General features: G+C 69.5%; 216 protein-coding genes, 10 tRNA genes and 2 other RNA genes (1 of these 228 cut by a window edge). 96 read left to right on the plus strand and 132 right to left on the minus strand.

All coding sequences use genetic code 11. The annotated features are described in order from the left end of the window. A partial coding sequence (locus tag CBF90_RS18770) for an HNH endonuclease signature motif containing protein (protein WP_242435618.1) occupies positions 1-392 on the plus strand: 392 nt, incomplete at its 5' end. Positions 393-463: 71 nt separating this feature from the next. Here the strand turns inward: CBF90_RS18770 and CBF90_RS07310 are convergent. Beyond that, positions 464-539, minus strand: a tRNA-Lys gene (locus CBF90_RS07310). A gap of 94 nt (positions 540-633) precedes the next feature. Between CBF90_RS07310 and CBF90_RS07315 the strand changes: the two genes are divergently transcribed. The 4 genes from CBF90_RS07315 (at position 634) to CBF90_RS18390 (ending at position 2,654) form a co-directional block, all read left to right on the plus strand. Beyond that, complete coding sequence (locus CBF90_RS07315; RefSeq protein WP_023951090.1) at positions 634-1,470, plus strand: inositol monophosphatase family protein; 837 nt, start codon at positions 634-636, stop codon at positions 1,468-1,470. Beyond that, positions 1,467-2,027: a hypothetical protein gene (locus CBF90_RS07320; protein WP_023951092.1), complete on the plus strand. Its 561-nt coding sequence runs from the start codon at positions 1,467-1,469 to the stop codon at positions 2,025-2,027. The genes CBF90_RS07315 and CBF90_RS07320 overlap by 4 nt, the downstream gene beginning before the upstream one ends. After that, a complete protein-coding gene (locus tag CBF90_RS07325) occupies positions 2,027-2,419 on the plus strand; it encodes a DUF4440 domain-containing protein (RefSeq protein ID WP_023951094.1) in 393 nt (130 codons plus the stop codon). The genes CBF90_RS07320 and CBF90_RS07325 overlap by 1 nt, the downstream gene beginning before the upstream one ends. A 76-nt stretch (positions 2,420-2,495) precedes the next feature. Then, positions 2,496-2,654, plus strand: coding sequence for a hypothetical protein (locus CBF90_RS18390; protein WP_023951097.1), 159 nt, complete (start codon positions 2,496-2,498; stop codon positions 2,652-2,654). A 328-nt stretch (positions 2,655-2,982) separates the two neighbouring features. Here the strand turns inward: CBF90_RS18390 and ssrA are convergent. Continuing rightward, positions 2,983-3,352: a transfer-messenger RNA gene (ssrA, locus tag CBF90_RS07330) on the minus strand. 132 nt (positions 3,353-3,484) lie between these two features. Here ssrA and CBF90_RS07335 point away from each other — a divergent pair. Then, entirely contained in the window at positions 3,485-4,147 is a 663-nt protein-coding gene (locus CBF90_RS07335; RefSeq protein WP_088380275.1) for an SIMPL domain-containing protein, read from the plus strand. Between the two features lie 52 nt (positions 4,148-4,199). Here CBF90_RS07335 and smpB read toward each other — a convergent pair whose 3' ends face one another. The 4 genes from smpB to prfB all read right to left on the minus strand — a co-directional run bounded on the left by smpB (position 4,200) and on the right by prfB (position 7,847). Beyond that, positions 4,200-4,676, minus strand: coding sequence for an SsrA-binding protein SmpB (gene smpB, locus CBF90_RS07340; RefSeq protein WP_023951101.1), 477 nt, complete (start codon positions 4,674-4,676; stop codon positions 4,200-4,202). An 85-nt stretch (positions 4,677-4,761) separates the two neighbouring features. After that, positions 4,762-5,676, minus strand: a complete 915-nt coding sequence (ftsX, locus tag CBF90_RS07345) for a permease-like cell division protein FtsX (RefSeq protein ID WP_023951103.1) — start codon at positions 5,674-5,676, stop codon at positions 4,762-4,764. Continuing rightward, positions 5,673-6,653 carry a cell division ATP-binding protein FtsE gene (ftsE, locus tag CBF90_RS07350; RefSeq protein WP_023951105.1) on the minus strand — a complete coding sequence of 327 codons (981 nt, stop codon included), beginning with the start codon at positions 6,651-6,653 and terminating at the stop codon, positions 5,673-5,675. Before ftsE ends, ftsX begins: the two co-directional genes overlap by 4 nt. A gap of 81 nt (positions 6,654-6,734) precedes the next feature. Next, entirely contained in the window at positions 6,735-7,847 is a 1,113-nt protein-coding gene (gene prfB, locus CBF90_RS07355) for a peptide chain release factor 2 (protein ID WP_023951108.1), read from the minus strand. A gap of 25 nt (positions 7,848-7,872) precedes the next feature. Between prfB and CBF90_RS07360 the strand changes: the two genes are divergently transcribed. From CBF90_RS07360 to opgC, 6 genes are all read left to right on the plus strand, one after another. Further along, positions 7,873-9,204: an MFS transporter gene (locus CBF90_RS07360; RefSeq protein ID WP_242435629.1), complete on the plus strand. Its 1,332-nt coding sequence runs from the start codon at positions 7,873-7,875 to the stop codon at positions 9,202-9,204. A gap of 10 nt (positions 9,205-9,214) precedes the next feature. After that, the gene (locus tag CBF90_RS07365) at positions 9,215-10,060 is read left to right on the plus strand and encodes an endo alpha-1,4 polygalactosaminidase (RefSeq protein ID WP_242435619.1); all 846 of its coding nucleotides are present in this window, start codon (positions 9,215-9,217) and stop codon (positions 10,058-10,060) included. Positions 10,061-10,151: 91 nt separating this feature from the next. Further along, a complete protein-coding gene (locus CBF90_RS07370) occupies positions 10,152-12,158 on the plus strand; it encodes a glycosyltransferase family 2 protein (protein ID WP_023951111.1) in 2,007 nt (668 codons plus the stop codon). Next, a complete protein-coding gene (locus CBF90_RS07375; protein WP_023951112.1) occupies positions 12,155-12,496 on the plus strand; it encodes an STAS domain-containing protein in 342 nt (113 codons plus the stop codon). Before CBF90_RS07370 ends, CBF90_RS07375 begins: the two co-directional genes overlap by 4 nt. Then, positions 12,489-12,908, plus strand: a complete 420-nt coding sequence (locus CBF90_RS07380) for an ATP-binding protein (RefSeq protein WP_023951113.1) — start codon at positions 12,489-12,491, stop codon at positions 12,906-12,908. Before CBF90_RS07375 ends, CBF90_RS07380 begins: the two co-directional genes overlap by 8 nt. Then, entirely contained in the window at positions 12,893-15,394 is a 2,502-nt protein-coding gene (gene opgC, locus CBF90_RS07385) for an OpgC domain-containing protein (protein WP_242435621.1), read from the plus strand. Before CBF90_RS07380 ends, opgC begins: the two co-directional genes overlap by 16 nt. Before the next feature lie 20 nt (positions 15,395-15,414). Here opgC and CBF90_RS07390 read toward each other — a convergent pair whose 3' ends face one another. The 9 genes from CBF90_RS07390 to CBF90_RS07430 form a co-directional block, all read right to left on the minus strand. Next, the gene (locus CBF90_RS07390; RefSeq protein WP_172407804.1) at positions 15,415-16,587 is read right to left on the minus strand and encodes a GAF domain-containing SpoIIE family protein phosphatase; all 1,173 of its coding nucleotides are present in this window, start codon (positions 16,585-16,587) and stop codon (positions 15,415-15,417) included. Positions 16,588-16,683: 96 nt separating this feature from the next. Next, a complete protein-coding gene (locus CBF90_RS07395) occupies positions 16,684-17,100 on the minus strand; it encodes a pilus assembly protein TadG-related protein (RefSeq protein WP_088380381.1) in 417 nt (138 codons plus the stop codon). Next, complete coding sequence (locus CBF90_RS07400; RefSeq protein WP_242435622.1) at positions 17,097-17,558, minus strand: TadE family protein; 462 nt, start codon at positions 17,556-17,558, stop codon at positions 17,097-17,099. The genes CBF90_RS07395 and CBF90_RS07400 overlap by 4 nt, the downstream gene beginning before the upstream one ends. Continuing rightward, positions 17,533-17,919, minus strand: coding sequence for a TadE/TadG family type IV pilus assembly protein (locus tag CBF90_RS07405; RefSeq protein ID WP_088380278.1), 387 nt, complete (start codon positions 17,917-17,919; stop codon positions 17,533-17,535). The genes CBF90_RS07400 and CBF90_RS07405 overlap by 26 nt, the downstream gene beginning before the upstream one ends. Position 17,920: 1 nt before the next feature. Then, entirely contained in the window at positions 17,921-18,109 is a 189-nt protein-coding gene (locus CBF90_RS07410) for a hypothetical protein (protein WP_064956691.1), read from the minus strand. 30 nt (positions 18,110-18,139) lie between these two features. Beyond that, on the minus strand, positions 18,140-19,057 hold the full coding sequence (locus CBF90_RS07415) for a type II secretion system F family protein (RefSeq protein WP_088380279.1): 918 nt from the start codon (positions 19,055-19,057) through the stop codon (positions 18,140-18,142). Then, positions 19,054-19,917 (minus strand): type II secretion system F family protein, encoded by an 864-nt coding sequence (locus tag CBF90_RS07420; RefSeq protein ID WP_088380280.1) that lies wholly within the window; start codon positions 19,915-19,917, stop codon positions 19,054-19,056. Before CBF90_RS07420 ends, CBF90_RS07415 begins: the two co-directional genes overlap by 4 nt. Further along, the gene (locus CBF90_RS07425) at positions 19,914-21,083 is read right to left on the minus strand and encodes a CpaF family protein (protein ID WP_242435630.1); all 1,170 of its coding nucleotides are present in this window, start codon (positions 21,081-21,083) and stop codon (positions 19,914-19,916) included. Before CBF90_RS07425 ends, CBF90_RS07420 begins: the two co-directional genes overlap by 4 nt. Positions 21,084-21,178: 95 nt before the next feature. Beyond that, positions 21,179-21,805, minus strand: a complete 627-nt coding sequence (locus tag CBF90_RS07430) for a TetR family transcriptional regulator (protein WP_088380282.1) — start codon at positions 21,803-21,805, stop codon at positions 21,179-21,181. A gap of 95 nt (positions 21,806-21,900) precedes the next feature. Here CBF90_RS07430 and CBF90_RS07435 point away from each other — a divergent pair, with 95 nt between their 5' ends. The 5 genes from CBF90_RS07435 to CBF90_RS07455 all read left to right on the plus strand — a co-directional run bounded on the left by CBF90_RS07435 (position 21,901) and on the right by CBF90_RS07455 (position 27,523). Continuing rightward, positions 21,901-22,830 (plus strand): ABC transporter ATP-binding protein, encoded by a 930-nt coding sequence (locus tag CBF90_RS07435; RefSeq protein WP_197690570.1) that lies wholly within the window; start codon positions 21,901-21,903, stop codon positions 22,828-22,830. Then, on the plus strand, positions 22,820-23,599 hold the full coding sequence (locus CBF90_RS07440) for an ABC transporter permease (protein ID WP_088380283.1): 780 nt from the start codon (positions 22,820-22,822) through the stop codon (positions 23,597-23,599). Before CBF90_RS07435 ends, CBF90_RS07440 begins: the two co-directional genes overlap by 11 nt. A gap of 694 nt (positions 23,600-24,293) precedes the next feature. After that, positions 24,294-24,905 carry a TetR/AcrR family transcriptional regulator gene (locus CBF90_RS07445; RefSeq protein WP_088380284.1) on the plus strand — a complete coding sequence of 204 codons (612 nt, stop codon included), beginning with the start codon at positions 24,294-24,296 and terminating at the stop codon, positions 24,903-24,905. Then, positions 24,895-26,328: an MFS transporter gene (locus CBF90_RS07450; protein WP_064956696.1), complete on the plus strand. Its 1,434-nt coding sequence runs from the start codon at positions 24,895-24,897 to the stop codon at positions 26,326-26,328. The genes CBF90_RS07445 and CBF90_RS07450 overlap by 11 nt, the downstream gene beginning before the upstream one ends. A 1-nt stretch (position 26,329) precedes the next feature. Next, entirely contained in the window at positions 26,330-27,523 is a 1,194-nt protein-coding gene (locus CBF90_RS07455) for a M20 family metallopeptidase (protein ID WP_088380285.1), read from the plus strand. Positions 27,524-27,576: 53 nt separating this feature from the next. On the opposite strand, the gene CBF90_RS07460 is transcribed toward CBF90_RS07455, so the two are convergent. Beyond that, the gene (locus CBF90_RS07460) at positions 27,577-28,518 is read right to left on the minus strand and encodes a LysR family transcriptional regulator (protein ID WP_088380286.1); all 942 of its coding nucleotides are present in this window, start codon (positions 28,516-28,518) and stop codon (positions 27,577-27,579) included. A gap of 118 nt (positions 28,519-28,636) precedes the next feature. Here CBF90_RS07460 and CBF90_RS07465 point away from each other — a divergent pair, with 118 nt between their 5' ends. From CBF90_RS07465 to CBF90_RS07485, 5 genes are all read left to right on the plus strand, one after another. Next, positions 28,637-29,674 (plus strand): putative oxygenase MesX, encoded by a 1,038-nt coding sequence (locus CBF90_RS07465; RefSeq protein ID WP_088380383.1) that lies wholly within the window; start codon positions 28,637-28,639, stop codon positions 29,672-29,674. Between the two features lie 31 nt (positions 29,675-29,705). Then, the gene (locus CBF90_RS07470; protein ID WP_088380287.1) at positions 29,706-30,758 is read left to right on the plus strand and encodes a methionine synthase; all 1,053 of its coding nucleotides are present in this window, start codon (positions 29,706-29,708) and stop codon (positions 30,756-30,758) included. A gap of 78 nt (positions 30,759-30,836) precedes the next feature. Then, positions 30,837-31,670, plus strand: a complete 834-nt coding sequence (locus CBF90_RS07475) for a formate/nitrite transporter family protein (protein WP_088380288.1) — start codon at positions 30,837-30,839, stop codon at positions 31,668-31,670. Positions 31,671-31,778: 108 nt separating this feature from the next. After that, positions 31,779-31,860: transfer RNA gene (locus CBF90_RS07480), tRNA-Leu, on the plus strand. Positions 31,861-31,911: 51 nt separating this feature from the next. After that, on the plus strand, positions 31,912-32,730 hold the full coding sequence (locus CBF90_RS07485; RefSeq protein WP_023951153.1) for a DedA family protein: 819 nt from the start codon (positions 31,912-31,914) through the stop codon (positions 32,728-32,730). Here CBF90_RS07485 and CBF90_RS07490 read toward each other — a convergent pair whose 3' ends face one another. Beyond that, positions 32,731-33,711: a Ku protein gene (locus tag CBF90_RS07490; protein ID WP_088380289.1), complete on the minus strand. Its 981-nt coding sequence runs from the start codon at positions 33,709-33,711 to the stop codon at positions 32,731-32,733. It lies immediately after the preceding gene. A gap of 61 nt (positions 33,712-33,772) precedes the next feature. Between CBF90_RS07490 and CBF90_RS07495 the strand changes: the two genes are divergently transcribed. Beyond that, on the plus strand, positions 33,773-36,256 hold the full coding sequence (locus CBF90_RS07495) for an ATP-dependent DNA ligase (RefSeq protein WP_088380290.1): 2,484 nt from the start codon (positions 33,773-33,775) through the stop codon (positions 36,254-36,256). A 125-nt stretch (positions 36,257-36,381) separates the two neighbouring features. Here the strand turns inward: CBF90_RS07495 and rdgB are convergent, their stop codons facing one another. The 3 genes from rdgB to murI are packed head-to-tail and all read right to left on the minus strand — an operon-like array spanning position 36,382 to position 38,572. After that, positions 36,382-36,975 carry an RdgB/HAM1 family non-canonical purine NTP pyrophosphatase gene (gene rdgB / locus CBF90_RS07500; protein WP_088380291.1) on the minus strand — a complete coding sequence of 198 codons (594 nt, stop codon included), beginning with the start codon at positions 36,973-36,975 and terminating at the stop codon, positions 36,382-36,384. Next, on the minus strand, positions 36,972-37,703 hold the full coding sequence (rph, locus tag CBF90_RS07505) for a ribonuclease PH (protein ID WP_088380292.1): 732 nt from the start codon (positions 37,701-37,703) through the stop codon (positions 36,972-36,974). Before rph ends, rdgB begins: the two co-directional genes overlap by 4 nt. 32 nt (positions 37,704-37,735) lie before the next feature. After that, entirely contained in the window at positions 37,736-38,572 is an 837-nt protein-coding gene (murI, locus tag CBF90_RS07510; protein ID WP_036304919.1) for a glutamate racemase, read from the minus strand. 80 nt (positions 38,573-38,652) lie between these two features. Between murI and CBF90_RS07515 the strand changes: the two genes are divergently transcribed. Continuing rightward, positions 38,653-39,975: a nicotinate phosphoribosyltransferase gene (locus tag CBF90_RS07515; protein WP_071918218.1), complete on the plus strand. Its 1,323-nt coding sequence runs from the start codon at positions 38,653-38,655 to the stop codon at positions 39,973-39,975. A 105-nt stretch (positions 39,976-40,080) separates the two neighbouring features. On the opposite strand, the gene CBF90_RS07520 is transcribed toward CBF90_RS07515, so the two are convergent. From CBF90_RS07520 to CBF90_RS18915, 3 genes are read right to left on the minus strand one after another with little or no spacing between them, the layout of a single operon-like run. After that, positions 40,081-40,347: a DUF3039 domain-containing protein gene (locus CBF90_RS07520; protein ID WP_023951164.1), complete on the minus strand. Its 267-nt coding sequence runs from the start codon at positions 40,345-40,347 to the stop codon at positions 40,081-40,083. 23 nt (positions 40,348-40,370) lie between these two features. Then, complete coding sequence (locus tag CBF90_RS07525; RefSeq protein WP_088380293.1) at positions 40,371-41,906, minus strand: hypothetical protein; 1,536 nt, start codon at positions 41,904-41,906, stop codon at positions 40,371-40,373. After that, on the minus strand, positions 41,882-43,513 hold the full coding sequence (locus CBF90_RS18915) for an ABC transporter ATP-binding protein (protein WP_306460400.1): 1,632 nt from the start codon (positions 43,511-43,513) through the stop codon (positions 41,882-41,884). The genes CBF90_RS07525 and CBF90_RS18915 overlap by 25 nt, the downstream gene beginning before the upstream one ends. Positions 43,514-43,719: 206 nt before the next feature. On the opposite strand from CBF90_RS18915, the gene CBF90_RS07535 reads away from it, so the two are divergent. The 3 genes from CBF90_RS07535 to CBF90_RS07545 are packed head-to-tail and all read left to right on the plus strand — an operon-like array spanning position 43,720 to position 45,631. Then, the gene (locus tag CBF90_RS07535; protein WP_083990674.1) at positions 43,720-44,412 is read left to right on the plus strand and encodes an NTP transferase domain-containing protein; all 693 of its coding nucleotides are present in this window, start codon (positions 43,720-43,722) and stop codon (positions 44,410-44,412) included. Positions 44,413-44,450: 38 nt separating this feature from the next. After that, a complete protein-coding gene (locus CBF90_RS07540) occupies positions 44,451-45,413 on the plus strand; it encodes a hypothetical protein (RefSeq protein WP_242435624.1) in 963 nt (320 codons plus the stop codon). Next, positions 45,410-45,631 (plus strand): SCO4848 family membrane protein, encoded by a 222-nt coding sequence (locus CBF90_RS07545; protein ID WP_023951170.1) that lies wholly within the window; start codon positions 45,410-45,412, stop codon positions 45,629-45,631. The genes CBF90_RS07540 and CBF90_RS07545 overlap by 4 nt, the downstream gene beginning before the upstream one ends. Positions 45,632-45,651: 20 nt before the next feature. On the opposite strand, the gene CBF90_RS07550 is transcribed toward CBF90_RS07545, so the two are convergent. Further along, positions 45,652-46,920 carry a CDP-glycerol glycerophosphotransferase family protein gene (locus tag CBF90_RS07550; protein WP_071918220.1) on the minus strand — a complete coding sequence of 423 codons (1,269 nt, stop codon included), beginning with the start codon at positions 46,918-46,920 and terminating at the stop codon, positions 45,652-45,654. A 56-nt stretch (positions 46,921-46,976) separates the two neighbouring features. On the opposite strand from CBF90_RS07550, the gene CBF90_RS07555 reads away from it, so the two are divergent. Further along, positions 46,977-48,068: a glycosyltransferase family 2 protein gene (locus tag CBF90_RS07555; protein ID WP_088380294.1), complete on the plus strand. Its 1,092-nt coding sequence runs from the start codon at positions 46,977-46,979 to the stop codon at positions 48,066-48,068. Positions 48,069-48,099: 31 nt separating this feature from the next. Here the strand turns inward: CBF90_RS07555 and CBF90_RS07560 are convergent, their stop codons facing one another. Genes CBF90_RS07560 through CBF90_RS07570 form a run of 3 tightly spaced genes read right to left on the minus strand, consistent with a single transcriptional unit; the run spans position 48,100 to position 52,320 of the window. Beyond that, positions 48,100-49,548, minus strand: coding sequence for a CDP-glycerol glycerophosphotransferase family protein (locus CBF90_RS07560; protein ID WP_088380295.1), 1,449 nt, complete (start codon positions 49,546-49,548; stop codon positions 48,100-48,102). Next, entirely contained in the window at positions 49,548-50,795 is a 1,248-nt protein-coding gene (locus CBF90_RS07565) for a CDP-glycerol glycerophosphotransferase family protein (RefSeq protein WP_088380296.1), read from the minus strand. Before CBF90_RS07565 ends, CBF90_RS07560 begins: the two co-directional genes overlap by 1 nt. A gap of 43 nt (positions 50,796-50,838) precedes the next feature. Continuing rightward, positions 50,839-52,320, minus strand: coding sequence for a S1C family serine protease (locus CBF90_RS07570; protein ID WP_088380297.1), 1,482 nt, complete (start codon positions 52,318-52,320; stop codon positions 50,839-50,841). Positions 52,321-52,420: 100 nt separating this feature from the next. Here CBF90_RS07570 and CBF90_RS07575 point away from each other — a divergent pair, with 100 nt between their 5' ends. Further along, on the plus strand, positions 52,421-53,620 hold the full coding sequence (locus tag CBF90_RS07575; protein WP_023951182.1) for an aminotransferase class I/II-fold pyridoxal phosphate-dependent enzyme: 1,200 nt from the start codon (positions 52,421-52,423) through the stop codon (positions 53,618-53,620). On the opposite strand, the gene CBF90_RS07580 is transcribed toward CBF90_RS07575, so the two are convergent. Beyond that, a complete protein-coding gene (locus CBF90_RS07580; RefSeq protein ID WP_088380298.1) occupies positions 53,594-54,412 on the minus strand; it encodes a carbon-nitrogen hydrolase family protein in 819 nt (272 codons plus the stop codon). The genes CBF90_RS07575 and CBF90_RS07580 overlap by 27 nt on opposite strands. Beyond that, the gene (locus CBF90_RS07585; protein ID WP_023951186.1) at positions 54,409-54,924 is read right to left on the minus strand and encodes a DUF6328 family protein; all 516 of its coding nucleotides are present in this window, start codon (positions 54,922-54,924) and stop codon (positions 54,409-54,411) included. The genes CBF90_RS07580 and CBF90_RS07585 overlap by 4 nt, the downstream gene beginning before the upstream one ends. A gap of 135 nt (positions 54,925-55,059) precedes the next feature. Here CBF90_RS07585 and CBF90_RS07590 point away from each other — a divergent pair. Further along, positions 55,060-55,133, plus strand: a tRNA-Met gene (locus CBF90_RS07590). Positions 55,134-55,248: 115 nt separating this feature from the next. On the opposite strand, the gene CBF90_RS07595 is transcribed toward CBF90_RS07590, so the two are convergent. Then, on the minus strand, positions 55,249-55,716 hold the full coding sequence (locus CBF90_RS07595) for a MarR family transcriptional regulator (RefSeq protein WP_088380299.1): 468 nt from the start codon (positions 55,714-55,716) through the stop codon (positions 55,249-55,251). 94 nt (positions 55,717-55,810) lie between these two features. Here CBF90_RS07595 and CBF90_RS07600 point away from each other — a divergent pair, with 94 nt between their 5' ends. Genes CBF90_RS07600 through CBF90_RS07625 form a run of 6 tightly spaced genes read left to right on the plus strand, consistent with a single transcriptional unit; the run spans position 55,811 to position 60,852 of the window. Then, complete coding sequence (locus CBF90_RS07600; protein ID WP_023951190.1) at positions 55,811-56,866, plus strand: polyprenyl synthetase family protein; 1,056 nt, start codon at positions 55,811-55,813, stop codon at positions 56,864-56,866. Further along, a complete protein-coding gene (locus CBF90_RS07605; RefSeq protein WP_023951192.1) occupies positions 56,863-57,738 on the plus strand; it encodes a squalene/phytoene synthase family protein in 876 nt (291 codons plus the stop codon). Before CBF90_RS07600 ends, CBF90_RS07605 begins: the two co-directional genes overlap by 4 nt. Beyond that, positions 57,735-59,330, plus strand: a complete 1,596-nt coding sequence (gene crtI, locus CBF90_RS07610) for a phytoene desaturase family protein (protein WP_088380300.1) — start codon at positions 57,735-57,737, stop codon at positions 59,328-59,330. Before CBF90_RS07605 ends, crtI begins: the two co-directional genes overlap by 4 nt. Before the next feature lie 3 nt (positions 59,331-59,333). Beyond that, positions 59,334-59,681 carry a lycopene cyclase domain-containing protein gene (locus CBF90_RS07615; RefSeq protein ID WP_064956711.1) on the plus strand — a complete coding sequence of 116 codons (348 nt, stop codon included), beginning with the start codon at positions 59,334-59,336 and terminating at the stop codon, positions 59,679-59,681. Further along, entirely contained in the window at positions 59,678-59,980 is a 303-nt protein-coding gene (locus CBF90_RS07620; RefSeq protein WP_023951198.1) for a lycopene cyclase domain-containing protein, read from the plus strand. The genes CBF90_RS07615 and CBF90_RS07620 overlap by 4 nt, the downstream gene beginning before the upstream one ends. Beyond that, positions 59,977-60,852, plus strand: a complete 876-nt coding sequence (locus CBF90_RS07625; RefSeq protein ID WP_023951200.1) for a prenyltransferase — start codon at positions 59,977-59,979, stop codon at positions 60,850-60,852. Before CBF90_RS07620 ends, CBF90_RS07625 begins: the two co-directional genes overlap by 4 nt. A 30-nt stretch (positions 60,853-60,882) precedes the next feature. Here the strand turns inward: CBF90_RS07625 and CBF90_RS07630 are convergent, their stop codons facing one another. The 16 genes from CBF90_RS07630 to CBF90_RS07705 all read right to left on the minus strand — a co-directional run bounded on the left by CBF90_RS07630 (position 60,883) and on the right by CBF90_RS07705 (position 79,341). Next, a complete protein-coding gene (locus tag CBF90_RS07630; protein WP_088380301.1) occupies positions 60,883-62,451 on the minus strand; it encodes an MBL fold metallo-hydrolase in 1,569 nt (522 codons plus the stop codon). Positions 62,452-62,549: 98 nt separating this feature from the next. Further along, complete coding sequence (locus tag CBF90_RS07635) at positions 62,550-65,477, minus strand: DEAD/DEAH box helicase (RefSeq protein WP_242435625.1); 2,928 nt, start codon at positions 65,475-65,477, stop codon at positions 62,550-62,552. Positions 65,478-65,523: 46 nt separating this feature from the next. Next, positions 65,524-65,934, minus strand: coding sequence for a transcription antitermination factor NusB (nusB, locus tag CBF90_RS07640; protein ID WP_023951206.1), 411 nt, complete (start codon positions 65,932-65,934; stop codon positions 65,524-65,526). 16 nt (positions 65,935-65,950) lie between these two features. Then, positions 65,951-66,511 carry an elongation factor P gene (efp, locus tag CBF90_RS07645; protein WP_023951208.1) on the minus strand — a complete coding sequence of 187 codons (561 nt, stop codon included), beginning with the start codon at positions 66,509-66,511 and terminating at the stop codon, positions 65,951-65,953. Between the two features lie 53 nt (positions 66,512-66,564). Continuing rightward, positions 66,565-67,008 (minus strand): type II 3-dehydroquinate dehydratase, encoded by a 444-nt coding sequence (aroQ, locus tag CBF90_RS07650; protein WP_088380302.1) that lies wholly within the window; start codon positions 67,006-67,008, stop codon positions 66,565-66,567. A 28-nt stretch (positions 67,009-67,036) separates the two neighbouring features. Further along, a complete protein-coding gene (gene aroB, locus CBF90_RS07655) occupies positions 67,037-68,113 on the minus strand; it encodes a 3-dehydroquinate synthase (protein ID WP_088380303.1) in 1,077 nt (358 codons plus the stop codon). Next, positions 68,110-68,619: a shikimate kinase gene (locus CBF90_RS07660; RefSeq protein WP_023951214.1), complete on the minus strand. Its 510-nt coding sequence runs from the start codon at positions 68,617-68,619 to the stop codon at positions 68,110-68,112. The genes aroB and CBF90_RS07660 overlap by 4 nt, the downstream gene beginning before the upstream one ends. After that, positions 68,616-69,827, minus strand: coding sequence for a chorismate synthase (gene aroC, locus CBF90_RS07665; protein ID WP_023951216.1), 1,212 nt, complete (start codon positions 69,825-69,827; stop codon positions 68,616-68,618). The genes CBF90_RS07660 and aroC overlap by 4 nt, the downstream gene beginning before the upstream one ends. A 4-nt stretch (positions 69,828-69,831) precedes the next feature. Next, positions 69,832-70,692 carry a shikimate dehydrogenase gene (locus CBF90_RS07670; RefSeq protein ID WP_088380304.1) on the minus strand — a complete coding sequence of 287 codons (861 nt, stop codon included), beginning with the start codon at positions 70,690-70,692 and terminating at the stop codon, positions 69,832-69,834. After that, positions 70,673-72,088 carry an endolytic transglycosylase MltG gene (mltG, locus tag CBF90_RS07675; RefSeq protein WP_088380305.1) on the minus strand — a complete coding sequence of 472 codons (1,416 nt, stop codon included), beginning with the start codon at positions 72,086-72,088 and terminating at the stop codon, positions 70,673-70,675. Before mltG ends, CBF90_RS07670 begins: the two co-directional genes overlap by 20 nt. Position 72,089: 1 nt before the next feature. Then, the gene (ruvX, locus tag CBF90_RS07680; protein ID WP_088380306.1) at positions 72,090-72,560 is read right to left on the minus strand and encodes a Holliday junction resolvase RuvX; all 471 of its coding nucleotides are present in this window, start codon (positions 72,558-72,560) and stop codon (positions 72,090-72,092) included. Then, on the minus strand, positions 72,557-75,220 hold the full coding sequence (alaS, locus tag CBF90_RS07685; RefSeq protein WP_088380307.1) for an alanine--tRNA ligase: 2,664 nt from the start codon (positions 75,218-75,220) through the stop codon (positions 72,557-72,559). Before alaS ends, ruvX begins: the two co-directional genes overlap by 4 nt. A gap of 67 nt (positions 75,221-75,287) precedes the next feature. After that, positions 75,288-75,590: a hypothetical protein gene (locus CBF90_RS07690; RefSeq protein ID WP_036304601.1), complete on the minus strand. Its 303-nt coding sequence runs from the start codon at positions 75,588-75,590 to the stop codon at positions 75,288-75,290. An 88-nt stretch (positions 75,591-75,678) separates the two neighbouring features. Continuing rightward, positions 75,679-76,308 carry a 30S ribosomal protein S4 gene (rpsD, locus tag CBF90_RS07695; RefSeq protein WP_023951228.1) on the minus strand — a complete coding sequence of 210 codons (630 nt, stop codon included), beginning with the start codon at positions 76,306-76,308 and terminating at the stop codon, positions 75,679-75,681. Between the two features lie 156 nt (positions 76,309-76,464). Beyond that, complete coding sequence (locus CBF90_RS07700) at positions 76,465-78,012, minus strand: tetratricopeptide repeat protein (RefSeq protein WP_088380308.1); 1,548 nt, start codon at positions 78,010-78,012, stop codon at positions 76,465-76,467. A gap of 3 nt (positions 78,013-78,015) precedes the next feature. Beyond that, entirely contained in the window at positions 78,016-79,341 is a 1,326-nt protein-coding gene (locus tag CBF90_RS07705; protein WP_023951232.1) for a replication-associated recombination protein A, read from the minus strand. Between the two features lie 100 nt (positions 79,342-79,441). Here CBF90_RS07705 and CBF90_RS07710 point away from each other — a divergent pair, with 100 nt between their 5' ends. From CBF90_RS07710 to CBF90_RS07720, 3 genes are all read left to right on the plus strand, one after another. After that, positions 79,442-79,744, plus strand: coding sequence for a hypothetical protein (locus CBF90_RS07710; protein ID WP_023951234.1), 303 nt, complete (start codon positions 79,442-79,444; stop codon positions 79,742-79,744). 68 nt (positions 79,745-79,812) lie between these two features. Further along, positions 79,813-81,075 (plus strand): DUF349 domain-containing protein, encoded by a 1,263-nt coding sequence (locus tag CBF90_RS07715; protein WP_023951236.1) that lies wholly within the window; start codon positions 79,813-79,815, stop codon positions 81,073-81,075. Positions 81,076-81,171: 96 nt separating this feature from the next. Continuing rightward, complete coding sequence (locus CBF90_RS07720; RefSeq protein WP_023951239.1) at positions 81,172-81,726, plus strand: hypothetical protein; 555 nt, start codon at positions 81,172-81,174, stop codon at positions 81,724-81,726. On the opposite strand, the gene CBF90_RS07725 is transcribed toward CBF90_RS07720, so the two are convergent. From CBF90_RS07725 to pdxS, 10 genes are all read right to left on the minus strand, one after another. Continuing rightward, entirely contained in the window at positions 81,713-83,965 is a 2,253-nt protein-coding gene (locus tag CBF90_RS07725) for a bifunctional (p)ppGpp synthetase/guanosine-3',5'-bis(diphosphate) 3'-pyrophosphohydrolase (RefSeq protein WP_088380309.1), read from the minus strand. The two genes, CBF90_RS07720 and CBF90_RS07725, sit on opposite strands and share 14 nt — an antisense overlap. Positions 83,966-84,014: 49 nt before the next feature. After that, positions 84,015-85,004 carry a protein translocase subunit SecF gene (secF, locus tag CBF90_RS07730; protein ID WP_023951243.1) on the minus strand — a complete coding sequence of 330 codons (990 nt, stop codon included), beginning with the start codon at positions 85,002-85,004 and terminating at the stop codon, positions 84,015-84,017. Then, entirely contained in the window at positions 85,004-86,719 is a 1,716-nt protein-coding gene (gene secD, locus CBF90_RS07735) for a protein translocase subunit SecD (protein WP_023951245.1), read from the minus strand. Before secD ends, secF begins: the two co-directional genes overlap by 1 nt. Positions 86,720-86,763: 44 nt before the next feature. Next, a complete protein-coding gene (gene yajC / locus CBF90_RS07740) occupies positions 86,764-87,267 on the minus strand; it encodes a preprotein translocase subunit YajC (protein WP_023951247.1) in 504 nt (167 codons plus the stop codon). Positions 87,268-87,346: 79 nt separating this feature from the next. Further along, on the minus strand, positions 87,347-88,372 hold the full coding sequence (gene ruvB / locus CBF90_RS07745) for a Holliday junction branch migration DNA helicase RuvB (RefSeq protein ID WP_064956721.1): 1,026 nt from the start codon (positions 88,370-88,372) through the stop codon (positions 87,347-87,349). Next, entirely contained in the window at positions 88,365-88,982 is a 618-nt protein-coding gene (gene ruvA / locus CBF90_RS07750; protein WP_023951252.1) for a Holliday junction branch migration protein RuvA, read from the minus strand. Before ruvA ends, ruvB begins: the two co-directional genes overlap by 8 nt. Positions 88,983-89,052: 70 nt before the next feature. Continuing rightward, positions 89,053-89,622 (minus strand): crossover junction endodeoxyribonuclease RuvC, encoded by a 570-nt coding sequence (ruvC, locus tag CBF90_RS07755; RefSeq protein WP_023951254.1) that lies wholly within the window; start codon positions 89,620-89,622, stop codon positions 89,053-89,055. 124 nt (positions 89,623-89,746) lie between these two features. Next, positions 89,747-90,508, minus strand: a complete 762-nt coding sequence (locus tag CBF90_RS07760; RefSeq protein WP_023951256.1) for a YebC/PmpR family DNA-binding transcriptional regulator — start codon at positions 90,506-90,508, stop codon at positions 89,747-89,749. A gap of 10 nt (positions 90,509-90,518) precedes the next feature. Continuing rightward, positions 90,519-91,130, minus strand: a complete 612-nt coding sequence (gene pdxT, locus CBF90_RS07765; RefSeq protein ID WP_242435626.1) for a pyridoxal 5'-phosphate synthase glutaminase subunit PdxT — start codon at positions 91,128-91,130, stop codon at positions 90,519-90,521. A 4-nt stretch (positions 91,131-91,134) separates the two neighbouring features. Beyond that, positions 91,135-92,034, minus strand: a complete 900-nt coding sequence (gene pdxS, locus CBF90_RS07770) for a pyridoxal 5'-phosphate synthase lyase subunit PdxS (RefSeq protein ID WP_081731726.1) — start codon at positions 92,032-92,034, stop codon at positions 91,135-91,137. Between the two features lie 85 nt (positions 92,035-92,119). Here pdxS and CBF90_RS07775 point away from each other — a divergent pair, with 85 nt between their 5' ends. Continuing rightward, complete coding sequence (locus tag CBF90_RS07775) at positions 92,120-93,448, plus strand: aminotransferase class I/II-fold pyridoxal phosphate-dependent enzyme (RefSeq protein WP_088380311.1); 1,329 nt, start codon at positions 92,120-92,122, stop codon at positions 93,446-93,448. 4 nt (positions 93,449-93,452) lie between these two features. After that, the gene (gene pdxY, locus CBF90_RS07780) at positions 93,453-94,304 is read left to right on the plus strand and encodes a pyridoxal kinase PdxY (RefSeq protein WP_088380312.1); all 852 of its coding nucleotides are present in this window, start codon (positions 93,453-93,455) and stop codon (positions 94,302-94,304) included. Between the two features lie 9 nt (positions 94,305-94,313). On the opposite strand, the gene CBF90_RS07785 is transcribed toward pdxY, so the two are convergent. The 3 genes from CBF90_RS07785 to thrS form a co-directional block, all read right to left on the minus strand. Then, a complete protein-coding gene (locus CBF90_RS07785; protein ID WP_088380313.1) occupies positions 94,314-94,895 on the minus strand; it encodes a hypothetical protein in 582 nt (193 codons plus the stop codon). Positions 94,896-94,985: 90 nt separating this feature from the next. Further along, positions 94,986-95,543 carry an HIT domain-containing protein gene (locus tag CBF90_RS07790; protein WP_172407805.1) on the minus strand — a complete coding sequence of 186 codons (558 nt, stop codon included), beginning with the start codon at positions 95,541-95,543 and terminating at the stop codon, positions 94,986-94,988. Beyond that, entirely contained in the window at positions 95,540-97,579 is a 2,040-nt protein-coding gene (gene thrS, locus CBF90_RS07795; RefSeq protein ID WP_088380314.1) for a threonine--tRNA ligase, read from the minus strand. Before thrS ends, CBF90_RS07790 begins: the two co-directional genes overlap by 4 nt. Positions 97,580-97,774: 195 nt before the next feature. Between thrS and CBF90_RS07800 the strand changes: the two genes are divergently transcribed. Beyond that, on the plus strand, positions 97,775-98,938 hold the full coding sequence (locus CBF90_RS07800; RefSeq protein WP_088380315.1) for an SLC13 family permease: 1,164 nt from the start codon (positions 97,775-97,777) through the stop codon (positions 98,936-98,938). A 23-nt stretch (positions 98,939-98,961) separates the two neighbouring features. Here CBF90_RS07800 and CBF90_RS07805 read toward each other — a convergent pair whose 3' ends face one another. From CBF90_RS07805 to CBF90_RS07825, 5 genes are all read right to left on the minus strand, one after another. Continuing rightward, positions 98,962-99,618, minus strand: a complete 657-nt coding sequence (locus CBF90_RS07805) for a DNA alkylation repair protein (RefSeq protein WP_023951276.1) — start codon at positions 99,616-99,618, stop codon at positions 98,962-98,964. Beyond that, the gene (locus CBF90_RS07810; protein ID WP_023951278.1) at positions 99,615-100,121 is read right to left on the minus strand and encodes a glycine cleavage system protein R; all 507 of its coding nucleotides are present in this window, start codon (positions 100,119-100,121) and stop codon (positions 99,615-99,617) included. The genes CBF90_RS07805 and CBF90_RS07810 overlap by 4 nt, the downstream gene beginning before the upstream one ends. Before the next feature lie 80 nt (positions 100,122-100,201). Next, positions 100,202-100,273 (minus strand) — tRNA-Val (locus CBF90_RS07815). A gap of 27 nt (positions 100,274-100,300) precedes the next feature. Beyond that, positions 100,301-100,371 (minus strand) — tRNA-Cys (locus tag CBF90_RS07820). A 55-nt stretch (positions 100,372-100,426) separates the two neighbouring features. Next, positions 100,427-100,498 (minus strand) — tRNA-Gly (locus CBF90_RS07825). Between the two features lie 151 nt (positions 100,499-100,649). Between CBF90_RS07825 and CBF90_RS07830 the strand changes: the two genes are divergently transcribed. Continuing rightward, a tRNA-Val gene (locus CBF90_RS07830) sits at positions 100,650-100,726 on the plus strand. Between the two features lie 149 nt (positions 100,727-100,875). Here CBF90_RS07830 and CBF90_RS07835 read toward each other — a convergent pair. From CBF90_RS07835 to zapE, 4 genes are all read right to left on the minus strand, one after another. After that, positions 100,876-101,610: a VIT family protein gene (locus tag CBF90_RS07835; RefSeq protein WP_088380316.1), complete on the minus strand. Its 735-nt coding sequence runs from the start codon at positions 101,608-101,610 to the stop codon at positions 100,876-100,878. Positions 101,611-101,744: 134 nt separating this feature from the next. Further along, positions 101,745-102,308 carry a type II toxin-antitoxin system PemK/MazF family toxin gene (locus CBF90_RS07840; RefSeq protein ID WP_197690571.1) on the minus strand — a complete coding sequence of 188 codons (564 nt, stop codon included), beginning with the start codon at positions 102,306-102,308 and terminating at the stop codon, positions 101,745-101,747. A 181-nt stretch (positions 102,309-102,489) separates the two neighbouring features. Beyond that, a complete protein-coding gene (locus CBF90_RS07845) occupies positions 102,490-103,758 on the minus strand; it encodes an ammonium transporter (RefSeq protein ID WP_023951284.1) in 1,269 nt (422 codons plus the stop codon). Positions 103,759-103,923: 165 nt separating this feature from the next. After that, positions 103,924-104,952, minus strand: coding sequence for a cell division protein ZapE (gene zapE / locus CBF90_RS07850; RefSeq protein ID WP_023951286.1), 1,029 nt, complete (start codon positions 104,950-104,952; stop codon positions 103,924-103,926). 33 nt (positions 104,953-104,985) lie between these two features. Here zapE and CBF90_RS07855 point away from each other — a divergent pair, with 33 nt between their 5' ends. Then, positions 104,986-105,693 (plus strand): dihydrofolate reductase family protein, encoded by a 708-nt coding sequence (locus CBF90_RS07855; protein ID WP_023951289.1) that lies wholly within the window; start codon positions 104,986-104,988, stop codon positions 105,691-105,693. Here CBF90_RS07855 and CBF90_RS07860 read toward each other — a convergent pair. Beyond that, entirely contained in the window at positions 105,647-106,867 is a 1,221-nt protein-coding gene (locus CBF90_RS07860) for a S9 family peptidase (protein ID WP_088380318.1), read from the minus strand. The two genes, CBF90_RS07855 and CBF90_RS07860, sit on opposite strands and share 47 nt — an antisense overlap. A 25-nt stretch (positions 106,868-106,892) precedes the next feature. Here CBF90_RS07860 and CBF90_RS07865 point away from each other — a divergent pair, with 25 nt between their 5' ends. The 4 genes from CBF90_RS07865 to CBF90_RS07880 all read left to right on the plus strand — a co-directional run bounded on the left by CBF90_RS07865 (position 106,893) and on the right by CBF90_RS07880 (position 112,118). Beyond that, the gene (locus tag CBF90_RS07865) at positions 106,893-107,483 is read left to right on the plus strand and encodes a DUF3000 domain-containing protein (protein WP_023951295.1); all 591 of its coding nucleotides are present in this window, start codon (positions 106,893-106,895) and stop codon (positions 107,481-107,483) included. Continuing rightward, positions 107,476-108,672, plus strand: a complete 1,197-nt coding sequence (locus CBF90_RS07870; protein WP_023951297.1) for an HRDC domain-containing protein — start codon at positions 107,476-107,478, stop codon at positions 108,670-108,672. Before CBF90_RS07865 ends, CBF90_RS07870 begins: the two co-directional genes overlap by 8 nt. Positions 108,673-108,744: 72 nt before the next feature. Continuing rightward, complete coding sequence (locus CBF90_RS07875; RefSeq protein ID WP_088380319.1) at positions 108,745-109,962, plus strand: thiolase family protein; 1,218 nt, start codon at positions 108,745-108,747, stop codon at positions 109,960-109,962. Between the two features lie 11 nt (positions 109,963-109,973). Further along, entirely contained in the window at positions 109,974-112,118 is a 2,145-nt protein-coding gene (locus tag CBF90_RS07880; protein ID WP_088380320.1) for a 3-hydroxyacyl-CoA dehydrogenase NAD-binding domain-containing protein, read from the plus strand. Positions 112,119-112,178: 60 nt separating this feature from the next. On the opposite strand, the gene pepN is transcribed toward CBF90_RS07880, so the two are convergent. Continuing rightward, positions 112,179-114,683 (minus strand): aminopeptidase N, encoded by a 2,505-nt coding sequence (gene pepN / locus CBF90_RS07885; RefSeq protein WP_088380321.1) that lies wholly within the window; start codon positions 114,681-114,683, stop codon positions 112,179-112,181. Positions 114,684-114,747: 64 nt separating this feature from the next. Here pepN and CBF90_RS07890 point away from each other — a divergent pair, with 64 nt between their 5' ends. Next, on the plus strand, positions 114,748-115,425 hold the full coding sequence (locus tag CBF90_RS07890) for a TetR/AcrR family transcriptional regulator (protein ID WP_064956738.1): 678 nt from the start codon (positions 114,748-114,750) through the stop codon (positions 115,423-115,425). Then, the gene (locus CBF90_RS07895) at positions 115,422-116,024 is read left to right on the plus strand and encodes a hypothetical protein (RefSeq protein ID WP_088380322.1); all 603 of its coding nucleotides are present in this window, start codon (positions 115,422-115,424) and stop codon (positions 116,022-116,024) included. Before CBF90_RS07890 ends, CBF90_RS07895 begins: the two co-directional genes overlap by 4 nt. Here CBF90_RS07895 and dxs read toward each other — a convergent pair. From dxs to dut, 5 genes are all read right to left on the minus strand, one after another. Further along, on the minus strand, positions 116,006-117,994 hold the full coding sequence (dxs, locus tag CBF90_RS07900; RefSeq protein WP_088380323.1) for a 1-deoxy-D-xylulose-5-phosphate synthase: 1,989 nt from the start codon (positions 117,992-117,994) through the stop codon (positions 116,006-116,008). The two genes, CBF90_RS07895 and dxs, sit on opposite strands and share 19 nt — an antisense overlap. Positions 117,995-118,096: 102 nt before the next feature. Continuing rightward, entirely contained in the window at positions 118,097-120,955 is a 2,859-nt protein-coding gene (locus CBF90_RS07905) for an aconitate hydratase (RefSeq protein ID WP_088380324.1), read from the minus strand. A 133-nt stretch (positions 120,956-121,088) separates the two neighbouring features. After that, entirely contained in the window at positions 121,089-121,808 is a 720-nt protein-coding gene (locus CBF90_RS07910) for a DUF3159 domain-containing protein (RefSeq protein WP_081731814.1), read from the minus strand. 44 nt (positions 121,809-121,852) lie between these two features. Next, the gene (locus tag CBF90_RS07915; RefSeq protein ID WP_023951313.1) at positions 121,853-122,431 is read right to left on the minus strand and encodes a DUF3710 domain-containing protein; all 579 of its coding nucleotides are present in this window, start codon (positions 122,429-122,431) and stop codon (positions 121,853-121,855) included. After that, positions 122,428-122,880 (minus strand): dUTP diphosphatase, encoded by a 453-nt coding sequence (gene dut, locus CBF90_RS07920; protein WP_172407806.1) that lies wholly within the window; start codon positions 122,878-122,880, stop codon positions 122,428-122,430. Before dut ends, CBF90_RS07915 begins: the two co-directional genes overlap by 4 nt. Before the next feature lie 12 nt (positions 122,881-122,892). On the opposite strand from dut, the gene CBF90_RS07925 reads away from it, so the two are divergent. Then, complete coding sequence (locus tag CBF90_RS07925) at positions 122,893-123,390, plus strand: DUF3093 domain-containing protein (RefSeq protein ID WP_023951315.1); 498 nt, start codon at positions 122,893-122,895, stop codon at positions 123,388-123,390. Positions 123,391-123,463: 73 nt separating this feature from the next. Here CBF90_RS07925 and CBF90_RS07930 read toward each other — a convergent pair whose 3' ends face one another. Next, positions 123,464-123,757 carry a DUF4193 domain-containing protein gene (locus tag CBF90_RS07930; protein WP_023951316.1) on the minus strand — a complete coding sequence of 98 codons (294 nt, stop codon included), beginning with the start codon at positions 123,755-123,757 and terminating at the stop codon, positions 123,464-123,466. Positions 123,758-123,985: 228 nt separating this feature from the next. On the opposite strand from CBF90_RS07930, the gene sepH reads away from it, so the two are divergent. Beyond that, a complete protein-coding gene (sepH, locus tag CBF90_RS07935; RefSeq protein WP_088380325.1) occupies positions 123,986-125,023 on the plus strand; it encodes a septation protein SepH in 1,038 nt (345 codons plus the stop codon). Positions 125,024-125,053: 30 nt separating this feature from the next. Here the strand turns inward: sepH and CBF90_RS07940 are convergent, their stop codons facing one another. Further along, positions 125,054-126,181, minus strand: a complete 1,128-nt coding sequence (locus CBF90_RS07940) for an alkaline phosphatase family protein (protein ID WP_071918257.1) — start codon at positions 126,179-126,181, stop codon at positions 125,054-125,056. Positions 126,182-126,244: 63 nt separating this feature from the next. On the opposite strand from CBF90_RS07940, the gene CBF90_RS07945 reads away from it, so the two are divergent. After that, entirely contained in the window at positions 126,245-128,704 is a 2,460-nt protein-coding gene (locus CBF90_RS07945) for a DNA topoisomerase (ATP-hydrolyzing) subunit A (protein WP_071918258.1), read from the plus strand. 110 nt (positions 128,705-128,814) lie between these two features. Here the strand turns inward: CBF90_RS07945 and CBF90_RS07950 are convergent, their stop codons facing one another. Next, positions 128,815-130,887, minus strand: a complete 2,073-nt coding sequence (locus tag CBF90_RS07950; protein WP_088380388.1) for a type IIA DNA topoisomerase subunit B — start codon at positions 130,885-130,887, stop codon at positions 128,815-128,817. Positions 130,888-131,077: 190 nt separating this feature from the next. Between CBF90_RS07950 and CBF90_RS07955 the strand changes: the two genes are divergently transcribed. Then, positions 131,078-131,296, plus strand: coding sequence for a hypothetical protein (locus CBF90_RS07955; RefSeq protein WP_023951321.1), 219 nt, complete (start codon positions 131,078-131,080; stop codon positions 131,294-131,296). 81 nt (positions 131,297-131,377) lie between these two features. Here the strand turns inward: CBF90_RS07955 and CBF90_RS07960 are convergent, their stop codons facing one another. From CBF90_RS07960 to CBF90_RS07980, 5 genes are all read right to left on the minus strand, one after another. After that, positions 131,378-132,385 (minus strand): sugar-transfer associated ATP-grasp domain-containing protein, encoded by a 1,008-nt coding sequence (locus CBF90_RS07960; RefSeq protein ID WP_088380326.1) that lies wholly within the window; start codon positions 132,383-132,385, stop codon positions 131,378-131,380. Between the two features lie 50 nt (positions 132,386-132,435). Further along, complete coding sequence (locus CBF90_RS07965) at positions 132,436-133,458, minus strand: sugar-transfer associated ATP-grasp domain-containing protein (protein ID WP_023951324.1); 1,023 nt, start codon at positions 133,456-133,458, stop codon at positions 132,436-132,438. A gap of 1 nt (position 133,459) precedes the next feature. After that, entirely contained in the window at positions 133,460-134,158 is a 699-nt protein-coding gene (locus CBF90_RS07970; protein WP_088380327.1) for a coenzyme F420-0:L-glutamate ligase, read from the minus strand. Beyond that, positions 134,155-135,483 carry an RNA polymerase sigma factor gene (locus CBF90_RS07975; protein ID WP_064956748.1) on the minus strand — a complete coding sequence of 443 codons (1,329 nt, stop codon included), beginning with the start codon at positions 135,481-135,483 and terminating at the stop codon, positions 134,155-134,157. The genes CBF90_RS07970 and CBF90_RS07975 overlap by 4 nt, the downstream gene beginning before the upstream one ends. 230 nt (positions 135,484-135,713) lie before the next feature. After that, positions 135,714-136,640 (minus strand): proteasome assembly chaperone family protein, encoded by a 927-nt coding sequence (locus CBF90_RS07980; RefSeq protein WP_023951330.1) that lies wholly within the window; start codon positions 136,638-136,640, stop codon positions 135,714-135,716. Between the two features lie 91 nt (positions 136,641-136,731). On the opposite strand from CBF90_RS07980, the gene CBF90_RS07985 reads away from it, so the two are divergent. The 3 genes from CBF90_RS07985 (at position 136,732) to sucB (ending at position 141,363) form a co-directional block, all read left to right on the plus strand. Then, the gene (locus CBF90_RS07985) at positions 136,732-138,198 is read left to right on the plus strand and encodes a leucyl aminopeptidase (protein ID WP_088380328.1); all 1,467 of its coding nucleotides are present in this window, start codon (positions 136,732-136,734) and stop codon (positions 138,196-138,198) included. After that, the gene (lpdA, locus tag CBF90_RS07990; RefSeq protein WP_088380329.1) at positions 138,195-139,565 is read left to right on the plus strand and encodes a dihydrolipoyl dehydrogenase; all 1,371 of its coding nucleotides are present in this window, start codon (positions 138,195-138,197) and stop codon (positions 139,563-139,565) included. Before CBF90_RS07985 ends, lpdA begins: the two co-directional genes overlap by 4 nt. A 64-nt stretch (positions 139,566-139,629) precedes the next feature. Continuing rightward, entirely contained in the window at positions 139,630-141,363 is a 1,734-nt protein-coding gene (gene sucB, locus CBF90_RS07995; RefSeq protein WP_088380330.1) for a 2-oxoglutarate dehydrogenase, E2 component, dihydrolipoamide succinyltransferase, read from the plus strand. A gap of 18 nt (positions 141,364-141,381) precedes the next feature. On the opposite strand, the gene CBF90_RS08000 is transcribed toward sucB, so the two are convergent. After that, a complete protein-coding gene (locus tag CBF90_RS08000) occupies positions 141,382-142,701 on the minus strand; it encodes a hypothetical protein (protein WP_088380331.1) in 1,320 nt (439 codons plus the stop codon). 120 nt (positions 142,702-142,821) lie between these two features. Here CBF90_RS08000 and CBF90_RS08005 point away from each other — a divergent pair, with 120 nt between their 5' ends. After that, positions 142,822-143,532, plus strand: coding sequence for a DUF4191 domain-containing protein (locus CBF90_RS08005; RefSeq protein WP_064956943.1), 711 nt, complete (start codon positions 142,822-142,824; stop codon positions 143,530-143,532). A 27-nt stretch (positions 143,533-143,559) separates the two neighbouring features. On the opposite strand, the gene CBF90_RS08010 is transcribed toward CBF90_RS08005, so the two are convergent. Continuing rightward, complete coding sequence (locus CBF90_RS08010) at positions 143,560-143,994, minus strand: RDD family protein (protein ID WP_023951343.1); 435 nt, start codon at positions 143,992-143,994, stop codon at positions 143,560-143,562. Between the two features lie 133 nt (positions 143,995-144,127). Here CBF90_RS08010 and glnA (CBF90_RS08015) point away from each other — a divergent pair, with 133 nt between their 5' ends. After that, positions 144,128-145,552, plus strand: coding sequence for a type I glutamate--ammonia ligase (glnA, locus tag CBF90_RS08015; RefSeq protein WP_023951345.1), 1,425 nt, complete (start codon positions 144,128-144,130; stop codon positions 145,550-145,552). A 109-nt stretch (positions 145,553-145,661) separates the two neighbouring features. Beyond that, positions 145,662-146,069 (plus strand): NAD(+)--rifampin ADP-ribosyltransferase, encoded by a 408-nt coding sequence (arr, locus tag CBF90_RS08020; RefSeq protein WP_023951347.1) that lies wholly within the window; start codon positions 145,662-145,664, stop codon positions 146,067-146,069. Between the two features lie 6 nt (positions 146,070-146,075). Here the strand turns inward: arr and CBF90_RS08025 are convergent, their stop codons facing one another. Beyond that, positions 146,076-146,747, minus strand: coding sequence for a triacylglycerol lipase (locus CBF90_RS08025; RefSeq protein ID WP_172407808.1), 672 nt, complete (start codon positions 146,745-146,747; stop codon positions 146,076-146,078). Then, positions 146,744-147,541, minus strand: coding sequence for an alpha/beta fold hydrolase (locus tag CBF90_RS08030; protein ID WP_088380332.1), 798 nt, complete (start codon positions 147,539-147,541; stop codon positions 146,744-146,746). Before CBF90_RS08030 ends, CBF90_RS08025 begins: the two co-directional genes overlap by 4 nt. Before the next feature lie 98 nt (positions 147,542-147,639). Between CBF90_RS08030 and CBF90_RS18395 the strand changes: the two genes are divergently transcribed. Beyond that, complete coding sequence (locus CBF90_RS18395; RefSeq protein ID WP_172407810.1) at positions 147,640-147,783, plus strand: hypothetical protein; 144 nt, start codon at positions 147,640-147,642, stop codon at positions 147,781-147,783. Positions 147,784-147,786: 3 nt separating this feature from the next. On the opposite strand, the gene CBF90_RS08035 is transcribed toward CBF90_RS18395, so the two are convergent. The 4 genes from CBF90_RS08035 to CBF90_RS08050 are packed head-to-tail and all read right to left on the minus strand — an operon-like array spanning position 147,787 to position 153,285. Further along, positions 147,787-148,689 carry a DUF808 domain-containing protein gene (locus tag CBF90_RS08035; RefSeq protein WP_071918265.1) on the minus strand — a complete coding sequence of 301 codons (903 nt, stop codon included), beginning with the start codon at positions 148,687-148,689 and terminating at the stop codon, positions 147,787-147,789. An 8-nt stretch (positions 148,690-148,697) separates the two neighbouring features. After that, positions 148,698-151,688: a bifunctional [glutamine synthetase] adenylyltransferase/[glutamine synthetase]-adenylyl-L-tyrosine phosphorylase gene (locus CBF90_RS08040; protein ID WP_088380333.1), complete on the minus strand. Its 2,991-nt coding sequence runs from the start codon at positions 151,686-151,688 to the stop codon at positions 148,698-148,700. A 4-nt stretch (positions 151,689-151,692) separates the two neighbouring features. Next, a complete protein-coding gene (glnA, locus tag CBF90_RS08045) occupies positions 151,693-153,030 on the minus strand; it encodes a type I glutamate--ammonia ligase (protein WP_071918267.1) in 1,338 nt (445 codons plus the stop codon). Between the two features lie 33 nt (positions 153,031-153,063). After that, on the minus strand, positions 153,064-153,285 hold the full coding sequence (locus CBF90_RS08050; RefSeq protein WP_088380334.1) for a hypothetical protein: 222 nt from the start codon (positions 153,283-153,285) through the stop codon (positions 153,064-153,066). 78 nt (positions 153,286-153,363) lie between these two features. Here CBF90_RS08050 and ppgK point away from each other — a divergent pair, with 78 nt between their 5' ends. Together ppgK and CBF90_RS08060 are read left to right on the plus strand one after the other, a co-directional pair. Beyond that, on the plus strand, positions 153,364-154,188 hold the full coding sequence (gene ppgK / locus CBF90_RS08055; protein ID WP_088380335.1) for a polyphosphate--glucose phosphotransferase: 825 nt from the start codon (positions 153,364-153,366) through the stop codon (positions 154,186-154,188). Between the two features lie 336 nt (positions 154,189-154,524). Then, positions 154,525-154,887 (plus strand): hypothetical protein, encoded by a 363-nt coding sequence (locus CBF90_RS08060; RefSeq protein WP_088380336.1) that lies wholly within the window; start codon positions 154,525-154,527, stop codon positions 154,885-154,887. Between the two features lie 240 nt (positions 154,888-155,127). Here the strand turns inward: CBF90_RS08060 and rnpB are convergent. The 4 genes from rnpB to CBF90_RS08080 all read right to left on the minus strand — a co-directional run bounded on the left by rnpB (position 155,128) and on the right by CBF90_RS08080 (position 158,068). Further along, an RNA gene (gene rnpB / locus CBF90_RS08065) (RNase P RNA component class A) lies at positions 155,128-155,486 on the minus strand. A 41-nt stretch (positions 155,487-155,527) separates the two neighbouring features. After that, entirely contained in the window at positions 155,528-157,216 is a 1,689-nt protein-coding gene (locus CBF90_RS08070; RefSeq protein WP_088380337.1) for a bifunctional 3'-5' exonuclease/DNA polymerase, read from the minus strand. A gap of 45 nt (positions 157,217-157,261) precedes the next feature. Then, positions 157,262-157,993 carry a zinc ribbon domain-containing protein gene (locus CBF90_RS08075; RefSeq protein WP_088380338.1) on the minus strand — a complete coding sequence of 244 codons (732 nt, stop codon included), beginning with the start codon at positions 157,991-157,993 and terminating at the stop codon, positions 157,262-157,264. A 1-nt stretch (position 157,994) separates the two neighbouring features. Next, positions 157,995-158,068 (minus strand) — tRNA-Val (locus CBF90_RS08080). A gap of 137 nt (positions 158,069-158,205) precedes the next feature. Here CBF90_RS08080 and aceE point away from each other — a divergent pair. From aceE to CBF90_RS08110, 6 genes are all read left to right on the plus strand, one after another. Then, positions 158,206-160,935, plus strand: coding sequence for a pyruvate dehydrogenase (acetyl-transferring), homodimeric type (gene aceE, locus CBF90_RS08085; RefSeq protein ID WP_023951372.1), 2,730 nt, complete (start codon positions 158,206-158,208; stop codon positions 160,933-160,935). Between the two features lie 7 nt (positions 160,936-160,942). Next, entirely contained in the window at positions 160,943-162,145 is a 1,203-nt protein-coding gene (locus CBF90_RS08090) for a CdaR family transcriptional regulator (protein ID WP_023951374.1), read from the plus strand. A gap of 124 nt (positions 162,146-162,269) precedes the next feature. Beyond that, the gene (locus CBF90_RS08095) at positions 162,270-163,187 is read left to right on the plus strand and encodes an ACP S-malonyltransferase (RefSeq protein WP_088380339.1); all 918 of its coding nucleotides are present in this window, start codon (positions 162,270-162,272) and stop codon (positions 163,185-163,187) included. After that, positions 163,184-164,185 (plus strand): beta-ketoacyl-ACP synthase III, encoded by a 1,002-nt coding sequence (locus tag CBF90_RS08100; protein WP_088380340.1) that lies wholly within the window; start codon positions 163,184-163,186, stop codon positions 164,183-164,185. The genes CBF90_RS08095 and CBF90_RS08100 overlap by 4 nt, the downstream gene beginning before the upstream one ends. A 75-nt stretch (positions 164,186-164,260) precedes the next feature. After that, on the plus strand, positions 164,261-164,509 hold the full coding sequence (locus CBF90_RS08105) for an acyl carrier protein (protein WP_023951379.1): 249 nt from the start codon (positions 164,261-164,263) through the stop codon (positions 164,507-164,509). A gap of 51 nt (positions 164,510-164,560) precedes the next feature. Further along, entirely contained in the window at positions 164,561-165,799 is a 1,239-nt protein-coding gene (locus tag CBF90_RS08110) for a beta-ketoacyl synthase (protein WP_023951381.1), read from the plus strand. A 160-nt stretch (positions 165,800-165,959) separates the two neighbouring features. On the opposite strand, the gene CBF90_RS08115 is transcribed toward CBF90_RS08110, so the two are convergent. Next, the gene (locus CBF90_RS08115) at positions 165,960-166,463 is read right to left on the minus strand and encodes a DUF3145 domain-containing protein (RefSeq protein ID WP_023951383.1); all 504 of its coding nucleotides are present in this window, start codon (positions 166,461-166,463) and stop codon (positions 165,960-165,962) included. A gap of 205 nt (positions 166,464-166,668) precedes the next feature. Between CBF90_RS08115 and CBF90_RS08120 the strand changes: the two genes are divergently transcribed. After that, the gene (locus CBF90_RS08120) at positions 166,669-166,860 is read left to right on the plus strand and encodes a hypothetical protein (RefSeq protein ID WP_023951385.1); all 192 of its coding nucleotides are present in this window, start codon (positions 166,669-166,671) and stop codon (positions 166,858-166,860) included. 53 nt (positions 166,861-166,913) lie between these two features. Here the strand turns inward: CBF90_RS08120 and CBF90_RS08125 are convergent. Beyond that, positions 166,914-166,987, minus strand: a tRNA-Ile gene (locus CBF90_RS08125). Between the two features lie 46 nt (positions 166,988-167,033). Then, complete coding sequence (locus CBF90_RS08130; RefSeq protein ID WP_088380341.1) at positions 167,034-168,026, minus strand: DMT family transporter; 993 nt, start codon at positions 168,024-168,026, stop codon at positions 167,034-167,036. 40 nt (positions 168,027-168,066) lie between these two features. Between CBF90_RS08130 and def the strand changes: the two genes are divergently transcribed. Together def and glsA are read left to right on the plus strand one after the other, a co-directional pair. Beyond that, entirely contained in the window at positions 168,067-168,633 is a 567-nt protein-coding gene (gene def, locus CBF90_RS08135) for a peptide deformylase (RefSeq protein ID WP_083990691.1), read from the plus strand. A gap of 4 nt (positions 168,634-168,637) precedes the next feature. Next, on the plus strand, positions 168,638-169,564 hold the full coding sequence (gene glsA / locus CBF90_RS08140; RefSeq protein WP_088380342.1) for a glutaminase A: 927 nt from the start codon (positions 168,638-168,640) through the stop codon (positions 169,562-169,564). Between the two features lie 162 nt (positions 169,565-169,726). On the opposite strand, the gene CBF90_RS08145 is transcribed toward glsA, so the two are convergent. The 5 genes from CBF90_RS08145 to dusB all read right to left on the minus strand — a co-directional run bounded on the left by CBF90_RS08145 (position 169,727) and on the right by dusB (position 175,132). Further along, a tRNA-Asn gene (locus CBF90_RS08145) sits at positions 169,727-169,799 on the minus strand. A 93-nt stretch (positions 169,800-169,892) separates the two neighbouring features. Further along, positions 169,893-170,660, minus strand: coding sequence for an ATP-binding cassette domain-containing protein (locus tag CBF90_RS08150; RefSeq protein WP_023951393.1), 768 nt, complete (start codon positions 170,658-170,660; stop codon positions 169,893-169,895). 53 nt (positions 170,661-170,713) lie between these two features. Beyond that, complete coding sequence (dnaG, locus tag CBF90_RS08155; RefSeq protein WP_088380343.1) at positions 170,714-172,606, minus strand: DNA primase; 1,893 nt, start codon at positions 172,604-172,606, stop codon at positions 170,714-170,716. Continuing rightward, positions 172,606-173,979, minus strand: coding sequence for a deoxyguanosinetriphosphate triphosphohydrolase (locus CBF90_RS08160; RefSeq protein ID WP_023951397.1), 1,374 nt, complete (start codon positions 173,977-173,979; stop codon positions 172,606-172,608). Before CBF90_RS08160 ends, dnaG begins: the two co-directional genes overlap by 1 nt. Further along, positions 173,969-175,132 (minus strand): tRNA dihydrouridine synthase DusB, encoded by a 1,164-nt coding sequence (gene dusB, locus CBF90_RS08165; RefSeq protein WP_071918271.1) that lies wholly within the window; start codon positions 175,130-175,132, stop codon positions 173,969-173,971. Before dusB ends, CBF90_RS08160 begins: the two co-directional genes overlap by 11 nt. 57 nt (positions 175,133-175,189) lie before the next feature. Here dusB and CBF90_RS08170 point away from each other — a divergent pair, with 57 nt between their 5' ends. Then, the gene (locus tag CBF90_RS08170; RefSeq protein WP_023951400.1) at positions 175,190-175,690 is read left to right on the plus strand and encodes a glutathione peroxidase; all 501 of its coding nucleotides are present in this window, start codon (positions 175,190-175,192) and stop codon (positions 175,688-175,690) included. A gap of 24 nt (positions 175,691-175,714) precedes the next feature. Here the strand turns inward: CBF90_RS08170 and CBF90_RS08175 are convergent, their stop codons facing one another. From CBF90_RS08175 to recO, 3 genes are read right to left on the minus strand one after another with little or no spacing between them, the layout of a single operon-like run. Continuing rightward, a complete protein-coding gene (locus CBF90_RS08175; RefSeq protein WP_088380344.1) occupies positions 175,715-176,392 on the minus strand; it encodes a DsbA family protein in 678 nt (225 codons plus the stop codon). Between the two features lie 46 nt (positions 176,393-176,438). After that, positions 176,439-177,242: an isoprenyl transferase gene (locus CBF90_RS08180; protein WP_088380345.1), complete on the minus strand. Its 804-nt coding sequence runs from the start codon at positions 177,240-177,242 to the stop codon at positions 176,439-176,441. A 42-nt stretch (positions 177,243-177,284) separates the two neighbouring features. After that, positions 177,285-178,013, minus strand: coding sequence for a DNA repair protein RecO (gene recO / locus CBF90_RS08185; protein WP_023951403.1), 729 nt, complete (start codon positions 178,011-178,013; stop codon positions 177,285-177,287). 36 nt (positions 178,014-178,049) lie between these two features. Here recO and CBF90_RS08190 point away from each other — a divergent pair, with 36 nt between their 5' ends. Continuing rightward, the gene (locus tag CBF90_RS08190) at positions 178,050-178,736 is read left to right on the plus strand and encodes a trimeric intracellular cation channel family protein (RefSeq protein WP_023951404.1); all 687 of its coding nucleotides are present in this window, start codon (positions 178,050-178,052) and stop codon (positions 178,734-178,736) included. A gap of 75 nt (positions 178,737-178,811) precedes the next feature. Here CBF90_RS08190 and CBF90_RS08195 read toward each other — a convergent pair whose 3' ends face one another. From CBF90_RS08195 to glgA, 3 genes are all read right to left on the minus strand, one after another. Then, complete coding sequence (locus tag CBF90_RS08195) at positions 178,812-179,063, minus strand: type B 50S ribosomal protein L31 (RefSeq protein ID WP_018186539.1); 252 nt, start codon at positions 179,061-179,063, stop codon at positions 178,812-178,814. Between the two features lie 84 nt (positions 179,064-179,147). Then, complete coding sequence (locus tag CBF90_RS08200; RefSeq protein ID WP_088380346.1) at positions 179,148-179,933, minus strand: ABC transporter ATP-binding protein; 786 nt, start codon at positions 179,931-179,933, stop codon at positions 179,148-179,150. Between the two features lie 9 nt (positions 179,934-179,942). Beyond that, a complete protein-coding gene (gene glgA, locus CBF90_RS08205; RefSeq protein WP_064956813.1) occupies positions 179,943-181,136 on the minus strand; it encodes a glycogen synthase in 1,194 nt (397 codons plus the stop codon). A gap of 47 nt (positions 181,137-181,183) precedes the next feature. Here glgA and glgC point away from each other — a divergent pair, with 47 nt between their 5' ends. From glgC to CBF90_RS08220, 3 genes are read left to right on the plus strand one after another with little or no spacing between them, the layout of a single operon-like run. Continuing rightward, a complete protein-coding gene (gene glgC, locus CBF90_RS08210; RefSeq protein WP_088380347.1) occupies positions 181,184-182,428 on the plus strand; it encodes a glucose-1-phosphate adenylyltransferase in 1,245 nt (414 codons plus the stop codon). Between the two features lie 26 nt (positions 182,429-182,454). Next, positions 182,455-183,090, plus strand: coding sequence for a phosphoserine phosphatase SerB (gene serB, locus CBF90_RS08215; protein WP_023951409.1), 636 nt, complete (start codon positions 182,455-182,457; stop codon positions 183,088-183,090). Positions 183,091-183,133: 43 nt separating this feature from the next. Then, positions 183,134-183,823, plus strand: a complete 690-nt coding sequence (locus tag CBF90_RS08220; RefSeq protein ID WP_088380348.1) for an alpha/beta fold hydrolase — start codon at positions 183,134-183,136, stop codon at positions 183,821-183,823. Between the two features lie 14 nt (positions 183,824-183,837). On the opposite strand, the gene CBF90_RS08225 is transcribed toward CBF90_RS08220, so the two are convergent. Continuing rightward, a complete protein-coding gene (locus CBF90_RS08225) occupies positions 183,838-184,548 on the minus strand; it encodes a beta-ketoacyl-ACP reductase (RefSeq protein WP_064956815.1) in 711 nt (236 codons plus the stop codon). Between the two features lie 103 nt (positions 184,549-184,651). On the opposite strand from CBF90_RS08225, the gene CBF90_RS08230 reads away from it, so the two are divergent. Genes CBF90_RS08230 through CBF90_RS08245 form a run of 4 tightly spaced genes read left to right on the plus strand, consistent with a single transcriptional unit; the run spans position 184,652 to position 186,626 of the window. Then, positions 184,652-185,101 carry a DUF4190 domain-containing protein gene (locus CBF90_RS08230; protein ID WP_023951415.1) on the plus strand — a complete coding sequence of 150 codons (450 nt, stop codon included), beginning with the start codon at positions 184,652-184,654 and terminating at the stop codon, positions 185,099-185,101. Between the two features lie 42 nt (positions 185,102-185,143). Then, on the plus strand, positions 185,144-185,494 hold the full coding sequence (locus CBF90_RS08235) for a DUF3099 domain-containing protein (RefSeq protein WP_036304607.1): 351 nt from the start codon (positions 185,144-185,146) through the stop codon (positions 185,492-185,494). Next, positions 185,491-185,706, plus strand: coding sequence for a hypothetical protein (locus CBF90_RS08240; RefSeq protein WP_036304608.1), 216 nt, complete (start codon positions 185,491-185,493; stop codon positions 185,704-185,706). The genes CBF90_RS08235 and CBF90_RS08240 overlap by 4 nt, the downstream gene beginning before the upstream one ends. Then, complete coding sequence (locus tag CBF90_RS08245) at positions 185,703-186,626, plus strand: SURF1 family protein (protein ID WP_071918274.1); 924 nt, start codon at positions 185,703-185,705, stop codon at positions 186,624-186,626. Before CBF90_RS08240 ends, CBF90_RS08245 begins: the two co-directional genes overlap by 4 nt. A 15-nt stretch (positions 186,627-186,641) precedes the next feature. On the opposite strand, the gene CBF90_RS08250 is transcribed toward CBF90_RS08245, so the two are convergent. After that, positions 186,642-188,240, minus strand: a complete 1,599-nt coding sequence (locus CBF90_RS08250) for an ABC-F family ATP-binding cassette domain-containing protein (protein ID WP_023951420.1) — start codon at positions 188,238-188,240, stop codon at positions 186,642-186,644. Between the two features lie 202 nt (positions 188,241-188,442). On the opposite strand from CBF90_RS08250, the gene CBF90_RS08255 reads away from it, so the two are divergent. The 5 genes from CBF90_RS08255 to CBF90_RS08275 are packed head-to-tail and all read left to right on the plus strand — an operon-like array spanning position 188,443 to position 193,324. Next, positions 188,443-189,483 carry an iron-siderophore ABC transporter substrate-binding protein gene (locus CBF90_RS08255; RefSeq protein WP_064956818.1) on the plus strand — a complete coding sequence of 347 codons (1,041 nt, stop codon included), beginning with the start codon at positions 188,443-188,445 and terminating at the stop codon, positions 189,481-189,483. Positions 189,484-189,523: 40 nt separating this feature from the next. After that, complete coding sequence (locus CBF90_RS08260) at positions 189,524-190,561, plus strand: iron ABC transporter permease (RefSeq protein ID WP_088380391.1); 1,038 nt, start codon at positions 189,524-189,526, stop codon at positions 190,559-190,561. Next, positions 190,558-191,604, plus strand: a complete 1,047-nt coding sequence (locus tag CBF90_RS08265; protein WP_064956819.1) for an iron chelate uptake ABC transporter family permease subunit — start codon at positions 190,558-190,560, stop codon at positions 191,602-191,604. The genes CBF90_RS08260 and CBF90_RS08265 overlap by 4 nt, the downstream gene beginning before the upstream one ends. Then, positions 191,601-192,422, plus strand: coding sequence for an ABC transporter ATP-binding protein (locus tag CBF90_RS08270; protein ID WP_023951428.1), 822 nt, complete (start codon positions 191,601-191,603; stop codon positions 192,420-192,422). Before CBF90_RS08265 ends, CBF90_RS08270 begins: the two co-directional genes overlap by 4 nt. Next, a complete protein-coding gene (locus CBF90_RS08275) occupies positions 192,419-193,324 on the plus strand; it encodes a siderophore-interacting protein (protein WP_023951430.1) in 906 nt (301 codons plus the stop codon). Before CBF90_RS08270 ends, CBF90_RS08275 begins: the two co-directional genes overlap by 4 nt. Before the next feature lie 89 nt (positions 193,325-193,413). On the opposite strand, the gene CBF90_RS08280 is transcribed toward CBF90_RS08275, so the two are convergent. From CBF90_RS08280 to sufB, 6 genes are all read right to left on the minus strand, one after another. Further along, the gene (locus CBF90_RS08280; protein ID WP_088380349.1) at positions 193,414-194,592 is read right to left on the minus strand and encodes a MalY/PatB family protein; all 1,179 of its coding nucleotides are present in this window, start codon (positions 194,590-194,592) and stop codon (positions 193,414-193,416) included. A gap of 109 nt (positions 194,593-194,701) precedes the next feature. Then, on the minus strand, positions 194,702-195,031 hold the full coding sequence (locus tag CBF90_RS08285; RefSeq protein ID WP_023951434.1) for a metal-sulfur cluster assembly factor: 330 nt from the start codon (positions 195,029-195,031) through the stop codon (positions 194,702-194,704). 9 nt (positions 195,032-195,040) lie between these two features. Next, positions 195,041-195,811, minus strand: a complete 771-nt coding sequence (sufC, locus tag CBF90_RS08290; RefSeq protein ID WP_088380350.1) for a Fe-S cluster assembly ATPase SufC — start codon at positions 195,809-195,811, stop codon at positions 195,041-195,043. A gap of 15 nt (positions 195,812-195,826) precedes the next feature. Further along, positions 195,827-196,156, minus strand: coding sequence for a non-heme iron oxygenase ferredoxin subunit (locus CBF90_RS08295; protein WP_023951438.1), 330 nt, complete (start codon positions 196,154-196,156; stop codon positions 195,827-195,829). Beyond that, positions 196,153-197,337 carry a Fe-S cluster assembly protein SufD gene (sufD, locus tag CBF90_RS08300; RefSeq protein ID WP_088380351.1) on the minus strand — a complete coding sequence of 395 codons (1,185 nt, stop codon included), beginning with the start codon at positions 197,335-197,337 and terminating at the stop codon, positions 196,153-196,155. Before sufD ends, CBF90_RS08295 begins: the two co-directional genes overlap by 4 nt. Before the next feature lies 1 nt (position 197,338). Then, on the minus strand, positions 197,339-198,757 hold the full coding sequence (gene sufB / locus CBF90_RS08305) for a Fe-S cluster assembly protein SufB (RefSeq protein WP_023951442.1): 1,419 nt from the start codon (positions 198,755-198,757) through the stop codon (positions 197,339-197,341). A 245-nt stretch (positions 198,758-199,002) separates the two neighbouring features. Here sufB and CBF90_RS08310 point away from each other — a divergent pair, with 245 nt between their 5' ends. Beyond that, positions 199,003-199,971, plus strand: a complete 969-nt coding sequence (locus CBF90_RS08310; protein ID WP_083990692.1) for a heme A synthase — start codon at positions 199,003-199,005, stop codon at positions 199,969-199,971. Between the two features lie 79 nt (positions 199,972-200,050). After that, positions 200,051-200,545 (plus strand): dinucleotide-utilizing enzyme, encoded by a 495-nt coding sequence (locus tag CBF90_RS08315; protein WP_088380352.1) that lies wholly within the window; start codon positions 200,051-200,053, stop codon positions 200,543-200,545. Positions 200,546-200,927: 382 nt separating this feature from the next. On the opposite strand, the gene CBF90_RS08320 is transcribed toward CBF90_RS08315, so the two are convergent. Beyond that, a complete protein-coding gene (locus CBF90_RS08320) occupies positions 200,928-201,860 on the minus strand; it encodes a heme o synthase (RefSeq protein ID WP_023951449.1) in 933 nt (310 codons plus the stop codon). Between the two features lie 222 nt (positions 201,861-202,082). Between CBF90_RS08320 and tkt the strand changes: the two genes are divergently transcribed. The 6 genes from tkt to pgl are packed head-to-tail and all read left to right on the plus strand — an operon-like array spanning position 202,083 to position 210,157. After that, a complete protein-coding gene (gene tkt, locus CBF90_RS08325) occupies positions 202,083-204,161 on the plus strand; it encodes a transketolase (RefSeq protein ID WP_088380353.1) in 2,079 nt (692 codons plus the stop codon). After that, positions 204,158-205,264 carry a transaldolase gene (gene tal, locus CBF90_RS08330; protein WP_088380354.1) on the plus strand — a complete coding sequence of 369 codons (1,107 nt, stop codon included), beginning with the start codon at positions 204,158-204,160 and terminating at the stop codon, positions 205,262-205,264. Before tkt ends, tal begins: the two co-directional genes overlap by 4 nt. Continuing rightward, the gene (locus CBF90_RS08335) at positions 205,261-206,883 is read left to right on the plus strand and encodes a glucose-6-phosphate isomerase (RefSeq protein WP_088380355.1); all 1,623 of its coding nucleotides are present in this window, start codon (positions 205,261-205,263) and stop codon (positions 206,881-206,883) included. The genes tal and CBF90_RS08335 overlap by 4 nt, the downstream gene beginning before the upstream one ends. A 13-nt stretch (positions 206,884-206,896) precedes the next feature. Next, on the plus strand, positions 206,897-208,444 hold the full coding sequence (gene zwf, locus CBF90_RS08340) for a glucose-6-phosphate dehydrogenase (protein ID WP_023951458.1): 1,548 nt from the start codon (positions 206,897-206,899) through the stop codon (positions 208,442-208,444). Next, a complete protein-coding gene (locus CBF90_RS08345) occupies positions 208,441-209,382 on the plus strand; it encodes a glucose-6-phosphate dehydrogenase assembly protein OpcA (protein ID WP_023951461.1) in 942 nt (313 codons plus the stop codon). The genes zwf and CBF90_RS08345 overlap by 4 nt, the downstream gene beginning before the upstream one ends. A 1-nt stretch (position 209,383) precedes the next feature. Continuing rightward, positions 209,384-210,157 carry a 6-phosphogluconolactonase gene (pgl, locus tag CBF90_RS08350; protein WP_064956825.1) on the plus strand — a complete coding sequence of 258 codons (774 nt, stop codon included), beginning with the start codon at positions 209,384-209,386 and terminating at the stop codon, positions 210,155-210,157. Positions 210,158-210,239: 82 nt separating this feature from the next. Here the strand turns inward: pgl and CBF90_RS08355 are convergent, their stop codons facing one another. The 11 genes from CBF90_RS08355 to CBF90_RS08405 form a co-directional block, all read right to left on the minus strand. After that, on the minus strand, positions 210,240-210,596 hold the full coding sequence (locus CBF90_RS08355) for an RNA polymerase-binding protein RbpA (RefSeq protein ID WP_023951465.1): 357 nt from the start codon (positions 210,594-210,596) through the stop codon (positions 210,240-210,242). Further along, positions 210,596-210,844 carry a preprotein translocase subunit SecG gene (gene secG, locus CBF90_RS08360; protein ID WP_036304945.1) on the minus strand — a complete coding sequence of 83 codons (249 nt, stop codon included), beginning with the start codon at positions 210,842-210,844 and terminating at the stop codon, positions 210,596-210,598. The genes CBF90_RS08355 and secG overlap by 1 nt, the downstream gene beginning before the upstream one ends. A gap of 114 nt (positions 210,845-210,958) precedes the next feature. Next, complete coding sequence (gene tpiA / locus CBF90_RS08365; RefSeq protein ID WP_064956827.1) at positions 210,959-211,747, minus strand: triose-phosphate isomerase; 789 nt, start codon at positions 211,745-211,747, stop codon at positions 210,959-210,961. Further along, a complete protein-coding gene (pgk, locus tag CBF90_RS08370; protein WP_064956828.1) occupies positions 211,738-212,952 on the minus strand; it encodes a phosphoglycerate kinase in 1,215 nt (404 codons plus the stop codon). Before pgk ends, tpiA begins: the two co-directional genes overlap by 10 nt. Before the next feature lie 5 nt (positions 212,953-212,957). After that, complete coding sequence (gene gap, locus CBF90_RS08375; RefSeq protein ID WP_023951471.1) at positions 212,958-213,962, minus strand: type I glyceraldehyde-3-phosphate dehydrogenase; 1,005 nt, start codon at positions 213,960-213,962, stop codon at positions 212,958-212,960. Positions 213,963-214,099: 137 nt separating this feature from the next. Beyond that, the gene (locus tag CBF90_RS08380) at positions 214,100-214,720 is read right to left on the minus strand and encodes a superoxide dismutase (RefSeq protein WP_023951473.1); all 621 of its coding nucleotides are present in this window, start codon (positions 214,718-214,720) and stop codon (positions 214,100-214,102) included. Positions 214,721-214,876: 156 nt separating this feature from the next. Beyond that, positions 214,877-215,854, minus strand: coding sequence for a DNA-binding protein WhiA (gene whiA / locus CBF90_RS08385; RefSeq protein ID WP_023951475.1), 978 nt, complete (start codon positions 215,852-215,854; stop codon positions 214,877-214,879). Positions 215,855-215,895: 41 nt separating this feature from the next. Beyond that, positions 215,896-216,771 carry an RNase adapter RapZ gene (gene rapZ, locus CBF90_RS08390; protein WP_036304946.1) on the minus strand — a complete coding sequence of 292 codons (876 nt, stop codon included), beginning with the start codon at positions 216,769-216,771 and terminating at the stop codon, positions 215,896-215,898. A gap of 34 nt (positions 216,772-216,805) precedes the next feature. Further along, on the minus strand, positions 216,806-218,704 hold the full coding sequence (uvrC, locus tag CBF90_RS08395; RefSeq protein ID WP_023951478.1) for an excinuclease ABC subunit UvrC: 1,899 nt from the start codon (positions 218,702-218,704) through the stop codon (positions 216,806-216,808). A gap of 1 nt (position 218,705) precedes the next feature. Beyond that, on the minus strand, positions 218,706-221,591 hold the full coding sequence (gene uvrA, locus CBF90_RS08400) for an excinuclease ABC subunit UvrA (RefSeq protein ID WP_023951480.1): 2,886 nt from the start codon (positions 221,589-221,591) through the stop codon (positions 218,706-218,708). A 52-nt stretch (positions 221,592-221,643) separates the two neighbouring features. Continuing rightward, positions 221,644-222,108, minus strand: coding sequence for a MarR family winged helix-turn-helix transcriptional regulator (locus tag CBF90_RS08405; RefSeq protein ID WP_023951481.1), 465 nt, complete (start codon positions 222,106-222,108; stop codon positions 221,644-221,646). A gap of 36 nt (positions 222,109-222,144) precedes the next feature. Here CBF90_RS08405 and CBF90_RS08410 point away from each other — a divergent pair, with 36 nt between their 5' ends. Next, positions 222,145-222,387, plus strand: coding sequence for a hypothetical protein (locus tag CBF90_RS08410; RefSeq protein ID WP_036304611.1), 243 nt, complete (start codon positions 222,145-222,147; stop codon positions 222,385-222,387). Positions 222,388-222,408: 21 nt separating this feature from the next. Here the strand turns inward: CBF90_RS08410 and uvrB are convergent, their stop codons facing one another. Both uvrB and coaE read right to left on the minus strand, forming a co-directional pair. Continuing rightward, a complete protein-coding gene (gene uvrB, locus CBF90_RS08415) occupies positions 222,409-224,490 on the minus strand; it encodes an excinuclease ABC subunit UvrB (protein WP_023951483.1) in 2,082 nt (693 codons plus the stop codon). A gap of 63 nt (positions 224,491-224,553) precedes the next feature. Beyond that, on the minus strand, positions 224,554-225,162 hold the full coding sequence (gene coaE, locus CBF90_RS08420) for a dephospho-CoA kinase (RefSeq protein ID WP_023951484.1): 609 nt from the start codon (positions 225,160-225,162) through the stop codon (positions 224,554-224,556). Positions 225,163-225,253: 91 nt separating this feature from the next. Between coaE and CBF90_RS08425 the strand changes: the two genes are divergently transcribed. Beyond that, positions 225,254-225,982 (plus strand): response regulator transcription factor, encoded by a 729-nt coding sequence (locus CBF90_RS08425; RefSeq protein WP_088380356.1) that lies wholly within the window; start codon positions 225,254-225,256, stop codon positions 225,980-225,982. Between the two features lie 18 nt (positions 225,983-226,000). Here the strand turns inward: CBF90_RS08425 and CBF90_RS08430 are convergent, their stop codons facing one another. Beyond that, positions 226,001-226,267, minus strand: the 3' end of a protein-coding gene (locus tag CBF90_RS08430; RefSeq protein ID WP_088380357.1) for a diguanylate cyclase. Its footprint extends 897 nt past the window's final position; the window shows 267 of its 1,164 coding nt (coding positions 898-1,164); the start codon falls outside the window, past its right edge — the gene reads right to left on this strand; it ends in the stop codon at positions 226,001-226,003.

Here is a 226,267-nt window from a genome sequence, read left to right on the forward strand (position 1 = left end):
TCCGGCTGCTGCGGGCACGTGACCGGCACTGCCGGTTCCCCGGATGCCGGCAACCCGCGATCCGATGCGAGCTCGACCACACCGTCGCCGCCTCAGCCGGCGGCCCAACGCACGTGTGCAACCTCGCCAACCTCTGCAAGAGACACCACGACGTCAAACACCACACCCGATGGCACGTCCGACAACTCCCAGGCGGAAGGCTCGTCTGGACCTCCCCCACCGGGCGGGTCTACCGGGAAGACGCACCACCACCACTGGTGGCATTCGCGATCGCTGCGCCACCCGGCGGTGACAGACCGCATTCCTTCGTGAACGCGACGCCGACCGAGTTGGGCACTGCCGCGCGGGCCGTCACTGCCGTGCGGGCCGTCAGCGGCGCCCCGCCATTCTGAGGCGCTCGATCGCATCCTGAGGGCAACACACGAAGGCCCCGCAACTGGCGAGAGTTGCGGGGCCTTCGTGCTGGTGCACCCCCTGGGACTCGAACCCAGAACCCACTGATTAAGAGTCAGTTGCTCTGCCGATTGAGCTAGAGGTGCAGGCTGTTCGCAGTGAAGCGAACCGAGGAGAAACGTTACCCCACTTCGCGTCATCGCGCCAATCGAGGGCTCCGGCGCGTCGTATCCTGGAGCCGTGACCCCCACCACACCGGATCCGACAGCGCCGTTCGCAGGCGCCCTGGCCGACGACCTGGCTCTCGCGCTCCGCCTGGCCGATGCCGCCGACGCGGTGAGCATGGCCAGGTTCGACGCGGCCGACCTCGACGTGCAGCTGAAGGCGGATGCGTCGCACGTGACCGAGGCCGACCTCGCCACAGAACGCGCGATCCGCGAGCTCCTGGGCGCGGAGCGACCCGACGACAGCGTGCTGGGTGAGGAGTACGGCGCCACCGGAGACGCGCGTCGCCAGTGGATCATCGACCCCATCGACGGCACCGCGAACTACCTCAAGGGCATCCCGATGTGGGCGACCCTGATCGCGCTGGCTGTGGACGGCGTGCCGCGGGTCGGTGTCGTCAGCCAGCCGGCGATCGGCCGCCGGTGGTGGGCCGCGACCGGACACGGCGCATGGACGAACGTCCCGGGCGACACGACCCCCCGGCGCATCGCGGTGTCGCCGATCGACGACCTCGCGCAGTCGAGCATCAGCTTCCAGAGCATCCATCAGTGGGACGAGGTCGGTCGCGGCGAGCAGCTGCTCGCTCTGTCGCGGCGCGTCTGGCGTGACCGCGGCTACGGTGACGCGTGGCCGTACATGCTCCTCGCGGAAGGGCGACTGGAGTTCGTAGCGGAGTTCGGCGTCAAGGAATACGACCTGGCCGCGCACGTCCCGATCGTGAGCGAGGCGGGCGGACGCTTCACCGACATCGACGGGGCCGAAACCCTGTCGACCCGCTCATCTCTCGCCACCAACGGCGTCCTCCACGACACCTTCCTCGAACTGCTCTCTCGCAAGGACGGCGACGCATGACCCGGCGGCACACACCCCTGGCCCTTGCGACCGGCTCGGCGATGATCCTGATGCTGCTCGCCGGGTGCTCCGCCCCCGAACCCGCCGAGACCGCTCCGCCCGAAGCCGTACCATCGTCGCCCGTCGCGACGCCCGAGGCCACCGCTTCCGAGCCCGCCCTGCCCGATCCGACCTGCGAGAACATCATCCGAGAGGCGAGCCTCGAAGAACTGCAGTCGCAGGGCTGGGAGTATCAGCAGGGGCCGTTCATGATCGGCGAGATGCAGATCGACGCGGGCGTCTCGTGCACCTGGACCAACGCTGCCGAGCCCGGCGGCAACATCCTCCAGTTCGGATGGGCGCCGCTCACCGCCGCCGAGACGACGGATGCCGAGCGCACCCTCGAGTCTCAGGGGTGGATCCGCGAAGAGGGCGACGGCGGGGTCTACCTGACCGAAGACCCGTCCTTCGCGCTCAACATCGACGCCGACGGATACGGCGTCACCTACTTCTTCGGTGACGGGTATGCTCAGGTCGCCGACGTGAAGCAGGGCCTCGTCGTCATCGAGCGACGTTGATGAACGAGCTCGAAGCCGTCGGCGTAGCCGACGACCTGGCCGGCCGTATCCGCGACGCCGAGCGCGACCTGCTCACGAGTGCCGTCCGCCAGGACGCGCGACGCCTGCGACAGCTCATCCACCCGGACTTCACCGAGATCGGTCGATCCGGTCGCCTGTGGACGCGGTCCGATCTCCTCGTCGAACTCGTCGAGGAAGCGACCCGAGACACTCCGCAGACGGACGAGTGGGTCATCCAGCGCCTCGACGTCGACACGGTGCTCGTCACGTATCGTCTCATCGCCGGCACGCGGATCAGCCGGCATTCGTCCGTCTGGGCCACGTCGGGTGACACCCTGGCGCTGCGCTTCCATCAAGGCACCGAACAGTCATCGGCCGACGCACGTCCGTAGGCGTCGTCTCCATAGAGTCTGCGCGGCGCGAGGTCAAGGACCTGCGCCGAAGCCCGGTGCGCGTCACAATCGAGACATGCCTGCACTTGCGATCATCCTCATCATCATCGGCATCGCGTTGCTGTTCACGGGAATCTTCGTCGAAGCGGTGAAGTTCCTGCTGTTCGTTGGCATCGCGCTCATCCTCATCGCGGTCATCGCCTGGCTCATGCGCTCGATTCGCAACAAGACCTGATCACCCGAACGGCGAAGGCCCCCGCCCAGCTGAGGGCGGGGGCCTTCGCCGTACCTTCCGCTGAGCTCCGCCCCTCTGGGCACGGACTCCAGAAGCTGGAAAGCCGGCACCCGCCCATGCGGATGGCGATGGCGAATCGGAGTCGCAGCAATCCGACCCTCGCGCTGCTCCGAAAGGAGACACGTGCGCCGGGTGCATTTGGGGGGTACGCGGTGCGCGCGCCCCGCCTGATTCGGGTCAGGACGGGGCAACCTCAGCCCGGGAACGCCGAAGCCCCCGGATCTCCTGAGGTCAGGGATGCGGGGGCTTCGTGCTGTGACAGCGGCAGTGGTGGAGATGGGGGGAATCGAACCCCCGTCCATCGCTGAGATACGGCGTCTTCTCCGGGCGCAGTCTGTAGAGGCGTTCTGCTCGGCCCCGACTTTCAGTACAGACACATAAGTCGACGGGCCCAGTCCGGGAAGAGTCCCGCGTGACGTCCGGACGCCGTCACGCAGCAAGATCCCTAGATGACGCCAGGGTCCGTGGCGGGATCACACACGGTCTGACGGACTATCGGGCTCGCTTATGCAGCGAGGGCGAAGTCAGTGCGCTTGGATTCGGCACTTATTGGTTTGCAGAGATCGTTAACGAGATAACCCTGCATCCTCGGCCCGCTTCTCGCCGACACACAGGCGATGTCGAAACCGATCATCCCCATGAGCCTTCGGACGAAGGGCCGCTGTCACACTGTGGAGTTACCAAACCGGATGCCGCAGCACCCGAGCACTACAGACTACAACCGATCGGCATCCTGCGCCATTCCCGACCACCGCGCCTAGAGTCAGACCATGGCAGACATCCTCATCTCCGTCCGCGGCGAGGCCGAGCGGCGCGTCTCGCCCGAGGTCGCGATCGTCTCGGCCGCCGCCTCCGCCGATGGTCCCGAGCGAACCGCCGTCGTCGCCCGGGCCACCGCGACGATCGCACCGCTGCGCACCCGCCTCGAAGAGCTCACTCGGGCCGGGGTGGTCTCGAACTGGTCGAGCGGGTCGGTGTCGACCTGGTCGGACCGGCCGTGGACCCCCGCAGGGAACCAGCTCGCGCCGGTGCACCACGCCACGATCGACCTCCTGGCCACCTTCGATGACTTCGTGGCGTTGGCCGAATGGGTAGCGCTGCTCTCGGACGACGCGGGGATGCGCGTCTCGAACGTCGAATGGCAGCTCTCCCCCGCCACGCGAGCGACGATCGAACGCGAGGTCGCCACCTCGGCAGTCGGCGTCGCTGTGGCGCGGGCATCCGCCTATGCGACCGCGCTCGGGCACGGAGCCGTCGAGCCCGTCGAGATCGCCGACGTCGGCCTGCTCAGCGGCGCCGACACCCCGCCCGCAGTCCCGATGTTCGCGCGCGCCGCCACGATGTCGGCCGATGCGTCATCCGGAGGCGTCGAGCTCCGCCCGGCGGAGATCGTCGTGACGGCCGCGGTGGAGGCCCGTTTCCGGGCTCGATGACGAGGCCAGGCCGAACCGCACGGCGGTCAGCCTCGGGCCATCGCGGATGCCGTCACTCCCCGAGGCGGTTACGGGTGCGCATGGCGCGCTCGGCCTCGCGCTTGTCCTCGCGTTCGCGGATGGTCTGGCGCTTCTCGAACTCGCGCTTTCCCTTCGCGACGGCGATCTCGACCTTCGCGCGGCCGTCCGAGAAGTACAGTCGCAGCGGCACGAGCGTGTAGCCCCCCGCGCTGACAGCATGGGAGAGCTTGACGATCTCCTCCTTGTGCAGCAGGAGCTTGCGCGTCCGCTTGGCCGCGTGGTTCGTCCAGTGGCCCTGCGAGTACTCGGGGATGTGCACGGCGTCCAGGTAGGCCTGACCGTTGTCGATGTAGGCGTAGCCATCGGTGAGGTTGGCCCGGCCCTGCCGCAGCGACTTCACTTCGGTGCCGGTCAGCACGAGACCGGCCTCGTACGTCTTCTCGATGGCGTAGTCGTGACGGGCGCGCTTGTTGCTCGCGACGAGCTTCTCGCCCTGTTCCTTCGGCATGACGCGCCTCCTTCCTGGTGCACTGGCGCAGCCCTACAGTCTAAGGGCACGCCGGCCGGGTGCTCGACCCGACCGCGACCTGATGTCAGGCGCGCAGCCACCGCCGGATGGCGAAACCGGCCGAGACGGCCGCCAGCACGACACCGATCACGATGACCGCGGGCACGACCAACGCGACGTCCCCCAGGTTCACCCAGCTCGTGACGAAGTCGATCTGCGACGACAGATAGTCGCCGACGCCGACCTGAACCATCGCGATGATCGCGACGCTCGCGAGCGCCGATCCGATGAGCGCCGCGAACACGCCCTCGAGAATGAACGGTGTCTGGATGAAACGGTTGGAGGCTCCGACGAGGCGCATGATGCCGAGCTCTCTCCGACGCGCGTATGCCGACAGCCGAATGGTCGTCGCGATGAGGAGCACTGCGGCGATCAGCATCAAGCCGGCGATGCCCACCGCGATGTATGTAGCAACGGTGAGCGCCGAGAACAACGGGTCGAGGTACTGCAGCTGGTTCGCGACCTCCTCGACTCCGTCGAAGTCCTTGAACGCCTCGCTGATGACATCGCTCTGCGACGGGTCGGCGAGATTGACCCAGTAGGTGTTGTTCAGCTGCTCTGGGCTGACGAACTCGGCGTAATCCTGTCCCATGAGGGAGAGGACGTTGTCGTACGCCTCCTGACTCGTCTCGAAGCGGACGTCACGCACGACGCTCTGCAGCGCGGGCGATTCCAGACGCTCGGCGACGGCGGCGATCTGCTCGTCGGTCGCGGCGCCATCGGCGCAGTTCTGCACCGTGGCGTCCTCGCGGCACATGTAGACCGCGACCTGCGCCCGCTCGGACCAGTAGTCCTTCGTCTTGCTGATCTGCATCTGCATGAGCATCGCCGCGCCCACGAACGTGAGCGAGACGAAGGTGACGAGCACGACGGAGATGACCATCGACGCGTTGCGGCGCAGACCGGTCAGGGCCTCGCCGAGGATCAGGCCGACTCTCATGACGTGGGCCCCACTTCGTCGCTGCGGTCATCGCGATCGCCGAGCCCGAGCTTCTTGGCGACGTCGGGCAGCCCGAGGCCGGCCAGGTCGATGTCGGGGGCGACGATGGGGATGGCCCGCGTCTCCCCCACCGGTGGCGGCGGCTCGGCGGGCGCCTCGGGCTCGTCGGGAACGGGAACGTGCGCGGTCGGCGGCGTCTCGGCGATCTCGCGTTGCAGTTCGAGGACCGCTGTGAGCGCGGCGACGGCGGCGGCGCCGCGGACCGGTTCGGGGGCCAGGCTCGGGAGAGCCGACGTGTCGCCGTAACCGCCGCCGACCTCGTCACGGACCATCACGCCACCGCTCAGCTCGATCACGCGGCGCTGCATCTGGTCGACGAAGCCGGCCTCGTGGGTGGCCATCACGACCGTCGTGCCGTTGGCGTTGATCCGCGCGAGCAACTGCATGATGTCGACGGATGTCGCCGGGTCGAGGTTTCCCGTCGGCTCGTCGGCCAGCAGCACCTGCGGACGGTTGACGATCGCGCGCGCGATGGCGACGCGCTGCTGCTCACCGCCCGACAGCTCGTGCGGGAGTCGCTTCTCCTTGCCCGCGAGGCCGACGAGCGCGAGCGCCTCGGGGACCGCCTGTGAGATGAAGGCACGCGACGACCCGATCACCTGCAGGGTGAACGCGACGTTCTGGAAGACGGTCTTGTTCGGCAACAGCCGGAAGTCCTGGAAGACGGCGCCGATGTGGCGACGGAAGTAGGGCACCTTGCGCGTCGAGAGACCGCGGAGGTCGCGGCCGAGCACGACGACACGCCCCTCGGAAGCGACATCCTCGCGCAGGATCATCCGCAGGCACGACGACTTGCCCGATCCGGAAGCGCCGACGAGGAAGACGAACTCGCCGCGCTGGATCTCGAAGTCGACGTCGCTGAGCGCGGGCTTCGAGGTGCCGCGATACCGCTTGCTGACGTGTTCGAACCGGATCATGACTCGATGAGCCTAAGCGGCTCCCCCGCGCAACCACGCCGCGACACCCGCGCGCCGCGGCATCCGCGCCTCAGCACTCGATCAGGCGTCGTCGTCCTTGCGCTTGCGCCACCGGATGCCCGCAGCGATGAACCCGTCGAGATCGCCGTCGAAGACGGTCGAGGGATTGCCGACCTCGTGGCCGGTGCGCAGATCCTTCACGAGCTGCTGGCCGTAGAGGAAGTAGGAGCGCATCTGATCGCCCCAGCTCGCGGTGATGGTGCCCGCCAGCTCCTTCTTCTTCGCAGCCTCTTCCTCGCGCTGCAGGAGCATGAGTCGGGTCTGCAGGACGCGCATGGCCGCGGCACGGTTCTGGATCTGCGACTTCTCGTTCTGCATCGACACGACGATGCCGGTGGGGATGTGCGTGATGCGCACGGCCGAGTCGGTGGTGTTGACCGACTGCCCACCGGGGCCCGACGATCGGAAGACGTCGACGCGGATGTCGTTCTCGGGGACGTCGACCTCGACGGCCTCCTCCATCACCGGGATCACCTCGACGGCGGCGAAGCTCGTCTGGCGCTTGTCAGCCGACCCGAAGGGGCTGATGCGCGCGAGGCGGTGCGTTCCGGCCTCGACCGACAGCGTGCCGTATGCGTAGGGGGCGTCGACCTCGAACGTGGCCGACTTGATGCCTGCGCCCTCGGCGTACGACGTGTCCATGACCTTCACGGGGTACTTGTGGCGCTCGGCCCAGCGCAGGTACATCCGCAGCAGCATGTCGGCGAAATCGGTGGCGTCGTCGCCACCCGCGCCCGAGCGGATCGTCACGACGGCCGCGCGGTCGTCGTATTCGCCGTCGAGGAGCGTCTGCACCTCGAGTTGACCGATGACCTCTTCGAGCTGCTTGAGCTCCTTGCGCGCCTCTTCGGCCGACTCCTCGTCGTCCATCTCGATCGCGAGCTCCACGAGCACGTCGAGGTCGTCGAGTCGGCGCTCGACCTCGGTGACGCGCTTGAGTTCGGCCTGGCGGTGACTGAGCGCGCTGGTGACCTTCTGCGCCTTCTCGACGTCATCCCAGAGATCCGGCGCGCCGGCCTCCTCAGAGAGGCGGGCGATCTCGGCCCGAAGAGCCTCGACGTCGACCACCGCCTGGATGTCGGCGAACGTGGAGCGCAGGGCCTGGATGTCGGCGGAGATATCGAATTCGAGCATGGCACTCCAGAGTATCGTGGAAGCAATGGGAGCCAGCGACGAGAACGAACCGATCCGCCGCGTTCTCTGGCGCCTCGCCCCGATGATCTACGGACCGACGACCCTGTTCGGGCTCGGTGAAGGCGCCGTCATCCCCCTCATCCCGGTCATCGCCGCCGAACTGGGCGCTGACGTCGCCACCTCGGCACTCGTCGCCGCCGCACTCGTGGTGGGCCAGCTGTGCGGCAATCTGCCCGCTGGGTGGGCCGTGGCCCGCATCGGCGAGCGGGCGACCATGATCATCGCGGGGCTGCTCGCGCTCGTCGGTGTCGCTGCGATGGCCTTCGCTCCCGTGCTGGGGGTGTTCGCGGCATCCGTCTTCGTCATCGGCATCTGCGCGGCGGCCTTCGGCGTCGCCCGTCACGCGTTCATGACCACTCGGGTGCCCCTCACCTTCCGCGCTCGGGCGCTGTCGCTGCTCGGCGGCAGCTTCCGCCTCGGCATGTTCGTCGGGCCTTTCATCGCCGCTGCGCTCCTGTGGGCGTTCGGCGACGAGCACGCCACGATCTGGTTCTTCGGGGTGTGCCTCGTCGCGATGATCGCTCTGGTCGCCTTCGGACCCGAACCCGAGAAGCGGCTGGGACCGCCGCCCGCCATCGCACGGACCGTCGAGGGCGAAGCGATCACGACGGCGCCTGTCCGGACGCGCCGCGCCCCCGGCACCGGCGTCGTCCGCACCGCCTGGCGCAATCGCGACGTGCTGGCGCGCCTCGGTGTCGCGGCGGCGTCGCTGTCGGCGCTGCGGTCCACGCGTCAGGTCCTGCTCCCCTTGTGGGGCGTGGCGATCGGGCTGGACGGCTCGACGATCGCACTGGTCGTCGGCGTCTCGGGTGCGATCGACTTCGCGCTGTTCTACGCCAGCGGCCAGGTCATGGACCGCTTCGGTCGCCTGTGGGCGGCCCTCCCCGCGATGCTCCTCATGAGCGCGGGCCTCATCGCCCTCGCGCTCACCGCGGCCAGCGCGCAGCCCGAGCTCTGGTTCGCCCTCTTCGCCGCCGTGCTCGGGGTCGGGAACGGACTCTCGAGCGGCATCCTCCTCACGCTCGGCGCGGATGTGGCGCCGACGGCGAACCCGGCGCCGTTCCTCGGTTCCTGGCGCACGCTCACGGATGCAGGCGGTGCCGCCGCCCCGCTGCTGGTCTCCGGGATCACCGCCGTCGCCTCGTTGCCGGCCGCCGCCGCCGTCATGGGGGCGTTCGGTCTCGTCGGCGCTCTGGGGTTCATCCGGTGGGTCCCCCGTTTCGTCCCGCGCACCCGGATCAACCGTGATCCCGAGGGCCCGGACGGCGGCCCCGACGACCGTGACGACCCCGCCTAGCATGCTTGGCGTGCGCAGATTCGCGGCCGCCGGCTCGGCCATCCTGGTCGCCGGCGTCCTGTCCGGCTGCGCCGTCGGCATCCCCGGGCACGGGGATGCCGAGGGGGGTCTCGCCGAGTCCGCGCACGCCGTCGACGTCATACTGCCGCCGGTCGGCGGAAAGCCGGACTACCAGCTGGGCGGAGAGTACCCGCCCGGCGAGGACGTGGAGATCGTCGGCCGCGACCGCACAGCGGAGCCCGCACCGGACCGTTACTCGATCTGCTACGTGAACGGGTTCCAGACGCAGCCGGCAGAACGCGACCTGTGGGATGACGATCTGCTCGTGACGGTCGACGGCGAGCCCCTCATCGATCCGGACTGGCCCGACGAGGTGCTGATCGATTCATCGACGGCCGACAAACGCGAGCGCATCCTCGCCCTGGTCTCACCCTGGATCCGCGGCTGCGCCGAGTCCGGGTTCGACGCGGTCGAGTTCGACAACCTCGATTCCTTCACGCGCTCCGAGGGCATGCTCGACATCGACGGCAATCTGGCGCTCGCCGCCGCCTACGTCGACGTAGCCCACGACGCGGGTCTCGCCGCAGGTCAGAAGAATGCGGCGGAGTTCGCTCGGCAGCTCCGCGACGAGGCGGGCTTCGACTTCGCCGTCGTCGAGGAATGCGCCGCCTACCTCGAGTGCTCCCGCTACACCGAGGTCTATGGCGAGGCCGTCGTCGACATCGAGTACACCGACAATCTTCCGCGCACCTGGGACGAGATGTGCGCCGATCCGGAGACCCCGTCTTCCGTCGTGCTGCGCGACAGGGACCTGACCGTGCGAGGTTATCCTGAGCATGTAGCGACGCATTGCTGAGGCGAATCTTGGTCTGAACGTCGTTCATGGCGCAACCCGTTTCACGCCGCGACACGGTGCTGACAGCGTTGCTCTCGACCGAGGGAGATCGATGGTCTTCGAGACGACGCTGGGCCGCGAGGGCACACGGCGCGAGGTGGCGCGCCAGTCGAAGCGGACGGCGAGGCGCCTCGCGCTGATCCGGCTCGTCGTGCTGCTCGCCGCGATCTCCGGCGTGAACTACATCGTCTGGCGCTGGCTCGCCTCCGTGAATTGGGAGGCGTGGTGGATCGCCCTGCCCCTCGTCCTCGCCGAGACATATAGCCTCATCGACTCGCTCATCTTCGCCGTCGGCGCCTGGCGGCTGCGCGAGCGCCACGATGCGCCGCCCCTGACGCGCGACGTCACGGTCGACGTCCTCGTCACCACCTACAACGAACCGCTCGACCTCGTCATGCGCACGGCGCGTGCGGCCCAGGCGATCGACTACCCGCACGAGACCTGGATCCTCGACGACGGCGACCGGCCCGAGCTCCGCCGTCTCGCGGAGGCCGAGGGCATCGGCGTCGTCACCCGGTCGCAGGCATGGCGCGACCGCCCACGCCATGCGAAGGCCGGCAACATCAACAACGCCCTCATGGTCACCGAGGGCGAGTTCCTGCTCATCCTCGACGCCGATCAGGTGCCCTCGCCGAAGATCCTCGACCGTACGCTCGGCTGGTTCATGGACGACAAGGTCGCTCTCGTCCAGACGCCGCAGTGGTTCGTCAACGTTCCGCCGAGCGATCCGCTCGGCAGCCAGGCTCCGCTCTTCTACGGCCCGATCCAGCAGTCGAAGGACGGGTGGAACGCGGCATTCTTCTGCGGCTCCAATGCGATCCTGCGCCGCGAGGCCCTGATGCAGCTCGGCGTCTCGCGGTACGTCGACGAAGTCACGCTCGCCGTCAACCGCGGCGTCCGCTCCTCCCGTCGCGTGCTCGCCCGCGCGCGCCGGGACCACGGCGCCGACCCGCGCATCGCGGCCGCCCTCGACACCGTCGCCGCAGCGCTCGACGACGTCAAGGCGGAGATCGCGCGTGGTGACGCACTGGCCGATGTCACCTACGCCTTCCAGAGTCGGATCGACCGCGTCCGCCGCGAGCTCGCCGACCAGGACATGTCCGATGTCCGCGAAGAGCTGCGCGCCCTCGCCGAGCTGACCGCGGACACCGAGGCCCTCGCCGTCATCGACGAGGTCACCCTCGATGCTTTGGGCGACCGGAGCCTGTCGCCGTTGGCCGCGCTCGAGTCGATCAGCATGCTCGTCTCGGCGTTCGATGTCGGACGGGATGAAGAGGCCCAGGCGATCATGCCTCTCGCGACCATCTCGGTCACGGAGGACATGGCGACCTCGATGCGGCTGCACGGCCTCGGCTGGAAGTCGGTGTATCACGACGAGGTGCTCGCCGAGGGACTCGCGCCCGAAGACCTGCCGACGATGCTGACGCAGCGGCTGCGGTGGGCGCAGGGCACCATGCAGGTGATGTTCCGCGAGAACCCTCTCGTGCAACGCAGCCTCAGCTGGGGACAGCGGATCATGTACTTCGGCACGATGTGGAGCTACCTGGCGGGCTTCGCCGGCATCGTCTACATCGCCGCGCCGGTGCTCTACCTGACGTTCGGCGTCATGCCGGTTCAGGCTTGGAGCGTCGACTTCTTCGCGCGGTTCATCCCCTTCTTCCTCCTCAATCAGCTGCTCTTCCTCGTCGTCGCCAACGGACGCCCCACCTGGCGCGGCGCGCAGTACTCGCTCGCTCTCTTCCCCGTCTGGATCCGCTCCGTGACCACGGCATTCGCGAACGTCTACCGCGGTCGCGCCCTCGGGTTCGCGGTCACCCCGAAGACGCGCGCCACCGAGGACAGCCCGCGGTGGGATCTCGTGAAGCCGCAGCTGATCGCGATGGCAGCGCTCGTCCTGTCGCTCGTCGCCGTCGCCATCCGCTATGCCGTCGGGCAGGCCCAGGGCATCGCGCCGCTCATCAACATCGTCTGGGTGCTGTACGACCTGATGGTCTTCAGCATCATCATCCGCGCCGTGCTCTACCGGCCACCGGCACATCTGGAACTGAAGGAGACATGACCATGCTGGACCTCGATATCGACGTACGCGAGAACGGTCGAGTCGTCCGCCCCCACGGTCGACTCACGATGGTCTCGGCCCGCCCCTTCCGCGAGCGGGTGAGCGAGGAGATCGCCGCGGCGGGCGAATCGCCCGTGATCGTGGATCTGTCGGACGTCGCCTTCATCGACTCATCGGGCCTCGGCGCCCTCGTGGCCTGCCTCAAGACCGCTCGGCAAGGTGGTGGCGATCTCCGACTCGCCGCGCCGAGCGAACAGGTCACCATGGTGCTCGGCCTGACGAACCTCGACCGCGTGCTCCGGCCGCGCGCCACCGTGCAGGACGCCCTCGATGGCTGAGGTCGCGCACCGGTCGCTCGTCGCCGATGTCTCTCTCGAGAGTGTGGAGGCGGTCCACGATCTGCTCGCATCCTGGTGGGAGGAGGCGGGCGACGTCGACCCGCGCACGCGATTCGCCTTCGAGATCGCCGTCATCGAGATCGCGGGCAACATCGTCGAGCATTCCGTCGCCGCGCACGGTGCCGAGGGGCGGCATTTCACGCTCGACCTGCGCGCCACCCCCGAGGCGCTGACGGCGACCTTCCAGGATGACGCGCAGCCCGCCGAACTCGACCTCAGCGCGGTGACGATGGCCGACGCCGACTCCGAGGATGGCCGCGGGCTCGCTCTCGCGCTCGCGAGCGTCGACTCCGTCGACTACCGCTACGAGAACGGGCGCAACGTGTGGAGTCTCGAGTGCCGCCGCGAGTGACGCGGCACCTGAGGCGGACGCTCGCCGCCCTGATCCTCGCCGCCGCCGGCGCTCTCCTCGCGGCGCCCGCGGCCGTCGCCGACACCTCCGTGCCCGCGCCCGTCACGCAGGACGGGCTCTGGTTCGGCCCGGAGCTCGATTGGGGCTCCGACGGTCCGGACGGATACGCCGACCGGCTCGGCGAGACGCCCGCCACCTACGCCATCCGCCTGTCGTACCCGCTCGATGACAGGGCCCGCCAGGACTGGTCCCGCGCAGCCACGGCGGCCGCTGCCCAGGGCGCCGTCCTCGTCCTGAGCATGGAGCCGCGCGTTCCCCTCGCGGACCTGACGCGCGACGATGCCGCGGCGTTCAACGCGATGCTCGAGAAGATGCAGGGCGACTACGACACGCACCACCTCGTGCGCTTCGCCCCGGAGATGAACGGTTCGTGGACCTCGTGGGGGCAGCAGCCGCGTGAGTTCGTGCGCGCCTTCGAGGCCGTGGCCGACGTCGTCCACGACGGCGGTTCGGGCGCCGAGATGGTCTGGGCCCCCTCCTACGGCGCGGGCTACCCGTTCGAACGCGCGGACGGTCGCCTCGACGATCTCTCCCCCGCTGACCTTCTGGCGCTCGACACCGACGCGGACGGTCTGCTGACCGAGGCCGACGACCCGTACGGCCCCTACTTCCCCGACGCGGATGCCGTCGACCGGGTGGGTCTGACGATGTTCTACTTCGGCAAGGGCGAGTCGGGTGCTGCCGCGGGTCGCGACGTGCCGCTCGTGTCGAACAGCGCTCCCGACGAGGGTGAGGTGGCCGCGCGCCTGGACGAGCAGTGGGGCTACACCGTGCCGCAGGCAGAGGCCTTCTACGACAGGTTCGCGGCGGGCGAGAGCCGGGACCTTCTGCTCGACACCGGCGCGCTCTACGACTTCTCACTCGACGGAGACACCGAGCTCGCCGTCAAGCAGGGCTGGTGGCGCCAGGTGCTCGCCGAGCTGCCCGACCACCCGCGGATCACCGCGGTCACCTGGCTCGAGGCGGTGCGCGAAGAGGCCGAGGCCGGCGCGCAGGAGGTCGACTGGCGCCTGACCGCCTCGGGTGAGCTCGCGAGCGCGTTCCGCGCCGACCTCGCGGCATCCGGGCAGGTGCAGTGGAGTCCGATCACTGACGTGATCACCCCCGAGCAGGCCTCGGCCAGCACTGTGCAGGTGCGCGAGGGCAACGACGAGATGAACTGGATCACCGGCGCGGCCGCCGTGCTCGCCATCGCATTCCTCGTATCGGGGATCGTGGGCCGGATGCTGCCGTCGTGGCGCTATCCCGATGAATCCGCGACTCGCGACCTGCGCATCGACATGATGCGGGGCTTCGTCATCATCGTGGTCGTCGTCACCCACATCGAGGTGCTGAGCCCCTACTCGTTCGCTTCGCTGAACATCATCGGCGCCATCACGGGCGCCGAGCTCTTCGTCCTGCTGAGCGGCGTCGTCCTCGGCATGGTCTTCCCCGCCGCAGTGAAACGCAGCGGGGAATGGGGCGCAGCTCTCGCTGCGTGGGCGCGAGCACGGAAGCAGTACCTGGTCGCTCTCGCCGTCATCCTGCTGATCTTCATCGTCAGCTTCGTGCCGTTCATCGACGCCTCGGCGATCATGACGTTCACCGACCGCGGCACCGGCGAGGACGGTCAAGCGACGACCGGCCGCGTGTACGACCTCTACCCGAACGCCGACCGCCTGCTCGACTACCCGCCGCCCTGGTACGCGGTGAGACAGCTGCTGCTGCTCGAGATGGGACCGTGGCCCTTCAACATCATGGGGCTGTTCGTCGTGCTGAGCCTGGCCTATCCCGGGCTCATGTGGCTCATCCGCCGGCGCCTGTGGTGGCTCGTGCTGGCGGGCAGCTGGGGTCTCTACGCTCTCCACATCACGATGCCGGAGCTGTCACCCCTGCCGTCGCAGTTCAACGCGGTCTTCCCGCTGCTGGCCTGGCAGGTGCTCTTCACACACGGACTCGTGATCGGGTACTACCGGCGCCAGATCATCGGGGCGCTCACCTCGACACCGGGGAAGATCCTCGTCGGGCTCTTCGTCGTCGGCTATGCCGGGTTCCTGGTCTATCTCTGGGCGGGCGACAGCTTCGGGTTCGAGCCGGCCCCTTTCCCTGCCGGCCTCTACGGGATGCTGTACGACTCGGGCTACCCGCGGATCGATCTGCACTGGGGGCGTCTGCTCGACCTCGTTCTCGTGATCACCTGCAGCTACGCCGTGCTCACGGTGGCCTGGAAGCCGATCAACGCGGTCATGGGGTGGCTCTGGATCCCGCTGGGGCAGGCGAGCCTGTACGTCTTCATCGTGCACGTGTTCTTCGTGCTCGCCGTGGCGAACATCCCCGGGCTCGATCGGCAGAGCTTCTGGCAGGGAACGCTGATCCATACCGCGGTCATCGCGGTGATCTACCTGATGGTGCGGAAACGGTTCCTGTTCTCGGTGATCCCCCGCTGACGACGTCCGGACGGCCGTGGTCAGCGCACCGAGACGACCACGGCCGTCACGTCATCGTCGACGACGTGCTCGGAGACGCGGATGGACAGCTCGTCGAAGAAGGCGTCGGGCTCCGTGGCGCGGCGGAGGTCTTCGCCGATGAGACGCAGGCTGTCGAGTGTCGAGTCGTAGGCATCGAGGGCACCGTCCGAGACGGAGACGATGAGGTCGCCGTGACCGACCACCGTCTCGCCGGCCTCCCACTCGGCGTCGGATGGGCGCAGGCCGAGCGGAAGGTTGCGTGAAGTCAGACGCTCGCTCGTGCCGTCGGCACGGAGAAGCAATGTGAGCCCATGCCCCGCATCGACGTAGGCCACCCGGCCGCTCCGGGTCTCGATGACCGCGTGGAACAGGGTGGCGAAGGTCTCGCGATAGCGCTTGTCGTGCCGGGCATAGTCCTCGACCGAGAGCATCGCCTCGACGGGGTCGAGGTGAGCGCGCTGCTGGAGCGCACCGATCAGCTCCTCCGCGAACCCGCCGGCCTCCTCGCCCTTGCCCATGACGTCGGCGAGGGTGACGATGATGCGGTCTCCGACCTGCTGCCAGCTGCTCCGGTCGCCGCTGACCTGCCCGTACGGGATCGCCAGGGCTGCGAGCCGGACCTCTCCCGCTGCGAGACGGTCGTCGCGCTTGGCCGGGGCGCTGGACGCGGCGGGCACGGGCACGGCTCCGGACGCACCGGGATCGCCCATGCGCATCTCGGCCTGCGCCCACAGGCCGAAGCGCTCGAACGCGTCGCGGTCGGCGTCGCTGAGATCACGGGGCGCGGTGTCGAGCAGGCAGAGTGTGCCAACCGTCTCTCCCGCGTCGGTGTGGATCGGGAAGCCCGCGTAGAAGCGGATGCCGTGCTCGGCGACGATCGCGCGGTCGGCGAACCGCGGGTCGGCGCGGCCGTCGCGCACCTCGAGCACGGCGGGCTGCTTGACGGCCTCGCCGCAGAACGAGTCCTCGATCGGGGTATGCCGGAAGTCGGACTCCGCCGGCTGCGACTTCGTGAAGACCGTCTCGGAGTTGACGACGTTGACGACGGCGTAGTCGACGTCGAACATCTCGCGAGCGAGCCGCGTGATGCGGTCGAAGCGCTCCTCCGGGGCCGTGTCCATCAGACCGAGACGGGTCACCGCGTCGTCGTTGACATCGAGTTGCTGGGTCATGAGCGGGCTCCCCCTCCACGCATAGCCGGTCATCCGACCCTAGCCAGCGCCGATTCCTCCGGGAAGGAGGTTGCGCGATCGCTGCGCGTCGCGGACTCAGCGCAGCACGGTCCGGCTCGTCGCGGTCGCCTCGACCCGCACGCCGTCGGGCACGAACATCGATGACACGGGAGGATGCCACACCGTCGCCACGGTGACTCGCGCGGACACCCCGTCGGGAGTGGCAGCGTCGACCAGCGTGACGTCACCGGATGCCGCGACGACCTGGGCGGCGAGGTCACGGACACCCGCCGGGTCGAGGAGCGCGCGAGGCGAGCCCTGTTCGACCGAGAACTCGAACCCGTCGGAGGCGGCCAGAGCCGCGGCGTCCGCGACGGTGTCTGCCCGCTTATGGGCGAGATACAGGCTCATCGCGTCGGCGCTGAGGAGGACGAGCACGATGGCGAGCAGAGCGTATACGAGTGTGAGCGGCAGCACGCTCCCCTCGTCGCCCAGCCGGTGGTGTCGCCTCATGGCGCGCCCCACAGCCGCGGCATCCGTTGCACCGCGGTCGCCTCGATCGGAACGCGGGCGAGCCGGTCGAGGCCGAGCACGGGAGGCACGAGCGGAAGCGTCGCCTCGGTCTCCGCGGTGACGCGGAACGTCTCCCCCGGACGCGGACACGGACCAGCCCCGTCGCACGAGACGGCGAGCGCGAGATCGTCCGTCGCCATCCCGTACTCGGCGGCGATCGCCTGCGTGATGCCATCGGCGCGCGCGTCGGCCTGAGCGACGTCGCTCGCTGTCGCGATCGCGCGAGCCACGTGCCGCGCCGCCGCCTGGGCGGCGAACGTGTGAGTCTGCACGATGCCGAGCGACACGATCAGGTATACGACGGGGACGAGCAGGATGAGCCCGGCAGTCAGGAACTCGAGCGACGCCGATCCGTCCTCAGCGCGGTGTTGCTCACTCCCCGTCGTCCGCATGCGCATGCGCGGTCACCTCCCACGCTGCCGGGATGCCCGTCAATCCGACGAGCGGCAGGGTGAGCCGCATCGTCACCTGGACCATCACCGCGTCATCGACTGCAGTGCGCCGCGTCTGGACATCCTGCACGACCCCCGGCCCGAGCGTCCGATCGACGATCTCCCGGGCGCGCGCAGCTCCCTCCGCGTCGGTCACATCGGCCAGCGCGGCGTCGTACGCGCCTTCGACCGCCGCGTCGTGAGCGACCCCTCGAACGTAAACGGCGAGAGCGAGCTGAATGACCCCCAGGGCGAGCAGGGTCAGCAGCGCTCCGACCATCACGAACTCCGCCGGACTCGAACCGCGGTCGTCGAGAGTGACCGCCATCTCAGAGTCCGGAGACTCGTGCGATGGCCTGCTCGAACAGGTTCGACAGCGCCGGACCGGCGAGCGCCCAGATGACGACGACGAGCCCCGCCGTCATGAGGGTGACGAGTACCCAGCCGGGAACATCGCCATGCTCGTCATCCCGGAGGTCTCGTGCGGCGCCGCGGACCATCGCGACCGTTCGTCTCATCGCGTTTCCTTTCTTCGTTCTGGATGTGGTTCACAGCCCCAGGCGCAGCATCACGATGCCGGGGAATACCGCGAACAGGACCGAGAGAGGCAGCACGAGGAAGACCAGGGGAACGAGCATGAGGATCTCCTTGCGGCCCGCTTGCTCGATCAGAACCCGCTTCGCGTCCTCCCGCGCATCGGCCGCCTGGGTCTGCAGCACCTGTGCCAACGGGGCGCCACGTTCGATGGCGCCCACGAGCTGGTCGACCGCGCGATCGATGCTCGCCACGTCGAGGGAGCGTGCCATGTCGCGCAGGGCATCGGTCAGGGTCGACCCGGTGCTGGCCGAGAGTACCGCCGCACGGAGGTGACGCGTCAGTTCGCCGGCTCCCACGTCACTGACGCGGCGGAGCGCATCGTTGAGGCTCTCGCCCGCAGAGAGGCAGAGCGCGAGGAACTCCAGCACCGTGGGCACCTCTTCTCGCACCTGCCGCATCCTCTTCTCCGCGGCCTGCGCGAGCATCGTGTGGGCTGCGAGCGTTCCGGCGCCGGCGAAGACGATCGGCAGCAGCAGCGTCGCTCCGTTCGCATCGCCGCGAATCGCCACGACGATCGTGATCGCGGTTCCCATCGCGAGACCTCCGAGGCCGGCGAAGAGTTGCCGCAGGCGGAACGCCTCGGCAGAGACGGACCAGCCGGCCCGCAGGAGCCGCCGTCGCACCGTGTCTGATCCGCCGACTCGCGCGCCCAGCCGCGAGACCCAGGTGAGAAGGCGCCTCTGCCACGAGGATCCCGGATGCAATGGAGTCAGGCCCATCGGGTCGGCGATGTCGCGCAGGTAGGGCGCGATGCGTCGCTCGAGCGGAGGTCCCGCCCAACGCGGCATCCCCGCGACGGTGAGGAGAACCCCGGTTGCCAGAACAGTCCCCCAGATGATGGCGAGGGCGAGGTCGGAGAAGGCGGTCATCGCACCCACCTCCGCGGTTCCGGCAGCCGGCCGATCCGCAGCATGAGCCGGTACGCGACGAAGGACACCGCGGCCCCAGCCACGATGAGGACCGCTCCCTCACCCGAGGCATACGCGCGTGCCCCTTCCGGTCTGAGGGCCAGGAGCGTCAGGACCACCCAGGGCGCGACCAAGCCGAGCACGGCCGCGCCGCGGATCCACGACTGCCGCGCCTCCACCTCCGCGCGCAGGGCCGCATCGGCGCGGACGGAGGTCGACAGCGCCCTCAGTACCGGGACGAGCTCGGTCCCGCCCACCTGCCGGGCCATCCGAAGCGTCTCCACGATGCGGTCGGCCACAGGGTCGGCGAGCATGGCTTGCAGACGCGCGGCACTGGTGTCGAAGTGACCGGAGGCAGCGAGATCTCGCGCGAACCCGTGGAACGCGGGCCGAAGGGGTGGTGGCCCGTTCTCCGCTATCGACGAGACGGCGTCACCGAGAGGCATCCCGGCTCGAACGGATGCGACGAGGAGGTCGCAGACGTCGGGCCAGAGTCCTCGGCGAGCTCTCCGCAGTCGCCGCGCGCGTGATCGTAGCCAGGCCGCCGGCAGGAGCGCCCCGGCGCCCCCGGCGACGATGGCAACCACAGGCAGCGATGTCACGAGCCATGCAGCCGCGGCGGCGAGCACCGCGGCCCCGACCGATACGGCGGCGAGTCCGCTCACCGGCGCGTGCGCGAAACCGGAGGATTCGAGGAGGACGCGACCGAATCGCCGGGACGGACCGGGTGTCGCCGCAGTCTTGGCCGTCAGAGGCGACAGCCACGGCGAGACGATCAGCAGAAGTCCCGCGCCGAGGCTGGCACCCCACAGCAGGATCACGTCCGGCTCCGGTAGACCGAGCGCGTCGCGATAACGCCCTCGACCACCGCCCCGGTGGGAGACACGATCTCGGCGACGCGGCGGCGGCCCGAGCTCAAGAGCTCGCAGTGGACCACAAGGTCGACGGACGCCGCGAGCGCGTCGCGCACGAACTCGATGTCGATGTTCCGGCCGGCCAGAAGTGGGAGGACCGAGAGCTTCCGCAACGCATCCGCCGCAGAGTTGGCGTGGACGGTCGCGGCGGCCGGAACGCCGGTGTTGAGTGCGAGGATCAAGTCGAGAGCTTCCGCGTCGCGCACCTCGCCCACGATGAGACGGTCCGGTCGCATACGCAACGCCTCCTTCACGAGGCGCCGCAGCGTCACTTCTCCCCCGCCTTCGAGGCTCGGCTGACGGGCCTGCAGGGCGACGACATCGGGCAGATCGACGGCGAGCTCGAACGTCTCCTCCACCGTGACGACACGCTGCTCGGGCGGACTCGTCGCCATCAAAGCGCTGAGCATTGTCGTCTTGCCCGCGTGAGTGGCACCGGACACGATGATGTTCCGTCCGCTCGCGATCGCGGTGCGCAAGATGTCCGCCGCCTCCACCGTCACCGACCCGACCGCCACGAGGTCGTCGAGCGTGCGGAACGTGCGGAGGAATTTGCGGACATTCACGGACCAATGGCGGGTGATATCGGGAATGACGACGTGAAGCCGCGAGCCGTCCGGAAGCGAGGCATCGGCGAACGGCTGACTCAAGTCGACGCGGCGCCCAGTCGCGTGCAGCATCCGCTCGACCAGGTCGCGCACCTGCCCCTCGGTCAGAGTCAGCGCGACCCTCTCGCTTCGGCCGCCGCGCGCGACGAAGATGCGGTCGGGAGCGTTTACCCACAGCTCCTCGACGCTCGGATCGTCCAGGAGAGCCTGCAAAGGGCCGTAACCGGCCACGGATGCCAGCACGCGGCGCACCGCAGCGGACTCGTCGTCGACGGCTTCGAGCCCGCGTGCCAGAGCGAAGTCGTTGTGTCGCTGCACCTCCGCGGCCGCGACGCGCTCGACCTCGTCCGGGCGCTCCGCAGGATCGATGCCCTCCGACCGCAGCCGATCGCGCAGACGGCACGCGATCCGCGTCTCGGGAGGCAGATCAGGCGGCTCGGACCCGGATGCGGAAGAGAGGGAAATGCTCACCCGCAGCATCGTGGTCGCTATCTCGTCAGCCCGTCGTGACTTTCCACAGGGCCGGCTTGACTACGTAACCTGGCGACGGCGAGCGAGCGCTACTCTTTCTGATCCCGGACCTCGTGAAGCGTCCGCGCGAGCGACAGCACTGCCGTCCTGTACAGCTCGGGTCTCACGTTCTCCGGGTCGAAAAGGGCCAGCGCAGACAAGCCCAGGTCGATGGCCGTCAGGATGCGGAACTGATCCGCAGGAGCTATTCGCGCGAACCTGCTATCGGCCGGGATCGGAGACGCATCGGCCGGGATGTCGTCTGGCGGCGATATGAACTCGAGGAACCCCGCCGTCAGTCGGTCATCCCGCAGCGCATATGGGATGAAGTCGAAGACCAACCGCGCGTAGCTGGCGCGATCGCCGCTTCTCGCCGTGCGAATCCAGATATCGCACCACGCTTCGAGTCGTTCATCGTCATTCGTCGCCCGATCGAGCGTGGCACGAAATTCCTGTGCCTCCGGCGAGAGCGCCTGGCGGTATCGGATGACCTCCAGGATCAGTTGACCCTTGTCGCGGAAGTTGGAGTAGACCGCCCCCTTCGTCAGTCCGGCTTCCAGCGCCACGTCGTCGAGAGAGGCGCCTGCGACGCCGCGCGCGGCGAAGATCCGCTCTGCCGCCTCGAGCAACAGCGTCCTGTTCCGCTGCCGCCGCTCATCGCGGGTCGTCCGTGTCATGCGTCGAATCCTAGAGCAGCGCGATCAGCCGCCTTCGATACCGTCGACCCGTTGATCCGGATTTCAAATACTGTCAGTATCTGAATATGAGACGCATGGCAGCTGGCACCGACGCCCTCTCGCTGGAGCAGATCACCAAGATCTACAAGCGAGGGGGTACCGCGGCGAATCAGGCCGTCAGTCTGACCTTCCGTCCGGGTGAGCTCGTCGCGCTGGTCGGTCACAACGGGGCAGGGAAGACCACGCTGCTCAACCAGATCATCGGGGCGGTGAAACCCACCTCCGGCGACATCCGGTACGGAGCAACCTCGCTCATTGCGTCACCGGACATCGCTCGCCGGGTCGCGTCGATGATGCCGCAGATGCACGCTCCGCTGACCGGCGTGACACCGTGGCAGGCGATAACGTCGATCGCCCGATTGAGGGGCCTCTCTGGATCAGATGCGAAGACCGCCGCGCTCGGCTTGATCGATTCGCTCGACATCGAGCCCTGGAAGAACACCGGCGGCGAGAAGCTCTCGGGCGGCCTGCGTAGACTGACGTCCTTCGCGATGGCTGTGATCGCGCCCCCACCCGTGCTGTTGATCGATGAGCCCACAAACGACGTCGACCCGATCCGGCGCCCGCTGATCTGGCGGCATCTGCGCCGGCTCGCCGATGACGGACATACCGTCGTGGTGGTCACGCACAACCTGGTCGAAGTCCAGCGCGCCGCCGACCGGTACGTGTTGCTCCAGAACGGCACGGTCCTCGTCGACAGCACGCCGAGCCAACTGCGTCAACAGGCGCGCACCGCCACCCTCAGCGTTTCTCTCCGTCCTGGCGCGGACGCCACGACGGCTCCCCCGGTCGCAGCGCACATGGTCGACGACGACGGGCAGCTCACACTCGACCTGGAACCGGCGCAGATCCCCGCCGCAATCGAATGGGTTCTCCACCTGGTCGATACCGGCACCGCTGACACCTATGCGCTCGCGCCGGCATCGCTCGAAACCCTCTACGAAGGAATCACCCATGGCCGTTGACGTTCTCACGACCCCGACGATCACCGCGCCGCGCCGGCGCGCGTGGCTCGGTAGCTGGTGGGGTCTCGTCCGGTGGAGCCTGACTCGACACAAATACCTCTTGCCGGCGTTCACCGTGGTGCAAGCCCTATTCGCCATCGCGATCGTTTACGGCCTCGCGCTGATGATCCCGAACATCGGCGCCGAGGCGGCCCGATATCTCTCCTCGGGCGCCTGGACGCTGGGAATCATTGCCGTCGGGTGCGTGCTCGCCCCGCAGATCATGAGCACCTCGAAGCAGGAGGGCCTGCTCGACTATCAGAGAACCCTTCCGGTTCCGCGCTCCGCGATCCTCCTCGCTGACGCCGTCGTCTGGAGCTTCGCCGCGTTGCCCGGGATCGCGGTCGGAATGCTCGCCGCGTTCCTGCGCTTCGGGCTCGACATCCACATCGACCTGCTCGCCGTGGCCGCGATCCTCTCTGCGCAATTCACCGCGGTGAGCATCGGCTATGCGATCGCGCTCTGGTTGCCGCTGGGTGCCACGTCTCTCGTGACGCAGGTCATCATGATCGGAGGCTTGCTGTTCTCACCGATCACCTACCCCGCCGAGCGCCTTCCCGAGTGGGCCGTCACACTCCACCAGTTCCTTCCGTTCGCGCCGATGGCAGACATCATCCGCGAAGCGACCTTCTGGACCGGCGAGAGCCAGGTGGTGAACATCATCGTCGTGGCCGCGTGGGCGACGGCGGCATACTCAGCGGCCTATCTCGCGCTCCGCAGGAGAAAGTGACAGCCGCAGCCGCCGCTTGGTGAGCGTCAGCCTGCGGTCGACCCCGTGTCCGCGCCCAGGCGTGCATTGAGCACTGGGCATCCTGGGCGGATCCTGTCCCGGCGTTCGGCCCCCGGTGAGGATCTCCACCTCCTTCTCCGCCAGCTCACTCCTTTCAAGCCAGCCGGAGTCACCGATCTCTCGGCGGCACGCCAAGGCCACGCTCGGCACTTTCCGCCTCCTGCTGCCGCCGGACCGCCCGATTCAGGGCCCCGGTACCCACGGAGACGCTTGCCACGACAAAGGCGAGGCCGAGAAGGAGCAAAAGATACGAAGCACTCGGTGGCGTTAAGAGCATCGCCAGCGCCAGGAGAAGCAGCAGCGTGGCCGATGTCAGCACCCACGGATAGAGCGCCTGAAGACCGGCTCGCCAGGCGGCGTCGGACTCATCCGCTCAAGGCCGCCGCCTTCCGTTGATGGACGCCGTCTCGTATCTACCGCGTATTCCGAGGGTGCTGGCGATGACGACAGCCAACGCCCATGCCACCAGCAGGCCCGCGGTGATGATCTGCATCCCGCCGCACCTCCAGCTCGGACGCAAAGGGAGAGTCCCAGCAGAGTAGACGACCGCGATAGGACGCGGCCGCCGAGGCCCGCCGGAATCGTGAACAATCCGTAACACTAACGAAACACACCGTTTCGTATCGTTGTGGCCATGACGTCGCAGACCGAGAAGCCGGGCCGACCCACCGACGAGGATCTGACCCGCCGCATCCTCGTCACCGCCGCCGACCTCCTCGGCGCGCACGGGTATCAGCAGCTCAGCGTCGAACGGGTCGCCAAGGCCGTCGGCTGCGGGAAGACGGCGATCTACCGCCGCTACTCCGATAAGGGAGCGCTCGTCGCCGCCTTGTTGCGGTCGCAGGTCGCGGTCGGCGCCATGCCCGACCACGACGACGTGCGCGCCGACCTGCTCGAGCACGCACGTCAGAACCAGCGCAACCAAGAGCTCTCGCCGGAACAGAGCAACGGGCTCCGCGCGATGTTCGAGCCCGAGGTCTTCCCGCTGCTGTGGGACACCTTCTTCCAGCACCGTCGCCAACAGGGCATCGAGATCATCGATCGCGCCATCGCCCGGGGCGAGCTTCCCGAGGACGTCGACCACGACATCCTCCTCGACACGATCGCCGGGCTCACCCTGTACCGGCAGTCCGTCAAGCGCATCCACATCGATGAGCGCCACTACGTCGACATCATCGACGCCCTCGTGACACACCCTCCCCGTCGACTGCCCGACGCCGATGAACAGGTTCCCGATGCCTCCTGAATCCCCGCCCCTCACCCAGTCCCTGCCGAAGGTCAGCGTCCGCGCCGTCGTCGGCTTCCTCGTCTTCTGCGAGCTCGCCAGCGGCTTCGTCCAGGGGTTCTACGCCCCGCTCCTCGGCGAGATCGCCGGCCATCTTCGCGTATCCGATGCCGACATCACGTGGTTCCTGACCGTTCAGACGCTGGCGGCTGCCGTCTGCGTGCCACTCCTGTCGAAGCTGGGCGACATCTTCGGGCACCGGCGGATGCTGCGCATCGCTGTCGTCGCGGTGCTGATCGGCACCCTCGTCACGGCGTTCCTGCCGAGCTACCCGATCGTGCTCGCCGCGCGGATCCTCGTCGGCCCGCTCGCCGTCTGGCTGCCGCTCGAGATCGCGCTCGTCCACAACCGCATCAAGGGCGAGACGGCTCGTACCTCCATCGGTCTGCTCGTGTCGTGCCTGACCGGTGGCGCGATCCTCGGGACGCTCGCTGCCGGCCTGTTCTCTGCGGTGCTGCCGAGCCTCACCCTCACCCTTCTCGTGCCGGTCGTCTTCGTCGCGGTCAGCGCTTACGCGGTGTTCTTCAAGGTGCCCGAATCGACCACCCGCACGGCGGCGAAGGTCGACGTGCTCGGCTTCGTCGGCATCGGCCTCGCCATGGTCCTCCTGCTGTTCGGGCTGCGCCTCGCCTCGACGTCCGGCTTCGCGTCGCCCGCGACGATCGCGACTCTCGCCGCAGCGCTCGTCGTCTTCGCGGTCTGGGTCGTGTGGGAGCTGCGGACGACGTCGCCTGCGATCGACCTCCGTCTCGTCGTCTCTCCCGGGCTCGGGCCCGTCTACCTCACGGCCTTCCTCTTCGGCATGGTGATGTTCGGCGCGCAGTCGCCGACGACGACATTCCTCACCGCCGATCCCGCGCAGACGGGCTACGGATTCGCCGCGTCGGCCAGCACCGCCTCCGCCGTCACCGCGGTGGTCACGATCCTCGCCACCCTCGGGGCGGCCACATTCGCACCGCTGGCCCGGCGGGTCGGCATCCGAGCCGTCTTGATCGCGGGGGCGCTCGCGGCAGCATCCGGTTCGCTCGTCCAGATCGCGTTCCACGACCACCTCTGGCAGATCTTCGTGGTCTCGGCGATCAACGGCATCGGGATGGGTCTGCTGCTCGGCGCTCTGCCCGCGCTCGTCGCAGAGCTCGCTCCCACCGATTCGACGGGCATCGCAGCGGGCGTCTACAACTCGCTCCGCACGCTCGGCGGCTCGACCGCCGGCGCCGTGTTCGCCGTCGTGCTCGCGGGCTTCACGACCACGGGCGCATTGCACTCGTCGATCCAGGGCTACATCACGATCTGGGGAGTCTGCGCCGCGGCGTTCCTCATCGCCGCCGTCGCCCTCGCCACCATGCGCATGCCGCGCTCCGTCACCCCGGCAACGAAAGGCTGACATGACCACCCCCGATTTCACCGCCGATGCGGCCGCGATCGTTCCCGATCTCGTCGCCCTGCGCCGCGCGCTCCACGCCGACCCCGAGCTCGGGCTCGACCTGCCCCGCACACAGCAGCGCGTGCTCGACTCCCTCGAGGGGCTGCCGCTCGAGATCACGACGGGAACGGCGACGACGTCGATCGTCGCCGTCCTCCGCGGCGCGCTGCCCGGCCCGGCCGTGCTGCTGCGCGGCGACATGGACGCGTTGCCGATCGACGAGGCGACGGGACTCGACTACGCCGCGACGAACGGCACCATGCATGCGTGCGGCCACGACCTGCACACCGCGGGACTCGTGGGCGCCGCGAAGCTGCTCTCTGCTCGCCGCGACGAACTGCACGGGTCGGTCGTCTTCATGTTCCAGCCCGGCGAGGAGGGCCACGGCGGCGCCAAGATCATGCTCGACGAGGGGCTCCTGGATGCCGCGGGCGAGCGCCCCGTCGCCGCCTATGCGATCCACGTCGCACCGGGGCCACGGGGCATGTTCGCGACGAGGACGGGCGCCGTGGCAGCCGGCTCGAACCAGCTATTCATCACGGTCAACGGTCGCGGCGGGCACGGCTCGCAGCCGCATCAGACGCTCGATCCGGTGCCGGCCGCCGCCGAGATCGTGCTCGCGCTCCAGAGCTTCGTGACGCGCAGCTTCGACGCCTTCGACCCCGTGGTGCTGTCGGTCACCCGCCTGTCGACGGGAGACGGGGCCGTCAACGTGATCCCCGAGAAGGTCGAGATCGCCGCGACCGTGCGGAACATGTCGCCGACGTCGCTGGCGATCCTGCAGAGCGGACTGCCGCGGGTCGTCGACGGCGTCGCCTCGGCGCACGGTCTCACCGCCGACACCCGCTTCGAGACCATGTACCCCGTGACCGTGAACGACGTCGCCGAGACCGAGGCGACCCTCGCCGAGCTTCGCCGGACATTCGGCGAGCAGCGCGTCATGGTGCTGCCCTCCCCGATGATGGGCTCCGAGGACTTCGCGTTCGTCCTGGCGGAAGTGCCCGGGACCTTCATCGCGCTCCTGACGTCACCCGAGGGAACCGATCTGAGCACCGTCGAGTGGAATCACTCCCCTCGCGTGGTGTTCGACGATTCGGTGCTGGGCGACCAGGCCGCGGCGTTGGCATCGGTCGCCTTCGCGCGCACGTCACGGTAGCCGACGAGTCGTCGCCGCACCCAGCTCGTGCGGCCTGCGGCGACGACTCCGGCTCAGCCGAGCAGCTCGATGCCGAACCCCGCGACGACGGCGCGGACTTCCTCGAGATAGCGCTGCGCCTGCTCGGTGAGCGGGACGGCCGTGCGGCCGATCCACCCGATCTCGATGCGTTCGTCGACATCGAGCGGCACGGCGACGATCTCAGGATCCAGGTCATCGCTGATGATGCCCGTCGAGATCGTGTAGCCGTCGAGGCCGATCATGAGGTTGAAGATCGTCGCGCGATCCGACACCCGGATCTCCTGCTTGCTCGAGAGCGTCGAGAGGATCTCCTCGGCGAAGTAGAACGAGTTGTTCGCGCCCTGGTCGAAGGTCAGGCGCGGCAGGTCGGCGAGATCGTCGAGGGTCGCGCGGGCACGAGCCGCGAGCGGGTTCCGGCGCGAGACGAAGATGTGCGGTTCGGCAACGAACAACGGGTGGAACGCGAGCCCCGAATCCCGCAGCAGCTTGTCGATCACGTTCCGGTTGAAGTCGTTGCGGAAGAGGATGCCCAGCTCGCTTCGCAGCGTCCGGACGTCCTCGATGATGTCCCACGTCCGGGTCTCGCGCAGCGAGAACTCGTATTCGGGCGCCCCGGTGCTCCTGACCATCCGAACGAACGCGTCGACGGCGAACGAGTAGTGCTGCGTCGAGACGCCGAGCAGCCGCCGCGACGGCGGCCGCCCGAGGTAGCGCTGCTCGAGCAGCTCGGCCTGCTCGACGACCTGACGGGCGTACCCCAGGAACTCCACGCCGTCGGTGGTCAGGGTCACGCCTCGGGCCGACCGGACCAGCAGATCACGGCCGACCCGCGCCTCGAGATCCTTCATCGCCGCAGACATCGTGGGCTGCGCGACGTAGAGCAGATCGGATGCCGCCGAGATCGAGCCCTCGGCGGCGACCTCGATGAAGTAGTGCAGCTGCTGCAGGGTGATCCCGCTTCGACGCACGGCCATAGCCCCAGACTATGGCACTGGATAGCGAGCGGGAATTACCCGATGACTACCGCCAGAGCGCACGATGGAGCCGACATCTTCCGCACGGCTCTCCGGAGCTCCGCTTGATTGGCTGATCATGGCGAACGACTTCACGTTCCGCATCTCGACGACGCGTTTCGACGAGGACTACACCCCCTCCGACTCGTCGCGCATCACCACGAACTTCGCCAACCTCGCCCGCGGCGAGCGCCGCCGGGAGAACCTCCGCGGCGCGCTCGCGATGATCGACGCTCGACTCAACGACCTCGCCCGCACCGGCAACCCGGAGGGCGACCGGTACACCGCCGAGCTCGACATCGTCTCGGCGCACCTGCGGTTCGACGACGACACCGACTCCGATACCGACGGCGCATCGACGGATGCCCCCGCCGACCGCGAGTTCCCGCTGCTCGAGGTGCTCGACATCCACATCGTCGACCGGCAGACCGGCGAGCGCCACCACGGCATCGTCGGCAACAATTTCTCGTCGTACCTCCGCGACTACGACTTCAGCATCCTGTTGCCGTCCGCGCAGCAGACGCCCGGCGCGTTCACGGTGCCGGATGGGTTCGGCGACCTGCACGGCAAGCTCTTCCAGCACTTCCTCGATTCCGACGCCTACCGCGAGCGGTTCCCCCAATCCCCCGTCGTGTGCATCAGCGTGTCGACGAGCCGGACCTACCGGCGCAACGGCAACCGGCACCCGGTCCTCGGCGTCGAGTACGAGCAGGACTCGTTCTCTCTGACGGACGAGTACTTCGCGAAGATGGGGCTGCAGGTGCGGTACTTCATGCCGCGCGGAAGCGTCGCGCCGCTGGCGTTCTACCACCGCGGCGACCTGCTCGCCGACTACACCGATCTGCAGCTGATCGGCACGATCAGCACGATGGAGACGTTCCAGAAGATCTACCGGCCCGAGATCTACAACGCCACCGAGCCCGCCGGCGAGGTCTACCGGCCCACCCTCGAGAGCGACGACTTCGTGCGGACGGACATCACCTACGACCGGGTCGAGCGCAGCCAGCTCGCCACGACGCAGGGCAGGTACGCCGAGGAGCACTTCGTCACCCCGCACCGCCAGGTCCTCAGTCGCTGGGCCGCCCGCTACGCCGCCCCGAGCGCGCTCACCCGCTGACCCGCTGACCCGCTCACCCGAAGGACGATCCGTGTCGCACACCCTTCTGCCCACCTCGACCGTCGGCAGTCTGCCCAAGCCGTCGTGGCTCGCCAAACCCGAGGTGCTGTGGTCACCGTGGGAACTGACCGGCGACACGCTGACGGAAGGCAGACGAGACGCCCTGCGCGTCGCGGTGCACGAGCAGGAGCGCCGCGGACTCGACATCATCAGCGACGGAGAACAGACGCGCCAGCACTTCGTCACGACCTTCATCGAGCACCTCGACGGCGTCGACTTCGAACGGCGCGAGACCGTGCGCATCCGCGATCGATACGACGCGAGCGTGCCCACCGTCGTCGGCGCCGTCAGCCGCCGGCGGCCCGTTTTCGTCGATGACGCGGCCTTCCTCCGGCAGCAGACCGACAGCCCCATCAAGTGGGCGCTCCCGGGACCGATGACCATGATCGACACGCTGGCCGATCGTCACTATCGGAGCCGCGAGAAGCTCGCGTGGGAGTTCGCGACGATCCTCAACCAGGAGGCCCGCGAGCTCGAGGCCGCCGGTGTCGACATCATCCAGTTCGACGAGCCCGCGTTCAACGTGTTCTTCAACGAGATGAAGGACTGGGGTATCGCCGCACTCGAACGAGCCGCCGAGGGCCTGCGCGCCGAGACGGTGGTGCACATCTGCTACGGCTACGGCATCGCGGCGAACAACGAGTGGAAGGCGACGCTCGGTCCGGAGTGGCGGCAGTACGAGGAGTCGTTCCCGCTTCTCCAGCGCTCGAGCATCGACGTCATCTCGCTCGAGAGCCACCACTCGCACGTTCCGGTGGAGCTGATCGAGCTCATCCGAGGCAAGAAGGTGATGCTCGGCGCCATCGACGTCGCCAGCCACGAGATCGAGACGCCGGACGAGGTCGCCGAGACCCTCCGCCGTGCCCTCGAGTTCGTCGACGCTGACCAGCTCATCCCGAGCACCAACTGCGGCATGGCACCGCTGCCCCGCGCCGTGGCGAACGACAAGATCAGCGCCCTGGTGGCCGGGGCCGCCATCGTCCGAGCCGAGGTCTCCGAGCCGAGCGCGCTCGCCGCGCGCTGACCCGGGTTATCCCCGGCCCGCCGCCCCCTTTCGGCCCGCGCATCGAGCGCACACTGGCGGCGGAAGGACGGTGATCCCGTGCTCACGATCCCCGAGGCGCTCGCCGCACAAGCCGAGAACGGCCGCCACAAGACGGACGGGCTGCGCTCGCCCGCTCGCTTCACGGTGTCGGGCATGCTCGCCGGCGCTTACATCGGCGTCGGGGTCGTGCTCATGGTCACGGCAGCCGGGCCCCTCTTCGCGGCGGGCTCGGGCTGGGGCAAGCTCGTGTCGGGACTGGTGTTCGGGGTCGCCCTGACGATCGTCGTCATCGCGGGCGGCGAGCTCGTGACCTCCTCGATGATGACGGTCCCCCAGGCGACGCTCATGAGGGCCGTGCCGGCGGGGCGCGCCGCCGGGGCGGTCCTGTGGACGTTCGGCGCCAACCTCGTCGGATCGGTCGTGTTCGGAGCGCTGATCGTCGCGTCGGGGGTGCTGCACAGCAACGCCGCGGCCGGCACGATGATCTCCGACATGCTCGCCGCGAAGGCACACGAGTCGCCGGTCGAGCTGTTCGTCCGCGGCATCCTGTGCAATGTGCTCGTCTGCATCGCGATCTGGATGACGGTGCGGCTGCGCAGCGAGACCGCCCGCATCCTGGTCGTCTTCGCGGCGATCCTCGCGTTCATCACCTCCGGCTTCGAGCACGTCGTGGCGAACATGACCACGTTCACGATCGGCCTGCTCTCCGGCGACCCGTCGGCGACCCTGGGCGGCTTCGCCCTCAATCTGGTGCTCGTGGGCGCCGGGAACCTCGTCGGCGGCGGCCTCGTCGTCGGCACCGGATACTGGTTCGTCGGCGGCTCCCCGCGGATCGCTGAGGCCCCCGCGAACATCCCGGGCTCAGGGCGCGAGAGCTCGGTCGCGCGATAGGTGCGATGGGGCGGCCATGCGTGCGCCGTGACCGCCACATCATCTCGGCGGATTCGGGGGTTATCCGGACGATTCTGGCTATCCCGCCCGCCTAGACTGAACCCGTCAGCGGGAGTGGTGGAATTGGCAGACACGCAGGATTTAGGTTCCTGTGCCTCACGGCGTGTGGGTTCAAGTCCCACCTTCCGCACGGATCGGGCGTTCGCCCGTCCTCGCGTCATCCTCTCCCGACGGGAAACTCGTGCATCAGATCGCCCTCATCCCCTGGCTCGACCCCGCCACCATCATCAGCGCGGCAGGCCCCTGGGCTCTGCTCGTGGTGTGCTTCATCATCTTCGCCGAGACCGGACTGCTCGTCGGCTTCCTGCTTCCCGGCGACACGCTGCTGATCATGGCGGGCCTGCTGTCGAACCCGGTCACGCACGCACCCCACGGGGTCTTCGGGATCAACGTCTGGATCGTCGGTCTCCTGATCGGATTCTCGGCCTTCCTCGGCGGTGAGGTGGGCTATGTGATCGGCCGCAAGGGCGGCCCCGCCGTCTTCGAGCGCAAGGAATCGGGCCTGTTCAGTCGCCGCAACGTCGAGCGCACGAACGCGTTCTTCGAGCGATACGGCGGCGTCACCGTGATCCTCGCCCGCTTCGTCCCCATCGTCCGCACGTTCGCGCCCGTCGCCGCCGGTGTCGGCAAGATGCCGTGGCATCGGTACTCGCTCTACAACCTCATCGGGGCCGTCATCTGGGGCTTCGGCCTGACCGTGATCGGCTACCTCGTGAGCCTCATTCCGGGCGTCGGCGAGTTCGTCGCGAAGTACATCGACGTCATCCTGCTCGCGGCCGTCGTCGGCACCGTCTTCTTCATCGTGTGGCACTACTTCGCCGAGAAGCGGAAGGCGAAGAAGGAGATGGCCGCCGGACCCGACGAGTACACCGACTCCGAAGAGGCGCGCGAGCTCGTGCTCGACCCGGAGGTCTTCCGTGAGCACGGCCACCCGCACGTGCACCGCCCCGGGGCGCCGGCGGCTGAGCCCGACGGCGGTCACGAACCGCCGCGGAGCTGATCAGGAGGCTTTCGCGCTCTTCTTCGCGGGAGTCTTCTTCGCGGCCGTCTTCTTCTTAGCGGGCGCTTTCTTCGCGGGCGACTTCTCGTCGGCATCCGGCTTCGCCGCCGCACTCTTCCCGGCGCTCTTCTTCGCGGGCGTCTCGGTGTCGCCGTCTCCGGCATCGTCGCTGGATGTCTTCGAGCCGCCGCCCCGCGCGGCGCGACTGCGTTCGACACTCGCCCGCAGCGCCTCCATCAGGTCGATGACCTCGCCGCCCTCCTTCTCGGCCTTCTCACCGAAGGTCTCGGAGGTGTCGAGAGCGTCGCCCTTCTCGAGCTTGGCGTCGATGAGGGTCCGCAGCTCCTCCTGATACTCGTCCGTGAACGCCTCGGGGTCGAAGTCGCTCGAGAAGCTCTCGACGAGGGATGCCGACATCTCGAGCTCCTTCGCCGAGATGCGCACCGACTCATCGAGGGCCGGGAACGCCGCCTCACGGACCTCGTCGGCCCACAGCAGCGTCTGCAGCACGAGGACATCGCCCCGCACGCGCAGCGCCGCGAGCCGCGTCTTCTGTCGCAGGGAGAACCGCACGATCGCGGTCCGATCCGTCTGCTCCAGGGTCTTGCGGAGCAGGACGTACGACTTGGGCGACGACGAGTCGGGCTCGAGGTAGTACGCCTTGTCGAGCGTCAGCAGATCGATCTGGTCGCTCGGCACGAACTCGACGACGTCGATCTCGCGGCTCCGCTCGGAGGGCAACGACGCCAGATCCTCCTTCGTGAGCACGACGGTCTGCTCGCCGTCGTCGTAGGCGCGATCGATATCGGCGTAGGGCACGACCTCACCGTCGATCTCGCAGATGCGCTGGTAGCGGATGCGCCCGCCGTCGGCGTTGTGCACCTGGTGCAGGGGCACGTCGTGGTCCTCGGTCGCCGAGTAGACCTTCACCGGCACATTGACGAGCCCGAAGGTGAGGGCGCCTTTCCAGATCGATCTCATGCACGAAGTACACACCGCAACCCCTCGGCGACGCCAGCGGGTGGCGCAATAACCTGTCGGCATGGCAGGAGAGCAGACGGTCCGGGTCGACGGCCGACGTCTGCGGCTGTCGAACCTCGACAAGGTGCTGTACCCCAGAACGGGCACCACCAAGGGCGAGGTGATCGACTACTTCTCGCGCATCGCGCCCCTGATGCTCCCCCACCTCGACCGGCGCCCGGTGACGCGCAAACGCTGGCCCGAGGGCGTCGAACAGCCCGATTTCTTCGCGAAAGCCCTCGAGCCCGGCGCTCCCTCATGGCTCCCCCGCATGCCGATCGACCATTCCAGCGGATCGAAGGACTACCCCCTCGTCGAAGAGGTGGCCTCGCTCGTCTACCTCGCGCAGGTCGCGAGCCTCGAACTGCACGTCCCGCAGTGGCGCTTCACCGACGCCGGCGAGCGCGGCTCTCCCGACCGGCTCGTCCTCGACCTCGATCCGGGCCCCGGTGTCGGGCTGGCCGAGTGCGCCGAGGTGGCGCGGTGGGTGCGCAGCATCCTCTCGGACATGGGAATGGAGTTGTTTCCCGTCACGAGCGGAAGCAAGGGCATCCATCTGTACGCTCCGCTCGCCGGCGCGAAGACGAGCGATGAGGCCTCGGCGTTCGCGAAAGAGCTCGCCCGCGCTCTCGAGGCCGACCACCCCGACCTCGTCATCAGTCAGATGACCCGGAGCGCCCGCACCGGCAAGGTCTTCCTCGACTGGAGCCAGAACAACGGTTCGAAGACCACCATCGCGCCCTATTCGCTGCGCGGCCGCGATGAGCCGACCGTCGCTGCACCGCGAACGTGGGACGAGCTCGACGATCCGGACCTCCGCCACCTCCGCTTCGACGAGATGCTCGAGCGCGCAGACGACGTCGGCGACCTGCTCGCGGCGCTCGCACCCCGGCGAACGGCACCGCTGGCGCCGTACCTCGCGAAGCGGTCCGCGGACCGCACGCCCGAGCCCATGCCCGACGCCGTGTCGGGTGCTGCGGCGGGCGTTGCGGGTACCGCACCAGCGGGCAAGCCCCGCTTCGTCGTGCAGGAGCACCATGCCCGGCGGCTGCACTACGACCTGCGCCTGGAGCGGGACGGAGTGCTGGTCAGCTGGGCTGTGCCCCGCGGCATCCCCGAGACGACCGACCGCAACCATCTCGCCGTGATGACCGAGCCGCATCCGCTGGAGTACCTGACCTTCCACGGCGAGATCCCCGTCGGCGAGTACGGTGCGGGCACCATGACGATCTGGGACACCGGCGTCTACGACCTCGAGAAGTGGCGCGAGGACGAGATCATCTTCACCCTCCGGGGCACCACCGGCGGAACCGCGCACGACGCGCGCCTCGTGCTCATCCGCACCGGCGGGTCGGGCGAGAAGTCGCAGTGGCTCCTGCACCGGATGAAGACCGAGGCTCCGGGGTCGGCCCCCTCCGCACCCGCGGGGTCTGCGCGGCCGGAGGCATCCGCGCCGCCGGCGCCGTCCGCGCGGCCGCCGGCATCTGCTCATCCCGACGCCGAGACGGGCGCATCGACGATCGCGGCGGGACCGGTGTCGCCCATGCTGGCCGTCTCATCGTCGCGCGGAGCCGCCCGCGCGACGGCGGAACGCTGGGGGCCGTGGGTCGAGTTCAAGTGGGATGGCGTCCGGGCGATCGCGTACTGGGACGGCGAGCGGATGCGGTTGCACGCCCGCAGCGGCACCGACATCACGGCCCGCTACCCCGAGCTCACGGGCGAGGATGCGGATCTGGGACTCGGCGAGACCCCCCTGGTGCTCGACGGAGAGATCGTCGCGCTCAACGGGGCGGGACGCCCGAGCTTCCCGCTCCTGCAGAACCGGATGCACCTCACGAAGGCCCGCGACATCGCGCGGGAGCGCGACCGCACGCCCGCCGATCTCTTCGTGTTCGATATGCTGCGGCACGGCGACCGCGACGTCACGACCCTGCCGTTGCGCGAGCGCCGACGACTGCTCGAGTCCGCGACGGCGCACGCAAAACCGCCGCTCACGGTGCCGCCCGTCACCGACGACCTCGACGCCGCGCTGACCGTGGCTCGGGAGCTCGATCTCGAGGGTGCCGTCGTGAAAGATCCGTCATCCCGTTACCGCCCCGGCGTCCGATCGGAGGAATGGCTCAAGGTCAAGCTCACCCGCACGCAGGACGTCGTCGTCGGGGCGATCAGGCCGGGCAAGGGTGCACGCCGCGGCAGCATCGGGTCGCTGCTGCTGGGCATCCCCGACGACGACGGCGCTCTGCACTACGCCGGGCGCGTCGGATCGGGGTTCTCCGATGCCGAACTCGCGCGGCTTACCGCCGCCCTCGAGCCTCTCCGCTCGGGCGAGAACCCGTTCGTGGGCATCCCCGCAGCCGACGCCTCCGACGCCCGGTGGGTTCGACCCGAGCTCGTCGGCGAGGTCGAGTTCGCCGAGTTCACGCCGGGTGGCATCCTGCGCCACGCTCGCTGGCGGGGCCTGCGGCCGGACCGGACCCCCGGCGACGTCCGCCGAGAGGAGAGCTAGGTTCGCCGGTCGGGGTTGTGCCGTCGGGGTGTGCCGACGACAGGCTGAACCGCTGCACTCGGCCGCGGCGTGCGGGGTGCGTCGGCGACCGGCCCGCGCGGCGCGGTGGGCCTGCCGGACGAAGGTCAGAGCGAGCGCAGCAGCTCGGTGAGCGCGACGAAGGCTCGCGCGCGGTGCGACGCGGCGTTCTTCTCCGCTGCCGACCACTCCGCGACGGTGCGAGCCGGCTCCGGCTGCCCGTCGGGCACGAACACCGGGTCGTATCCGAAACCGCCCTCGCCGGCCGCCTCGGTCGCCAGCCGGCCCGGCCAGACGCCCTCGACGACATGTTCGGTCTCACCGTCGACGAGCGCGATCACCGAGACGAACTGAGCCGTGCGACGCGGATCGGCGATGTCGGAGAGCTGATCGAGCAGCAGGGCCGTGTTGGCGGCGGCATCCTTCTGGTGACCGGCCCAGTACGCCGAGAAGGCACCCGGGGCTCCCCCAAGCGCGTCGACGCAGATCCCCGAGTCGTCGGCGAGGGCCGGGAGCCCCGTGTGCGCCGCGGCAGCCCGGGCCTTGATGAGCGCGTTCTCCGTGAAGGTGACGCCGTCCTCGACCGGTTCCGGCCCGTCGTACCCGATGACCTCCAGGTCGGGGCGGACCGCCGCGACGATCGCGTGGAACTCCTCGACCTTGTGGGGGTTGTGGGTCGCCAGGACGATGCGGCCGGTCATGCCAGCGTCGCCGTCTGGATGTCGCGCAGCTGCGCGCACCCGTTCACGCCGAGCTCGAGCAGCGCATCGAGCTCGCGCTTGTCGAAGGGAGCGCCCTCAGCGGTGCCCTGCACCTCGACGAAGAGCCCGCGGCCGGTGACGACGACGTTCATGTCGGTCTCGGCCCGCACGTCCTCGACGTAGGCGAGGTCGAGCATCGGCGTTCCGTCGATGATCCCGACCGACACCGCCGACACGGAGTCCACCAGCGGCGCCGAGCGCTGCGCGATGAACTTCTGCGACCGCCCCCACTCGATGGCGTCGGCCAGGGCGACGTAGGCCCCGGTGATCGCGGCGGTGCGGGTGCCGCCGTCGGCCTGCAGCACGTCGCAGTCGATGACGATCGTGTTCTCGCCCAGCGCCTTCGTGTCGACGACGGCCCGCAGTGCGCGGCCGATCAGTCGCGAGATCTCGTGCGTCCGTCCGCCGACCTTGCCCTTGACCGATTCGCGGTCGTTGCGGCTGTTGGTCGCTCGCGGCAGCATGGCGTACTCCGCCGTGACCCATCCCTTGCCCTTGCCGGTCAGCCAGCGCGGGACGCCGTTGGTGAACGAGGCGGTGCAGAGCACCTTCGTGCCCCCGAAGCTCACGAGAGCCGATCCTTCGGCGTGTGCGCTCCAGCCGCGCTCGATCGTCACGGTGCGGAGCTGGTCGGCAGTGCGCCCGTCGGCGCGCAGGGAATCGGTCATGAAGGTGTCTCCGATCGGACGGCGGATGGGGGTCAGGATGCGGGCGGGGCGAGCTTGGGCAGCACGATCGCCCCCGTCTGGACCATGCGCACCGAGGGCACGCCCCGGCCCATGAGCCGGTCTGCGAGGTCCAGGAAGTCGTCGCCGGAGTCGCCCGTGGCCTCGTAGACGTGACGGGGCACCGCCGAATCGTGCGCGAGCAGGCCCCGGGAGACGAGCTGACGGTACACGTCCTTCGCCGTCTCGGAGTCGCTCGAGACGAGCGCGACGTCGGGGCCCATGACGTAACTGATCGCGCCCTCGAGGAACGGGTAGTGGGTGCAGCCGAGCACGAGGGTGTCGACCCCCGCTTCGCGCAGCGGCGCGAGATAGTCCTCGGCGACGGCGAGCACCTCGGGCGACTGCGTGATGCCCGCCTCGACGAACTCCACGAAGCGGGGGCAGGATGCCGCGAAGACCTCCAGCCGCTCGTTGACCTCGAGCATGTCCTGGTAGGCGCGGGAGGCGATGGTGCCGACTGTCCCGATCACGCCGATGCGCCCGTTGCGGGTGGTGGAGATCGCTGCCCGCACGGCGGGGTTGATGACCTCGACCACCGGCACGTCGTAACGCTCACGCGCGTCGCGGAGCAAGGCGGCGGAAGCGGTGTTGCACGCGATGACGAGCATCTTCACGCCCTCGTCGACGAGGGTGTCGAGCACCTCGAGCCCATAGCGCCGAACGTCGGCTATGGGCTTCGGACCGTACGGCGAGTGCGCGGTGTCACCGATGTACAGCAGAGACTCCCGCGGCAGCAGCTGCGAGATCGCCCGCGCCACCGTGAGCCCCCCGACACCCGAGTCGAAGATTCCGATGGGCGCGTCGTTCACGATCATCGAGCCTACCTGGCCTCGCCGCCGCGGCATCCCGTGTCGTCGGTGCGCAATGCAGCGTCGCTACAGTGGCAGTCATGGCCTCCAGCGCTCTGCTCACCGACCGTTACGAGATCACGATGCTGCAGGCGGCCCTGCGCGACGGCACGGCCGATCGACGCTGCGTGTTCGAGGTCTTCGCGCGGCGGCTCCCGGGCGGGCGGCGGTTCGGCGTCGTCGCCGGCACCGGACGACTGCTCGAGGAGATCGAGCGCTTCCGCTTCGGCGACGAGGAGCTGACGTTCCTGCGCGAGCACGCGGGTCTCGATGAGACCACCCTCGCGTGGCTCGCCGACTATCGCTTCACCGGCACCATCACCGGATACCGCGAGGGCGAGCTCTACTTCCCCGGTTCACCGGTCCTGACCGTCGAGGGGACCTTCGCCGAGGCGGTCGTCCTCGAGACCCTCGTGCTCAGCATCCTCAACTACGACTCCGCCGTCGCCACGGCGGCGGCGCGCATGGCGATCGCCGCCGGGGACCGCCCTCTCGCCGAGATGGGGTCGCGCCGTGCGCACGAACGCAGCGCGGTCGCGGCCGCTCGGGCAGCCCACATCGCCGGCTTCGGGGCCACGAGCAACCTCGAGGCGGGTCGCACGTGGGGCATTCCGACCATGGGCACCGCGGCACACGCCTGGACGCTGCTGCACGACAGCGAGGAGGCTGCCTTCCGCAGCCAGATCGACGCGCTCGGCGCCGACACGACGCTCCTGATCGACACCTACGACATCACCGAGGGCGTCGCAACGGCCATCCGGGTCGCGGGCACCGGACTCGGCGGCGTGCGGATCGACTCGGGCGACCTCCCGACCGTCGCAGCGGACGTCCGAGCGCAGCTCGACGAGCTCGGCGCCCACGCCACGCGCATCACCGTCACGAGCGACCTCGACGAGTACGCGATCGCGGCCCTGGCGGCATCCCCCGTGGACGCCTACGGGGTGGGAACGTCGCTCGTCACCGGCTCGGGCACTCCGACCGCCGGCATGGTCTACAAGCTCGTGGCGCGTCAGAACGACGACGGGTCCTGGCTCTCGGTCGCGAAGGCCTCGGCGGACAAGGTGTCGCACGGCGGACGCAAGACGGCGTTCCGAGCGCTCGACAACGGCACGGCTCTTGAAGAGATCGTCGTCGTATCCGACGGGTTCGAGCCCCTCGACACTCCCGCCGAGCATCCCGATGCCCGCGCACTGCAGACGGTGTTGTTCGCCGACGGCCGGGCCGTCGTGGATTGGGTCGGTGCCGCCGGCGTTCGGGCCGCCCGAGCCCACCACGCGAGCGTCATCGAGGAGATGCCGGTTCGCGCTCTGGCACTGAGCCGCTCCGAGCCCGCCATCCCGACGATCTACCGCGACGCGGACTGAGACGAATCCCCGCTTCGCCGAAAACGCACCGCCCCGCTCAGAACGCACCCATGACGGTGCACTCTCGGCGGGGCGGTGCGTTTTCGCGAGTTCAGCAGCGACGCGTCAGCGCGTCATCGACTCGTAGATCTCCTTGCAGGTCGGGCAGACCGGGAACTTCTCGGGGTCGCGACCGGGCGTCCACTTCTTGCCGCACAGCGCGCGCACGGGCTTACCGGTGATCGCGGACTCGAGGATCTTGTCCTTCTTGACGTAGTGCGAGAACCGCTCGTGGTCGCCCGGCTCGATCGTCTCCTCGCGGATGAGCTCTTCGAGCTCACGGTCGAGGGTCGCGAGACCGCCCTGGTCGGGAGAATCGAGAGGAGTGCTCATGCGGGAATTCTATCGGCGAACGGTCAGGTCGTCTCGGCGAATGCCATCAGCCGGTCCCCGCGCCGGTCGAACAGCAGACCGCCGATGAGGATGCCGGCCACGAGCACGACGAGCCCGACCCCGACTCCGGTGCCGAGAGCCCACCACTGCGCGTGCGATTCGCCCAGCAGAAACCGCCACGACCACCACAGCGCCGGTGCTGCCGCGAGCAGCGCCCCCACCAGAACCGCTCCCTGAGCGAGCCCGCCGCCGGTGCGCTGCGGCTGCTGGAAGGGGCTGTCACCGTGTCGTGCGACCGCGTAGGGCGCGAGCACGGACGAGACCGACGAGAGACCGAGACCGCCGAGGAGCAGCGCGGAACAGACTCCGACCATGACCGGCAGGACGCCCCAATCACCGTGGATGCCGATGCCGACGGGGATCGCGATGGCGAGCAGCGGCAACGCCACGAGAAGCAGCGGCACCAGTCGACCGACACGGTCGGACGCACCGCGCACCGCGCTCGAGATGTGCAGCCAGACGGCCGAACCGTCGTACGCGAGGTCGTTGTGGACGACCCAGCCGAGCAGGAGCGCGATGAGCGGCGCGGGGATCAGCGCGGCGATCTCGTGCGGCACGCCCACGATGACGAGCGGTACGACCGCGACGACAGACGCCACCGGGATGATCGCGATGTCGACGAGGTAACGGGGATCGCGCAGCCAGTAGACGAGAGAGCGCGCCGCGACGGCGCCCCCGGGCGTTCCGGGGGTCACGGTGAACCAGCCGAGCCCGCGGCGCTCGCGCACGGAAACGGGCCGCTCGGTGTGGGTGAGCATCCGCCGCACGATCAGGATCCATGCCACGGCCAACGCCGCCGCCGTGAGGACCGCGACGATGACGACGGTCGGCCGGGGGTCGAGCGGGAGAACCCAAGCCGCCCCGATGGGGGTGACCGCGAGCGTCCCCACGGCCGCGAGCAGCGGGCCGGGGACGCCGTCGTCCCAGTTGAGCGAGGCCAGGAAGACCGCGACCGGAATCGCGACCACGCCGATGCCGAGCAGCAGCAGGGTCGTGAGCTCCCGCGATCGACGCTCCGCGAGCACGAGAGCGGCTACTCCGAGCGCGACCCGCGCGAGGAGGAGCTGAGTGACGACGATCAGCGCCGCGCCGAAGACGGCGGCCACCGGGTCGACGCCGTGGGCGATCCAGGTGAGCGCGACAGCGACCGACACGACGATCACAGCCGCCGACGGCAGACTCAGCGGACTTGCCGCAGCCGTCGACGCGGCGACGAGCCGCCAGTCACGACCCGTCACGATGAAGGCACGCGGATCGAGCGGATCGCGAACGGGCGTGACCAGCGGCACGAGGGCGAAGCATGCCGAGACGGCCGCACCGCCGACGGCGAGCACCACGAGAGCGCTGGCGTAGGGCGCATCCTGCAGACGCAGGAGCGCGAGGACGATCGCGCCGACGAGAACCACGGTCGCTGCGAGCGCTGCGAGCGCGCGGGCACGGTGGAACCGCAGTGCCCCGACGAGGACGTCGAACCTCAGTCGGAGAACGTGTGCAACCATTCGAGGCCCTCCACCGCGCTCGTCCCGCCGGCAAGTTCGAGGAACCGCTGTTCGAGCGTGCGTCCGTCACGTACCTCGTCGACGGTGCCCGCAGCCAGGATGCGGCCGCCCACGAGGACCGCGACGCCGGAGCAGGCGCGCTGGACGAGCTCCATCCCATGACTCGACAGGATGACGGTGCCGCCGTGATCGACGTACTTCTGCAGGATGTCGAGGATGACGGCGCTCGACACCGGATCCACCGACTCGAAGGGCTCGTCCAGGACGAGCAGTCGCGGCGCGTGGATCATCGCGCCTGCGAGCATGACCTTCTTCGTCATGCCGGCCGAGTAGTCCGAGACGCTCCGTCCGAGTGCGTCGGTCAGATCGAACGCCGCAGCCAGGTCGGCGATGCGGTTCTCGACGACGGCGGGCTTCAGTCCGCGCAGGACCCCGTAGTAGTAGAGGAGCTGGCGGCCGGAGAGACGGTCGAAGGTGCGCAGCCGGTCGGGGAGAACGCCCATCTGCCGCTTCGCCCCGGCCGGGTCGCGACGGATATCGATCCCCGCGATCTCGACCGCTCCCTCATCGGGGCGGAGAAGGCCCGCGATCATCGAGAGCGTCGTCGTCTTTCCCGCGCCGTTGGGACCGACGAGCCCGTAGAAGGATCCTGCGGGGATCTCGAGGTCGATGCGATCGACCGCGCGTGCCTCACCGTAGGCCTTCGTGACGCTCCGCAGGCGCAACGCCGGGGCGCTCGGGGCGACGTCCTCGGAATCGTGCGCCGAGGTGACGCCGCTTGCAGCCACCGTCGCGATGACGACCTCTTCGGAGGGCTCGGCGTCATCGTCGGAAGCGGCCGCCTCGGGCTCCGGTTCCCCTCCCTCGTTCGGAGCCACGACGCCCTCCGGCTCCGGGTCCGGCTCAGGCTCAAGCTCCGGGTCCGGCTCCGGGTCCGGGTCCGGCTCCGGCTCCGGCTCCGGGTCCGGCTCAGGCTCCGGCTCCGGCTCCGGCTCAGGCTCAGGCTCCGGCTCCGGCTCAGGCTCAGGCTCAGGCTCAGGCTCAGGCTCAGGCTCAGCGTCGGGCTCCGGTTCGGGTGCGACGTCCGCGGAAGCCACGGCTTCCGCAACGGCATCCTCATCGGGTGCGGTCTGGGTGGCACCATCCGCAGACGTCTCGCCGGCGGACTCACCGGCCGAGGCCGCCTCCGACGGGGTCGCATCGGCTGCGACGGCCTCGTCGACCGCCTCGGGAACGATCTCCACGGCCTTCGGGCCCGCGTCCTCCGCAGACGCCACGAACGACGCCGCCGCCACGGCGGCGGGAATCTCCGGCTTCGGCGGTGTCGCCCCCGCCTCCGGCGCCGCGTCCGTGGAGCGCGGCTTCCGCGGGGCCTTCTTCGCGCCAGTCGAGCCCGATGCACGCGGCTTGCGTGGCTTCGTCGTCCGGGGAGAGCCCTTCTTGGTCGCCGTCGTGGCTCGCTCGGACGAGCCCGCGGAGGGTGCTGCCGCAACCGCGAGCTCGGCGGCCGCGACCTCCGCGGGGATGTCGGGCAGAGGCGGCGCGGACGTACCGACAGGCGACGCGCCACGCTGTTCGTGCTGAGGGGTGGCTGAGTCGTCTGTCACGCCTCAAACCTATCAAGCGGGCCGTCTGCGCCGAGGCTCCGCGTCATGGGGGAACACCGAGAATCGCGCTACCAGCAAGGTCACGAAAGCGCAACGGCTGCGGGTGTTCGGGCGACCTCCCAGATCGGGTCGCTAGCATGAAAAACGCTGTCCCGGGGTGTCGCTCCGGTGAATGCTGATCTAACTCGTAACTTCAGGAGATACTCGTGGCCCTTCAGATCGTGATCCTCGCCGCAGGGATGGGCTCCCGCCTGGGCCGCTCTCTCCCCAAGCCGCTCACCGAGCTGAACGACGGCCGCAGCATCATGCAGCAGCAGCACGACAACATCCGCGCGGCGTTCGGCGACGATGCCCGGATCACCACCGTGGTCGGCTACCGCGCCGAGACGATCGTCGACGCTTTCCCGGACGTCGACTACGTCTACAACGCCCGCTATGACGAGACGAACACGTCGCAGAGCCTGCTGCGCGCGCTCAAGGCGTCGGGGCGCGGAGGCGTCCTGTGGATGAACGGCGACGTCGTCTTCGACCCGCGTGTCCTCGGCCGTGCCGTCGCGCTCATCGAGCGCGACCAGTCGTTCGTGACAGTCAACACCGCGAAGGTCAGCGACGAGGAAGTGAAGTACACCGTCGGTGCCGACGGCTTCATCGCCGAGCTCTCCAAGACCGTCCGCGGCGGCATCGGCGAGGCGGTCGGCATCAACTACATCTCCTCGCGCGACAAGAAGGCGCTCATCGCGCAGCTCGGCCGCGTCGACGACCAGGACTACTTCGAGCGCGGTCTCGAGCTCGCCGTCGCCGAGAACGGCCTCCGGCTCGAGCCGATGGACATATCCGACCTGTACGCCGTCGAGGTCGACTTCGCCGAGGACCTCGAGCGCGCGAACCTGTACGTCTGACGGCGCCGCCGCGCCGCAGGCGCGAGAGGATGGGTGCCATGGCCCGTAAGGTGCACCGCATCGACTCCCTTCCCGACGACGCTCCGCGCCGCGACGCGGGCGAGGCCGGCGCCGGGCAGCATCCGCTGAGCGTCCGGACACTCGACCGGCTCCTCGCAGTCCAGCGTCCGGTCGTCCTGGCGCACCTGCGGGGCATCCGCCACCGGCATCCCGAGGCGACGACCGCACAGGTCGTGCAGATGCTCGAGCGCCGCTATCTGACCGCCGTCACCACGGGCGGCGCGGCAGTCGGCGCGACGGCTGTGATCCCGGGCATCGGCACGGCGACGACCCTCGCGCTCAGCGGCGTGGAGACGGCAGGGTTCCTCGAGGCGACGGCGCTGTTCGCCCAGTCGCTCGCGGAACTGCACGGCATCCCCGTCGACAACCCCGACCGCGCGCGGGCGCTCGTGCTCGCACTCATGCTCGGCCGTGAGGGCGCCGACCTGGTGGGGCAGTTCGCCAAGCAGGCGAGCGGAAAAGGCGGCCCCCGCAGTTCCTACTGGGGTGAACTCGTCACGTCCTCGCTCCCCCGCACCGCCGTCGGCCCGGTCCTCGACCGGCTTAAGCACGCGTTCGTGCGCCGATTCGCCGCCGCCGGCGGGGCGTCCGTCGTGGGCAAGGCACTCCCGTTCGGCATCGGTGCCGCGATCGGCGGAACCGGCAACCACATTCTCGGCCGCCGTGTGATCTCCGGCGCCCGCCGCGCGTTCGGGGTGGTTCCCGCGAGCTTCCCTGCGGCGCTCGAATCACGCGACGAAGATCAACCGATCGGACGAGGCGCCGGGCTCGTGGCGCGGCGGATCAGCGGCGTCTTCGCCGAGGGAGGCCGTCAGATCGGCACGCTCGCCTCTCGTCCGTTCCGGCGTGGCGAACGCAGCGGCGCGATCGCAGACGACCGCGGCACTGATGAACCCGCCGCCGTCGCCGAGCACGATCTCGACGGCGGGAAGGAATCATGACCGCTTTCCTGATGTCGATCCTCATCGTCGGGGCGCTGTTCAACGTCGTCACCTGGCCGACGTTCCTGCGGCGGGTAGCGCGCGATCCGCGCGCGACGGATGCCGCGGGCCGGCGCACCCGGTTCTTCACCGTGCACCTCGTTCTCGTCGTCATCGCCCTCGTGCTGGCGGCGCTGTTCGTGGTGGGCGCGGTGATGATCGGCGCCGCCGCGCTCTGAGCCTCGGGCGGGGCCGCGGGTCAGGCGTCGTCGAGCTCGGCCTCGTCGCGTTCGTCTGCGACCGTCACCGTGCGCGCGTCCCACTCCGCCCACCGCTGCATGAGCAGCTCGATGGCAGCGTGGAATCGTGCCGTCGCCGCGCCGGGCGATGTGTCGCCGAAGTAGTGGTGCGACCACACGCGGAGCTGCTGCGTGGCCTCCGGGTCGTCGGCGACGCGGTCGGCGATCTCGACGATCGACGCGGCGGAGTCCGCATCGAGCCACGCGGCGTCGGCGAGGTAGCCGCCCCTGTCGACGAGCGCCGCAGGGTCGACCGGACGGGTCACCAGCAGGGGCTTCGCCACCGCCAGCCGGTCGTAGATCATGGCCGAGATGTCGACGACGGCGAGGTCGGCGGCGGCCAGCTGCCAGCCCAGCTCCGGCCCGTCGTCGTAGACGTGATGCGCGAGCGGGTCGGCGGCGTTGGCCGCGGCGATGGCGGCGATGATGCGTCGGTGCGCGTCGCCGTACGCCGCATCCACGACGCCGGAGCGAGGGTGCGGGCGATAGATCAGCCGATGCCGCGGTGAGGCGAGGACGGCCGACACGAGCGATTCGCCGTGCGAGGCGATCGAGCCGTAGTGCGCGGCGGGCCGGTCGCCCTCCCACGTCGGGGCGTAGAGGATGACGCGGCGTCCGTCGTCGGGGTACGGCAGCGCACCCGAGAAGTGATCCGCTTGCGGCCGTCCGATCGCTATTGTGCGCGCGTCGAGGTCGTAGTCCCACAGGACGCGGCCGAGCCGTTCGCGGGCCGCGTCACCGGCGATCAGGGCGTAGTCGTACGCCTTGAACTGGTTGGTGGTCATGTACATCTTGTCGGACTCGCCGTGGTTGATGAAGACGTGCCACCGATGCCCGTACCGGAACATCTGGAAGTTGCGGGTGTTCTGGTTGACGTAGAGGACGATGCGGATGTCCTGGGCCGCGACCACCGATTCGAGCGCCCGGACGGTCGGAGCGAAGACGACGGGCAGCGCGCCGTCGGAGAGAAGCGCCTGCGCACCCGTCGCACTGCGGCTGATGACGACGACCGGCCAGGTCTCGGCGAGGAGCTGCAGCGGCTTGTACCACTGCCGCATCTGGTACATGTTCACCTCGCCGTCGGCGAAGTAGACGGCGATGCGGAAGTGGTCGGTCGCCGGCTTCGGCAGTAGCGCGAGGGAGCGCCGCACGTCGACGTACGCCGCTCGGTTCGATACCGCCCGCCGCACGAGGGCTACGGCTTTGCGCGCGTCAGCGATGATTCCCACCCCTCCAGGGTACCGAGGGTGCGAGCCAGGACCGGGACGCGTGACATGATCGACGGATGCATGACGACGCGCACCGCTGGCGTCCCGCGCCTGTCCCGGCCCCGGACGCGGGCGTGTCCTTCGTCATGCCCGTCCTCAACGAGCGCGCCTACCTCGAACGTGCCGTGCGCAGCGTGCTCGCCCAAGAGCTCGACGCCCCGATCGAGGTCATCCTCGCCCTCGGCCCATCGTCCGACGGCACGGAGTCCGTCGCCCGCCGACTGGCCGACGAAGACGCGCGGATCCGCCTGGTGCGCAACCCCGCCGCCCATATCCCCGTCGGCCTGAACATCGCGATCCGCAGCTCCCGCTATCCGACGATCGTCCGGGTCGATGCCCACTCCGAGCTCGAGCCCGGCTACACCAGAGCGGCGCTGGAGACGCTCGCCCGGGTGCAGGCGGCGAACGTCGGCGGAGTCATGCGCGCCGAGGGGCGGAGCCCGTTCCAGCGAGCCGTCGCCCGGGCATACAACTCGCGCATCGGACTCGGCGGCGGCGCCTACCACGGCGGAACCGACGAAGGCCCGGCGGAATCGGCCTACCTGGGCGTGATGCGGCGCAGCGTGCTCGACGAGGTCGGGCTGTTCGACGAAGGCATCCGCCGCGGCGAGGACTGGGAGCTCAATCTCCGCATCCGACGCGCCGGGTACCGCGTATGGTTCGACCCCGACCTCCACGTCACCTACTGGCCTCGCGAGAGCTGGGCTCGCCTGGTGCGGCAGTTCCGGGCTACCGGCTCCTGGCGAGGAGAGCTCGTGCGGCGTTTCGGCCGGCGGAACGGCCTGCGCTTCTTCGCTCCCCCGCTGCTGGTCATCGCCGCCGCGGCGTCGCTCGTCGTGGGTGCGGTCCAGCTGTCGGGAGCGTTGTCGGGGCGCACCGGCATCCTGCTGTCCGTGTTGCACCTTCCGATCGCGGCCTACGCCGCGCTCGTCGCCGTCGTCGCGGCGGGGCGCGGTGGGGGCCGGAGTCTGCGCGACCGGTTGTGGACGCTCGCGGTCCTGCCGTCGATGCATTTCTCGTGGGGCGTCGGCTTCCTGCAGGGCGCCGCGCGCGGCGCCCGGGGCACTGTCGACACATCGCGCCTGGCGCGCAACACGCCGCTGCCCTGACTCCGCTTTGCCCGCTCTCGCTCGGTCCTGCTCAGTCGCGCGAGACGAGCCCCTGGTCGAGGATGCGCGCAACGACGCGTTCCGCAGCACTCCCGTCGTCGCGAGGGTTGAAACGCGCACGCCAGCGTGCGTAGCGCTCGGGGTCACCGGCCTCGTCCGCCGCGATGGCTCGGACCAGATCATCCTGCGTGCGCACGATCGGGCCTGGTGCCCACTCGGCGAGATCGAAGTAGAAGCCGCGCAGCTTGCCGCGGTAGTGCTCGAGGTCGGGCACGAAGAAGTAGATGGGACGGCCGGTGACCGAGTAGTCGAACATCACCGAGGAGTAATCGGTGATGAGGGCGTCCGAGGCGAGCTGCAGGGCGGCGAGATCGGGGTGCGACGTCACGTCGATGACGCGCGCGCCGCGCTCGTCGGTTCCCGGGGCGAGTGTGCGCGAGTGTCCGCGCACGAGCACAACCGCGCCCGTCGACGCGGCGAGGGCAGGCAGGTCGAGGAAATCGACGATCGTCTGTCGGTCATCCCGCCAGGTCGGCGCGTAGAGCAGGACCTTCTCGTTCGCCTCGATGCCGAGTGCCGCGCGCGCGGCATCCCGGTCGCCGGAGTGGAGGTCGTCGGTGCGCGGATACCCTTCCACCCACACGGGCTTGCGACGGAAGGCGTAGGCGGCACGGAGCACGCGTGCGCTGTACGGGTTCTGTGCCAGCAGGATGTCCCAGCGCCGGCTCTCGCGGAACACCGCCAGCGCCCGGCGAGGGTCGAAGCCGGGTCGATGCAGGGCCAGTCGCTTCAGCGGTGTGCCGTGCCAGGTCTGCAGCACAGCCTGCCCCGGCTTGCGGACGAACGGTCGGCGCAGCCAGTCATTGACCACGAGCAGGCGTGCCACCGCGCGGGCTCGCCACCACTCGGGGCTGCCGTCGACGACGGCGATCGCCCCCTCGGGCACGGCGACCGAGAGGTCGACGACGCTCCAATAGCGGGTGACCCCTGGGGCTGCCCGCGCCAGCTCGCGGTCGATGGCACGCGGGTTGTCGCTCGCGCTCCGGCCGTAGAAGCTCTCGAAGAACACGGCGTTCTCGAGGGGGCCGCGGTGTGCGGCGTAGCGCTGTTCGAGAGCGCGGCGCCCCTCGCCCGAATCCAGTGCCGGGTCGACGGGTGGGGCGATCGCGAGCCGTGCTCCGTCCCAACTCGCACGGAGCAGGGGCGTTCTCAGTTCCGCGCCCGCGCCGTCGGCCTGATCCTCGCCCCGTGCCGGGACGCCGTCCACGACGAGGGCGTAGCTGCCGGACGGCAGCGGGAGCTCGGGGCCTCCCCAGCGCGCGACGTGCAGGGGAAGGCGCGCGGTCCAGCCGCCGTCGCCGGCGGTCACCTCGCCGCGCGCTCCGGCGCGCGGACCGACGATCTCGATCCGGGCGGGAACATCCCCGGTACCGGTCACCGTCATCACCGGCAGCTCCTCGCCGCCGAACCCGATGCGCATCACGACCGCTCCCCCGCTGATTCCGGCACCGCCGCGACGATGGCTTCGTGCACGCGCCGCGCGTTCCGTCCGTCTCGCCACGCATGCATCCGGCGGCTCAGTCGGTCCGCACGGGACCGCCGACGGTCCGCCTCGGATTCATCCCCCAGCACAGCGTCCAGCTGTGCGCACAAGACCGCCCACGAGCGTGCCGTGTCGTCGCCGGCGACCTCGGCATAGGTCCCGTAGAAGCCGCGGGTGCGCGCGTAACGCTCGACGTCCGGCGCGAGGAAGAGCGTCGGCAGGGGCACGAGCCCCGCGTCGTATGCGAGAGACGAGTAATCGGTGACGAGCACGTCCACGGCGGCCAGCAACGGCGTGACATCAGGAACGAGGTCGCTTCCCAGCATGCGCACGCGACGCGTCGCCGCGGGAGGCGTGTAGTCCCCGCCACCCAACGGGTGCGATCGCACGAGGAGAACGGCGTCATGGGTCTCCAAGACGCTCAGGATCCCCTGCCAGTCCGCCGAGTCGGGCGTCGCCGGGTCGGGCTCGCCGTCGCGCCACGTCGGCGCGTAGAGGACGACACGCGCGTCCGACAGCCCCGGGAGGACGTCATCGAGCAGCCGCCGTGCCTCGCGCCGCGCGGCGGGCGGGTCGGGCGGCGAGAGGACGTCCACGCGGGGCTCGCCCAGGACGGGAACACGGGCGTCGTCGAGTCCGAAGGCGCTCTCCAGCCGGCCGCGGACACGATGGGATGCTGCGGGCAGCAGATCGATCTGCGCCTGCGCCCGCCGGTACGCCAGCGCGAGGAGCCACCGGATGCCGGGAACGGCGGCCAGCCGCCCGGGTTCCGTCGTCACCGGAGAATCCAGGCCGATCCGCTTGAGCGGGATGCCGTGCCAGAGCTGCACGAGGAACGCACCGCCGACGCCGTATCGGTTGACATCGCCGAGGCCGTGGGTGACGACTACGACACCCGCGCGGGCAGTGCGCCAGAAACCGGCGAACGAGTCGCGCTGCACGGTCGGGATGCCTCGTCGTCTCGCCTCCTCTTCCTGGCGCGGCGAAGACACCACCCAGACGGCCCGACGGCGGGGCGCGGCCTGCCAGAGAGCGAGCGCTCCGTCCGCGATCCCCACGGCGCACCCGAAGACCCACGCGGATCGGTCCCGCGGGATGACGAAGGTGGCGAGGCGTCCCGCGAGATACACGGGGATGCGCAGGACCTTGCGTACGTTGCCCGCGCCGAACGAGAAGGACGCCACCCCGCGAGCCTATCGCGGGGTGGCGTCCGGGCCGGTACGGCGTTTACTGCTGCAACTGGCCGAGGGTGACGGTCGCCGTCTGCTCGCGGCCGTCGCGGACGTACGTCAGCTTCGCCTCGCTGCCGGCGGCCAGCGCCCGCACCTGAGCGGTCAGGTCGACCTGGTCGGTGATGGCGATGCCGTTGAACTGCGTGACGATGTCGCCGTTGCGCAGACCCGCGGATGCCGCGGCGCCCCCGGCGGTGACCTCGTTGATGAGGGCGCCGGCACGGGTCGCTCCCGGGGCGGAGGCGGCATCACCGACGGTCGCGCCGAGCAGGCCGTGGGTGGCCGAGCCGTTGTCGATGATCTCGTTGGCGACGCGCTCGGCGACCGTCGAGGGGATCGCGAAGCCGACGCCGATGGAGCCGGCCTCCGTGGATGCACCGCCGGCGCTCGCGATGGCGACGTTGATGCCGATCAGGCGGCCCTTGCCATCGACGAGGGCGCCACCGGAGTTGCCCGGGTTGATGGCGGCGTCCGTCTGGATGACCGAGATCGCGATCGAGGACTTCGGCTGCGAGGGGGTCTGCTGCCCCTGGCCGAAGTCGAACTCGAACGGCGTCCGACCGCCGGGAGTCTCCTCCTGCTGCGTCCCGCCCTCGGACTCGGGCGCTGCGGACGACGCGATCTGGATGGAGCGGTTCAGCGCGCTGACGATACCCGTCGTCACCGTGTTCGACAGCCCCAGGGGGGCACCCACGGCGACCGTCTGGTCGCCGACGTTGAGCTTGCTCGAGTCGGCGAACTCGATCGGGGTCAGCCCGGAGGCATCGGTCAGCTTGATGACCGCGAGGTCGTAGGTCGGGTCGGTTCCCACGATGGTGGCGGCGTACACCCGGCCGTCCGACGTGGTGACCGACAGCTCCGGGTCTCCCGTGGCACCGTCGAGGGTGACGACGTGGGTGTTCGTGAGCACGTAGCCGTCGTCGCTCAGGATGACGCCGGAACCGGTGCCGCCGGAGGTGCCCGCCGACGCGGAGATGGTCACGACGCTCGGCAGCACCTTGGTCGCGATGGCCGTGGTGGCGTTGACCGAGTCGGGGTTGTTGACGGTGATCGACGACGGGCCCGAGCTCTGCGACGCGGGCGCGGACACGAAGGACGAGCCCACCGCCGCGGCTCCTCCGACCCCGGCCGCTCCGCCGACGAGCGCGGCGGCCACGAGGATGGCCGCGATCTTGCCGCCGCCGACCCTGGTGCGGTCATGTGGTTCGGGGGCGGTGGCGGTGGCGGGCTGACCGAAAGCCGCACCGGCGTGCGGCGCGGGCTGGCCGTAGGGCTGTGTCGGCTGCGTGTGGAACGTCGACCCGCTGTCTGCCGGGGCGCCGGGCAGGGGCGGGCGGGGCGGGATGGTCGCATCTGTGCGCGGCGCCGATGCCGCATCAGGTGCCGACACGGGCGATGTACGGGCGTGGTCGGCAGGCTGCTCGGCGTCGCTTCGCGCGTCGGGAGTGCGGTCGTCGGGGAAGTTCTGGTCGCTCATCGAGGTTGCTCCTTTGTCCAAGCAAGAACAGGTTGCCGCGCGATGCTGTGGTTTGCCTATGCCGAGGTTGGGACACGCCTATGCGTGTAGCGTGAACCGGATGCACGAGGTTCCCGGCGCCTGGCGCCGCGCCGCACGCGGCGCCGGCCTGCTCACCGATGAAGGCTCCCCCGTTCCCACCATCTTCGCGGAGATGACAGCGCTCGCGGCTCGGACGGGCGCGATCAACCTGGGCCAGGGCTTCCCCGACGAGGACGGTCCCGTGGAGGTGCTCGAAGCCGCTCGGGCGGCTATCTCCGACGGACGCAACCAATACCCGCCGGGGCGCGGCGAGCCGGAGCTGCTGGCTGCCATCGCCGATCACCAGTCGCACTGGTACGGCATCGAGCTCGACGCCGACACGCAGGTGCTGGTGACCGCCGGTGCGACCGAGGCGCTCGCCGCCACGGTGCTCGCACTGGTCGACGGCCCGGACGACGAGATCGTCGTCTTCGAGCCTTACTACGACGCGTACGCGGCCCTGGTCGCCCTATCCGGTGCCCGGCTCGTGGGCGTGCCGCTGCGGTGGCCCGACTTCCAACCCGATCTCGACGAGCTCGCGGCAGCCGTCACCGATCGCACCCGCCTCATCCTGGTCAACGATCCGCATAATCCGACGGGTACGGTCTTCTCGCCCGAGACGATCGAGGAGATCGTGCGCCTGGCGCATCGCCACGACGCCGTGATCGTCACCGACGAGGTGTACGAGCATCTGACCTTCGACGCGCCGCACGTTCCGATCGCGACCGTGCCCGGTGCCGCAGAGCGGACACTGTCGATCTCGTCCGCGGGGAAGACGTTCTCGGTGACCGGCTGGAAGGTCGGGTGGGTCACGGGTCCCGCCGACCTCGTCCGCGCCGTTCTCGCCGTCAAGCAGTGGCTCACGTATGTCAACGCCGGCCCGTTCCAGCCTGCCGTCGCCGCCGGACTGCGGCTTCCCGACGCCGTCTTCTCGGGCATCGCCGACCGCCTGCGCGCGGGTCGCGACCTCCTGGGCGCCGGTCTGCGCGAGGCCGGCTTCGCGGTGTCGACTCCCGCGGGTTCGTACTTCACCGTCGCGGACACCGCACCCCTCGGGGCATCCGACGCCGATGCGTTCTGCCGGGAGCTGCCGGACCGTGCGGGGGTCGTGGCGATCCCGTTGACGGCTTTCGCCTCGCCGGCGCACCGGGGCGAGTACGCGACGCTGGTGCGGTTCGCCGCCTGCAAGCGCCCGGACGTCCTTGCCGAGGCGTCAGCTCGACTCGCGCGGGCCTTCTGAGCGCGGGACGACCTCGAAGCGACGCAGCCGGAGCGCGGGGTTGACGCGTCGCACGCGCTCGACCGCATGGACGTCGACGTGCGCGACGGCGACGTCGCTCGATGTTCCCACCGCGGCGATCTCCACGCCCTGCGGATCGAACACGCCGGAGTTGCCGACCCCCAGCGGCGGCGGATGGTCCGCTGCCGCGACGAAGAGGGTGTTCTCGATCGCGCGAGCCCGCAGAAGCGTGTTCCACTGCAGTTCCTTGAGCGGACCGCGCACCCACTGCGCCGGAACGAGGACGACGTGCGCGCCGGTGTCGGCCAGGACGCGGCCGATCTCGGGGAACCGCAGGTCGTAACAGGTCATCAGAGCGAAGCGCACACCGTCGATCTCGAAGGTCTCCGGGGGCGCGATCTCACCGGCCTCGACCCAGTCGGACTCGCGTTGCCCGAAGGCGTCGTAGAGGTGCAGTTTGCGATACGACGCGACGAGCCCGTCGGGGCCGACGGCCACGACCGTGTTGCGCACGCGTTCGGCGTCCGACGCCCGCTCCAGAAGGCCTGCGACGATGTGCACGCCGTGGAGACGTGCGAGCTTGTGCAGCCCCTCGACGAACGGGCCCTGGAGGTCCTGGGCGTTCTCGCGGAGCGTCTGGTCGAACGGGTCGACGAAATAGCTCGAGTACTCCGGGAAGAGCACGACCCGGGCTCCGCGCGACCGAGCCCGTTCGACGAACCCGGCGATCGCGCGGAGGTTGTCGTCGACATCGGCGGCGGGTGCGAACTGGGCGACGGCGAGAGCTGTCATCGGTCCTCCGAACGGCGGTGGCGGTAGATGAGCGGCGAGACCACCCACAGCGCGGCGATGAGGAACGCCAGCGCGCCCCCCACTATCCAGGATGCCGCAGTACTGACGACGACGTCGAAGACGAAGACGACCACGCCCACCAGCAGGACCGACACCGTCACCAGCGCGAAAAGCAGAGCCGTGTGGCCGAAGGCGACCACGGCAGGCTTGGCCCGGCGTCGGAACAGGCCGCGGTGAAGTGCGACCGGGGAGAGGGCGACGATCGCGCTGAGGGCCGCCAGCACGATGAGGGTCAGATAGAACACCCGCTGCGGTCCATTCAGGTCGCGGAACGCGGGTTGGAAGGCGAGGGCCAGGAGGAACCCCGTCAATATCTGGGTGCCCGTCTGCAGCACGCGCAGCTCCTGCAGCAGTTCGTTCCAGTTGCGGTCGGCACGCTCATCCGCCGACTCGGCACGACCGTCGTCTGCGACGTCATCGCCTCGGTCGGCGACCGGGGTCGCGGGGCTCATGTCGGTATCCTCCTCGCCCCGGGTCGCGGACGCCAATACCCGGATGCCGTTTGCGATGCGACACGCCCGAGTGCGCTTCGGATGGCGCCCCGATTGGACGACCCGCGGAGCCCGTGCTAGTGTTGTCTCTTGTGCCGCGGGGTGGAGCAGCTCGGTAGCTCGCTGGGCTCATAACCCAGAGGTCGCAGGTTCAAATCCTGTCCCCGCAACAGAAAACACGAAGGCCCCGTCGAAAGACGGGGCCTTCGTCGTGTGCGCTCCTCGCGCGGCGCAAGCCCGCCGAACGCGGAACATCAGCCCGAGCGGAGCTCGGCGGCACCGGAATCAGTCGGCCAGCATCGCCTCGCTCATGCCGTCGAGGAATCGCGTGACCGCCCCGAGCTCTTCGGTGCTGAAGGGCCCCATCGCCTCCCGCATGCGCAGCAGCCGGGCAGCGAAGTGGCGACCGAAGTCCCGACGTGACGACTCCGTGAGCGTGATGATCAGCGCGCGCCGGTCGTTCGGATGCGGCGCGCGCTCGATGAACCCTTCCTTCGCCAGGCGGTCGAGCATCTTCGTCGTGGACGCGCTCGATATGCCGAGATGACGAGCGAGGTCGTGCGGCTTCACCAGCTCGCCGCGCTGCTCCCGGATGCTGAGCATGCGCAGCGCCGAGAGGTCGGTGGCGTTCATATCCATGTCGGAGCGCAACCCCGTGTGCATGCGATCCATGGCGTCGCTGAAGGCTCTGACGGCCTCCAGAGCCGATCGCTCTACACGATTTCTCGCGACCTCGGCATTCGGGTCAGCCATGTGGACACCACCTCTCGAGCCTGGTTATCATCGGCTCAAACGCTAGTTAAGCTAGCAAAAACGCCTTGCAAACGGCATATCCAGGACGGTGAACGTGATCTCCTTGCCCGATGACAGCCGAGCCGCTGTCGATCGCGCGCTCGACGAGGTCCTCACCCGGCTCACGGAGCGGGCCATCCCCCGGGGCTCGTCGGCGCTCGCCCTCATCCGCGCCGCGGCCGCGGCGACAGCCGGCGGCAAGCGGTTCCGCCCGGCGCTGGTCGTCGCGGCGTTCGACGCGTTCAGCGGCGACCGCGGGAGCGCGCCCGGGCTCTGGGATGTCGCGGCAGCGTTCGAACTGCTCCACAGCGCGTTCGTCATCCACGACGATCTGATCGACCGCGACATCGAGCGTCGCGGTGTTCCCAACGTCGGCGGGACCTTCCGGTCGCACGCGCGGTCACTGGGCGTCAGCGCTGACGACGCCGAGCGGGTAGGCGATGCCGCGGCCGTCCTCGCCGGCGACATCCTTCTCTACGAGGCGGCGCGTCTCGTCGCCACCGCCGACGTCGCGTCGGCTCAGCGGGTACCCCTGTTCGACCTGCTCGACGACGCCGTGCTCGTGTCAGCGATCGGCGAGCTCGCCGATGTGGAGCAGGCGGTCGTGCCCACCGAGCCCGAGACCGCACAGCTGCTCAGCACGGCGCACGACAAGACCGCGGTCTACTCGTTCTGCGCTCCCCTCGCTGCGGGCGCCGTGCTCGCCGATGCCGACGACGGCGATCGCGCCGTGCTGATGTCGGTCGGAGCAGACCTGGGCCTGGCTTTCCAGCTGGTGGACGACCTGATCGGCACCTTCGGCGACGAAGCTCAGGCCGGCCGCGGCGCGGGCGCGGACCTTCGCGAGGCCAAGCGGACACCGCTGATCTCGTTCGCGCGCGAGTCGGCGTCGTGGCCTCAGGTGTCGTCGGCGCTCGCGATGGCGCCGACCGGACCCATCGCGGTGCAGGCGGCACAGCGCGAGCTCGACGCGAGCGGTGCCCGAGAGCAACTCGTGACGCTCATCGGCCAGACGCTCGCCTCGGTACGGCGTCGGGCGACCGAGCTGCCGCCCGCCCCGCGCGCCCTCATCGAGCAGCTTGCAGACGGCATCGAAGGACGGATCCCGTGAACCCCGACCACTCGGCCATCGCGCTGTACGACCGCACGGCGCGCGACGCGGCCGCCGTGGTCATCTCGGCCTATTCGACCTCGTTCGGCCTCGCAGCCCGCCTGCTGGGGCCGCGCGTGCGCCCGCACGTCCGCAACATCTACGCCCTCGTCCGTATCGCCGACGAGATCGTCGACGGCTCCGCCGAACAGGCAGGCATGCCCCTATCGGCTCAACGCCGCGTCCTCGACGCCCTCGAGACGGAGACGCTGGTCGCCGTCGATGAAGGGTTCAGCGCGAACCTCATCGTCCACGCATTCGCGTCGACGGCCCGGGAGTGCGGGATCGGCGCCGATCTCGTCCGCCCGTTCTTCGCGTCCATGCGCACCGATCTCGAGGTGACGTCCCACGACGCGGGCTCGCACGACTCCTACGTCTACGGCTCGGCGGAGGTCGTCGGGCTGATGTGCCTCCAGACCTTCGTCAACGCCGGCGGTTCGCACCCGCGTCCCGCCGACCCCGCCCTCGTCGACGGCGCACGCCGCCTCGGCGCAGCCTTTCAGGACGTGAACTTCTTGCGCGATCTCCCCCACGACGTCGGATCCCTCGGACGCGACTACCTCGGCGTCGACGGCGCCGGCGGCACCTCGTCACGCGTCGACGTCCTCGACCGCATCGACGCCGACCTCGACGCGGCGGGCGCCATCATCCCCCTCCTGCCGGCCGACTGTCGCCGAGCGGTGACCGCGGCCCATGATCTCTTCACCGCGCTTTCGCGTCGCCTGAGGCGTGCCGGTGACACCGACCAGCGGGTGCGCGTACCCAACACCGTCAAGCTCGGGCTCGCGGCCCGCGCGACGGTGGGCGCCGCTCCCCTGCGGGCCGGCGCATGAGCCGGGCACGTGCCGGCGAGGCGGCCCCGGGATCGCGCGCCGTCGTGATCGGCGGCGGCATCGCCGGGCTCTCCACGGCCGCTCTGCTGGCCCACGAGGGATACGCCGTGACCGTCGTCGAGGCGCGAGACGAGACGGGAGGGCGCGCGGGCTCGTGGGAGCGCGACGGCTTCCGGTTCGACACCGGCCCGAGCTGGTACCTCATGCCCGAGGTCTTCGACCACTTCTTCGCGCTCCTCGGGACGAGCGCTGCGGCCGAACTCGACCTGGTGCCTCTCGTGCCGGCATACCGCGTGTACGCCGAGCCGGAGGGCGATGGCGCCGGCGAGCACATCGACGTCGTGTCGGGACGTGCCGAGGCGACCGCACTGTTCGAGAGCCGCGAGCCGGGGGCGGGCGCTCGGCTCGACGAGTACCTCGATTCCGCCGCCGACGCCTACGACCTGGCCGTGTCGAAATTCCTGTACGACACCTACGCCACGTCGGAGGGACTCCGCGACCCCGACATCCTCAAGCGGGTGCCGATGCTCGCGCCGCTGCTCACCCGATCGCTCAACCGCTTCGTCGAGAGCCGATTCGACGACCCGATGCTCCGCCAGGTGCTGGGTTACCCGGCGGTCTTCCTCGGCTCGTCACCGTATGACGTGCCGAGCCTGTACCACCTGATGAGCCACCTCGATCTCGATGACGCGGTGCTCTACCCGCGCGGCGGCTTCACCGAGATCATCGCGGCGATCGAACGTCTCGCCCGCGAGCGCGGCGTGGACGTGCGCACGGGTACCCCGGTGGCCCAGATCCTCACCGCCGACGATGGCTCGGCGACGGGCGTCCGTCTCGCCGATACGACGGAGATCCCGGCCGGCATCGTCGTCTCGACCGCCGACCTGCACCACACCGAGACCGTGCTGCTGCCGCCCGACCGGCAGTCCTACCCGGAGCGCTGGTGGCGCAAGCGCACCCCGAGCTTCGGTGCGCTCCTGATCCTCCTCGGGGTCGAGGGAGAGATCCCGGAGCTGTCGCACCATACGCTGCTGTTCACGCGCGGCTGGCGCGAGAACTTCGACGCGATCTCGGGCCGCGACACCCACATCCCCGATCCCGCGTCGCTGTACGTATGCCGGCCGAGCGCGACGGACGACACAGTCGCACCCGACGGCTCGGAGAATCTGTTCGTCCTCGTCCCGATCCCCGCAGACCCGGAGCTCGGGCACGGGGGCGTGGACGGCGGCGGCGATCCCGCGATCGAGGCGGCTGCCGACCGCGCGATCGCCCAGATCGCGCAGTGGACGGGCGTGACCGACCTCGCGTCGCGAGTGACGGTCCGACGCACGATCGCTCCCGCCGACTTCGCCCGCGATCTCGGGGCGTGGCGCGGCAACTCCCTGGGTCTCGCTCACACGCTCGGGCAGAGTGCGCTCTTCCGTCCCGGCAACGCCTCGAAGAAAGTGCCCGGTCTGTACTACGCCGGCAGTTCCGTGCTGCCGGGGATCGGACTGCCGATGTGCCTCATCTCGGCGGAGCTGGTGGTCAAGCGCCTCCGCGGCGACACGACCGCCGGACCGCTTCCCGAGCCCGCGACGCCCGCCGGTTGAGCGGTGCCGGGGTCGTACCTGATCGCCCTGCTCGTGTCGCTCTGCGGCGTCGGGCTGCTCGACCGGCGGTTCCGGCTCGCGTTCTGGCGAGACCGACGACGGACGGTGATCGCCGCGTTGCTGGGGACGGTGTTCTTCCTGCTGTGGGATGCCGTGGGCATCGCCACGGGCGTCTTCGTGAAGGGCACCAGTGCCGCGCTGCTCGGCATCGACCTCGCCCCGCATCTTCCGCTCGAGGAGCCGGTGTTCCTGCTGTTCCTCAGCTACCTCGCTCTCGTCGCCTACGGCGGAGCGCGGCGGTGGCGCGAGCGGACGGGCCGCGAGAGACGCCGAACGGATGCCGCGCCGTGACCTATCCCCTCATCGTCATCCCGTTCGTCGTCGCGACCGTCGTCGTGACCGCGCTATCGGCCCGGCGGCCGCGCTTCCGCGCGCGCATGGTCTGGTCCACAGCCGCCGCCGTCGTGCTCATCCTGCTGACGGCCGTCTTCGATAACGTGATGATCGCCGCCGGCTTGTTCACCTACCCGGAGGAGCACCTCAGCGGCATCCGGATCGGTCTCGCACCGCTCGAGGACTTCGCATACCCGCTGTGCGCAGCCTTCCTGGTGCCGGCCGTCGCGACCCTCTTGGAGAAGCCGAACCGATGACCGCCACCGCGCTCGCACGTCAGCTCCTCGTCGCCTCACGTCCCGTGAGCTGGATCAACACGGCCTATCCGTTCGCCGCGGCCTACCTCCTCACGACGCGCCAGATCGACGCGACGCTCGTCATCGGCACGCTCTTCTTCCTCGTTCCGTACAACCTCGCAATGTACGGCATCAACGACGTCTTCGACTACGAGTCCGACCTGCGGAACCCGCGCAAGGGCGGGGCGCACGGCGCGATCCTCGATCGCAGCGTGCACCGGGCGACGCTGTGGACAGCAGGTTTGTCGTGCCTGCCCTTCGTCGCCTACCTCGTCGCTGTGGGCTCGCCGCTGTCGTGGCTCGTCCTGGCTGCGAGCCTCTTCTTCGTCGTCTTCTACAGCGCTCCGCCGCTGCGACTGAAGGAGAGGCCGTTCGCCGACTCGATCACCAGCAGCATCCACTTCTTCTCCCCGGCGGCGTACGGGCTCGTGCTGTCGGGCGCCACCTGGACCTGGCAGCTCGCCGTCATCCTGCTGGCCTTCGCCGCATGGGGCATCGCCTCGCACGCCTTCGGCGCGGTCCAGGACGTCGGCGCCGACCGCGAGGCGGGCATCGCCTCCATCGCGACCGTGCGCGGAGCCCGGTGGACCGTGCGGTTCGCCCTGGCCTGCTACGCCCTGGCCGGCGCGCTCATGCTCGCGACGACGTGGCCGGGGCCGCTCGCGGCGCTCGTCGCCGTCCCATACCTCATCACGCTGTGGCCGTTCCGGAACATCACCGACGAGACGTGCGAGCGTGCGACCGCGGGCTGGGACCGTTTCCTCTGGCTCAACCAGCTCGGCGGCTTCCTCGTGACGCTGCTGCTCGTGTGGTGGTGGCTGATCACGACGTGATCGGCCACCACCCGTTGCGCATCGACGAGATCAGGCGGCGGAGTCGGTCGCGCTCGCGGTCTCGATGATGCGACTCGCGCGAATCGGGTGCCCCTGTGTGGTCAGGCAGCGCCCGGTCGCGAGATCCCACTTCCAGTCGTGCAGCGAGCAGGTGAGCACACCGTCCTCGATCTTGCCCGTCTTCGTGAGGTCTGCCCGCAGATGCGGGCAGCGCCGCTGCACCGTCCAGTCGCCCAGTTCGGCATCCTCGGTCTGATCCGACTGCTCGGCGTACCAGTTCTCGACGTACTCGATGCGATCGCGCGAAAGGCACTTGAGGAAGGTCGTCAGGAACTCGTTGAACTTGCCACTGCGACCGACCTCGAACTGCATCGAGAGGAAGATCGAGTTCGACCAATCGATCTCATGGTCGCGGATGTTCGTCGAGACGAGGTCAGCGGGGATGGTGTACCAGTAGATGCACTCCTCCCCCGCGTACTCGCGCACCTTCGCCTTCGGGAAATCGACCACCATGTCCAGCTCGCCGATGCGGAAGCGAACCATGCCGCCGACCCCGTTGCGGATGGTCCGGGCGCGCCGCAGGAGCGGCTCCCACCACTGCTTGATCGCGGCCAGCATCTCCTCCGGCGGCAGGATCGGGGCGCGGCGCTCGACCTCGGCACGGATCTCCTCCTGGCGGCTGTCGCGCTGCTCGGCGAGGTAGCTCCACTTGTCCGAGAAGATGCGCTCGATCTCGGCATCCGTGTAGAGCGTCTGCGTCACCTCGAGGGCGCCGTCGTTCAGGTCGACCTGCGTCCCGGGAACGAACAGATATCCCTTCTGGTCGGGTCGCTCTTCGGCCATGTGGGCCAGGAATTGCGCCTGGTCGGTGAAGATCGAGTCGTTCTGCTCGCCCCAGCCGTTGTACCGGAAGAGCTCCTCGCGCAGGAACATCGGCGGCCCGGCCATGGGGAAGACGTGAGGCGCGTCGACCTTGTCGATGTAGTACATGGCGCGCTTGTTCTGCGCATCGCGCTTGAGCTGTGCGAAGTTCTGCTTGGCATCCTGCGGCAGGTCGTAGACCATCGGCCACCAGATGGCGCCCGACACCTGCGTGAAGTACGCGTCGGGCTTTCCGAACGACATCAGCTTCTCGAGGTCGAGCGGGTGCGAGTCGTTCTGGTTCAGCACCGACCCCGTGCCGTCGTCGACCGAGAGCGACGAGTCGCCGATCGGTCCGTCGCTCGGCGCCCGCAGCGGCGTGACCATGACCTTCAGGTCGCCGAACTCGAGAGGCACGCCCGCCTGCGTGTAGATGATGTTGTCGTACCCCAGCTCACGCAGATCCCGTTCGAGATCGTCGGTCGGGTAATCCGGCAGCAGTACGCGGATGTCGGTGGGAACGTGCGCGCGCAGCAGTGCCGGGTCGAAGTGATCGCGGTGCCGGTGCGAGATGTACAGGAAGTCGGCGCGGCCGAAGCGTTCCCAGTCGAGTCCCCGGTTGTCGGGGAACGGGAACCACGAGCCGAAGAAGCTCGGTCCGACGACCGGGTCGCAGAGGATGCTGCCCCCTGCCGTCTCGATGAACATTCCGGCGTGTCCCAGGCCTGTGATGCGCATGACGATGACCTCCTGTTGCGACTGGTCGAGTCTACGTGAGGCCCCGGCGGAGGCCGGCCGCGGGGAACCGTGTCATTGCCGGGACGGATGCCGCCGGATCAGGCGAGCAGGTGCCGGATGTCGTCCGCGGTCAGCGCGTTCGAGAAGGCACCGTCCGCGTCGAGGACAGCGCTGATGAGACGCGCTTTGCGTCGCTGGAGCTGGACGACCTTCTCCTCGATCGTGCCTGCGGCGATGAGGCGATACACGCTCACGGGTCGTTCCTGCCCGATGCGGTGGGTTCGGTCGATCGCCTGCTGCTCCGCCGCCGGGTTCCACCAGGGATCGAGGAGGAAGACGTAGTCGGCCTCGGTGAGCGTGAGACCGACACCGCCGGCCTTGAGGCTGATGAGGAAGACCGGGTCGTCACCCTTCCGGAACGCGTCGACGACCGCCGCCCGCCGGGTGGTGGAGCCGTCGAGACGGACGACCCCGATGCCGTGCGCGCGCAGATCGGCCTCGACGATGTCGAGGAAGGACGTGAACTGGCTGAATACGAGAGCGCGGTGCCCCTCCGCGATGAGCTCGTCGAGACGGCCGCGCAACGCGTCGAGTTTGCTGGGAACGAGCCCCGGGCCGCCCGCATCCACGAGCGCGGGAGCGAGCGCGAGCATCCGCAGGAGCGTCAGCGAGCGGAAGACGATGAATCGCTGACTGTCGAGATCGTCGAGCAGCCCCAGCACCTTGCGTCGCTCCCGCTGGAGCACGCGCTCGTAGACCGCACGGTGTCCGCTGGAGAGCTCCACACGCACGTCCTGCTCCTGCCGCGGCGGAAGGTCGGCCGCCACGACGTCCTTGGTGCGCCGCAGCAGGAAGGGCTGGACACGCCGGCGCAGGCGCGCGAGCCGTCGCTCGCGCGCGGCACCGCCCTCGGCGTTCTCCTCGACGCGTCCGCGCTCGATCGGTGTGACGTACTCCTCGCGGAAGCGCCGGGCGGAGGGGAACAATCCCGGACTCGTCAGCGAGAGGATCGCCCAGAGGTCGGTCAGGCTGTTCTCCAGAGGCGTCCCGGTGGCCGCGAGGACGACGTCGGCGCGCAGGCCGAGCGCGGCGCGATGCACGCGCGTCCGAGGATTCTTGACGTACTGCGCCTCGTCGAGGACGACCGTCGACCACTCCTGCTCGGCATACGCGTGCGCGTCGAGACGCAGGAGCGCGTACGAGGTCACGACGACGTCCACCTCGGGCCGATCGAGCCGGACTCCCGCGCCGTCCACCACCGCGATGCGCAGCCCGGGCGCGTGACGGGCCGCTTCGTCGCGCCAGGCCGATACGACCGACGTCGGAGCCACGACGAGCGCTGGACGGCTCTCGCCGCGCTCACGCTCGCGCTGGAGCAGCGCCAGCAGCTGCAGGGTCTTCCCGAGACCCATGTCGTCGGCGAGGATGCCGCCCAGCTGAGCATCGCGGAGCGCCGCGAGCCACGCGAAGCCCTCGTGCTGATACGGCCGCAGGGTCGTCGCGATCCCCTCGGGGACCTCGGGGAGGGCGCGCCGCGGGCCCGCTGATACCGATTCGCGCAGACGATCGAGCGCATCCCGCCAGCGCGACGCGGGCTCGGCTTCGTCGGCGAGATCCTCGAAGTCGGTCCACAGCTGCAGCTGATAGCGGTTGAGCCGGGCACCGCCGGTCTCCCACTCCACCAGGTCGCGCGAGTCCTCGATGAGCTCACGGAGGCGGTCGAGCGCCGGGTGCGAGAGCGAGAAGTAGGCGCCGTCCGAGAGCAGCATCTTCTTGCGGCGCTGGGCGAGCGCGATGAACAGCGGCCGGAACGGCACGCGGCGCCCCTCGACCTCGACGTGCACGCCGAGCTCGAACCAATCGGCATCCGCCGTCTCGACCGTTCGCACCCGGATGCTAGGATCGCCCGACAGCTCGCGGTAGGACCGCGTCACGCCCGAGATCTCGACCCGGACCCCGTCCACGGCCTGCAGCGCGGGCAGGAGCTCGTTCGTGAACTCGGCCGCGTCGACGCCGGTCCGGGTTCCGCTGGGCGAGAACGGTCGCTCGGTAGCGCTCGCCCACGCTGCCTCCAGCGAGGTGCGAAGCTCGGGGTCGACCGATGACGAACCAGCGGCGCTCTCCCACGGCACCTGACCGACTCCGGGCACCTGCCACGCCATCGCATACGCCAGCTCGTCGCGCGGGCGCTGGTTCACCGTGACGACGATCGTCGTCCGCTCCGGTGCCGGCAGCCGCACACCGTGGCCCCCGATGACGGCCGTCTCGCGGGCCAGCTGCGGATAGGCCTCGCGCAGGAAGTCGGCGCGCTCCGCTTCCGGCACGGTGACCGGTCCGCCCGCAGCCAGCAGCGAACGCACGCCCGGACCGACGCCGGCCGGCGCGAAGACGATCTGGAGCGAACCGCCTGCCTGCTCGATTCCGTAGACCCCGACGTGGCCGATGGGACGCGCGTGCGCGGCGGCATCCCCTCCGTCGAAGCGCACGACGGGGCTGAGGCGCAGGCCGCCGTCGACGCCGTCGATGCGCACCTCCACCGACGCCGCATCGCCGAGTCGTACGTCCTGGTCTGGCCGGGTCGACACGATCGGGATCCCGAGAGCGGACGCCGCGCGAAGATGCGGCCAGAGCAGCTCGGAGTCGGAGCCGTCGAGGGTCAGCCACTCCGAATCGCCGTAGCCGCCCAGCAGCCGGGCGTCGTGCGCGATGCCGTACAGCGTCGAGAACCAGCGGGCGCGCGCCGGATCGACCCGCCAGGCGCCGCGGCGAAGCGACTCCCAGGTCTCGTCGCCCTGCACCCATCGCCCGCTCGTCGCGCTCCGCGAGAGCGGGCGCGCCGCCAGTCGGAGTTCGCCGTCGGACGTGGCGACGCTGCGTGCGGTGGCCGGGAGCACCCGCCGCGGGCCCCAGTGCGCCGTGCCCGCGCTCTCTCGCTGTCGCAGCTGCACGCCGAGGGCGACCGGGTTCTCCCCCGTCGTCGCGGGCGCGAGGACGGTACGCCACGACGGCGTCGTCCTCCCGATCACGGGTCAGGCCTCATAGGAGGATCCTCGCGCGTGCCTCCGACGTCGGTCAGCCCAGGCGCGCGACCCGGCCGAGCACGCCGTGCACGAAGGCACTCGACCCGTCGGTCGAGAACTCCTTCGCGAGCTCGACGGCCTCGTCGATCGCAACGGCCGCGGGGACGGCGTCGTTGTACACGATCTCCCAGACCCCGAGCCGCAGGATGGCCCGGTCGACCGCAGGCATCCGCGCGAGCGACCAGTCCTTCGCGAAGGTGGTGATCTGCTCGTCGATGTCGTCGCGGTTGTCGATGATCCCGTCGATGATCTCGCGCGCGTACAGCCACGACGCCTCACGTGCGGGCTCGAGCGCCGCGCGCTTGGCCTCGGCGGCGAGGGTCACCCCGAGGTCGTCGCCGCGGATGTCGGACTGATAGAGGATGTCGAGGGCGCGCTTGCGCGCCTTGGAGCGAGCGCTCATCGGACGAAGGCCGGCGTCAGTTCACGCGGCCGAGGTAGTCACCCGTGCGGGTGTCGACCTTGACCTTCGTGCCCTGCTCGACGAACAGCGGGACCTGGATCTCGTAGCCGGTCTCGACCGTCGCCGACTTCGTGCCGGCCGACGAGCGGTCGCCCTGGAGGCCGGGCTCGGTGTACGTGATCTCGAGGACGACCGAGGCGGGGAGCTCGATGTAGAGCGGGTTGCCGTTGTTGAGCGCGATCTGCACCTGCTGGTTCTCGAGCAGGTAGTTCTTGGCGTCGCCGACGGTGACGGCGGGGACGGTGATCTGGTCGTAGTCGTCGACGTCCATGAAGACGAAGTTGTCGCCGTCGTTGTAGAGGTAGGTGAAGTCGCGGCGGTCGACGTTCTCGATCTCGATCTTCGCGCCCGCGTTGTAGGTGCGGTCGACGGTCTTGCCCGACACGACGTTCTTCAGCTTGGTGCGCACGAAGGCGCCACCCTTGCCGGGCTTGACGTGCTGGAACTCGATGACGTTCCAGAGCTGACCGTCGATGCTGAGGACGACGCCGTTCTTGATGTCTGCGGTCGATGCCATGAGTGTGGAGTTCCGTTCGTGTGGTCGGGCGGCCGACGGGCCGAGGATCGATTCTACGCGAGGATGTCGAGCAGCTGTCGCGTCGCGCGCGCGTAACCGCCGACGCCCTCACCGATGACGTGCACCGAGGCGACGTCGGCGACGTAGGAGTGGTGGCGGAAGCTCTCGCGGTCGTAGACGTTGGAGATGTGGACTTCGGCCACCGGCAGGGAGACTCCCGCGAGGGCGTCTCGGAGGACGACGGAGGTGTGCGTCAGTCCGCCGGGGTTGATCACGATGCCGGTGCAGTCCGCGCGGGCCGCGTGGATGGCGTCGATGAGGACGCCTTCGTGATTGCTCTGCACGCAGCGCACGTCGACGCCGCGTTCCGCCGCCGTCGCGATGACGAGCGCCTCGACGTCGGCGAGGGTCTCGCGTCCGTAGATCTCGGGCTCGCGGGTGCCGAGAAGGTTGAGGTTCGGCCCGTTGACCAGCAGCAGGCGGCGGGGGGTGTTCACGCGCCCACCCTATCGACGACGTCCGGGCTCAGGCGCCGACCTCCTGGTAAGCGGCGAAGAGCAGCGACTCGTCGGGCGCCTGCAGCACGGTCGGCTTCGCGATGTCGTCGAGCACGATGAACCGCAGCATCGAACCCCGCGTCTTCTTGTCGCGCTGCATCGTCGCGAGCAGCTGACGCCAGGCACCCGCCCGGTACGACGTCGGCAGCCCGAGGGTCTCGAGGATGTCGCGGTGACGCTGGGCCGCGGCATCCGGAAGCCGCCCCGCCAGCCGCGACAGCTCGGCCGCGAACATCATCCCCACGGAGATCGCGGCCCCGTGACGCCACTGGTAGCGCTCCGCGTGCTCGATGGCATGCCCGAGCGTGTGCCCGTAGTTGAGGACTTCGCGCAGCCCCGCTTCGCGCAGGTCCTCAACTACGACTTTCGCCTTCATGTCGATCGCGAGCTCGATGCTGCGCCGGAACGCGTCGCTGTGAGGGTCGACGGCCGACTCGGGATCCGCCTCGATCAGGTCGAGGATCTCGGGGTGCCAGATGAAACCGGCCTTGACGACCTCCGCGAAGCCGGCGACGCGCTCGTTGCGCGAGAGCCCGTCGAGCAGGTCGAGGTCGCAGACCACGGCGACGGGGGGCCAGAAGGCACCCACGAGGTTCTTGCCCTCCGCGGTGTTGATCCCCGTCTTCCCGCCGACGGCCGCGTCGACCATGCCGAGCACCGTCGTGGGCACCTGGACGACCGCGATGCCGCGCAGCCACGTCGCGGCCACGAAGCCGGCGAGGTCGGTCACCGCCCCGCCGCCGAATCCGACGACGGCATCCGTCCGCGTGAAGTCCGCCTGGCCCATGACCTGCCAGCAGAAGGCGGCGACCTCGACGCGCTTGCCCTGCTCGGCGTCGGGGATCTCCGCCAGCAGCACCTGACGGTCGCCGCCGAGGGTCTCGCGGAGGCGCTCGGCCTGCGCCGACAGGGTCGGGGGGTGCACGATGAGGACCTTGCGCGCGGCCTCGGGCAACACCGAGCCGACGAGCGGGAGGATGCCGCGCCCGATGGTGACGTCGTAGGGCGCGGCGCCCCCGACGGTGATGACGGTGGTGTCTGTCATGACGTCCCCTCCTGCGCCCACGCCGCGACGGCGTCGACGATGTCCTGAATCCGGCCGGTGGATGTGTCGAAGCGTGCGTCGGCGAGCTGCTCGTAGAGTTCGCGCCGGCCCTCGGCGACCTCCCGCCAGCGCTTCACCGGGTCTTCGCCCTGGAGCAGCGGGCGCGTGGTGCCGGCCAGGCGGGAGGCGATCGTCTGCTCCGAGACGGTGAGCAGCACGACGCGGTGCGAAGCGACGTCGCTCCGTGTGTCGGGGTGCAGCACCGCTCCGCCGCCGAGGGCGACGACGCCACCACGCGCGAGCGCCTCGGCGACCGCGAGACGCTCCAGCTCGCGGAAGCGCTCTTCGCCGTGCTCCGCGAACAGCCGCTCGATAGGGCCGTGGTCGCGGACGACGAGAGCGTCGCTGTCGGTGAACGTCGTGCCGAGGACGCGCGCCAGCTTCTTGCCGATGCTCGACTTGCCCGCGCCCATCGGCCCGATCAGGACGATCGCCGGGGCGGTCATCCGATCGCGTCGTCGCTCAGCGCCGCCGAGCGCAGCGTCTCGGGGATCGCCGCGAGGTACCCCTCGAGATTGCGGCGGGTCTCCGCGACGTTGTCGCCCCCGAACTTCTCGAGCACGGACTCGGCGAGCACGATCGCCACCATGGCCTCGGCGACGACGCCCGCCGCCGGCACGGCGCACACGTCGGACCGCTGGTGGTGGGCCGTGGCCGCATCGCCCGAGGCGACGTCGACGGTGCGCAGCGCCTTCGGCACGGTCGCGATCGGCTTCATGCCCGCACGGACGCGGAGGACGGTGCCCGTCGACATCCCGCCCTCGGTGCCGCCTGCCTTGTCACTGGAACGCGCGATGCCCGCGTCGGTCGCGAACAGCTCGTCGTGCGCCGCCGAGCCACGACGACGCGTGGTCTCGAAGCCGTCGCCGACCTCGACGCCCTTGATCGCCTGGATGCCCATGAGCGCCTGCGCGAGCTTCGCGTCGAGACGGCGGTCCCACTGCACGTGCGAGCCGAGCCCCGGCGGCAGCCCGTACGCGAGGACCTCGACGATCCCGCCCAGCGTGTCGCCGTCCTTCTTCGCAGCGTCGACCTCGGCGACCATCGCGGCAGAGGTCTCGGCGTGGAAGCACCGCAGCGGGTCCGCGTCCAGCGCGTCGACGTCGTCGGGCGTCGGCAGCGCCGAGCCGTCGGGAACCCGCACGGGACCGATCGAGAGCGTGTGGCTGACGAGCCGGATGCCGAGCTCGTTCAGGAACGACCGGGCCACCGCCCCCAGAGCCACGCGCGCGGCCGTCTCGCGCGCGCTCGCACGCTCGAGGATCGGGCGGGCTTCGTCGAACCCGTACTTCTGCATCCCGACGAGATCGGCGTGGCCGGGGCGGGGGCGCGTCAGGGCGGCGCCCCGTCCGCGTGAGCGTTCCGTGAGCTCGATCGGCTCGGGGCTCATCACCTCGACCCACTTCGGCCACTCGGTGTTGCCGATGCGCAGGGCGATCGGGCTGCCGAGGCTGAAGCCGTGTCGGACGCCCGTCGAGATGGTGAGTTCGTCCTCCTCGAACTTCATGCGCGAGCCACGGCCATAGCCGAGCTTGCGCCGAGCGAGGTCGGCCTGGATCGCGGCGCGCGAGACGGGCACGCCGGCGGGGAGGCCCTCCATGAGGGCGACGAGTTCGGGGCCGTGCGATTCGCCGGCCGTGAGCACGCGGAGCATTCGTCTATCCTCCCATGAGCGACCGGCGCATGACGGCGACGACGTCCTCCTCGCCGGTCAGCGGGTCGTCGGGCGAGCCCGAGGCGAAGATGCGGATCTGGAGCACCGCCTGATGGAGCAGCATGGTCGCGCCCGGATGGGCCGGCTGTCCCGCCGCGAGCCAGGCGTGTCCGAGTGCGGTGGGCCACGTGCCGTAGACGACGTCGTAGAGCGTTCCGCCGGTCGCGGCGAGCCGCTCGGCGTCGGGGTCGGAGACCGGAGCATCGCCCGGCAGGGTCGATACGGTCAGCTCGACCTCCCCCGCGGGAGCATCGAGCGGCGACACGGTCGTCGGAATGCCCCGGCTCGCCGCGAGCGCGAGCAACGGGTCGGCCGCGGCGGGGCGTCGTGCCGTGATCTCGATACGACCGACGCCGATGCGCTCGAGGGCGAGGAGCGCCGACGTCGCCGTCGCGCCGGCACCGACGATGCGGGCACGGGGCGCAGCGGCGGACCCGATCTCCGTCAGTGCGGCCGCCAACCCGCCCACGTCGGTGTTGAACGCCGCCCAGCCGTCGCCGGAGCGGACGAGCGTGTTCGCCGCGCCGGTCGCGGTCGCCGCGGCATCCCGCGTCCGAGCCGCGTCGTGCGCGAGCGTCTTCAACGGCATCGTCAGCGACAGTCCCCGCCACTCCGGCCCGAGCGCCGCCAGCTCCCGAGCGAACGACGACTCGTCGACGCGCCGCCGCCCGTACCGCCATGGCAGACCGAGCCGGTCGTACGCCGCGGTGTGGAGAGCCGGCGACAGGCTGTGACCGATCGGCGAGCCCCACACCTCGAAGCGGCGCGGCTCTCCCGCAGACGGCTCAGCAGCCGCGGTTGTCATTCGCGTCGCACCATGCGTGCCACTGCTCGATGCCGGCCTGGTGCTCCTCGTAGGTCGCAGAGAAGATCGTCTCGCCGGTGTCCATGTTCCAGGTGACGAAGTAGAGCCACGGCCCGTCCGCGGGATGCATGGCGGCGTCGATCGCCTCGTCGCCGGGATTGGCGATCGGCCCGGCCGGCAGCCCGGCGCGGACGTAGGTGTTCCACGGGTTGTCGTCCTCGAGCGCCTCCGCCGACGAACTGACCGTGCCGTCGTGCATCTCGTTGTAGCCGTACTGCGCCGTCGAGTCCATCTGCAGGGGCATGCCGTCCGCGAGACGGTTGGCGATGACGCGGGAGACCTTGTAGAAGTCGTCAGACAGACGCGCCTCGCGCTGGATGATGGACGCCGTCGTGAGGATCTCCTCGCGGCGCTCCTGCGGCACTCCCGCGGCGTCGAGCGACTCGATCGTCCGGTCCACCATCGTCCGCACGATGTCGGTGGCCGACAGGCCCGGATCGAACTGATAGGTCGCCGGGAAGAGCCAGCCCTCGAGCGAGGCGGCGGCGACACCGTAGGCAGAGGGGTCGGCGACCGCGGCGGTGAAGTCCGCCGCCGGCATCCCCGTCCCCTGGGCGAGCACCTCGACGGTCTGGTCCAGCGTCAGCCCCTCCCGCAGCTGCGCCGCGTTCTGGCGCTTGCTGGTCGGGTCGAGGATGAGGGCGAGGGCCGCCTCCGAGGTCATCCGCTGCTGCAGCGCGTACACGCCGGGCTGGAAGGTCGGGTTCTGGGCGGTCGCGATGAGGTGGTCGTAGAACGCCGTCGGCGTCTTGGTGACGCCCTGGTCGAAGAGCGTCTGAGAGATCGTGGATCCGGTGTCACCGTCGACCACGGTGACCAGCACCTCGCCCGTCGCCTCGCCGGGCTCGAAGTCCTTCGGCTCTTCCCAGCCCATCACGGAGCGGATCTGCGTCTCGTAGGTGCTCCAGACCCACGCGGCGCCGGCACCGATACCTCCGATGATCGCGAGGATCACGATCAGCACGACCCACTTCGCGATGCGGCTCTTCTTCCGGTCGCGGTCGTGGCGGCTGGGAACAGCCCCCACCTCGTGCGTGCTCACTTCTCCCGTGAACAGGGCGTCGAGCGTGCCGACCGCAGGCGCAGCGGCCCTCGGCGCCTGCGCATACGACGGCTGCTCGCCCTGAGCCCGATCGCGGGACGCCGTCGCGTGCACCGATCCGAGGTGCTCGGCAGCGGAGGTCGGGACGTGCTCCGGGCGCGGAGCCTCCCCGGTGCGCGGGGATTGCTCGGGACGCGCTGCACCACCCGGCGAGGATGCCGGACTCTGGGCGGCCGCACGCGCGGCGCGTCGGCTCGTCGGGACGGCGTTGTCGTGCGGCGGGCGATCAGTCATGTCAGGGGTGCTCCTGCGAGGATGCGACGGAAGCGCCGGGCGGGTTACCGGTGCTCTTCTCGACGTCGAGTGCCTGCTGGAGGAGCACTACGGCGGCGACCTGGTCAACAATGCTACGAGACGATCGCTGCGATCGGCCCGAACCGCGCAATGCGCTGTGCGCGCTGACGGTGCTCAGCCGCTCGTCGACGAGACGGACGGGGTGCCCCGCAGCGGCCAGAGCCTCGGCGAATCCGCGAGCGTCGGCCGTCGAAGCCGTCTCCCGTCCGCTGAGGGCGACCGGCAGGCCGACGACGAGCTCCACCGCGTCGTACTCCGCCGCGAGCGCGCTGATGCGCGCCACGTCGCCCTCACCGCGCGGCACCGTCTCGACCGGTACCGCGAGCAGTCCGTCTCGGTCGCACCGTGCGACGCCGATGCGGGCGGTGCCCACGTCGACGCCGAGGCGCACGCCCTGGCGGAATCCGCTCACAGGCCGCTCGCCGCGTCGCGGACGGCGCGGAGGGCCGCGGGCAGCGCCGCGGCGTCCGTTCCGCCGCCCTGCGCCACATCGTCACGTCCGCCACCGCCGCCACCGAGAGCGGATGCCGCGGCCTTGGCGAGCACGCCGGCCTTGGCACCGGCAGCGCGTGCGACGTCATTGGTCGCGACGACCACCACCGGCCGCTCCCCCACGACGGCGCCGAGCGCGACGATCGCCGCCGCGTCGGCCCCGAGCCGATCGCGTACCTGCAGCGCGAGGGTGCGCACGTCGTCCGCCGACCCCGCTGACCCCAGCGACTCGGCGACGATCTGGAACGGCCCCGCGGCAGCGGCCGCCGACACGAGCTGCGGCAGCCGGTCGGCGAGGGCGCGGGCCTCGAACTGTGCGATCCGCTTCTCGGCGGCCTTCAGGCTCGCGGCCAGCTCGGCCACGCGCGCGGCGAGCTGGTCGCGCGGCGTCTTCAGCGAGCTCGTGAGCTGCGAGACGATGGCACGTTCGGCGGCGAGCTCGCGGAAGGCATCCTGGCCGACGAGGGCCTCGACGCGCCGGTTCGACGCACCCACCGACGACTCGCCGATGAGATTGATGAGACCGACCTCGGCGCTCGACGACACATGCGTCCCCGCGCAGAGCTCGCGAGACCACGGGCCACCGATGTCGACCATGCGGACGGTCTCGCCGTACTTCTCGCCGAACAGCGCCATCGCGCCCGCGGCCTTCGCCTCGTCGAGCGACATGATCCGGGTCGTGACCTCGAGGTTGTCGCGGACGGCGTTGTTGGCGATCTCCTCGATCTCGGTGCGCGTCTCGGGCGAGAGGGCCTGACCCCACGAGAAGTCGAAGCGCAGGTAGCCGGCGCGGTTGAGCGAGCCGGCCTGTGTCGCGCTCTTGCCGAGCGTGTCACGCAGTGCCGCGTGCACGAGGTGCGTCGCGGAGTGGGCCTGCTGCGCAGCGCGGCGGTTCGCGGCATCCACCACCGTCGTGGCGGCTTCACCCACGGCCACTTCGCCGGTCGTGACCTCGACGGTGTGGCTGACGAGACCGGGCACCGGCTTCTGCACGTCGAGGACCTCGAGCTCGTAGCCCGGGCCCACGATGACGCCCTTGTCGGCGACCTGGCCGCCGGATTCGGCGTACAGGGCCGTCTCGGCCAGGATGACCTCCACGATCTGGCCCTGACTCGCGCGGTCGACGGAGACACCGCCGACCAGGATGCCGAGCACCCGGCTGCCGGTCTCGAGCTCGGTGTAGCCCGTGAACACCGTCTCACCCTGAGCGCGGAAGTCGCGGTAGACGCTCGTGTCGGCGAGCTGTCCCTTGCGGGACCGCGCGTCGGCCTTGGCACGCTCGCGCTGCTCCTGCATGAGCGAGTCGAAGGCCCCCCGGTCCACGCTGAGACCCGCCTCCTCGACGATCTCGAGCGTCAGGTCGATGGGGAACCCGTAGGTGTCGTGCAGCAGGAACGCCTGTGCACCGCTCAGCTCGCCCGCGCCGGCCTGCTTGGCCTGTGCGACGGACTCGTCGAGCAGCTCGGACCCCGCGGCCAGCGTGCGCAGGAAGGTCGCCTCCTCGGCGAGGGCGTACTGCGAGAGCCGCGCGTAGTCGGTCTCGACGATCGGGTAGGCCTCTTTCATCGCGTCGCGGGACGCGGCGAAGAGCTCGGCGAAGCTCGGTCCCTCGACGCCCAGCAGGCGCATCGATCGGATGGCCCGACGCATCAGACGACGCAGGATGTAGCCCCGGCCGTCATTCGACGGGGTGACGCCGTCGGAGAGCAGCATGAGCGACGACCGCACGTGATCCGCGATGACACGGAAGCGCACGTCGTCCTCGTGGTCGGCGCCGTACGTCTTGCCCGACAGCTCGACCGCCTTGTCGAGCACGGGACGCACCTGATCGGTCTCGTACATGTTGTCGACGCCCTGCTTGATGAAGGCGACCCGCTCGAGTCCCATGCCGGTGTCGATGTTCTTGTTCGGCAGCTCGCCGACGATCGTGAAGTCGTACTTCGAGCGCACGTCGGCGATCTCGTACTGCATGAACACGAGGTTCCAGATCTCGACGTACCGGTCGTCGTCGGTCGCCGGGCCGCCGTCGATGCCGTACGCGGGGCCGCGGTCGAAGAAGATCTCGGAGCACGGACCCGCGGGACCGGGCAGCCCGGTGCTCCAGTAGTTGGTGTCCTTGCCGAGACGCTGGATGCGCTCATCGGGCAGCGTCGAGTGCTTCAGCCACAGCTCACGGGCCTCGTCGTCCTCTTCGTAGACCGTGACCCAGAGATCCTTCGGATCGAACCCGAGGCCGCCCTCCGACTCGGGGCTGGTCAGCAGTTCCCACGCGAACGAGATGGCGCCCTCTTTGAAGTAGTCGCCGAAGGACCAGTTGCCGAGCATCTGGAAGAACGTGCCGTGACGAGGGGTCTTGCCGACCTCCTCGATGTCGTTGGTGCGGATGCACTTCTGCACGTCCGCGGCGCGCGGGTAGGGAGCAGGCACATCGCCCGAGAGGTACGGGATGAAGGGGACCATGCCCGCGACGGTGAACAGCAGCGCGGGGTCATCGGTGACGAGCGATGCGGAGGGCACGATCGTGTGCCCCTTCTTCTCGAAGTAGTCCAGGTAGCGCTGGGCGATCTCGGCGGTCTTCATCGGGTTCCTTCGGCAGGCAGGCATCGGCGTCGCGCCCCGGGGCGCGACGCCGCAATCGGGTCGGGTATCAGTCTGAGGAGTCGGCGGCGCTCTTGGCCTTGGCGACGGCGTCCCGCGCCGCGTCCGCGACGTCGGAGGCGGCGTCTGCGGCCGAGTCGAGGGCGTCGGATGCCGCGCCCTTCACGTCCGCCGCGAGACCCTCGATGCGGGCCTCCTGCTCGCGGTAGGCATCGCCGATCCGGTCGGCGAACTCGGAGATCCGCGCATCGACTTCGGCGAGCATCTCGTGACCGCGCGGATCCTTGTTGACCACGTGCGCGGCGACGAAACCGCCGGCGACGCCCAAAACGAACCACAGCGCGTTCTTCATGGCATCCATGTTAGGTGCAAAGCACGAAGGGCGCCGGGAGAACCCGACGCCCTTCGCGGCAGTGCTGAGACTCAGCGAGCCGTGCGACTCAGCGCGCGGCGTAGTACTCGACGACGAGCTGGACGTCACACGTGACGGGCACCTCGGCGCGCTTCGGGCGACGCACGAGGCGCGCCTGCAGCTTGTCGAGCTCGACCTCGAGGTAGCCCGGGACCGGGGGCAGGACGTCGGCGTGACCACCGGCGGCTGCAACCTGGAAGGGCTCGAGCGACTCGCTCTTCTCCTTGACGTGGATGAGCTGACCCGGCTTCACGCGGAACGACGGGCGGTCGACGAGCTGGCCGTCGACGAGGATGTGACGGTGCACGACCAGCTGGCGGGCCTGTGCGGTCGTGCGGGCGAAACCGGCACGAACGACGAGCGCGTCCAGACGCATCTCGAGCTGCTCGACCAGGTTCTCACCGGTCAGACCGTCCTTGCGGCGGGCCTCGTTGAACTGGATGCGCAGCTGCTTCTCCCGAATGCCGTACTGCTCGCGCAGACGCTGCTTCTCGCGCAGACGGACGGCGTAGTCGCTGTCGGCCTTGCGCTTGGTGCGGCCGTGCTCGCCCGGAGCGTAGGGACGCTTCTCGAGGTAGCGGGCGGCCTTCGGGGTCAGCGCGACGCCGAGGGCGCGCGACAGACGGACCTTGCGGCGGTCCTGAGACTTCGTGGTCACGAAGCTCTCCTTCCGATGACGTGGTCGCGACGTTCACGACTCACGGACGTATCTCCGCCTCCTCGCCCGTCTCGGACTGCACGCCGGGGCACGCCGAGAGGTCTTGATCAGAAGAGAGGGATGCCCGAAAACTGGGCTTCGAGCCGGTCGAGTCTATCAGACGGTGCCCGCGTCGACCGCGGTGACGAGATCGAGGATGCCGGCCGGATAGAACGGGGTCGCATCCCGTCGCAGGTCGTCGATGCGATACCAGCCGACCGTGGTGTCGCCGTCGAGCACGGGGAGACGCTCTCCGTGCGGCAGAGCCTCGAGCGAGGCGCTGCGGACGGCGAAGACATGAGCGATCTCGTGGCCGCTCTTGCGGCCGTCGTCGAAGATGTTCTCGCTCACCGTGAGCAGCCGCAGCTGCTCGACGTCGGCGGCCAGTTCCTCGCGCAGCTCCCGGCGCATGGCCGCAGCCGCGGTCTCGCCGTACTCGATGCCGCCGCCGGGAGCCCGGAGGAAGGGCCCTGACCCGGGTGCGCCGGGGTACTCCTCAGCCAGGACGTACCCGTCGGAGACGACGAGGGCCACGGAGATCGCCCGGATGCGGTGCGGCGAAGCCAGCTCGTCCGCGTAGGCGGTCACCGCACGCCCGTAGGCGGGCAGGTGCGGGGCGAGGGCGCGCAACGCGGTCCGGAGCGCGGGCGCGGGCTTCTGATCGCTGAACAGTGCGAGCGCCTCGAACGCCCGGGCGGCGTCGGCGAGCGCATCGGTGTCGGGAAAACGATGCAGCAGTGCCAGAGCACCCGAGGGATCGCCGATGTTGCGAAGCGAGCTCGCCAACTGGATGACGCACGCCGAGCGCCGCTCACCGGTCAACCCCGCCTCGAGCGCCGCCCGATACAGCGGGATCGCCTCGGCCTCCTCGCCGAGGAAATCGTGCAGCGAGCCCCGCTCGTAGCTGCGGACCGCCTCGTCTGCGTCCGCCGCGAGCTCGTCGAGCTCGGCCCACAGAGCTGCGGTGCTCTTGCCTGCGGCAGCACCCCAGAACGCATCGAACGGATCGGCGCTGTGGGCGTCGGTGGCGCCGGCTGCTGTGCTGTGGGCGACGCTGTCACCGGCGACGAATGCAGCGAGGAGGTGACGTACGCGCGACTGCAGGTCGCGGAGCTCGGGGTCGACTTCGCGGCTCGCCGCGAATCGGACCAGCCCGCGCAGGGCCGGGCCGGCATCGCTGGTCTCCCCCGCCATCAGATGATCGACGAGATCGGATGCCGCCATGGTCCGCACCCGCCCGGTCTCGTGTTCGCCCCACGCGGGCTCGGCGACGCGGGCGCAGTCCGCCGCGATGATCACGTGCCGGCGGCGGCGGGCGTTCGCCGCCGCCCATTCGGCGCCGGCGTCGAAGACGGCCCCGGCGCGATACCCGGTCTCCTCCAGCATCTCGCGCACGCCCGCGGCGACGGCGTCCTCACCGGGATCGATGAGGCCGCCGGGGAGTTCGCCCAGCACGCGCTGCGGGCCCACCCGATACTGATCGAACAGCACGACCGTGTCATCGGCCGTGACCGCGACCACCGTGACGGTGTCGCCGACCTCGACGACGTCCCAGTCGCTCTCGCTGCCGTCGGGCAGCCGGTAGCGGTCGCGACGCACGCGCACGTATCCGTCGAAGGCGGGCGAGGAGCCCAGCAGCGTCCACGGGGGCACAGGGTCGGCCACGGGTCAGTCCCCCAGGATCTTCCGCAGCTTCTCGACGCGCGCACCGATCTCGCGCTCGACGCCGCGATTGGTCGGCTCGTAGTACCGCTTGCCGCGAAGCTCGTCGGGAAGGTACTGCTGTGTGGCGACTCCGACCTCCAGGTCGTGGGGATAGACGTACCCCTTGCCGTGTCCGAGCCGCTTCGCACCCGCGTAGTGGGCGTCGCGCAGGTGCTTGGGCACGCGACCGAAGCCGCCGGCGCGGACGTCGGAGATCGCAGCGTTGATGGCGTTGTAGGCGGCGTTCGACTTGGCGGTCGTGGCGAGATACGCCGTCGCCTCGGCGAGCGGGATACGGCCTTCGGGCATCCCGATGAAGGCGACCGCGTCGGCGGCGGCGACGGCGATCGTCAGCGCCTGCGGGTCGGCCAAGCCGATGTCCTCGGAGGCCGAGATGACCAGACGCCGGGCGATGAAGCGCGGGTCCTCGCCCGCCTCGATCATCCGGGCGAGGTAGTGCATCGCGGCGTCGACATCCGACCCGCGTATCGACTTGATGAAGGCGCTGATGACGTCGTAGTGCTCATCGCCCTGCCGGTCGTAGCGCAGGAGCGCACGGTCGACCGCCTGCGCGACGTGGTCCGCCGTGATCACCGGCGCGTCGTCGTCATCGCCGGGCTCGGCCATCGTGGCCGCGGCCTCGAGCGAGGTCAGCGCGCGCCGGGCATCGCCCGAGGCCAGCCGGATGAGGGCGGTCCGCGCGTCGTCGGCGAGGACGATCGAGCCGGCGAGTCCGCGGGCATCGGTGACGGCGCGGTCGATGAGCCCGCCGAGGTCGTCATCGCTGAGCGGCTGGAGAGTGAGCAGCAGTGAACGCGACAGCAGCGGCGCGACGACGGAGAACGACGGGTTCTCGGTCGTCGCCGCGATGAGCAGCACCCAGCCGTTCTCGACGCCCGGGAGAAGAGCGTCCTGCTGCGCCTTGGTGAAGCGGTGGATCTCGTCGAGGAACAGGATCGTCGAGATGCCGTAGAGGTCGCGCTGCGTCATCGCCTCCTGCATGACCTCGCGGACATCCTTGACCCCGGCGGTCACGGCCGAGAGCTCGACGAACCGGCGCCCCGACGAGCGCGCGATCGCCTGAGCGAGCGTCGTCTTGCCCGTCCCCGGCGGCCCCCAGAGGATGACGGAGACCGCTCCCGCTCGGTTGCCGTCGGGCGAGGCGAGGGCGACCAGGGGCGAGCCGGGCCGCAGCAGATGCCCTTGGCCGGCGACCTCGTCGAGCGAGGTGGGTCGCATCCGCACGGCGAGCGGCGTCTGCCCGGAGAAGAGCGCGCTCGAATCGGTCATCCCCTCAGGCTAGTCGCGCGCGGGGACACCGGGATTTTGTCGCGGTACCGACGCGCGCCGTAGGCTTGAGCGGCCCGGAACGGGGCACGGAGGAGGCAACGTGGCAGGTCGCGGCAAGAACCGGGACGATCGCGCGGCGCAGGAACGCGCCCGCCTGTACGCTGCGCGGCGCGAGTACCACGAGGGTCTGGCGGGGCGCCGGACCCGCGACAACATCGTCGCCGCCGTAGCCGGCGGCGTCCTGATCCTCGCCGCGATCGGTGCTCAGGTCGCGTATTTCACCGCCGGCCCCGGAGCCCCGGCACCCGCCGAGACCCCGGCCCCGACTCCGACCGAGACGATGCCGGGATCGCCGACGCCGACACCGTCGGATTCCACTCCGGCAACGATCCCGACTCCCTGACCCCCTCCGTACTAGGCTGTCCCCCGACCTGACCCCCATGCGGCGCGAGCCGCGACGAGGTGCCTTCCGTGACTTCCACCCCTGACTCCACGATCACCCCCGCCGACGACGCCCCGTGGGGTCGCGTCGATGACGACGGCACCGTCTCGGTGCGCGAGGGGGATCAGTGGCGCGTCGTCGGCCAGTATCCCGACGGCACGCCGGAAGAGGCGCTCGCCTACTTCCAGCGCAAGTTCTCCGACCTCGCCGGCGAGGTGACGCTCATTGAGGTGCGTCACCGCCGTGGCGGAGCCTCCGCCGCCGATCTCCGCTCGACCGTCAGCACGCTCCGCTCGCGCATCGCGGGGGCAGCGGCCGTCGGCAACCTGGCCGCGCTCGAGGCGCGCCTGGTCGCCCTCGAGGGCGAGCTCGACGCGGCTTCCGAGTCGGAGGCCGCCGAAGCGAAGCAGGCTCTCGACGCCGCGATCACCGAGCGCACGGGGCTCGTCGAGGCGATCGAGGCGATCGCCGCACGCGACCCGAAGTCGATCCAGTGGAAGCAGACATCCGCCGAGGTGAACGATCTCTTCGAGCGATGGCAGCGCCATCAGGCCGACGGCCCGCGCCTGCCCCGCGGCACCGGCCAGCAGCTGTGGAAGCGGTTCCGCGACGCCCGCTCGACCATCGACAAGCACCGCCGCGAGTTCTACGCGAGCCTCGACGAGACCCACAAGAGCGCACGCGACGCCAAGCAGCGGCTCATCGAGCGCGCCGAGGCCCTCGCCCCGCGCGGCGAGGACGGCATCGGCGCGTACCGCGACCTGCTGGAGCAGTGGAAGCAGTCGGGCCGCGCGGGCAAGAAGGCCGACGACGCGCTCTGGGCACGCTTCAAGGCCGCGGGCGACGCCCTCTACGGTGCCCGCGCCGAGCGGGAGCAGGCCGACGCCGAGGCATCCCAGGAGAAGATCGTCGCCAAGCGCGCGCTGCTCGACGAAGCCGCTGCCGTCAACGCCGAGAAGGACACGGCGGCCGCGCGGGCGCTGCTGACCGGCATCCAGCGCCGCTGGGACGAGATCGGTCGCATCTTCCCCCGCGACAAGGAGCGCGCCCTCGACGACGAGCTCCGCAAGGTCGAGCAGGCGGTGCGCGCACGCGAAGACGCCGACTGGAAGAACAACAACCCCGAGACCAAGGCACGCCAGGGCGACATGCTGTCGCAGCTCCACGACGCGATCGCCAAGCTCGAGGCCGAGGTCGCCGAGGCCGAGGCTTCGGGGGACAAGCGCGCCATCGCACAGGCGAAGGAAGCGCTCAGCGCACGCAAGGCCTGGCTCAGCGCTCTCGGAGGCTGACTCTCGTCTCCGGCGACGGGCCTGTGGAGGCGACGCTCTCCACAGGCCCGTCGCTCGTTAGCGCCGCCGTTCCCACGTTGGCGCGAGACTGACGCAATGGTCTCACCGTACGTCTACGCCCCGGGCACTCGTCTCTCCCTCGCCGAACTGGGCGCCGCCCGACTGGACGGCGACGTCGTCGAGGTCGGCGAAGCCTTCATGCCCGCCGACGCCGTCGAAAGCCCTGAGATCCGGGCCGCGTCGCTCCGCCCCCTCGTCGCGCAGGGTCTCGCGCTCACACACGAGTCCGCCGCGTGGGTTCACGGCGCGCTGTCCGAACCTCCGCTGCGGCACAGCGTGCAGCGATGCACCGAGCGCCGCCGGAATCACGTGCTCGATCCTCGGCTCCGCTACCGCGACCTTCAGCTGCCCGCGAGCGAGACGGTTCGCCTCGGCGGCATGCCGGTGTCGAACCGCGTTCGTACCCTGTGCGACCTCCTGCGCGCCGACGCAGCCGCAGGCGATGGACCGCGTGCGGGCGCCGTCGCGATGATCGGGATGTTCCCCGACATCCTCGCCGACGCCCGGGTGGCGTTGGCGTGCGGCGGGCCGCTGCCGCACAAGCGCCGGGCGCTCGCGTGGTTGGAGAGCTGGCCGGTTAGGACGACGTGACACGGTAGACGTCGTAGACCGCGTCGATGCGCCGCACCGCGTTCAGCACACGGTCGAGATGCACGGTGTCACCCATCTCGAACACGAACCTGCTGAGTGCGAGCCGATCATTGTTGGTCTGGACCGACGCCGAGAGGATGTTGACGTGGTGCTCGCTGAGCACGCGCGTCACGTCGCTGAGGAGCCCGGCGCGATCCAACGCCTCGACCTGGATCTGGACGAGGAAGAGACTCTTCGTCGTCGGGGCCCACGACACCTCGATGAGGCGCTCGGGATCGCGCATGAGCGACTCGACGTTCGTGCAGTCGGAGCGGTGCACGGATACGCCGCTTCCCCGCGTGACGAAGCCGACGATCTCATCGCCCGGAACGGGTGTGCAGCATTTGGCCAGCTTCACGAGGATGTCGGGCGCGCCGCGGACGAGGACTCCGGAGTCGCTGTCTCGCTTCTGCCGGGATCGTCCCACGGCCGGCAGCTCGATCGGCCCGGTGGAGGTGTCCTCCTCCGCTCGGACGAGCGCGGTGACCTTCTCGATCACCGACTGCGTCGAGACATGCCCCTCGCCCACCGCCGCGTACAGCGCTGTGACGTCCTCGTAGCGGAGCTGGTGGGCGACCTCGCCGAACGCGTCCTGCCCCATGAGGCGCTGGAGCGGCAGATTCTGACGCCGCATCGCCCGGGCGATCGCGTCCTTGCCCTGCTCGACGGCCTCCTCGCGCCGCTCCTTGGTGAACCAGCCGCGGATCTTGTTGCGCGCTCGTGTGCTCTTGACGAAGGTGAGCCAGTCCTGGCTCGGGCCGGCATCGGGGTTCTTCGAGGTGAAGACCTCGACGACGTCGCCGCTGGAGAGCGTCGACTCGAGCGGCACGAGACGCCCGTTGACCTTGGCGCCCATCGTACGGTGGCCGATCTCGGTGTGCACGGCGTAGGCGAAGTCGACCGGGGTGGCACCCGCGGGCAGGCCGATGACCCGCCCCTTCGGAGTGAAGACGTAGACCTCTTTCGCACCGATCTCGAAACGCAGCGAGTCGAGGAACTCCCCCGGGTCGGCCGTCTCGGCCTGCCAGTCGGAGATGTGGGCGAGCCACGCCATGTCGTTGTCGACCGCTTTGGCGTCGGCCTTGCCGCCCGCCATCCGCTCCTTGTACTTCCAGTGCGCCGCGACACCGAACTCGGCCTGCTGGTGCATCTCGTGGGTGCGGATCTGGATCTCGACCGTGCGCCCGCCCGGACCGATGACGGTCGTGTGGAGGGACTGGTAGAGATTGAACTTCGGCGTCGCGATGTAGTCCTTGAAACGCCCGGGAAGGGGCGTCCACCGCGCGTGGATCGAACCGAGCACCGCGTAGCAGTCGCGGACCGTCGTCACCAGAACGCGGATGCCGATCAGGTCGTAGATGTCGTCGAACTCGCGACCCCGGACGACCATCTTCTGGTACACCGAGTACAGCTGCTTCGGACGGCCCATCACGCGGCCGCGGATGCGCAGTTCACGGAGGTCGCTCTCGACCGCATCGATGACCGTCTGCAGATACTGCTCGCGCTGGGGTGTGCGCTGGGTGACCAGGCTGTCGATCTCGGCGTAGAGCTTCGGGTGGAGCACCGCGAACGACAGGTCTTCGAGCTCGCTCTTGATGGCCTGGATGCCGAGCCGGTGTGCGAGCGGCGCGTAGATCTCGAGCGTCTCCGTCGCCTTCTTCGCCGCTTTCTCGGGCGGAACGAAACCCCAGGTCCGGGCATTGTGCAACCGGTCGGCGAGCTTGATCAGGAGCACGCGGATGTCGCGCGACATCGCGACGATCATCTTGCGGACCGTCTCGGCCTGCGCGGCGTCGCCGTACTTGACCTTATCGAGCTTCGTCACGCCGTCGACGAGCATCGCGACCTCGTCGCCGAACTCGGCCGTCAGCTGGTCGAGACCGTACGAGGTGTCTTCGACGGTGTCGTGCAGGAGCGCGGCCGCGATGGCCCGGGGGCCGAGGCCGAGCTCCGCCAGGATCTGCGCGACGGCGAGCGGGTGCGTGATGTACGGCTCGCCGCTCTGGCGCTTCTGCTGCGCGTGGGCCCGCGAGGCGGTCTGGTAGGCGCGATCGATGATCGCGATGTCGCCTTTGGGGTGGTGCGCGCGCACCGTTCGAACGAGCTGCTCGAGCCCTTCGCGGGGCGCCGCTCGCGAGAAGATGCGCGGAACGAGGCGGCGGAGCGAACTCTGGGCAGGGGGCGGGGTGATCTCGGTCATGCCCTCACCTCCGCCATGCAGACATCGATTCTACGCGCCCTCGCGGCGCTCAGGCCTCGACCGAGGCTCGCTCGCGCGACTCGCGCACCCGAGCGTCATTCGCCTTGATACCGGGCTCGCCCTCGCGCAGCAGCGCGAACAGCGGCACGGCGACGAACAGCGTCGAGTAGGCGGCGACCAGCGTGCCGACGAAGATCGACAGCGAGATGTCGGTGAGCGTCTGGGCACCGAGCCAAAGCGCGCCGATGAAGAGGATCGCTCCGGTCGGGAGGGCCGCGACGATCGTGGTGTTGATCGAGCGCACGAGCGTCTGGTTTGCCGCCAGGTTGACCGATTCGCCGAACGTCCGCCCGGACTTCTCGCCGTCCTCGAACGTGTTCTCGCGGACCTTGTCGAAGACGACAGTGGTGTCGTACAGCGAGTACGACAGGATCGTCAGGAAGCCGATCACGGCGGCGGGAGAGATCTCGAACCCGAAGAGCGAGTAGACGCCCACGGTAACCACGAGCACGTCGACGAGGCCGATGATCGCGGCGACGGACATCTTCCAGGTGCGGAAGTACAGCGCGAGGATCAGGAACGTCAGGGCGAGGAAGATCGCCAGGCCCCACAGCGACTGACGGGTGACGTCCTGACCCCAGCTCGGCCCGATGAACGACGAGCTCACCTCGGCGGCGGGGACGTCGTAGGCCTCGGCGAGGCGCGCGGTGACATCACGGGTCTCGGCATCCGACATCTGGTCGGTCTGCACGCGCACGGCGTCCTCGCCGATCGTGGTGACCTTCGTCGTCGCTCCGGGAACGACGTCCTGGACGGCGGCGGTCGCCAACAGCTGGTCGGTGTTCGAGACGTTCGTCACCGTGAACTGCGACCCGCCCGTGAACTCGATGGAGAACTGCGGGGGCTTCACGACGAGGACGAGGACCGAGCCGAGCACGAGGGCTGCGGCGATGATGAACCACAGCGTGCGACGGGCGACGAAGGGGAACGACAGCTTCCCCGTGTAGAGGTCGTTTCCGAACCGGTTGAAGAATCGCATCAGTGCTTGTCCCCCGTCGCGTCGCGCTTCTCGCCTGCGGCCTGCTCGGCGCGCTTGCGTTCCGCGATCGTCTGTCGCCGTTCGGCCTCGCCGCGCGACTTGGCGGCTCGGCGACCGGCCGCGGTCTTCGCGCCGGCGGCGACCGGGGCGCGGAACTGCGCACGCCCGCGGTAGACCGCGCCGAGCGCATCGGGGTCGAGACCCGACAGCTTGTGACCCGACCCGAAGAACCGCGTGCGCACGAGCAGCTGCAGCACGGGGTGGGTGAAGAGGATGAAGATCAGGATGTCGATCGCGGTCGTCAGTCCCAGCGTGAACGCGAAGCCCTTCACCGTCGAGTCGGCGAGGATGTACAGCACCACGGCGGCGAGGATGTTGATCGACTTCGAGATGAAGATCGTCCGCTTCGCGCGGGACCAGCCGTCCTCGACGGCACCGGTGATCGACTTGCCGTCGCGCAGCTCGTCTCTGATCCGCTCGAAGTACACGATGAACGAGTCGGCTGTGAAGCCGATCGTGACGATCAGGCCGGCCACACCCGCCAACGACAGGCGGAAGCCCATGCGCCACGCGAGAATCGTCAGTGCCGCGTAGGTGAGCACAGCCATGACGACCAGCGAGGCGATGATGACCGTTCCGAGTGCCCGGTAGACGACGAGTGAGTACACCGCGACCAGCGCGAGACCGATGAGACCCGCGATGAGTCCGATCTGCAGCTGCTGCGAACCGAGGGTCGCGGAGATCGTGTTCGTGCTCTGCACCTCGAAGCTCAGCGGCAGAGCGCCGAACTTGAGCTGGTCGGCGAGGATCTTCGAGCTGTCCTGGTCGAACGAGCCCGTGATCGACGGCTTGCCGGTGAGGATGACGGCGTCCATCGAGGGCGCCGAGAGCACGTCGCCGTCGAGGACGAAGGCGAACTGGTTGAGCGGCGACTGCTGCCCGTAGAGCCGCTGGCTGATCTTGCCGAATGTCTCGGTGCCCTGCTGGTCGAACGTGATGTTCACGGCCCAGCGACCGGTGCTCTGCTCGAGGCCGTTGGTGGCGTTGTCGATCGACGACCCGTCGAGCTCGACCGGCCCGAGGATGTACTTCGCCGTCCCCGTGCGATCGCACGTGATCAGCGGCTGATCGGCCGGCGCGTCGGCCGGGTCGTTCGCCGGATCGGTGCAGTCGTAGGCGAGGAACTGCGCCTGCAGCGCCTCGGTGATCCACGCGGGGTCGCTGCCGTTGGAGGGCGTCGTCGATGGCGTGGCCGGCAGGTTGGGGTCGGGCGTGGGATACGGCGTCTCGTTGCCGTCGTCACCGACGAAGCTGGTTGCGGGAGTGCCGGTGTAGAGCACGGCGCGCAGCTGGAGCTGTGCCGAGGCGTCGATGCGCTCCCGCGTCTCGTCGTCGACCTCGCCCGGCAGCTGCACCACGATCTGGTTGCCGGCCTGCGTGGCGATGTCCGCCTCGACCAGTCCCGACGCGTCGACGCGCTGGCGGATGATGGAGGCAGCCTGCTGCATCTGCTCGCTCGAGGGCACCGCCCCGTCGGACTGCGCCTGGAGGACGATCTGCGTCCCGCCCTGGAGATCCAGCGCGAGCTCGGGAGCCCACGAGCTCGCCTTGAACACATAGACGCCGAGGGCGTTGATGCCGAACAGGAGCGCCGTCAGGACCACGAGTCCGGTCAGCGCGCGCCAGGCACGGCGCACAGGTGTGGAAGTCGCCACGGGGAGGTCAGCTTTCGTCGAGCGAGCGCCGGGTCAGCGGCGGTTCAGGCGCGGGGCTTGTCGTCGCGGTCGGCCGCACCCTCAGAGGCGGCGTCGGCGCGATCGCGCGCGGCGTCGTCGCTGACCGAGGTGATGAGCCCCTGCTCGACGTCGGCGACGTACTCCTCGTGGTGCTCTTCGGCCTCGATGTACTCGTCCTCGGTGAGCGTGCCCTCGGCGGGGTCGACGACGCGGAGGATCGCCTGGCTGTGGACCTCGACCTCGACGCCGGGCGCGAGCTCGACGCGGGCCGACTTCGAGAGGTCTTCGCCGTCGTACTCGACGATCGTCCCGTAGAACCCGCCCTGCAGCAGCACCTTCGCGCCGGGGAGGAGCTGACGCGACTTCTCGGCCTGCTCCGCCTTCATCCGCTGGGCGCGACGACGCTGGCTCCAGAACATGAAGACGATGAGCAGCGCGAGGATGATCAGCAGCCCGTACTCGGCGAAGAACTGCACCGCCGGGTTCGCGGGAGGAGCGTCGGCCGGGGTGGTGGCGAAGAAGAGCATGGAGGTGGGAGCACCTTTCACGGGTAGGCACGCGAAGAATGCGCACCCTCGGGATTCGTCGGCGAGAAGCCTTCAGCGATTATAGGTCATCGATCTCCAGCGCCCCGTCGGCACGGGGAACGCCGAGATGGCGGTAGGCCGAGGGCATGGCCACGCGGCCACGCGGCGAGCGGCCCACGAAGCCGATGCGGACGAGGTACGGCTCGACGACCGACTCGATCGTCTCCGCTTCCTCCCCCACGGTCACCGCGAGGGTGTTCAGCCCGACCGGTCCCCCGCCGAAGCGGCGGACGAGGGCGTCCAGCACGGCGCGGTCCAGGCGATCGAGCCCGATGGCGTCGACGTCGTAGAGGTCGAGCGCGGCCGCGACATCCGCCTCCGTCGCGCCCGCCGCCGTGTTGCCGTGCACGACCACGAAATCTCGGACGCGGCGCAGCAGGCGGTTCGCGATACGAGGCGTGCCGCGGGAGCGGCGCGCGATCTCGGACCGCGCGATGGGCGGGACGTCGACGGCGAGGACGCTCGCCGACCGCTGGATGACGCGTTCGAGCTCTTCGGGCTCGTAGTACTCCATGTGGGCGGTGAAACCGAAACGGTCGCGAAGCGGATTCGGCAGCAGTCCCGACCGGGTGGTCGCACCCACGAGCGTGAAGGGGGCGAGTTCGAGCGGGATGCTGGTGGCACCGGCTCCCTTGCCGACCATGATGTCGATGCGGAAGTCCTCCATCGCGAGGTACAGCATCTCCTCGGCCGAGCGCGCCATTCGATGGATCTCGTCGATGAAGAGCACCTCGCCGGGCACGAGGCTCGACAAGAGGGCTGCGAGGTCGCCCGCGTGCTGGATGGCGGGACCGCTCGACATCCGCAGGGGACGGCCGCTCTCGTGGGCGACGATCATCGCGAGCGTCGTCTTGCCGAGCCCGGGAGGGCCCGACAGCAGGATGTGGTCGGCGGGTCGGTCCTGCATCGCGGCGGCCTGCAGCAGGAGCTCGAGCTGCCCGCGCACCTTCTGCTGCCCGACGAATTCGGCGAGCGACGTCGGCCGCAGGGCCCCCTCGACCGCGAGCTCGGTCTCGTCCGCGGCCAGCTCGTGCGCGTCAGACACCGGTCTGCTCCGGTCGCGCGGGGCCGAGCTGCGCCAGCGCGAGCTTCAGCAGGGCGGGCACGGTCGCCGGGGCGGCGGCATCCGCCGTCACCTGCGCGACGGCCTCCGCCGCGACGCGCTCGCTCCATCCGAGGGCGACCAGCGCCGCCACGACCTGACCGCTGAGCGTTCCGGCGCCGGCGGGAACGGATGCCGGCTGCCCGGAGGGCACCGCCTGGAGCTTGCCCGCGAGCTGCACCACGATGAGCTTCGCGGTCTTGGGTCCGATCCCGGAGACACGGCGGAAGGGAGCGTCGTCCTCGGCGGTGACGGCCTCGGCGATCTGCGCGACGCTGAGCGCCGACAGGACGCCGAGCGCGGACTTCGGGCCGACGCCGGTCACCCCGATGAGCAGGAGGAAGACCCCGAGCTGCTCGCGCGTCTCGAAACCGAAGAGCGAGAGGGCGTCTTCGCGGACGACGAGGTTCGTGTGCAGCACGATCTCATCACCGACATGGAACGAGCGCGGGATGTCGGGGGTCACGGCGACCGAGAACCCGACCCCGCCGACGTCGATGACGACGCTGTCGGACTCGAGGTGCAGCACGCTGCCGCGCAGGGAGGAGATCATGATCCGAGCCTAGGCGGCGCTTCGCAGGTATGTTCGAGCGACACGCGTGACGCCCGGCCGCACGGCCGCCTCAGCGGCGTGACAGCCGTTCCGCATCCGCCCAGGCCCGCTGGGCGGGAGTGAGCGCTGCGGCGCCGGTCCCGGTCCCGGTGCCACCGGGACCGCGGCGCCAGGCATGACAGATCGCGAGGGCCAGGGCGTCGGCGGCATCCGCCGGCTGCGGCAGGGAGTCCAGACGCAGCACGCGGGCGACCATCGTCTGCACCTGCAGCTTCTCGGCCGAGCCGTATCCGGTGATGGCCGCCTTCACCTCGGAGGGGGTGTGGGTCGCCGCATCGAGGCCGCTCTCGGCGGCGACGAGGAGGGCGATGCCGCTGGCTTGCGCGGTTCCCATCACGCTGGTGCGGTTGTGCTGCGCGAAGACGCGCTCGACCGCGACGACGTGCGGCCGATGCTCCGCGATGACGGCCCGGAGCCCCGCGGCGATCGTCGCGAGCCGGCGTTCGATGGGCAGATCGACGGCCGAGCGGACGACTCCGACGTGCACGAGGGCAGCGGATCGGTCGCGAGCGACGTCGACGACACCGACACCGCATCGGGTGAGGCCCGGGTCGACACCGAGAACGCGCAGAGAGGTCACTCCCCCACGCTACGTCCGTCGCGGCGACCCGGCGCGACGACAGCCCGCGAAACGCGCAGTTCCCGGCACCCCACGCAGAACGAGCTGCGGTGGATGCCGGGAACTGCGCGCGATGCCGGAGCTCTTACTCGTCGTCGTTCTCGAGCTCGGCCTGCACCTCGGGCGTCAGGTCGAAGTTCGTGTAGACGTTCTGCACGTCGTCGCTGTCTTCGAGGGCGTCGATGAGACGGAACACCTTGCGGGCGGTGTCGGCGTCGACCTCCACCTTGAGCGAGGGCACGAACTCGACGTCGGCGGAGTCGTACTCGATGCCGGCGTCCTGCAGGGCGCTGCGCACCGACACGAGGTCGGAGGCCTCGGTGATGACGCCGAAGCCGTCGCCGTGCGGCTCGACCTCTTCCGCTCCCGCCTCGAGCACCGCGAGCATGACGTCGTCCTCGGTCGTGCCCTCGGACGGCACGACGATGACGCCCTTGCGGCTGAAGTTGTACGCGACGCTGCCCGGGTCGGCCAGCGTTCCGCCGTTACGGCTGAGAGCGGTGCGAACCTCGGCGGCGGCACGGTTCTTGTTGTCGGTCAGACACTCGATGAGGAACGCGACGCCGTTGGGCCCGTAGCCCTCGTACATGATCGAGGAGTACTCGACGGCTTCGCCGCCGATCCCGGCGCCGCGCTTGATCGCGCGGTCGATGTTGTCTTTCGGGACCGAGGTCTTCTTGGCCTTCAGGACGGCGTCGAAGAGCGTGGGGTTGCCCTGCAGATCGGGACCGCCGAGCTTGGCAGCGACCTCGATGTTCTTGATGAGCTTGGCCCACGACTTGGCACGGCGCGCGTCGACGACGGCTTTCTTGTGCTTGGTCGTGGCCCATTTGGAGTGACCGGACATGCGCTCGATCTTACCGGGCGGATGCGCGCGCCTCGCGGACGCGCGCGAGGAACCTCTCGTGGAAGCGACGCTCGCCCGAGACCTCCGGGTGGAACGCGGTGGCGAGCAGTCGCCCCTGCTCGACCGCGACGACCCCGCCCTCCGGCAGGGTCGCGAGCGGCCGCACCCCCGGCCCGAGTTCGGTGACGAGAGGCGCTCGGATGAACGCCGCGCGCACCGGCGCGTCCCAGCCGGCGACGGCGAGCGCCGTCTCGAACGATTCGGTCTGACCGCCGAAGGCGTTCCGTCGCACGGTCACGTCGAGCCCGCCGAAGGTCTCCTGCCCGGCGATCGCCCCGTCGACGCGGTCGGCGAGCAGGATGAGCCCGGCGCACGTGCCGTAGACCGGCATGCCCGCCGTGATCGCGTCGCGGATGGGCTGCTGCATCCCGAACGCGCGTGCCAGCTTGTCGATGACGCTCGACTCGCCACCCGGCAGGACGAGTCCCTCGATCGTCGCGAGGTCGTCCGGGCGGCGGACGAGGGATGCCGCCGCACCGAGCTTCTCGAGCACGCGCAGGTGTTCGCGGACGTCCCCCTGCAGGGCGAGGACTCCGACGCGCGGCGGCGTTCCCTCGCTCACCGGATCACCAGCCGCGGTCGGCGAGACGGTGCGGAGCAGGCAGATCGGAGACGTTGATGCCGACCATCGCCTCACCCAGGCCGCGCGAGGCCTCGGCGACGATGGCGGGGTCATCGTGGAAGGTCGTCGCCTTCACGATCGCCGCGGCACGGCGCGCGGGGTCGCCCGACTTGAAGATGCCCGATCCGACGAACACGCCGTCGGCGCCGAGCTGCATCATCATGGCGGCGTCGGCGGGGGTGGCGACACCGCCCGCGGTGAAGAGCACGACGGGCAGGGCGCCGCTGGCCGCGACCTCGGCGACGAGGTCGTACGGCGCCTGGAGCTCCTTCGCCGCGACGTACAGCTCGTCGGGGCTCTTCGCCTGCAGAGCACGGATCTCGGCGGTGATGGTGCGGATGTGGCGCGTCGCCTCCGAGACGTCGCCCGTGCCGGCCTCACCCTTGGACCGGATCATCGCGGCCCCCTCCGTGATGCGGCGCAGCGCCTCGCCGAGATTGGTCGCACCGCAGACGAACGGGACGGTGAATCCCCACTTGTCGATGTGATGCGTGTAGTCGGCCGGCGAGAGCACCTCGGACTCGTCGATGTAGTCGACGCCGAGCTCCTGCAGCACGCGCGCCTCGACGAAGTGTCCGATGCGGGCCTTGGCCATCACGGGGATCGACACCGATGCGATGATCTCGTCGATCAGGTCGGGGTCGCTCATGCGGGCGACGCCGCCCTGGGCCCGGATGTCGGCGGGGACACGCTCGAGCGCCATGACGGCCACCGCGCCGGCATCCTCGGCGATCCGCGCTTGATCGGCCGTGACGACGTCCATGATGACGCCGCCCTTCAGCATCTCGGCGAGCCCGCGCTTGACGCGCGAGGATCCGGTGACGGTCTGGTCGTTCGACACGATGGAGCTCCGATCTGGGCCGCCTGGTCGGGGATGTTGTTCGGCCTAGGCCAAAAATTAGCATGGCATCCGACATAAGATCGTCCCGATGACTTCCCGCGACACGATCTCCGGGCACACGGCGGGCGACATCGCCGACAGCGTCCGGATGCTGCTCGAGCGCGGCGCCCTGCGCGCTGACGACATCCTGCCGCCCGTGCGCGCACTGGCCGAGCAGCTCGGCGTCAACCGCAACACCGTCGTCGCCGCATACCGGCTGCTGGCGCAGGCCGGGGTCGTCGTGGCTCGCGGCCGCGGCGGAACGCGCATCGCCGAGGTCTCCCCCGTCGCCGCCGAGGGGGTCGCCGCCGACACGGTGCTGCGCGACGTCGGGTCGGGAAACCCCGATCCCGCCCTCATCCCCGACCCGAGCGACGTGCTCGCCCGGGTCGCCGGGCGCCCCGTCCTGTACGGCGAGCCGGTCATCGACGCCGGCCTCGCCGAGTGGGCCACACGCTGGTTCGCCGCGGACTCGGCGAGCGAGGCCGACATCCACCTCACCGTCACGGGCGGCGCCGTCGACGCCGTCGAACGACTCCTGGCGCAGGCGCTCACCCGCGATGATGCGGTCGCGCTCGAAGACCCCTGCTTCCTCGCCAGCATCCATACCGTCCGGCTCGCCGGCTACCGTGCGGTCCCCGTTCCCGTCGACAGCGAGGGCATGACGGTGGACGGTCTGCGCGCGGCCCTGGACGCCGGTGCCCGAGCCGTCGTCATCACCCCGCGAGCCCAGAACCCCACCGGCTCGAGCCTGTCGGCCGAGCGCGCCGCGGCGCTGCGCGAGGTGCTGGCCGATCACCCCTACGTCCTGGTGATCGAGGACGACCACTTCTCGCTCTTGTCGACCCAGCCCTATCGCTCGGTCATCGGCGAGAACCACGAGCGCTGGGCGCGCGTGCGCTCGGTGTCGAAATTCCTCGGGCCCGACATGTGTCTCGCGGTCACGGCATCCGATCCCACGACGGCCGAACGTCTCGCGCTGCGCCTCGGCTCGGGCACGACGTGGGTCAGCCATCTGCTGCAGCGACTGGCCCACGCTCTCCTCTCCGACGGCACCGCCGCGGCTGAGATCGCCGCCGCTCGAATCCACTACGCCGACCGCAACGCCGCCTTCGCCGCGGAGCTCACGCGCGCGGGCCTGCCCTGCGCACCCGGCGACGGGCTCAGTCTCTGGGTCGAGGTGCCCGGCACTGCTCGTTCCGTCGCCGACGCCCTGATGCGCCGCGGGTGGCTGGCGCGCACCGGCGACGAGTTCCGGCTGGCCGAGGACGCCCCGTCGCGGCACCTGCGCCTGACCGTGCACGATCTGAACGACGCCGACGCCGCGCAGCTCGCGCGGGACCTCGTCGCATCCGCCCTCCCCTCTCGAAAGGCATGACCCCATGAAGGTGCTCTCGATCCAGTCGGCCGTCGCATACGGACACGTCGGCAACTCCGCCGCGGTGTTCCCGCTGCAGCGCATCGGCGTGGAGGTGATGCCGGTCTACACGGTGAACTTCTCCAACCACACCGGCTACGGCGCCTGGGGCGGTCCGATGATCAGTCCCGACGATGTCCGCGCCGTCATCGCGGGCGTCGAGGATCGCGGCGCCTTCCCGCAGATCGACGTCATCCTGTCGGGGTACCAGGGCGGCGAAGGAATAGCCGACGTCATCCTCGACACCGTCGCGCGCGTCAAGGCGGCGAACCCGGATGCCGTCTACGCGTGCGACCCGGTCATGGGCAACGCGAAGTCGGGATGCTTCGTGGCACCGGCCATCCCCGTTCTGCTGCGCGAGCGCGTCGTGCCGGCCGCCGACATCATCACGCCGAACCAATTCGAGCTCGGCTTCCTGACCGAGACCGAGCCCACCGATCTCGACTCGACGCTCGCATCCGTCGACGCCGCCCGCGCGATGGGGCCGCGCACGGTGCTCGTGACGAGCGTCGAGCGCCCGGAACGCCCCGAGGGAACGATCGAGATGCTCGCCGCGGACGACGCCGGAGCGTGGATCGTCCGCACTCCCCACATCCCCATGAAGGCGAACGGATCGGGTGACGTGACGGCGGCCCTGTTCACAGCTCACTACCGCAGCGCCGGCTCCGCAGCCGAGGCGCTGGCCCGTACGACCTCGAGCGTGTTCGACCTGCTCACGCGCACACACGAGTCGGGCGAGCGCGAGCTCCAGCTCGTGGAGAGCCAGGAGGCCTACGCGCACCCGCGGATGCAGTTCACGGTCGAGCGGGTGCGCTGACCGGCGCCGTTACTGTCCGCTGGACTCGGTCCACGCCTGCTCCCACTGCGGAGCGTCATCGGGGCAGAGGAACCGGGTGCCGAAGACCATGATGCTCACAGCACCCTCGCGGGACGCGTCGTCGATGGCGAGACTCTGGATGAGCGGGGACGACGCGACGTGCATCTGGTAGACGTTCTGATCGACCTGGTGACCGTTGAGGATCGAGGTCTCGCACGCGTCCAGAGCGAGGGCAAGCGTCACGGTCTCGGCCTGCTCCGACCACTGACCGCCGTTCGCCTCGACGTGCGCGCGCTGCTGCGCGACGAGCTCCTGCTGCTCGGGCGTCTTCGCGGTGAGCGTGGTCTGACCCACGGGCTGCTGCTGCGCCGCGATGAACGCGTCGCGCTCGGCCAGGGCATCGGCGGTCGCGGATCCGTCGCCACCGGCGTCGGGGGTCGCCGCTGCGCTCTCGTCCGGCACTGTCGTCGTCGTCGGAGTCGCCTCGGTCGGGTTCGCGTCTCCCGCGGGGGTGCACCCCGTCAAGGCGAGGGCCCCGACAACAGCCAGTGCGGCGAGAGTCGCGGTGCGGGGACGGGCGGTGATCGACATGGTGCCTCCTCAGTGAGCGCTCAGGCTATCGTCATCGCGCCACCCGGCACCCGGGCTTGCGTTCGAGGCCGAGCGTGAGGAAGTGTGCGGTCAGGTCGTCGGCCACGCGGCGGCGACGGCCTCGCGGACCTCGCCGAGCAGCTGCGGGAGCGCCTTCGTCTTCGCGATGATCGGGAAGAAGTTGGCATCGGTCGCCCACCGTGGCACGACGTGCTGGTGCAGGTGCCCGTCGACCCCGGCCCCCGCGACAGCACCCTGATTCATTCCGAGGTTGAAACCGTCGCACCGCGACACCTCTCGGAGCACCCGCATGGCCCTCTGCGTCAGCGCGCCGATCTCGGCGACCTCCTCGGGCGTCGCGAGATCGTACGTCGGGATGTGCCGGTACGGGCAGACGAGCAGGTGACCGGAGTTGTACGGGAAGAGGTTCAGCAGCACGTAGGCCGTGCGGCCGCGCGCGACGATGAGCCCGTCGGCATCCGATTTGCCGGGCGCAGCGCAGAACGGGCATTCGTCACGCAGCGGTTCGGGGCCCGCCTGGATGTACGCCATCCGGTGGGGGGTCCATAGGCGCTGGAACTCGTCGGGCACCCCGGCCAGGTGCGCGGCGTCCTCGACCGGGCGCGGGGCGTCCGACGAGCCGGTCACGCGAGCTGCTCCGCGGTGTCGCTCAGGTGCTCCGCGGTGTCGACGAGTGCGCGGTCGGCGATGGCCGCGAGGATGCGCTCGATGGCCTCGTCCACGGGCACGCCGTTGGTCTGCGATCCGTCACGGAAGCGGAACGAGACCGTGCCTGCTGCGCGGTCCTGCTCGCCGGCGATGAGCTGGAGCGGCACCTTCTGCGTGGTGTGAGTGCGGATCTTCTTCTGCATGCGGTCGTCGGAGCGATCGAGCTCGGCGCGGACGCCGGCCTTGCGCAGCCGCGAGACGATCTCCTGCAGGTACGGCGCGTAATCGTCGGCGACCGGGATCGCCACGACCTGCACCGGCGCGAGCCAGACGGGGAAGGCACCCGCGTAGTGCTCGAGGAGGATCGCGAAGAACCGCTCGATCGACCCGAAGAGTGCGCGGTGGATCATGACGGGGCGATGCTTCTCGCCGTCGGGACCGGTGTACTCGAGCTCGAAGCGCTCGGGCTGGTTGAAGTCGAGCTGGATGGTCGACATCTGCCAGGTGCGGCCGATCGCGTCGCGCGCCTGCACCGAGATCTTCGGGCCGTAGAACGCCGCGCCGCCCGGATCCGGGACGAGCTCGAGGCCGGAGCCCTCGGCGACGCGGCGCAGGGTCTCGGTCGCCTGCTGCCAGAGGGCGTCGTCGCCGATGAACTTCGGGTTGCCCTCCTCCTTCGTCGACAGCTCGAGATAGAAGTCGTTGAGTCCGTAGTCGCGCAGCGTCTGCAGCACGAACTCGAGGCTGCGGACGAGCTCGTCCTCGACCTGATCGGGGGTGACGTAGATGTGGGTGTCGTCCTGGGTCATCCCCCGCACGCGGGTGAGGCCCGAGAGGGTGCCGCTCTTCTCGTAGCGGTAGACCGAACCGAACTCGCTCAGGCGCAGCGGCAGCTCACGGTAGCTGCGCCCCCGCGAGCGGAAGATCAGGTTGTGGAACGGGCAGTTCATGGGCTTGAGGTAGTACTCCTGCCCCTGGCGGGTCACGTTGCCCTCGGCGTCGACGATCTCATCGAGCTTCATCGGCGGGTACATGCCGTCGGCGTACCACTGCAGGTGCCCGCTCGTCATGAACAGGTCGCCCTTGGTGATGTGCGGGGTGTTGACGACCTCGTAGTCGTTGGCGAGCAGCTGCTCGCGCATGTAGCGCTCGATCTCGTACCGGATGATGCCGCCCTTGGGGTGGAACACCGACAGACCGGGTCCGATCTCATCCGGGAACGAGAACAGGTCGAGCTCGACCCCGAGCTTCCGGTGGTCGCGGCGAGCCGCCTCGGCCAGCCGCTCCTGGTAGGCGCGCAGCTCGTCCTTCGACGGCCATGCGGTGCCGTAGATGCGCTGCAGCTGGGGGTTCTTCTCGGAGCCGCGCCAGTAGGCGGCGGCGACGCGGGTGAGGTCCCAGCCGTTGCCGACCATCCGGGTGCCGGGCACGTGGGGTCCGCGGCACAGGTCCTTCCAGGCGGTCGAGCCGTCGCGGGTGACGTTGTCGTAGATCGTCAGTTCGCCGGCGCCGATCTCGGCCGAGGCCCCTTCGGCCGCGTCGGCGCCCGAGCCGGGACCACCGGCGAGGTCGACGAGCTCGAGCTTGAACGGCTCGTCGGCGAGCTCGGCGCGCGCCTCGTCGGCGGTGACGACCCGCCGGACGAACCGCTGGTTCTCGCGGACGATCCGCTCCATCTCCTTCTTGATCGACTTGAGGTCCTCCGGAGTGAAGGGCTCGTCGACGCCGAAGTCGTAGTAGAAGCCGTCCTCGATGGGCGGCCCGATGCCCAGGTTCGACTGCGGCCGGATGCGCTGCACGGCCTGGGCCAGCACGTGCGCGGTCGAGTGGCGGAGGATCGCGAGGCCGTCGGGGCTCGACACGGTGACCGGCTCGACGGCATCCGTCTCGCTGACCACGGTGGCGAGATCCTTCAGCTCTCCGTTCACGCGCAGGGCGACGACGGAGCGGTCGGGGAAGAGGGCGAAGCCGTCGGCGGGGTACGACACGTCCGACGGGGAAACGACGTCAGTCAAGGGAACATCTCCAGATGGGTGGCTCGGATCAAGGCTACTCAGCTTCGGACGCTCGCCGCGTCCCGCCCGCTCAGGCCGAGAGCGTTCGGCCGGCGGCGACGAAGCGGGTGAGCACGCGGGCTCCGATCCGGCGACGTTCCATGCGTCGATCCTAGTCGTGGGCGTCGATGGCTTCGGGGCGACGCACGAGGGCGCATGATGGATGCCGTGAAGCTCGCCATCGCCGGAGCCGCACTGCTGCTCGTGGCGGCGGGCGCGGTGGTCGGCGGCATCCTGCCTCCCGACGATCTCGCCGGCATCGCCGAGCGTGTCGCGCCGATCCTCGCCTTCGTCGTGGCCGTCACGATCGTGGCGGAGCTGGCGGCGAAGGCCGGCGTGTTCGACGTCGCTGCGGGGTGGCTCGCCCGCGCCTCACGGGGCCGGACGACGCTGTTGTGGCTCCTCGTCGTGGCGCTGGCCGTCGTTGCGACGGCTTTCCTGTCGCTCGATACGACCGCCGTGCTGCTCACGCCGGTCGTCGTCGCCGTCGCGCGCGCCAACGGGCTGCCGCCGCTCCCCTTCGCCTTCACGACGGTGTGGCTCGCGAACACCGCGTCACTCGTGCTGCCGGTCTCCAACCTGACGAACCTGTTGGCTCTCGGCCGGCTGCCCGAGGGCGGGCCCGTCGCGTTCCTCGCGCTCATGGGGCCTTCGGCGGCCGTCGCGATCGCGGTGACGGTGAGCCTGCTGTTCGCCATCCACCGGCGCTCGCTCGTCGGGCGGTTCGACCCGGCCCCGGTGCCGCGCGTCACCGACCGGATGCAGCTGGCCGTCGCATCCGTCGTCATCGTCGCACTCATGCCGGCCCTCGTCAGCGGGCTGGAGCCGTGGATTCCGGCGACGATCGCCGCGGTTCTGCTCATCGGCCTCTTCGCATGGCGCTCGCCCCGCGGACTGTCGCTTCGGCTCATCCCCTGGCAGTTGCTCGTGTTCGCCGCGGGGCTGTTCACCGCGATGGCTGCGCTCGAGTCGCTCGGGTCGGCGGCGGTGGTCTCGGTGATCGCCGGCGAGGCCGGCGGCCCCTTCGAGCTGTGGCGCATGGCGGGCACCGCCCTGGTCGCGGCGAACACCGTCGACAACCTGCCCGCGTACCTGCTGCTCGAGTCGGCGGCGGGAACCCCGGAGCGTCTGGGCGCGCTGCTCGTCGGCGTCAATGCGGGACCGCTCATCACCCCCTGGGCGTCGCTCGCGACGCTGCTCTGGCACGAGCGGCTGCACGCCGTGGGCGTCGACGTCCCCTGGCGGCGTTTCGTTCTCTGGGGACTCGTCGCCGCGCCCCTCGTCGTCGGGCTGTCGGTCCTCCCGCTCGCTCTTCGCTGAGCCTCCCGCACCGGCGGCACCGGTCAGACGTGCTTGAGCGCCTCGCGCCTGCTCAGGCCGGCCACGCCCCGCTCATCGACGAACCATCGCACCCACGCGGCATCGACGCGCGCCCGATCGCGCAGCGCCCATCCGATCGCCTTGCGGATGAAGAAGTCCGCATCGCCGAGGTTCGGGACGACGACATCCGTGAAGAGCTGCTCGTCGAACTCCGAGCGACGGGTCAGTTGCGACAGGATCGCGATCCTGCGTATCCAGAGGTTCTCGTCCCGAGCCCACGCGCGGACGACGGGCGCCATCTCGTCGGCGTGCTCGATGAGCAGCTCGCGCACGCGCCCGCTGAGCTCGTCGGTGATGTCCCACCACCGCCCGGTGCGCACCATGTGCTCGATGAGCGGCACCGTCGGCAGGGTTCCCGACAGCGGTGGCAGCGCGAGGAGCGCCATCGCCGCATAGCGCTCCTCGCGGTGGCGGGCCTCGTCCCACAGCTGCAGCGAGGCAGCGCGCAGCACCGCGGCATCCTGCTCTCCGGCGCCGAGCGTACGGGTGACCCGGCGCACCTCGGGGAGGCGGATCCCGAGGAACGGTATCGCAGACTTCATGTACGCCTGCTGCGCGGCGGCTCGTTCCGGCTGCGCCGCAGCGCGGAGCGCGGCGCGGATGTCGTCGACGAGGGTCACGTCAGGGTGAGGTCGACCTGGATCTCACCGGCGAGGCGCTCGAGGTCCGCCACGATGTCGGCCGCGTCGAACTCGGCGGGCAGGCGCACGACCAGGGTCGCCTCGAAGAGCGTGCCACCGGCCATCGGAGCGTCGAGGGTACGGGTGGTCAGGGCGTCGATGCTCAGCGCATGAGCGCCGATCGCGTCGCTGACTTCGCGGACGATGCCGGGACGGTCGTTGCCCAGCACCGTGAATCGAAGTACCTGGCCGCTCGCGACGACCGGCGGCAGCGGCTGGTGGGTCGTGATGCGCAGCAGACCGTCCAGCCGCTCGAGGGCGTCGACGAGGCCGGCCTCACGGTCAGCGGGAACGTCCACCAGCACGATGCCCGCGAAGGCCCCGGCCAGCTCCGCGAGTTCGCTGCGCTCCCAGTTGCCGCCGTGCGCGGCGACGGTGTCGGCGAGTGTGCGGACGAGTCCGACCCGATCGTCTCCGACGACCGTGAGCACGAGCTGAGTCATGGCGCCGAGCCTAACCGGCAGCGCTGACCAGCGTCCCGCGAAACGACAAAACCCCCGGTGAGACCGGGGGTTTTACTCGGTGCGCGATACTGGGATCGAACCAGTGACCTCTTCCGTGTCAGGGAAGCGCGCTACCGCTGCGCCAATCGCGCCTATACAGGCTGTTCAGTTATGAGGCGAGGTGGCGACGGGATTCGAACCCGTGTAAACGGCTTTGCAGGCCGGTGCCTAGCCGCTCGGCCACGCCACCGTGTGTGGTTCTGACCCACGTGCCGGATCCCCCTCACGGGAGATCCTCGCACTCGAGCGGATGACGAGATTCGAACTCGCGACCCTCACCTTGGCAAGGTGATGCGCTACCACTGCGCTACATCCGCATTTCGTTCCGGATCGCTCCGGCACTTGTTAAACATTAGCCGACGATCGCACGAGTGCAAAACCGGCGACGCCCCGCGCGTGTCTCGCCTCCGCGTTCGGGAACCGTCGCGGCATCCGGTATGCTCGTGTCTCGGCCCTCACGGGCCAGATGGGCGATTGGCGCAGTTGGTTAGCGCGCTTCCTTCACACGGAAGAGGTCGTGGGTTCGAGTCCCGCATCGCCCACCATCCCCGCCCCGGTCGCCTCGACCGGGGCGCTTTTCGTTGTCGTGTGCTCTGCGCCCGCCGAGCACGCACCGTCGCGACGAGAACGCACCGCGCATGGTGCGCGCTCGCCGCAGCGGTGCGTCCTCGCGGTGCACGAGATCCGCGCCGGGTCAGACGGCGCCGGAGACGCCCAGCAGCGAACCCACCGTGAAGGTCGCGATCAGCGCGAGAGCCCCGCCGGCGACGACGCGCGCAACGGGACGCAACGGCGGACTGTCGCCCAGGCGCGCGCTCAGATACCCGGTGAGAGCGAGAGCGATGAGCACCGCCACGAAGGTGACGGGAACCCGGATGTCGGCGGGCGGCAGGAGGATCGCGAGAAGCGGCAGCAGCGCACCGATGGTGAACGCAAGCGCGCTGGCGCCGGCCGCCGCCCACGGGCTCACGACCTCGTCCTCGGTCAGCCCCAGCTCGGCCTCGAGGTGCGCGGCGACGACATCGTGCTCCGTCAGTTCCTCCGCAACCCGCCGCGCGGTCTCGGGCGAGAGCCCGCGCTGCTCGTAGAGCCCCGCGAGCTCGACGAGCTCAGCCGCGGGGTCTTCGGCGAGCTCGCGGCGCTCCTTGGTGATCATGGCGCGCTGGCTGTCGCTCTGACTGCTGACCGATACGTACTCGCCGAGCGCCATCGAGATCGCGCCGCCCACGAGTCCCGCAACGCCGGCGGCGAAGATCGGCGCCGTCTCCGTCGTCGCCCCCGCGACACCGACGACCAGGGCGGCGGTCGACACGATGCCGTCGTTCGCGCCCAGGACGCCCGCGCGCAGCCAGTTCAGCCGCCCCGACATGGATGACGCGTGGGGCTCGCCCGGGTGCGCCCCCGGTACCTCCGGGAACGATTCGCTCATGTCGCCATGAAACCATCCCCGCCTCGATCACGGCAGGCCCCCACGCACCGAGGACGCACTGCCGCTGCGAGAGCGCATGGTTCCCGGTACGTTCTCGCCGAGAGGGTGCACTCTCGGCGCGGGACTAGCGCAGGTCAGCGGGCGGTGCGCCACCCGTAGCGCTGCGAGAGCGACTGGGCGACCCGAGCGTAGGTGGTGCGATCGAGGGCTCCGGCGGTGCGGCGGATGCCGCTCGCGGGGACGAGGTAGATCTGGTCGACGTCGAGCCACGACGGGCGCCGCTCGCGGTCCCAATCCCCCGTCCCGAGCGGGATGTGGTCGCGCTCGCCGTCGTGCGGCTTGCTCGTGAGCTTCATGGCCCAGCTCTGGCCGCCGTCGGCGCGCGCGAGCACGAGCAGCGGGCGATCCTTGCCGCGCGCGGCATCCTCCGCATACGGAACCCACGCCCAGACGATCTCGCCGGGATCGGGCTGCCCATCGGGCGTCGGCTCGTAGGCGAGCCGCAGGCCGACGGCATCGGGGAGAGCGACCTCGACGACGGATGCCGCGCCGGCGACCCCTCCGCCCGACGCGGACGGCCTGCTCGGGCGAGCCGGTGCGACGGTCGCCGACCGCGGACGCGCTGTGGCCGGCCGACCCGAGCCACCCGCCGTCCGACGCGGTCGCAGCAGATCCCACACACGCGAAAGCACACCCATGCGCCCAAACCTACCCAGCCCGCGAGGCGCGCCCCGCCTCATCCTCCGCCTCACCTGGCAGCTCGCGCCCCTTCACCTCCCGCGAAGCGGCGCCGCCTGCCAACCGAGCGCCCACGAGAAACAGGGCGGGGCACCGCGGAGTGATCCGCGATGCCCCGCCCGAGTCAGAGCCGAGGCCTGATCAGACCTTGGCGTCGGAGAGGGTGTACCCGACCTCGCCGTGCATGACCGTGTCGATGCCGGCGATCTCGTCCTCGTTCTTCACGCGGAAGCCGATCGTCTTCTCGATCGCGAACCCGATGATGAAGGCCAGCACGAAGGAGTAGACGAGAACGGCGAGGGCCGCGATCGCCTGGACGATCAGCTGACTGGCGTCGCCGCCCATGAACAGGCCCGTGCCGTTGGCGAAGAAGCCGAGGTAGAGCGTTCCGATGAGGCCGCCGACGAGGTGGATGCCCACGACGTCGAGCGAGTCGTCGAAGCCGAGCTTGTACTTGAGCTCGATGGCCAGCGCGCAGGCGGCACCGGCGATGAGGCCCAGCACGATCGCCCAGATGGGGTCGACCGAGGCACACGCGGGGGTGATGGCGACGAGACCCGCGACGGCACCCGATGCGGCGCCGACGGAGGTGGGCTTGCCGTCCTTGATCTTCTCGACGAGGAGCCAGGCCAGCAGAGCGGCGGCGGGAGCAGCGATCGTGTTGATGAAGGCGAGCGCGGCGGTGCCGTCGGCGGCGAGCTCGGAGCCCGCGTTGAAGCCGAACCAACCGAACCACAGCAGACCGGCGCCGAGGAGCACGAACGGCGGGTTGTGGGGAACGTGGACGCCCTTCTGGAAGCCGACGCGCTTGCCGAGGACCAGAGCGAGGGCGAGAGCGGCAGCACCGGCGTTGATGTGCACCGCGGTGCCACCGGCGAAGTCGATCGCTCCGACACCGAAGACGTCCTGCAGCCCCTTGGTGATCCAGCCGCCGTATTCGAACGAGCCGTCATCGGCGAGGCCGAAGTTGAAGACCCAGCTCGCGACCGGGAAGTAGACCACCGTCGCCCAGACACCGGCGAACAGCATCCACGCGCCGAACTTGGCACGGTCGGCGATCGCTCCGGAGACGAGCGCGACGGTGAGGATCGCAAAGGTGGCCTGGAAGCACACGAATGCCATGGGCGGGAAGGCGGCGTCGTCGGGGGTTTCGAGCAGGCTGCTCAGACCGATCGCGCTCCAGTCGATCGACCACGGGGCGACGGTTCCCTCAGCGCCGGGGAAGGCGATGGCGTAGCCGAAGAGCACCCAGAGGACGCCGATGAGTCCGAGGGCGCCGAAGCTCATCATCATCATGCTGATGACGCTCTTGGCCTTGACGAGACCGCCGTAGAAGAATGCGAGTCCTGGCGTCATCAGCAGGACGAATGCGGCCGCGATGAGTATGAATGCGGTGTTGCCTTGATCCATCTCGAAGGGAACCTCTCTGCAGGGACGCAGGTGTAGCGTCGGGTCCCCTCAGTGTCGAGGCACCCAGTTTCCCCCGACGGCGCAGTCGTGTTTCCGAACGGTTACGCGAGCGCTCCCCCGGTAAACATCAGGTTTCCTGGCGCCGCGCGAGCCCTGCGCAGGTGCTCAGGAGTGGGTGAGAGCCACGAGGCGCGAGATGGCGCGCAGGTACTTCTTGCGGTATCCGCCGCCGAGCATCTCGTCGCCGAAGACCTCGTCGAGAGGCCGGCCCGTGGCGCGGATCGGGATCTGCGCATCGTAGGCGCGGTCGACGAACGCGACGAAGCGGAGGGCGGCCGACTGATCGGTCAACTGCGTGACGTCGCGCAGACCGATCGTGGAGATGTCATCGACGAGGCGGATGTAACGCGACGGGTGGACGGTCGCGAGGTGCGCGATGACGTCGGCGAAGGGGTCGTCCGAGACCAGACCGGATGCCGCGGCTTCCGCGATCGCCGCCTCGTACTTCTCGGGCGCGAGCGCGACGGCGTGCCCGTCGACGGCACGCTGCCGGTAGTCGGTGCCGTCGATCCGGATGGTCTGGAAGCTCGCCGACATCGCGTGGATCTCGCGCAGGAAGTCCTGAGCGGCGAAACGCCCCTCGCCCAGCGCGTTGGGCGGCGTGTTCGAGGTCGCCGCCAGACGCGTGCCCGATGCGACGAGCTCGCCGAGGAGCCGGGTCATCACCATCGTGTCGCCCGGGTCGTCGAGCTCGAACTCGTCGATGCACAGCAGGTCGGCGCCGCGCAGCAGCTGCACCGTGTTCTGGTACCCGACGGCTCCCACGAGGGCGGTGTACTCGATGAACGAGCCGAAGTACTTCCGGCGTGCCGGCATCGCGTGGTAGATCGCGGCGAGCAGGTGGGTCTTGCCGACGCCGAAGCCGCCGTCGAGGTACACCCCGGGCTTCGTCTCGGGCGCCTTCTTCGCGCGGCGGAACAGTCCCCCGCGGGCGGCCGGCGCCCCACCGCCGGCGAAGGTCTCGAGGAGGTCTTTCGCCTCCTGCTGCGACGGGTACTGCGGGTCGGCCCGGTACGAATCGAACGTCGCCTCGTCGAACTGCGGCGGCGGCACCAGGGCGGCGAGCATCTCGGTGCCGCTCACCTCGGGACGGCGGTCGCTGAGGCGCAGGATTCCGGCGGATGTGCTCGTCACGGATCAACCCTAACCGCGTGAAAGGATGACGCCGTGCGTGTGACCGAGATGCTTCCGGAAACCGGCGAGAGCGCCGATTCCACGACGGATGCCGGACGGGTGTGGCTCGCAGGGCGCTACCGGCGAGCGCCCGGCGGATACGTCCGCGTGAACATGGTCACTACCCTGACCGGGTCAGCCTCCGGCGGCGACGGGACGAGCGAGACGATCACGAGCCCGACCGATCGCAGCATCCTCGGCATCATCCGCCGGGACGCCGACGTCGTCGTCGTGGGCGCGGAGACCGTCCGCGCGGAGGGCTATGTCGTTCCGCGTACGGCGGCCCTCGCCATCGTCTCGCGGTCGGGGCGTCTCGACGGCCACCGCCTGACCGACGCCGAGGCGGGGCGGGTCGTCCTGGTCGTTCCCGACGGCGCCCGTCCCGAAGCGCCCGCCGGCGTCACCGTTGTCACCGCCGGCAGCGGGCCCGACCTGTCCCCCGCCGACGTGCTCGCCGTCCTGTCGGCCCGCGGGTGGGAGCGCGTGGTCTGCGAGGGCGGACCGACCCTTGCTGCGCAGTTCATCGCCGCGGGCGTGGCCGACGAGATCTGCCTCACGGTCGCGCCGCGCATCGGACCGGTCCGGCATCCCGTCCTGCCGGTTGCGGACGAGGTGCCGACCGCCGTCGCGGGTGCGCTGATGGATGCCGCGGGCTTCAGCTATCTGCGGCTGAGCGTCGGCGCTCGAGCCAGTCGCGGATGACCGAGGTCCAACGCTCCGGATCGTAGTTCCACAGCTTCGTGTGCCGGGCCGTCCGGAACACCTCCAGCTCGACCAGATCGGGACGCGCCTCTGCCAGCTGATACGACGCGTCAGCCGGGACGAAGCCGTCGTCGTCGCTGTGCAGGATGAGAGTCGGATGCCGAAGCTCGGCCGCACGGGCGACCACATCGAGCCGGTCGAACGGGATCGGGGTGTTCAACCCGACGACCCGCGACCCCCACGCGCTGTCGAGCGCGCGCACGGCGGTGCTCGCGACGGGGGCGGGGATGCGCAGCAGGTGCGCCTGGTAGTCGAGCACGATGCGCCAGTCGATCGCCGGCGACTCGAGCAAGACTCCGGCGATGATGTCGCGATGGGCCGAGTTCAGGGCGACCTGGAGGGCGATCGCGCCGCCCATCGACCACCCCATGAGGAAGATGCGGCGCGCGCCGCGGCGGCGGGCCGCTCCGATCGCGGCATCCACATCGCGCCATTCGGTCGCACCGAGCATGTACGTGCCCGATCGGCTGCGCGGCGCCTCGCCGTCGTTGCGGTACGACACCAGCAGGGACGACACACCGGCGGCGTGGAACACCGGCACCGCACGCAGCGTCTCGGCCCGTGTCGTGCCGCGCCCGTGAATCTGGATGACCCACGTGTCGCTCGGCTCCCCCGCCGCGTCCGCGGCCGGGAAGAACCAGGCGGGGCAGGGTCCGAGCGGAGACCCGACGAGCTCGGAGTGGTAGGGCAGGTGCAGCTCCGCCGGATCGGAGTAGTACCACCCGCTGAATGCCGCGGCGGCTGACAGCCGGTCGTCCGTTCCGATCTGCGTGAGCAGCTTGCGCTTGACCGACGTCTCGTCGAGCGCCAGCACGGCACCGACCTTCACATACGAGGCGGTGCCCGTCGTGAACAGTCCGTACCGCCCCGGCAGCTCGGTGTCGGGAGTGCGCGAGAGGGTGAGCGTCTGCGCGGCGACGTCGACCGCGAGCAGCTGCGTGTCGGGCACCCGCCCGGCGGGCGTCACGACCTTACGGGCTACGCGCATCGAAACGGTGCCGAGCGCCGCCAACGAGATCCCGAGGGCTCCGGCCAATGCCGCGATCGTCGTCTTCGCCGCGGTGGCTGCTGCGGGAGATGCGCCCGCAGCCCCGGCGCGCCTGGAACCCATCATCGAGGCCTCACTCTAGTCTGTCGACGTGGCCGATTCCCGTCCTCCCGCCGACGCGACGGCATTCGTCGTCGCACGCGAGGCGGTGCTGGCGATGACCTTCCGCGACGACCTCGTGGTCCGCGAGATCCCTGCCCCGACCGGCCTCGCGCCCGACGCCCTCGCGCTTGCGGGCGATGTGCGACCCGAGGATCACGCCGTCGACTCCCCCTACGGCACCGGCCGCATCGTTGTCCTCCACGACGACGACGAGCCGGATGCCTGGGGCGGGGCGTGGCGCATCGTCGCATTCGCCCAGGCGCCGCTCGAGCCCGAGATCGGCGTCGATCCGCTTCTCGCCGAGGTCGCCTGGTCGTGGCTCATCGACGCGCTCGATCATCGCGGCGCCTCGTTTCACTCCATCTCGGGGACCGCGACGAAGACGCTCTCGCGCGGTTTCGGAAGTCTCGCCGACGAGGGCGACGGTGCGCAGATCGAACTGCGCGCTTCGTGGACCCCCGTCGGCGACATCACCGCCCACATCGACGCCTGGGCGGAACTGACCTGCATGCTGGCCGGCCTTCCTCCGGGGTCGGAGGGCGTCGCCGTCTTCGGAGCACGCCGGGGGAACCGTGGCTGAATACACCGTCATCGCCGATGACGCCGGACTCGAACGCGCCGCGCAGCTGCTCGCGGCCGGCGACGGACCCGTCGCCGTAGACGTCGAGCGAGCGTCGGGCTTCCGCTACTCGCAACGGGCCTATCTCATCCAGGTCTTCCGCCGCGGAGCCGGCGTGCACCTATTCGATCCCCCGGCGATCACGACCTTCGCCCCTCTCCAGTCCGCCATCGGCGACGTCGAGTGGGTGCTGCATGCCGCGAGCCAGGACCTGCCTTCGCTCCGCGAGGCCGGGCTCGACCCGACGTCGATCTTCGACACCGAGCTCGCCGCACGCCTGCTCGGGCACGCCCGCGTCGGGCTCGGCGCCGTCGTCGAGGACACCCTGGGCATCGTCCTCGCCAAGGCGCACTCGGCGGCCGATTGGTCGACGCGCCCGCTGCCGCAGTCGTGGCTCGAGTATGCAGCCCTCGACGTGGAGCACCTCATCGACGTGCGCGATGCGCTCGCAGGCGAGCTTGAGGCGCAGGGCAAGGTCGAGTTCGCCGCACAGGAGTTCCAAGCCGTGCTCGACCGGCCGGTCAAGCCGCCGCGCGAAGACCCCTGGCGCCGGCTCAGCGGCCTGCACACGATTCGGGGCCGCCGCGCGCTCGCGGTGGCGCGAGCACTGTGGACCGCGCGCGAGGAGTACGCCCGCGAGCAGGACATCGCCCCCGGTCGGCTCGTCCCCGACCGCGCGCTCGTCGCGGCGCTCGCCGCCGACCCCAAGACGAAGCAGGACCTGGCGAAGGTCAAGGACTTCACCGGCCGCGCGAGCCGCTCGCAGCTCGACCGCTGGTGGGCGGCCTTCGAGGCCGGCCGGGCCGAGCAGTCGCTGCCGCCGGACCGGCTGCCGGGCGACGGCCTGCCGCCCGTGCGGGCCTGGGTCGACCGCAACCCTCCCGCCGACGCCCGCCTGAAGGCTGCCAAGCCGCTCGTCGAGCAGCGCGCGGAGGAGTTGTCGATGCCGACGGAGAACCTGCTCACTCCTGAGCTGCTGCGCCGCGTGGCATGGGCACCGCCCGCGGAGATCTCGGCCGAGACGGTCGGGACGGCACTCGCGGAGCTCGGCGCGCGGCCGTGGCAGATTGAGCAGACTGCACAGCTGATCGCTCAAGCCTTTGTGGATTCCGTGAACGGGGATGCCGCACCTTCCTCGGCCGGTTCGTAGGTTCGACCCAACCGATTTTCCCGGCCTCCGCGGCTCTCTAGGCTGGGGAAGATCCCATCTTCTGGAGGCAAAGTGGCCGAGATCTCGGACGTCTACTTCATCGACGGCATGCGCACCCCGTTCGGGCGCGCCGGCGAGAAGGGCATGTACTGGAACACCCGAGCGGACGACCTCGTCGTCAAAGCGATCCGGGGCGTGATCGAACGCAACCCCGATGTGCCGATCGACCGGATCGATGACGTGGCGATCGCCGCGACGACCCAGCAGGGCGACCAGGGCCTGACCCTCGGCCGCACCGCAGCGATCCTCGCCGGCCTCCCGCAGAGCGTGCCGGGCTTCGCGATCGACCGCATGTGCGCGGGTGCGATGACGAGCGTCACCACGATGGCCGGCTCGATCGGCATCGGCATGTACGACCTCGCCCTCGCGGGCGGCGTCGAGCACATGGGTCGACACCCCCTCGGCGGCGGCGACACCGATCCCAACCCGCGCTTCCTCACCGAGAAGCTCGTCAGCGCAGACGCCCTAAACATGGGTATCACCGCCGAGCGGCTGCACGACCGCTTCCCGGTCCTCACGAAGGAGCGCGCCGACCGGTTCGGCATGCGCAGCCAGCACAAGGCTCAGGCCGCGTACGAGGCGGGCAAGCTGCAGCCTGATCTCGTTCGCGTCGCGGTGAAGTCCGCGGACGGCGCCTGGGGCCTCGCGACCGAGGACGAGGGCCGCCGGCCCGAGACCACGATGGAGGGCCTCGCTCAGCTGAAGACGCCCTTCCGCCCGCACGGGCGCGTCACCGCGGGCACGTCCTCACCTCTCACCGACGGCGCGACCATCAGCCTCCTCGCCGGCTCGCGCGCGGTGAAGGAGCTCGGCCTCACTCCGAAGATGCGGATGGTCTCGTTCGGCTTCGCCGGCGTCCAGCCCGAGGTGATGGGCATCGGCCCCATCCCCTCGACCGAGAAGGCGCTCGCCAAGGCCGGCCTGACGATCGACGACATCGGCCTGTTCGAGCTCAACGAGGCGTTCGCGGTGCAGGTGCTGTCGCTTCTCGACCACTTCGGCATCGACGACGACGATCCGCGCGTGAACCCGTGGGGCGGCGCCATCGCGGTCGGTCACCCCCTGGCGGCATCCGGTGTGCGTCTGATGATCCAGCTCGCCGCTCAGTTCGCCGAGCGTCCGGACGTCCGCTACGGACTGACGGCCATGTGCGTCGGCCTCGGCCAGGGCGGTTCCGTGATCTGGGAGAACCCGCACTACACCGGCAAGAAGAAGACCGCGAAGAAGTGAGGCGCGCCGACATGACCTACGACGACATCGACTTCTCCCCCCTCGACGCCCTGACCGGCGACGAGGTCATCACCCACTCGCTCGTGCGTGATGTCCGGCTCCCCTCGGGCCGCACGCTCGCGCTCATCACCCTCGACAACGGCCGCGACCACACCCGACCGAACACGCTCGGTCCGGCGACGCTCGCCGAGCTGGGCGGCGTCCTCGATACGCTCGCCGCGCGTGCAGCAGCGGGCGAGATCGATGCCGTCGGCATCACCGGCAAGCAGTACATCCTGGCCGCGGGAGCCGACCTCTCCGATGTCTCACGGTTGCCCTCGAAGGAGATCGCGAAGCTCGTCGCGCAGCGCGGGCACCAGGTGCTCGGGCGCCTGTCGCAGCTGGGTGTTCCCTCCTTCGCTTTCGTGAACGGCCTCGCCCTCGGCGGCGGTCTCGAGATCGCGCTGAACAGCACCTACCGGACCGTGGATGCCTCCGCGGCGGCCATCGCCCTGCCCGAGGTCTTCCTCGGTCTCATCCCGGGCTGGGGCGGCGCCTACCTGCTGCCGAACCTCATCGGCATCGAGAACGCGCTCGAAGTGGTCATCAGCAATCCGCTCAAGCAGAACCGCGTGCTCAAGCCTCAGCAGGCGTTCGACCTGGGCATCATGGACGCGATCTTCCCCGCGGTGAGCTACCTCGAGGACTCCCTCGCCTGGGCTGACCGCGTACTGTCGGGTGCCGTCTCGGTCACGCGCAAGAACGAGCCCGGCAAGCTCGAGCGCCTGACGAAGTGGCCGATCGCCGTCAAGGTCGCTCGCGGGATGCTCGAGTCCAAGATCGGCACCGTGCCCAAGGCGCCCTACCTGGCGCTCGAGCTGCTCGAGAAGGCCCGTAGCGGATCGCGCGAAGAAGGCTTCGCCCGCGAGGACGACGCTCTCGCCGAGCTCATCTCGGGCGACCAGTTCGCCGCGTCGATGTACGCCTTCGACCTCGTGCAGAAGCGCGCGAAGCGGCCCGTCGGCGCTCCCGACAAGTCGCTGGCGAAGAAGGTGACGAAGGTCGGCGTCATCGGTGCGGGCCTCATGGCCAGCCAGTTCGCGCTGCTCTTCGTCCGCAGGCTCCAGGTGCCCGTGCTCATCACCGACCTCGATCAGGCGCGCGTCGACAAGGGGCTCGCCTACATCCGCGAGGAGATCGGCAAGCTCGAGGCGAAGGGCCGCATCGATTCCGACACGGCGGGCAAGCTCCGCTCGCTCGTCCACGGCACCGTCGACAAGAGCGAGTACGCCGACTGCGACTTCGTCATCGAGGCGGTGTTCGAAGAGGTCGGCGTCAAGCAGCAGGTCTTCGGCGAGATCGAGAAGATCATCGCCGACGACGCGATCCTCGCGACGAACACCTCGTCACTGTCGGTGGCGGAGATCGGCGCGAAGCTCGCTCACCCCGAGCGTCTGGTCGGTTTCCACTTCTTCAACCCCGTCGCGGTCATGCCGCTGATCGAGGTCGTGAAGACGCCGCAGACGACGGATGCTGCCCTGTCGACCGCCTTCGTGGTCGCGAAGGGGCTCGGAAAGAACGCCGTCCTGACGGCCGACGCGCCCGGCTTCGTCGTGAACCGACTGCTGGCGAAGGTCATGGGCGAGGCGGCGCGCGCCGTCTACGAGGGCACGCCGGTCGCCGATGTCGAGAAGGCATTCTCGCCGCTCGGGCTGCCGATGGGGCCCTTCCAGCTCATCGACCTCGTCGGCTGGAAGGTCGCCGCACACGTGCAGGACACGATGACCTCGGCGTTCCCCGACCGCTTCTACGCTAACGAGAACTTCCATCAGCTCGCGGAGCTCTCCGAGGTCGTCGAGAAGGACAAGGGAGGGCGCGTCACCGGATTCACCAAGGCCGCGGAGAAGATCGCGAAGAAGGCGACGGGTTCGTCGCCGGTCGCGGCCGAGACGATCCTTCAGCGCGTGCAGGACGGCCTGGCACAGGAGATCAAGCTCATGCTCGACGAAGGCGTCGTCCCGGAGGTGCAGGACATCGACCTGTGCCTCATCCTGGGCGCCGGCTGGCCGTTCATCGATGGCGGGGCCTCGCCCTACCTCGATCGGGAGGGCGCGTCGGAGCGGGCGTTCGGCGACACGTTCCACCACCCGCCCATTCGCGGGATCGCGAATCGCTGACACCTCGCGCCGCATCACGACGAGGACCCCGTGGCACGAAGCCGCGGGGTCCTCGTCGTGTCACGCCGGCAAGCCGCCCTGCGCGCTCTGCACGCGAAGGTCTCGCTCGAGGATGTCGCGCTGCTCGATCACGATGCGCCGCAACGAGGCCGGCGCTTCGGGATGCGAGTCGAGCCACGCCGTCGCTTCCGTGAGGTCATCCGCCGCGGGGAACAGCCCGCGCACGAGGCGCCGCGCGATCTCGATGCTGCGGGTCGCCCAGACCCGTTCGATGCGCGAGAAGTAGTCCGCGTCGAAGGCCGCGATGAGATCGCGTCGCCCTCCGGCGCGGACACCCGCGATCGTGGCGTCGAGCTCGTCGTTCGACAGGGTCTCGTCCGTCCAGGCCTCGACCCAGGCGGCCTCGCGCACCGCCGCCTCCGGCAGTGCCGCGCGGGCAGCGCGGTGGGCTCGTCTCCCCTTCGCGGTGTCGTCTCGCATCAGCTCGGCGTCGATCTCGGCGGGGCTGGCCTCGCCCGTCGCGGCGAGCGCGAAGAGCCAGCTCCACCGCAGGTCGGCATCGAGAACGAGACCGTCGGGGAGTCGCCCCGCGCCGGCGAGCAGCTGGCGCAGCGACGCCGCACGCCCCGCATCCACCGCGGCGGAGGCCCCTAGGGCACGTGCCCACACCAGTTGCGCATCACTGCCGGGGCGGGCTTCGTGCAGGGACTGCCAGACGGTTTCCAGCCAGCGCGCGGCGAGCGTCTCCCGCTGCGCGGGCGCTACGTAGTGGGCGATCGCGTAGTCGGCATGAGCGACCGCGTCGCCGAGCAGACCGATGTGGGTGTCGGCTGCAGCGTGCACTCTGACGATCTCGAGGTAGCGCGCGACGTCGAGACGACCGTCGCGCACCGCGTTCCAGAGCGCAGCCCATGCGACCGACCGAGCGAGGGGGTCGCCGATCGTCGACAGCGATCGCTCGAGCGCGGCCGTCGTCTCTTCGTCGAGGCGGACCTTCGCATAGGTTCGGTCGTCGTCGTTCGGGATGATCAGGCTTCGGGTATCCCCGGGCAGCGGCGTCCGAGCGTCGACGAGATCGAGGTCGACTCCATCCTCGCGCCGCAGCGCCCCCTCCGTCTCCACGTAGCGTCCCATCGTCACGCGATGGGGTCGTGGATCTGTCTGGACGACGGTGACGCCGTCCGGCTCATCGCGTTCGACCGACAGACCCGACATCCCGGTGGTCTCGAGCCAAGCGCGGCTCCACGCGCGCAGATCGCGTCCGGAGGTGTGCTCGAGCGCGTCCAGCAGATCAGCGAGCGTGGTGTTCCCGTAGGCGTTGGCGGCGAAGTACTGACGCGCACCGGCGAAGAACGCCTCCTCCCCCACGTACGCGACGAGCTGCTTGAGCACGGACGCTCCCTTGGCGTACGTGATCCCGTCGAAGTTGAGCTTGGCGGCCTGCAGGTCGGGGATGTCGGCCACGATCGGATGCGTCGTCGGCAGCTGGTCCTGCTCGTACGCCCAGCCTTTGCGCCTGCTCGCGAAGCTCACCCAGGCATCCGGATAGAGCCCGGTCGCGACCGACGCGTGCGAACCCATGAAGTCGGCGAAGGATTCCTTCAGCCACAGGTCGTCCCACCAGCGCATGGTCACGAGGTCGCCGAACCACATGTGCGCCATCTCGTGGAGGATCGTGTTGGCGCGCGCCTCGCGCTGCGCCGACGTCGCCGCCCCGCGGAAGACGTAGGCCTCGGTGAAAGTGACGAGCCCCGGGTTCTCCATCGCGCCGAGGTTGTACTCGGGAACGAAGATCTGGTCGTACTTGCCCCACGGGTAACCGAGCCCGAACGCCTCCCCGAAGTATGCGAGCCCGCGGCGAGTGATGTCGATGACTTCCTCAGCGTCGAGGTGAGGCGCAAGCGAGGCGCGGCAGAGCACGCCCAGCTCGACGGGCCCATCCCGCCCGTCCCACACGGCGTCGACGCGGTGGTACGGCCCCGCGGCGACGGCGGTGATGTAGCTGGAGATCGGGAGGGTCTCGGCGAAGGCGACCTCGACGCCGCCGTCGATGTCGCGGCGGACGGCCTCCGCACCGTTGGACAGCACCCGCCACCCCCGCGGCGCCGCGACCCGCATCCGCCAGCGCGCCTTCAGATCGGGCTGCTCGAAGCACGGGTAGACACGCCTGGCGTCGGCCGGTTCGTACTGCGTGTACAGGTAGACGCCACCGTCGACCGGGTCGACGAAACGGTGCAGGCCCTCGCCCGAGCGACTGTAGAGGCCGCGTGCCTCGATCGAGACCGTGTTCCGTTCGGCGAGGCGGTCGATGCGGATGCGGGCGCCGTCCCAGTCCACGGGCCGGCTCTCTCCGTTCACGGTGACCGCGTCGACGCTCGCACCGAGGAAGTCGACCCAGGTCTCTCCCCCGACGGTCGCATCGAACGAGAGGACCGCGCGGGTGCCGAAGGTCGTCTCGTCGGCCCGCGGCGCGTCGCGGACATCGAGGAGAACATCGACGGTGTGGAGCCGGATCTCGGCTGCACGCCGCTGAGCATCGGAACGGGAGAGGTTGTCACCGGTCATCCCTCCATGCTTTCACGCGAGCGTGGGCCGGACGGCCTGAGAAGTCGCGCTGTAGAGTCTGAACATGTTCAGCACACCGTCGCCGACCGGATCGAAACGAGACCGCACGCGTGCCCTGATCGTCGAGACCGCGCTCCGTTCGTTCCGCGAGCGTGGCTACGACGCGACCACCATCCGTCATATCGCCTCGGAGGCCGGCGTCTCGGTCGGCACGACGAACTACCACTTCGCGTCGAAGAACGAGCTCGTGCAGGAGTTCTACCTCCAGGTGCAGCAGGCGCACCGAGCCGCCGCCCTCCCCCGACTCGCGTCCGAGCGTGACCTCACGACCCGACTCGCGATCGTCTTCCACACGGGCCTCGATCAGTTGACGCCGACTCATGGCCATGCGCCCGAGTTCCTGACGGCCGCGGTGTCCCCCCGCTCGTCGATCAACCCGCTGTCGCCCGAGTCGGATGCCTCGCTCACGATCGTGGAGGAACTGTTCCGCACCGCCGTCGACGGCGCCGACCACAAGCTCCCGAAGGACATCGCCGAGGCGCTGCCCGGGGCGCTCGTTCTCGCGCATCTGCTGCTTGCGATGTACTGGGTCTACGACCAGTCCGACGACCAGGCGAAGACGCGGCGCTTGCTCGACAGGGGCTTGGCGCTTCTCGCGATGGCGCTCCCGCTCGTCCGCCTCCCGATGCTGCGACGGCCGCTGCGGGAGCTCCTCGACCTCATCGCGGAGACACGATCGTGACGGGCACCGACCCCGAACCGCCGCTCGCGTCCCGTCGAGACTCGCCGCGCACGGATGCCGAACCTCTCGCGTTCACCCGCGCCGAGTTCCTGAAGGGCGCCGCCCGCGCGTGGGGCGCGACGACGCTGCTGCTCATCGTCTCGTGGGCGGTGCTGACGGGCGGCTTCAGCTTGGTCGTGGGCACCGTGATGATCGTGATCGCCTCCGTCCCCGCCGTTGTGATCGGTTCGCCCGGCGCATACGCGCTCGGCCGCTTCCTGCGACGTTCGCCGCGTATCGGCGTACACCTGATCGCTTTCGCGGCGTACGGCGCGTTGGCCGGCGTCGTCACCACGGCGGGCGCCCTCTTCACGTTCATGGGCGGATCGGCCGACGGCTGGGCGGGATCGATCGCTTTCCTCGTCAACGTGCCTCTCAGCGCGATGGGGCTGGCAGGAGCATGGTTCATCACCGCGCGGCGAGCACTGCGCCTCGACTCCGAGGGATTCGGCGACGGTGTGCCGGCGTCGGATGGGGATGCCGCGACCGAGGACGCTCTCGACGAGCGCTACCGCATCATCGACCCCGATCGGAGACGACGTCAGCGGCCTCGAGACTGACGCTCGCCGTCCGCGGCCTCCGCACGGTCCGGTGCGTCAGCGGCATCCGGCCAGTCCGACTCCGCGTCCGCGCTGGGGCGAGCGATCGGGATGCGGGTGCCGAGGACCTGCGCGACGACGTCGTGCGCGATCTTCGCGGCCGTGAGGCCCGCGTCTTCGAGGATCTCGTCGCGCTCCGCGTGGTCGATGAAGTCGTCGGGCAGCCCCAGCTCGTCGACGGCGGTGTCGATGCCGGCCTCGCGCAGCACCTGGCGGATGCGGGTGCCGATGCCGCCGACACGGATCCCGTCCTCGATCGTGATGACGAGCCGGTGTTCGGCGGCGAGGTCGACGACCGAGCGCGCGACCGGCACCACCCAGCGCGGATCGATGACGGTCGCGCCGATTCCCTGTGCCCGCAGGCGCTCGGCGACATCGACGCCGAGACGCGCCATCGGACCGATACCGACGATGAGCACGTCGTCGGACTCGCCCCGCACCAGCACGTCGGTCCCGTCGTCCAGACGCTCCACGGCCGGCAGCTCGTCACCGACCGAGCCCTTCGGGTAGCGGACGACCGTGGGGGCGTCTTCGATCTGGACCGCTTCGCGGAACACCTCGCGCAGACGCTCGGCGTCGCGGGGCGCGGCGATGCGGACGCCGGGCACGAGCTGGAGCATCGCGAGGTCCCAGATACCGTGGTGACTGGGACCGTCGGGCCCGGTGACGCCGGCCCGGTCGAGCACGAATGTCACGCCGGCACGGTGCAGCGCGACATCCATCATCATCTGGTCGAACGCGCGGTTCATGAACGTGGCATAGATCGCGACGACCGGATGCAGGCCGCCGAAGGCGAGGCCGGCGGATGCCGCGACGGCGTGCTGCTCCGCGATGCCGACGTCGAGGACGCGATCGGGGAACCGTTGCGCGAACGGCAGAAGTCCGGTCGGACGCAGCATCGCGGCGGTGATCGCCACGACATCAGAGCGGCGTTCCCCCGCCGACACGAGCTCTTCGGCGAACACGTCGGTCCAGCTGATCGTGCTGCCCGAGGAGACCGGCCGGCCCGTCGCGGGGTCGATCTTGCCCACCGCGTGGAACTGATCGGCCTCATCGAGGCGCGCGGGCGCGTAGCCGCGGCCCTTCTCGGTGATCGCGTGCACGATGACCGGCGCGCCGTACGACTTCGCGAGCCGCAGCGTCTCGATCATGGCCTCGAGATCGTGCCCATCGACGGGCCCGAGGTACTTGATGTCCAGGTTCGAGTACAGCGCCTCGTTGTTCACGAAGCGGGACAGGAACCCGTGAGTACCCCCGCGGAGTCCGCGGTAGACGGCCCGCGCCGCCGGCCCGAGGCGGCCGAACAGCGACGCCGAACCCTCGTGGAGCGACCGGTACCCCTCGGTCGTGCGCACCTTGTTCAGGAAGCGCGCCATCCCGCCGATCGTGGGAGCGTACGAGCGACCGTTGTCGTTGACGACGATCACCAGGTTGCGATCGTTGTCGTCGGAGATGTTGTTGAGCGCCTCCCACGTCATGCCGCCGGTCAGCGACCCGTCGCCCACGACTGCGACGACGTGCCGGTCGGTGCGACCGGTGCGGGCGAAGGCTCGCGAGATGCCGTCCGCCCAGCTGAGCGAGCTCGACGCGTGCGACGACTCGACGACGTCGTGCTCGCTCTCACTGCGCTGCGGGTACCCCGCCAGGCCGCCGCGTGAGCGCAGCCGCGAGAAGTCCTGCCGCCCGGTCACGAGCTTATGGACGTAGGACTGGTGTCCGGTGTCGAACACCACCGGATCGTTGGGAGAGTCGAAGACCCGGTGGATCGCGAGCGTGAGCTCGACGACGCCGAGGTTGGGGCCGAGGTGCCCGCCGCTGCGCGCGACGTTCTCGACGAGGAACGAGCGGATCTCGCTCGCGAGAGCCTCGAGCTGCGGAAGCGAGAGGGCGTCCAGATCGCGCGGGTGCGAGATCGAGGAGAGCAGTGACATCGCGCTCCTCCTTCCATCGGTGCCGGTAAGTCTAACGAGCAGGATGCACGAGAGGCCGGAGCTGGACGCTCCGGCCTCTCGTGGACTATGCGGCTGGTTGGCTCAGACGAGCGAGCGCAGCACGTACTGCAGGATGCCGCCGTTGCGGTAGTAGTCCGCCTCACCGGGGGTGTCGATGCGCACGACCGCGTCGAACTCGACCGTCTCCTTGCCCTCGGGCGAGAACTCGCTCGGCTCGGCGACGACCTTGACGGTCTTGGGGGTGACGCCCTCGTTCAGCTGCTCGAGACCCGTGATCGAGATGATCTCGGTGCCGTCGAGTCCGAGCGACTTCCAGCTCTCGCCAGCGGGGAACTGCAGCGGCACGACGCCCATACCGATCAGGTTCGAGCGGTGGATGCGCTCGAAGCTCTCCGTGATGACGGCCTTCACGCCGAGCAGGTTCGTGCCCTTCGCGGCCCAGTCACGCGACGATCCCGAGCCGTACTCCTTGCCGCCGAAGATGACGAGCGGCGTGCCCTGCGCCTGGTAGTTCTGGCTCGCGTCGTAGATGAACGACTGCGGGCCGCCCTCCTGGGTGAAGTCACGCGTGTAGCCGCCCTCGACGACCTTGCCGTCGTTGACCGCCGCCGTGAGCTCGTTCTTCAGGCGGATGTTGGCGAAGGTTCCGCGGATCATGACCTCGTGGTTGCCTCGACGCGAGCCGTAGGAGTTGAAGTCCTTCTGCGCGACACCGTGCTCGGTGAGGTACTGCGCGGCGGGGGTGCCGGCCTTGATGTTTCCGGCCGGGCTGATGTGGTCGGTCGTGACCGAGTCGCCCAACGTCGCCATGACGCGCGCACCGGTGATGTCGCTGACCGGGGTCAGCTCCATCTGCATGCCGTCGAAGTACGGCGCCTTACGGACGTAGGTCGAGTCCTCGTCCCACTCGAACACCGGACCGGTCGGCGTGGGCAGGTTCTTCCAGCGCTCGTCACCGTCGAACACGGTGGCGTACTGCTTGATGAACTGCTCGCGCGAGATCGACGAGTCGATGATCTCCTGGACCTCGTCCGGGGCGGGCCAGATGTCCTTCAGGAAGACGTCGTTGCCGTCGGAGTCCTTGCCGAGCGGGTCGGTCTCGAAGTCGAAGTTCATCGACCCGGCCAGGGCGTACGCGACGACCAGGGGCGGCGAGGCGAGGTAGTTCATCTTGACGTCGGGGCTGATGCGGCCCTCGAAGTTGCGGTTGCCCGAGAGCACTGCCGTGACCGCAAGGTCGTTGTCGTTGATCGCGGCCGAGACCTCTTCGATCAGCGGGCCCGAGTTTCCGATGCAGATCGTGCAGCCGTATCCGACGGTGTAGAAGCCAAGGCTCTCGAGGTCCTTGTCGAGGCCCGACTTCTCGTAGTAGTCGGTGACGACCTTCGAGCCCGGTCCCAGCGTCGTCTTGACCCACGGCTTGCGCGTGAGACCGCGCTCCGAGGCCTTGCGCGCCAGCAGACCCGCCGCGATCATGACCGACGGGTTCGAGGTGTTGGTGCAAGAGGTGATCGCCGCGAGGGTGACGGCGCCGTTGTCGAGCATGTAGCTCTCGCCCGACGGCTGCGTGACCTTGACGGGGTTGGACGCCGCGTGCGGCGCGCCGCTGGACAGCAGGCCCGCGTGGGCGTGGTCGTGCTGGTGCGAGACGGTGTCGTCGGAGAGCGTCTCGTGCTCGACACCGGGAGCGGTGCCCGGGTCGGACGCCGGGAAGGTGCCCTCGACCTCGACGGGCTCGTCGGCTGCGGCCGCGTAGTTGAGGATGTCCTTCGCGAACTGCTCCTTCGACTCCGACAGGAGGATGCGGTCCTGCGGACGCTTCGGGCCGGCGATCGAGGGGACGACCGTCGAGAGGTCGAGCTCCATGTACTCGCTGTAGCTCGGCTCGTTCGCGGGGTCGTGCCAGAGCGACTGCTCCTTCGCGTACGCCTCGACGAGCGCGACGGTCTGCTCGTCGCGGCCGGTCAGACGCAGGTAGTCGAGCGTGACGTCGTCGATGGGGAACATCGCAGCGGTCGAGCCGAACTCCGGGCTCATGTTGCCGATCGTGGCGCGGTTGGCGAGCGGGACGGACCCGACGCCGGCGCCGTAGAACTCGACGAACTTGCCGACCACGCCGTGCTTGCGCAACATGTCGGTGATCGTCAGCACGACGTCGGTCGCGGTGACGCCCGCGGGGATCTCGCCGGTGAGCTTGAAACCGACGACGCGCGGGATGAGCATCGACACGGGCTGACCGAGCATCGCGGCCTCGGCCTCGATGCCGCCGACGCCCCAGCCCAGGACGCCGAGGCCGTTGACCATCGTGGTGTGGGAGTCGGTGCCGACGCAGGTGTCGGGGTATGCGCGGAGCACGCCGTCGACGTTGCGGTCGTAGATGACCTTCGCGAGGTGCTCGATGTTCACCTGGTGGACGATGCCGGTGCCCGGGGGGACGACCTTGAAGTCGTCGAATGCACCCTGACCCCAACGGAGGAACTGGTAACGCTCGCCGTTGCGCTCGTACTCGATCTCGACGTTGCGCTCGAGGGCGTTCTCGCTGCCGAACAGGTCGGCGATGACCGAGTGGTCGATGACCATCTCGGCGGGCGAGAGCGGGTTGATGCGGTTCGGGTCACCGCCGAGCGCGGTCACCGCCTCGCGCATGGTGGCGAGGTCGACGATGCAGGGCACGCCCGTGAAGTCCTGCATCACGACGCGGGCGGGCGTGAACTGGATCTCGGTGTCGGGCTCCGCCGATGCGTCCCACGAGCCCAACGCACGGATCTGCTCCTGCGTCACGTTCGCGCCGTCCTCGGTGCGCAGGAGGTTCTCGAGCAGCACCTTAAGGCTGAAGGGAAGACGGTCGTAACCCTCGACCGTGGCGATCCGGAAGATCTCGTAGTCGGTACTGCCGACCGTCAGGGTGCTCTTGGCTCCGAAGCTGTCAACAGTGGACACGTCTGCTCTCCTTCATCGGCGGGCCGCGCGCTCGCGCGCACTGTCCCATCATCCCCTCGCCGCACTGGTCGATCTAGTGAGGCGACCCTTAGTCGGATCGGGGGAAATTTATCTTGACGTCAAGATAAATATATCACTCGGCGGGCCTCTTATAGAGCGCCCGCACGGCGAGCCAGGTGACAGCCGCGAGCGGGGCGAACAACGGAAGCCCCATGACGAGCTTCAGGGTTCCGAGGGCGGCGACCTCGTCAGCGAAGTACAGCGGCAGCTGCACCGCGAGCCTCAGGTAGAACAGGGCCGCCCATGCGATCGCGAGCCAGAAGTAGACGCGACGCTTGCGCTTGTCGCGACGCCACGCGATTCCCTCGTTCATCAGGAATCCCGCCGCGAGCCCGATGAGCGACCACCCGATGAGAGCAGACACCAGGAAGGCCGTGCCGTACGCGGCGTTGGTGATCAGCCCGGGGATGAAGTTGTCCTGACCGCGCCCTGTCCACAGCGCGAGGCCCGCGGCGACGGCGGTTGCGATGAGGCCGCCGAAAGCCGCCCCGGCAGGCCCCCGCTGGATCAGGCGGAGCAACGTGAAGACGGCGGCGACCCCGACCGAGAGTCCGAGCGACAACCAGAGGTTCGCTTCGCGCGTCTCGGGGTCCGTCGTCAGCGTGAACACCACGATGAAGACCAGACCGGGCAGGACGGCTTCGACGATTCCGCGGAATCCGCCCATCGCCCGCCAGACGACTCCCCCGGTCGAGGCGTTCGTCTCCGGATCGAAGCCCGCCCTGCGCGCGGCCTCGCCGAGGGCGGCGCCCAGCACACCCGACGTCGATCCCGCCGGCTCCGGCGGAGTCAGGTCGTCGGGACGCTCGGTCGCCGCCTCGGGACGCTCGTCGCCGTTCACGCTGAGCCGGGGGTCGCCGGCATCTTCAGCGGGATGAGGTCGCGCGGCGGCATGGGCGACCCGCCGCGCACGACCACGAGCGACCGGAACAGGTCCTCGACCTGCGCGGCCGCCTCGACGTCGTTGGTGGCGGCCCCGCCGATGACACCGCGGAGGAACCAGCGCGGACCGTCGACGCCGACGAATCGCGCGAGACGCTTGCCGCTGCCGTCAGCTCCCGCGATCACGGGAACCTCTGCGAGCAGCTCCGGCCCGAGGGGGCCCTCGCGCTCTTCGACGCGGCCGCCCTGCTGTCGCACCTGCTGACGGATCTGCTCGCGTGTCTCGTCCCACAGCCCCGTCGAGCGGGGCGCCGCGAACGGCTGCACCTGCAGCGTGGACCCGGCGTAATCCAGACCGACCGCCACGATGCGCTTGGTCTGTTCCTCGACCTCGAGGCGCAGGTTGAGACCCTCGCGGGGCAGCACCTTGATGCCGCCGAGGTCGATGTATGGACGGACCGGGTTGGCCTCGGACTCGTCGAACGGTCCGGCTGTGGCGCGGTCGGCGGGCGCGGACTTCGCGTCGTCGCTCATGCGGATACTCCTGTCTGCTGGTAGCCGGTCGAGCCGAACCCACCTTCGCCGCGAACGCTCTCGGGCAGCGTGTCGACGGGGATGAAGCGGGCGCGGGTCACCGGCATGACGATCACCTGTGCGATGCGGTCACCGGGCGCGATGTCGTACGCCTCGGACGTGTCGGTGTTCAGGAGGGTGACCTTGATCTCGCCGCGGTAGCCGGCGTCGACCGTTCCGGGAGAATTCACCACGGTGATGCCGTGCCTCGCGGCGAGGCCGCTGCGCGGGACGACGAAGGCGGCGAAGCCTTCGGGCAGGGCGATGCGAACGCCGGTGCCCACGAGTGCGCGTTGTCCGGGCTCGAGATGCACCGTCTCGGTGGAGACGAGATCTGCTCCGGCATCCCCCGGGTGGGCATACACGGGAACGTCGACGGCGATAATGGGGACGTCCACGGATTCGGTCACCCCACGAGGCTAATGCACAGTTCCGCCCCCGCCACCCCGCCCGCTACGAGCTATCGCGAGCGCCTGAGCCCATCGCTCTGGCTGCTGGTGAGCGCGGCCGTCTGCGGCCCGATGGTCGCCCTCGTGCTCGCCCCGCTCGACTCGATCGTCGGGCTCGTCGCGGGGATCGTCGTCGGCGCACTCGTCGTCGCGGGCCTCATCGCCCTGTCGCCGGTCGTCGAGGTGTCCGGCGGACGCCTGCGCGTCGGCCGCGCGAGCATCGAGCTCGAGTATCTCGGTCAGATGGAGGCGCTGACGGGCGACGATGCGCGGCAGGCGCGCGGACCGGGTCTATCACCGAGCTCGTGGCACCTGCTGCGGGGCGGCATCGACGGTGTGGTCCGCGTCGCGATCGACGACGATGACGATCCGGTCACGCACTGGGTGTTCTCCTCCCGGACGCCGTCCCGGGTCGTCGCGGTGGTCGAGAGCGCTCGCGCCGACGCCGCCTCACGCGCCCGGCGCTCCTAGGCCGTCACACCGCTTCGCGCAAAAGACAGACCCTCGACGCCGGGGCGTCGAGGGTCAGCGAGAGTCGTGACGGTCAGGCGGCGCACTCGGTGCAGATCGCGCCGACCTTGGTCTCGTGGTCGATCTGAGTGCGGTGCTTCACGAGGAAGCACTCCATGCACGTGAACTCGTCCTCCTGCGGGGGAAGGACGACGACATCCAGCTCGAGGTCCGAGAGGTCAGCCCCGGGCAGCTCGAAGCCCGACGGGTTGTCGGCGTCCTCGTTGTCGATCGAGCCCGACGACTTGTCGGGCACGCGCTCCTTCAGGGCCTCGATCGACTCGCTGTCGTCCTCGGTCTTGCGGGGTGCGTCGTAATCCGTAGCCATGTCGAAAGGCCTCTACTTCCAGGTGTTGCCGGTTGCCGCGCCGAGTGGGGCGGCGATAGTTTGCATGACCGGCGCGTATTTCGCAAAACGTCGCGGAAGATCCTTCCGGGAACGGCTGCTGACGACCGGTTCGCCCCCCGAAACCGACGGCGCGCCCCGGATATTCCCACGGTCCCCGGATGCCTGTGACACCATGACGGCACACGTATCGCTGGGAGGGTTCTGCGCATGGAACAGCTCAAGGTCATCGGGACCGAGGAGGGCATCCTCGTCCTCGCAACCGAGTCCGGGGAGCGCTTCGCGTTGCCGGTGAACGAGACGCTGCGCGCCCAGTTGCGCCGCGCCCGTCCGGCTGACGAACCGCGGGCTGCCCGCCCCAGCCCTCGCGAGATCCAGTCGCACATCCGCGCCGGCATGAGCGCCGCGGATGTCGCCACGCTCCTCGGCATCCGAGTCGAGGACGTCGCCCGATACGAGCGGCCGATCATCGCGGAGCGCGAGCACATCGTCGGACAGGCCCTCGCGGTGCCGGTCCTCATCGCGGGCGAGCTCGAACCGGACGCCCAGCCGACCTTCGGCACCGCGGTTCGCACGAAGCTCGCCGAGGCGGGCGCGACCGGTGAGCGCTGGAGCAGCTGGCGCGAACCCGACGGCTGGATCGTCAAGCTCGAGTTCACCGTGGGCGAGGTCGAGCACGACGCCCGGTGGTCTTTCGACCCGCGACGCTCGTCGCTCGCGCCCCTCAACTCCGACGCGACCCAGCTGTCGCGGCAGGGATCGCTGCCCGAGGGGCTGATCCCGCGGTTGCGAGCCCTCGACACGCCGCAGGCCAAGGACGAGTCGCGGTTCGACAGCGGAGCGTTCGGCCCCCGGCATCATCCCGCCGCCGAGCCGGAGGCGGCCGCGTCCGCCCCGCTCCGCAGCACGACCGCGAAGGACGCGGCGATCAAGCGCGCTCCCGAGCCGGTCGTGACGTCGTCCGAGACCGCCGACCTCCTCGAGGCACTCCGCCGCCGTCGCGGACAGCGCGAGCCCATGCCCGGCGAGGACCGCGGGCAGGACACGCGCGAGCGGACACCGGTCGCGCTCTTCGACGCCCTCGAGCCCGGCTACCGCGAACCCGCTGAGCCCACCCCCGAGCCCGAGGCGCCCCAGGCGGAGCCGGCGAGCGAGGACAGGACCCCGGAGACCCGCCGCCGCGGCGGCCGCACCTCGATGCCGTCGTGGGACGAGATCGTCTTCGGCGCGCGCAGCGAAGACGCCTGAACACTCACGCGGCGCGCCGCACGCGGGCTCTCAGGCGAACACGCCGAAACGGATGAGGGGAACGATCCGCTCCTGGTCGGTGAGCGACCCGTGCTGTCCGACCATCCGCTGCGGCTTCTTGTCGGCCAGCCGGTCGTCGTAGTACGCCACACTCGACCGAGCGGCGACGAGAACGTCTCCGATGCGCGGCGCCACCTCGGGGTGAACCGTCCCGAAGAGTCCGGCGTCGACGGCTTCGGCCCGGGTCATCACCCACGAACGATCCGATTCCGACTCGCGCCAGCGGGAGGCCACGCGTTCGGCGGCGCCGGCTGACGCGTAGAGGTGAAGCATCCGCGGTTCGCCGCCGATGACATCGACCTCATCGAGCAGGTCGTCGCCTTCCCGCAGCAGGACGTGCCGGTGCGCGGGGACGTCGATCATGCCGTGATCCGCCGTCAGCACAGCACCGATGCCCGGCCCCAGCTGACGATCCCACCGGCGCAGCTCGGCGTCGAGCGACTCCAGCTCCGCCGCCCACCGGTCGCCCTCCCAGCCGTGCCCGTGGCCGATGACGTCGAGCTCCGGGATGTAGACGTAGACGAGAGCTCCCTCGTGGGCTCCGGCGAGGGCCTCGGCCCGCGCAAGCCGTTCACCGATCCCCGAAGCCGACACGAATTCCGCCCCCCGCACGGTCGCCGTGGTGAACCCGGTCGCGGCGTACTGAGCACGGCTCACGACGAAGCAGCGTCGGCCCGCTGCGGCCTCTCGCTCGAACACGGGCTGCGAACGCTGCCAGGAGAGCGGGTCGAGGCCATCGTCCTCCCAGCCGGTGAGCTGGTTCGGGGTCGAGGCCGTGCCGGGCACCCTCACCCGGTATCCGACGATGCCATGCTCCCCCGGCGGCACAGCTGTGAAAAGACTGCTCAGGGCGGCGGCCGTCGTCGCGGGGAACACCGTGCGGGCGGCATCCCGCTTGGTCATGCGCTCGGAGAGGAAGCGAGCGTAGGCGGCGCGCTGCGCGAGGTTGCCGCGTCCCAGCCCGTCGGCGACGATGACGATGGCCGACCGTGCCGGAGCGAACCAGTCGGACCGGCCCGACAGCGAGGTCAGCAGCTGCGGCAGCACACCGGTGAGGCTCCGGGCCGTGGGCGGGTCGGTCGGTAGGCTTGAGGGCATCGCGGACAGTCTGACACAGACCGCATCCGCCCTCCCATCCCCGATCGAGGTCCGAACAGCTTCATGGCCGCATCCCGCACCGCTTCACCCGTCCCCGACCAGCCGGAGCGCATCGAGGACGTCGACGTCTCAGCGGAGATGCAGGGATCGTTCCTCGAATACGCGTACTCGGTCATCTACTCGCGCGCTCTCCCCGACGCTCGCGACGGCCTGAAGCCGGTGCAGCGGCGCATCCTCTTCCAGATGGCCGACATGGGCCTTCGCCCCGACAAGGGCCACGTCAAGAGCGCCCGTGTCGTCGGTGAAGTGATGGGAAAGCTGCACCCGCACGGCGATTCGGCGATCTACGACGCGCTCGTCCGCCTCGCGCAGGACTTCGCTCTGCGGGTGCCCCTGGTCGACGGTCACGGCAACTTCGGCTCGCTCGACGACGGCCCCGCGGCAGCGCGGTACACCGAGGCGCGGCTCGCGCCGTCTGCTCTCGCCCTCACCGAGAACCTCGACGAGGACGTCGTCGACTTCATCCCGAACTACGACGGTCAGTTCCAGCAGCCGGCGGTCCTGCCCGCCGCATACCCCAACCTGCTGGTCAACGGCACGACCGGCATCGCGGTCGGTATGGCGACGAACATGGCGCCGCACAATCTCATCGAGGTCGTCGCGGCAGCCGTGCACCTTCTCGAGAATCCCGATGCGACGCTCGACGAGCTCATGGAGTTCGTTCCGGGCCCCGACCTGCCCGGCGGCGGCGTGATCGTGGGTCTGGACGGCATCAAGGATGCCTACACCAACGGGCGCGGCACCTTCCGCACCCGCGCGAAGGTGTCGGTGGAGTCGCTGGGTCCGCGCCGCACCGGCCTCGTCGTCACCGAGCTGCCCTACATGGTCGGTCCCGAGCGGATCATCGAGAAGATCAAAGATGCGGTCAACGCCAAGAAGCTGACCGGCATCTCTGATGTCCAGGACTTCACCGATCGCAACCACGGGCTGCGTCTCGTCATCACGATCAAGACCGGATTCGACCCCAACGCGGTGCTCGAGCAGCTCTACCGGTTGACCCCGCTGGAGGACTCCTTCGGCATCAACAACGTCGCGCTCGTCGAGGGACAGCCCCAGACCCTCGGGCTCAAGGAGCTCCTCCGGGTGTATCTCGACCACCGCATCGAGGTGGTCACGCGACGCAGCCGTTACCGGCTGGCCAGGAAGCAGGAGCGCCTGCACCTCGTCGAGGGACTGCTGATCGCGATTCTCGACATCGACGAGGTCATCCAGGTCATCCGCACCTCGGATGACGGCGAGCAGGCGAGGACGCGACTGATCGACGTCTTCGATCTCTCGCAGCCGCAAGCCGAGTACATCCTCGAACTGCGTCTGCGCCGCCTGACGAAGTTCTCCCGTATCGAGCTGGAGACCGAGCGCGACCAGCTGAAGGCCGAGATCGCACACCTCCAGGAGCTCCTCGCGAGCGACGTGCTACTGCGAGCCCAGGTGGCCCGCGAACTCGAGGCGGCGGCCGAGACCTACGGCACGCCCCGTCGCACGCTGCTGCTCAACGGCGGCCCCGTGACCGCGCGCTCGGGCAAGAAGGCCGCCGCCGACCTGCAGATCGCCGACGCGCCCTGCCGCGTCTTCCTCTCGGCGACCGGCCGGATGGTCCGAGCAGAGCTCGGCGAAGACCTGCTCAGCAGCGGCATCGTTCCGCCCGCCCGGCGCAGCAAGCACGACGCCATCCGCTCCGCCGTCGACGCGACGGTCCGCGGTGACCTCGGCGCCGTCACCAGCACCGGACGCCTCGTGCGCTTCTCCCCCGTCGACCTGCCGTCGGTACCGGGCAACAGCGTTCAGCTCGCGGCGGGCTCGAAGGCCGACCAGTATCTCGGGCTCGGAGCCGGTGAGCACGTCGTGGCGATCGTGCCGTTGACCGGCGAACCGCCCATCGCCCTCGGCACGGCGCAGGGCGTCGTCAAGCGCGTCGCGGCGACCGAGCTGGCGGCGGGCAAGCCCGACGCCGAGATCATCTCGCTCAAGCCCGGCGACCGCGTCGTCGGCGCCGCCCCGGCACCCGACGGCTCCGAACTGGTCTTCGTCACCTCCGACGCCCAGCTGCTGCGATTCGATGCGGCGGCGGTGCGTCCGCAGGGCCGCGCAGCCGGCGGAATGGCGGGGGTCCGTGTCGCGGACGGTGAGCGCGTCATCGCGTTCACCGCGGTCGCGGCATCCGATGACACGGTCGTCGTGACGATCGCGGGCTCGACGCAGTCCCTCGCCGGGGCCGATGCCGGCAGCGGCAAGGTGTCGGCGTTCTCGGAGTTCCCCGCGAAGGGACGAGCGACCGGCGGAGTCCGGGCTCAGCGGTTCCTGCGCGGCGAGGACACGCTGACCGTCGCGTGGGTGGGCGACTCCCCGCGCGCGGTCGGCCCCGACGGTGCGACGCGGAGCCTGCCCGAGGCCGGGGCCAAGCGCGATGCCTCCGGCCAGCCGCTCGACGGCGTCATCGGCGCGATCGGCACCGTCGTCGCCTGAGCCTGCCGCCCCCGAGCCTCGGAGAATGACGTCGACCTCGGACGGTTGACCGGAATTCCTCCGAGGCTCGCGTCGTCCTCCGAGTTTCGGAGGGGCAGCCGCGACGCGGGTCAGGCGTCGATGGACTCGCGCGAGAGCCGATCGCTCGAGGTGACGATGAAGTCGCGGCGCGGGGCGACCTCGTTGCCCATGAGCAGCTCGAAGACCGCGTTGGCGGCATCTGCATCCTCGACGCGGACACGGCGCAGCGTGCGGCCGGCGCGATCCATCGTGGTCGTCGCCAGCTGATCGGCATCCATCTCGCCGAGGCCCTTGTACCGCTGCACCGGCTCCTGCCACTTGCGCCCCGACTTGCGGAGCTTCGCGAGCAGTCCGTGCAGTTCGGCCTCCGAATAGGTGTAGATCGTCTCGTTCGGCTTCGAGCCGGGATTCACGACGACCACACGATGCAGCGGAGGCACGGCGGCGAACACGCGGCCCTCCTCGATCAGCGGTCGCATGTAGCGGAAGAAGAGGGTCAGCAGCAGCGTGCGGATGTGCGCGCCGTCGACGTCGGCATCGCTCATCAGGATGACCTTGCCGTAGCGGGCCGCGCTCAGGTCGAACGAGCGCCCGGAACCGGCACCGATCACCTGGATGATCGCGGCGCACTCGGCATTGGAGAGCATGTCGCTCACCGAGGCCTTCTGGACGTTCAGGATCTTGCCGCGGATCGGGAGGAGCGCCTGATACTCGCTGTTGCGGGCGTGCTTGGCCGTACCGAGGGCCGAGTCGCCCTCGACGATGAACAGCTCGGATTCGGCCACGTCGTTGCTGCGGCAGTCCGCCAGCTTCGCCGGCAGCGACGACGACTCGAGGGCCGTCTTGCGGCGCTGCGTCTCTTTGTGCGTGCGCGCCGAGATGCGCGCCTTCATCTCGGAGACGACCTTCTCGAGCAGCTGCCCGGTCTGCGCCTTGTCGTCGCGCTTCGTGGAGGAGAAGAGCGCCCCCATCTCGCGATTGACCACCGAGGCGACGATCTGGCGCACGGCCGGTGTTCCGAGGATCTCCTTGGTCTGGCCCTCGAACTGGGGCTCGGGGAGCCGGACCGTCAGCACCGCCGTGAGGCCGGCGAGGATGTCGTCCTTCTCGAGCTTGTCGTTTCCGACCTTCAGCCGTCGCGCGTTCTGCTCGACCTGGCTGCGGATGACCTTCATGAGCCCCTGCTCGAAGCCCTGCTGGTGCGTTCCGCCCTTCGGGGTGGCGATGATGTTCACGAACGACCGGGTGACGGTCTCATAGCTCGTCCCCCACCGCAGCGCGATGTCGACCTCGCAGGAGCGCTCGACTTCGGTCGGCACCATGGCGCCGTTGGCCTGCAGCACGGGCACGGTCTCGGTGAACGTTCCCGAGCCGGTCAGGCGCCACGTGTCGGTGATCGGCGCGTCGGGGGCCAGGAACTCCGCGAACTCCGAGATGCCGCCGTCGAAGCGGTAGCTCGTCTCGACCCGCTCCTCGCCGCGCTCGTCGACGATGACGATCTCGAGGCCGGGGACGAGGAAGGCGGTCTGACGTGCACGCTGCACGAGCTCTTCGAGGTGGAACGCGGCATCCTTCGTGAAGATCTGCCGGTCGGCCCAGTAGCGGATGCGGGTTCCGGTGGTGCCTCGGGGCGCCTTGCCGACCACGCGCAGCTCTGAGGAACGCTCGAACGGCGCGAACTCCGAGTCGGGAGCATCGCCCGCGAACAGACCGGGCTCGCCGCGGTGGAACGACATCGCGTAGGTCTTGCCCCCACGGTCGACCTCGACGTCGAGACGCTCGGAGAGGGCGTTGACGACGGAGGCTCCGACGCCGTGGAGTCCACCCGACGCGGCGTACGAGCCGCCACCGAACTTTCCGCCGGCGTGCAGCTTGGTGAACACGACCTCGACACCGGTCAGACCGGTGCGGGGCTCGACATCGACGGGGATGCCGCGCGCGCGGTCGCGAACCTCGACGCTGCCGTCGGCGTGGAGGACGATGTCGATGCGCGAGCCGTAACCGCCCAGGGCCTCGTCGACGGAATTGTCGATGATCTCCCAGAGGCAGTGCATGAGGCCGCGCGAGTCGGTCGAGCCGATGTACATGCCAGGGCGCTTGCGGACGGCCTCCAGCCCTTCGAGCACCTGGAGGTGATGGGCGGAATACTCAGCAGTCACGATCTCCAAGCGTATCCGCGCGCACCGACACGACGGGGAGGACACACACCCTTGGGAGCGACTCGGGCCCGAGTGCGGGCGGTGAGCGTACGCGCTGAGCGAAATGATCGTCAAATGGGGCATACCCCCGGCTGGTCGTGGTTGTATCGAGGGACTCAGTTGCACGACCCGATCGACCGAGGAGGCACCCATCATGACCACGAACACTTCCGAGAGCACCGCCGTCCTCGACCACCGCCTGACCGCGGCCGATCGCTGCGACTCGTGCGGCGCCCAGGCTTACATCGCCGCAGAGGTGAACGGCAGCGAACTGCTCTTCTGCGCCCACCACGGACGCAAGTACGAAGAGAAGCTGCGCGCCGTCGCCACCAGCTGGCACGACGAGACCTCGCGCCTCGTCGCCGCCGGCTGAGGACGGCTCCACGACGAAAGCCCCGAGCATCGCGCTCGGGGCTTTCGCGTTCCCCGGCACCGCGGGGTGCCGGGTCGCGGGTCAGAAGCCGACGGCTGCCTGGTAGACGGGGAGCAGACCGGTACGCACGCCCGAGGCGGACGGCTTGGGCTGGAACACGCTCGAGTTGTGGTTCCCCTCGATCACGACGGGGCCGTTCGGCGTGATCGCCAGGTCCCACCCGACGTAGGGTGCTTCCGGCGTCCGGCGCGCCAGCTGCTCGGTGAGGGCGAGCACCTGGTCGAACAACGGCACCGTGAAGCCGACGATAGGGGTGCCGGTGACCGGGTGCTCACGATAGACGTTCGAGTTCTTGTCGACGCCCGGATACAGCGCGACGCCGTGCTCGTCGAGCATCGTGAACATGCCGCCGGAGGCGAAGTTGTCGATGACGTCGCCGTTCCCGATGCGCAGGACGCCGGCCAGAAGGCGGACGTGGCCGTCGGGGGTGAGGAACGTGATCATCCTCACCGTGTTGACGCTGTCGGGGTAGAGCGAGGCCATCTCGGGGTGCTGGACGATGAACTCGTCGACGATCGACTGGCCGGCCGCGGTCGCCTCGGCCCGGAACGCGGCGGCATCCGTCACGTTCTCGTGCAGGGTGATCCCCCCACCGCCGTGCCCGTCGAGCGGCTTGGCCAGCACCTTCGGGTGACGCGCCAGGAACGCGCCGAGCTCGGCGTCGTCGACATCCTGGAGGTCGAGCGTCTCGCGGCCGAGCAGATCGGCGTACTCGCGCGCGAAGCGCCGCTTGTCTTCGAGCTTCGCGCGCCCCTCGGGCGTATTGTGCATGCGGGTGATCCGGAACGACTTCGGGTGCGTCATCCAGGTCGCGCGCTCGCGGGCGTTCAGCAGACGGATGTCCCACACCGCGTAATCGCGGAAGCCCATGTCGTACTTGACCGAGCACCACAGCATGTCGGCGATGATGAGCGGCAGCGGTGCTCTCGACACCTTCTGCACCTGGCGCCCGAACTCGATGAGATTGCCGACCCGGATGTTGCGGGCTCGGTCCAGGAGGTAGCCCAGCCGGACGCGTGATCGACCCATTGCTCGTTCTCTCCGTGTTCTCGGTGTTCCGGTTGCGGATCCGCGGGCGCTCAGAAGCGCATCGCGGCGCGGTAGCGCGGCAGCAGCCCGCGCCGGATGCCCGACACCGACGGCTTGGACTGGAACACGCCCGTGTTGTGGTTGCCCTCGATCACCACCGGGCGCTCCGGCGTGATGGCGATGTCCCAGCCGATGTACGGCATCTCGGGAACACGGCGGGCAAGGCTATCGACGAGCTCGAGGACCTGCGGGTACAGCGGGACCTGGTACCCCGTGATCGCGACTCCCGTGATCGGGTGCGTCTCGAAGGGACGGCCCTCTTCGTCGCTGGCGGCGTGGAGCGCCCGGCCCTCATCGTCGAGCATGGTGTACATGCCACCGTTGGAGAAGTTGTCGATGACGCCGCCGTTGCCGACCTTCAGAACCGCGGCGAGGACGTGCACGACATCGTCGGGATCGCGATAGGTCACGACTCGCAGCGAGTTGACGCTGCCGGGATACAGGCGCGCCATCTCGGGATGCTGCACCAGCACCTCCTCGACCAGCGTCTCGCCCGACGCGAGGAGTTCCTCGCGGAGGCTCGCGACGTCGCCGATCGACGCGACCTCCCGCATTGTGATGCCGTTGCCGCCGACTCCCCCGGGGTTCTTCGTGATGACGCGCTCGCGCCCGTCGAGGAAGGCTGCCAGCGCCGCGGTGTCGGATGAGGCGACATCGAGCCACGCGCGCCCGAGCTCGTCGCCGAACCGGCGAGCGAACTGGAGCTTGTCGTCGAAGACGCCGCGCACGGAGTTGTCGTTGAGGCGTCGTGAGAGGTGGAACGACTTGGGGTCGGTCATGTAGGTGCGGCGCTCGCGAGCCTTGAGGATCCGGAAGTCCCACTCCGAGTAGTTCTCGAACGTCGTCTCGTAGCGGACGGCGCACCACGCCATGTCGGCCGCGACCCACCAGACGGGCGCCTTCGAGAGGGCGGCGGACTGCCGGGCGAACTGCAGTACCCGCTCGCGATCGAACGAGACGACGCGGCGGACGAAGAAACGCGCGCGCCGGTAGACCCGGTTCACCGCTCCCATGTCAGACCTCGCGGATGACGCCGAGCGGCGTCGACTCGTGACCCTGGCCCAGCGGGTTGTCGCGCAGGATCCGCACGAGCCGCTGCTCTCCGGCCTTGTCGAGCGTCGAGCCGAGGATGTTGCCGCCGATGTCGTTGATGTCGACGACCGCTACCTCGGCGATGCCGCCCATCCGGGACTTGATCCGCGCGGCGACGCCCTTCGGATCGGTCGGCCCCAGGACGACCGCCTTGTTGTACGGCGGGATGGTGCCCGACGTCGGGCCGTCGATCGCGCGCGCCTTGTCTCCCGCGACGCGGTAGAAGTCGCCGCGTCGACCGAAGATCTTCGTCACGGCGCTGACAGCCGCGGCGAACAGGATGCGCGGCGTACCGCACTCGCGGAGGGCCATCTCCATCGTCTCCGGCATCCCCAGACCGATTCCGTAGGGCGTGCGGGTGACGTACTTCGACAGGAACCTCGCGAGCGGGCGGACCCGGATCTCGTCGAGCGTGTACGAACGGCCCTGCGTGATCGCGACGATCTTCTCGGTGACGAACAGCAGGTCCCCCGGCTGGACGGCCGAGGCGGCGTACTCCGAGATGACGGCGTCGAGATCGTCGCCGGGCATCACCACGCGGGTACGGATCGGGATCCGCGCGTAGGACGTGCCGTCGACGACGACCTCGAGAGCCTTGCCCTCGTTCGCGGCGCCGGTCACTCGAGGTAGTCCCGGAGCGACTGCGACCGCGACGGGTGGCGCAGCTTGGCCATCGTCTTCGATTCGATCTGACGGATGCGCTCGCGCGTGACACCGAACGTGTCGCCGATCTGGTCGAGGGTCTTCGGCTGACCGTCGCCGAGGCCGAAGCGCATGCGGATGACGCCTGCCTCGCGCTCGCTGAGCGAGTCCAGAAGCGACTCGAGCTGGCGCTGCAGCATCGTGAAGCCGACGGCGTCGGCCGGGACGACCGCCTCGGTGTCTTCGATGAGGTCTCCGAATTCGCTGTCGCCGTCCTCGCCGAGCGGGGTGTGCAGCGAGATCGGTTCGCGGCCGTACTTCTGGACCTCGATGACCTTCTCGGGGGTCATGTCGAGCTCGCGGCTGAGCTCCTCGGGCGTGGGCTCGCGGCCCAGGTCCTGCAGCATCTGACGCTGCACGCGGGCGAGCTTGTTGATGACCTCGACCATGTGCACCGGGATGCGGATCGTGCGGGCCTGGTCGGCCATGGCGCGCGTGATCGCCTGGCGGATCCACCAGGTCGCGTAGGTCGAGAACTTGAAGCCCTTGGTGTAGTCGAACTTCTCAACGGCGCGGATCAGACCGAGGTTGCCCTCCTGGATAAGGTCCAGGAACTGCATGCCACGGCCCGTGTAGCGCTTGGCGAGCGAGACGACGAGTCGCAGGTTGGCGCCGAGCAGGTGACTCTTGGCACGCTGTCCGTCACGCGCGACCCACTGCAGGTCGAGCCCCAGCTGGTTGGACTTCTCGGCGGCCGACATGTGCGACAGCTTCTCTTCGGCGAAGAGTCCGGCTTCGATGCGCATCGCCAGCTCGACCTCTTCGGCCGCGTTGAGCAGAGGCACCTTGCCGATCTGCTTGAGGTAGTCCTTGACCGGGTCGGCCGTGGCGCCGGTGATCTGCGTCGAGTAGACGGGGACGTCTTCCTCGTCGCTCGAGGAGATGACGATCGCGCCGGTGGGCAGAGCCTCGGTGACGGCCGGCTTCTTCGGCTCGTCGTCGTCCTCGTCGTCGTCGGCCTTGGCAGCGTCGCCCGCGGGGGCGGCGTCGTCGTCCGAGGCGTCGTCGGCGTCGACCTCGACGTCGACCTCGACGTCCTCGTCGTCCATCTCTTCGTCGTCGTCGGCCTTGGCCTTGGCCTTGGAGGCCTTCGCGGGCGCGGCCTTCTTGGTCGCGGCCTTCTTGGCGGGCGCCTTCTTCGCAGCGCTCTTGGGCGCAGCCTTCGCGGCGGTGGCGGGCGCGTCCTCGACGAGTTCGGTGTCCTCGCTCGCGCGGGTGCGGGTGGTCTTCGTGCCTGACGTCACGGTTAGCCTCTCACCGGTGCGAACGCACCGGGTTCTCGGACACTAGTAAGACCCTTGTCAAGTCCCCCGCCACTCGAGCGAACGAGGAGCACAGGATCGACAACGGGTCAGGTCCTTCATTGTCTCATATCTCGTGCGCTGTTCCTGCGCAAGCATTCATTCCTATGAGAACGCCGACCGGGCTTGACGCATTCCCTCCATCGGGAATCGCGGTGCGCAACGGGCCGATGTCAGGAGCGTCCGCGCTTGTCGTCGTCGCCCGGTGGGCGCGAGGCGAGGAATCGTTCGAGCTCGGCGGCCAGCTCATCCGCGCTCGGAAGATCACCCGTATGGATGATGGGCTGCCCGAGAGCCGACGCCGCCATGTAGGAGTCGTACCGCTCCTCGAGCGTGTGCAGCATCGTCGTCAGCTCTTCGCTGCCCGAGACCTGGTCCTCGACCTTCTCGAGGTAGTCGCGGTTCTCGTTGCGGAGCGTGTCGCTGTCGAAGACGAGCCCGGTCGCGACACTCAGACTGTCGAGGCCGGCGATGGCCGCAGCGGGGTACTCGGTGTCACCGAGGTAATGAGGAACCAGCAGCGCGAAGCCCGCGACGCGCGCATCCGCCTCGGCGAGACGGAGCTCGAGCAGATGTCCCGCGGTGGCGGGGATCTGCGTGCGCGGCTGCCAGACCGAGTGAGCCGCGGTCAGCTCCGATCGGGTACCGCTGACCGTCGCCCCGATGGGACGGGTGTGCGGCACCGGCATCGGAATGGCATGCACCCACGTGATCGAGGCGACCTGCATGCCCTCTGCCAGCCCCACGACCGTCTCAGCGAAGGCTTCCCAGGCGAAGTCCGGCTCGTAGCCCGCGAGCAGCACGAACGGCTGACCCAGCGAGTCGTGCGCGAGCGACAGCTCGAGGCGCGGCGCACGGTAGTCGGTCAGGTGGTCCTCGTCGAAGGTCACGATCGGCCGACGCGCGCGGTAGTCGAACAGGACGTCGTTGTCGAAGGCGACGATCGGCGTCGGGTCGAGCTCTCCGCGGAAGTACTCCACGATGCGGGAGACCGCGCCGCCGGCATCCGTGAACCCGGTCAGCGCGATGACGAGCGGCAGCCCCGCGGGGACGGGCGGGGACCCGGCGGCACGTGCGTAGAGCGGTCCGGACAGCGGCATGCTTCAACTCTACGAGGCGCTTCATGCCCCGGAGGCGGCTCGCCCCTCGCTGACAGCGAACGCCGCCGGCTCGCGAACCTAGGATGGGAGGATGCCGTTCCCCGAGATCGCGCACACCAGCGCGCCCGTCACCGAGTCCGACGCCGACGCCCTGGTCCTCGCTCTGCCACCGCTCGACGAGCACGCAGACGTCGCCGGCTGGCCGGGCATCGCCGAGATGCTGGCAGCCGTCGGATTCACCGGCGCACGAGGATCGGTGCACCGCGTGTTCCTGCCCGCCGTGTCGTCGACGCCCGTCGTCGTCGTCGGAACCGGAAGCGACCCCGACGTCCACGCGCTGCGTGATGCCGTCGGCACCGCGGTTCGCGTGACCACCGGGTTCGCCTCGCTCGCCGTCGCCGCACCGCTCGCGCCCGCCGAGACCTGGGGCGCCCTCGCCGAGGGCGCCGCCATGGGCGGTTACCGCTTCGCGGGATACAAGGGCGGCACGCCGAAGTCGCGAGCAGAGCGCGTCACGATCCACTCGTCCGCCTCGCCCTCCGCCGAGGAGATCGCCGGGGTCAACGCGCTCGGACGATCGCTCGCGCTGGTGAAGGACCTGGTCAGCACGCCCGCCGAGTGGCTCTCTCCCGCCGACTTGGCGGAGCGCGCGATCGACGCCGTCGCCGGCCTGCCCGTCGAGGTCGAGGTGCTCGACGAGGCGGAGCTCGAACGGCAGGGCTTCGGCGGAGTGCTCGGTGTCGGGCAGGGCTCGGACCGGCCGCCGCGCGTCGTGCGGGTGGAGTACTCCCCCGCCGATGCCGCGCGCCACGTCGCTCTGGTCGGCAAGGGCATCACGTTCGACACGGGAGGCCTCTCACTGAAGCCGGCCGCGAGCATGGTCGGGATGAAGTACGACATGGCCGGTGCCGCGACGGTGCTCGCCGTCGTCCAGGCCGCGGCTGCGCTCGCTCTCCCTGTGCGGGTCTCGGCATGGCTGTGCGTGGCCGACAACATGCCTTCCGGCCGCGCGACGCGTCCGGGTGATGTGCTCCGGATGCTGGACGGGACGACCGTCGAGGTCCTGAACACCGACGCGGAAGGTCGCCTCGTCCTCGCGGACGGCCTCGTCGCCGCCAGCCGGACACGACCCGACGCGATCGTCGACGTGGCGACCCTGACGGGGGCGATCATCGTCGCGCTCGGAAACCGTCACACCGGCGTCATGGGAGACGACCACGCCGTCGCCGACTACCTGGCGGCCGCCGAGCGCGCGGGCGAAGCCGCCTGGCAGCTGCCTTTGCCGGCGCACATGGAGGACGAGCTCGACTCCCCCATCGCCGACATGCAGAACGCGAAGATCGGCGACCCCTCCGGCGGCTCGCTCTTCGCCGGGCTGTTCCTCCAGCGCTTCGTCGGTCGCGCCGGCGACGAGGACGACGCGCCCCGCATCCCCTGGATCCACCTCGACATCGCGGGGTCCGGCACGACCAAGGCCGCGTTCGGCGGCACCGACAAGGGGCCGACCGCAGCCACCGTCCGCTCACTCGTCGAGTACCTGCGGGGTTCGCAGCGATGACCGATCACAGCGTCGATCTCGTCGTCCTCGGCGGCGGCAGCGGAGGCTACGCGGCCGCGCTCCGCGCGGCTGAGCTCGGTTCCTCGGTGGTGCTCGTCGAGAAGGACAAGGTCGGCGGAACCTGCCTGCACCGGGGCTGCATCCCGACCAAGGCACTCCTGCACTCCGCGGAGGTCGCGGACAACGTCCGCGGCTCGGAGCACGTCGGCGTTCGCGCTGCGTTCGAGGGCATCGACGTCGCGGGGGTCCATGCGTATCGCGACGGCATCGTCGCCAAGAAGCACAAGGGTCTCGAGGGTCTGATCGCGGCACGGAAGATCACCGTCGTGCACGGCGAGGGCAGGCTCGAGGCGGACGGTGGCGTGACCGTGGGCGGCGACCGTTACCGCGGCACCGACGTCGTGCTGGCAACCGGTTCGTACAGCCGCTCGCTGCCGGGGCTCGAGCTCGACGACCGGATCATCACGAGCGAGGGCGCCCTGGCGCTCCCCACTGTGCCGCGTCACGCCGTCATCCTCGGTGGTGGTGTCATCGGCGTCGAGTTCGCGAGCATCTGGCGCTCCTTCGGCGCGGACGTGACGATCATCGAGGCGCTCGATCGATTGCTGCCGGCGGAGGATGCCGCGATGAGCAAGACGATCCAGCGCGCGTTCCGCAAGCGCGGGATCGACGCGCGCACGGGAGTCCGCTTCAGCGCCGCGGAGTCGCACGCGGACGGCGTCCGGGTGTCGCTCGAAGACGGCACCACGCTGGAGGCCGACGTACTGCTCGTCGCGGTCGGCCGCGGTCCCGCGACGGCGGGCCTCGGCTTCGAGGACGCCGGTGTCGAGCTCGATCGCGGCTTCGTCCGCGTCGACGAGCGGCTGCGCACCACGCGCGACCGCGTGTGGGCCGTCGGCGACATCGTTCCCGGCCTGCAGCTCGCCCATCGCAGCTTCCAGCAGGGCATCTTCGTCGCCGAGGAGATCGCGGGCCTGCGCCCCACCGTCGTTCCCGACAGTCTCGTTCCGCGCGTGACTTACAGCAGTCCCGAGGTCGCCTCCGTCGGGCTGACCGAGGAGCAGGCCCGCGCCGCGCACGGCGACGCGATCGTCGTGCGCGAGTACAACCTCGCCGGAAACGGGAAGAGCGAGATCCTCGGGACGGCCGGGCTGATCAAGGTCGTCCGACGCCTCGACGGCCCGATCCTCGGTGTGCATCTCGCGGGCGACCGCGTCGGCGAGCTCATCACCGAAGGCCAACTCGCCGTGGGCTGGGAAGCCCACCCCGAGGACATCGCACCATTCATCCACGCCCATCCGACTCAGAGCGAAGCTCTCGGAGAAGCATTCCTGGCGCTGGCGGGCAAACCGCTGCATGCGCTCTGACCGGTCGACCGATGCAGATCAGTAAGCTAGAAGGACATCGGCATTTCTTGAAGGAGACAGATTCATGAGCACTTCCGTGGTCCTCCCCGCGCTCGGAGAGAGCGTCACCGAGGGAACGGTCACCCGCTGGCTCAAGAAGGTCGGTGACACCATCCAGGAAGACGAGGGTCTTCTCGAGATCTCCACCGACAAGGTGGACACCGAGATTCCGTCGCCCGTGAGCGGCGTCATCGAAGAGATCCTCGTGCAGGAGGACGAGACCGTCGAGGTCGGCGCCATCCTGGCGAAGATCGGCGATGGCTCGGGTGCGACCTCCGGCGACGCCCCCACCGAGCAGGCGCCGGCCGAAGAGACCCCCGCCCCCGCGCAGGAGGCCCCGGCCGCCGAGGCGCCCGCGGAGTCCGCGCCGCAGCAGTCCGAGCCCGCGCCCGCAGCAGCCGGCGACGCGAAGGATGTCGTCCTCCCCGAGCTCGGCGAGAGCGTCACCGAGGGAACCGTCACCCGCTGGCTCAAGCAGATCGGCGACGACGTCGCCGTCGATGAGCCGCTCCTCGAGATCTCGACCGACAAGGTCGACACCGAGATCCCCGCTCCCTTCGCGGGCACTCTCGTCGAGATCCTCGTCCAGGAGGACGAGACCGTCGAGGTCGGCTCCGCGCTCGCGCGCATCGGTTCGGGTGTTCCCGCTCCGGCTGCCGAGGCGCCCGCCGCTCCCGAGCCGGCTGCCGAGAAGCCGGCCGCACCGGCCGAGGCCCCCGCGCAGCAGTCCGCTCCTGCCCCCGCCCAGCAGTCCGCTCCTGCCCCCGCGCAGCAGTCCGCGCCCGCTCCCGCGCAGCAGTCCGCGCCCGCCGCCGCACCGGCAGCTGAGGCCGCCCCCGCAGCCGACAACGACGGCGTCACGTACGTGACCCCGCTCGTGCGCCGCCTCGCGCAGCAGCAGGGTGTCGACCTCTCGTCGATCAAGGGCAGCGGCGTCGGCGGTCGCATCCGCAAGGAGGACGTCCTCAAGGCCGCGGAAGCCGCGTCGGCGAAGCCCGCCGCAGCGGAGGCACCCGCCGCGCCCGCTCAGGTCGAGGTCTCGGAGCTCCGCGGCACGCGCGCACCGATGTCGCGCCTGCGCAAGGTGCTCGCCAAGCGCGCCGTCGAGTCGATGCAGCAGACCGCTCAGCTGACGACCGTCGTCGAGGTGGACGTCACCAAGCTGTCGGCGTTCCGCGACAAGGTGAAGGTCGACTTCAACGAGAAGACCGGGGCCAAGCTGTCGTTCCTGCCCTTCTTCGCTCTCGCCGCGGCGGAGGCGCTCCAGACCTTCCCGATCGTGAACTCGACGGTCGACGGAGAAGAGATCGTCTACCCGGCCACGGAGAACATCTCGATCGCGGTCGACACCGAGCGCGGACTGCTCACGCCCGTGCTGCGCGACGCCGGTTCGAAGAACCTCGCCCAGATCGCACAGGACATCGCTGACCTCGCCGCACGCACGCGCGACAACAAGCTGAAGCCCGACGAGCTCGCCGGCGGCACGTTCACGATCACCAACACCGGTTCGCGCGGAGCGCTCTTCGACACCCCCGTGGTGTTCCTCCCGCAGTCGGCGATCCTCGGCACCGGCATCGTCTACAAGCGCCCCGGCGTCGTGACGGTGGACGGCAAGGACGCGATCTCGGTGCGCTCGTACGTCTACCTCGCGCTTTCGTACGACCACCGCACGATCGATGGCGCCGACGCGGCGCGCTTCCTGAGCGCCATGAAGGCACGCCTCGAGGGTGCCCAGTTCGAGGGGAACCTCGGCTACTGATCAGCTGAGTCCACCTCATCACGGCTGGTCCGCGACGTCGTATACGTCGCGGACCAGCCGTTTCTCGTCATGGGTGACGACGACCACGATCTGAGAGGGGCGTTCCCCCGAGGGGTCGTCGACGCGCACCACTTCCACTCCGCCGAGATCGTCGAGCAGGCGCACCTCACGCGGCGCGTCGGCGGTCGCGATGCCTTCCGGCAAGGCTGCATCCGGTCGTTCGAGAACCGCGGCGCGGCACGCCGGATCGTCGCTGCGCAAGCAATCCGCAAGGTCGTCGACGACCCGGAGATCAGGGTCGGTCGGCGGTGTCTCGACACGCGACGACGGCGACGACCGATCATCCCCCGGGGCGTCCCCGCCGGCCGACGGATCCGGGGAGCCGGCTTCCGCCCGGGGCTGCTCCTCCGCTTCCGAGGCCGGCACGTCCCCAGCGGATCCTTGGTCGCCGCCCCTGCCATATGGCAGAGAGAGGCCGATGGCGACTGTCGCACCGACCGCGGCCAGCGCGACCCACATCACGCGTCGCCGGCCGGCGGACGCGGCCTCGCCACTCCGCTCGGGTCGTCGTCGCTGCCGCGAGAGAAGACCGGTCGCATGCTGCAGTGCCGCACGGGTCCCGGCGATCGCGGTGCTCACGCGCCCCATCAGCTCGCCGTCGACGAGCCCCGCCGCCGCGCTTCGCGCCACGACCGCGGCATCCGCCGAGGGGCTCTCTCCGGCAGCACCGCCCGACGGGCGATGTAGGCCCATCGGCGGCGCGATGACAAACGGCTCCGGAGAGGCCACCGCGAACAGGTCGTCCTCGAGACCGGGCGCCGCGAACGGCAGTGTGATCCGGTCCGCCAGGGCGTCACCGACCCGCTGGCGGATATCGGGGGACAGCGCCGCGTCGGGGATGCGACCGAGCACGGTGCGCGACGAGATCTCCCATCCCCGCGCTCCCGTGGGGACGAGCACAGGGCGTCCATCGCTCGTCGACCACCACTCCCCCGTGCGCCATTCCGACCGCGCCGCATCCACCGCGCCGCGCAGCACGCTGACGACCAGGGTCACCGCTTGACCGGATGTGAGGTCGAACGCTGCGTCTGCGCCGCACAGGCGCGCACGGAGGAGCGGCAGGATCACGAGCGTCTCGTCCGCGACCCGATCGACGTCGTCGGGAGCGAGAAGGTGACCGCCGGAGCGCGCTGACCACATCTCGTGAGGCACACGCGTCGCTGCGACCCGGTACACAGCTCCGTGGGGCGACGCCAGGATCTCACCGGGGAAGGGAGCGTCAGGGGGCGCCACACGCCGCAGCGGCGCGGGAACATCGGCGGACGGCGTGTGATTCATCGTGTCAGCGTCGCTCCCGCTCGTCCCCCTCTCACCGGCATCGAGTCGATCTGTGCACGGTCACCGCGCAGGGGCGGTTGTGGAGGCGGAACGACGCGGCCGAAAAGGTAGGCTGTGAGCATGTCGTCCCGCAGCACCGCACCCGAGAAGCGCCCCGGATTCTTCTCCCAGCTCCGCTCCCTCTTCACCTTCACGAAGGAGTACTACAGCTGGCTGCCGTGGCTGCTCATCGGCATCGTGGTCGCCGGTGTGGGCCTGGGCGTGCTCGTCGGGTTCCTGATTCCGCCGGGAGCGATCTGGAGCGTCATCCTGTGGGGCGTCACGGGCCTGCTCTTCGGCATCCTCGGCGCCATGATCACGATGACGCGTCTGGCGACGCGGGCGATGTACAAGCGCATCGACGGGATGCCGGGCGCGACGGGACACATCATCTCGACCAACCTGGGGCGCAAGTGGCAGGCCTCGGAGATGCCGGTCGGCGTCAACCCGAAGACTCAGGAGGCTGTGTACCGCGCGGTGGGTCGTGGCGGTGTCGTCATCATCGGCGAGGGCGCCCGCGGGCGTCTGACGCGACTGATCAACGACGAGCGCAGCAAGGTCAAGCGCGTCGCTTCGGGTGTTCCGATCCATGTCCTCTACGTCGGCCACGGCGAGGACGACGTTCCCATCGCCAAGCTCGCCCCGACGATCAAGGCTCTGCCGAAGGCGATCGACCGCACCACGATGGCAGCCGTCATCAAGCGCATCGAGTCGGTCTCGCAGTCGGTGACGTCGCTGCCGATCCCGAAGGGCGTCGACCCCATGAAGGCCCGCGCCCAGCGACCCCGCTGATCCGTCCGGAGGCGCGGCCCCGCTCCGTCAGACGCGGACGAGGATCGTGCCCGCTGCCTTGTCGTGCAGCCCCCGTTGATCGGGATCGAACACGACGGCGGGGATGACGAGGATGAGGAGCAGCGTCCGGACGATCGGACGCCAGAGGCCGGTCCAGCCACCGTGCAGGAGCTCGAGGCGCAAGCCGACGATGCGGTGTCCCGGGCTTCCACCGATCAGGGGGATGAAAATGACCTGCAGCGCCGCGAAGACCGTGAGCGGCGCGAACTGCGTCACCCCCGCCTCTCCGGGAAGAGCGAACTGGTCGAACCCGAGGAACGCGGTCGCGAGCAGGGTCGCCGCCGCGTAGTCGATAGCGAGCGCCGCGAGACGCCGTCCCAGGCGGCCGACGCTGCCGGGCCCGTGCTCGGGACGCCCCAGCCGCTCGCCGGGATAGGTGTTCTCGCGCAGGGATTCGGGCACCCGTCCAGCCTAAACGGGGCCGGCCGCGTAACATCCCGGAAACATCCGAGATACTGCCGGGCAACTGGATGCCGATAGGTTCGAAGAGGTCTGGATGACTCCAGGCTGTTCCTCACCCGATCTTGGAGACTCCATGTTCAAAGATTCTTCCGAGGTGCTCAAGTTCATCCAGGACGAGGACGTCAAGTTCCTCGACATCCGTTTCACGGACCTTCCTGGCGTGCAGCAGCACTTCAACATCCCGGCCTCGACCGTCGACGAGGAGTTCTTCACGGTCGGTCAGCTGTTCGACGGCTCGTCGATCCGCGGCTTCGCGAACATCCACGAGTCGGACATGCAGCTGATCCCGGACGTCTCGACGGCCTACGTCGACCCGTTCCGCGAGGCGAAGACGCTGATCATGATCTTCGACATCTACAACCCGCGCAACGGCGAGATCTACGCCAAGGACCCGCGGCAGGTCGCGAAGAAGGCTGAGAAGTACCTCGCCTCGACCGGCATCGCCGACACCGCGTTCTTCGCCCCCGAGGCCGAGTTCTACATCTTCGACGACGTCCGCTACGAGGTGAAGCAGAACTCGAGCTTCTACTCCGTCGACTCCGAAGAGGGCGCGTGGAACACGGGCCGTGTCGAAGAGGGCGGCAACCTCGCCAACAAGACCGCGTACAAGGGTGGCTACTTCCCCGTCTCGCCGGTCGACAAGACGGCCGACCTGCGCGACGACATCTCGCTGAAGCTCATCGAGTCTGGCCTCGTGCTCGAGCGCGCGCACCACGAGGTCGGCACCGGTGGACAGCAGGAAATCAACTACCGCTTCGACACCATGGTGCACTCGGCGGACGACATCCTGAAGTTCAAGTACATCGTCAAGAACACCGCCGAGATGTGGGGCAAGGTCGCGACCTTCATGCCCAAGCCCCTCTTCGGCGACAACGGCTCGGGCATGCACACCCACCAGTCGCTGTGGCTGAACGGCGAGCCCCTCTTCTACGACGAGAAGGGCTACGGCGGCCTCTCCGACATCGCCCGCTGGTACATCGGCGGCCTGCTCAAGCACGCTCCCGCGGTCCTGGCGTTCACCAACCCGACGCTCAACTCGTACAAGCGTCTGGTCAAGGGCTACGAGGCTCCGGTCAACCTGGTGTACTCGGCCGGCAACCGTTCGGCCGCCGTCCGCATCCCGATCACGGGTACCAACCCCAAGGCCAAGCGCATCGAGTTCCGAGCCCCCGACGCCTCGGGCAACCCGTACCTCGCGTTCGCCGCGCAGATGATGGCGGGCCTCGACGGCATCAAGAACCGCATCGAGCCCCACGAGCCCGTCGACAAGGACCTCTACGAGCTGCCGCCCGAGGAGGCCAAGAACATCCCGCAGGTTCCGAACTCGCTGCTCGACTCCCTCGAGGCGCTGCGCAACGACCACGAGTTCCTGCTGGCCGGCGGCGTCTTCACGCCCGAGCTGATCGAGACCTGGATCGAGTACAAGATCGAGAACGAGATCCAGCCGATCAACGCCCGTCCTCACCCCTACGAGTACGAGCTGTACTTCGGCGTCTGACGCCTCGGCTGCGACGAGCCCCGTCGCCCACTCTGCACGAGTCGGGCGGCGGGGCTCCGTCGTCGGCGCGCGGTTGCATCACGGGCATCGCCGGGGCGATCCTGATCGGGTGAATCTCACCGACATCCCCGGACCGTTCTTCCACGGTACGAAGGCCTCGCTTCGCGTCGGCGACCTGCTCACCCCGGGCTTCCCATCGAATTACCGCCCGGAGATCACGATGAACCACGTCTACTTCACAGCGGTGAAAGACGGCGCCGGTCTCGCGGCCGAGATCGCCCCGGTCCCGGGTGAGCCGCATGTCTACGTCGTCGAGCCCACCGGCGAGTTCGAGGATGACCCGAACGTCACCGACAAGAAGTTCCCCGGCAACCCCACGCGGTCGTACCGCTCCGCCGCTCCCCTGCGCGTCGTCGGCGAAGTCACCGACTGGACCCGCCTGTCGGCCGAGGCGCTGCAGACGTGGCGGGAGCGCATCGATCGGATGGCGGCCGAACGCGCCGAGATCATCAACTGACGAGCCTCACTCGGCCAACCGCACGACCTCGGCGATGACCCGCGGGTGCGCGAGGATCCGGAAATGTCCTCCGGTCTCCAGTCGGACGTTGCGCGCGCCGTCGAGCTCGCTTCCGCCCGGGATGTGAGGGTCGAACTCGCCGTAGACCGACACGATGCGCGCGTTGGGTGCGACTTCGCGCGCCAGCGCCAGGATTCCGGGCGCGCTCGGCGAGAACGCACGCAGCGCGGGCACGAGCATGAGCCGACCGTACACAGACCCCGCGAACGGGCTCGCGACGGCCACCATGCCCCGGACGCGGCTGCCGACAGCGGCATCCACCATGACCTGCTTGCCGACGAGCCCGCCCTTGCTGTGCGCGACGATCACGACGTCGTCGAGTGCGTGCCGCTGCAGGTACTCCGCGACGTGGCGGGCAGCACGCGGCACCGGCCAGCGGTTCCGCCCCAACGCGGTGATGACGTGCACCGGATGCCCGCGATCGTGCAGCTCGGTGATGAGCGGCTGGAGGAACCGCCACGTCTCGTAGACGCCGGGCAGCACCACGATGGGTCTACCTTCTCCCGACCCGAAGTCGTCGGGATCCGTCCGCGAGAAGAAGGCTCGAACCTGCCACACGGCGGCATAGGCGTAGTCCGCGACCCACCAGACGGCATTCCTCACAGGGCGGAAGGTCACGGGCCCTCCCCCGGCTCGCTCGACGCGGCGACGGCGAGGATGCCGCGAGCGACGGGCTCCGCCGCGGTGCGCTCCACGTGGTGGCCTTTCCCCGGCACGACCAGGACGCTGCCCCGTGCCGCTCGGCCGGCGAGGCGCTCTACCCACGCGTCCCCGGCGATCGGGTCGCGGCCGCCGCGCACGAGAAGCGTCGGGACGTCGACCTCCGCCACGCGGTCCTCGATGGGATAGGCGAGCATATGGCGGACCTGCGCGAAGAACCAGCGCGGGCGGGTGCGGAAGTAGTCGAGCGTGACGCGGGCGTTCACCCGGGGCGGCTCGAGCAGTCCATCGCGGGAGAGTGCCAGTGCCTGCGCGCCGAGCGTGCGGTGGTGATCATCGACGACCGGGCCGATCAGGGCGAGCCCACTCACCAGATCCGGATGCCGCGACGCCGTCTCCACCGCCCACTGCGCTCCCATCGAGTGCCCGACGATCACGGCCGGTCGGCCGACGACGCGGCGGAGCAGCTCCGCAAGCGCATCGGCCATCGTGGCGACGGACACGTTCCGGTCCGGCACCGGCAGGCCCGCGAAGCCGGGCAGGTCGATGCTGTGCACGGACGCGGTGCGCGCGAGCAGCGGGTGCAGCCGGAGGAACGACCGATGCGACATCCCCACACCGTGAAGAAGCACGATAGCCGGGAAGGACGCCACCGCGTCCGAGCTCCAGACGCGGAACTCCAGTCCATCGAGGGAAAAGCGACGTTGCGAAGGTTCGACACGCGCCGCGCGGGGCAGCGTCGCGGTCGTCATCACTCCGTCAGGCTATGAGACGCATCGACCGTGAGCAGGCGGCTTGACTTCGTGTCAACCACCGTGACCGGATGCCGCCGCCACGGTGGACTGCTGTCATGACCGACGCATCCCGTGACCAGCAGCCCATCGCCGACCCCGCCGCGCAGGACACCGATCGCGATGACACCTCGATCGTGCCCGACCTCGACGCCGATCCCGTCGAGGCGGAGGAGCACCGGATTCCGGACGCCGAGCACTGACGCTCAGTGCGTGCCGGCGCCTCCGGCGTGCTGCGGTTCGCCGTTGCGGAGGCGCCGGAGCACGGTCAGCACCCCGACGATGACGAGGCCGACGAGCAGCCCGGCGACGGCCGAGACGGCGGTCTCACCGATCCAGACGACGACACCGCCCGCGGCTTCGAGAAGGTGCTCCACCCCGTGCAGAAGGTCGAGGGTGAAAGTCACACCCACCTCGCCGAGGTTCGCGAGCACGAGGTGTCCGCCGACCCACAGCATCGCGACCGTTCCCACGACGCTGATCACGCGGAACACGGCGGGCATCGACCGGACGATCCGCATGCCGGTGTGCCGGACGCGTGACGACGGGTTCTTCGCCATCCGCAGGCCGATGTCGTCGATCTTCACCAGCAGGGCGACGGCGCCGTAGACGATCCCCGTCATGAGCAGGGCGATCACCGCGAGGACCGCCAGGGTCTGCCAGATACCCATCCCCTCGTCGAGATTCGACAATGAGATGAGCATGATCTCGGCCGACAGGATGAGGTCGGTGCGAACGGCGCCGAGCACGAGCTTCTTCTCGTCGCGCGGACCGTCGTCGTCCGCTCCGTGGTGCACACCGAACCACTCCAGCACCTTCTCGGCTCCCTCGTAGCAGAGGAACATCCCGCCGAGGATGAGGAGGAAGGGCAGCACGGCCGGCGCGAACGCGGTCAGCAGCAGCGCCACCGGGATGATGATGAGGAACTTGTTCGCGATCGACCCGAGCGCGATCTTCGCCACGACGGGCAGCTCTCTGGCGGGGGTGATCCCCTGGACGTACTGCGGCGTCACGGCGGCATCGTCGATCACGACACCCGCCGACTTCGCGGAGGCGCGCAGAGCCGCGCTCAGGATGTCGTCGACGACAGCCAGCAGACCAACCGACATGTTTCCCCTTAGCCGTAGAAGAGCTTCTCGAACACGCGGCGGGCTTGACGCGCAGCGCGCATCCAATCCTCCTCCACGATGGTCGCCGATCGCGCCGGATACTCCAGCAAACGACCGATTCCGTCCAGTCGTCCGCGATCGGTCGGCAGGACGTCGCTCGTCTGTCCCGACAGCAGGGTGTTCGCCGACCGGAGCCGACTGGCCAGCCGCCACGCCGCCGCGAGCTTCTCCGCGGCATCGCGCGGGATGAGCTCGGCTTCGACGGCCGCCTCGAGGGCCGCGATGGTCGAGGTCGTGCGCAGGCCCGGCACCCGGTGGGCGTGCTCGAGCTGGATGAGCTGCACGAGCCACTCGACGTCGCTCAGACCGCCGGGACCGAGCTTGAGATGCCGAGAGCGGTCCTGTCCCTGCGGCAGTCGCTCGCTCTCGACCCGGGCCTTGATGCGCCGGATCTCACGGAGGCCTTGAGGATCGGGGGCCACCGGATAGCGCAGGTCATCGGCCAGCGCGAGGAAGCGATCGATGAGCGTCACGCTGCCCGCGACGCCACGTGCGCGCAGAAGGGCCTGCGCCTCCCACGACAGGGACCAGCGCCGGTAATACTCAGCGTACGACTCCAGCGAACGCACGAGCGGGCCGTTCCGCCCTTCGGGTCGCAGCCCCGCGTCGAGCTCGAGCGGCAGGCGATGATCCTCGGAGTATCGGCGCACACCCTGAACGAGCTGGAGGGCGAGTTCCTGAGCGCGCTGCGCCGGCACGCCGTTCGCGTCGAAGACGTAGATGATGTCGGCGTCCGAGCCGAACCCGAGCTCGGAACCCCCGAAACGCCCCATCGCGATGACGGAGAAATCGAGGCGGTCGTCTTCGGCCGGTACCACCTCGCGCCGCACGGCGCGCAGTGTCGCCTGGATCGTGACCTCCGTGACGGTGGTCAGGCCTTCGGCGAGCTCTTCGATCGATAGCTCGCCGACGACGGCCGCCATCGCGAGGCGCAGCAGCTCTCGCCGGCGGAGGGCCCGGACCGCCGACATCGCGTCGTCGATCGAGGCATGCCGGGTCTGAATGGCCCGCGCCTCTTCCTGAAGCACGAATCCGGGTCGGGGCCGCAGTTGATCGGGCGAATCGAGCCAGGCGATCGACTCGGGGATCCACTCCATCAGTTCACCGACGTAGCGCGAGCCCGAGAGCAGCCGGGTGAGACTCTCGGCGGCTCCCGACGAGTCGCGCAGCATCCGAAGGAACCACGGCGTGTTCCCCAGTCGCTCGCTGATGCGCCGGAACGCCAGCAGCCCGTAGTCGGGATCGACTCCGTCGGCGAACCAGCGGATCATGACCGGCATGAGGTGCCGCTGGATGACGGCCTTCCGGCTGAGGCCGCTCGTCAGCGCCCCGATGTGCCGCAGCGCGCCCGCGGGGTCACGGAACCCGATGGCGGCGAGCCGCGCCCTCGCCGCCTCGGGCGAGAGCGTCTGCTCGTCAGCGGGCAGCGCCGCGACCGCCGAGAGCAGCGGTCGGTAGAACAGCCGCACGTGGATCTCGCGCACCTCGCGCTTGATCTCCTCCCACACCGCGACGACCCGGTCGCCGCCGTCGCCGATGCGCGACGACCGAGCGAGTGTGCGCAGCGCCGCCCCGTCTTCGGGCATGAGGTGGGTCCGGCGCAGTTCGCGCAGCTGCAGCCTGTGCTCCATGACGCGCAGACGCCGGTAGTCGAGCGCGAAGCGCGACGCATCTTCGCGTCCGATGTATCCCTCCGACACGAGCGCGTCGAGCGCGTCGAGAGTCGAGCGCTCCCGGATACGGTCGTCGGTCGCGCCGTGCACGAGCTGCAGCAGCTGGACGGTGAACTCGACATCGCGGATGCCGCCCGGCCCGAGCTTGAGCTGCCGCGCGACCTCGGCCGGAGGGATGTGGTCGGTCACCCGCTCCCGCATCTTCTGCACGCTCTCGACGAAGTTCTCGCGGGCCGCGCTCGCCCACACCATCGGTTGCACGGCGTCGACATACTGCTCGCCGAGCTGCACGTCGCCGGCCAGCGGACGGGCTTTGAGCAGGGCCTGGAACTCCCAGCTCTTGGCCCAGCGGTCGTAGTAGGCGATGTGCGAGTCGAGGGTGCGCACGAGTGCGCCCTGCTTCCCTTCCGGGCGCAGGTTCGGATCGACCTCCCACAGCGGCGGCTCGATCTCCACTTCCGAGATGCCGCGCATCGTCTGGATCGCCAGCCGCGTGGCGATCTCCACGGCCTGCGACTCCGAGACGGTGTCTTCGTCAGCCGATCCTCCGACGAAGATGACGTCGACGTCACTGACGTAGTTCAGCTCGCGCGCCCCGGACTTGCCCATTCCGATGACGGCGAGGCGCGTCGCGGCGACCGCGTCGCGCTCGAAACGACCGGCACCCGGGACACCCGCGACGAGCCTGCTGCGTGCCACGGCGAGGGAGGCCTCGAGGGCCGCACCGGCGGCGTCCGCGAGCGCGGCGGCGACCGCGTGCAGGATGATCGTCGGATCGGATGCCGCCAGGTCGAACCGTGCGATGCGCGCCAGCATCCGGCGGTAGCGCACCCGCAGCGCGACCCAGGCATCGTCACCCGAGGAGGCCGCGAAGCCGTCCTCGGCGCCGACGGCATCCAGCATCTGCACGATCAACTCGTCGCGTGTCGGGAGCCCGTCGCCCTCGGAGGCGAGATCGGCGAGCTCCTCGGGATGCCGCAGATAGAAGTCGGCCAGCCCGACTGACGCGCCGAGAACGGACCACACCGCCGCAGGCCGCCGTCTCAGCGCGTCGGTGACGATCTCGGCATCCCGCCGCGCGATGCGCAGCAGCGCCGCCACCGCTCCGTCGGGGTCCGCCGCCAGCTCCGCCGATCCGACGAGCTCCTCACGCTCGATGCCGGTCAGCTCGGTGAGCTCGGCGAGGTCGGCGTCCGCGCGCGCGAGGTCATCGAAGCCCGCCCGGGCCAGCCCCGTCAGCCCGGTCGAACGAGGTGACCGGGTCATGGCCTCAGAGCATCTCCAGGTTGCTCTTGAGCTCGAACGGCGTCACCTGTGCGCGGTAGTTCTGCCACTCGCGACGCTTGTTCAGCAGCACGTAGTTGAAGACCTGCTCGCCCAGCGTCTCGGCGACGAGCTCGGACTCCTCCATGTACTCGAGGGCGTGGTCGAGGCTCGCGGGCAGGGGCGCGTAGCCGAGGGCACGCCGCTCGGAGTCGGTGAGCGACCAGACATTGTCCTCGGCCTCGGCCGGCAGCTCGTAGCCCTCTTCGATGCCCTTCAGGCCCGCTGCGAGCAGCAGTGCGTAGGCGAGGTACGGGTTGGCCGCCGAGTCGAGCGCGCGGTACTCCACACGCGACGACTGGCTCTTGTTCGGCTTGTACATGGGCACGCGCACGAGAGCCGAGCGGTTGTTGTGACCCCATGTGATGAAGCTCGGGGCCTCGTCGCCGCCCCACAGCCGCTTGTACGAGTTGACGAACTGGTTGGTGACCGCCGAGATCTCGTTCGCGTGGCGCAGGAGACCGGCGATGAACTGTCGACCGGTCTGCGAGAGCTGGTACTGCGCACCCTCTTCGTAGAAGGCGTTCACGTCACCCTCGAAGAGCGACATGTGGGTGTGCATTCCGCTGCCCGGGTGGCCGCCGAGAGGCTTCGGCATGAACGTCGCGTACACACCCTGCTCGATCGCCACCTCCTTGATGACGGTCCGGAAGGTCATGATGTTGTCGGCCGTCGCGAGGGCGTCGGCGTAGCGCAGGTCGATCTCGTTCTGGCCCGGGCCGCCCTCGTGGTGGCTGTACTCGACGGAGATGCCGAGGTCTTCCAGCATCCGCACCGAGCGCCGGCGGAAGTCGTGGGCCGTGCCGCCGGGGACGTTGTCGAAGTAGCCGGCGGAATCGACCGGCTCGGGACCGTCGGGCCCGTACGACGACGACTTCAGTAGGTAGAACTCGATCTCGGGGTGCGTGTAGAACGTGAATCCGGCATCGGCGGCCTTCGCGAGGGTTCGCTTGAGAACGTTGCGAGGGTCGGCGACCGCGGGCTGGCCGTCGGGCGTCGTGATGTCGCAGAACATCCGAGCGGTGGGGTCGATCTCACCGCGCCAGGGCAGAAGCTGGAACGTCGTCGGATCCGGGTGGGCGAGCAGGTCGGACTCGTAGCTGCGCGTCAGCCCCTCGATGGCCGAACCGTCGAACCCGAGCCCCTCGGCGAACGCGCCCTCGACCTCGGCCGGCGCGATCGCCACCGACTTCAGGGTGCCGATCACATCGGTGAACCAGAGCCGCACGAACTTGACGCCGCGCTCCTCGATCGTTCGCAGTACGAAGTCCCGCTGCTTGTCCATCGCGTCCTCTCCGAGACAGGGTCGGATCCCAGACTACTGGCGGCGAGCGCCCTCCGACGGCGGCGTGCCCCAGTCGTCCTCTTGAGCCTCGTCGTCGCGCCACGCCTGCGCCCGCTGCGCCATGATCTGCGGCGCCCGGGCCGCCTCTTCTGCCGAGGCGAACGGACCGGCACGATCGGCGCCGGGCGACTGCCTGCCGCGCTCGACCTCGTGCGTCGTGAGGTTGTACCAGTACTCGCCGTCGCTCTCGGGCATGGTCGCTCCAGACTGCGCCTGCGGTGGCGCTCGGTCCGAGCCTAATCCGCGCGGCTCGTGCTCGATAGGCTGAGCCGTATGAGTGCGAGTGCGACGCGGGCCGTCGGAGTGGACATCGGGGGAACCGGGATCAAGGGAGCCGTCGTCGACCTGTCGACCGGCGAGCTCCTGACCGACCGCATCAAGGTCGCCACCCCGAAGGGCGCCGAGCCCGAAGACGTCCTGGATGCCGTCAAGGTCGTGCTCGACCGACTGGAGGTGAGCGACGCGGGCGACGTGCCGCTCGGCGTGGCCTTCCCCGCGATCGTGAAGAACGGCCGCACCCTGTCGGCGGCCAACGTCGCCGACACCTGGATCGATTTCGAGGCCGAGAGCTTCTTCGAGAAGGGGCTCGGCCGTCAGATCCACTTCGCCAACGACGCGGATGTCGCCGGGGTCGCCGAGCTGCGTTACGGCGCCGCACGCGGCCAGGACGGGCTCGTCATCCTGACGACCCTCGGCACCGGCATCGGCTCGGCCATGATCTACAACGGCGTCCTGATCCCCAATTCCGAGCTCGGCCACGTCCACCGGGCGAAGCACGGCAAGGACGCCGAGGCGTGGGCCGCATACTCCGCGATGGAGCGCGACCAGCTCGACTGGCCCGAGTGGGCCGAGCGGCTGCAGTGGTACTACAGCCACATCGAGTTCCTCTTCTCCCCCGACCTGTTCGTCGTGGGCGGCGGAGTGTCGAAGCACGCCGACAAGTTCCTGCCCCTGCTCGACCTGAAGACGCCGATCGTGCCCGCCGTCCACCGCAACAACGCCGGCATCATCGGCGCAGCGGCCCTCGCGCTCGCCGGCGAACGCCCCGGTGTCCTCGACGAGACGACGGAAGACCTCGCCGGCACGACCGCCCACTGACCCGCGCGGCCGGTTTGCGGCGGCCACTCGGGCGTCAGGCGCACTTCTGCGGATCGGGCGCGCTTCAAGCCGCGCCCGATCCGTGGAAGGGCGCCTGACGCGGGCGGGGCGAGGCGGTCAGGCGAATGGGCCGGCCTGACGCCGGGTCTGCGACATAACTTGTAGGCCATGAAGGGCTTTTACGGCTGAGTGATGTTCTTCCCGGTCAGCGGCCAGAATCTGACGATGGGCGTACCAGTGCGCTGACGGGTGCTCCTGCCCCGAGTCGGCGATAGCCTCCCAGTGGGTGCCGAGCGTTTGCGCTGACGCACACCTAGCCTTTCGTAGACTCGCGGGATGAACCGCATCCTTCTCGCGTCGACAGCGACGCTCACACTGCTGCTCGCCGGATGCGCCGTCTCGTCGCCCGAGGTGGAAGCCACTCGCGCCGCCACCCCACCCCCAGCACCCACTGCTCTCCCCACCCCGACCGAGATCGTTGGAACGCCCGTCGCTGACGAGGTCGACGCGATGAAGGATGTTTGGGAGGATGCGACACCGGAGCAGCAGACGTGGGCGCTGCAGCAGATCGAGGCCGCGGCCGCCGAAGGCGACCCCACCACAGCCATCGTGGAACGGGCCGCCGAGATGGGCTTCACCGTCACACCTGAAGCCGTCGACGAGTTCCTCGCATGGCTCGCGACGCACCCGGCAAACTAGACGGAAACGACCCACCCTCGTAGCTCAGCCGCCGCGGAGGCCGGGCAACTCATTCGCTGCTGAGGCGGGCTCGATCTACGGGATGTCGATCTCGTAGCTGCATCCGCCGCAGACGTACCCGCCGTCGACCTTCCCGGACCGCGACGGCGAAGGTGTTGCTGTTCTGACCGATGCGGGCGAAGTCCGGGGTCTGCCCGCTCTGCCCTGCGCGGGTTGAGGTGCAGATCAGGGCCAGTTAGGCGAATGGGCCGGCCTGTACGCCGGGTTCTGTCCGGGGGCGTGAGCCCCGTGGACGGCCATCTCTCTCGGCGACACGTTGCCGTGCCGCTCCAGCGGTCTACCCGGGGACTCGGCGGACCGCGTCAACATCCCCTGTCTGACCTTGCTCCGGACGAGGTTTACCGTGCGAGTCGTGTCACCACGACCCCGGTGGTCTCTTACACCACCCTTTCACCCTTACCGGCGCGGACGCCGGCGGTCTGCTTTCTGTGGCACTGTCTCGCGGATCACTCCGGGTGGGTGTTACCCACCGTCCTGTCCTGTGGAGCCCGGACGTTCCTCGGTGCGGTTGCCCGCCACGCGACCGTCCAGCCGACCCATTCGCTCGTCGAGTCTACCGGCGGGCCGCCTTCGCCCGTCGTCAGCTCTTGTCGGCGGATGCCGCGATGCGCACGTCCAGCAGGAAGTCGAGGGGGAACGAGCCGAAGAGCAGCCGCCCAGCGGCATCTGCGGCCTCGCGAACGGCTGCCGCAGCGGCCTCGGCGTGTTCAACCGGGGTGTGCACGATGATCTCGTCGTGCAGGAAGAACGCCAGGTGCGCCCGCCCCGTCACGGGGTGGTCTCCGACGCTCGGAAACGACACCAGGCGCTGCCGCAGGTCGGCGAGCCAGGCGAGCGCCCACTCGGCGGCGGTTCCTTGGACGACGAAATTGCGCGTGAAGCGGCCGCGCTCGCGGGCCCGTGACCGGGCGAGCGTCTTGATGGCGTCGGATGCCTCGGGCTCGGCGGCATCCGCTTGGAGGTCTCGCCACCCGGCTGACGGGGCCGGGCTGGTGCGCCCGAGGAGCGTGCGCACCGAGCCGCCCTCCTCACCCACGCGCGCCGCGTCGTCGACGAGGGCCATCGCCCGCGGGTAGGCGCGGCGCAGGGACGGGACGAGCCGGCCGCTGTCACCCGTCGTCGCCCCGTACATCGCACCGAGCAGCGCCATCTTCGCCTCCTGGCGCGTCGGGACCGTACCGCGTGCCACGATGCCCTCGTACAGGTCGCGCCCCCGCGCGGCATCGGCGAGAGCGAGATCGCCGGACATCGCTGCGAGGATGCGCGGCTCGAGCTGAGCGACGTCCGCGACCACCAGCTGCCACCCCGGGTCGGCTCGTACCGCCGGTCGCAGCATCCGCGGCAGCTGCAGCGCTCCCCCGCCCGATGACGCCCAGCGCCCCGTGACGACTCCTCCCGGCACGTAGACCGGACGGAACCGATCGGTCGGAATCCACTCGTCCATCCACGCCCAGCCGTTGGCGCTCAGCAGCCGCATCGCGCGCTTGTAGGCCAGGAGCGGCTCGATGACCGGGTGGTCGTGACGTCGGAGCTCCCACTTGCTCGTCGACTCGACGAGCACACCCACCCGGTGCAGCGAGCGCAGCAGTCGCGGCTGCGAGTCGAGGCTCGCCGCCGGATCGCCGAGGGCGGCCCGCACCTGATCGGCCAGGTCGCGTACGAGACTCGGCAGCTCACCCGGTCGCGGACGTGGACCGAGCGCGTCGGCGAGGATCGCGTCGTGCACCTCGCGGCTCCACGGGACGCCGGCGGTATGCAGTTCGACGGCGACGAGCGCTCCAGCGGACTCCGCAGCCGTCAGCAGGCGCAGTCGGCCGGGGTCGGTCGCGCTCTCGATCGCCCGGGCCTGACGCGCGAACTCCGCCAGCGTCGCGTCGAGGTCGTGCGGGAGCGCGTCGGCGGCCGGCTCGAGCGAGAAGAGGACGTCGCGGTCAGACACCGGGTCGTCCGGCGCGGCATCCCAGACGGTCTCCGCCCGCAGCTTCGCGCCGTCCGTGACGAGCGAGCTGTCGCGAAGAATCGCATGGCACAGGCGCACATCGTGGCACCGCGCGACACGCACCCCCGCGGCGAGGATGTCGTGGTACCAGGCCGTCGTATCCGACCAGATCCATCGTGCGTCGGGATCGGCTGCGATCTCACCCGCCAGCTCGCCATCGTTGACACGACCGCGCTCGATCACCGCGCCGGCGGCATCCACGACCGCGATGTCGATGTCGCCGTCACCGCGGCGGCCGACCGCGCGCCAGCGGGCGCGCGCGGCCGTCATCGACCGACCGCGCGCCAGCGGGCGCGCGCGGCCGTCATCGACGGATCACAGACCGGATTCGTCGGTGCGGACGAGGATGCAGCCGCACTCGGGGCACGTGACGACCTCGTCGGCAGCAGCCTGTCCGATCGCCTTGAGGTCGGTTCCGGAGAGCTCCATGTGGCATCCGCCGCACGTGCGGCGCTGCAGGAGACCGGCGCCCGGCGTCCGCTCGGCGAGCGATTCGTAGCGCGCGAGGAGATCTGCCGGCACCTTGGCAGCGACCGCGGCGCGGTCACGGGTGGCGGCGTCGAGGCGCGCCTGGGCGTCCGCGACAGCGGCCTTGCCCTCGGCGCTCAACCGACCCCCCTCGTCGTTGACCTCGGCGATCAGGGCCTGCTGCGCGGACACCGCGGCCTCTGCGGCCTCCAGGCGCTCCATGGCCTCGAGCTGCGCGTCTTCGAGCTCGCTCTTTCGACGTGAGAGCGAAGCGATCTCGTGCTCCAGGCCCTGGGCATCTTTCGGGTTCGACGTCGCGGCCAGCCGCTCGGCGTCGCGCGCGGCCCGCGCGTCGACCACTGCGACGTCCGAGGCGATGCGCTTGAGCTCGGCCTCGATGTCGTCGCGCTTGCCGAGAAGGCCCGTCAGCTCGACGGAGAGCTCCTGGCGGCGTACGAGCAGCTCGTTGACACGCGCAGCCTGAGCCGGATTGCGCTTCGCGGCCTCCGCTCCGCGCGCCTGCGCGTCGAGGCGGGCGATGTCCAGCAGCAGCAGCTGATCTGCGGGGGTGGCTTTCATGTGGGCCCAGAGAGACTCGAACTCCCGACTCCCTCGGTGTAAACGAGGTGCTCTAACCAACTGAGCTATAGGCCCCTGGTCTCAGTGTACGAGAGCGCCGACCCCTCCGAGCGTGAGTAGGCTGTCGTGCGGTGCTTGTGCGCGCCCGACAACGCCCGCGCCCTGCCCGTGGTGATTACCTGGCACGATCTGCCATACGAGAAAGGTCGCCCGTGACTGTCAACGATCAAGACCCCTACTCCCAGGACGCCCTGGACAGCGACCCGGAAGAGACCGGTGAATGGCAGGAGTCGCTGCGCCAGCTGGTCGATGCGAAGGGCTCGGGTCGCGGTCGCGAGATCATGCTGAGCCTCCTGCAGGCATCGCACGAGCTGCAGCTGAACGTCCCGCAGGTGCCGGTGACGGACTACATCAACACCATCGCGCCCGAGAACGAGCCGGAGTTCCCCGGTGACGAAGAGCTCGAGCGTCGCTACCGTCGCTGGATCCGCTGGAACGCCGCCGTCACCGTGCACCGCGCTCAGCGCCCCGGCATCGGTGTGGGCGGACACATCTCCACCTACGCATCGTCGGCCTCGCTCTACGAAGTCGGCTTCAACCACTTCTTCCGCGGCCCGGACCACCCGTCCGGCGGCGACCAGATCTTCATCCAGGGCCACGCCTCCCCCGGCATCTACGCCCGCTCGTACCTCGAGGGACGCCTCAGCGAGAGCCAGCTCGACGGCTTCCGTCAGGAGGCGTCGAAGGCGCCCGACGGCATCCCGTCGTACCCGCACCCGCGTCTCATGCCGGACTACTGGCAGTTCCCGACGGTCTCGATGGGTCTCGGCCCGATCAACGCCATCTACCAGGCGATGAACAACAAGTACCTCACCAACCGGGGCATCAAGGACCTGTCCGATTCGCACGTCTGGGCCTTCCTCGGCGATGGCGAGATGGACGAGGTCGAGAGCCGCGGTCAGCTGCAGGTCGCCGCCAACGAGGGTCTCGACAACCTCACGTTCGTCATCAACTGCAACCTCCAGCGCCTCGACGGCCCGGTCCGCGGAAACGGCAAGATCGTCCAGGAGCTCGAGGCGTACTTCCGCGGCGCGGGCTGGAACGTCATCAAGGTCGTCTGGGGTCGCGGCTGGGACGAGCTGCTGTCGCAGGATGACGAGGGCGCGCTCGTACGTCTGATGAACACCACGCCCGACGGCGACTTCCAGACCTACCGCGCCGAGGACGGCGCGTTCATCCGCGAGCACTTCTTCGGTCGCGACGAGCGCACCGCGGCTCTCGTGAAGGACTGGTCGGACGACGACATCTGGGGCAAGCTGCGCCGCGGTGGTCTGGATTACCAGAAGGTCTACGCCGCCTACAAGCAGGCGATGGAGCACAAGGGCCAGCCGACCGTCATCCTCGCGAAGACGATCAAGGGCTACGGTCTCGGTCACCACTTCGAGGGCCGCAACGCGACCCACCAGATGAAGAAGATGACGCTCGAGAACCTGAAGCACTTCCGCGACTCGATGCGCATCCCGATCACCGACGCGCAGCTCGAGGAGAACCCGTACCTCCCGCCCTACTACCACCCGGGCGCCGAGGACGAGACGATCCGCTACATGCTCGAGCGTCGCCGCGAGCTCGGTGGGTTCCTGCCCCAGCGCCGCACGAACCACGCGCCGCTGACGCTGCCCGGCGACGAGTCGTACGCTCTGCCGAAGAAGGGCTCGGGCACGCAGGAGATCGCCACCACGATGGCGTTCGTCCGCCTGCTCAAGGACCTGCTGCGTGCGAAGGACTTCGGTCACCGCATCGTGCCGATCATCCCCGACGAGGCGCGCACGTTCGGCATGGACGCGTACTTCCCGACGGCGAAGATCTACAACCCGCACGGGCAGAACTACACCTCGGTCGACCGCGAGCTGCTGCTGGCGTACAAGGAGAGCCCGCAGGGCCAGATCCTGCACGTCGGCATCAACGAGGCCGGCGCCGTCGCGGCCTTCACCGCGATCGGAACGTCGTACGCGACGCACGGCGAGCCGCTCATCCCGGTGTACGTCTTCTACTCGATGTTCGGATTCCAGCGCACCGGCGACGCCCAGTGGGCGGCGGGCGACCAGATGGCCCGCGGGTTCATCATGGGCGCGACCGCCGGCCGCACGACGCTGACCGGTGAGGGCCTGCAGCACGCCGACGGTCACTCGCACCTGCTCGCGTCGACCAACCCTGCCACCGTGTCGTACGACCCGGCCTACGGGTACGAGATCGCCCACATCGTGCGTTCGGGTCTCGAGCGCATGTACGGCGGGAACCACCCCGACCCGAACGTCATGTACTACATCACGCTCTACAACGAGCCGCTGGTGCAGCCGAAGGAGCCCGAGGATGTCGACGTCGACGGCATCATCCGCGGCATCCACCGCGTGAGCGTCGGCGAGGGCGAGGGGCCGCGCGCCCAGCTGCTCGCGTCGGGCGTCGGCGTGCCGTGGGCTTACGAGGCGCAGAAGCTCCTCAAGGACGACTGGGGCGTGATCGCCGACGTCTGGTCGGTCACGAGCTGGACCGAGCTGCGTCGTGACGGTCTCGCCGTCGACGAGCACAACTTCCTGCACCCGACCGACGAGCCCCGCACGGCCTTCGTCACGCAGAAGCTCAACGACTCCGAGGGTCCGGTCGTCGCGGTCAGCGACTTCATGCACGCCGTGCAGGACCAGATCCGCCCGTGGGTGCCGCGTCGCTTCGCGACGCTGGGCGCGGAGGGCTTCGGCTTCTCCGACACCCGCCCGGCCGCTCGACGGTTCTTCAAGATCGACGGGCCGTCGATCGTGGTGCGGACGCTCCAGGCTCTGGCCGAGGACGGCGTGGTGGACCGCGGCCTGTCGGCGCAGGCGATCGAGCGTTACCGCCTGCACGACGTGACGGCGGGCACGAGCGGAAACGCGGGCGGCGAGAGCTGACCCTTCGGTGACCGACGACAGCTCGAAGGCGGAGACACTCGCGTGGCTCCGCCGGATCTCGGGTGATCTGGCCACGGCCACGATCAATCGGCTCGAGGAGACGCTGCCCTGGTACGCCGAGATGCCGCCTGCGCGCCGGTCCTCTGTGGGACTGGTCGCGCAGGCGGGCATCACCTCGTTCATCCAGTGGTACGAGGACCCCACCTCGACCCCACGCATCGCGGCCGACATCTTCGCCGCCGCTCCGCGCGAGCTGTTGCGCAGCGTCAGCCTGACGCAGACGCTGCAGCTCGTGCGGGTGACCGTCGAGGTCACCGAGGAGCGCGTGGCCCATCGCGGCGACGATGTGCGCGAAGCGATCCTGAAGTACTCGCGCGACGTCGCCTTCGCCGCTGCGGACGTGTACGCGCGCGCGGCCGAGGCGCGCGGGCTCTGGGACGCCCGTCTCGAGGCCCTCGTCGTCGACTCGATCCTCACGGGCGAGACCGACGAGGAGCTGCCGAGCCGGATCGCCGCGCTCGGCTGGCACGGTCACGGCGCCGTCGCGGTCCTCGTCGGCACGGCTCCCCCGCAGTTCGACGTCGATCAGCTGCGTCGCGCCGCCCGGAAGATGGGCGTCGACGTCCTCGTCGGGGTTCAGGGCCTGCGCCTGGTGCTCGTGATCGGGCGCGCCGACCTGCCGGGCCGGGTCGAGCCGGTGCCCGAGCTGACCTTCCTCGAGATCGCGGCGCGGCTCGAACCCGGGTTCGGCCCCGGCCACCTGGTGCTCGGCCCCACCGTGCCCGCCCTGGTCGACGCGAGCCAGAGCGCCCGCGCGGCGCTCGCAGGGTTCGCGGTCGCCGGCGCCTGGCGTCACGCACCGCGCCCCGTCGAGGCCGACGACCTGCTCCCCGAACGCGCGCTGGCCGGCGATCCGGTCGCCAAGGCGACCCTGGTCGAGCGGATCTACCGTCCGCTCCTCGCCCACTCGGCGGATCTCGTCGCCACCCTGTGGAGCTATCTCGACAACGGTCGTTCCCTCGAGGCGACCGCCCGCGAGCTCTTCGTGCATCCGAACACCGTCCGGTACCGGCTGAAGCGCGTCTCCGACGTCATCGGATGGGATGCCACGGGGCCGCGCGAGGCGCTCATTCTGCAGACCGCGCTCATTCTCGGTTCGATCGGCAACGACCTCACGAGGCGCCGCGCGCCGCAGTCGCGCCGGAGCTGACGACGACGCGCTGCCGCTGACCGCTACTCACGACCCGTCGACTGTACGGTCGACACAAAGGTTCGCCGCATTGTTGTGACATCGTCGCCAGCGGTCGGCCGACTGAACTTGGAAGGATGTAACAGTGATCATCGCCGTGTTCCCCGGGCAGGGGTCGCAGTCCCCCGGCTTCCTCGCCCCGTGGCTCGAGCTGGACGGCGCGCGCGAGCGCCTCGAGCGCTTCTCCGAGCTCGCCGAGGTCGACCTCGTCGCAGCCGGCACCGAGTGGGATGCCGACCGCATCCGCGACACCGCCGTGGCGCAGCCGCTCATCGTCGCCGCGAGCCTGCTGTCGTACGACGCACTCGTGCGCGACGGCGTTCGCCCCGCGGGCGTCGCCGGTCACTCGGTCGGCGAGATCGCGGCACTCGCCGCTGGCGGCGTGCTCGGCGACGACGACGCGATGCGTCTGGTCGGACTCCGCGGCCGCGCCATGGCGGATGCCGCGACTCGCGAGCAGACCGGCATGAGCGCCGTCCTCGGCGGCGACCAGGATGCCGTGGTGGCGCGTCTCGACGAGCTCGATCTGACTCCCGCCAACTACAACGGCGGCGGTCAGATCGTCGCCGCCGGCGCGCTGGACGCCCTCGCAGCCCTGGCCGCTGAGCCCGTGTCCGCGACCCGGGTCATCCCCTTGCAGGTCGCCGGCGCGTTCCACACGCGGTACATGGCGCCGGCCGTCGACACGCTCGCCGCAGCGGCATCCGCCACCTCGGTGAACGACCCCGACCTCACGCTGTGGTCGAACCGCGACGGCGCCGTCGTGACCGCAGGCCGCGACGCGCTCGACCGCCTGGTCGCCCAGGTCGCCTCCCCCGTGCGCTGGGACCTGTGCATGGCGTCGTTCGCCGAGCACGGCGTGAGCGGCATCATCGAGTTCGCTCCCGCCGGCACCCTCGTGGGTCTCGCGAAGCGCGCTCTGCGCGGTGTGCCCTCGGTCGCCGTGAAGACCCCCGACGACCTCGTCGCCGCATCCGCTCTCATCTCCGGAGGTGCCGCATGACCGCCGCCATTCGCCAGGCCACCGGCCCCGCTCACACGCGTATCTACGCCTACGGGGCGGCTCGCGGCCAGAACGCGGTGCCGAACGACGATCTCGTCGGTCCGATCGATTCGAGCGACGAGTGGATCCGCCAGCGCACCGGCATCGTCACGCGCGTCCGCGCCGATAAGGACACCACCGTGATCGACCTCGCCGCGGATGCGGTCGCCGAGGCGATCCAGCGCAGCGGGGTGCCCGCCGACCAGGTCGACGCCGTCATCGTCTCGACGATCTCGAACCCGAAGCAGACGCCGTCGGTCTCGGCGATCGTCGCCGACCGCGTCGGGGCGAACCCCGCGGCGGCCTACGACGTCAACGCGGCGTGCGCCGGCTTCTCGTACGGGGTGACCCAGGCCGACGCGCTCGTGCGCGGGGGGGCAGCACGCTACGTCGCCGTCGTCGGCGCCGAGAAGCTCAGCGACATCGTCGATCCCACCGACCGCACGATCTCGTTCCTCCTCGGCGACGGCGCCGGTGCCGCCATCATCGGCCCGAGCGACACCCCGGGCATCGGCCCGACGGTGTGGGGCTCGGACGGCTCGAAAGCCGACGCTGTGGGGATGAACCACACGCTCGTGGAGTTCCGCGACGGGACCGCGCCGTGGCCCACCCTCCGCCAGGAGGGCCCGACGGTCTTCCGTTGGGCGGTCTGGGAGATGGTCAAGGTCGCACGGCGCGCGATCGAGGAGGCCGGCATCCAGGCGGGCGACCTCGCCGCGTTCATCCCGCACCAGGCCAACATGCGCATCATCGACGAGTTCGCCAAGCAGCTCGGCCTGCCCGAGACCGTCGCGATCGGCCGCGACATCGAGACCACCGGCAACACGTCGGCGGCGTCGATCCCTCTCGCGACCCACCGCCTGCTCGAGGAGAACCCCGAGCTCAGCGGCGGTCTGGCCCTCCAGATCGGCTTCGGAGCGGGACTCGTCTTCGGCGCGCAGGTGGTCGTCCTTCCCTGATCGGGAGGGCCCCCGCACCTAGACTGAACAGCGGCCCGCGTCCGGGTCGGTCCAGAGATAACAAGGAGAAACCCCATGGCATTCAGCAACGACGAGGTCCTCGCAGGACTCGCCGAGCTCATCACCGACGAGACCGGCATCTCGGCCGACGAGGTCGCCCTCGAGAAGTCGTTCACCGACGACCTCGACATCGACTCGATCTCGATGATGACGATCGTCGTCAACGCCGAGGAGAAGTTCGGCGTCACCATCCCCGACGAAGAGGTCAAGAACCTCAAGACCGTCGGCGACGCCGTCACCTACATCACGTCCAACCAGGCGTAACCCCCACCGGCGGGGGCACACGCCCCCGCCGGGGTTCCACCGAGGAGATCCATGAGCACCCCGCGTATCGTCGTCACCGGAATCGGAGCGTCGTCGCCCCTGGGCGGCACCGCACCCGAGAGCTGGGATGGCCTGCTGGCCGGCCGTTCCGGCTCGCGCACACTCGAGCACGAGTGGGTCGAGAAGTACCAGATCCCGGTCCACTTCGCCGCCGAGGCGATCGTGCGCCCCGATACGGTGCTGGAGCGCCCCGTTTCCAAGCGCCTCGATCCCGCATCGCAGTTCGCGATGGTCGCCGCGATGGAGGCATGGGCGGATGCCGGTAGCCCCGACGTCGACCCCGAGCGTCTCGGTGTCGACTTCGCAACCGGCATCGGCGGCGTGTGGACCCTGCTCGACGCGTGGGACACGCTCCGCGAGAAGGGACCGCGGCGCGTCCTGCCGATGACGGTTCCGATGCTGATGCCGAACGCGGCCGCCGGCAACCTTTCGCTGCACTTCCGTGCCCGCGCCTTCGCGCGGACCGTGGCCAGCGCCTGCGCCTCGAGCACCGAGTCGATCGTCAACGCGATCGAGCACCTGCAGGACGGTCTGGCCGACATCGTCATCGCGGGCGGCACCGAGTCGGCGATCCACCCCATCACGATGGCGTCGTTCGCGTCGATGCAGGCCCTGTCGCGTCGCAACGACGACCCGGCGACGGCCTCGCGACCGACGAGCGTCGACCGTGACGGCTTCGTCATGGGTGAGGGCGCCGGTGTGCTGATCCTCGAGACCGAGGAGCACGCCAAGGCTCGCGGCGCGAAGATCTACGCGTACGCCGTGGGCGGCGGCGTCACGGCCGACTCGTACCACATCACGGCCAACGACCCCGAGGGTGCCGGCGCATCGCGCGCGGTGCGCGCGGCTCTCGAGCAGGCCGATGCCTCACCCGACGACGTCGCGCACATCAACGCGCATGCGACCTCGACCCCGGTCGGCGATCCCAACGAGTACCAGGCCCTGCGCAGCGTGTTCGGCGACCGCATCGACGAGATCCCGGTCTCGGCGACGAAGGCGTCCACCGGCCACCTGCTCGGCGGCACCGGAGCGCTCGAGGCGATCTTCACGATCCTCGCCCTGCGCGAGCGCATCGCGCCGCCGACGATCAACATCACCGAGCAGGATCCCGCCGTGCCGTTCCGAGTCTCGGGCGAGACCCAGAGCCTCGGCGACGGTGATCTGCTGGCGATCAGCAACTCGTTCGGCTTCGGCGGTCACAACGCCGTCGTCGCGTTCCGATCGGCCTGAGCGGCCGTAGACGACGAAACAGACCCCCGCGGACGGCGTTCCGCGGGGGTCTGTTCTTCTTTCGGGTCAGCCGTCCCGTACGTGCTCCCGTTCCCCGGGATCGTTCCACCGGGGCTCGGTACGAACGCACGGGCCGGCTGGGTCTGTGTTCGACTCGGGATCAGCCCACCTTGTGCAGCCACACCACGGCGGCATCGTCGCCGGCGTGGCGGAAGGGCTCGAGCTCCTCGTCCCAGGCTGCGCCCAACGCGACGTCGAGCTCGCGCTGCAGCTCGCGCACATCGCCCGCCGCGATCTCCATCGCGTAGCGGATGCGGTCCTCGCCGATCACGACGTTGCCCGATGCATCGGTCTGGGCGTAGTGGATGCCGAGACTCGGGGTATGCATCCACCGACCCCCGTCGCTGCGCGGCGTCGGGTCCTCCGACACCTCGAATCGCAGGTGCTCCCAGCCGCGTATGGCCGTCGCGAGGGCGGCGCCGGTTCCGGCGGGTCCCTCCCAATAGAACTCCGCGCGACGGCTGCCGTCGAGCACCGGCTGGTCTTCCCAGTCGAAGCTGACCGCGCGTCCGAGCGCACGCCCTGCCGCCCACTCGAGGTGCGGGCACAACGCGCGTGGCGCGGAGTGGATGAAGATCACTCCACGCGCCTGTGGTGTCGCCATGACTTCTCCGTTTCATCAGGTACGTCTTCCCCTACGACCTGAGTCCGGATGCCGGCGAGTGTTCGGTTATGGCGTCGATTATGGCGCACGAACCTGAACAATCACAACCGTGTCACGATTTCGCGCATCATCCGATGTCAAGCGCCTTCCTCGCGTCGTGTCCGGCCGTCAGGGTGGATGTCACACATCGAGGAAAGGATGCCGCATGTCCGACAGCACTCCCCACCACCGCGACGCCGATGACGCTCACGCCGACAGCGCCGCGCCGACGGATGCCGCCAGCGATGAGGTGAAGGCCGACGCCGCTCGCGCGGGCTCCGACCTCGGCGACACCGATCTCACGGCGGGCGACGACAACACCGACTTCCCGCAGGATCCCGCGATCACGCACCCCTGACGTCACACGCCTCTGTGCATGCGAATGGCCGCCCGCGGGCGGCCATTCGTGCGTAGGGCGGGTGGGACTTGAACCCACGATCGTCGGGTTATGAGCCCGCTGCCTTGACCAGCTTGGCCACCGCCCCTCGTCGTATCGAGCCTAGCGCGCGCCGCCTCGGCCGACGCGATCGCTCAGTCGTCGAGGCGCTTGCCCTTGCTCCCGCGCGGGATCGGCAGCTGCTGACTGTCGAGCACGACCTGCGGATGATTGCGCGCCAGCGAGGTCACGCCGTACACCGCGGTCGCGCCGGCGATGACGAAGCCGACGAACGCCGGCCACGGCGCCGTTGCGGCCTCACGCAGGATGGCGATGCCGATGATGACGGCGACGATCGGGTCGATGACCGTGAGCCCGGCGATGACGAGATCGGGAGGCCCGACGGAGTAAGCGGTTTGGACGAAGTACGCACCGACCGCGGTCGCGGTGATCAGGCCGACGAGGCACAGGAGCGTCAACCACTCGAAGTCGCCGTTCTGGATGCGCGAGATCACGACCTTCGCGAGCGTCGCGACGAAGCCGTAGATGATTCCCGAGGCCGCGATGTAGAAAAGCGGCTTCGCGCCCTTGCGCACCAGCATCCACACGGCCCCCGAGATCAGGAGCACCCCCGCGAGCAGAGCCAGGATGGTGATGAGCTGGGCCTGATCGATCGGCTCCTCGGTCGCGACGAGCGCGGCCACCGTGACGAAGGCGAGGATGCCTCCGACGCACAGGATGATGGAGCGGACCGAGCGCTTGGTCGGCTTGACGCCGGTGATGCGCGCATTCAGGAGGGTCGTGATGACGAGAGATATCGCACCGAGCGGCTGAACGAGAATGAGCGGCGCGAAAGTCAGCGCTGCGAGCTGACACACGATGGCGAGCCCGAGCATGATCGTTCCCGCCACCCACGACGGACGCTTGAGCAGACTCAGCAGCTGCGAGCCGTTGAGACCCGAGCTACCAGACGAGTTCGTGAGACGCTCGACCTTCTGCACACCCCGGTGCTGGTAGAGCGCTCCGAAGGACATGAACACGGCGCCGAGCAGCGCGAGCGGGATTCCGATGAGGATTCTGGGTTCGCGGAAGACTCCGATCAGCTGATCGGTGACGTCATCGAGGGACGCGACAAACGGAATCACCATTCGACCATAACCGCGAAGCGCGCTCGATTAGGCTCGCAACGTGCCCGTTCTTCCGATTCGCATCATGGGCGACCCCGTGCTGCACGCCCCCGCCGAACCCGTCGCCGAGATCACGGACGAGATCCGCCAGCTCGTCGCCGACATGTACGACACCATGGACGCCGCCCCCGGAGTGGGGCTAGCGGCTCCCCAGGTCGGCGTCGGCCTGCGCATCTACGTCTACACGTATCAGGACGATGACGGCCAGCCGTGGCGTGGTGAGATCATCAACCCCGAGCTCTGGATGCGTCCGCTCGAGCCCGGTGCGCCCGACCCCGACGACGAGTCGGAAGGGTGCCTCTCCTTCCCCGGCGAACGCTTCCCGCTGCGCCGTTCCGACGAGGTGCTCGTCACGGGCACCGACCTCTCCGGCTCCCCCGTCGAGATCCGCGTCGACGGCTGGCGAGCGCGCATCATGCAGCACGAGTTCGACCATCTCGACGGCATCCTCTACATCGATCGCCTCGACGACTCCGACTGGAAGACGACGCAGAAGATCGCGAAGAAGCGCGGCTGGGGCCGTCCGGGCAACGCCTGGACGCCGGGCGTGGACGACCTGGACGCCTGATCTCGTGAGGCAGGCCGCCGACCCCCGGGGGTACGACATCGACGCTCTGCGCCGGCGGCTCGTCCCCGAGCGCGACGGCGAACGCTCGACGAGCATCCCCGAGCTCGCCGACGCCGACCCCGACCTGTGCGCGATCGCCCTGGCTCTGCCGGACGGCTCGGTCCGCTCGTCGGTCGACGGGGACGTCCCGTTCAGCATCCAGTCGGCCGTCAAGCCGTTCCTGTTCGCGCTCGCGCTGGCTGACACCGACGGCGCAGCCCTGGACCGGGTCGGCATCGAGCCGACGGGCGAGGCGTTCGACGCGATCAAGCTCGAAAGCGGCACGGGACGCCCGCCCAATCCGATGGTGAACGCCGGCGCCATCCTGACCTGCGCGCTCGTCGATGGAGATGATCCCGACCAGCGCACGGCTCGCATCATCGGCGGTCTCTCAGCGTTCGCCGGTCGCCCACTCGAGGTGGACGACGGCGTCGCGCACAGCGAGCATCTGCTCGGAGACCGCAATCACGCCCTCGCGCACCTGATGCGGGATGAGGGCACACTGACGATCACGGCGGACGAGGCTGTCGCCGTCTACGCGCGCGCGTGCGCCGTCCTCGTCGATGCCGAGAGCCTCGCCGTGATGGGCGCGACGCTCGCCCTGGGCGGCGTCAATCCCGCGACCGGCCAACGCGTGGTCTCCTCCCGGATCGCGCGCGACGTCGTCGCCGTGATGGCCACGTGCGGTGTCTACGACGGATCGGGACGGTGGATGCGTGGAGTCGGGGTCCCCGCGAAATCGAGTGTCTCCGGCGCCATCGTCCTGTCAGCACCGGGCACCCTGGGCGCCGCGATCGTGAGCCCGCCTCTCGATGAGCGCGGGACGAGCGTGCGCGGTCGCATCGGCGCCGAGGCCCTGAGCGCAGACCTCGGGCTGCACGTCTTCGGCTGATCCATCGCCCGCGCACGTCTTCGGATGGCACACCGCGCCGCGTGATTTCCGAGGACCGGGCACCGACTGCCGGGGGAGCCGACGCGCGGGCACATGAGTAAAGGCCCGGGGTGGAAGCCCGGGCCTTCGGTGAGAGCCGCGGTAGATAACGCGGGTCTCTCGCTCCCCGGCTTGGACTCGAACCAAGAACCTATCGGTTAACAGCCGATTGCTCTGCCAATTGAGCTACCGAGGATCAGTCGCCCGCTCGCGCTGGGCAACCCGTCTATATTAGCAAAGCTCCGGGGGTGCTCACGACATGAACCGACCCCCGGGCGGGTCGCGCTGCTCAGGAAGCCCGAGACCGGCCGTCCGGCGTCCACACGACGTCCGACGCCGTGGGCCCGTAGCCCACCGGACGTCCCCCGTGGAGAACGAGAGCCGCGGCATCCAGCTCGTCCGCGGTCTCGACGTCGTTCGTCGCGATGACGATCGCCATCCCCGTGTCGTCACGGCGCGACAGCAACGCCTCGCGAGCCGCGATCCGCACCTCGATGTCGAGGTTGGCGTACGGGTCGTCGCCGATGAAGACCTTCGGGTCGAGCACGAGGGCGCGAGCCAGTGCGACGCGCTGGCGCATCCCGGCGCTCAGCTCGTACGGGTACTGCGACGCCGCCCCGAGCGGCAGGTGCAGCTCGTCGAGGAGAGAGGCGACTCGAAGGGAGAGCGCGCGCTGGCTCACGCGACGGTCGCGCGAGGTGATCGGCTCGGCGATCACCTCGGCCACCGTCAGCCGAGCCGGGAGCGACGCGCCCGCGGCCTGGGGCATGTGCCCGGCGTAGTAGGTCAGCATGCGCCGGGAACGGCCACCCTTGCGCACCGAGAGGCCCGCGACCTCAGCGGCCCCACCGACGACGCCGACATCCGACGGCGCGGTGCCGGCGAGGATCGACAGGAGCGTCGATTTACCCGACCCGGTCGCGCCCATCACAGCGAGGGCCTCCCCGGCCCGCACCGTGACGCTGACGCCCTCGACGACCCGATCGGAATCACCCGTCCGCGCGATCGAGAGATCGTCGCAGCGCACCGCGATTTCCGCGTCGGGTCGTCGGGACATGCGCATCATCCTGCCGTTTTCATCGTTCGACCGCTACTCACCGCAGACGGCGGCTATTCCGATTCCATGAGCTGCCGCAGCCGCAGGTCGAGGTCGCGGATGGCGACGCCGATCGAACGGAACTCGGGTGAGCCCGGTTCGAGACGCTGCTGCGCGCTCCTGAGCTCGGCCTTCTCGCGCTCGAGTGCCCGCTGACGCAGCTTGCGCAGCGACTCCATCGCCGTCGTCTGCGCGATGCGCTCCGTGCCCGCGGGGAAGTCCGCCGTGAGCAGCTCGATGGCGAGTGTGCGGTACGGCTCGCGAGTGGCGTCCACTGCGGCCGAGGTCCAGCCGGGCCGTGTGAGGTCGGGCTGCATCGACACGGCCTGCCGGACGGCCTCGAGAGCCGGATGCGGCATGGGCAGGCCGAGCGCGATGTCGACGGCCTGCTTGTCGAGCAGGTGCCCGTACTGCAGCACGCCCATCAGAGCGCGCTTCTCGAGCTCGAGCGCAGGCGGCAGGGAGGCGAGGGTGACCCGGACCGGCGCGGGCGGAGCTTCGGGGCCCCGGCCGGGCGGGTCCGCGGGGGCGGCGCGTCCCGCGGGCGCCTCCCCGCGGGCACGCTCCCCCGGACCCGCGGGGGCGGCAGCACGACGCGCGGCGCGCTCGACTTCCGGCTGCACTTCGGAGAGGTCGAGCCCGAGTTTTCCGGCCAGCACGCGCGTGTATCCCGGGCGCAGAGCGGTGTCGCGGATGTCGGCGACGATGGGCGCCGCCGCGCGCAGGGCGCCGATGCGTCCCTCGACGGTGGACAGGTCGAACGTCGACAGACGCTGATCCATGACGAACTCGAACATCGGCGCTTTGGCTTCGACGAGAGCGCGAACGGCCGCATCGCCGCGGTTCAGCCGAAGGTCGCAGGGGTCCAGCCCCTCGGGGGCGACCGCGACATACGTCTGCGCCGCGAAGCGCTTCTCGTCGCCGAAAGCCCGCAGCGCGGCCTTCTGACCGGCGGCATCCGGGTCGAATGTGAAGACCACCTCACCCGAGCTGCCCTCGCTGTCGCCCATGACGCGACGCAGCACCGTGATGTGGTCGGTGCCGAACGCGGTGCCGCACGATGCGATGGCTCCGGTCACCCCGGCGAGGTGGCAGGCCATGACGTCGGTGTAGCCCTCGACGACGACGACGCGGTGCTCCCTCGAGATCGACTTCTTGGCCAGGTCGAGGCCGTAGAGGACCTGCGCCTTCTTGTAGATGGGCGTCTCGGGCGTGTTGAGGTACTTCGGTCCCTGGTCGTCGTCGTACAGACGGCGAGCGCCGAAACCGATCGTCTGACCGGCGACGTCGCGGATGGGCCAGACCACCCGACCCCGGAACCGGTCGTAGACGCCGCGCTGACCCTTCGAGACCAGTCCCCCGGTGACCAGCTCCTCGTCGGTGAACCCCTGCGACCGCAGGGCGTCGCGGAGCGCCGACCAGCCCTGGGGCGCGTATCCGACCCCGAAGTGCGCAGCGGCACCGGCGTCGAAGCCTCGTTCGCCGAGGAACTGCCGGGCCGCCTGCGCGTCGGGGGCCGCCAACTGCGACCGGTAGAACTCGGCAGCCGCGGTGTGGGCGGCGTACAGCCGGGAACGACCGCTCGTCTCGGGGGCGGCCGCGCCGTCCTCGTAGTGCAGCTGGTACCCGATGCGCGCAGCCAGACGCTCGACAGCCTCGGTGAACGACAAGTGGTCCATCGCCCGCAGGAACGAGTAGACATCGCCCGACTCGCCGCATCCGAAGCAGTGGTAGTACCCGACCTGGGGCCGCACGTGGAAGCTCGGGCTGCGCTCGTCGTGGAACGGGCACAGGCCCTTCAGCGAGCCGACGCCGGCGGACTTCAGGGCGACACGTTCGCCGACGATGTCGCCGATGTTCGTGCGCGCCTTGACCTCTTCGATGTCGGTCTGCCGGATCCGTGCCATCAGAGCCCTTCGATGGGCTCGGGCAGCGCGAAGTGGCTGGGCGCCGTCGCGCGCGGATCGGACGACCACAGACCCAGCTCGCGAAGGTCGACCGGACCCACCAGGCGGCCGTGCCACTCGATCGCGAAGCGGTCGGTGAGCGTCGCCACCTGGTCGACGATGACACGTCGGCGGGCCGCGTCCGTCACCGCGGCGGCGAAGTCCTCGGCGTGCAGTGCGTCGAGGTGCTCGGGACGCTCCCAGAGGGCGTCGGCGAGCCGGCGCAGCACGCGACGCTGCTCCTTGTAGAGGCCCTTGCGCCCCTCGATAGAGACGACGAACGCACCGATGACGCCCTTGAGCACGGCCATCTCGACCTCGATGACGCGCGGGACGATGACACGACCGCGGAAGCGCGTCAGGACGGGGATGTCGTAGTGCTCACGCGTGGCAGCGGTGGCCGCACGCGCGAAGCGACCGATGAGATCGGATGTCAGGTTCTTGAGCCGGGCCATCGCCGCCCGCGAACCGTCGTACGAGTCCAGCCACTCGGGAAGCAGCGTCAGGCGATACAGCGCGTCGCCGAGCTCGTCCTTCGTGAAGCCGTAGCCGACCCAGCTCTGGATCGCGGTGAGCAGTGCCTCGCGCTCTCGGGGGTCGGCGAGCCGCGCCGGGTCGAGGTAGCCGTTCAGCACCGCGTCCTCGAAATCGTGCACTGAGTACGCGATGTCGTCGGAGAGGTCCATCACCTCCGCCTCGATGCAGCGCAGGCGACCGGGGGCGCCCTCGCGCATCCACTGGAACACCGCCTCGTCCTCGGGGTATACGCCGAACTTCTGCCGTCCGCCCGGGTCCGGGATGGCGTGCTCGACGGTCCACGGGTACTTGCAGGTCGCGTCGAGGCTCGCCCGCGTGAGGTTGAGGCCCGCGCTCTGCCCGAACGCGTCGACCACCTTCGGCTCGAGACGCGAGAGGATGCGCAGCGACTGCGCGTTGCCCTCGAAGCCGCCGATGTCCTCGGCCCAGTCGTTGAGGGCCCGCTCACCGTTGTGGCCGAAGGGTGGATGGCCGAGGTCGTGGCAGAGGCAGGCGGTGTCGACGACGTCGGGCGAGAGCTCCAGCGCGATCGCGAGCTCGCGTCCGACCTGCGCGACCTCGAGCGAGTGCGTCAATCGATTGCGGGCGAAGTCGGCGGGGCTCGCCGGGCTCAGCACCTGTGTCTTCGCGGCGAGCCGGCGCAGGGCACCCGAATGCAGCACGCGGGCGCGATCGCGCGCGAAGCTGTCGCGGCGGGAGCGGTGCTCCTCCCGGTGGAAGCGGGCGGCATCGTGGTCGTCGTAGCCGGAGGGACGTCCCGCCGAGACGCCGACGCCGCTCGTGACCTCAGCCCCCACTGTTCTCGATCTCCGCTGCGGCGATGGCCGACGACTCCGCCGCGTCGACGTCGCGCGAATCGAGCCAGCGGTCCGGTAGCGCCGGACGCTTCGGTGTTCCCGCTCGCCCGCGCTGGCCTTCCGCAGCCGAGCCGGGGTAGGGCGCCGACCAGTCGAGCGTCTCGAGGATGTCGTCGATCTCGGCGAGACTCGACGCGGTCGCCAGGCGCGCACGCGTGTCGCCGCCCACCGGGTAGCCCTTGAAGTACCACGCGACGTGCTTGCGGATGTCGCGGCATCCGCGGCCCTCGTCCTCGAAGAACTCCACCAGCAGCTCGGCGTGGCGTCGGAACGCCGTCGCGACGAACCCGAGGGTGGCATCGACCTCGGGGCCGGCCGAGCCGGGCTCACCCAGAGCGCGCGCGAGGTCGCCGAAGAGCCAGGGACGCCCGAGGCACCCGCGTCCGACGACGACGCCGTCGCAGCCGGTCTCCGCCATCATCCGGACGGCGTCCTCGGCGGACCAGATGTCGCCGTTGCCGAGGACGGGAACGCTGGTGACCGCCTCTTTCAGCGCGGCGATGGCCGACCAATCGGCGTGGCCGGAGTAGAACTCCGCAGCCGTGCGGGCGTGGAGCGCGACGGCGGACACACCGGCATCCTCGGCGATGCGGCCGGCGTCGAGGTAGGTCAGGTGGTCGGAGTCGATGCCCTTTCGCATCTTGACCGTCAGCGGGACGTCACCGGCCGCGCGGGCGGCGCGCGTGACGATGTCGCGGAAGAGATCGAGCTTCCAGGGCAGTGCCGCTCCCCCGCCCTTGCGGGTCACCTTGGGGACGGGGCACCCGAAGTTCAGGTCGATGTGATCGGCACGGTCCTCTTCGACCAGAAGCCGCACGGCGGCCTCGGTCGTCGCGGGGTCCACGCCGTAGAGCTGGATGGAGCGCGGCTTCTCAGACTCGTGATGCGTGATCAGCCGCATCGTGGTGGCGTTGCGCTCGACGAGTGCGCGGGTCGTGATCATCTCGCTGACGTAGAGACCCGCGCCGTATTCGCGGCAGAGCCGACGGAAGGCGGTGTTCGTGATCCCGGCCATCGGGGCCAGGACGACGGGCGCATCCAGGGCGATCGGGCCGATCCGCAGGCGCGGGGAGGCGGACAGGACGGTACTCACCAGATCATTCTCCCAGAAGGACGGATGCCGGAAGGCGGCCGGGCGTAGCCTGGGGACGTGACCGAAGCGACCACCGACATCCGTTCGATTCCGTTCTCCTCCGCCGACGGCACCCCCACCACGCTCGACGACCTCGGCGACGGCGTTCTGCTCGTCGTCAACGTCGCCTCCAAGTGCGGTCTCACGCCCCAGTACGAGCAGCTCGAGCAGCTGCAGCGCACGTACGGCGAGCGCGGCCTGCAGGTGATCGGATTCCCCTGCAACCAGTTCATGGGTCAGGAGCCCGGCTCGATGGACGAGATCCTCGACTACTGCGCGATGACCTGGGGAGTGAGCTTCCCCATCATGGACAAGATCCGGGTCAACGGCTCGCACGCCGCACCGCTCTACAAGGCGCTGAAGAAGATCCGCAACGAGGAGGGCGCACGCGGCCCGGTGATGTGGAACTTCGAGAAGTTCGTGATCACGCCCGGCGGCGAGGTGCACCGCTTCCGGCCGCAGACCAAGCCCGACGCGCCGGAGATCGTCGCGGTGATCGAGGCGAACCTGCCGCGCTGACTCGCCGGCGCTCGCGGACGGGGCTCAGCTCGCGGTCTCGACGCCGTTGCGCTCCGCCCACACCTGTCGGGCGATCTGGGCGAAAGCCTCGGCGGGCTGCGCCCCCGAAACGCCGTAGCGACCGTCGATGACGAAGAACGGCACCCCGTTGATGCCGTACGCGCGCGCCTGATCCTGGTCGGCGCGGACGGCCGGCAGGTGCTCCCCCGATTCGAGCGCCGCCCGGATGGCGTCGCGGTCGAGACCGACCTCAGCCGCGAGCTCGACCAGCTCGTCGATGCGGCCCACATGGCGACCCTCGGTGAAGTAGGCCGCCATCAGGCGCTCGGCCATCTCGTGCTGACGCCCCTCCGCCTTCGCGGCGTGCAGCAGCTCGTGCGCCTTGACGGTGTTCGTGTGCTGGAGGATGTCGAAGTGGTAGTCCAGGCCCGCATCCTTCGCGACGCCGGTGACGTTCTCGAGCATCTGCTGCACCTGCTCGCGCGGCATCCCCTTGTGGCTCGACAGGAAGTCGAGCTCGTCGCCTTCGAAGTCGACGGGAGTGTCGGGCGAGAGCTCGAACGAGTGGAAGGTCACCTCCACGAGCGGAGCGTCTTCGTCATCCGCCGTGGCCGCCAGGCCCGACTCGAGGTTGCGCTTGCCGATGTAGCACCACGGGCAGGCGATGTCGCTCCACACGTCGATCTTGATTGCGTCCGTCACACCGGGTGCAACGTCCCGGCGCGCGCGAGCTATTCCCGCGACCGCGTCACGCGGTCGGAGCGTCGACGGCGCCGCCGAAGCGGCGGTCGCGCGAGAGATAGAGCTGGATCGCGCCCCACAGGTCCGATCGCGAGAAGTCGGGCCACAGGGTGTCGAGGAACACCATCTCGGCGTACGCCGCCTCCCACAGGAGGAAGTTCGAGGTCCGCTGCTCCCCGCTCGAGCGGATGAACAGATCGACGTCGGGCATGTCGGGCACGTAGAGGTGCCGGCGCAGGGTCTTCTCCGTGATCGCGGAGGGCTTCATCCGGCCCGCGGCGATCTGCTCGCCCATCGCGCGCATGGCGTCGATGATCTCGTGACGCCCGCCGTAGTTGACGCACATCGTGAGCGTGAGCACGTCGTTGTCGCGAGTGAGCTGCTCGGCGTACTGGAGCTCGGAGATGACCGATCCCCACAGGCGCGGCTTTCGCCCTGCCCACCGCACGCGCACGCCCCATTCGTTGAGCTGGTCGCGGCGGCGATGGAGGACGTCGCGGTTGTACCCCATCAGGAAGCGCACCTCGTCGGGCGACCGAGACCAGTTCTCGGTCGAGAACGCGTACACGCTCAAGTGTTTGACCCCGGCCTGGATGGCGCCGGCGACGACGTCGAGCAGCACCTCCTCGCCGGCGCGGTGGCCCTCGATGCGCGTGAGGCCACGGCGATTGGCCCAGCGTCCGTTGCCGTCCATGACGATCGCGACGTGATTCGGAACGCCGCCCCGCGGGAACGCCGGCGGGTACGCCCCGGTCCAGTCGAGGGGGCGATAGGGAACCGCGTCGCGGTGCGTGTACGGCTTGGGACTCATCGGTTCGAGCCTAGGCGGTCGAGCCGTGCGGCATCACAGGTGTCAGCGCGCCGCGCCGATGTGGCCGAGCGATCGGATGCCGCGCTCGAGGTGCCACTGGGCATAGGCCGCGATCAGCCCCGATGCGGCGTTGGCTGTGCCGGGGCTGCCCGCATCGACGGTCTCCCACTCTCCGGCGATGAGGGCGCGCAGGCGCGCTCCGGTTTCGGGGGCGATGCGGGCGGACCCCGCGGGCGCGCACGCGTCGCACACCGATCCGCCGAGGGGCGCGACGAAACCGTCGTGGGGGCCTGGACGCCCGCAGCGCGCGCAGGCGTCGAGCGACGGCGCCCAGCCCGAGAGCGCCATGGCTCTGAGGAGGTACGAGTCGAGCACGGCGCGGCTGTCGTGGTCGCCGCGCGCGAGGGCACGAAGCCCACCGACGAGAAGCAGATACTGCTGCGGCGTGGTCTCGGCCTCGTTCAGACGATCGGCGGCCTCGACCATCGCGGACGCCGAGGTGTAGCGGTCGTAGTCCGTCGCGATGTCGGCACCGTAGGAGCCGAGCGACTCGGCCTGCTGCACGATGTCGAGCGAGCGCCCTTTGTACATCTGGACGTCGGCGACCATGAACGGCTCCAGTCGCGCACCGAACCGGGACGACGTGCGCCGCACGCCTTTCGCGACGCCGCGCAGCTTGCCGTGCCGCCGACTGAGCATCGTGACGATGCGATCCGCCTCGCCCAGCTTGTGGGTGCGCAGGATCACGACCTCGTCGCGGTAGGTGGGCACTCTTCAATTATCGCGCCGACCGACGACAATGGTTCCGTGGCGCAGTCTCAGTTCGTGATCCCGCTCTGGGCGGATCTGACCGCCGTCGGGCTCGGCGGGGTCCAGGGCGCCCTTTTCGCTTCCGGGTTCGTCGGAAAACAGCGGCTCGATCCGCTCGGGGTCGTGATCATCGGCATCCTGATCGGGATGGGCGGCGGTCTCATTCGCGATCTGCTCCTGGGCGTGCAGCCGGTCACGCTGCAGAGCAACTGGTATCTCATCACCGCGACCTCGGCCGCGCTGGTCGGCATGCTGCTGTCGAACCTGTTCCAACGGCTCAACGCCGTCATCATCGGTCTCGACGCCGTCGTCATCGGCATGTTCGGGGCGTTCGGGACGAGCAAGGCCCTCGTGCTCGGGCTGCCGATCGTCCCCGCGATCTTCATCGGCTCCTGCGCCGCCGTCGGCGGCAGCATGCTGCGCGACGTCATCCTCGGACTCCCCGTCGCCATCATGCACGTCGGCTCGCTCTATGCGATCGCGGCCGCCGCCGGGTGCGCGGTGCTCGCCGGAGCGTCGGCGCTGGGCGCGCCCATCGTGGCCGCTGCCATCGTGGGCATCGCGGTGACCACCGTCATCCGCCTGCTCGCGGTCGTCTTCGACATCTCTCTGCCCGAGCAGCGCGCCCTGCACCGGCGCAAGGTCGCGGCGGAGACGGCGTCGATCCCGATCGTCAAGCCGTGAGACCGCGGGGGCAGCGAACGCACCCCGCGAAACGACGAAGGCCCCGCCGAAGCGGGGCCTTGATCGAAGAACGGCTTACTTGGAGCCGAAGTTCTTGAAGCGCTGGTTGAACTTCTCGACGCGGCCGGCCGAGTCCATGATGCGCTGCTTGCCCGTGTAGAACGGGTGCGAGGCGGACGAGATCTCGACGTCGATGACCGGGTAGGTCTCGCCGTCCAGCTCGATCGTCTTGTCGCTCGAGACCGTCGACCGGGTCAGGAACGTCTCGCCGGAGCCGAGGTCGCGGAAAACGACGGCGCGGTACTCGGGGTGAATGTCAGTCTTCATGGGATTCCTTACGTGGTGCCCTGGATTTTGCCAGGGCGAGGGAAGTCTGCGATGCGTCTGCACCAAAGAGCGATCCTACCAGGTTCAGGATGACGCCCGAGCCGCGTAGCGTCCGCGCTCCTCGCTGAGCGCGATGGGCAGCCCGAACGTCTCGGTGAGGTTCTCGGCGGTGAGCGTCTCGGCCAGCGGACCGGCGGCGACGACGCCGCCCTCGCGCAACAGGAGCACGTGGGTGAACCCGACCGGGATCTCCTCGACGTGGTGCGTCACCATGATCATCGCGGGCGTGGTGGGCGCCTGGGCGTAACCGCCGAGGAGAGCGAGCAGTTCCTCGCGGGCACCGAGGTCGAGGCTCGCCGTCGGCTCGTCGAGGAGCAGCAGCTCGGGGTCGGTCATGACGGCGCGGGCGATCTGGACGCGCTTCTGCTCGCCGTCCGAGAGCGTGCCGAAGGTCCGCTCGGCGAGTCCGTCGAGCTTCCACTCGGCGAGCACCCGCATCGCGCGTCGCTCGTCGATGTCCTCGTACTCCTCACGCCACCGCCCGGTCACGGCGTACGCCGCCGTGAGGACCACGTCGAGCACGGTCTCTTCGGCCGGGATGCGCCGGGCCATCGCCGACGAGGCGAATCCGATGCGCGGGCGCAGCTCGAACACGTCGGTCCGCCCGAGGCGCTCCCCCAGGATCTCGACGCTTCCCGAGGTGGGGTGGAGGAGGCTCGCCGCGAGCTGCAGCACCGTCGTCTTGCCCGCACCGTTGGGCCCGAGCACCACCCAGCGCTGATCATCGGAAACCGACCAGTCGACCCGGTCGATGATGTTCCGGGCGTTTCGGCGGACGACGACGTCGGAGAACTCCAGGACCTGCGGCATGGGTTCAGCCTAGCGGCCGAGCCCCGCCACTCTCGCGTACAACGCGGCGGTCTCGTCGGCGATCGCCGACCAGCTGAACGAGCTGGCGGCACGCTCGCGGCCCGCGGCGCCGTAGCGTCGCGCCGTGTCGGGATCCGAGACGACCTCGGTGAGCGTGGCCGCCAGATCGGCGACGAACTTCTCGGGATCCAGCGGGGTACCGGTGCCGTCGTCGGACTGCTCGATCGGTACGAGGCGCCCGGTCTCGCCGTCGACGACGACTTCCGGGATGCCGCCGGTCGCGGTCCCGACGACGGCTGCCCCGCACGCCATCGCCTCGAGGTTGACGATGCCGAGCGGCTCGTAGACCGACGGGCAGACGAAGGTCGTGGCTGCCGTCAGGATCGCGCAGAGCTCGTCGCGAGGGAGGAACTCCTCGATCCAGACGACCCCGGAGCGCTCGGCCTGCAGCTCGCGCACGAGGCCCTGCACCTCGGCCATGATCTCCGGCGTGTCGGGCGCTCCCGCGCAGAGGACGACCTGCACGTCGGCGGGAAGCAGGCGCGCGGCCCGCAGAAAGTACGGCAGGCCCTTCTGCCGCGTGATGCGTCCGACGAAGACCACGGAGGGGCGGGTGGGGTCGATGCCGTGGCGTTCGAGGACGGCGGGATCGTCGACCGGCCGCCACGACTCGACGTCGATGCCGTTGTAGATCACCGACACCTTCTCGGGATCGAGATCGGGATAGCTGCGCAGGATGTCGCGGCGCATTCCGTCGCTCACGGCGATGACGGCCGCCGCGTTCTCGTAAGCGGTCTTCTCGATGTAGCTCGACACGGCGTAGCCCCCGCCGAGCTGCTCGGCCTTCCACGGCCGCAGCGGCTCGAGCGAGTGAGCCGTGACGACGTGCGGGATGCCGTGGAGGAGCGAGGCGAGGTGCCCGGCGAAGTTGGCGTACCAGGTGTGGCTGTGCACGACGTCCGCGCCGGCGACGTCTCCGACGATCTCGAGATCGGTCCCGAGCGTCTGGAGCGCGGCGTTGGCGTCGCTCAGCCCGACGGGGGTCGCGTAGGAGGTCGTGTCCGGCTCGTCCCGGTCTGCTCCGAAGGCCCGGACCTGCACCTCCATCGTCTCGCGCAGGGCGCGGACGAGCTCGGTGACGTGCACCCCCGCTCCGCCATAGATCGCGGGAGGATACTCCTTCGAGACGATGTCTACACGCATGGGTCGAACGCTAGTACAGGAGCGTTCGACGGGCCTAGTGTGGTGCCATGCCAGCAGCGCCCAAGGTCTTCGGAATCGTTCTCGCGGGCGGGGAGGGTAAGCGCCTGATGCCGTTGACGGTGGATCGCGCCAAGCCCGCGGTCCCGTTCGGCGGCCAGTACCGCCTGATCGACTTCGCGATCTCGAACCTCATCAACTCGGGCCTGCGCCAGGTCGTCGTCCTGACCCAGTACAAGTCGCACAGCCTCGACCGTCACGTCTCGCAGACCTGGCGGATGTCGGCGCTGCTCGACTCGTACGTAGCCTCGGTTCCCGCCCAGCAGCGCCTGGGCAAGCGGTGGTTCTCGGGCTCGGCCGATGCGATCCTCCAGTCGCTGAACCTCATCAACGATGAGAAGCCCGACATCGTCGTCGTGATCGGAGCCGATCACGTCTACCGCATGGACTTCCGTCAGATGCTCGACGCCCACCTCGCCTCGGGCGCCCGGGCGACGGTGGCCGGCATCCGCCAGCCGATCGGCCTGGCCAACCAGTTCGGCGTCATCGACGTCGACCCCGCCGACGAGACCCGGATCCGCGCCTTCCTCGAGAAGCCCCAGGACCCCACCGGGCTGCCCGACTCGCCGCACGAAGTGCTGGCATCGATGGGCAACTACATCTTCGACACCGACGCCCTCATCGAGGCGGTCGAGGCCGACGGCGAGCTGCCGACGTCGAATCACGACATGGGCGGCGACATCATCCCCTACTTCGTCGACCGCGGCGAGGCCGCCGTCTACGACTTCAAGCGCAACGACGTGCCCGGGTCGACCCCGCGCGACCGCAACTACTGGCGCGACGTCGGCACGATCGAGTCGTTCTTCGACGCCCACATGGACCTCATCTCGACGTTGCCGATCTTCAACCTGTACAACACCGACTGGCAGATCCACTCGCAGGCAGTGAACTCGCCGCCCGCGAAGTTCGTCCGCGACAGCGTCGGGCGCATGGGCAACGCGATCGACTCGATCGTCTCTCTCGGCTCCGTGCTGTCGGGCACCCATCTCGAGCGCAGCGTCGTCGGCCCGTGGACGCTCTCCGGAGGCGGTGCGACGATCACCGACTCGGTGCTGTTCGACTACGTCAGCGTCGGCGCCGGGGCGCGTGTGCACCGGGCGATCCTCGACAAGAACGTGGTGCTCGAAGACGGCGCCACGGTCGGTGTCGACCGCGAACGCGACCTCGCCCGCGGCTTCACCGTGACCGACACCGGCATCACCGTCGTCGGCAAGAACGCGCGCGTCGAACGCTGACGCGCGTTCCCGCTAGCGTGGTGGTCATGCCCCACGCGCGTTTCCTCGTCGTCTTCGATGCCGACTCGACCCTCTTGCGCAACGAGGTCATCGAACTCATCGCCGACGAAGCGGGACGCGGGGCGGAGGTCGCCGCCGCGACGGAGGCGGCGATGCGCGGCGAGGTCGATTTCGCGTCGAGTCTGCGTTCACGCGTCGCGCAGCTCGCGGGTGTTCCGCTCACGGCCTTCGAGCGGGTGCGGTCGCGCGTCGAGCCGACACCGGGCGCGCGTGAGCTGATCGCGGCGATCCACGAGCGCGGCGGCGCGGCCGCCGTCGTCTCCGGGGGCTTCCACGAGGTGCTCGACCACATCGCTCCCGGCCTGGGGGTCGACCTGTGGCGCGCCAATCGGCTGGGCTCCGACGGCGCGACGCTCGACGGCACGGTCGCGGGCGACATCGTCGACGCGGAGGCCAAAGCGGCGTCGCTGCGCGAATGGGCGCGCGGTCACGACGTCCCCCTCGCCCGGACCATCGCCATCGGCGACGGGGCGAACGATCTGCGGATGATGGCGGCTGCCGGCCTCGGCATCGCCTTCAACGCCAAGCCCGCGGTGCGCCGCCAGGCGGACCTCGTGGTCGGCCCGGTCGACCTGCGAGAGGTCATCGCGCTCCTCCCCTGACGCGAGGCTGTCGCCTGTCCGGCCCGAGCGCTACGGTCGGGTCATGCACGTGATCCTCATCCCGGGCCTCTGGCTCGACGCCTCGTCCTGGGACGACGTCGTCCCCGCCCTCCGCGATGCGGGGCATCACCCGAACGCCCTCACGATGCCCGGCGTCGGCGACACCGCCGGAGCGGTCTCGACGACCCTCCGCGACTGGGCCGACGCCGTGGTCGCCCGCATCGACGACCTCCCCGGCCAGCTCGCCCTCGTGGGGCACAGCGGCGGCGGGAACGTCGCGTGGGCGGCCGCCGACCGGCGCCCCGATCGCATCGCGCGGGTCGTCCTCGTCGACACCCTCCCGCCCGCGCCCGGCGCCGAGATCTCGGCGTTCCCGGTCGCCGACGGCGTCGTGCCGTTTCCCGGTTGGGAGTTCTTCGACGAGCCGGATATCGCCGACCTCGACGACGACACGCGCTCCCGGTGGGCGGCCCGCACGCACCCGGTTCCGGCAGCGGTACCGACCGATGCGGTCGATCTCGACGACGCTCGCCGTCACTCCATCCCGGTGACCGTCCTGTCGGGCTCGGCCGACGAACCCGGAATCCGCGAGATGCTGGCGGCCTGGCCGCCCTTCCTCGCCGAGTTCGAGGCGCTCGAGGACGTCACGGTCGTCGAGCTCGGCTCAGGCCACTGGCCCCAGTTCTCGCAGCCCGATCGACTCGCGCGCGAGATCGTCGCCGCGCTCTCCTGACGCTCGCCGCCGCGTCAGTGCCCCATTCCGAGACCGCCGTCGACCGGGATGACGGCACCGGAGATGTAGGCCGCGTCATCCGAGGCGAGCCAGGCCACGGCCCCGGCGACCTCGGCGGATGAGCCGTAACGACCCGCCGGAATGCTGCGCTTGTACTCCGCCTGCGTCTCTTCGGGAAGAGCCGCGGTCATGTCCGTCTCGATGAATCCCGGGGCGACGACGTTCGCCGTGATGCCGCGGGCGCCGAGCTCGCGGGTGAGCGAACGGGCGAATCCCACGAGTGCCGCCTTCGACGACGAGTAGTTGATCTGTCCTGCTGAGCCGAACAGGCCGACGACGCTCGAGATGAGGATGACGCGACCCCACTTGGCCCGCAGCATGCCCTTCGACGCCCGCTTGACGACGCGGAAGGCGCCGCCGAGGTTGGTCGCGACGACCGAGTCGAAGTCATCCTCGGTCATACGGAGCAGGAGCGTGTCCTTCGTGATGCCGGCATTCGCGACGACGACCTCGACCGGACCGAGCTCGCTCTCGACCTGAGTGAACGCGGCGTCGATCGATGCAGCGTCCGTCACGTCCGCACGGACGGTCAGCGCACCCTCGGGTCCCTCACCCGAACGGGCCGTCACCGCGACGCGGTGCCCGTCGGCGATGAAGCGCTCCGCGATCGCGCGGCCGATGCCGCGATTGCCTCCGGTGACGAGAACGACTCGGGACGTGGACATACGACTCTCCTGTGTCTGCGGCGGGAACCTCGCAAGCCTAACCGCAGCGCGCCCGACGGCCGCGAACGATAAGCTGGCGGCCCGACGTCGACGAGGAGCAGATGTGAGCGACCAGCCCCAGCCGCAGCAGCCGTACCCCGCGCCCGGGCAGCCCGCCTCCGGCGCGCCCACCCCGCCCCCGGCGCCGCCGTACGCCAACCCGCCGCAGCAGGCTTACCAGCCCGCGGGCTACCCCGCGCCCGCCTACGGCTACGGCGGCGGCTACCCCCAGCAGAAGACGAACACGCTCGCGATCGTGTCGATGATCGCCTCCATCGTGGGCTTCATCTGGCTCCTGCCCGTCATCGGGTCGATCGCGGGCGTCATCATGGGCCACATCTCGCTGTCCCAGATCAAGCGGACGAACGAGAAGGGCCGCGGCATGGCGATCGCGGGCCTCATCGTCGGCTACGCCGGGCTCGCCCTGGCGGTCATCGGCATCATCGCCTTCGCCGCCTTCATCGGCTGGGCCATCGAGCAGGACAGCTACAGCACCTACTCGTCGAGCTTCTGAGACCGGCCTCCCCCGGCCCCGCGGGCGTATCCTTGATGCACCGTGAAGCATCAGCCCGCCACCCCGTCGGCGACCTCGCTCCCGCGAGCCCCGCACGACGACTCGAACCGTCGCATGACGAAGTACTTCATCATGATGGCGGTACGCGTGGTGTGCTTCGTCCTCATGGTCGTCATCACCCCCTACGGCTGGCACACGGCGGCCTTCGCGGTCGGAGCGGTGTTCCTGCCGTACATCGCCGTCGTGATCGCGAACGTGGGAGACGATGTGCGGGAGCCCGCTGCCGTCTCGCCCCTCGCAGCGCTCCCCGAGCACCCCGACGAAACCACGCGCGAGCCGCAGGCGCCTGCGAAACCGACCGTCATCGAGATCCGGGAGTCACGGCCGGAGTGAACGACATCGAGTGCTCCCGCGCCGGATGCCGCGCGTCGGCACGGTGGCGGGTCATCTGGCGCAACCCCCGCATCCACGCCGCCGACCGGCGGAAGATCTGGGTGGCGTGCGACGACCACGTCGCATACCTGCGCGAGTTCGTCGCGGCGCGGGACTTCCCCGTCAGCGTGGAGCGTCTCGTCGTGGACACGACCGAGGCGGGCGCATCATGAGAGGTAAGACCGCCCTGCGTTGGACCGGCTATGTCGCCGTCGCCATCGCCTTCGCGATCGCCTGCGCCTACCTGTCGAACTGGCAGTTCACGCGCAACGAGGAGCGGAGCGCGCAGCTCGAGCTCGTCGAGCGGAACTACGACGCCGATCCCGCGGCACTGTCGGAGATCCTCCCGTCCGGGACCGAGTTCGATCCGGCCGACGAGTGGCACCCCGTGGAGCTCATCGGCCGATACCGGGCCGACGACCAGGTGCTGGTGCGCAACCGCCCCCACGGAGGCACCTCCGCCTTCGAGGTGCTCGTGCCGTTCGAGACGACGGACGGACGGATCTTCATCGTCGATCGCGGCTGGGTACCCCCGGCATCCGACAGCCCCGAACCCGCCGCGATCGCCGCACCGCCCTCGGGCACGGTGACGGTGGTCGCTCGCCTCAAGCCCGCCGAGGCGGCGCCCACCTCGGGGCGGTCGGCCCCCGACGGTCAGGTCCCGACGATCAACGTCGACCTCGTCGCCGACGAAGCCCGCCTGACCGGCGATGTCGTGACATCGGCATACGGGCTCCTCGTCTCGGAGGATCCCGCGCCGGCCGACGGTCTCGGTGCCATGCCGATCCCGTCCGAGGACCCGGGACCGCACCTGTCGTATGCGATCCAGTGGATCCTGTTCGCGATCATGGGCTTCGTCTTCATCTGGTACATGATCCGCACCGAGCGCCGGCACCGACGTGAGGACGAAGAGGATGCTGCGGCCGCCGCGCTCGCAGCGCCCGAGGCAGCCGAATCACCGGCGCCCGCGGCCACGGCATCCGGCTCGGGTGAGGCGTCCGTCGTCCCGGCGAGCCTCCGGCGCCGCCGCGACGTGAAGCGCGACCGCGACATGGAGGACGAGGACGCGATCCTCGACTCGACGCGCAGCTGATCGCGCCCCGGGCCGTCAGGCCAGGGTGATGAGCTCGAGGTAGTCGCGTCCCCAGATGTCCTCGACGCCGTCGGGAAGGATCAGCACACGCTCGGGATTGAGCGCCTCGACGGCTCCCTCATCGTGCGACACCAAGACGACGGCGCCCTCGTAGTGAGCGAGCGCGCCGAGGATCTCGTCGCGTGACGCGGGATCGAGGTTGTTGGTCGGCTCGTCGAGCAGCAGCATGTTGGCCGACGAGACGACGAGGGTCGCCAGCGACAGACGGGTCTTCTCGCCGCCGGAGAGCACCCCGGCGGGCTTGAGCACGTCGTCCCCGGTGAACAGGAACGATCCGAGCACCTTGCGCGCCTCGGTCTCGGTGATGTCGGGCGCGGCAGACATCATGTTCTGGAGCACCGACCGCGCCACATCGAGGTTCTCGTGCTCCTGCGCGTAATAGCCGATGCGAAGGCCGTGCCCGGGCTCGAGCACGCCCGTGTCGGGCTGGTCCACGCCCGCGAGGATGCGCAGCAGCGTCGTCTTGCCGGCACCGTTGAGACCGAGGACGACGACCTTCGACCCGCGGTCGATGGCGAGATCGACGTCGGTGAAGATCTCCAGCGAACCGTACGACTTCGACAGCCCCGACGCCATGAGGGGCGTCTTCCCGCAGGGGGCGGGCTTGGGGAAGCGCAGCTTCGCGACGCGATCTTCCTGGCGAACCTCGTCGAGACCCGAGAGGAGCTTCTCGGCGCGCGCCACCATCTGATGCGCGGCTGCTGCCTTGCTCGCCTTCGCGCCGAAGCGGGCCGCCTGCTGCTGCAGGGCGGTCGCCTTCTTCTCGGCGTTGGCGCGCTCCTTCTTGCGACGCTCCTCATCCGCGACGCGCTGGCGCAGGTAGTTCTTCCAGTTCATGTTGTAGACGTCGATGACCTGACGCATGGCGTCGAGGTAGAAGACGCGATTCACGGTCTCGCCGACGAGTTCGACGTCGTGGCTGATGACGATCAGGCCGCCCTTGTACCCCTTGAGGAACTCCCGCAGCCACACGACGCTGTCGGCATCGAGGTGGTTCGTCGGCTCGTCGAGGATCATCGTCTGCGCGTCCGAGAACAGGATGCGGGCCAGCTCGATGCGCCGCCGCTGCCCACCGGAGAGTGTCTTCAGCGGCTGATCGAGGATGCGGTCGGGCAGCGACAGATTATGGGCGATCGATGCGGCCTCGGCCTCGGCCGCGTAACCGCCGAGCGCTTCGAACCGCTCCATGAGATTGCCGTACCGGCGCATGGCCTTGGCCGCCGCGGCTTCGTCATCCGAACCCATCTCGAGCGACGCGCTCTGCATCTCCACCGCGATCGTGCCGAGGCCGCGGGCGTCGAGGATGCGCGTGCGTGCGAGCATCTCCGGGTCACCCGAGCGCGGGTCCTGCGGCAGGTAGCCGAGCTCCCCCGAGCGTTCGACCTTGCCGTCGCTGGGCAGCAGGTCGCCGGCGAGCACCTTGGTCAGAGTGGTCTTGCCGGCGCCGTTGCGACCGACGAGTCCGATCTTGTCTCCGTCGGAGACGCGGAAGGACACGTCCGACATCAGCGTGCGCGCGCCCACGCGGATTTCGAGGTCGTGCACGGCGAGCACAGCGATCGTCCAATCGTCAGGAACAGGGAGGGGCGGCCGAACGGCCAGCCTCTCATCCTACTCGGTGTCGGCGCGGCCGTTCCTCGAGCTGCCGAGAACCACGCGGTGCGGCACCTTCAGTCCGGCTGCAGCGGATTGGCGGGATGCGCGCCGCGGACGTAAAGTAAGCCTGCCCTTACTCACCTCTCCTCTGGAGGACACTGTGCCCCGCATCCGCACAGCCGCCGCAGCCCTCATCGCAGCCACGCTGCTCCTCGCCGGCTGCGGTTCCACCGCGGCTCCCGACTCGGCGCCCGCCGCTTCGAGCGACGCGTCGTCCGACGCTTTCCCCGTCACCATCGATCACGCGTTCGGACAGACGACGATCGAGAGCAAGCCCACGAGGGTCGCGACCGTCTCGTGGGGAAACCAGGAGGCCGCGCTCGCTCTGGGCGTCGTGCCCGTCGGCATGCCCGCGGTGACCTGGGGCGACGATGACGGCGACGGCATCCTCCCCTGGGTGAAGGACAAGCTCGACGAGCTCGGCGGCGAGACGCCCGTCCTCTTCGACGAGGCCGAGGGCATCGACTTCGAGGCCGTCGCCGACACCCAGCCCGACGTCATCCTCGCCGCCTACTCGGGGCTGACGCAGGACGACTACGACACCCTGAGCAAGATCGCCCCGGTCGTGGCTTACCCCGACATCGCCTGGGGCACCAGCTGGCAGGAGCTCACCGTCATGAACGGCACGGCCCTCGGGCTCAAGGACGAGGCGGAGACCCTCGTCGACGACCTGACCGCACACCTGAACGATCTGACGGGCGCGTACCCCGACATCGCCGGCAAGACGACGCTGTTCAGCTCGTTCGACGCGACCGATCTGAGCCAGATCGGCTTCTACTCGACGGCCGACCCGCGCCCGCTCTTCCTCGAGGACCTGGGGCTGACCCCGGCGGCGACCGTCGCCGAGCAGTCGAAGGGCACCGACCAGTTCTGGATCACCAACAGCACCGAAGAGATCGAGCGATTCGCCGACCTGCAGGTGCTCGTGACCTACGGCGATGACACCACGCTCGCGGCGATGCAGGCCGACCCGCTGCTCTCGCGGATCCCCGCCGTCGCGTCGGGAGCCGTCGTCGTGCTGCCCGCGGCGAACGACCCGCTCGCTGCCGCCGCCAACCCCAGCCCCCTTTCGATCACCGATCCGCTGACCTCGGAGTACGTCGACATGATCGGTGCGGCTGCCGCGAAGGCGAGCTCGTGATCGCAGTCGACCTGCTCCGGATGCCGTGAGCGTTCCGACCATGACGACGGCCCCCGCCGCCGTGAACGCGCCCCTGCGGCGCGACTCGCGGCGGCGGCGGGTCGTCTGGCTCGTCATCCTGGCGCTGCTCGTCCTGGTGGCGGCCATCGTCTCGGTGACGTTCGGAACGCGTGCCGTCTCCTTCGACGACATCATCGCGGGCCTCACCGGGAGCATCGAGAGCACCTCGGCGGCCGCCGTCTCCAAGCGCGTTCCGCGCACGGTGCTCGCGTTGGTCGTGGGCGCGGCCCTCGCCGTGTCGGGCGCCGTCATGCAGGGTGTCACGCGCAACCCCCTCGCGGACCCGCAGATCCTCGGCATCAACGGCGGCGCATCGCTCGCCGTCGTCATCGGGCTCGCCTTCTTCGGCGTGTCCAGCGCGTTCGGCTACATCTGGCTCGCCATGCTGGGCGCGGCCATCGCAGCCGTCTTCGTCTACACGATCGGGTCCCTGGGCCGCGGCGGCGCGAGCCCTCTCAAACTCGCTCTCGCGGGGGCGGCGACGGCGGTCGCCTTCAGCTCGCTGATCAGCGCCATCCTCCTCCCCCGCATCGACGTGATGAGCGTCTTCCGGTTCTGGCAGATCGGCGGTGTCGGCGGTGCCACCGTCGAGAAGATCCTCCTCGTACTCCCCTTCCTCGCGGTCGGAATGGTCATCTGCCTCGCGGCCAGCGCCGCACTCAACTCGCTCGCGCTCGGAGACGAGCTCGCGGCGGGGCTCGGCGAGCGCGTTCGCACGGCGCGCCTGGTCGCCGCACTCGGTGCCGTCATCCTCTGCGGCGCCGCGACCGCCGTCGCCGGCCCCATCGGCTTCGTCGGGCTGATCGTGCCGCACATCTGCCGCCTGCTCGTCGGTCCCGACCACCGCTGGCTCCTCCCCGTCTCGGCGCTCGTCGGCGGGGGGCTTCTCATCGTCGCCGACGTCGTCGGCCGTGTCGTCGCGCGCCCCCAGGAAGTCGAGGTCGGAATCGTGACCGCGCTCATCGGAGCCCCGTTCTTCATCGCGATCGTCCGCCGACAGAAGATGCGCGCCCTGTGACCGCCGCAGCCACCCGTGCGACCATCGACGTCGTCGTCGCCGGTCGCACGCGGCGCGCCTGGCGCAGACGGGTCGTCGTTGGCTCGCTGCTGACAACTGTCGTCGTCATGTACGCGGTCTCGCTCATGGTCGGTCAGACCTTCTACACCCCTGCCGAGGTCTGGGGCGTCATCACCGGCCAGACCGTTCCCGGTGCCTCGTTCACCGTCGGCGAGCTACGACTGCCCCGGGCAACCGTCGCACTCCTCACGGGGCTCTGCTTCGGAATGGGCGGCGCCGTGTTCCAGACGATGCTGCGCAATCCGCTCGCCAGCCCCGACATCATCGGCGTCAACGCCGGCGCGAGTGCCGCGGCGGTCGTCGGCATCGTCTTCCTGTCGCTCAGCGAGGCGGGCATCTCGCTGCTGGCCACCGTCGCCGCACTGGCGACTGCGCTGATGATCTACCTGCTCGCGTTCAAGGACGGGGGTGCCGGGGCTCGCTTCATCCTCATCGGGATCGGTGTCGCGGCGATCTTCAACAGCGTCGTGTCCTACGTACTCTCGCGCGCGGCGGAATGGGATCTTCAGGCCGCGATGCGGTGGATCACGGGCAACCTCAACGGAGCGTCGTGGGGTCAGGCGGTCCCGCTGGCGCTCACGATGGTCGTGGTCGTTCCCGTTCTGCTGTGGCTGACTCGCGACCTCGAGCTCATGCGCCTCGGCGACGACACGGCGGCAGCTCTCGGTGTCCCCGTCGAACGCCGCCGCGTCCTGCTCATCGTCGCCGCCGTCGCGCTCCTGGCCTTCGCCACCGCAGCGGCCGGCCCGATCTCGTTCGTCGCGTTCCTCTCGGGCCCGATCGCCGCACGGATGATGGGGCCCGTCGGATCCCCGGTTCTCGCCGCGGGTCTGTTCGGGTCGCTCCTCGTGCTGGTCGCCGACCTCACGGCGCAGTATCTGCTGGGCATCCGCCTGCCCGTCGGCGTCGTCACCGGGGTGCTGGGTGCTCCCTATCTCATCTTCCTGCTCATCCGCAGCAGCCGCTCAGGAGGCTCACTATGACCGCGGACCGCTCTCTCGAAGCGCGTGGCGTCCGTCTCGGCTACGGTGACCGCGTCATCGTCGACGAGCTCGACCTCACGGTCCCCGGGGGCCGTATCACCGCGATCGTCGGCGCCAACGCATGCGGCAAATCGACGCTGCTGAAGTCGATGGCCCGGCTCCTCACCCCGCGGTCCGGGAGCGTGCTGCTCGACGGGAAGGACATCCACCGGCTGCCGACGAAGCGGGTGGCTCGTGATCTCGGTCTGCTGCCGCAGTCGCCGATCGCTCCCGAGGGCATCACGGTCTCCGATCTCGTGAGCCGCGGCCGGACGCCGCACCATGGCCCGCTGGCCCGCTGGACCCGGGCCGACGACGAGGCGGTAGCCCAGGCGCTCGATGCGACCGACACGGCCGCCATCGCCGATCGCTCCGTCGACGAGCTGTCGGGCGGCCAGCGGCAGCGTGTGTGGATCGCGATGGCGCTGGCCCAGCAGACCGATGTGCTCCTGCTCGACGAACCGACGACGTTCCTCGACGTGAGTCACCAGATCGACGTGCTCGACCTGCTCACCGACCTCAATCGCGATCGCGGCACGACGATCGTCATGGTTCTGCACGACCTGAACCTCGCGGCGCGGTACGCCGACTACCTCGTCGCGATGGCCGGCGGGCACCTCTACGGCGCCGGCGACCCCGGGGAGGTCCTGACCGCCGAGACCGTGCGCGCGGTGTTCGGGCTCGACAGCCGCGTCATCCCCGACCCGCTCACGGGGCGGCCGCTCGTGCTCCCCATCGGGCGTCACCATGTGCCCGCAGAGCTGATTGGAAAACCATGACTCGCCCCGCACTCGACTTCTTCCGCGTCTCCGTCGCGGCCATCACCGACCTGACCCCGAGCTTCCGGCGCTTCACCTTCCGCAGCGACGACCTGGCGGAGTACGGCGACCCCGGCTTCGACCAGCGCGTGAAGATCCTGTTCCCCACCGAGACCGCGTCCATCGACACCATGCCGACGGGCCCGGACTGGTACGAGGGCTGGCGCGCACTCGCCCCCGACGCCCGCCCCGTGATGCGGACGTACACGACGCGCGCTGTCCGGCCCGAGCTGCGCGAAGTCGACATCGACATGGTCGCGCACGATGTCATCGGCCCGGCCTCGGCATGGATCGCGGATGCGCGCGTCGGCGACGAAGTGCTCATCCTGGCGCCGACGACCGCGCACACCGGGGTGAGCTACGGAATCGATTTCGTTCCGCCCGCCGACACCGACGCGATCCTGCTCGCCGGCGACGAGACGGCCGCCCCGGCGATCGCGGTGATCCTCGAACAGCTCCCGGCCGACGCGCGCGGCACCGTGGTGCTCGAGCTCCCGACGAGCGGCGACCTCGACTATCTGCCGCACCACCCCGGGTTCGAGCGCCGGATCGCGGCGCGGGCCGACGAAGGCCAACGCCACAGCCACCTGATCTCGACGGTGGAGCAGACCGCCGCACGGCTGGCACCGGCCGGCATCGGCGCCGAGGTCGAGGAGATCGACATCGACGCCGACATCCTCTGGGAGGTGCCCCGCACGGCCAAGGGAGGTGCCGCCCTCAAGCGCGCTCCCCTCTACGCGTGGCTCGCCGGCGAGGCGTCGGCGATCAAGACGCTTCGACGCCACCTGGTCGGCACCGTCGGCGTGGATCGCCGCGCCGTCGCGTTCATGGGCTACTGGCGGCTCGGACGCTCCGAGAACTGACGACGCGCGCAGGACGACTCGCCAGTATCTGCGGGTGCGAGGCGCCCGGCATCCGCATTCCCTGGCGAGTCGACGGCGCGGCGGACGCCTCAGCCGCGGGCCAGCACCGTCTGACGCGCGAACGCGCCGACGCGGCCGACGGCGTCACGCAGGACGTCGGGCCCGCAGCCGAAATTGAGCCGCACGTGCCCGACGCCCTCGGCTCCGAAGAACGGGCCATGGTGAAGGGCGACCCGGGCGCCTTCTCGGATCGGGTCGGCCGGGTCATCGCCCCAGCCGTACGCCGACACGTCGATCCACGCGAGGAACCCCGCGTCGGGGATGCGATAGCGCGCAAGCGGAAGGTGCTCGGCCAACAGCTCCCCCAGCAGCCGCCGGTTCTGATCCAGGCGCACGAGGAGGCTGTCGAGCCACGCATCCGATTCGGGCGAGAACGCGGCGATCGTCGACAGCGCGCCGAACAGGCCGGTGCGCCATTCGACCTCCCAGGGCAACCCGCGTACGACGTCTGCATTCCCCTCGGACGCGGTGACGATCACCGCACACTTCAGTCCGGCGAGGTTGTACGCCTTCGATGCGCTCGTCACCGCGTATCCGACGGCGGCGGCCTCGGGCGACGCTGTGAGGAAGGGGACGAAGGCGACCTCACCGCCCGTGAGGGGTCCGTGGATCTCGTCGCTGATCACGACGGCGCCGTATCGGTGCGCCAGAGCAGCGAGTGCTCGCAGGGACTCGACCGAGTGCACGGTTCCCGTCGGGTTGTGGGGGTTGCAGAGCAGAACAGCTCGCGCGCCGCCGATGAGGGCCCGCTCGATGCCGTGGAGATCGAGCTCCCAGCCCGAGCCGGTGTCGGTCAGCGGCACCTCTTCGACGATGGCCCCCGCCTCGGCGACCGTATCGAAGAACGGCGGGTACACCGGGGGGTTGACCACGACCCGGTCACCGGGAGCGACCGTGGCGCGCAGGAGCTCGACGACGCCCATCATGACGTCCCCGGTCCAGCGGACCCGGCTCGGGTCGACCGTCCATCCCCATCGGCGGTGGGCGAACCCGACGAAGGCCTCGGCGATACCGGGCTGCGGCGGCGTGTAGCCGGTGTCGCCGATCTCCACGGCTTCGCGCAGCGCACTCGTGATCGGCTCCGCGAGCGCGAAATCGGTCTCGGCGACGAACATCGGGATGACGTCGTGCGGGTACGATCGCCATTTCGTGCTCGACCGTCGCCGCAGCGTCTCGAGCGGGAGGGCGTCGAGGGGCTGGGTGCTCATCCGGCGAGCCTAGCTGCGCCGCCAGGCGTCGCGCCGGTAGGTGTCGCCGCATGACGAAAGCCCCCGTATCCGCCGTCGGGCGGTCACGGGGGCTCGTCTTCAGGAGTCGTCAGATCGCGAAGCCCAGAGCGCGCATCATGTCGCGGCCATCGTCCGTGATCCGCTCGGGACCCCACGGCGGCATCCACACCCAGTTGATGCGGAAGCGATCCACGACGTTGTCGAGAGCCTGAGCCGTCTGCTCCTCCAGGACGTCGGTCAACGGGCAGCCCGCCGACGTCAGCGTCATGTGGATGATGAGAGCGTCGTTCTCGTCGTCCCACGCGAGGTCGTAGATGAGACCCAGGTCGACGACGTTGATCCCCAACTCGGGATCCATGACGTCCTTGAGAGCCTCGGTGACCTCGTCGTATTTCTCGGGCGCGAGTGTTGCGGTCATGTAACGATCCTACGCGTCGACGGGGGTGTCGGCGTCGAGGAAGCGGTCGTAGCCCTCTTCCTCGAGTCGGTCGGCGAGCTCGGGCCCGCCCTCTTCGACGATCCGGCCCTTGACCATGACGTGAACGAACTGCGGCTGGATGTACCGCAGGATGCGCGTGTAGTGCGTGATCAGCAGCACACCCAGGTCGGTGTCGGCCCTCGCACGGTTCACGCCTTCGGAGACGATCTTCAGCGCGTCCACGTCGAGGCCGGAATCGGTCTCGTCGAGCACCGCGATCTTCGGCTTGAGAAGCTCGAGCTGGAGGATCTCGTGACGCTTCTTCTCACCGCCCGAGAATCCCTCGTTGACGTTGCGCTGCGCGAACTTCGGGTCCATGCGCAGGTTGGCCATCGCCTGCTTGACGTCCTTGGTCCACGAGCGGATCGCGGGCGCCTCGCCCGCGACGGCCGTCTTGGCCGTGCGCAGGAAGTTGGTGACCGTGATGCCGGGCACCTCGACCGGGTACTGCATGGCGAGGAAGAGGCCGGCACGGGCCCGCTCGTCGACCGACATCTCGAGGACGTCTTCGCCGTCGAGCGTGATCGAGCCGCCGGTCACGGTGTACTTGGGGTGTCCGGCGATCGCGTAGGCGAGCGTCGACTTGCCGGAGCCGTTGGGCCCCATGATCGCGTGGGTCTCGCCGGTGCGCACCGTGAGGGTGACGCCGTTGAGGATCGGGGTGGCCCCCGCCTCGGTCTCGACCGTCACGTGCAGGTCGCGGATCTCGAGAACAGACATGTCGGGTTCCTTACTTCACTTCACATCGCGGGTCACGGCGGGATCGATGAGGATGTCGTCCCCCTCGATCGTGACCTCGTAAACGGGGACCGGCTCGTACGCCGGAAGATTCAGGGGCTGACCGGTGCGCAAGGAGAACGCCGAGCCGTGCGCCCAGCACTCCAGTGTGTCGCCCTCCACGAAGCCCTCGGCGAGCGAGATGTCGCCGTGCGTGCAGGTGTCTCCGATCGCGTGCACCTCGCCGTTGGCGTCGAGGACGACCGCCATCGGCACCTTGTCGACGACGACGCGCACCGCGGTGTCCTGCTCCAGCTCGCTGAGCTTGAGCACCTTCTGAGCGGTCACGCGTCGGCTCCCGCCGCCAGCTCGGCCTCGATGGCCTCCAGCAGCTCGTCCGCGAGCTCGTCGACGCCCATCTTCTGGACGATCTCGGCGAGGAATCCGAGCACGACCAGGCGGCGAGCCTCGGCCTCGGGGATGCCCCGCGCCTGCAGGTAGAACAGCTGCTGATCGTCGAACCGGCCGGTCGCGCTGGCGTGGCCTGCACCCTGGATGTCGCCCGTCTCGATCTCGAGGTTCGGGATCGAGTCGGCACGCGCACCGTCGGTGAGGACCAGGTTGCGGTTCGCCTCGTAGGAGTCGGTCCCCACGGCGTCGGGGCCGATGAGCACATCGCCGATCCAGACACTGTGGGCGCTCTCGCCCTGCAGCGCGCCCTTGTACAACACATCGCCCACCGTCTGCGGGCCCTTGTGGTGCAGGTACACCTGGCTCTCGAGGTGCTGGCCGGAGTCGGCGAACGACAGACCGTACATCCGCCCCTCGGCCCCTGCGCCGGCAAGCTCGAGCGACGGGTTGACACGGACCACCGCGCCGCCGAGGCTCACCACGACGTGCGTGAGCGAGGCGTCGCGGTCGACGCGGGCCTGGTGCGCCGCGGCGTGGACGGCGTCGTCGTTCCAGCGCTGCAGCGAGACCACCGTCAGTGCTGAGCCGTCGCGAGCGATGATCTCGACGTTCTGCGCGTGGGCAGCGGTCCCCTCGTGGCGGAGGATGACGGTGCCGCGCGCGTTCGGCATGGCCTCGATCACGACGTGAGCGTGCGCCAGGCCACCGTTGCCGCGAAGGCTGACCACGACCGGCTCGGCGAGCTCGACGCCCGCGGGAATCCGCAGCAGCGGCGCCTCGGCCTCCTGCGACCACGCGATGGCGCTCGGCAGGTCCTCGGGACGGAAGACCTCGCCGCGGGGCGCATCACCGACGCGAAGCCGAGACTGTTCGACCTCGGCGGGCGCGCTCACCTCGACCGACACGACGCCCGTCGGACCGGCCTCGTCGACCAGCAGCGGGGCCAACCGGTCGATGGGGGTGTGCTTCCAATTGACCTCGCGACCCGTCGGGGCGCCGAAATCGGCCGGGTCGTACGACGACGGCCGCTCGGACCGCGTCTGGACGGGAACGAATGCCGCTGCAGGGTCGATGTGGCCCTTCTCGCCGGTGGCGGGGGCCTGGGTGACGCTCGTCATATCAGCCGACGCTGCCTTCCATGCCCATCTCGATGAGCTTGTTGAGTTCGAGGGCGTATTCCATCGGGAGCTCGCGCGCGATCGGCTCGATGAAGCCGCGCACGATCATGGCCATCGCCTCGTCCTCGGGCATACCGCGGCTCATGAGGTAGAACAGCTGCTCCTCGGACACCTTCGAGACGGTGGCCTCATGCCCGAGCTGCACGTCGTCGACGCGGATGTCGATCGCAGGGTACGTGTCGGACCGCGAGATGGTGTCGACGAGCAGGGCGTCGCAGCGCACGGTGTTCGCCGAGTGATGCGCGTTCGCGTCGACCCGGACCTCTCCGCGGTAGCCGGCTCGGCCGCCGCCGCGCGCGATCGACTTCGAGACGATCGACGACTGCGTGTAGGGCGCCATGTGGATCATCTTCGCGCCGGCGTCCTGGTGCTGACCGGGACCGGCGAAGGCGACCGACAGGGTCTCGCCCTTCGCGTGCTCGCCCATCAGATAGATCGACGGGTACTTCATCGTCACCTTGGAGCCGATGTTGCCGTCGACCCACTCCATGGTCGCGCCCTCGTGAGCGACGGCGCGCTTGGTGACGAGGTTGTACACGTTGTTGGACCAGTTCTGGATCGTCGTGTAGCGAACGCGGGCGTTCTTCTTCACGATGATCTCCACGACCGCCGAGTGGAGCGAGTCGCTCTTGTAGATCGGCGCGGTGCACCCCTCGATGTAGTGGACGTAGCTGTCCTCATCGGCGATGATCAGCGTCCGCTCGAACTGCCCCATGTTCTCGGTGTTGATGCGGAAGTAGGCCTGCAGCGGGATCTCGACGTGGACGCCCTTGGGAACGTAGACGAACGAGCCGCCCGACCACACCGCCGTGTTCAGCGCCGCGAACTTGTTGTCGCCCGCCGGGATGACGGTGCCGAAGTACTCCTCGAAGAACTCGGGGTGCTCGCGGAGAGCCGTGTCGGTGTCCATGAAGATGACGCCCTGCGCCTCGAGATCCTCACGGATCTGGTGGTACACGACCTCGGACTCGTACTGGGCCGCGACACCGGCGACAAGACGCTGACGCTCAGCCTCGGGGATGCCGAGCTTCTCGTAGGTCTCGCGGATCTCCTCGGGGAGGTCCTCCCACGACTGCGCCTGCTTCTCGGTCGAGCGCACGAAGTACTTGATGTTGTCGAAGTCGATATCGCTGAGGTCGGCGCCCCACGTGGGCATCGGCTTGCGGCCGAACAGCTGGTAGCCCTTCAGACGGGTCTTCAGCATCCACTCCGGCTCGTTCTTGAGGGCCGAGATCCCGCGGACGACGTCCTCGTTGATGCCGCGCTGCGCGACAGCGCCCGCGGCATCCGTGTCGTGCCAGCCGAACTCGTACACCCCCAGGCCTTCGAGTTCCGGTCGGTCGATCAGCACATCCGACATGACTTTCCTCCTCTTCGCACCGCAACGGTGTCATCCGTCCCGGCATTCCCGACTCCGACGGGAGTCACGTGGACGGGGATGCCGATTCGCGGGCCTGATGGACGCGGATGCCGCGCCTAGACTATGAGGGACGACGTGCACACGCGCCGCCATCCCGAACACACCCGATTCTACAGGCAACGCCCCCATCCGCGGGCCTGCCCGGAACGTACGAGGCGCGAATCGAGCGCCCCCGGAGGACTCCGATGTCATTGGTCCGAACCCGCCCCGGACTCGTCGCGACGATCATGCCCACCGCCATCACGCGGTGGACGCGCGTCATGGCATGGCTGCTCGTCATCACGAACATCGGCATCGTCGGCACCGGCGGCCTCGTCCGGCTCACCGGATCGGGCATGGGGTGCGAGACGTGGCCGTACTGCACGGAGGGATCGCTCACCCCGACGCCCGAGATGGGCATCCACGGTCTCATCGAGTTCGGCAACCGCACCCTGACGGGCGTGCTCGTCATCGTCGCGCTCCTGGCCTTCCTGTCCGTCATCCGCCTGCGCGCCACGCGACGCGAGCTGCCGGTGCTGAGCTTCCTCGTCGGCCTCGGGATCATCGTGCAGGCCGTCGTCGGCGGCATCACGGTGTGGCTGCACCTGCACCCGAGCATCGTGGGGCTCCACTACCTCATCTCCGCGGCGCTCGTCGCCCTCGCGACCGCCTTCCTCGTGCGCGTCTACGCCACTCCCGGCCCGCGCGTGCGCATCGTGCCCCGCGCGTACGCCATCACGACGCACGTGACGACTCTCGCGGTGACCGTGACGGTCGTCGTCGGCATCCTCCTCACCGGGGCCGGACCGCATGCCGGCGACGACGCGGCCGCCCGCAACGGTCTCGACCCGATCTTCTGGCAGCACGTGCACAGCTGGCCCGCCTACATCACCCTCGTGCTGACGCTCGTGCTGGTCTCCGGCGCGGTGCGCCTCCCCCGCACGACCGGGCTGCAGCGATGGACGGGCCTCCTGCTCGGCGTCGAGCTGCTGCAGATCGCGGTCGGCCTCTGGCAGGCGCGTACGGGCCTGCCGATCGCGCTCGTGAACATCCACATGGTGCTCGCCGTGGCCCTCGTGGCCGCGATGGTCGCCGTCGTGATGTCTCTCAAGGCCCCGCTGGCCAGCGCGGCGCCCGCGGCCGCCCGAGAGGTCGCGCACACAGAAGCCTCATAGGCTTCGGAAGGGGCACGCAGAGGTCGATCCCCCAGAGTGTTCGAGGCCGCCGACAGCGGTCGCGACACGAAGGAGCACCATGAGCGTTCACCCCCGCATTGTCCGCAGCATCCCGTTCTGGATTCTCGTTGCCGGATCGGTTGCCGCGATCGGCGGTGGCACCTATGTCCTGGTCGAGAAGCTCAGCCACATGGAGGCGACCATTCTCGACAATACCGCCACGGGTGTCGACGTCTACGTCGGCCAGATCTGGGGCGTCTTCGGCGGCATCCTGCTGGGTGCCGGTGTCGTCGGTCTGGCACTCGCCCTCGCCACCGCGGCGCTGAGCTCGGTCCTCTCCGCTGCTGCGCGCGGCGCCGGCGCGCAGCAGGAGCACCACACTGCGGTGCCCGCCGCAGCCGAGCCCGTCGTCGCGGCGCCCGTGGCGTCGGAGACCGCCATCTCGGAGCCCGCGGCCTCGGAGACGCCCGTCTCGACGGAGACGACCGCGGTTCGCGCCGCCGACACCTCGGCGCCCGACCCGGCGACGACCTCGACGCTGGAATCGCCGGCCGGCGACGCGCAGCAGCGCTGACCACCGCCGCACTCGTTCAGGACGGCCGTCCTCCTCACCGCCCGGGCTCACCGGGAGTCAGGAGGGCGGCCGTTCTGCACGCTCTGCTCAGTTCTCAGCGCACCCCTGCTGGTCCCCCGAAGACGCTGCCGGGCCCCCGGTCCTGGAAACGTCACCCGGCAGCACACGCCCCAACCCACGCCTCGAAGGGGCACCAACTGCCCAGCGAGCCCAACCCAGCGAGCTCACCTGGCAGCACACGCCCCAACCCCACTCCCCGAAGGGGCACCAACTGCCCAGCGAGCCCAACCCAGCGAGCTCACCTGGCAGCACACGCCCCAACCCACTCCCCGAAGAGGCACCAACTGCCCAGCGAGCCCCGCAGGGCGGGCGGGCACCGGTGTCAGAAGGGCAGCAGCGGGTCGACCGCGATGGCGACGAAGACGAGCGTCAGGTAGGTGATCGAGGCGTGGAACACGCGCATCGGGCGAGCCTGCTCGCCACGGACGGCGCGGTTGTACAGGCGGTGCGACTCGTACAGGAACCACCCGCCGAAGACGATCGCCGACACGCTGTAGACAAGCCCCATGGGCGCGACCGGGATGAGCAGCAGCGAGCACGCCACTGTTGCCCACGCGTAGAGGATGACCTGCAGACCGACCTGAGAGCCGTTGCGGGTGGCGCCGAGCATGGGGACGTCGACCTCGTCGTAGTCGTTCTTGTACTTCATCGACAGCGGCCAGTAGTGCGGCGGCGTCCAGAGGAAGACGAGGACGAAGAGGATCAGCGCCGCCCAGGAGAGCGAGCCGGTCACGGCGGACCAGCCGATCACGACCGGGAAGCACCCCGCAATGCCGCCCCAGACGATGTTCTGCTCGGTGCGGCGCTTGAGGATCATCGTGTAGATCACGACGTAGAAGAAGATCGCGAAGACGCTGAGGGATGCCGCGACCCAGTTCGTCGTGACGGCGAGCCAGACGGTGGATGCCACGGCGAGGGTCCACGCGAAGATGAGCGCACCCCGAGCCGACACCTCGCCCGTCACGATGGGGCGATTCTCCGTGCGCTTCATGTGCGCATCGATGTCGCGATCGAGGTACATGTTGAACGCGGCAGCGGATCCCGCGCTCATCGCTCCCCCGACCACGGTCGCCAGGACCAGCCACAGGTTCGGCAGGCCACCGGCGGCGAGGATCATGACCGGGACGGTCGTCACGAGCAGCAGCTCGAGCACGCGGGGCTTCGTCAGCGCGACGTAGGCGCGCACCGTGGCACCGAAGGACGTGCCGCGAGAAGTGTCGACAGAGGCCGAACCCGCAGTCGTCGTGATGTCCATCGCTCCCCGCATCTCACCCGCTGTGAACCTGTCCAGTCTAGGGCATCCCCCGAGCGGGGCCTCCGGGAGGCGGCTGCTGCACGCCGTCACAAGACGACGTCCGCGCCCCGGGCGCCTGACGTGATCGCTATGCTGAAGACATACGCGCGCCGGCGCCGAAACCCTCCCTTCCTGACTGCGGAGCGGCATGCGCAGGCGCTGCCTCTCGAGAAAGGCGACCGAGTGTCGGAACTTCGTTGGGACGAGATCGATCGGCGCGCGGTGGACACCGCCCGCGTCCTGGCCGCGGATGCGGTGGAGAAGGTGGGCAACGGCCACCCGGGGACGGCCATGAGCCTCGCCCCGGCCGCCTACCTGCTGTATCAGCGCGTGCTGCGGCACGACCCCACCGACACCGACTGGCTCGGGCGCGACCGCTTCATCCTGTCGGCGGGTCACTCGTCGCTCACGCAGTACGTCCAGCTCTACCTGGGCGGGTTCGGGCTCGAGCTCGACGACCTGAAGGCGCTGCGCACGTGGGGCTCGCTGACTCCGGGACACCCCGAGTACGGCCACACCAAGGGCGTTGAAATCACGACCGGTCCCCTCGGTCAGGGTCTGGCGACGTCCGTCGGCTTCGCCTACGCGGCTCGCTACGAACGCGGCCTCTTCGACCCGGAGGCGCCGGCCGGCACCTCCCCCTTCGATCACTTCATCTACGTCATCGCCAGCGACGGCGACATCCAGGAGGGCATCACGGCCGAGGCCGGCTCGCTCGCCGGACATCAGCAGCTCGGCAACCTGATCGCGATCTACGACGCGAACCAGATCTCGATCGAGGACGACACGAACGTCGCCTTCACCGAGGACGTCGCCGCGCGGTACGAGGCCTACGGCTGGCACGTCCAGACGGTCGACTGGAAGAGCACCGGCGAGTACGTCGAGGACGTCGCCGCGCTCTATGACGCGATCGAGGCCGCGAAGGGCGAGACCGACAAGCCCTCGCTCATCGTCCTCAAGACGATCATCGGCTGGCCGGCGCCCGGCAAGCAGAACACCGGCAAGATCCACGGCTCGGCGCTCGGCGCCGATGAGCTCGCCGCCACCAAGAAGGTCCTCGGGTTCGATCCCGAGAAGAGCTTCGAGGTCGCCGACGACGTCATCGCCCACACCCGCGCCCTCGCCGAGCGTGCCGCCGCGGAGCGCGCCGAATGGCAGAAGTCGTTCGACGCGTGGGCCGAGGCCAACCCCGAGCGCAAGGCCCTGCTCGACCGCCTCGAATCGGGCGAGCTTCCGGCCGACGTCAGCGTCCCCGCATTCGAAGCGGGCAAGGCGGTCTCGACCCGCGCGGCGAGTGGACAGGTCATCAACGCCCTCGCCGAGCAGCTCCCCGAGCTCTGGGGCGGCTCCGCCGACCTCGCCGAGTCGAACCTGACGACGATCAAGTCGGGCAAGAGCTTCATCCCCACCGAGTGGTCCACGCACGAGTGGTCGGGCGACCCCTACGGTCGTGTCCTGCACTTCGGCATCCGCGAGCACGCGATGGGCGCCATCGTCAACGGCATCGTCCTGCACGGCAAGACGCGCGCCTTCGGCGGCACGTTCCTCATCTTCAGCGACTACATGCGCCCCGCGGTGCGTCTGGCCGCCCTGATGAACATCCCCTCGATCTACGTGTGGACGCACGACTCGATCGCCCTCGGTGAGGACGGCCCCACCCACCAGCCGATCGAGCAGATCTCCTCGCTGCGCCTGATCCCCAACTTCACGGTGGTCCGTCCGGCCGACGCGAACGAGACCGCCGCGGCGTGGCACGAGCTGCTGCGTCGTCAGGCCGGACCCGCCGGAATCGCCCTGACCCGTCAGAACATCCCGGTCTTCCCCCGCGGCGAAGACGGCTTCGCGACCACCGACGGCGTGGCGAAGGGCGCTTACGTGCTCGTCGACGCCGAGGGCGGCCAGCCGGACGTCATCATCGTCGCCACCGGTTCCGAGGTTCAGCTGGCCGTGGAGGCTCGCGAGGCTCTCGCGGCGGACGGCATCCAGGCGCGCGTCGTCTCCGCCCCGTCGCTGGAGTGGTTCGCCGAGCAGGACGAGGCTTACCGCGAGTCTGTCCTGCCCTCCGCCGTTCGAGCGCGCGTGTCGGTCGAGGCCGGCGCCACCCCGCTGTGGCGCTCGATCGTCGGCGACACGGGACGCTCGGTCGGCATCGACCACTTCGGTGCATCGGCCGACTACCAGACCCTGTTCGAGAAGTTCGGAATCACCACCGAGGCCGTCGTCGCGGCCGCCCGCGCAACCGTTGAGGAGAACAACGCATGAGCACGCCCACCCAGGACCTCTCCGACGCCGGCGTCAGCATCTGGCTCGACGACCTGTCGCGCCAGCGCATCACGACCGGCAACCTGCAGGAACTCATCGACACGCGCAACGTCGTCGGCGTGACCACGAACCCCTCGATCTTCCAGGCCGCCATCAGCGCCGGCGTCGGATACGAGGAGGCCATCGAGGCCCAGGCCAAGGCCGGAGCATCGACCGACGACACGATCTTCGAGCTGACGACGACGGACGTCCGCAACGCGTCCGACATCTTCCGCCCGATCTTCGACAAGACCGGCGGCGTCGACGGCCGCGTGTCGATCGAGGTCTCCCCCGACCTCGCGCACGACACCGACGCGACGATCGCCGAGGCGAAGAAGCTCGCCGCCGCGGTCGACCGACCGAACGTCCTCATCAAGATCCCCGCGACCAAGGCGGGCCTGCCCGCGATCTCCGAGGTGATCGCGGCCGGCATCAGCGTCAACGTCACGCTGATCTTCTCGCTCGAGCGCTACAGCGAGGTCATCGACGCCTACCTCGCCGGTCTCGAACGAGCCCGCGAGGCGGGCATCGACCTCGGCGGCATCCACTCCGTCGCGTCGTTCTTCGTCTCCCGCGTGGACACCGAGGTCGACAAGCGTCTCTCCGCGATCGGATCGGATGCCGCCAACGAGCTGAAGTCGCTCGCCGGTGTCGCCAATGCGCGCCTGGCGTACGAGCTGTTCGAGAAGAAGTTCGCCGAGCAGCGCGCGCAGGACCTCGTCGCCGCCGGCGCGAACCTGCAGCGTCCGCTGTGGGCGTCCACCGGCGTGAAGGATCCCGCACTGCCGGACACCCTCTACGTCACCGAGCTCGTCGCTCCCGGCACGGTCAACACGATGCCCGAGAAGACCCTCGAGGCGACCTTCGACCACGGCGTGATCTCGGGCGACACCGTCACCGGCGCGTACGAAGCGGCTCACAAGGTGTTCGACGACCTCGCGGCCGTCGGCATCGACCTCGACGACGTCACGCAGCTGCTCGAGGACGAGGGCGTCGAGAAGTTCATCGCGTCCTGGCACGACCTGCAGGGCACGGTGACGGCGGCTCTGGAGAGCGCCCGTTGAGCTTCGAGATCCACGTCTCGGGGCACGTCTCCGACGTCGTCGAGCAGACGCTGCCCCGGCTCGTGGCCGATCTGGTGGCGAGCGGCATCACCGCGGGTGACGCGACCCTCTGGGGTCCGGATGCCGCCGACGAGGCGTCTCGTCGACTCGGCTGGGTGCAGGCCGTAGCGGTGTCGCGCCCCCTGGTCGCCGAGATCGAGGCGCTGCGCGCGGAGCTGCTCTCCCGCGGCATCACGCGCGTCGTGCTCGCCGGGATGGGCGGTTCGTCGCTCGCGCCCGAGGTGATCGCGCGCACTCATGGGGTGCCGCTCACGATCCTCGACTCCACCGCCCCCGGGCAGGTCCTGGCGGCCATCGATGGCGACGCCGAGACGGGCGGTCTCGCCGAGACCGTCCTCGTCGTCTCGTCCAAGTCCGGATCGACCGTCGAGACCGACGCTGCCCGGCGGGCCTTCGCCGCGGCGTGGAGCGACCTCGGCATCGACCCCGCCGACCGGATCGTCGTCGTCACCGACCCGGGCTCGCCGCTCGAGGCCGAGGCGCGCGCGGCGGGACACCGCGTGTTCACCGCCGACCCGACGGTGGGAGGGCGGTACTCCGCGCTCACCGCGTTCGGGCTCGTGCCGGCCGGCCTGGCCGGAGCCGACATCGGTCAGCTGCTCGACGAAGCCGACGCGACCCTGCTCGAAGTGGCGGTCGACGACCGTCGCAACCCCGCTCTCGTGCTCGCTGCGGCGATCGCGGGCGGAGAACCGCGCCGCGACAAGCTGGCTCTCATCAGCGACGGAACCCACATCGTGGGACTCCCCGACTGGATCGAGCAGCTGGTCGCCGAGTCGACCGGGAAGGCCGGCACCGGCATCCTGCCCGTCGTCACCACCCCGCTCTCCCCCGAGCTCGACCTCCTGCCCGATGACCTGCAGGTCGTGCGGCTCGTCGGCGACGCGGTCCATTTCCAGATCCTCGAGCAGCACCCGGGCGAGGTGCTCGTCAGCGGCTCGCTCGGCGCCCAGTTCCTGGTCTGGGAATACGCCACGGCGATCGCCGGTCGCCTGCTCGGGATCAACCCGTTCGACCAGCCCGACGTCGAAGCGGCGAAGTCCGCCGCGCGCGCTCTGCTCGACGACGCCCAGCCCACCGCCTCCGCGCCGCTGTTCGTCGAGAACGGGGTCGAGGTGCGGGTGTCCGATCCGTCGCTCGCTGCGGATCACACGCTCGCCGGCGTTCTCGCGAACCTGTGGCGGAGCGTGCCGGCCGACGGTTACGTCGCCGTTCAGGCCTACGTCGATCGCACGGCGGTGCCGCAGCTGGCCGGCGTGCGCGAACTGATCGCGGCGGACTCCGGCCGCCCGACCACGTTCGGATGGGGACCGCGGTTCCTGCACTCCACCGGCCAGTATCACAAGGGAGGCCCCGCCAACGGCGTCTTCCTCCAGATCACCGAACGCACCGACGTCGACCTCGAGATCCCGGGGCGCCCGTTCACGTTCGGACGACTGATCGAGGCGCAGGCCTCCGGCGACGCCGCAGTCCTCGCCGGGCGCGGCCGGCCGGTCGTGACACTCACCCTGACGGACCCCGCGACCGAGGTCCTCACCCTTTTCGAAGCCGCCCAGTAGGAAGACCCCTCCCATGACCGTGGAGATCTCGCGCGCCCACAACCCCCTGCGCGATCCCGACGACCGCCGCATGAACCGCATCGCCGGGCCGAGCGCCCTGGTGATCTTCGGTGTCACCGGCGACCTGTCGCGCAAGAAGCTCATGCCCGCCGTGTACGACCTCGCCAATCGCGGATTGCTCCCCCCGGGGTTCGCCCTCGTCGGGTTCGCCCGCCGCGACTGGGAGGACCAGGACTTCGCCGAGGTCGTGCACGCCGCGGTGAAGCAGCACGCCCGTACCCCGTTCCGCGAGGAGACGTGGAAGCAGCTCCTCCAGGGCATCCGCTTCGTCTCGGGCGAGTTCGGCGACGCCGACGCCTTCCGCCGGTTGCGCGAGACGGTCGAGAAGCTCGACGTCGATCGCGGGACGATGGGGAACCACGCGTTCTACCTGTCGATCCCTCCGAAGGACTTCCCGATCGTCGCGAAGCAGCTGAAGGACTCAGGTCTGGTCGACGAGCACGCCGACGCCGACACCTGGCGACGCGTCGTCATCGAGAAGCCGTTCGGCAGCGACCTGAAGACGGCCCGCGAGCTCAATGCGGCGCTGGAGGTGGCCTTCCCGGCGGATTCGATCTTCCGGATCGACCACTACCTCGGCAAGGAGACGGTGCAGAACATCCTCGCGCTGCGCTTCGCGAACGAGATGTTCGAGCCGATCTGGAACGCGAACTACGTCGACCACGTGCAGATCACGATGGCCGAGGACATCGGCGTCGGCGGTCGTGCGGGGTACTACGACGGTATCGGCGCAGCGCGTGACGTCATCCAGAACCACCTCCTCCAGCTCCTCGCCCTCACTGCGATGGAGGAGCCCATCTCGATGGAGGCGAACCACCTCCGCGCAGAGAAGGAGAAGGTGCTCGCCGCCGTCCAGCTCCCCGACGACCTGTCGACGGCGACCGCCCGCGGGCAGTACGCCGGTGGCTGGCAGGGCGGCGAGGAGGTGACCGGCTTCCTCGACGAGGACGGGATGGACCCCGAGTCGACGACCGAGACGTACGCCGCCATCAAGGTCGACATCGCCACGCGTCGCTGGGCCGGTGTGCCGTTCTATCTGCGGACGGGCAAGCGTCTGGGTCGCCGCGTGACCGAGATCGCCGTCGTGTTCAAGCGTGCTCCGCAGCACCTGTTCCTGCGCAATCAGACGACCGAGCTCGGGCAGAACGCCCTCGTCATCCGGGTTCAGCCGGACGAAGGCGTCACGATCCGGTTCGGGTCGAAGGTGCCCGGCGCGGCCACCGAGGTGCGCGACGTCACGATGGACTTCGGCTACGGTCACGCGTTCACCGAGTCGAGCCCGGAGGCGTACGAGCGCCTCATCCTCGACGTCCTCCTCGGCGACCCGCCGCTGTTCCCCCGCCACGAAGAGGTGGAGCTGTCGTGGCGCATCCTCGACCCCGTGGAGGAGTTCTGGGCGAAGCAGGGCGGTCCGCTCGAGCAGTACGCCCCCGGCTCCTGGGGTCCCACTTCCGCAGATGAACTGCTGGCCCGCGACGGCCGCGTCTGGAGGCGTCCATGATCGTCGATCTGCCCGACACGACGGTGTCGAAGATCGCCCGCGAACTCGTCAACGTGCGCGAGGAGGGTGGCGCCGTCGCTCTCGGGCGAGTGCTGACCCTCGTCATCGCCACCTCGCACGGACTCGAAGAGGACGCGATCGAGGCGGCCAATGATGCATCGCGCGAGCACCCGATGCGCGTGATCGTGCTGATCACCAATCGCGAGGGTGAATCGAAGCTCGATGCGCAGATCCGGGTCGGCGGAGACGCCGGGGCGAGCGAGGTCATCGTCCTGCGCGCCAGTGGCGGAGCCGCGAGCAACGACGAGGCGCTCGTGACGGGCCTGCTGCTCCCCGACGCCCCCGTCGTGGCATGGTGGCCCGACCACCCGCCGGCAGACCCCTCGCAGTCTCCCATCGGCCGCATCGCGCAGCGCCGCATCACCGACGCCGCCACCCTGCCGTATGACAGCGGACGGCTCGCCGCCCTCGGCACCGGCTACGCCCCCGGCGACACCGACCTCGCGTGGACCCGCCTCACCCATTGGCGCGAGCAGCTCGCCGCCGTGCTCGACCAGCCGCCCTACGACCCCGTCACCGAAGTCGAGGTCGTCGGAAGCGGCAGCTCTCCGTCGACGGGGCTGCTCGCGGCGTGGCTGTGCCTCATGCTGGACGTGCCGGTGAACTGGCAGTACGCCCCCCGCGAGGAGTGGGAGCACGGCATCCGCAGCGTGCGGCTGAAGCGTCCGAGCGGCGACGTCCTGCTCGAGCGCACCACGACCATCGACGCGACCCTGACGCAGCCGGGCCAGCCCTCGCACGACCTCGTCCTCCCCCGTCGGACGCTTCGCGAGTGCCTCGCCGAGGAGCTTCGCCGCCTGGGGCCCGACGTCCTCTACGGGCGCGTCATCACCGACGGTTGGGCGAGACTCCACCGATCGCCGGCGGGAGACGCCTGACATGCCCACCGCCGAGAAACGCGTCGTCATCAGTCCTGACGTCGACACCCTGACCGGCTCCATCGCGTCACGCTTCCTCGATCGCGTGGCGAAGTGGGGCGCGGACGGGCGGACCGTCAACGTCGGGCTCGCGGGCGGCGGGATCATCGGCGATGTGCTCGAGCGGCTGGGTTCCCACCCGGATCGTGACGGCGTCGACTGGTCGCGCGTGCACTTCTGGTGGGTCGACGAACGCTTCGTTCCGCGCGACAGCGACGACCGGAACGAAGCCGTCGCCCGCCGGGCGTTCCTCGATGCGATCGCCGTGCCCGCCGAGAACGTGCACCCCATCGCCGCATCCGACGAGGTCCCGGATGCCGAGGCCGCGGCTACGGCGTACGCGGCAGAGCTCGCCTCAGCCGGTTCGGACGAGGCGGCCTGGCCCGTATTCGACATCTGCTTCCTCGGCGTCGGCCCCGACGGCCATATCGCCTCGCTGTTCCCGGACCGCGGTGAGATCCGCATCACCGACAGCCCTGTGTCAGCCGTACACGACTCCCCCAAGCCCCCGTCCGACCGCGTGACCCTCACACGTCCCGTGATCAACGGGTCCAAGCGTGTGTGGATGGTGCTGGCCGGACCCGACAAGTCGGCGGCACTCGGGCTCGCCCTCGCCGGCGCCAGCTATCACAGCGTGCCCGCCGCAGGCGCCAAGGGCACTCGTCGCACGATCCTGTTCACCGACGAGGCGACCGCCGCTCAGGTGCCGCCGGAGCTGATCGACGACCAGTACTGACGTCGCCGACCCGGATGAACGAAAGAGAGCGGATGCCGTGGCATCCGCTCTCTTCTTCGTTCGTCGCGTCGTGCGTCTCGCGTCAGTTCAGCCCACGACGCTCGCGAAGCTGCTGCAGGGCCTCATCGAGGAGCTGCTCGGCTTCTTCGTCAGTGCGACGCTCCTTCACGTAGGCGAGGTGCGTCTTGTACGGCTCGGTCTTGGCGACAGCCGGCGGGTTCGCCTTGTCGCGGCCGGCCGGCAGCCCCGAGTGGGGCGAGTCGATCGTCTCGGGGATCTCTTCCTCGGCGATACCGGCAGCGAAATAGCGCACGGTTTCGTTACCGAGAGCATCCCAGTACGAAATCGCCACGCGATCAGCGTGGTGACCGTGGTCCTGCTCGCCCATAGGCCCCGCGCCGACGCGGGTGCCGCGGATCGCGTTCCCTCCCGTGGCCATCAGAGCACCGTGAACTTCGTGATGAGGCCGAGGGCGACGATGGAGAGGAACCACGCCAGCGCGAGCACGATCGTGAAACGGTTGAGGTTGCGCTCGGCGAGCCCCGACGAGCCCATAGCGGAACTCATCCCGCCGCCGAACATGTCGGACAGGCCGCCGCCACGCCCCTTGTGGAGCAGGATCAGCAACGTCAGGAGCAGGCTGGTGATGCCCAGAAGCACCTGCAGCACGAACTCGAGGATCTGCACGGTGGTCGTCACCTTTCCGGCGATCGTTCCGATCGCACGAGGATCAAGTATATCCAGCAGCCGCGCGGATACGCGTACGGCCCGGCGACCGGTAGGTCGCCGGGCCGTACGACGTCACACGCCGACGTGCTTCTGGTAGCGGATGATCGCGGCGAACTCGTCCGCGACCAGGCTCGCGCCGCCGACGAGGGCGCCGTCGACATCGGGCTCGCGCATGAATCCGGCGATGTTCGCCGACTTCACCGAACCGCCGTACAGGATGCGGGTGCGTGCCGCCGCGTCAGCCCCGAGCACGGAGCCGACGACCTCACGCAGCTTCGCGCATACGTCCTGCGCCTGCTGCGGCGTCGCCGCCTGCCCCGAGCCGATGGCCCACACCGGCTCGTAGGCGACCACGATGTCGGCATCCGCCGCCACGCCCGCGAGGGCCGCTTCGAGCTGCGCCACCGGAACAGCCGAAGCGCCGTGCTTCTCGAGGTCTTCCGCCGTCTCCCCCACGCAGATGACCGGTGAGAGGCCGTGACGGAGTGCCGCCTGGACCTTCGCCGCGACGACCTCATCGGTCTCGGCGTGGTACTCGCGACGCTCGGAGTGACCGATGATCACATACCGGCAGTCGAGCTGCTTGAGGAACGCTCCCGAGATCTCACCGGTGTACGCACCGGAGTCCTTCGTCGAGAGGTCCTGAGCGCCGAGCGCGAACGCGATCTTGTCGGCGTCGAGCAGCGTCTGCACCGTACGCAGATCGGTGAAGGGCGGGAAGACCGCCACCTCGACCGAGTCGTCGTCGTGCTTGGCATCCTTCAGCGTCCAGTGGAGCTTCTGTACGAACGCGACCGCCTGCAGGTGGTCGAGATTCATCTTCCAGTTGCCCGCGATGAGGGGCATACGGTTCATGCCCATCCGAGCACCTCCAGACCGGGCAGCTTCTTGCCCTCCAGGAACTCCAGCGACGCACCGCCACCGGTCGAAATGTGGCCGAACGACGAGTCGGAGAATCCGAGCTGGCGCACCGCCGCCGCGGAGTCTCCGCCGCCGACGACCGACAGGCCGTCGACTTCGGTGAGCGCCTGGGCGACAGCGCGGGTGCCCGCGGCGAACGCCGGCATCTCGAACACGCCCATGGGCCCGTTCCAGAAGACGGTACGGGAGCTGCGGATCGCGTCTGCGAAAAGCTCCGCCGTCTTCGGGCCGATGTCCAGGCCCATGCCGTCGGCACCGAAGGCGGTGTCCTCCAGAGCATCGGCCGCGGCGACGACGTGGTCGGCGTCGGCGGCGAAACCGGAGGCCATGACGGCGTCGACGGGGAGAACGAGCTCGACGCCGCGCTCCTTCGCCGTGGCGATGTAGCCCTTCACGGTTTCGAGCTGGTCGCTCTCGAGCAGGCTCTTGCCGACCTTGTGCCCGAGCGCAGCGAGGAACGTGAACAGCATCCCGCCGCCGACGAGGATCTTGTCGGCGCGCGGAAGCAGGTGCTCGATGACACCCAGCTTGTCACTCACCTTCGAACCGCCGAGCACCACCGCGTACGGACGCTCCGGGTTCTCAGTGAGGCGGTCGAGGACGTCGACCTCCTTCTCGATGAGGAACCCGGCCGCCGAGGGCAGGATCTCGGCGAGATCGTAGACCGACGCCTGCTTGCGGTGCACGACACCGAAGCCGTCCGAGACGAGCACGTCGCCGAGGGAGGCGAGCTGCTCGGCGAAGGCGCGACGCTGGGTCTCGTCCTTCGCGGTCTCCCCTGCGTTGAAGCGGAGGTTCTCGATCACCGCCACGTCGCCGTCGCCGAGGGACGACACGACCTGCTGCGCCGACTCGCCCACGGTGTCGCCGGCGAAGGCGACGGGCTTGCCGAGCAGCTCGGACAGCCGCTGCGCGACGGGCTCGAGCGAGTACTTCGGGTCGGGGGAACCGTCGGGACGACCGAGGTGCGAGCAGGCGATGACACGCGCGCCCTGGCCGATGAGGTGGTCGATGGTGGGCAGCGCCGCACGCACACGGCCATCGTCCGTGATGACTCCGTCCTTCAGGGGGACGTTGAAGTCAACACGGACGATGACGCGCTTGCCTGCGAGCGGGCCCAGCGAATCGAGGGTTCGCAGAGCCATGGTCGTCAGAGCTTGCTGGCGACGAGCTCGGTGAGGTCGACGAGGCGGTTGGAGTAGCCCCACTCGTTGTCGTACCAGCCGACGACCTTGACCTGGTTGCCGATGACGCGGGTCAGGCCTGCGTCGAAGATGCAGGAGTGGTCGTCGGTGACGATGTCGCTCGAGACGATCTCATCCTCGGTGTACTTCAGGATGCCCTTGAGCGGTCCCTCGGCAGCAGCCTTGTATGCGGCCTTGATCTCGTCGACCGTGACCTCGCGCTCGAGCTCGACCGTGAGGTCGGTGGCCGAACCGGTGGGAACGGGCACGCGCAGGGCGAAGCCGTCGAGCTTGCCCTTGAGCTCGGGGAGGACGAGGCCGATGGCCTTGGCCGCACCCGTCGAGGTGGGGACGATGTTCAGGGCGGCGGCGCGTGCGCGGCGGAGGTCGCTGTGCGGGCCGTCCTGCAGGTTCTGGTCGGCGGTGTACGCGTGGACCGTCGTCATGAGGCCCTTGACGATGCCGAATTCGTCGTTGAGAACCTTCGCCAGCGGCGCGAGGCAGTTGGTGGTGCACGACGCGTTCGAGATGACGTTGTGGTTCTCGGGGTCGTACAGGTCCTCGTTGGCGCCGATGACGAACGTGCCGTCCTCGCCCTTCGCGGGAGCCGAGATCAGAACCTTCTTGGCGCCGCCCGCGATGTGCTTCTTGGCGTCCTCGGCGTTCGTGAAGCGACCCGTCGACTCGATGACGATGTCGACGCCCAGCTCACCCCAGGGCAGGTTGGCGGGGTCGCGCTCTTCGAAGACCTTGATGGTCTTGCCGCCGACCGTGATCGAGTCCTCCGAGTACGTGACCTCGGCGTCCAGGCGACCCAGGATCGAGTCGTACTTGAGCAGGTGGGCGAGAGTCTTGTTGTCGGTGAGGTCGTTCACCGCCACGATCTCGAGGTCCGCGCCCTGAGCGAGGGCGGCGCGGAGGTAGTTGCGTCCGATGCGGCCGAAGCCGTTGATGCCGATCTTGACAGACACGATGTCTCCCGTTTCTTGTCGCGCCGGAAAAGCCCGTGCTGGCTGACCGAAACGCGATCTGATGAAAAAGAAGAGGATGCCGGGTTCGGCTCCCGTTGCCGGGAGGAGCCCGGCATCCTCACCTGTTTATGACCCTACTACGCGAGCAGGCCGGCCGTCTTCTCCCGGGCCGTCACAAAGCGCTCGGCGACGTTCTGCCAGTTCGCGATGTTCCACGCCGCCTTGACGTAGTCCGCCTTGACGTTGAGGTAGTCGAGGTAGAAGGCGTGCTCCCACATGTCGAGCTGGAAGATGGGGATGGTTCCCTGGGCGGTGTTCGACTGCTGGTCGAACAGCTGCTGGATGATCAGCTGGGCGCCGATCGGGTCCCAGCTGAGCACGGCCCAGCCGGAGCCCTGGATGCCGGTGGCGGCAGCCGTGAAGTGCGCCTGGAACTTGTCGAAGCCCCCGAAGAACTCGTCGATCGCCGCACGGAGCTCGCCCTCGGGCTCGCCACCGCCCTCGGGCGAGAGGTTCGTCCAGAAGATGGAGTGGTTGACGTGCCCGCCGAGGTTGAACGCGAGGTCCTTCTCGAGCTTGTTGACGTTCGCGAGGTTGCCGGTCTCACGGGCCTCCGCGAGCTGCTCGAGAGCGGTGTTGGCGCCGTTCACGTACGTCTGGTGGTGCTTGGAGTGATGAAGCTCCATGATCTTGCCGCTGATGTGCGGCTCGAGAGCCGCGTAATCATAGGGGAGCTCGGGAAGGGTGTACTTCGTCATTCTCTATCTCCTGTCAGCACCGCGCAGCGCGCGGCTCGTGCTGTCGAAGGCGCGCGACCGCACGCCTCGTGGACGTTTCTCATCCTATTGAGGGGCAACCCGTCGCACACCCCGTTGCTTCCCGTTCGGAACGCGGTGTAACGCGGAAGAGGTCGCTCAGTCGGAAAGACCCGCGGGGACGGCCGACTCGGTGTCGGGCAGACCCTCGGCGGCGGCCTTCTTGTCGGCCATCGCGAGAAGGCGGCGGATGCGGCCCGCGACGGCGTCTTTGGTGAGGGGCGGATCGGCGTGGTGCCCGAGCTCGTCGAGGCTCGCGTCCCGGTGCGCGAGGCGCAGGTCTCCGGCCTGCTTGAGGTGGTCGGGCACCTCGTCCCCCAGGATCTCGAGAGCGCGCTCGACCCGGGCACAGGCTGCGACGGCCGCCTGGGCCGAACGACGCAGGTTCGCATCGTCGAAGTTCACGAGACGGTTCACGCCGGCGCGCACCTCGCGGCGCTGACGCATCTGATCCCAGGTGTCGGCCGTGCGCGTGGCGCCCATCTCGGCCAGCGTCTGACGAATCGCCTCGCCGTCGCGGACGACGACGCGCGGGATCCCGCGCACCTCGCGTGCCTTGGCGGCGATGCCCAGACGGTGGGCGGCGCCGACGAGGGCCATGGCGGCTTCCGGCGACGGGCACGAGATCTCGAGAGCCGCCGAACGCCCGGGGTCCGACAGCGAGCCGGCCGCGAGGAACGCTCCGCGCCACAGTGCGGCCAGATCGGGACGCGATCCCGTCGTCAGCCGGTTGGGAAGGCCGCGGACGGGACGTCGACGCTGGTCGAGCAGGCCCGTCTGGCGAGCCAGGGTCTCCCCGCCCTCGCGGACACGGACGGCGAACGTCGCGCCGTCGCGTCCGCCGGATGCCTGGATGCGGGCGAGCTCGGGGCGCACACCGTAGATCTCGACGAGCTCGCGGGCGACGCGGCGCGCGAGAATCTCCGAGTCGACCTCGGCCTCGACGGCCACACGGCCCGCGATGGAGTGCAGACCGCCCGCAAAGCGCAGGATCGCGGTCACCTCGGCCACCCGGGCGGCGGGTCGAGGGTCGCGCATCGCAGCCAACTCGGTCTTGACGTCAGCGGTCAGCGGCACGGCGCTCCTTCGGGAGGGGGTTCGGGGGACGAAGGGATAGCCTACTCGCGACCGAGGTCGCGGTGCTTGAGTCGCACCGCCACACCCGGGAGGCCCGACAACCGCTGAGCGAGTTCGCGTGCTGTCACGACGGAGCGGTGCTTGCCGCCGGTGCACCCCACGGCGACCACCGAATGACGCTTGTTCTCCTCCTGGTACCCGCGCAGAACCGGGGCGAGGGCCGCAGCGTACGCGTCGATGAACTCGCGCGCGTTATCGTGCGAGAGCACCTCCTCGCGCACCGCGTCGTCCTCGCCGGTGAGCGCCTTGAGCTCGGGGTTCCAGAAGGGGTTCGGGAGGAAGCGCATGTCGGCTACGAGGTCCGCGTCCGGCGGCAGCCCGTACTTGAACCCGAAGCTCATGACGGTGACCGTGTGCCGCGCCGCGCCGTCGTCGGCGAAGAGATCGGCGATGTAGGTGGCGAGCTGGTGGATGTTGTCGCGAGAGGTGTCGACGATCACGTCCGCACTCTCGCGAATGGGGGCGAGTCGCTCGCGCTCGCGGCGGATGCCGTCGACGAGTGTGCCGTCGCCCTGCAGCGGGTGCGGCCGCCGCACGGACTCGAACCGGCGCACGAGCACCTCGTCGGCGGCATCCAGGAACAGGATCCGCAGAGCGCGGCCGTGTCGCAGCGCGCGGGTGATGTCGGGCAGCGCCGCGAACAGCTCGCCACCGCGCACGTCGACGACCGCCGCGACTCGCGGCAGCGCGTTGCCCGCGAGCTCGCTGAGCTCCAGCAGCGGGCGCAGCATCTGCGGCGGAAGGTTGTCGACGACGTACCAGCCGAGGTCTTCGAGGGCGTTGGCGGCCGTCGTGCGTCCGGCCCCGGACATACCCGTGACGATGAGAATCTCGCCCGCCGGAACCTCGTCGGTCACCGTCACCACCCCTGTCTTTTCGCCGGTGTCCAGCCTATCCGTCCGCGAGGTGCCGGTGGATCGCCTCCGCGAGGCGGGGACCGATTCCCGGCAGCTCCTGGATCTCCTCGGGGGTGGCCTGCTTGAGCTTCGACACGGACCCGAAATGGCGCAGCAGCGCCTTGATGCGGGCCGCTCCCAGGCCGGGGACTTCGGAGAGCACCGAGGTGATGTCGCGTTTGCGCCGCTTGCGCTGGTGGACGATCGCGAAGCGATGCGCCTCGTCACGCAGTCGCTGCAGCAGATAGAGCGATTCCGAGGTACGAGGCAGGATGACCGGGTACTCCTCCCCCGGCAGCCAGATCTCCTCGAGCCGCTTGGCGATGCCGCAGAGCGCGATCTCCGTGTGCCCGGCGTCTGCGAGCGCCCGGGCTGCGGCCTCGACCTGAGGCTTGCCGCCGTCGACCACGAGCAGCTGCGGACGGTAGGCGAACCGCGGACGCTTGCGTGCCGTGACGACCTCACCGTCGGCCGTCGCGTCGGGAACCGGCTCGTCCTCCTCGTCGGGCCGGTCGAGGTAGGCGAGACGTCGCGTGAGCACCTGATACATCGAGTCGGTGTCGTCGGTGGTCTCGTTGACGCCGAAGATCCGGTACTGATCCTTGCGCGGCAGGCCGTCCTCGAACACCACGAGCGAAGCGACCACGTTCGTGCCCGACAGATGAGACACGTCGTAGCACTCGATCCGCAGCGGAGCCTCGTCCAGGCCCAGCGCTTCCTGCAGATCCGTCAGCGCTTGACTGCGGGCGACGTAGTCGCTCGTGCGACGCGTCTTGTGGAGCATCAACGCCTGCTGGGCATTGATGCTGGCGGTCTTCATGAGGTCGGCCTTCCGCCCGCGCTGTGCGACCTGGATCGTCACGCGCCTCCCGCGGCGCGTCTGGAGCCACTGCTCCAGCTCCCCGGCGTCGCCCGGGAGGGTCGGGACGAACACATGGCGCGGGATGTCGGCGGCAGCGGCATCCCCGTACGTCCGCTGCAGCACCTGATCGACCAGATCGGCACCCGAGATGTCGATCTCCTTCTCGATGGTCGTCGCCCGGACACCGCGGATGCGGCCGCCACGCACGACGAAGTGCTGGACGGCGGCGGCGAGCTCGTCCTCGGCGATGCCGAAGAGGTCGGCATCCATGTCGTCCTCGAGCACGAGCGCGCTCTTGTTCAGGACGGCGTCGATCGCCTGCAGCTTGTCGCGGTAGACGGCGGCCGACTCGTAGTCCATCGCGGCGGCCGACTCGCGCATGCGCGTCGTGAGCTCGCGGGCGAACCGCTGATCGCCGCCCGACATGAAGGCGACGAAATCGTCGACCATCGCGCGGTGCTCTTCGATCGTGACCTTCATCGAGCAGGGACCGCCGCACCGGCCGATCTGACCGGGGAAGCACGGACGCCCCGACGCCATGGCCTTCTTGTACGACGAATCGCTGCAGGTGCGGATCGGGAAGACCTTGATCATCAGGTCGATGGTCTCGTGCACCGCCCAGACCTTGGGGTAAGGGCCGAAGTACTTCGCGCCGGGGATCCGGCGGTTGCGCGTCACGATCACGCGGGGCGCTTCATCGGCGAGGGTGATCGCCATGAACGGATAGGACTTGTCGTCGCGGTAGCGGACGTTGAACGGCGGATCGAACTCCTTGATCCACATGTACTCCAGCTGGAGCGAGTCGACGTCGGTCGCCACCACCGTCCACTCGACGGATGCCGCTGTCGTGACCATGCGCCGCGTGCGCTCGTGGAGCGTGTGCAGCGGCGCGAAGTAGTTCGACAGGCGCGCCCGCAGGTTCTTCGCCTTGCCGACGTACAGCACCCGCCCCTCCGCGTCGCGGAAGCGGTAGACGCCGGGATCGGTCGGGATCTCGCCCGCTTTGGGCCGGTAGGGAAGGACGTTCGCCACGTCAGCCCGCCTTGCGCGCCGCCGGGGCCCCCAGGATCTCGGCGAGGAACTGGCCGGTGTGACTCTCGGCAACACCCGCGACCTGCTCGGGCGTGCCGGTCGCCACGATCGTGCCGCCGCCGGCTCCACCTTCGGGACCGAGGTCGATGATCCAGTCGGACGCCTTGATCACGTCGAGGTTGTGCTCGATCGTGATGACGGTGTTGCCCTTGTCGACGAGGCCGTTGAGGACCTCGAGGAGCTTGCGGACGTCTTCGAAATGCAGACCGGTCGTGGGCTCGTCGAGCACGTAGATGCTTCGGCCGTTCGAGCGGCGCTGGAGCTCCGTCGCGAGCTTGACACGCTGCGCCTCCCCGCCCGACAGCGTCGTGGCCGACTGACCGAGCCGGACGTAACCGAGCCCGACGTCGACGAGAGTCTTCAGGTAGCGGTGGATCGCCTGGATCGGCTCGAAGAACTCTGCCGCCTCCGAGATGGGCATCTCGAGGACCTCGGCGATGTTCTTGCCCTTGTAATGCACGGCCAGGGTGTCGCGGTTGTAGCGCTTGCCGTGGCACACCTCGCAGTCGACGTAGACGTCGGGCAGGAAGTTCATCTCGATCTTCAGCGTGCCGTCGCCCGAGCACGCCTCGCAGCGGCCCCCCTTGACGTTGAACGAGAAACGGCCGGGCAGGTACCCGCGCACCTTCGCCTCGGGCGTCTCGCTGAACAGGGTGCGGATGCGGTCGAAGACGCCCGTATAGGTGGCCGGGTTCGAGCGCGGTGTCCGGCCGATCGGCGCCTGGTCGACGTGGACGACCTTGTCGAGGTTGTCGAGTCCGGTGACACGCGTGTGTTTGCCCGCGACGCGGCGCGCGCCGTTCAGACGGGTCGCGAGCACTTCGTAGAGGATGCCGTTGACCAGCGTGGACTTGCCCGAGCCGCTCACACCCGTGACGGAGGTCAGCACGCCGAGCGGGAACTCGGCCGTGACGTTCTTCAGGTTGTTGGCACGAGCGCCGACGACGGTCAGCATCCGCTTCTTGTCGATCTTGCGACGCTTGGTCGGCGTCTCGAGCGAGCGCCGCCCCGACAGGTAGTCGCCGGTCATCGAGTTCTCGTCGGCGAGCAGAGCATCATAGGGGCCGGAGTGCACGACGTTGCCGCCCTCGACACCGGCGCGCGGGCCGATGTCGACCACCCAGTCGGCTGCGGCGATCGTCTCTTCGTCGTGCTCGACGACGATGAGCGTATTGCCGAGGTTCTTGAGCTTGACGAGGGTGTCGATCAATCGCCGGTTGTCGCGCTGGTGGAGTCCGATCGACGGCTCATCGAGGACGTAGAGCACCCCGGTGAGGCCCGAGCCGATCTGCGTCGCGAGTCGGATGCGCTGCGCCTCGCCGCCCGAGAGCGACCCGGCTGCGCGGCCCAGGCTCAGGTAGTTCAGCCCGACCTCGATGAGGAAGTCGAGGCGAGCGCGGATCTCACGCAGCACCGCTGCGGCGATCTTGGCCTCGCGCTCCGTGAGCTCGAGCTGGTTGAAGTACGTCTGCGCCTCGGCGAGGCTCAGCCGAGCGACGTCGGCGATGGAGCGCTCGTGGACGAGGACGGCGAGTACCTCCGGCTTGAGCCGGTCGCCGTCGCATGCGGGGCACGGGACCTCGCGCAGGTACTCGGCCCAGCGCTGACGCTGCGTGTCGGTCTCGGCCTGAAGATACTGACGCTCGATGTACGGGATGACGCCCTCGAACCCGGAGGCGTAACGCATCTCGCGCCCGTAGCGGTTCTTCCACTTGACGGTGACCTTGTAGTTCTCTCCGCGGAGCACCGCATCCTGCACGTCGCCGGGGAGGTCGCGCCACGGAGTCTTGAGCGAGAACTTCAGGTCGGATGCGAGCCCCTCGAGGAGGCGCTCGTAGTACTGGAAGAGCCCCTTGCCCTGCGTCGTCCACGGCAGCAGGACGCCCTCGGCGATGGAGAGCTCCTCGTCGCCCAGCATGAGCTCCGGGTCGACCGACATCCGGGTGCCGAGACCGGAGCACGTGGGGCACGCACCGAAGGGTGCGTTGAACGAGAACGTGCGCGGCTCGATCTCGGTGAGCTGCAGGGCGTGCCCGTTGGGGCAGGCGAGCTTCTCACTGAAGCTCTGCCACGCAGCGTCGCCCTCTTCGTCGACGAAGTTGATCTTGATGACGCCGCCGGCCAACGCGAGCGCGGTCTCGACGGAGTCGGTGACGCGTCCGAGCAGGTCGGGGCCGGCCACGAGCCGGTCGACCACCACCGCGATGTCGTGCTTGTAGCTCTTCTTCAGCGTCGGCGGCTCGGCGAGCGAGACGACGTCGCCGTCGACGACGGCGCGGGCGTAGCCCTTCGCGCTCAGCTCCTTGAAGAGGTCGACGAACTCGCCCTTCTTCTGCGTCACCACGGGCGCCACGACCTGGTAACGGGTGCGCTCGGGGAGCTCCATCAGCTGGTCGGCGATCTGCTGGACCGTCTGACGCTGGATCCGCTCACCGCACTCGGGGCAGTGCGGAACGCCGATGCGAGCCCAGAGCAGGCGCATGTAGTCGTGGATCTCGGTGATCGTGCCGACGGTCGACCGGGGGTTGCGGTTCGTCGACTTCTGATCGATCGAGACCGCCGGGCTGAGGCCCTCGATGAAGTCGACGTCGGGACGGTCGACCTGACCGAGGAACTGGCGCGCGTAGGCGCTCAGCGACTCGACGTAGCGGCGCTGACCCTCGGCGAAGATCGTGTCGAAGGCGAGGCTCGACTTTCCCGAGCCGGAGAGGCCGGTGAAGACGACGAGACTGTCGCGCGGAATGTCGAGATCGACGTCCTTGAGGTTGTGGACGCGGGCTCCGCGGACGCTGAGTTTCGATGAGGAAGCGACGGGGACGATGGGCACCGCACAAGTCTAGGTGGGGCCTCCGACACTGGCTCCGAGGTTCGCCCTGGGCTCACTCGCGACGGAGAGAAGCGGGCTCTCGAGGGACCCGCCGCCCCGCGAAGGGCCGGAGACCGTCTCGCAGAGCGGTCACGTCGTCGACGGTCATCCCGACCGCCGCCATGACCTGTTCGGGTACGCGCACGGCATCCGCCCGCAGCGCGCGGCCGTCGGCGGTGAGACCGATCTCGAGCACACGCTCGTCGCCTCTGCGTCGCTCACGCGTGACGAGCCCCTGGGCTTCGAGGCGTTTGACGAGCGGGGACAGCGTCGCCGGCTCCATCGCGAGGTCGGCCGCGAGCTCACCCAACGCCTGCGGAGACGCCTCCCAGAGGGCGAGCATGACGAGGTACTGCGGATGGGTCAGACCGAGGGGCTCGAGGATCGGGCGATAGATGGCCACGACGTTGCGGGCGGCGGTGACCAGCGCGAAGCAGAGCTGGTTGTCGAGCTTCAACATGTCGTCGGCGGAGTCCACGCTCGCATCCTATACGTCCTAATCGTTAGTACACTGATGATCATGACCGACCACGACCACCGCCCTCCCCTCCGCACCCGCGTCCGCGAGGCGGGCGGCTGGTACGCCTACGTCAACTCGCGCCTCATCCGCGCGGCCGGCCCCGCGTCGGTCGGCCCCTACGACACCGAACCCGAACCGGAGCGCACCGGACGCGCGTGCCCGCTGTGCGGCCACCCCATGACCGAGCACGATGTCGACCGGACCGGCCCGAAGCCGCTTCTGCACTGCCCCCGCTGAGACCCAGACACGGCCGAGGCGTCAGGCGTGCCCGGCGCGCTCCATCGCGCGCAGTTCTTTCTTCAGATCCTGAACCTCGTCGCGGAGGCGCCCGGCCAGCTCGAACTTGAGTTCCGCTGCGGCGGCGAGCATCTGCTGCGACAGGTCTTCGATCGTCGCCTCGAGCTGCTGAGCCCCTTCCGCGGCGATTCCCTCACGTCGCAGCTGCGGTGTCGGGCTCTTGCCCTTGCCCGACTTGTTGCGAGCAGTCGCCTTGCCGTTCAGCAGATCGCGGGTATCGGACGCCTCGCGCGCGAGCGCATCGGTGATGTCGGCGATCTTCTTGCGCAGCGGCTGCGGATCGATGCCGTTCTCGAGGTTGTAGGCGATCTGCTTCTCACGTCGACGCTCGGTCTCCTCGATGGCCGCGGCCATCGAGTCGGTGATCTTGTCGGCGTACATGTGCACCTGACCCGAGACGTTTCGTGCCGCACGTCCGATGGTCTGGATCAGCGAGGTTCCCGAGCGCAGGAATCCCTCCTTGTCGGCGTCGAGGATCGCGACGAGGGACACCTCCGGCAGGTCGAGTCCCTCGCGCAGCAGGTTGATGCCGACGAGGACGTCGTAGGCGCCCTGGCGCAGCTCGGTCAGGAGCTCGACGCGCCGCAGCGTGTCGACGTCGGAGTGCAGGTAACGCACGCGCACGCCGTGCTCGCCGAGGAAGTCGGTCAGCTCCTCGGCCATCTTCTTCGTGAGCGTCGTGACGAGCACCCGCTCGTCGCGCTCCACCCGGAGTCGGATCTCCTCGAGCAGATCGTCGATCTGACCCTTCGACGGCTTGATGATGATCTCGGGGTCGACGAGGCCCGTCGGACGGATGATCTGCTCGACGACGCCGTCGGCGATGCCCATCTCGTAGCGCCCCGGCGTCGCGGAGAGGTAGACGGTCTGCCCGACGCGCTCCTTGAACTCGTCGAAGCGGAGCGGGCGGTTGTCCATCGCACTCGGCAGACGAAAACCGTGGTCGACGAGGGTGCGCTTACGGGAGGCATCCCCCTCGTACATCGCTCCGATCTGGGGAACGGTCACGTGCGACTCGTCGATCACGAGAAGGAAGTCGTCGGGGAAGAAGTCGAGCAGCGTGTGCGGTGGCTCTCCGGGGGAACGACCGTCGAGATGCCGCGAGTAGTTCTCGATGCCCGAGCAGAACCCGAGCTGCTGCAACATCTCGAGATCGAACGTCGTCCGCATCCGCAGTCGCTGCGCCTCGAGCAGCTTTCCCTGGCTCTCGAACTCCTTCAGGCGCTCGGCCAGCTCGTGCTCGATGGTGCCGATGGCGCGCTGCACCGTATCGGTGCCCGCGACGTAGTGGGAGGCCGGGAACACCGGAACGCTGTCCATCTTCTGCACGATGTCGCCCGTCAGAGGATGCAGCATGTAGAGCGCTTCGATCTCGTCGCCGAAGAGTTCGATGCGGATCGCGTATTCCTCGTACACGGGGATGATCTCGATGGTGTCGCCCCGCACCCGGAAGTTGCCGCGCGAGAAGTCCACGTCGTTGCGGTTGTACTGCATTGCGATGAACTTGCGGATCAGGGCGTCGCGGTCGTAACGCTCCCCCACCTGCAGCGCGACCATGGCGCGCAGGTACTCCTCCGGCGCGCCGAGGCCGTAGATGCACGAGACGGTGCTGACGACGACGACGTCGCGGCGGCTCAGCAGCGAGTTGGTGGTCGAGTGGCGCAACCGCTCGACTTCGGCGTTGATCGAGGAGTCCTTCTCGATGAAGGTGTCGGTCTGCGGAACGTAGGCCTCGGGCTGGTAGTAGTCGTAGTAGCTGACGAAGTACTCGACCGCGTTGTTCGGCATGAGATCGCGGAACTCGTTCGCCAGCTGCGCGGCGAGCGTCTTGTTGTGCGCCATGACGAGCGTCGGCCGTTGCACCTGCTCGATGAGCCACGCCGTCGTCGCGGACTTCCCCGTACCGGTGGCGCCCAGCAGCACGACGTCGGTCTCACCCGCGTTGATCCTGCCCGCGAGCTCGGCGATCGCCTGGGGCTGGTCACCGCTCGGGACGTATTCGCTGATGACCTCGAAGGGCCTCACTGAGCGCGTGGTCTGCATGATTCCAGCGTAGGCGGGGCCACCGACACCGGGCCCGGTCTTCGCTCAGAGCGTGCGCTCGTGCTAGCCGGTGGCCTCCGCCGTCAGCCGGTCCCACAGGGCGTCGACCTGCCGGAGCGTTTCGTCGAGGTCGCCCGCGGTGTCGATGACGACGTCCGCGATCGCGAGGCGCTCGTCATCCGGAACCTGAGCCGCGATCCTGCGGTCGGCCTCCTCGGCCGTCATCCCCCGCAGGTGCTGCAGCCGCTCGCGGCGCACGGGGGCGGGCGCGTGCGCGACGACTATCGCGTCCCACGGGTCGTCGACGCGGGCCTCGACGAGCAGCGGCACGTCGTACACGACGACTCTCCTGCGCTCCTGCCCGAGCGCCTCGTCGAAGCGACGCTGCGATTCCGCGCGCACCGCCGGGTGCACGATCTCGTTCAGCGTCGTCCGCGCCTCCGAGTCGGCGAAGACGATGGACGCCAGCGCGGCGCGGTCGAGCTCGCCATCCGCCGTGATCACTGCCGGCCCGAACGCCGCGCGAATGGCCTCCAGGACGGGCGAACCCGCTCGCTGTACGTCTCGGACGATCGCATCGGCATCGACGACGACGGCACCGTGCTCCGTCAGTCGCCGTGCGATCGTGCTCTTGCCGGATGCGATCCCGCCGGTCAATGCGATCAGAGGCATACACCCGAGGATGCCATGGGCGCTAGACCCGGCGCGAGGTCGCGCGATCGATACGATGGAACCCTGACAACCCGCAGAAGGTGGGATCACCGTGGAACGTACCGCCGTCATCGTCGAAGACCAGGCCGACATCCGCAGCCTGCTTTCGGCGATCCTCGAGTCGAGCGGGTTCACCGTGCACGCCACCGAGAACGGGCTCGACGCGGTCGAGCTGATCCGAACCGTCGCCCCCGACGTCACGACGCTCGACGTCAACATCCCGGGGATCGACGGGTTCGAGGTCGCGCGCCGCGTCCGCGCGTTCAGCGACACCTACATCATCTTCATCTCGGCGTTCGTCGAGCCTGGCGATGCGGAACGAGGGCGAGCAGCCGGTGGCGACGAGTACCTCGGCAAGCCCTTCCGCCCGCGAGACCTCAAGGCACGCCTCGCCGCGATTCCCTCTCGACGGCGCCGCGACGAGGCGCCCGTCGACGACATCGTCCCTGCCGGGCTGGCGACGTCCGCGCCGGCCGGGTCCGCTTACGGTGACCTCTCCGTCGACGAAGGCGGATTCCGCGTCGCCGGCGCACCCGTCGACCTCGCGCCCACCGAATCGGCGGTGCTGCGCGACCTGGTCGTCGCGCATGGGCGCACACGGACGAAGCACGAGCTCGCCCTCTCCCTGCGCTCCCGCTCGCGCGCCGATGCCCCCGATGCCGATGAGGTCCGGGCGGTAGAGCGCAGCGTCGAGTCGCTGCGGCAGACGCTCGCCGCCGCGGCCGCCTCCACGCTGATCCTCTCGGACCAGGGCATCGGTTATCGCCTCGCGCCTTCCTGAGCCGACCCGTTCACGCGATCAGGAAGGCTCCGCGAGAAGCACGGCCGACGCCACCCCGGATGACGCGCGGGTCGCCGTCGTCGCGGCGACCTCGATGAGAGCGTCCCCGTCGTAGCCCACGACGTCGCTCAGGGCGACTCCGATCCCGATCGCGGGCAGCACTCCCCCCTCGACCGATGCGAGCGCCTCGAAAAGCGAGCGGTACAGCGCCATGGCCTGTCGCCGCGCGTCGGCCGCCGAGCTCACGACCGTGACGACGCCGATCCGCTCGGAGCCGACCTCGCC

The organism is Microbacterium sp. AISO3 (assembly GCF_002204305.1).
GTDB classification, from domain to species: domain Bacteria; phylum Actinomycetota; class Actinomycetes; order Actinomycetales; family Microbacteriaceae; genus Microbacterium; species Microbacterium arborescens.

Excerpts from the sequence above, each read along its gene's own strand:
- ftsE (WP_023951105.1), bottom strand. The coding sequence starts at position 6,653 with ATGATCCGGTTCGAACACGTCAGCAAGCGGTATCGCGGCACCTCGAAG.
- CBF90_RS08270 (WP_023951428.1), top strand. The coding sequence starts at position 191,601 with ATGACCGCGGACCGCTCTCTCGAAGCGCGTGGCGTCCGTCTCGGCTAC.
- secF (WP_023951243.1), bottom strand. The coding sequence starts at position 85,004 with ATGCGATTCTTCAACCGGTTCGGAAACGACCTCTACACGGGGAAGCTG.
- CBF90_RS07375 (WP_023951112.1), top strand. The coding sequence starts at position 12,155 with ATGACCATGCTGGACCTCGATATCGACGTACGCGAGAACGGTCGAGTC.
- nusB (WP_023951206.1), bottom strand. The coding sequence starts at position 65,934 with ATGAGCGCTCGCTCCAAGGCGCGCAAGCGCGCCCTCGACATCCTCTAT.
- glgA (WP_064956813.1), bottom strand. The coding sequence starts at position 181,136 with ATGCGTGTAGACATCGTCTCGAAGGAGTATCCTCCCGCGATCTATGGC.
- CBF90_RS07415 (WP_088380279.1), bottom strand. The coding sequence starts at position 19,057 with ATGACCGCCTTCTCCGACCTCGCCCTCGCCATCATCTGGGGGACTGTT.
- CBF90_RS07455 (WP_088380285.1), top strand. The coding sequence starts at position 26,330 with ATGACCACCCCCGATTTCACCGCCGATGCGGCCGCGATCGTTCCCGAT.
- CBF90_RS07575 (WP_023951182.1), top strand. The coding sequence starts at position 52,421 with ATGCACGAGGTTCCCGGCGCCTGGCGCCGCGCCGCACGCGGCGCCGGC.
- coaE (WP_023951484.1), bottom strand. The coding sequence starts at position 225,162 with ATGCCTCTGATCGCATTGACCGGCGGGATCGCATCCGGCAAGAGCACG.
- CBF90_RS08130 (WP_088380341.1), bottom strand. The coding sequence starts at position 168,026 with ATGGTGATTCCGTTTGTCGCGTCCCTCGATGACGTCACCGATCAGCTG.
- CBF90_RS07930 (WP_023951316.1), bottom strand. The coding sequence starts at position 123,757 with ATGGCTACGGATTACGACGCACCCCGCAAGACCGAGGACGACAGCGAG.
- sucB (WP_088380330.1), top strand. The coding sequence starts at position 139,630 with ATGAGCACTTCCGTGGTCCTCCCCGCGCTCGGAGAGAGCGTCACCGAG.
- CBF90_RS08035 (WP_071918265.1), bottom strand. The coding sequence starts at position 148,689 with ATGTCGGTTGGTCTGCTGGCTGTCGTCGACGACATCCTGAGCGCGGCT.
- CBF90_RS08225 (WP_064956815.1), bottom strand. The coding sequence starts at position 184,548 with ATGTCCACGTCCCGAGTCGTTCTCGTCACCGGAGGCAATCGCGGCATC.
- glgC (WP_088380347.1), top strand. The coding sequence starts at position 181,184 with ATGCCAGCAGCGCCCAAGGTCTTCGGAATCGTTCTCGCGGGCGGGGAG.
- uvrB (WP_023951483.1), bottom strand. The coding sequence starts at position 224,490 with ATGCAGACCACGCGCTCAGTGAGGCCCTTCGAGGTCATCAGCGAATAC.
- CBF90_RS07960 (WP_088380326.1), bottom strand. The coding sequence starts at position 132,385 with ATGGGTCGATCACGCGTCCGGCTGGGCTACCTCCTGGACCGAGCCCGC.
- CBF90_RS07845 (WP_023951284.1), bottom strand. The coding sequence starts at position 103,758 with ATGGATCAAGGCAACACCGCATTCATACTCATCGCGGCCGCATTCGTC.
- smpB (WP_023951101.1), bottom strand. The coding sequence starts at position 4,676 with ATGCCGAAGGAACAGGGCGAGAAGCTCGTCGCGAGCAACAAGCGCGCC.
- CBF90_RS08195 (WP_018186539.1), bottom strand. The coding sequence starts at position 179,063 with ATGAAGACTGACATTCACCCCGAGTACCGCGCCGTCGTTTTCCGCGAC.
- CBF90_RS08200 (WP_088380346.1), bottom strand. The coding sequence starts at position 179,933 with ATGCCGCAGGTCCTGGAGTTCTCCGACGTCGTCGTCCGCCGAAACGCC.
- crtI (WP_088380300.1), top strand. The coding sequence starts at position 57,735 with ATGAGCCGGGCACGTGCCGGCGAGGCGGCCCCGGGATCGCGCGCCGTC.
- prfB (WP_023951108.1), bottom strand. The coding sequence starts at position 7,847 with ATGCTCGAATTCGATATCTCCGCCGACATCCAGGCCCTGCGCTCCACG.
- CBF90_RS08355 (WP_023951465.1), bottom strand. The coding sequence starts at position 210,596 with ATGGCCACGGGAGGGAACGCGATCCGCGGCACCCGCGTCGGCGCGGGG.
- CBF90_RS08280 (WP_088380349.1), bottom strand. The coding sequence starts at position 194,592 with ATGAGCACCCAGCCCCTCGACGCCCTCCCGCTCGAGACGCTGCGGCGA.
- CBF90_RS07460 (WP_088380286.1), bottom strand. The coding sequence starts at position 28,518 with ATGGCCGTGCGTCGAAGCGGGATCACCCTGCAGCAGCTGCACTACTTC.
- CBF90_RS08040 (WP_088380333.1), bottom strand. The coding sequence starts at position 151,688 with ATGACCCGGTCACCTCGTTCGACCGGGCTGACGGGGCTGGCCCGGGCG.
- CBF90_RS07380 (WP_023951113.1), top strand. The coding sequence starts at position 12,489 with ATGGCTGAGGTCGCGCACCGGTCGCTCGTCGCCGATGTCTCTCTCGAG.
- rph (WP_088380292.1), bottom strand. The coding sequence starts at position 37,703 with ATGACCGATTCCCTGCGCGCCGACGGGCGCACTGCCGACCAGCTCCGC.
- CBF90_RS08260 (WP_088380391.1), top strand. The coding sequence starts at position 189,524 with ATGACGACGGCCCCCGCCGCCGTGAACGCGCCCCTGCGGCGCGACTCG.
- tpiA (WP_064956827.1), bottom strand. The coding sequence starts at position 211,747 with ATGGGCATGAACCGTATGCCCCTCATCGCGGGCAACTGGAAGATGAAT.
- CBF90_RS07430 (WP_088380282.1), bottom strand. The coding sequence starts at position 21,805 with ATGACACGGACGACCCGCGATGAGCGGCGGCAGCGGAACAGGACGCTG.
- CBF90_RS08060 (WP_088380336.1), top strand. The coding sequence starts at position 154,525 with ATGAACCGCATCCTTCTCGCGTCGACAGCGACGCTCACACTGCTGCTC.
- CBF90_RS07585 (WP_023951186.1), bottom strand. The coding sequence starts at position 54,924 with ATGAGCCCCGCGACCCCGGTCGCCGACCGAGGCGATGACGTCGCAGAC.
- CBF90_RS08320 (WP_023951449.1), bottom strand. The coding sequence starts at position 201,860 with ATGGACATCACGACGACTGCGGGTTCGGCCTCTGTCGACACTTCTCGC.
- CBF90_RS07880 (WP_088380320.1), top strand. The coding sequence starts at position 109,974 with ATGACCTACGACGACATCGACTTCTCCCCCCTCGACGCCCTGACCGGC.
- CBF90_RS08100 (WP_088380340.1), top strand. The coding sequence starts at position 163,184 with ATGACCGCCGCCATTCGCCAGGCCACCGGCCCCGCTCACACGCGTATC.
- sufC (WP_088380350.1), bottom strand. The coding sequence starts at position 195,811 with ATGTCTGTTCTCGAGATCCGCGACCTGCACGTGACGGTCGAGACCGAG.
- CBF90_RS07540 (WP_242435624.1), top strand. The coding sequence starts at position 44,451 with ATGGCCCGTAAGGTGCACCGCATCGACTCCCTTCCCGACGACGCTCCG.
- yajC (WP_023951247.1), bottom strand. The coding sequence starts at position 87,267 with ATGCTCTTCTTCGCCACCACCCCGGCCGACGCTCCTCCCGCGAACCCG.
- CBF90_RS08110 (WP_023951381.1), top strand. The coding sequence starts at position 164,561 with ATGAGCACCCCGCGTATCGTCGTCACCGGAATCGGAGCGTCGTCGCCC.
- sepH (WP_088380325.1), top strand. The coding sequence starts at position 123,986 with ATGGAACAGCTCAAGGTCATCGGGACCGAGGAGGGCATCCTCGTCCTC.
- CBF90_RS08285 (WP_023951434.1), bottom strand. The coding sequence starts at position 195,031 with ATGACCGCAACACTCGCGCCCGAGAAATACGACGAGGTCACCGAGGCT.
- CBF90_RS07560 (WP_088380295.1), bottom strand. The coding sequence starts at position 49,548 with ATGCGCATCGGGTTCGGCGGCGAGGAGCTGCCGGTGATGACGGTGACC.
- CBF90_RS18390 (WP_023951097.1), top strand. The coding sequence starts at position 2,496 with ATGCCTGCACTTGCGATCATCCTCATCATCATCGGCATCGCGTTGCTG.
- CBF90_RS08150 (WP_023951393.1), bottom strand. The coding sequence starts at position 170,660 with ATGTCCCGACGACCCGACGCGGAAATCGCGGTGCGCTGCGACGATCTC.
- CBF90_RS08005 (WP_064956943.1), top strand. The coding sequence starts at position 142,822 with ATGTCGTCCCGCAGCACCGCACCCGAGAAGCGCCCCGGATTCTTCTCC.
- CBF90_RS08220 (WP_088380348.1), top strand. The coding sequence starts at position 183,134 with ATGCACGTGATCCTCATCCCGGGCCTCTGGCTCGACGCCTCGTCCTGG.
- CBF90_RS07860 (WP_088380318.1), bottom strand. The coding sequence starts at position 106,867 with ATGATGGGTTCCAGGCGCGCCGGGGCTGCGGGCGCATCTCCCGCAGCA.
- CBF90_RS08115 (WP_023951383.1), bottom strand. The coding sequence starts at position 166,463 with ATGGCGACACCACAGGCGCGTGGAGTGATCTTCATCCACTCCGCGCCA.
- CBF90_RS07625 (WP_023951200.1), top strand. The coding sequence starts at position 59,977 with ATGACCGCCACCGCGCTCGCACGTCAGCTCCTCGTCGCCTCACGTCCC.
- lpdA (WP_088380329.1), top strand. The coding sequence starts at position 138,195 with ATGACCGATCACAGCGTCGATCTCGTCGTCCTCGGCGGCGGCAGCGGA.
- pdxY (WP_088380312.1), top strand. The coding sequence starts at position 93,453 with ATGAAGGTGCTCTCGATCCAGTCGGCCGTCGCATACGGACACGTCGGC.
- dxs (WP_088380323.1), bottom strand. The coding sequence starts at position 117,994 with ATGTCACTGCTCTCCTCGATCTCGCACCCGCGCGATCTGGACGCCCTC.
- CBF90_RS08245 (WP_071918274.1), top strand. The coding sequence starts at position 185,703 with ATGAGAGGTAAGACCGCCCTGCGTTGGACCGGCTATGTCGCCGTCGCC.
- CBF90_RS07525 (WP_088380293.1), bottom strand. The coding sequence starts at position 41,906 with ATGGTTGCACACGTTCTCCGACTGAGGTTCGACGTCCTCGTCGGGGCA.
- rdgB (WP_088380291.1), bottom strand. The coding sequence starts at position 36,975 with ATGACCGGCCGCATCGTCCTGGCGACCCACAACCCCCACAAGGTCGAG.
- ruvA (WP_023951252.1), bottom strand. The coding sequence starts at position 88,982 with ATGATCTCCTCCCTGCGCGGCAGCGTGCTGCACCTCGAGTCCGACAGC.
- CBF90_RS07965 (WP_023951324.1), bottom strand. The coding sequence starts at position 133,458 with ATGGGAGCGGTGAACCGGGTCTACCGGCGCGCGCGTTTCTTCGTCCGC.
- CBF90_RS07450 (WP_064956696.1), top strand. The coding sequence starts at position 24,895 with ATGCCTCCTGAATCCCCGCCCCTCACCCAGTCCCTGCCGAAGGTCAGC.
- CBF90_RS08345 (WP_023951461.1), top strand. The coding sequence starts at position 208,441 with ATGATCGTCGATCTGCCCGACACGACGGTGTCGAAGATCGCCCGCGAA.
- CBF90_RS08180 (WP_088380345.1), bottom strand. The coding sequence starts at position 177,242 with ATGAGTCCCAAGCCGTACACGCACCGCGACGCGGTTCCCTATCGCCCC.
- serB (WP_023951409.1), top strand. The coding sequence starts at position 182,455 with ATGCCCCACGCGCGTTTCCTCGTCGTCTTCGATGCCGACTCGACCCTC.
- dnaG (WP_088380343.1), bottom strand. The coding sequence starts at position 172,606 with ATGGCACGGATCCGGCAGACCGACATCGAAGAGGTCAAGGCGCGCACG.
- aroC (WP_023951216.1), bottom strand. The coding sequence starts at position 69,827 with ATGCTCCGCGTGCTCACGGCCGGCGAATCGCACGGCCCCGAACTCGTC.
- CBF90_RS07890 (WP_064956738.1), top strand. The coding sequence starts at position 114,748 with ATGTTCAGCACACCGTCGCCGACCGGATCGAAACGAGACCGCACGCGT.
- CBF90_RS08410 (WP_036304611.1), top strand. The coding sequence starts at position 222,145 with ATGATCATGACCGACCACGACCACCGCCCTCCCCTCCGCACCCGCGTC.
- CBF90_RS07760 (WP_023951256.1), bottom strand. The coding sequence starts at position 90,508 with ATGTCCGGTCACTCCAAATGGGCCACGACCAAGCACAAGAAAGCCGTC.
- CBF90_RS07955 (WP_023951321.1), top strand. The coding sequence starts at position 131,078 with ATGACCACGAACACTTCCGAGAGCACCGCCGTCCTCGACCACCGCCTG.
- CBF90_RS07925 (WP_023951315.1), top strand. The coding sequence starts at position 122,893 with ATGCACAGTTCCGCCCCCGCCACCCCGCCCGCTACGAGCTATCGCGAG.
- CBF90_RS07410 (WP_064956691.1), bottom strand. The coding sequence starts at position 18,109 with ATGAGACGAACGGTCGCGATGGTCCGCGGCGCCGCACGAGACCTCCGG.
- CBF90_RS07720 (WP_023951239.1), top strand. The coding sequence starts at position 81,172 with ATGGTCTCACCGTACGTCTACGCCCCGGGCACTCGTCTCTCCCTCGCC.
- sufD (WP_088380351.1), bottom strand. The coding sequence starts at position 197,337 with ATGACGAGCGTCACCCAGGCCCCCGCCACCGGCGAGAAGGGCCACATC.
- CBF90_RS07495 (WP_088380290.1), top strand. The coding sequence starts at position 33,773 with ATGGCAGGAGAGCAGACGGTCCGGGTCGACGGCCGACGTCTGCGGCTG.
- CBF90_RS07985 (WP_088380328.1), top strand. The coding sequence starts at position 136,732 with ATGCCGTTCCCCGAGATCGCGCACACCAGCGCGCCCGTCACCGAGTCC.
- CBF90_RS07980 (WP_023951330.1), bottom strand. The coding sequence starts at position 136,640 with ATGCCGCTGTCCGGACCGCTCTACGCACGTGCCGCCGGGTCCCCGCCC.
- glnA (WP_023951345.1), top strand. The coding sequence starts at position 144,128 with ATGTTCAAAGATTCTTCCGAGGTGCTCAAGTTCATCCAGGACGAGGAC.
- CBF90_RS07390 (WP_172407804.1), bottom strand. The coding sequence starts at position 16,587 with ATGACCCAGCAACTCGATGTCAACGACGACGCGGTGACCCGTCTCGGT.
- CBF90_RS07595 (WP_088380299.1), bottom strand. The coding sequence starts at position 55,716 with ATGGCTGACCCGAATGCCGAGGTCGCGAGAAATCGTGTAGAGCGATCG.
- CBF90_RS08000 (WP_088380331.1), bottom strand. The coding sequence starts at position 142,701 with ATGAATCACACGCCGTCCGCCGATGTTCCCGCGCCGCTGCGGCGTGTG.
- efp (WP_023951208.1), bottom strand. The coding sequence starts at position 66,511 with ATGGCATCGACCGCAGACATCAAGAACGGCGTCGTCCTCAGCATCGAC.
- CBF90_RS07915 (WP_023951313.1), bottom strand. The coding sequence starts at position 122,431 with ATGAGCGACGACGCGAAGTCCGCGCCCGCCGACCGCGCCACAGCCGGA.
- CBF90_RS07835 (WP_088380316.1), bottom strand. The coding sequence starts at position 101,610 with ATGAGCGAATCGTTCCCGGAGGTACCGGGGGCGCACCCGGGCGAGCCC.
- tal (WP_088380354.1), top strand. The coding sequence starts at position 204,158 with ATGAGCACGCCCACCCAGGACCTCTCCGACGCCGGCGTCAGCATCTGG.
- CBF90_RS07520 (WP_023951164.1), bottom strand. The coding sequence starts at position 40,347 with ATGAGCACTCCTCTCGATTCTCCCGACCAGGGCGGTCTCGCGACCCTC.
- CBF90_RS07445 (WP_088380284.1), top strand. The coding sequence starts at position 24,294 with ATGACGTCGCAGACCGAGAAGCCGGGCCGACCCACCGACGAGGATCTG.
- CBF90_RS07840 (WP_197690571.1), bottom strand. The coding sequence starts at position 102,308 with ATGGGTGTGCTTTCGCGTGTGTGGGATCTGCTGCGACCGCGTCGGACG.
- CBF90_RS07800 (WP_088380315.1), top strand. The coding sequence starts at position 97,775 with ATGATGGATGCCGTGAAGCTCGCCATCGCCGGAGCCGCACTGCTGCTC.
- pgk (WP_064956828.1), bottom strand. The coding sequence starts at position 212,952 with ATGGCTCTGCGAACCCTCGATTCGCTGGGCCCGCTCGCAGGCAAGCGC.
- CBF90_RS08310 (WP_083990692.1), top strand. The coding sequence starts at position 199,003 with ATGTCATTGGTCCGAACCCGCCCCGGACTCGTCGCGACGATCATGCCC.
- CBF90_RS08105 (WP_023951379.1), top strand. The coding sequence starts at position 164,261 with ATGGCATTCAGCAACGACGAGGTCCTCGCAGGACTCGCCGAGCTCATC.
- ppgK (WP_088380335.1), top strand. The coding sequence starts at position 153,364 with ATGAGTGCGAGTGCGACGCGGGCCGTCGGAGTGGACATCGGGGGAACC.
- CBF90_RS07490 (WP_088380289.1), bottom strand. The coding sequence starts at position 33,711 with ATGAGATCGATCTGGAAAGGCGCCCTCACCTTCGGGCTCGTCAATGTG.
- CBF90_RS07405 (WP_088380278.1), bottom strand. The coding sequence starts at position 17,919 with ATGGCGGTCACTCTCGACGACCGCGGTTCGAGTCCGGCGGAGTTCGTG.
- CBF90_RS07465 (WP_088380383.1), top strand. The coding sequence starts at position 28,637 with ATGGCGAACGACTTCACGTTCCGCATCTCGACGACGCGTTTCGACGAG.
- CBF90_RS07435 (WP_197690570.1), top strand. The coding sequence starts at position 21,901 with ATGGCAGCTGGCACCGACGCCCTCTCGCTGGAGCAGATCACCAAGATC.
- CBF90_RS08275 (WP_023951430.1), top strand. The coding sequence starts at position 192,419 with ATGACTCGCCCCGCACTCGACTTCTTCCGCGTCTCCGTCGCGGCCATC.
- CBF90_RS07515 (WP_071918218.1), top strand. The coding sequence starts at position 38,653 with ATGGCCTCCAGCGCTCTGCTCACCGACCGTTACGAGATCACGATGCTG.
- CBF90_RS07690 (WP_036304601.1), bottom strand. The coding sequence starts at position 75,590 with ATGAAGAACGCGCTGTGGTTCGTTTTGGGCGTCGCCGGCGGTTTCGTC.
- CBF90_RS07810 (WP_023951278.1), bottom strand. The coding sequence starts at position 100,121 with ATGACTCAGCTCGTGCTCACGGTCGTCGGAGACGATCGGGTCGGACTC.
- CBF90_RS07545 (WP_023951170.1), top strand. The coding sequence starts at position 45,410 with ATGACCGCTTTCCTGATGTCGATCCTCATCGTCGGGGCGCTGTTCAAC.
- glnA (WP_071918267.1), bottom strand. The coding sequence starts at position 153,030 with ATGGACAAGCAGCGGGACTTCGTACTGCGAACGATCGAGGAGCGCGGC.
- CBF90_RS07370 (WP_023951111.1), top strand. The coding sequence starts at position 10,152 with ATGGTCTTCGAGACGACGCTGGGCCGCGAGGGCACACGGCGCGAGGTG.
- mltG (WP_088380305.1), bottom strand. The coding sequence starts at position 72,088 with ATGACTGATCGCCCGCCGCACGACAACGCCGTCCCGACGAGCCGACGC.
- CBF90_RS08050 (WP_088380334.1), bottom strand. The coding sequence starts at position 153,285 with ATGCCCGAGAGCGACGGCGAGTACTGGTACAACCTCACGACGCACGAG.
- CBF90_RS07570 (WP_088380297.1), bottom strand. The coding sequence starts at position 52,320 with ATGAGCGACCAGAACTTCCCCGACGACCGCACTCCCGACGCGCGAAGC.
- CBF90_RS08075 (WP_088380338.1), bottom strand. The coding sequence starts at position 157,993 with ATGAAAGCCACCCCCGCAGATCAGCTGCTGCTGCTGGACATCGCCCGC.
- CBF90_RS07440 (WP_088380283.1), top strand. The coding sequence starts at position 22,820 with ATGGCCGTTGACGTTCTCACGACCCCGACGATCACCGCGCCGCGCCGG.
- CBF90_RS07660 (WP_023951214.1), bottom strand. The coding sequence starts at position 68,619 with ATGACCGCCCCGGCGATCGTCCTGATCGGGCCGATGGGCGCGGGCAAG.
- CBF90_RS07335 (WP_088380275.1), top strand. The coding sequence starts at position 3,485 with ATGGCAGACATCCTCATCTCCGTCCGCGGCGAGGCCGAGCGGCGCGTC.
- CBF90_RS07705 (WP_023951232.1), bottom strand. The coding sequence starts at position 79,341 with ATGACCGATTCGAGCGCGCTCTTCTCCGGGCAGACGCCGCTCGCCGTG.
- CBF90_RS07945 (WP_071918258.1), top strand. The coding sequence starts at position 126,245 with ATGGCCGCATCCCGCACCGCTTCACCCGTCCCCGACCAGCCGGAGCGC.
- zwf (WP_023951458.1), top strand. The coding sequence starts at position 206,897 with ATGACCGTGGAGATCTCGCGCGCCCACAACCCCCTGCGCGATCCCGAC.
- CBF90_RS07320 (WP_023951092.1), top strand. The coding sequence starts at position 1,467 with ATGACCCGGCGGCACACACCCCTGGCCCTTGCGACCGGCTCGGCGATG.
- CBF90_RS07785 (WP_088380313.1), bottom strand. The coding sequence starts at position 94,895 with ATGTCGATCACCGCCCGTCCCCGCACCGCGACTCTCGCCGCACTGGCT.
- CBF90_RS07940 (WP_071918257.1), bottom strand. The coding sequence starts at position 126,181 with ATGCCCTCAAGCCTACCGACCGACCCGCCCACGGCCCGGAGCCTCACC.
- ftsX (WP_023951103.1), bottom strand. The coding sequence starts at position 5,676 with ATGAGAGTCGGCCTGATCCTCGGCGAGGCCCTGACCGGTCTGCGCCGC.
- CBF90_RS08380 (WP_023951473.1), bottom strand. The coding sequence starts at position 214,720 with ATGACGAAGTACACCCTTCCCGAGCTCCCCTATGATTACGCGGCTCTC.
- CBF90_RS08120 (WP_023951385.1), top strand. The coding sequence starts at position 166,669 with ATGTCCGACAGCACTCCCCACCACCGCGACGCCGATGACGCTCACGCC.
- CBF90_RS07400 (WP_242435622.1), bottom strand. The coding sequence starts at position 17,558 with ATGCGCATGCGGACGACGGGGAGTGAGCAACACCGCGCTGAGGACGGA.
- CBF90_RS08030 (WP_088380332.1), bottom strand. The coding sequence starts at position 147,541 with ATGACGACCGCGACGCTGCCCCGCGCGGCGCGTGTCGAACCTTCGCAA.
- pepN (WP_088380321.1), bottom strand. The coding sequence starts at position 114,683 with ATGACCGGTGACAACCTCTCCCGTTCCGATGCTCAGCGGCGTGCAGCC.
- CBF90_RS08315 (WP_088380352.1), top strand. The coding sequence starts at position 200,051 with ATGAGCGTTCACCCCCGCATTGTCCGCAGCATCCCGTTCTGGATTCTC.
- CBF90_RS07395 (WP_088380381.1), bottom strand. The coding sequence starts at position 17,100 with ATGAGGCGACACCACCGGCTGGGCGACGAGGGGAGCGTGCTGCCGCTC.
- CBF90_RS07580 (WP_088380298.1), bottom strand. The coding sequence starts at position 54,412 with ATGACAGCTCTCGCCGTCGCCCAGTTCGCACCCGCCGCCGATGTCGAC.
- CBF90_RS07325 (WP_023951094.1), top strand. The coding sequence starts at position 2,027 with ATGAACGAGCTCGAAGCCGTCGGCGTAGCCGACGACCTGGCCGGCCGT.
- CBF90_RS07555 (WP_088380294.1), top strand. The coding sequence starts at position 46,977 with ATGCATGACGACGCGCACCGCTGGCGTCCCGCGCCTGTCCCGGCCCCG.
- CBF90_RS07725 (WP_088380309.1), bottom strand. The coding sequence starts at position 83,965 with ATGACCGAGATCACCCCGCCCCCTGCCCAGAGTTCGCTCCGCCGCCTC.
- sufB (WP_023951442.1), bottom strand. The coding sequence starts at position 198,757 with ATGTCGGATGTGCTGATCGACCGACCGGAACTCGAAGGCCTGGGGGTG.
- alaS (WP_088380307.1), bottom strand. The coding sequence starts at position 75,220 with ATGAAGACCGCCGAGATCGCCCAGCGCTACCTGGACTACTTCGAGAAG.
- CBF90_RS08070 (WP_088380337.1), bottom strand. The coding sequence starts at position 157,216 with ATGACGGCCGCGCGCGCCCGCTGGCGCGCGGTCGGCCGCCGCGGTGAC.
- pgl (WP_064956825.1), top strand. The coding sequence starts at position 209,384 with ATGCCCACCGCCGAGAAACGCGTCGTCATCAGTCCTGACGTCGACACC.
- CBF90_RS18395 (WP_172407810.1), top strand. The coding sequence starts at position 147,640 with ATGACCGACGCATCCCGTGACCAGCAGCCCATCGCCGACCCCGCCGCG.
- aroB (WP_088380303.1), bottom strand. The coding sequence starts at position 68,113 with ATGACAGACACCACCGTCATCACCGTCGGGGGCGCCGCGCCCTACGAC.
- CBF90_RS07670 (WP_088380304.1), bottom strand. The coding sequence starts at position 70,692 with ATGACAACCGCGGCTGCTGAGCCGTCTGCGGGAGAGCCGCGCCGCTTC.
- CBF90_RS07630 (WP_088380301.1), bottom strand. The coding sequence starts at position 62,451 with ATGCGCATCACAGGCCTGGGACACGCCGGAATGTTCATCGAGACGGCA.
- CBF90_RS07360 (WP_242435629.1), top strand. The coding sequence starts at position 7,873 with ATGGGAGCCAGCGACGAGAACGAACCGATCCGCCGCGTTCTCTGGCGC.
- CBF90_RS07775 (WP_088380311.1), top strand. The coding sequence starts at position 92,120 with ATGACTTCCCGCGACACGATCTCCGGGCACACGGCGGGCGACATCGCC.